201 protein-coding genes, 1 pseudogene and 1 riboswitch are annotated in these 230,686 nt (G+C 66.9%); of the genes and pseudogenes, 85 read left to right on the top strand and 117 right to left on the bottom strand.

Features of this window, described 5'->3' with window-relative positions; genetic code table 11:
• Positions 1-15: 15 nt before the first annotated feature.
• Positions 16-570 (top strand): hypothetical protein, encoded by a 555-nt coding sequence (locus MRBLWH12_RS01010; RefSeq protein WP_341975582.1) that lies wholly within the window; start codon positions 16-18, stop codon positions 568-570.
• A 100-nt stretch (positions 571-670) separates the two neighbouring features.
• Here MRBLWH12_RS01010 and MRBLWH12_RS01005 read toward each other — a convergent pair whose 3' ends face one another.
• Positions 671-1,549, bottom strand: a complete 879-nt coding sequence (locus tag MRBLWH12_RS01005; protein WP_363545111.1) for a bifunctional methylenetetrahydrofolate dehydrogenase/methenyltetrahydrofolate cyclohydrolase — start codon at positions 1,547-1,549, stop codon at positions 671-673.
• A gap of 117 nt (positions 1,550-1,666) precedes the next feature.
• Positions 1,667-2,941 (bottom strand): serine hydroxymethyltransferase, encoded by a 1,275-nt coding sequence (glyA, locus tag MRBLWH12_RS01000; RefSeq protein WP_363545108.1) that lies wholly within the window; start codon positions 2,939-2,941, stop codon positions 1,667-1,669.
• A gap of 37 nt (positions 2,942-2,978) precedes the next feature.
• Positions 2,979-3,063: riboswitch (ZMP/ZTP riboswitch) on the bottom strand.
• 86 nt (positions 3,064-3,149) lie between these two features.
• On the opposite strand from glyA, the gene MRBLWH12_RS00995 reads away from it, so the two are divergent.
• The 6 genes from MRBLWH12_RS00995 (at position 3,150) to MRBLWH12_RS00970 (ending at position 10,420) form a co-directional block, all read left to right on the top strand.
• On the top strand, positions 3,150-4,667 hold the full coding sequence (locus MRBLWH12_RS00995; RefSeq protein WP_363545105.1) for a family 20 glycosylhydrolase: 1,518 nt from the start codon (positions 3,150-3,152) through the stop codon (positions 4,665-4,667).
• Positions 4,664-5,836, top strand: a complete 1,173-nt coding sequence (locus MRBLWH12_RS00990) for an N-acetylglucosamine-6-phosphate deacetylase (protein WP_363545103.1) — start codon at positions 4,664-4,666, stop codon at positions 5,834-5,836. The genes MRBLWH12_RS00995 and MRBLWH12_RS00990 overlap by 4 nt, the downstream gene beginning before the upstream one ends.
• A gap of 373 nt (positions 5,837-6,209) precedes the next feature.
• Complete coding sequence (locus tag MRBLWH12_RS00985) at positions 6,210-8,261, top strand: sigma-70 family RNA polymerase sigma factor (RefSeq protein WP_363545100.1); 2,052 nt, start codon at positions 6,210-6,212, stop codon at positions 8,259-8,261.
• A gap of 9 nt (positions 8,262-8,270) precedes the next feature.
• Complete coding sequence (locus MRBLWH12_RS00980) at positions 8,271-8,642, top strand: YrdB family protein (protein WP_363545097.1); 372 nt, start codon at positions 8,271-8,273, stop codon at positions 8,640-8,642.
• 10 nt (positions 8,643-8,652) lie between these two features.
• Positions 8,653-10,017 carry an FAD-binding oxidoreductase gene (locus tag MRBLWH12_RS00975; RefSeq protein ID WP_363545094.1) on the top strand — a complete coding sequence of 455 codons (1,365 nt, stop codon included), beginning with the start codon at positions 8,653-8,655 and terminating at the stop codon, positions 10,015-10,017.
• Complete coding sequence (locus tag MRBLWH12_RS00970; protein WP_363545091.1) at positions 10,010-10,420, top strand: NUDIX hydrolase; 411 nt, start codon at positions 10,010-10,012, stop codon at positions 10,418-10,420. Before MRBLWH12_RS00975 ends, MRBLWH12_RS00970 begins: the two co-directional genes overlap by 8 nt.
• Positions 10,421-10,554: 134 nt before the next feature.
• Here MRBLWH12_RS00970 and nagB read toward each other — a convergent pair whose 3' ends face one another.
• The 5 genes from nagB to MRBLWH12_RS00945 are packed head-to-tail and all read right to left on the bottom strand — an operon-like array spanning position 10,555 to position 18,101.
• On the bottom strand, positions 10,555-11,334 hold the full coding sequence (gene nagB, locus MRBLWH12_RS00965; RefSeq protein ID WP_363545088.1) for a glucosamine-6-phosphate deaminase: 780 nt from the start codon (positions 11,332-11,334) through the stop codon (positions 10,555-10,557).
• On the bottom strand, positions 11,327-12,292 hold the full coding sequence (locus tag MRBLWH12_RS00960) for an ROK family protein (RefSeq protein WP_341975595.1): 966 nt from the start codon (positions 12,290-12,292) through the stop codon (positions 11,327-11,329). The genes nagB and MRBLWH12_RS00960 overlap by 8 nt, the downstream gene beginning before the upstream one ends.
• A gap of 49 nt (positions 12,293-12,341) precedes the next feature.
• The gene (locus tag MRBLWH12_RS00955; RefSeq protein WP_363545085.1) at positions 12,342-13,529 is read right to left on the bottom strand and encodes an ROK family transcriptional regulator; all 1,188 of its coding nucleotides are present in this window, start codon (positions 13,527-13,529) and stop codon (positions 12,342-12,344) included.
• Positions 13,530-13,557: 28 nt separating this feature from the next.
• Positions 13,558-16,893 (bottom strand): family 20 glycosylhydrolase, encoded by a 3,336-nt coding sequence (locus MRBLWH12_RS00950; RefSeq protein ID WP_363545083.1) that lies wholly within the window; start codon positions 16,891-16,893, stop codon positions 13,558-13,560.
• Positions 16,884-18,101 (bottom strand): alanine racemase, encoded by a 1,218-nt coding sequence (locus tag MRBLWH12_RS00945; RefSeq protein ID WP_363545080.1) that lies wholly within the window; start codon positions 18,099-18,101, stop codon positions 16,884-16,886. The genes MRBLWH12_RS00950 and MRBLWH12_RS00945 overlap by 10 nt, the downstream gene beginning before the upstream one ends.
• A 25-nt stretch (positions 18,102-18,126) precedes the next feature.
• On the opposite strand from MRBLWH12_RS00945, the gene MRBLWH12_RS00940 reads away from it, so the two are divergent.
• The gene (locus MRBLWH12_RS00940; RefSeq protein ID WP_363545078.1) at positions 18,127-18,531 is read left to right on the top strand and encodes a RidA family protein; all 405 of its coding nucleotides are present in this window, start codon (positions 18,127-18,129) and stop codon (positions 18,529-18,531) included.
• A 99-nt stretch (positions 18,532-18,630) separates the two neighbouring features.
• The gene (locus MRBLWH12_RS00935) at positions 18,631-20,106 is read left to right on the top strand and encodes a L,D-transpeptidase family protein (protein WP_363545075.1); all 1,476 of its coding nucleotides are present in this window, start codon (positions 18,631-18,633) and stop codon (positions 20,104-20,106) included.
• A 91-nt stretch (positions 20,107-20,197) separates the two neighbouring features.
• On the opposite strand, the gene MRBLWH12_RS00930 is transcribed toward MRBLWH12_RS00935, so the two are convergent.
• On the bottom strand, positions 20,198-22,417 hold the full coding sequence (locus tag MRBLWH12_RS00930; RefSeq protein WP_363545073.1) for an NADP-dependent isocitrate dehydrogenase: 2,220 nt from the start codon (positions 22,415-22,417) through the stop codon (positions 20,198-20,200).
• Between the two features lie 121 nt (positions 22,418-22,538).
• Here MRBLWH12_RS00930 and MRBLWH12_RS00925 point away from each other — a divergent pair, with 121 nt between their 5' ends.
• Complete coding sequence (locus MRBLWH12_RS00925; RefSeq protein WP_341975601.1) at positions 22,539-22,997, top strand: GNAT family N-acetyltransferase; 459 nt, start codon at positions 22,539-22,541, stop codon at positions 22,995-22,997.
• Between the two features lie 107 nt (positions 22,998-23,104).
• On the opposite strand, the gene MRBLWH12_RS00920 is transcribed toward MRBLWH12_RS00925, so the two are convergent.
• Both MRBLWH12_RS00920 and MRBLWH12_RS00915 read right to left on the bottom strand, forming a co-directional pair.
• On the bottom strand, positions 23,105-23,908 hold the full coding sequence (locus tag MRBLWH12_RS00920) for a hypothetical protein (protein ID WP_363545070.1): 804 nt from the start codon (positions 23,906-23,908) through the stop codon (positions 23,105-23,107).
• A 9-nt stretch (positions 23,909-23,917) separates the two neighbouring features.
• A complete protein-coding gene (locus MRBLWH12_RS00915) occupies positions 23,918-25,084 on the bottom strand; it encodes an ROK family transcriptional regulator (RefSeq protein WP_363545067.1) in 1,167 nt (388 codons plus the stop codon).
• A 170-nt stretch (positions 25,085-25,254) separates the two neighbouring features.
• On the opposite strand from MRBLWH12_RS00915, the gene xylA reads away from it, so the two are divergent.
• Both xylA and xylB read left to right on the top strand, forming a co-directional pair.
• Positions 25,255-26,442: a xylose isomerase gene (gene xylA / locus MRBLWH12_RS00910; RefSeq protein ID WP_363545064.1), complete on the top strand. Its 1,188-nt coding sequence runs from the start codon at positions 25,255-25,257 to the stop codon at positions 26,440-26,442.
• An 8-nt stretch (positions 26,443-26,450) separates the two neighbouring features.
• Positions 26,451-27,743, top strand: a complete 1,293-nt coding sequence (gene xylB, locus MRBLWH12_RS00905) for a xylulokinase (protein ID WP_363545061.1) — start codon at positions 26,451-26,453, stop codon at positions 27,741-27,743.
• A gap of 57 nt (positions 27,744-27,800) precedes the next feature.
• Here the strand turns inward: xylB and MRBLWH12_RS00900 are convergent, their stop codons facing one another.
• From MRBLWH12_RS00900 to MRBLWH12_RS00875, 6 genes are all read right to left on the bottom strand, one after another.
• Positions 27,801-29,615, bottom strand: a complete 1,815-nt coding sequence (locus tag MRBLWH12_RS00900) for an ABC transporter ATP-binding protein (protein WP_341975606.1) — start codon at positions 29,613-29,615, stop codon at positions 27,801-27,803.
• Positions 29,612-31,522, bottom strand: a complete 1,911-nt coding sequence (locus MRBLWH12_RS00895; protein ID WP_363545058.1) for an ABC transporter ATP-binding protein — start codon at positions 31,520-31,522, stop codon at positions 29,612-29,614. Before MRBLWH12_RS00895 ends, MRBLWH12_RS00900 begins: the two co-directional genes overlap by 4 nt.
• Positions 31,523-31,869: 347 nt before the next feature.
• Complete coding sequence (locus MRBLWH12_RS00890; protein WP_363545055.1) at positions 31,870-32,919, bottom strand: dipeptidase; 1,050 nt, start codon at positions 32,917-32,919, stop codon at positions 31,870-31,872.
• Complete coding sequence (locus MRBLWH12_RS00885; RefSeq protein WP_363545053.1) at positions 32,916-34,295, bottom strand: serine hydrolase; 1,380 nt, start codon at positions 34,293-34,295, stop codon at positions 32,916-32,918. Before MRBLWH12_RS00885 ends, MRBLWH12_RS00890 begins: the two co-directional genes overlap by 4 nt.
• Before the next feature lie 101 nt (positions 34,296-34,396).
• Complete coding sequence (locus MRBLWH12_RS00880) at positions 34,397-34,894, bottom strand: methylated-DNA--[protein]-cysteine S-methyltransferase (protein ID WP_363545050.1); 498 nt, start codon at positions 34,892-34,894, stop codon at positions 34,397-34,399.
• Positions 34,891-36,429 carry a DNA-3-methyladenine glycosylase 2 family protein gene (locus MRBLWH12_RS00875; RefSeq protein WP_363545048.1) on the bottom strand — a complete coding sequence of 513 codons (1,539 nt, stop codon included), beginning with the start codon at positions 36,427-36,429 and terminating at the stop codon, positions 34,891-34,893. The genes MRBLWH12_RS00880 and MRBLWH12_RS00875 overlap by 4 nt, the downstream gene beginning before the upstream one ends.
• Positions 36,430-36,627: 198 nt before the next feature.
• On the opposite strand from MRBLWH12_RS00875, the gene MRBLWH12_RS00870 reads away from it, so the two are divergent.
• From MRBLWH12_RS00870 to MRBLWH12_RS00855, 4 genes are all read left to right on the top strand, one after another.
• Entirely contained in the window at positions 36,628-37,917 is a 1,290-nt protein-coding gene (locus MRBLWH12_RS00870) for a serine hydrolase domain-containing protein (protein WP_363545045.1), read from the top strand.
• A 20-nt stretch (positions 37,918-37,937) separates the two neighbouring features.
• The gene (locus tag MRBLWH12_RS00865; RefSeq protein WP_363545042.1) at positions 37,938-39,539 is read left to right on the top strand and encodes a serine hydrolase; all 1,602 of its coding nucleotides are present in this window, start codon (positions 37,938-37,940) and stop codon (positions 39,537-39,539) included.
• A gap of 34 nt (positions 39,540-39,573) precedes the next feature.
• Positions 39,574-39,933: an MmcQ/YjbR family DNA-binding protein gene (locus MRBLWH12_RS00860; RefSeq protein WP_363545040.1), complete on the top strand. Its 360-nt coding sequence runs from the start codon at positions 39,574-39,576 to the stop codon at positions 39,931-39,933.
• Between the two features lie 291 nt (positions 39,934-40,224).
• Positions 40,225-41,790, top strand: a complete 1,566-nt coding sequence (locus MRBLWH12_RS00855) for an HNH endonuclease signature motif containing protein (protein ID WP_363545037.1) — start codon at positions 40,225-40,227, stop codon at positions 41,788-41,790.
• Positions 41,791-41,900: 110 nt separating this feature from the next.
• Here the strand turns inward: MRBLWH12_RS00855 and purH are convergent, their stop codons facing one another.
• From purH to MRBLWH12_RS00840, 3 genes are all read right to left on the bottom strand, one after another.
• Entirely contained in the window at positions 41,901-43,508 is a 1,608-nt protein-coding gene (gene purH, locus MRBLWH12_RS00850) for a bifunctional phosphoribosylaminoimidazolecarboxamide formyltransferase/IMP cyclohydrolase (protein ID WP_363545035.1), read from the bottom strand.
• Positions 43,509-43,545: 37 nt separating this feature from the next.
• Entirely contained in the window at positions 43,546-44,145 is a 600-nt protein-coding gene (gene purN / locus MRBLWH12_RS00845) for a phosphoribosylglycinamide formyltransferase (RefSeq protein WP_363545033.1), read from the bottom strand.
• A gap of 150 nt (positions 44,146-44,295) precedes the next feature.
• On the bottom strand, positions 44,296-45,672 hold the full coding sequence (locus tag MRBLWH12_RS00840) for a DUF6350 family protein (RefSeq protein ID WP_363545031.1): 1,377 nt from the start codon (positions 45,670-45,672) through the stop codon (positions 44,296-44,298).
• Between the two features lie 91 nt (positions 45,673-45,763).
• On the opposite strand from MRBLWH12_RS00840, the gene MRBLWH12_RS00835 reads away from it, so the two are divergent.
• Entirely contained in the window at positions 45,764-47,242 is a 1,479-nt protein-coding gene (locus MRBLWH12_RS00835) for an NCS2 family permease (protein ID WP_363545028.1), read from the top strand.
• A 153-nt stretch (positions 47,243-47,395) separates the two neighbouring features.
• Positions 47,396-48,331, top strand: coding sequence for a homocysteine S-methyltransferase family protein (locus tag MRBLWH12_RS00830; RefSeq protein WP_363545026.1), 936 nt, complete (start codon positions 47,396-47,398; stop codon positions 48,329-48,331).
• 24 nt (positions 48,332-48,355) lie between these two features.
• Here MRBLWH12_RS00830 and MRBLWH12_RS00825 read toward each other — a convergent pair whose 3' ends face one another.
• Positions 48,356-48,757 carry a VOC family protein gene (locus MRBLWH12_RS00825; protein ID WP_363545023.1) on the bottom strand — a complete coding sequence of 134 codons (402 nt, stop codon included), beginning with the start codon at positions 48,755-48,757 and terminating at the stop codon, positions 48,356-48,358.
• A gap of 73 nt (positions 48,758-48,830) precedes the next feature.
• On the opposite strand from MRBLWH12_RS00825, the gene MRBLWH12_RS00820 reads away from it, so the two are divergent.
• Positions 48,831-49,406, top strand: a complete 576-nt coding sequence (locus MRBLWH12_RS00820; RefSeq protein WP_363545020.1) for a TetR/AcrR family transcriptional regulator — start codon at positions 48,831-48,833, stop codon at positions 49,404-49,406.
• Between the two features lie 88 nt (positions 49,407-49,494).
• Here the strand turns inward: MRBLWH12_RS00820 and MRBLWH12_RS00815 are convergent, their stop codons facing one another.
• The 3 genes from MRBLWH12_RS00815 to sucC all read right to left on the bottom strand — a co-directional run bounded on the left by MRBLWH12_RS00815 (position 49,495) and on the right by sucC (position 52,586).
• A complete protein-coding gene (locus tag MRBLWH12_RS00815; RefSeq protein WP_363545017.1) occupies positions 49,495-50,289 on the bottom strand; it encodes a hypothetical protein in 795 nt (264 codons plus the stop codon).
• 200 nt (positions 50,290-50,489) lie between these two features.
• Positions 50,490-51,392 (bottom strand): succinate--CoA ligase subunit alpha, encoded by a 903-nt coding sequence (gene sucD, locus MRBLWH12_RS00810; protein ID WP_341975626.1) that lies wholly within the window; start codon positions 51,390-51,392, stop codon positions 50,490-50,492.
• Between the two features lie 27 nt (positions 51,393-51,419).
• Positions 51,420-52,586 (bottom strand): ADP-forming succinate--CoA ligase subunit beta, encoded by a 1,167-nt coding sequence (gene sucC, locus MRBLWH12_RS00805; protein ID WP_341975627.1) that lies wholly within the window; start codon positions 52,584-52,586, stop codon positions 51,420-51,422.
• A 162-nt stretch (positions 52,587-52,748) separates the two neighbouring features.
• Between sucC and MRBLWH12_RS00800 the strand changes: the two genes are divergently transcribed.
• Positions 52,749-53,411 (top strand): TetR/AcrR family transcriptional regulator, encoded by a 663-nt coding sequence (locus MRBLWH12_RS00800; protein ID WP_363545013.1) that lies wholly within the window; start codon positions 52,749-52,751, stop codon positions 53,409-53,411.
• Positions 53,412-53,511: 100 nt separating this feature from the next.
• Entirely contained in the window at positions 53,512-54,747 is a 1,236-nt protein-coding gene (locus MRBLWH12_RS00795; RefSeq protein ID WP_363545010.1) for an acyl-CoA dehydrogenase family protein, read from the top strand.
• A 27-nt stretch (positions 54,748-54,774) separates the two neighbouring features.
• Here the strand turns inward: MRBLWH12_RS00795 and MRBLWH12_RS00790 are convergent, their stop codons facing one another.
• The gene (locus MRBLWH12_RS00790) at positions 54,775-55,275 is read right to left on the bottom strand and encodes a hypothetical protein (protein WP_341975630.1); all 501 of its coding nucleotides are present in this window, start codon (positions 55,273-55,275) and stop codon (positions 54,775-54,777) included.
• A 94-nt stretch (positions 55,276-55,369) separates the two neighbouring features.
• On the opposite strand from MRBLWH12_RS00790, the gene MRBLWH12_RS00785 reads away from it, so the two are divergent.
• Positions 55,370-56,821 (top strand): phytoene desaturase family protein, encoded by a 1,452-nt coding sequence (locus MRBLWH12_RS00785; protein ID WP_363545007.1) that lies wholly within the window; start codon positions 55,370-55,372, stop codon positions 56,819-56,821.
• A 37-nt stretch (positions 56,822-56,858) separates the two neighbouring features.
• Entirely contained in the window at positions 56,859-57,902 is a 1,044-nt protein-coding gene (locus MRBLWH12_RS00780) for an ATP-dependent DNA ligase (protein ID WP_363545004.1), read from the top strand.
• On the opposite strand, the gene MRBLWH12_RS00775 is transcribed toward MRBLWH12_RS00780, so the two are convergent.
• Positions 57,875-58,321, bottom strand: coding sequence for a MarR family winged helix-turn-helix transcriptional regulator (locus MRBLWH12_RS00775; RefSeq protein WP_363545001.1), 447 nt, complete (start codon positions 58,319-58,321; stop codon positions 57,875-57,877). The genes MRBLWH12_RS00780 and MRBLWH12_RS00775 overlap by 28 nt on opposite strands.
• 92 nt (positions 58,322-58,413) lie before the next feature.
• Here MRBLWH12_RS00775 and MRBLWH12_RS00770 point away from each other — a divergent pair, with 92 nt between their 5' ends.
• Positions 58,414-59,391: an NADP-dependent oxidoreductase gene (locus MRBLWH12_RS00770; RefSeq protein ID WP_363544998.1), complete on the top strand. Its 978-nt coding sequence runs from the start codon at positions 58,414-58,416 to the stop codon at positions 59,389-59,391.
• Between the two features lie 18 nt (positions 59,392-59,409).
• Here MRBLWH12_RS00770 and ligD read toward each other — a convergent pair whose 3' ends face one another.
• The 3 genes from ligD to MRBLWH12_RS00755 form a co-directional block, all read right to left on the bottom strand.
• Complete coding sequence (gene ligD, locus MRBLWH12_RS00765; protein ID WP_341975635.1) at positions 59,410-60,462, bottom strand: non-homologous end-joining DNA ligase; 1,053 nt, start codon at positions 60,460-60,462, stop codon at positions 59,410-59,412.
• Positions 60,463-60,506: 44 nt separating this feature from the next.
• Complete coding sequence (locus MRBLWH12_RS00760) at positions 60,507-61,622, bottom strand: SseB family protein (RefSeq protein ID WP_363544992.1); 1,116 nt, start codon at positions 61,620-61,622, stop codon at positions 60,507-60,509.
• 208 nt (positions 61,623-61,830) lie between these two features.
• Positions 61,831-64,296: an ATP-dependent helicase gene (locus MRBLWH12_RS00755; RefSeq protein ID WP_363544989.1), complete on the bottom strand. Its 2,466-nt coding sequence runs from the start codon at positions 64,294-64,296 to the stop codon at positions 61,831-61,833.
• A 68-nt stretch (positions 64,297-64,364) separates the two neighbouring features.
• Between MRBLWH12_RS00755 and MRBLWH12_RS00750 the strand changes: the two genes are divergently transcribed.
• Positions 64,365-64,766 (top strand): pyridoxamine 5'-phosphate oxidase family protein, encoded by a 402-nt coding sequence (locus MRBLWH12_RS00750; RefSeq protein WP_363544986.1) that lies wholly within the window; start codon positions 64,365-64,367, stop codon positions 64,764-64,766.
• 127 nt (positions 64,767-64,893) lie between these two features.
• Here the strand turns inward: MRBLWH12_RS00750 and MRBLWH12_RS00745 are convergent, their stop codons facing one another.
• Positions 64,894-67,731: a lamin tail domain-containing protein gene (locus tag MRBLWH12_RS00745; protein ID WP_363544984.1), complete on the bottom strand. Its 2,838-nt coding sequence runs from the start codon at positions 67,729-67,731 to the stop codon at positions 64,894-64,896.
• 182 nt (positions 67,732-67,913) lie between these two features.
• Between MRBLWH12_RS00745 and MRBLWH12_RS00740 the strand changes: the two genes are divergently transcribed.
• Both MRBLWH12_RS00740 and MRBLWH12_RS00735 read left to right on the top strand, forming a co-directional pair.
• On the top strand, positions 67,914-68,306 hold the full coding sequence (locus MRBLWH12_RS00740; protein ID WP_363544982.1) for a YccF domain-containing protein: 393 nt from the start codon (positions 67,914-67,916) through the stop codon (positions 68,304-68,306).
• A gap of 15 nt (positions 68,307-68,321) precedes the next feature.
• A complete protein-coding gene (locus tag MRBLWH12_RS00735) occupies positions 68,322-68,783 on the top strand; it encodes a hemerythrin domain-containing protein (protein ID WP_363544979.1) in 462 nt (153 codons plus the stop codon).
• A 24-nt stretch (positions 68,784-68,807) separates the two neighbouring features.
• Here the strand turns inward: MRBLWH12_RS00735 and MRBLWH12_RS00730 are convergent, their stop codons facing one another.
• Positions 68,808-69,794, bottom strand: coding sequence for a glycerophosphodiester phosphodiesterase family protein (locus MRBLWH12_RS00730; RefSeq protein WP_363544976.1), 987 nt, complete (start codon positions 69,792-69,794; stop codon positions 68,808-68,810).
• Between the two features lie 87 nt (positions 69,795-69,881).
• Between MRBLWH12_RS00730 and MRBLWH12_RS00725 the strand changes: the two genes are divergently transcribed.
• Together MRBLWH12_RS00725 and MRBLWH12_RS00720 are read left to right on the top strand one after the other, a co-directional pair.
• Positions 69,882-70,796: a Bax inhibitor-1/YccA family protein gene (locus MRBLWH12_RS00725; RefSeq protein ID WP_341975643.1), complete on the top strand. Its 915-nt coding sequence runs from the start codon at positions 69,882-69,884 to the stop codon at positions 70,794-70,796.
• 154 nt (positions 70,797-70,950) lie between these two features.
• Positions 70,951-71,223 carry a GlsB/YeaQ/YmgE family stress response membrane protein gene (locus MRBLWH12_RS00720; RefSeq protein ID WP_341975644.1) on the top strand — a complete coding sequence of 91 codons (273 nt, stop codon included), beginning with the start codon at positions 70,951-70,953 and terminating at the stop codon, positions 71,221-71,223.
• A gap of 115 nt (positions 71,224-71,338) precedes the next feature.
• Here MRBLWH12_RS00720 and MRBLWH12_RS00715 read toward each other — a convergent pair whose 3' ends face one another.
• The 11 genes from MRBLWH12_RS00715 to MRBLWH12_RS00665 form a co-directional block, all read right to left on the bottom strand.
• Entirely contained in the window at positions 71,339-72,625 is a 1,287-nt protein-coding gene (locus MRBLWH12_RS00715) for an RNA polymerase sigma factor (protein ID WP_363544973.1), read from the bottom strand.
• A 1-nt stretch (position 72,626) separates the two neighbouring features.
• The gene (locus tag MRBLWH12_RS00710; protein ID WP_341975646.1) at positions 72,627-73,052 is read right to left on the bottom strand and encodes a YciI family protein; all 426 of its coding nucleotides are present in this window, start codon (positions 73,050-73,052) and stop codon (positions 72,627-72,629) included.
• Between the two features lie 280 nt (positions 73,053-73,332).
• A complete protein-coding gene (locus MRBLWH12_RS00705) occupies positions 73,333-74,742 on the bottom strand; it encodes a glycosyltransferase (protein WP_363544969.1) in 1,410 nt (469 codons plus the stop codon).
• A complete protein-coding gene (guaA, locus tag MRBLWH12_RS00700; RefSeq protein ID WP_341975648.1) occupies positions 74,733-76,319 on the bottom strand; it encodes a glutamine-hydrolyzing GMP synthase in 1,587 nt (528 codons plus the stop codon). The genes MRBLWH12_RS00705 and guaA overlap by 10 nt, the downstream gene beginning before the upstream one ends.
• Positions 76,316-76,786 carry a DUF3817 domain-containing protein gene (locus tag MRBLWH12_RS00695; RefSeq protein WP_363544966.1) on the bottom strand — a complete coding sequence of 157 codons (471 nt, stop codon included), beginning with the start codon at positions 76,784-76,786 and terminating at the stop codon, positions 76,316-76,318. The genes guaA and MRBLWH12_RS00695 overlap by 4 nt, the downstream gene beginning before the upstream one ends.
• A gap of 52 nt (positions 76,787-76,838) precedes the next feature.
• A complete protein-coding gene (locus MRBLWH12_RS00690; protein ID WP_363544963.1) occupies positions 76,839-77,816 on the bottom strand; it encodes a class I mannose-6-phosphate isomerase in 978 nt (325 codons plus the stop codon).
• A complete protein-coding gene (locus tag MRBLWH12_RS00685; protein WP_363544960.1) occupies positions 77,813-79,009 on the bottom strand; it encodes an ADP-dependent glucokinase/phosphofructokinase in 1,197 nt (398 codons plus the stop codon). Before MRBLWH12_RS00685 ends, MRBLWH12_RS00690 begins: the two co-directional genes overlap by 4 nt.
• 31 nt (positions 79,010-79,040) lie before the next feature.
• Positions 79,041-79,904: a ketose-bisphosphate aldolase gene (locus MRBLWH12_RS00680; RefSeq protein ID WP_363544957.1), complete on the bottom strand. Its 864-nt coding sequence runs from the start codon at positions 79,902-79,904 to the stop codon at positions 79,041-79,043.
• Between the two features lie 46 nt (positions 79,905-79,950).
• On the bottom strand, positions 79,951-80,796 hold the full coding sequence (locus tag MRBLWH12_RS00675) for a carbohydrate ABC transporter permease (RefSeq protein WP_341975653.1): 846 nt from the start codon (positions 80,794-80,796) through the stop codon (positions 79,951-79,953).
• 2 nt (positions 80,797-80,798) lie between these two features.
• Positions 80,799-81,722 (bottom strand): carbohydrate ABC transporter permease, encoded by a 924-nt coding sequence (locus MRBLWH12_RS00670; protein WP_341975655.1) that lies wholly within the window; start codon positions 81,720-81,722, stop codon positions 80,799-80,801.
• An 86-nt stretch (positions 81,723-81,808) separates the two neighbouring features.
• Complete coding sequence (locus MRBLWH12_RS00665) at positions 81,809-83,107, bottom strand: ABC transporter substrate-binding protein (RefSeq protein ID WP_363544953.1); 1,299 nt, start codon at positions 83,105-83,107, stop codon at positions 81,809-81,811.
• Positions 83,108-83,337: 230 nt separating this feature from the next.
• On the opposite strand from MRBLWH12_RS00665, the gene MRBLWH12_RS00660 reads away from it, so the two are divergent.
• Together MRBLWH12_RS00660 and MRBLWH12_RS00655 are read left to right on the top strand one after the other, a co-directional pair.
• Positions 83,338-84,144 (top strand): DeoR/GlpR family DNA-binding transcription regulator, encoded by an 807-nt coding sequence (locus MRBLWH12_RS00660; RefSeq protein ID WP_363544950.1) that lies wholly within the window; start codon positions 83,338-83,340, stop codon positions 84,142-84,144.
• Positions 84,145-84,235: 91 nt separating this feature from the next.
• On the top strand, positions 84,236-84,859 hold the full coding sequence (locus MRBLWH12_RS00655) for a glyoxalase (protein WP_363544948.1): 624 nt from the start codon (positions 84,236-84,238) through the stop codon (positions 84,857-84,859).
• Positions 84,860-84,980: 121 nt separating this feature from the next.
• Here MRBLWH12_RS00655 and MRBLWH12_RS00650 read toward each other — a convergent pair whose 3' ends face one another.
• From MRBLWH12_RS00650 to MRBLWH12_RS00620, 7 genes are all read right to left on the bottom strand, one after another.
• On the bottom strand, positions 84,981-89,318 hold the full coding sequence (locus MRBLWH12_RS00650; protein ID WP_363544946.1) for an ExeM/NucH family extracellular endonuclease: 4,338 nt from the start codon (positions 89,316-89,318) through the stop codon (positions 84,981-84,983).
• A 237-nt stretch (positions 89,319-89,555) separates the two neighbouring features.
• Positions 89,556-90,314: an SURF1 family protein gene (locus MRBLWH12_RS00645; protein WP_341978503.1), complete on the bottom strand. Its 759-nt coding sequence runs from the start codon at positions 90,312-90,314 to the stop codon at positions 89,556-89,558.
• A 59-nt stretch (positions 90,315-90,373) separates the two neighbouring features.
• Positions 90,374-91,489: a GuaB3 family IMP dehydrogenase-related protein gene (locus MRBLWH12_RS00640; RefSeq protein ID WP_341978505.1), complete on the bottom strand. Its 1,116-nt coding sequence runs from the start codon at positions 91,487-91,489 to the stop codon at positions 90,374-90,376.
• 49 nt (positions 91,490-91,538) lie between these two features.
• Complete coding sequence (locus MRBLWH12_RS00635) at positions 91,539-93,227, bottom strand: ABC-F family ATP-binding cassette domain-containing protein (protein WP_363544943.1); 1,689 nt, start codon at positions 93,225-93,227, stop codon at positions 91,539-91,541.
• A gap of 165 nt (positions 93,228-93,392) precedes the next feature.
• The gene (locus MRBLWH12_RS00630; RefSeq protein ID WP_363544940.1) at positions 93,393-93,944 is read right to left on the bottom strand and encodes an OsmC family protein; all 552 of its coding nucleotides are present in this window, start codon (positions 93,942-93,944) and stop codon (positions 93,393-93,395) included.
• A 110-nt stretch (positions 93,945-94,054) separates the two neighbouring features.
• Positions 94,055-94,369, bottom strand: coding sequence for a DUF2277 domain-containing protein (locus tag MRBLWH12_RS00625; protein ID WP_341975662.1), 315 nt, complete (start codon positions 94,367-94,369; stop codon positions 94,055-94,057).
• 56 nt (positions 94,370-94,425) lie between these two features.
• Entirely contained in the window at positions 94,426-95,064 is a 639-nt protein-coding gene (locus tag MRBLWH12_RS00620) for a TetR/AcrR family transcriptional regulator (RefSeq protein ID WP_363544936.1), read from the bottom strand.
• 96 nt (positions 95,065-95,160) lie between these two features.
• On the opposite strand from MRBLWH12_RS00620, the gene MRBLWH12_RS00615 reads away from it, so the two are divergent.
• Positions 95,161-96,597, top strand: coding sequence for a DHA2 family efflux MFS transporter permease subunit (locus MRBLWH12_RS00615; RefSeq protein WP_363544933.1), 1,437 nt, complete (start codon positions 95,161-95,163; stop codon positions 96,595-96,597).
• Between the two features lie 141 nt (positions 96,598-96,738).
• Here the strand turns inward: MRBLWH12_RS00615 and guaB are convergent, their stop codons facing one another.
• Positions 96,739-98,241, bottom strand: coding sequence for an IMP dehydrogenase (gene guaB / locus MRBLWH12_RS00610; protein ID WP_341975663.1), 1,503 nt, complete (start codon positions 98,239-98,241; stop codon positions 96,739-96,741).
• A gap of 340 nt (positions 98,242-98,581) precedes the next feature.
• On the opposite strand from guaB, the gene MRBLWH12_RS00605 reads away from it, so the two are divergent.
• From MRBLWH12_RS00605 to MRBLWH12_RS00590, 4 genes are read left to right on the top strand one after another with little or no spacing between them, the layout of a single operon-like run.
• Complete coding sequence (locus tag MRBLWH12_RS00605) at positions 98,582-99,808, top strand: branched-chain amino acid ABC transporter permease (protein ID WP_341978507.1); 1,227 nt, start codon at positions 98,582-98,584, stop codon at positions 99,806-99,808.
• 3 nt (positions 99,809-99,811) lie between these two features.
• Entirely contained in the window at positions 99,812-100,789 is a 978-nt protein-coding gene (locus tag MRBLWH12_RS00600; RefSeq protein WP_341975664.1) for a branched-chain amino acid ABC transporter permease, read from the top strand.
• Positions 100,779-101,831, top strand: coding sequence for an ABC transporter ATP-binding protein (locus MRBLWH12_RS00595; RefSeq protein WP_414684892.1), 1,053 nt, complete (start codon positions 100,779-100,781; stop codon positions 101,829-101,831). Before MRBLWH12_RS00600 ends, MRBLWH12_RS00595 begins: the two co-directional genes overlap by 11 nt.
• Entirely contained in the window at positions 101,828-102,562 is a 735-nt protein-coding gene (locus tag MRBLWH12_RS00590; protein ID WP_341975665.1) for an ABC transporter ATP-binding protein, read from the top strand. The genes MRBLWH12_RS00595 and MRBLWH12_RS00590 overlap by 4 nt, the downstream gene beginning before the upstream one ends.
• Before the next feature lie 126 nt (positions 102,563-102,688).
• Here MRBLWH12_RS00590 and MRBLWH12_RS00585 read toward each other — a convergent pair whose 3' ends face one another.
• From MRBLWH12_RS00585 to groES, 3 genes are all read right to left on the bottom strand, one after another.
• Entirely contained in the window at positions 102,689-103,957 is a 1,269-nt protein-coding gene (locus tag MRBLWH12_RS00585) for an ABC transporter substrate-binding protein (RefSeq protein ID WP_341975666.1), read from the bottom strand.
• A gap of 144 nt (positions 103,958-104,101) precedes the next feature.
• A complete protein-coding gene (gene rarD / locus MRBLWH12_RS00580) occupies positions 104,102-104,989 on the bottom strand; it encodes an EamA family transporter RarD (protein ID WP_407359239.1) in 888 nt (295 codons plus the stop codon).
• 142 nt (positions 104,990-105,131) lie between these two features.
• On the bottom strand, positions 105,132-105,428 hold the full coding sequence (gene groES / locus MRBLWH12_RS00575) for a co-chaperone GroES (RefSeq protein ID WP_363544927.1): 297 nt from the start codon (positions 105,426-105,428) through the stop codon (positions 105,132-105,134).
• A 181-nt stretch (positions 105,429-105,609) separates the two neighbouring features.
• On the opposite strand from groES, the gene MRBLWH12_RS00570 reads away from it, so the two are divergent.
• Complete coding sequence (locus tag MRBLWH12_RS00570; RefSeq protein ID WP_363544924.1) at positions 105,610-106,806, top strand: class I SAM-dependent methyltransferase; 1,197 nt, start codon at positions 105,610-105,612, stop codon at positions 106,804-106,806.
• A 15-nt stretch (positions 106,807-106,821) separates the two neighbouring features.
• On the opposite strand, the gene MRBLWH12_RS00565 is transcribed toward MRBLWH12_RS00570, so the two are convergent.
• The 10 genes from MRBLWH12_RS00565 to coaA form a co-directional block, all read right to left on the bottom strand.
• The gene (locus MRBLWH12_RS00565) at positions 106,822-108,093 is read right to left on the bottom strand and encodes a hypothetical protein (protein ID WP_363544921.1); all 1,272 of its coding nucleotides are present in this window, start codon (positions 108,091-108,093) and stop codon (positions 106,822-106,824) included.
• A 3-nt stretch (positions 108,094-108,096) separates the two neighbouring features.
• Complete coding sequence (locus MRBLWH12_RS00560) at positions 108,097-108,633, bottom strand: hypothetical protein (RefSeq protein WP_363544918.1); 537 nt, start codon at positions 108,631-108,633, stop codon at positions 108,097-108,099.
• Positions 108,630-109,706 (bottom strand): tRNA (adenosine(37)-N6)-threonylcarbamoyltransferase complex transferase subunit TsaD, encoded by a 1,077-nt coding sequence (tsaD, locus tag MRBLWH12_RS00555; protein WP_363544915.1) that lies wholly within the window; start codon positions 109,704-109,706, stop codon positions 108,630-108,632. Before tsaD ends, MRBLWH12_RS00560 begins: the two co-directional genes overlap by 4 nt.
• Positions 109,703-110,203: a ribosomal protein S18-alanine N-acetyltransferase gene (rimI, locus tag MRBLWH12_RS00550; RefSeq protein ID WP_363544913.1), complete on the bottom strand. Its 501-nt coding sequence runs from the start codon at positions 110,201-110,203 to the stop codon at positions 109,703-109,705. Before rimI ends, tsaD begins: the two co-directional genes overlap by 4 nt.
• Positions 110,200-110,823 (bottom strand): tRNA (adenosine(37)-N6)-threonylcarbamoyltransferase complex dimerization subunit type 1 TsaB, encoded by a 624-nt coding sequence (gene tsaB / locus MRBLWH12_RS00545; RefSeq protein ID WP_363544910.1) that lies wholly within the window; start codon positions 110,821-110,823, stop codon positions 110,200-110,202. The genes rimI and tsaB overlap by 4 nt, the downstream gene beginning before the upstream one ends.
• 136 nt (positions 110,824-110,959) lie before the next feature.
• Positions 110,960-111,442, bottom strand: coding sequence for a tRNA (adenosine(37)-N6)-threonylcarbamoyltransferase complex ATPase subunit type 1 TsaE (tsaE, locus tag MRBLWH12_RS00540; protein WP_341975676.1), 483 nt, complete (start codon positions 111,440-111,442; stop codon positions 110,960-110,962).
• Positions 111,439-112,545, bottom strand: coding sequence for an alanine racemase (gene alr / locus MRBLWH12_RS00535; protein ID WP_363544907.1), 1,107 nt, complete (start codon positions 112,543-112,545; stop codon positions 111,439-111,441). The genes tsaE and alr overlap by 4 nt, the downstream gene beginning before the upstream one ends.
• A complete protein-coding gene (locus tag MRBLWH12_RS00530) occupies positions 112,542-112,901 on the bottom strand; it encodes a holo-ACP synthase (protein WP_363544905.1) in 360 nt (119 codons plus the stop codon). The genes alr and MRBLWH12_RS00530 overlap by 4 nt, the downstream gene beginning before the upstream one ends.
• A gap of 149 nt (positions 112,902-113,050) precedes the next feature.
• Complete coding sequence (glmS, locus tag MRBLWH12_RS00525) at positions 113,051-114,898, bottom strand: glutamine--fructose-6-phosphate transaminase (isomerizing) (RefSeq protein WP_363544902.1); 1,848 nt, start codon at positions 114,896-114,898, stop codon at positions 113,051-113,053.
• A 78-nt stretch (positions 114,899-114,976) separates the two neighbouring features.
• On the bottom strand, positions 114,977-115,930 hold the full coding sequence (coaA, locus tag MRBLWH12_RS00520) for a type I pantothenate kinase (protein ID WP_341975681.1): 954 nt from the start codon (positions 115,928-115,930) through the stop codon (positions 114,977-114,979).
• Positions 115,931-115,970: 40 nt separating this feature from the next.
• On the opposite strand from coaA, the gene MRBLWH12_RS00515 reads away from it, so the two are divergent.
• Positions 115,971-116,714 carry a low molecular weight phosphatase family protein gene (locus MRBLWH12_RS00515; RefSeq protein ID WP_363544900.1) on the top strand — a complete coding sequence of 248 codons (744 nt, stop codon included), beginning with the start codon at positions 115,971-115,973 and terminating at the stop codon, positions 116,712-116,714.
• A gap of 269 nt (positions 116,715-116,983) precedes the next feature.
• Positions 116,984-117,727: a helix-turn-helix domain-containing protein gene (locus MRBLWH12_RS00510; RefSeq protein WP_363544897.1), complete on the top strand. Its 744-nt coding sequence runs from the start codon at positions 116,984-116,986 to the stop codon at positions 117,725-117,727.
• Positions 117,728-117,763: 36 nt separating this feature from the next.
• Here the strand turns inward: MRBLWH12_RS00510 and MRBLWH12_RS00505 are convergent, their stop codons facing one another.
• Together MRBLWH12_RS00505 and MRBLWH12_RS00500 are read right to left on the bottom strand one after the other, a co-directional pair.
• Positions 117,764-118,870, bottom strand: a complete 1,107-nt coding sequence (locus MRBLWH12_RS00505; RefSeq protein WP_363544894.1) for a hypothetical protein — start codon at positions 118,868-118,870, stop codon at positions 117,764-117,766.
• Positions 118,827-120,296, bottom strand: coding sequence for a polysaccharide biosynthesis tyrosine autokinase (locus MRBLWH12_RS00500; RefSeq protein WP_363544892.1), 1,470 nt, complete (start codon positions 120,294-120,296; stop codon positions 118,827-118,829). The genes MRBLWH12_RS00505 and MRBLWH12_RS00500 overlap by 44 nt, the downstream gene beginning before the upstream one ends.
• Before the next feature lie 154 nt (positions 120,297-120,450).
• On the opposite strand from MRBLWH12_RS00500, the gene lepB reads away from it, so the two are divergent.
• From lepB to MRBLWH12_RS00485, 3 genes are all read left to right on the top strand, one after another.
• A complete protein-coding gene (gene lepB, locus MRBLWH12_RS00495) occupies positions 120,451-121,149 on the top strand; it encodes a signal peptidase I (RefSeq protein WP_363544890.1) in 699 nt (232 codons plus the stop codon).
• A 325-nt stretch (positions 121,150-121,474) separates the two neighbouring features.
• A complete protein-coding gene (locus tag MRBLWH12_RS00490) occupies positions 121,475-122,878 on the top strand; it encodes a sugar transferase (RefSeq protein ID WP_363544887.1) in 1,404 nt (467 codons plus the stop codon).
• 45 nt (positions 122,879-122,923) lie between these two features.
• The gene (locus MRBLWH12_RS00485; RefSeq protein WP_363544884.1) at positions 122,924-124,780 is read left to right on the top strand and encodes a DUF4012 domain-containing protein; all 1,857 of its coding nucleotides are present in this window, start codon (positions 122,924-122,926) and stop codon (positions 124,778-124,780) included.
• Positions 124,781-124,783: 3 nt separating this feature from the next.
• On the opposite strand, the gene MRBLWH12_RS00480 is transcribed toward MRBLWH12_RS00485, so the two are convergent.
• The 4 genes from MRBLWH12_RS00480 to MRBLWH12_RS00465 are packed head-to-tail and all read right to left on the bottom strand — an operon-like array spanning position 124,784 to position 128,132.
• Positions 124,784-125,794, bottom strand: coding sequence for a MauE/DoxX family redox-associated membrane protein (locus tag MRBLWH12_RS00480; protein WP_363544881.1), 1,011 nt, complete (start codon positions 125,792-125,794; stop codon positions 124,784-124,786).
• Positions 125,794-126,063: a hypothetical protein gene (locus MRBLWH12_RS00475; RefSeq protein WP_363544879.1), complete on the bottom strand. Its 270-nt coding sequence runs from the start codon at positions 126,061-126,063 to the stop codon at positions 125,794-125,796. The genes MRBLWH12_RS00480 and MRBLWH12_RS00475 overlap by 1 nt, the downstream gene beginning before the upstream one ends.
• Positions 126,060-126,920, bottom strand: coding sequence for a hypothetical protein (locus MRBLWH12_RS00470; RefSeq protein ID WP_363544876.1), 861 nt, complete (start codon positions 126,918-126,920; stop codon positions 126,060-126,062). Before MRBLWH12_RS00470 ends, MRBLWH12_RS00475 begins: the two co-directional genes overlap by 4 nt.
• A 9-nt stretch (positions 126,921-126,929) precedes the next feature.
• Positions 126,930-128,132, bottom strand: coding sequence for a glycosyltransferase (locus tag MRBLWH12_RS00465; RefSeq protein WP_363544873.1), 1,203 nt, complete (start codon positions 128,130-128,132; stop codon positions 126,930-126,932).
• Positions 128,133-128,232: 100 nt separating this feature from the next.
• Here MRBLWH12_RS00465 and MRBLWH12_RS00460 point away from each other — a divergent pair, with 100 nt between their 5' ends.
• From MRBLWH12_RS00460 to MRBLWH12_RS00450, 3 genes are read left to right on the top strand one after another with little or no spacing between them, the layout of a single operon-like run.
• Entirely contained in the window at positions 128,233-130,233 is a 2,001-nt protein-coding gene (locus MRBLWH12_RS00460) for a glycosyltransferase (protein WP_363544871.1), read from the top strand.
• Positions 130,234-130,270: 37 nt separating this feature from the next.
• Positions 130,271-131,302 carry a glycosyltransferase gene (locus MRBLWH12_RS00455; RefSeq protein WP_363544868.1) on the top strand — a complete coding sequence of 344 codons (1,032 nt, stop codon included), beginning with the start codon at positions 130,271-130,273 and terminating at the stop codon, positions 131,300-131,302.
• A complete protein-coding gene (locus MRBLWH12_RS00450; protein WP_363544865.1) occupies positions 131,299-132,396 on the top strand; it encodes a glycosyltransferase in 1,098 nt (365 codons plus the stop codon). The genes MRBLWH12_RS00455 and MRBLWH12_RS00450 overlap by 4 nt, the downstream gene beginning before the upstream one ends.
• A gap of 45 nt (positions 132,397-132,441) precedes the next feature.
• On the opposite strand, the gene MRBLWH12_RS00445 is transcribed toward MRBLWH12_RS00450, so the two are convergent.
• Positions 132,442-132,948, bottom strand: a complete 507-nt coding sequence (locus MRBLWH12_RS00445; RefSeq protein WP_363544862.1) for a hypothetical protein — start codon at positions 132,946-132,948, stop codon at positions 132,442-132,444.
• A gap of 157 nt (positions 132,949-133,105) precedes the next feature.
• Here MRBLWH12_RS00445 and MRBLWH12_RS00440 point away from each other — a divergent pair, with 157 nt between their 5' ends.
• Entirely contained in the window at positions 133,106-134,917 is a 1,812-nt protein-coding gene (locus MRBLWH12_RS00440; RefSeq protein ID WP_363544860.1) for an ABC transporter ATP-binding protein, read from the top strand.
• A 1-nt stretch (position 134,918) separates the two neighbouring features.
• On the opposite strand, the gene MRBLWH12_RS00435 is transcribed toward MRBLWH12_RS00440, so the two are convergent.
• A complete protein-coding gene (locus tag MRBLWH12_RS00435) occupies positions 134,919-135,827 on the bottom strand; it encodes a glycosyltransferase family 2 protein (protein WP_363544857.1) in 909 nt (302 codons plus the stop codon).
• 50 nt (positions 135,828-135,877) lie between these two features.
• Here MRBLWH12_RS00435 and MRBLWH12_RS00430 point away from each other — a divergent pair, with 50 nt between their 5' ends.
• Genes MRBLWH12_RS00430 through MRBLWH12_RS00410 form a run of 5 tightly spaced genes read left to right on the top strand, consistent with a single transcriptional unit; the run spans position 135,878 to position 140,901 of the window.
• The gene (locus tag MRBLWH12_RS00430; RefSeq protein ID WP_363544855.1) at positions 135,878-136,828 is read left to right on the top strand and encodes a glycosyltransferase family 2 protein; all 951 of its coding nucleotides are present in this window, start codon (positions 135,878-135,880) and stop codon (positions 136,826-136,828) included.
• Between the two features lie 41 nt (positions 136,829-136,869).
• On the top strand, positions 136,870-137,709 hold the full coding sequence (locus MRBLWH12_RS00425; RefSeq protein WP_363544852.1) for an alpha-1,2-fucosyltransferase: 840 nt from the start codon (positions 136,870-136,872) through the stop codon (positions 137,707-137,709).
• Positions 137,710-137,757: 48 nt separating this feature from the next.
• Entirely contained in the window at positions 137,758-138,618 is an 861-nt protein-coding gene (locus tag MRBLWH12_RS00420) for a glycosyltransferase (protein WP_363544850.1), read from the top strand.
• Entirely contained in the window at positions 138,615-139,673 is a 1,059-nt protein-coding gene (locus MRBLWH12_RS00415) for a glycosyltransferase family 4 protein (protein WP_363544847.1), read from the top strand. The genes MRBLWH12_RS00420 and MRBLWH12_RS00415 overlap by 4 nt, the downstream gene beginning before the upstream one ends.
• A gap of 28 nt (positions 139,674-139,701) precedes the next feature.
• The gene (locus MRBLWH12_RS00410) at positions 139,702-140,901 is read left to right on the top strand and encodes a hypothetical protein (protein WP_363544844.1); all 1,200 of its coding nucleotides are present in this window, start codon (positions 139,702-139,704) and stop codon (positions 140,899-140,901) included.
• Positions 140,902-140,989: 88 nt separating this feature from the next.
• On the opposite strand, the gene MRBLWH12_RS00405 is transcribed toward MRBLWH12_RS00410, so the two are convergent.
• The 4 genes from MRBLWH12_RS00405 to MRBLWH12_RS00390 are packed head-to-tail and all read right to left on the bottom strand — an operon-like array spanning position 140,990 to position 146,120.
• Positions 140,990-141,889 carry a polysaccharide pyruvyl transferase family protein gene (locus MRBLWH12_RS00405; RefSeq protein ID WP_363544842.1) on the bottom strand — a complete coding sequence of 300 codons (900 nt, stop codon included), beginning with the start codon at positions 141,887-141,889 and terminating at the stop codon, positions 140,990-140,992.
• Complete coding sequence (locus tag MRBLWH12_RS00400) at positions 141,886-143,040, bottom strand: glycosyltransferase family 4 protein (RefSeq protein ID WP_363544839.1); 1,155 nt, start codon at positions 143,038-143,040, stop codon at positions 141,886-141,888. Before MRBLWH12_RS00400 ends, MRBLWH12_RS00405 begins: the two co-directional genes overlap by 4 nt.
• Positions 143,041-143,044: 4 nt before the next feature.
• Positions 143,045-144,649, bottom strand: coding sequence for a polysaccharide biosynthesis tyrosine autokinase (locus tag MRBLWH12_RS00395; RefSeq protein ID WP_363544837.1), 1,605 nt, complete (start codon positions 144,647-144,649; stop codon positions 143,045-143,047).
• A 25-nt stretch (positions 144,650-144,674) separates the two neighbouring features.
• Positions 144,675-146,120 (bottom strand): O-antigen ligase family protein, encoded by a 1,446-nt coding sequence (locus tag MRBLWH12_RS00390; protein ID WP_363544834.1) that lies wholly within the window; start codon positions 146,118-146,120, stop codon positions 144,675-144,677.
• A 242-nt stretch (positions 146,121-146,362) separates the two neighbouring features.
• Here MRBLWH12_RS00390 and MRBLWH12_RS00385 point away from each other — a divergent pair, with 242 nt between their 5' ends.
• Positions 146,363-147,007 carry a hypothetical protein gene (locus MRBLWH12_RS00385; protein ID WP_363544831.1) on the top strand — a complete coding sequence of 215 codons (645 nt, stop codon included), beginning with the start codon at positions 146,363-146,365 and terminating at the stop codon, positions 147,005-147,007.
• A gap of 21 nt (positions 147,008-147,028) precedes the next feature.
• Complete coding sequence (locus MRBLWH12_RS00380; protein ID WP_363544828.1) at positions 147,029-148,054, top strand: MauE/DoxX family redox-associated membrane protein; 1,026 nt, start codon at positions 147,029-147,031, stop codon at positions 148,052-148,054.
• Between the two features lie 4 nt (positions 148,055-148,058).
• Here the strand turns inward: MRBLWH12_RS00380 and MRBLWH12_RS00375 are convergent, their stop codons facing one another.
• A complete protein-coding gene (locus MRBLWH12_RS00375) occupies positions 148,059-149,111 on the bottom strand; it encodes a heparan-alpha-glucosaminide N-acetyltransferase domain-containing protein (RefSeq protein ID WP_363544826.1) in 1,053 nt (350 codons plus the stop codon).
• A 153-nt stretch (positions 149,112-149,264) separates the two neighbouring features.
• On the opposite strand from MRBLWH12_RS00375, the gene MRBLWH12_RS00370 reads away from it, so the two are divergent.
• The 4 genes from MRBLWH12_RS00370 to MRBLWH12_RS00355 are packed head-to-tail and all read left to right on the top strand — an operon-like array spanning position 149,265 to position 152,923.
• The gene (locus MRBLWH12_RS00370; RefSeq protein WP_363544823.1) at positions 149,265-150,575 is read left to right on the top strand and encodes a UDP-glucose dehydrogenase family protein; all 1,311 of its coding nucleotides are present in this window, start codon (positions 149,265-149,267) and stop codon (positions 150,573-150,575) included.
• Positions 150,575-151,678 carry a glycosyltransferase gene (locus MRBLWH12_RS00365; RefSeq protein ID WP_363544820.1) on the top strand — a complete coding sequence of 368 codons (1,104 nt, stop codon included), beginning with the start codon at positions 150,575-150,577 and terminating at the stop codon, positions 151,676-151,678. The genes MRBLWH12_RS00370 and MRBLWH12_RS00365 overlap by 1 nt, the downstream gene beginning before the upstream one ends.
• Positions 151,675-152,163: a VanZ family protein gene (locus MRBLWH12_RS00360; RefSeq protein ID WP_363544818.1), complete on the top strand. Its 489-nt coding sequence runs from the start codon at positions 151,675-151,677 to the stop codon at positions 152,161-152,163. The genes MRBLWH12_RS00365 and MRBLWH12_RS00360 overlap by 4 nt, the downstream gene beginning before the upstream one ends.
• Positions 152,156-152,923, top strand: a complete 768-nt coding sequence (locus tag MRBLWH12_RS00355; protein WP_363544815.1) for a low molecular weight phosphatase family protein — start codon at positions 152,156-152,158, stop codon at positions 152,921-152,923. Before MRBLWH12_RS00360 ends, MRBLWH12_RS00355 begins: the two co-directional genes overlap by 8 nt.
• Positions 152,924-152,935: 12 nt before the next feature.
• Here the strand turns inward: MRBLWH12_RS00355 and MRBLWH12_RS00350 are convergent, their stop codons facing one another.
• The 18 genes from MRBLWH12_RS00350 to MRBLWH12_RS00265 form a co-directional block, all read right to left on the bottom strand.
• Positions 152,936-153,934, bottom strand: a complete 999-nt coding sequence (locus MRBLWH12_RS00350; RefSeq protein WP_363544812.1) for a Gfo/Idh/MocA family oxidoreductase — start codon at positions 153,932-153,934, stop codon at positions 152,936-152,938.
• A complete protein-coding gene (locus MRBLWH12_RS00345) occupies positions 153,934-155,031 on the bottom strand; it encodes a DegT/DnrJ/EryC1/StrS family aminotransferase (RefSeq protein WP_363544810.1) in 1,098 nt (365 codons plus the stop codon). The genes MRBLWH12_RS00350 and MRBLWH12_RS00345 overlap by 1 nt, the downstream gene beginning before the upstream one ends.
• Positions 155,028-155,636, bottom strand: coding sequence for an acyltransferase (locus MRBLWH12_RS00340; protein WP_363544807.1), 609 nt, complete (start codon positions 155,634-155,636; stop codon positions 155,028-155,030). Before MRBLWH12_RS00340 ends, MRBLWH12_RS00345 begins: the two co-directional genes overlap by 4 nt.
• Positions 155,633-156,937 (bottom strand): nucleotide sugar dehydrogenase, encoded by a 1,305-nt coding sequence (locus tag MRBLWH12_RS00335; RefSeq protein ID WP_363544805.1) that lies wholly within the window; start codon positions 156,935-156,937, stop codon positions 155,633-155,635. The genes MRBLWH12_RS00340 and MRBLWH12_RS00335 overlap by 4 nt, the downstream gene beginning before the upstream one ends.
• A gap of 95 nt (positions 156,938-157,032) precedes the next feature.
• A complete protein-coding gene (locus MRBLWH12_RS00330) occupies positions 157,033-157,515 on the bottom strand; it encodes a hypothetical protein (RefSeq protein ID WP_363544802.1) in 483 nt (160 codons plus the stop codon).
• 422 nt (positions 157,516-157,937) lie between these two features.
• Positions 157,938-159,140 (bottom strand): O-antigen ligase family protein, encoded by a 1,203-nt coding sequence (locus MRBLWH12_RS00325; RefSeq protein ID WP_363551269.1) that lies wholly within the window; start codon positions 159,138-159,140, stop codon positions 157,938-157,940.
• Positions 159,141-159,419: 279 nt separating this feature from the next.
• Positions 159,420-160,538: a hypothetical protein gene (locus MRBLWH12_RS00320; RefSeq protein ID WP_363544799.1), complete on the bottom strand. Its 1,119-nt coding sequence runs from the start codon at positions 160,536-160,538 to the stop codon at positions 159,420-159,422.
• Between the two features lie 106 nt (positions 160,539-160,644).
• Positions 160,645-162,174 carry a hypothetical protein gene (locus MRBLWH12_RS00315; protein WP_363544796.1) on the bottom strand — a complete coding sequence of 510 codons (1,530 nt, stop codon included), beginning with the start codon at positions 162,172-162,174 and terminating at the stop codon, positions 160,645-160,647.
• Positions 162,171-163,451, bottom strand: a complete 1,281-nt coding sequence (locus MRBLWH12_RS00310) for a lipopolysaccharide biosynthesis protein (RefSeq protein ID WP_363544793.1) — start codon at positions 163,449-163,451, stop codon at positions 162,171-162,173. The genes MRBLWH12_RS00315 and MRBLWH12_RS00310 overlap by 4 nt, the downstream gene beginning before the upstream one ends.
• Positions 163,448-164,566 carry a glycosyltransferase family 4 protein gene (locus MRBLWH12_RS00305; RefSeq protein WP_363544790.1) on the bottom strand — a complete coding sequence of 373 codons (1,119 nt, stop codon included), beginning with the start codon at positions 164,564-164,566 and terminating at the stop codon, positions 163,448-163,450. Before MRBLWH12_RS00305 ends, MRBLWH12_RS00310 begins: the two co-directional genes overlap by 4 nt.
• Positions 164,563-166,446, bottom strand: coding sequence for a sugar transferase (locus tag MRBLWH12_RS00300; RefSeq protein ID WP_363544787.1), 1,884 nt, complete (start codon positions 166,444-166,446; stop codon positions 164,563-164,565). Before MRBLWH12_RS00300 ends, MRBLWH12_RS00305 begins: the two co-directional genes overlap by 4 nt.
• Positions 166,446-167,558, bottom strand: coding sequence for a polysaccharide pyruvyl transferase family protein (locus MRBLWH12_RS00295; protein ID WP_363544784.1), 1,113 nt, complete (start codon positions 167,556-167,558; stop codon positions 166,446-166,448). Before MRBLWH12_RS00295 ends, MRBLWH12_RS00300 begins: the two co-directional genes overlap by 1 nt.
• Positions 167,555-168,886 carry an ATP-grasp domain-containing protein gene (locus tag MRBLWH12_RS00290; RefSeq protein ID WP_363544781.1) on the bottom strand — a complete coding sequence of 444 codons (1,332 nt, stop codon included), beginning with the start codon at positions 168,884-168,886 and terminating at the stop codon, positions 167,555-167,557. The genes MRBLWH12_RS00295 and MRBLWH12_RS00290 overlap by 4 nt, the downstream gene beginning before the upstream one ends.
• Before the next feature lie 18 nt (positions 168,887-168,904).
• Positions 168,905-169,915: a GNAT family N-acetyltransferase gene (locus MRBLWH12_RS00285; RefSeq protein ID WP_363544778.1), complete on the bottom strand. Its 1,011-nt coding sequence runs from the start codon at positions 169,913-169,915 to the stop codon at positions 168,905-168,907.
• Positions 169,912-170,736 (bottom strand): hypothetical protein, encoded by an 825-nt coding sequence (locus tag MRBLWH12_RS00280; RefSeq protein WP_363544776.1) that lies wholly within the window; start codon positions 170,734-170,736, stop codon positions 169,912-169,914. The genes MRBLWH12_RS00285 and MRBLWH12_RS00280 overlap by 4 nt, the downstream gene beginning before the upstream one ends.
• A gap of 206 nt (positions 170,737-170,942) precedes the next feature.
• Entirely contained in the window at positions 170,943-172,076 is a 1,134-nt protein-coding gene (locus tag MRBLWH12_RS00275) for a DegT/DnrJ/EryC1/StrS family aminotransferase (protein ID WP_363544773.1), read from the bottom strand.
• Positions 172,073-173,881, bottom strand: coding sequence for a nucleoside-diphosphate sugar epimerase/dehydratase (locus tag MRBLWH12_RS00270; RefSeq protein WP_363544770.1), 1,809 nt, complete (start codon positions 173,879-173,881; stop codon positions 172,073-172,075). The genes MRBLWH12_RS00275 and MRBLWH12_RS00270 overlap by 4 nt, the downstream gene beginning before the upstream one ends.
• Before the next feature lie 338 nt (positions 173,882-174,219).
• Positions 174,220-175,377: a hypothetical protein gene (locus MRBLWH12_RS00265; protein ID WP_363544767.1), complete on the bottom strand. Its 1,158-nt coding sequence runs from the start codon at positions 175,375-175,377 to the stop codon at positions 174,220-174,222.
• A 113-nt stretch (positions 175,378-175,490) separates the two neighbouring features.
• Here MRBLWH12_RS00265 and MRBLWH12_RS00260 point away from each other — a divergent pair, with 113 nt between their 5' ends.
• Positions 175,491-176,867 carry a polysaccharide biosynthesis tyrosine autokinase gene (locus MRBLWH12_RS00260; protein WP_363544764.1) on the top strand — a complete coding sequence of 459 codons (1,377 nt, stop codon included), beginning with the start codon at positions 175,491-175,493 and terminating at the stop codon, positions 176,865-176,867.
• Positions 176,868-176,947: 80 nt separating this feature from the next.
• Positions 176,948-178,393, top strand: a complete 1,446-nt coding sequence (locus tag MRBLWH12_RS00255) for a polysaccharide biosynthesis tyrosine autokinase (protein ID WP_363544761.1) — start codon at positions 176,948-176,950, stop codon at positions 178,391-178,393.
• Between the two features lie 108 nt (positions 178,394-178,501).
• Here the strand turns inward: MRBLWH12_RS00255 and MRBLWH12_RS00250 are convergent, their stop codons facing one another.
• The gene (locus MRBLWH12_RS00250) at positions 178,502-178,960 is read right to left on the bottom strand and encodes a GtrA family protein (RefSeq protein ID WP_363544758.1); all 459 of its coding nucleotides are present in this window, start codon (positions 178,958-178,960) and stop codon (positions 178,502-178,504) included.
• Positions 178,961-179,024: 64 nt separating this feature from the next.
• On the opposite strand from MRBLWH12_RS00250, the gene MRBLWH12_RS00245 reads away from it, so the two are divergent.
• Positions 179,025-179,807: a glycosyltransferase family 2 protein gene (locus tag MRBLWH12_RS00245; protein ID WP_363544755.1), complete on the top strand. Its 783-nt coding sequence runs from the start codon at positions 179,025-179,027 to the stop codon at positions 179,805-179,807.
• A gap of 40 nt (positions 179,808-179,847) precedes the next feature.
• The gene (locus MRBLWH12_RS00240; protein WP_363544752.1) at positions 179,848-181,323 is read left to right on the top strand and encodes a hypothetical protein; all 1,476 of its coding nucleotides are present in this window, start codon (positions 179,848-179,850) and stop codon (positions 181,321-181,323) included.
• Here MRBLWH12_RS00240 and MRBLWH12_RS00235 read toward each other — a convergent pair.
• Positions 181,296-181,814, bottom strand: coding sequence for a VanZ family protein (locus tag MRBLWH12_RS00235; RefSeq protein ID WP_363544749.1), 519 nt, complete (start codon positions 181,812-181,814; stop codon positions 181,296-181,298). The two genes, MRBLWH12_RS00240 and MRBLWH12_RS00235, sit on opposite strands and share 28 nt — an antisense overlap.
• A 50-nt stretch (positions 181,815-181,864) precedes the next feature.
• Here MRBLWH12_RS00235 and MRBLWH12_RS00230 point away from each other — a divergent pair, with 50 nt between their 5' ends.
• Entirely contained in the window at positions 181,865-182,812 is a 948-nt protein-coding gene (locus MRBLWH12_RS00230; RefSeq protein WP_363544746.1) for a Ppx/GppA phosphatase family protein, read from the top strand.
• A 199-nt stretch (positions 182,813-183,011) separates the two neighbouring features.
• On the opposite strand, the gene glmM is transcribed toward MRBLWH12_RS00230, so the two are convergent.
• The 4 genes from glmM to MRBLWH12_RS00210 all read right to left on the bottom strand — a co-directional run bounded on the left by glmM (position 183,012) and on the right by MRBLWH12_RS00210 (position 186,297).
• A complete protein-coding gene (gene glmM / locus MRBLWH12_RS00225) occupies positions 183,012-184,370 on the bottom strand; it encodes a phosphoglucosamine mutase (RefSeq protein ID WP_363544744.1) in 1,359 nt (452 codons plus the stop codon).
• Between the two features lie 14 nt (positions 184,371-184,384).
• Positions 184,385-184,870 carry a 30S ribosomal protein S9 gene (gene rpsI / locus MRBLWH12_RS00220; RefSeq protein ID WP_341975757.1) on the bottom strand — a complete coding sequence of 162 codons (486 nt, stop codon included), beginning with the start codon at positions 184,868-184,870 and terminating at the stop codon, positions 184,385-184,387.
• Between the two features lie 27 nt (positions 184,871-184,897).
• Positions 184,898-185,344: a 50S ribosomal protein L13 gene (rplM, locus tag MRBLWH12_RS00215; protein WP_341975758.1), complete on the bottom strand. Its 447-nt coding sequence runs from the start codon at positions 185,342-185,344 to the stop codon at positions 184,898-184,900.
• 200 nt (positions 185,345-185,544) lie between these two features.
• Positions 185,545-186,297 (bottom strand): MBL fold metallo-hydrolase, encoded by a 753-nt coding sequence (locus tag MRBLWH12_RS00210; protein WP_363544740.1) that lies wholly within the window; start codon positions 186,295-186,297, stop codon positions 185,545-185,547.
• 70 nt (positions 186,298-186,367) lie between these two features.
• Here MRBLWH12_RS00210 and MRBLWH12_RS00205 point away from each other — a divergent pair, with 70 nt between their 5' ends.
• Positions 186,368-187,339, top strand: a complete 972-nt coding sequence (locus MRBLWH12_RS00205; RefSeq protein WP_363544737.1) for a GlxA family transcriptional regulator — start codon at positions 186,368-186,370, stop codon at positions 187,337-187,339.
• A gap of 320 nt (positions 187,340-187,659) precedes the next feature.
• A complete protein-coding gene (locus MRBLWH12_RS00200; protein ID WP_363544734.1) occupies positions 187,660-188,658 on the top strand; it encodes a hypothetical protein in 999 nt (332 codons plus the stop codon).
• 203 nt (positions 188,659-188,861) lie between these two features.
• Here MRBLWH12_RS00200 and MRBLWH12_RS00195 read toward each other — a convergent pair whose 3' ends face one another.
• The 6 genes from MRBLWH12_RS00195 to MRBLWH12_RS00170 form a co-directional block, all read right to left on the bottom strand.
• A complete protein-coding gene (locus tag MRBLWH12_RS00195; protein WP_341975762.1) occupies positions 188,862-189,530 on the bottom strand; it encodes an endonuclease/exonuclease/phosphatase family protein in 669 nt (222 codons plus the stop codon).
• A gap of 63 nt (positions 189,531-189,593) precedes the next feature.
• A complete protein-coding gene (locus MRBLWH12_RS00190) occupies positions 189,594-190,493 on the bottom strand; it encodes a helix-turn-helix domain-containing protein (protein WP_363544731.1) in 900 nt (299 codons plus the stop codon).
• A gap of 321 nt (positions 190,494-190,814) precedes the next feature.
• The gene (locus tag MRBLWH12_RS00185; RefSeq protein WP_363544728.1) at positions 190,815-191,669 is read right to left on the bottom strand and encodes a tRNA pseudouridine synthase A; all 855 of its coding nucleotides are present in this window, start codon (positions 191,667-191,669) and stop codon (positions 190,815-190,817) included.
• 29 nt (positions 191,670-191,698) lie between these two features.
• Entirely contained in the window at positions 191,699-192,166 is a 468-nt protein-coding gene (gene rraA, locus MRBLWH12_RS00180) for a ribonuclease E activity regulator RraA (protein WP_341975765.1), read from the bottom strand.
• A gap of 2 nt (positions 192,167-192,168) precedes the next feature.
• Positions 192,169-193,710: an APC family permease gene (locus MRBLWH12_RS00175; RefSeq protein ID WP_363544724.1), complete on the bottom strand. Its 1,542-nt coding sequence runs from the start codon at positions 193,708-193,710 to the stop codon at positions 192,169-192,171.
• Positions 193,711-193,814: 104 nt separating this feature from the next.
• Entirely contained in the window at positions 193,815-194,183 is a 369-nt protein-coding gene (locus MRBLWH12_RS00170) for a winged helix-turn-helix transcriptional regulator (RefSeq protein ID WP_363544722.1), read from the bottom strand.
• Positions 194,184-194,279: 96 nt separating this feature from the next.
• Here MRBLWH12_RS00170 and MRBLWH12_RS00165 point away from each other — a divergent pair, with 96 nt between their 5' ends.
• Entirely contained in the window at positions 194,280-195,134 is an 855-nt protein-coding gene (locus MRBLWH12_RS00165) for an SDR family oxidoreductase (protein WP_363544720.1), read from the top strand.
• A 162-nt stretch (positions 195,135-195,296) separates the two neighbouring features.
• Here MRBLWH12_RS00165 and MRBLWH12_RS00160 read toward each other — a convergent pair whose 3' ends face one another.
• The 8 genes from MRBLWH12_RS00160 to MRBLWH12_RS00125 all read right to left on the bottom strand — a co-directional run bounded on the left by MRBLWH12_RS00160 (position 195,297) and on the right by MRBLWH12_RS00125 (position 207,499).
• Positions 195,297-196,091 carry an NAD-dependent epimerase/dehydratase family protein gene (locus MRBLWH12_RS00160; RefSeq protein WP_363544718.1) on the bottom strand — a complete coding sequence of 265 codons (795 nt, stop codon included), beginning with the start codon at positions 196,089-196,091 and terminating at the stop codon, positions 195,297-195,299.
• Positions 196,092-196,156: 65 nt separating this feature from the next.
• Complete coding sequence (locus MRBLWH12_RS00155; protein WP_363544715.1) at positions 196,157-198,628, bottom strand: CHAT domain-containing protein; 2,472 nt, start codon at positions 198,626-198,628, stop codon at positions 196,157-196,159.
• A 20-nt stretch (positions 198,629-198,648) separates the two neighbouring features.
• Positions 198,649-200,172 (bottom strand): S8 family peptidase, encoded by a 1,524-nt coding sequence (locus MRBLWH12_RS00150; RefSeq protein ID WP_363544712.1) that lies wholly within the window; start codon positions 200,170-200,172, stop codon positions 198,649-198,651.
• 13 nt (positions 200,173-200,185) lie between these two features.
• The gene (locus MRBLWH12_RS00145; protein ID WP_363544710.1) at positions 200,186-200,662 is read right to left on the bottom strand and encodes a hypothetical protein; all 477 of its coding nucleotides are present in this window, start codon (positions 200,660-200,662) and stop codon (positions 200,186-200,188) included.
• Positions 200,659-201,267 (bottom strand): RNA polymerase sigma factor, encoded by a 609-nt coding sequence (locus tag MRBLWH12_RS00140; protein ID WP_363544707.1) that lies wholly within the window; start codon positions 201,265-201,267, stop codon positions 200,659-200,661. The genes MRBLWH12_RS00145 and MRBLWH12_RS00140 overlap by 4 nt, the downstream gene beginning before the upstream one ends.
• An 86-nt stretch (positions 201,268-201,353) precedes the next feature.
• Positions 201,354-201,641, bottom strand: coding sequence for a hypothetical protein (locus tag MRBLWH12_RS00135; protein WP_341975786.1), 288 nt, complete (start codon positions 201,639-201,641; stop codon positions 201,354-201,356).
• Positions 201,642-201,746: 105 nt separating this feature from the next.
• Positions 201,747-204,200 (bottom strand): M14 family zinc carboxypeptidase, encoded by a 2,454-nt coding sequence (locus MRBLWH12_RS00130; protein WP_363544704.1) that lies wholly within the window; start codon positions 204,198-204,200, stop codon positions 201,747-201,749.
• 5 nt (positions 204,201-204,205) lie between these two features.
• Complete coding sequence (locus MRBLWH12_RS00125; RefSeq protein ID WP_363544702.1) at positions 204,206-207,499, bottom strand: S8 family serine peptidase; 3,294 nt, start codon at positions 207,497-207,499, stop codon at positions 204,206-204,208.
• Positions 207,500-207,713: 214 nt separating this feature from the next.
• On the opposite strand from MRBLWH12_RS00125, the gene MRBLWH12_RS00120 reads away from it, so the two are divergent.
• Positions 207,714-208,199: a hypothetical protein gene (locus tag MRBLWH12_RS00120; protein WP_341975790.1), complete on the top strand. Its 486-nt coding sequence runs from the start codon at positions 207,714-207,716 to the stop codon at positions 208,197-208,199.
• 241 nt (positions 208,200-208,440) lie between these two features.
• Positions 208,441-208,812 (top strand): VOC family protein, encoded by a 372-nt coding sequence (locus MRBLWH12_RS00115; protein ID WP_341975791.1) that lies wholly within the window; start codon positions 208,441-208,443, stop codon positions 208,810-208,812.
• Between the two features lie 10 nt (positions 208,813-208,822).
• On the opposite strand, the gene mmuM is transcribed toward MRBLWH12_RS00115, so the two are convergent.
• Positions 208,823-209,776 (bottom strand): homocysteine S-methyltransferase, encoded by a 954-nt coding sequence (gene mmuM, locus MRBLWH12_RS00110; RefSeq protein WP_363544698.1) that lies wholly within the window; start codon positions 209,774-209,776, stop codon positions 208,823-208,825.
• Between the two features lie 264 nt (positions 209,777-210,040).
• Between mmuM and MRBLWH12_RS00105 the strand changes: the two genes are divergently transcribed.
• From MRBLWH12_RS00105 to MRBLWH12_RS00075, 7 genes are all read left to right on the top strand, one after another.
• The gene (locus MRBLWH12_RS00105; protein WP_363544695.1) at positions 210,041-211,399 is read left to right on the top strand and encodes an MFS transporter; all 1,359 of its coding nucleotides are present in this window, start codon (positions 210,041-210,043) and stop codon (positions 211,397-211,399) included.
• A gap of 2 nt (positions 211,400-211,401) precedes the next feature.
• Positions 211,402-212,193: an SDR family NAD(P)-dependent oxidoreductase gene (locus MRBLWH12_RS00100; RefSeq protein WP_363544692.1), complete on the top strand. Its 792-nt coding sequence runs from the start codon at positions 211,402-211,404 to the stop codon at positions 212,191-212,193.
• Positions 212,193-212,645 (top strand): RbsD/FucU domain-containing protein, encoded by a 453-nt coding sequence (locus MRBLWH12_RS00095; protein ID WP_363544689.1) that lies wholly within the window; start codon positions 212,193-212,195, stop codon positions 212,643-212,645. The genes MRBLWH12_RS00100 and MRBLWH12_RS00095 overlap by 1 nt, the downstream gene beginning before the upstream one ends.
• Entirely contained in the window at positions 212,642-213,403 is a 762-nt protein-coding gene (locus MRBLWH12_RS00090; protein WP_341975795.1) for an IclR family transcriptional regulator, read from the top strand. The genes MRBLWH12_RS00095 and MRBLWH12_RS00090 overlap by 4 nt, the downstream gene beginning before the upstream one ends.
• 276 nt (positions 213,404-213,679) lie before the next feature.
• Complete coding sequence (locus tag MRBLWH12_RS00085) at positions 213,680-214,018, top strand: hypothetical protein (RefSeq protein ID WP_363544686.1); 339 nt, start codon at positions 213,680-213,682, stop codon at positions 214,016-214,018.
• Positions 214,019-214,259: 241 nt separating this feature from the next.
• Positions 214,260-214,637 (top strand): hypothetical protein, encoded by a 378-nt coding sequence (locus MRBLWH12_RS00080; protein WP_363544683.1) that lies wholly within the window; start codon positions 214,260-214,262, stop codon positions 214,635-214,637.
• Positions 214,638-214,647: 10 nt separating this feature from the next.
• Complete coding sequence (locus MRBLWH12_RS00075; RefSeq protein ID WP_363544680.1) at positions 214,648-215,859, top strand: tyrosine-type recombinase/integrase; 1,212 nt, start codon at positions 214,648-214,650, stop codon at positions 215,857-215,859.
• A gap of 181 nt (positions 215,860-216,040) precedes the next feature.
• On the opposite strand, the gene MRBLWH12_RS00070 is transcribed toward MRBLWH12_RS00075, so the two are convergent.
• Positions 216,041-216,466 (bottom strand): ImmA/IrrE family metallo-endopeptidase, encoded by a 426-nt coding sequence (locus MRBLWH12_RS00070; protein ID WP_363544677.1) that lies wholly within the window; start codon positions 216,464-216,466, stop codon positions 216,041-216,043.
• A 1-nt stretch (position 216,467) separates the two neighbouring features.
• Positions 216,468-216,860: a helix-turn-helix domain-containing protein gene (locus tag MRBLWH12_RS00065; RefSeq protein WP_363544674.1), complete on the bottom strand. Its 393-nt coding sequence runs from the start codon at positions 216,858-216,860 to the stop codon at positions 216,468-216,470.
• 267 nt (positions 216,861-217,127) lie between these two features.
• Here MRBLWH12_RS00065 and MRBLWH12_RS00060 point away from each other — a divergent pair, with 267 nt between their 5' ends.
• From MRBLWH12_RS00060 to MRBLWH12_RS00010, 11 genes and pseudogenes are all read left to right on the top strand, one after another.
• Positions 217,128-217,334: a hypothetical protein gene (locus tag MRBLWH12_RS00060; RefSeq protein WP_363544671.1), complete on the top strand. Its 207-nt coding sequence runs from the start codon at positions 217,128-217,130 to the stop codon at positions 217,332-217,334.
• A gap of 941 nt (positions 217,335-218,275) precedes the next feature.
• Positions 218,276-218,692 carry a hypothetical protein gene (locus MRBLWH12_RS00055; protein WP_363544669.1) on the top strand — a complete coding sequence of 139 codons (417 nt, stop codon included), beginning with the start codon at positions 218,276-218,278 and terminating at the stop codon, positions 218,690-218,692.
• A gap of 148 nt (positions 218,693-218,840) precedes the next feature.
• Entirely contained in the window at positions 218,841-219,230 is a 390-nt protein-coding gene (locus MRBLWH12_RS00050; RefSeq protein ID WP_363544666.1) for a hypothetical protein, read from the top strand.
• Positions 219,227-219,670: a hypothetical protein gene (locus tag MRBLWH12_RS00045; RefSeq protein WP_363544663.1), complete on the top strand. Its 444-nt coding sequence runs from the start codon at positions 219,227-219,229 to the stop codon at positions 219,668-219,670. Before MRBLWH12_RS00050 ends, MRBLWH12_RS00045 begins: the two co-directional genes overlap by 4 nt.
• A gap of 308 nt (positions 219,671-219,978) precedes the next feature.
• Positions 219,979-220,539, top strand: a complete 561-nt coding sequence (locus tag MRBLWH12_RS00040; RefSeq protein WP_363544660.1) for a hypothetical protein — start codon at positions 219,979-219,981, stop codon at positions 220,537-220,539.
• Positions 220,540-220,686: 147 nt separating this feature from the next.
• Positions 220,687-221,019: a hypothetical protein gene (locus MRBLWH12_RS00035; RefSeq protein WP_363544657.1), complete on the top strand. Its 333-nt coding sequence runs from the start codon at positions 220,687-220,689 to the stop codon at positions 221,017-221,019.
• 319 nt (positions 221,020-221,338) lie between these two features.
• Complete coding sequence (locus tag MRBLWH12_RS00030; protein ID WP_363544655.1) at positions 221,339-221,491, top strand: hypothetical protein; 153 nt, start codon at positions 221,339-221,341, stop codon at positions 221,489-221,491.
• A 1-nt stretch (position 221,492) separates the two neighbouring features.
• Entirely contained in the window at positions 221,493-221,663 is a 171-nt protein-coding gene (locus tag MRBLWH12_RS00025; protein ID WP_363544652.1) for a hypothetical protein, read from the top strand.
• Between the two features lie 520 nt (positions 221,664-222,183).
• Positions 222,184-222,897, top strand: a complete 714-nt coding sequence (locus MRBLWH12_RS00020; protein WP_363544649.1) for a PD-(D/E)XK nuclease-like domain-containing protein — start codon at positions 222,184-222,186, stop codon at positions 222,895-222,897.
• Positions 222,898-223,502: 605 nt separating this feature from the next.
• Positions 223,503-223,754, top strand: coding sequence for a hypothetical protein (locus MRBLWH12_RS00015; protein ID WP_363544646.1), 252 nt, complete (start codon positions 223,503-223,505; stop codon positions 223,752-223,754).
• An 897-nt stretch (positions 223,755-224,651) separates the two neighbouring features.
• A pseudogene (locus MRBLWH12_RS00010) lies at positions 224,652-224,834 on the top strand (hypothetical protein); the annotation flags it as partial.
• 5,620 nt (positions 224,835-230,454) lie between these two features.
• Here MRBLWH12_RS00010 and MRBLWH12_RS00005 read toward each other — a convergent pair.
• Positions 230,455-230,686 (bottom strand): hypothetical protein (locus MRBLWH12_RS00005; protein ID WP_363544643.1); only part of this gene is annotated, 232 nt, incomplete at its 5' end.

Genomic DNA, 230,686 nt, shown 5'->3' with positions numbered 1-230,686 from the left:
GAGCAAGGGAGTCGCATGAAGAACGGAATCATCCGCTTCGCGTCGCTGTACGTCTTCAACGTCGCGGTGCTGCTTCTCATCGGGCTGCTGATGACGAACGTCCGTGTCGGCTGGCACGCACTCTGGGCATCCGTCATCCTCACGCTCGCCGCGCTCTTCGTGAAACCGACGCTCGCTGCGGCGTTCCGCAAGTCCGCGGCGAAGTCGGCAGCGGACCGCACCGGCGCCGGTGAGAAGGTCGTGCAGTACGCCCTCGTCTACGTCGTCGAGCTGATCATCTGGGTGCTGACAGTGTGGCTGAGCGGCGTCACCGTCGCCGGCTTCTTCTGGGGCTACGTGCTGCCGCCGCTGGGCCTGCTGCTCGGCTGGGTGATCTACGACCAGATCGACGACCGACTGCGCGCGAAGACGGCTGAGGTCTACGACAGCGTGCAGGCGAGGGTGCAGGGCTCTCGCCGCAGCACCGCGCCGACGGCGGCAGCGCCCGAGACGCCGGAGACATCGGCCGCCCGCGCGGAACTGCACGACGGTCTCACGCCCGAGCAGCGGCGGATGCTGGACAACCTCTAGCCGCTCTGTCCGCCCGCAGAATGACGCGAACCTCGCAGAGAATCCGGTGATTCCTGCGAGGTTCGCGCGTTTCTGCGAAGTTCGTGCTGTTACCGGATGCTCAGACCAGCCGCTCCGCGGCCTCGACCACGTTGGTCATGAGCAGCGCGACCGTCATCGGGCCGACTCCGCCGGGGTTCGGCGAGATCCAGCCCGCCACCGAAGCGACGTCAGGATGCACGTCGCCGAAGACCAGGCTCTTGCCGGTGTCGGCGTCCGACTCGCGCGTCACGCCCACGTCGAGAACCGCAGCTCCGGGCTTCACGTCCTCGGCGCGGATGAGGTGCTTGACCCCCGCCGCGGCGACGATGACGTCGGCCTCCCGCAGGCAGCGGGGCATGTCGACGGTGCCGGTGTGCGTGAGCGTGACCGTGGCGTTGATGTCGCGCCGGGTCAGCAGCAGTCCGATCGACCGACCGATCGTGACACCGCGTCCGACGACGACCACGTGCTTGCCCTTGAGGTCGTAATCGTTGCGCAGCAGCAGTTCGATCACGCCGCGCGGGGTGCACGGCAGCGGCGTGTGGATCGGGGCGTTGACGTTGAGCACGAGCCGGCCGAGGTTGGTCGGATGCAGGCCGTCGGCGTCCTTCGCCGGATCGATCCGCTCGAGGATCGCGTCGGTGTCGATGTGCTTGGGCAACGGCAGCTGGACGATGTAGCCGTGGCAGTCGGGGTCGGCGTTGAGTTCGTCGATGAGAGCTTCGACATCAGCCTGTGTGGCATCGGCCGGCAGCTCGCGCTGGATCGAGTTCATCCCGATCGCCTCGGACTGCCGATGCTTCATGCCGACGTAGAGCTGTGAGGCCGGGTCGGCGCCGACCAGCACCGTGGCGATGCCGGGGACGATACCCCGCGCACGAAGCGCGGAAACGCGCTCGGCGAGCTCGGCCTTGATCTCCGCCGAGGCGGCTTTGCCGTCGAGAATCTTCGCGGTCATTGATGTTCCGATCATGATCAGGATGCGTCGTCGATGATCTGCTGACGTTCGTCTGCTCGCTCAACGACCGGGAGGCCACCCCCGGTCGTTGAGCGAGCGAAGCGAGTCGAAACGTCGTTACTGCTGCAGGTCCGGGTACAGCGGGAACGCCGTGGCGAGCGCGTCGACACGGGCGCGGAGGGCCTCGACGTCGGCACCGGGCAGAAGCGCGAGCGCGATGACGTCGGCGACCTCGGTGAACTCGGCGTCGCCGAAACCGCGGGTGGCGAGCGCCGGGGTGCCGATGCGCAGACCCGAGGTCACCATCGGCGGACGCGGGTCGTTCGGCACCGCGTTGCGGTTCACCGTGATGTGGATCTCGTGCAGGAGGTCTTCGGCCTGCTTGCCGTCGATCTCGGCGTCGCGCAGGTCGACGAGCACGAGGTGCACGTCGGTGCCGCCGGAACGCACCGCGATACCGGCATCCTTCACGTCCTGCTGCGACAGGCGCTCGGCGATGAGCGAGGCGCCGCGCAGCACGCGCTCCTGACGCTCCTTAAACTCCGGGGTGCCTGCAAGCTTGAACGCGGTCGCCTTGGCGGCGATCACGTGCATGAGCGGGCCGCCCTGCTGACCCGGGAAGACAGCCGTGTTGATCTTCTTCGCGAGGTCGGCGTCGTTGGTGAGGATGAAGCCCGAGCGCGGACCGCCGATGGTCTTGTGCACCGTCGAGGAGACGACGTGCGCGTGCGGCACCGGGTTCGGGTGCAGACCCGCGGCGACCAGACCGGCGAAGTGCGCCATGTCGACCCAGAGGAGGGCGCCGACCTCGTCGGCGATCGCGCGGAAGGCGGCGAAGTCGAGCGTGCGCGGGTAGGCCGACCAGCCGGCGATGATGACCTTCGGCTTGTGCTCGACGGCGAGGCGACGAACCTCTTCCATGTCGATCGTCGAGGTCTCGGGGTCCACGCCGTAGGCGACGATGTTGTAGAGACGGCCGGAGAAGTTGATCTTCATGCCGTGGGTGAGGTGGCCGCCCTGGTCGAGGGAGAGTCCGAGCAGGGTGTCGCCGGGGCGCGCGATCGCGTGCAGCACGGCGGCGTTCGCGGTGGCGCCGGAGTGCGGCTGGACGTTCGCGAACTCCGAACCGAACAGCTCCTTGGCGCGGGAGATCGCGAGTTCTTCGGCGACGTCGACCTCTTCGCAGCCGCCGTAGTAGCGACGGCCGGGGTAGCCCTCGGCGTACTTGTTGGTGAGCACCGAGCCCTGCGACTGCAGGACCGACACGGGAACGAAGTTCTCGGATGCGATCATCTCGAGGTAGCTGCGCTGGCGGTTCAGCTCGCGCTCGAGAACCTCGGCGATCTCCGGGTCGACCTCGGAAAGGGGTGCGTTGAAGTAACGATCGGTCATGACGTGCTCCTCTGACAACGGATTCGAAAGGGGGGTCCTCATCGGCCCAGGCGCGCGGTCGAATTCCGTGGTCAGCCGCTCCCCGGTGGTAGTCCACCCAGACGCCAGTCGCGACGGTTACGAGCATAGCGGATGCGGAGGCGGGCGACCCGACCGGACGCAACAGAAGTCATCGACCCACCGCCCCACTCCAGGGTAGGTTTTGTTCATGGTCCTTACCCATTCCCTTCCGCTTGTTCCGGTGCCCGCATCCGCAGTTGCAGGAGACGGACGGATGCCCCTCACCAGCGCCACGCGCGTGCACGGCGACTCCCCCGCGGCGGCGCAGCTGATCGATGCCGTCGAGCGTCGCAGCGGCATCCGCCTCTCCCCCGCCGATGACGCGACGAAGCCCGGCGACATCGCGCTGCGCATCGACGCGTCGGTCGCTGAGAAGGAGGGGTACACCCTCCGCATCGGCGACGAGGCCGAGCTCGTCGGCTCCGATGAGGCCGGGCTTTTCTACGGCATCCAGACCCTCCTGCAACTGCTCCGCGAAGACGAAGCCGGATGGGGCCTGCTCCGCGCAGACATCGCCGACGCTCCGCGATTCGGGTACCGCGGCGTGATGCTCGATGTCGCCCGCCACTTCTTTGGTGTCGACGACGTGAAGAAGTTCATCGACAGCACCAGCGCACTGAAGTTCAACCACCTGCACCTGCACCTCAGCGATGACCAGGGCTGGCGCATCCAGATCGGCTCCTGGCCGCTGCTCACCGAGCGCGCCTCCAGCACGTCAGCCAACGGCGATCCCGGCGGCTTCTACACGAAAGCGGATTACCGCAGCATCGTGGAGTACGCGGCATCCCGGCACATGATCGTCGTCCCCGAGATCGATCTGCCCGGCCACACCCACGCGATCGGCGTCGCCTACCCGGAACTGGTCGAAGCTCCGGTGATGAACGACAACCTGATCTCCGATTCCGAGCGCCTCGGCCAGCCGCTGCCCGTCGCCGGGGAGCGCTACCTCGGCTGGGGAGTCGGCCACTCCAGCGTGCGCATCCGCGAGGAGGGCACCTACGACTTCGTGCGCGACGTGATCCGCGAACTCGCCGAGATGACCCCCGGCCCGTACCTTCACATCGGCGGCGACGAGTCGCACGGCACCACGCAGGAGGACTTCGATCACTTCGTCGAACGTGCCACCGCGATCGTCGTCGAGGCGGGGAAGGTCCCAGTCGCATGGCATGAGGTCGGCGCTGCCGACGGCATCGCCGAGGGAACCGTCGGCCAGTACTGGGGCATGACCACGCCCCAGGGAACGCACGCCGAGGAGGCCGCCCATTTCGTCGAACGCGGCGGCGCACTGATCCTGTCGCCGGCGGACGCCACCTATCTCGACATGAAGTACGACAAGGACTACCCGCTCGGACAGGACTGGGCCGCGCTCATCGACGTCCGCTCGGCGTATGCGTGGGAGCCGACGGCAGTGCTCGATGTGCCCGATGACGCGATCCTCGGCGTCGAGGCCCCGTTGTGGAGCGAGACCGTCGGCACCCTCACCGAGGTCGAGCAGCTCGTGTTCCCGCGAGCCGCGGCGCAGGCCGAGATCGTCTGGTCGCCGAAGGATGCTCCGGAACGCACCTGGGATTCGTTCCGCGTCAGGGTCGGGTCGCTCTCCCCACTGTGGAAGGCTGAAGGCATCTCGTACCATCCCGCAGCCGAAATCCCCTGGAGCCGACGATGAGCGTCCATTCCACCGAGACCGGTTCGCTGGTCATCCACTCCGCCCGCGTCATCGATCGCGGCGAACTCGTCGAAGACGCCTGGGTGCGCATCGAGGGCGGCCGGATCGTCGCCCGCGGCACCGGCTCCGATTGGGCACCGGCCGATGAGGTCGTCGATGCGATCGAGATCGCCGGAGCGGGCGCCATCCTGACTCCCGGGTTCGTGGACATCCACGGACACGGCGGAGCCGGTGCCTCGTTCGATGACGGCGTGGAGGCCATCCGCACTGCCCGTGCTCTGCATCGGGCACATGGCACCACGCGCGCCGTGATCTCTCTGGTCACCGGATCGCTCGACGATCTCGCACGGAGCGTCGGCGAGATCGCCGATCTGATGACCACGGATGCGGACATCCTCGGATCGCACCTGGAAGGGCCGTTCCTCGATCCCGGCCACCAGGGCGCGCATGATCCCGCGCTGCTGCGGGCACCCCTCGCGGCCGACGTCACGCGTCTGCTGGAGGCCGGCCGTGGCACCGTCCGGCAGGTCACCATCGCCCCTGAGCTGCCCGGCGGCCTGGAAGCGATCCGTCTGATCGTCGAGGCAGGGGCCGCTGCAGCCGTCGGTCACACCGACGCGGATGCTGCGATGGCCGAAGCAGCGTTCGACGCCGGCGCCTCCATCCTCACCCACGCGTTCAACGCGATGAACGGCATCCACCACCGGGCCCCCGGGCCGGTGCTCGCCGCAGCAGCAGATCATCGGGTGGTGCTCGAGGCGATCGCCGACAACGTGCACCTCGCTCCGCATGTCATCAAGTTGATCTTCGATGCGGCTCCGGGTCGCGTCGCGCTCGTCACCGATGCGATGGCCGCCGCGGGCAGCGCCGACGGTCACTACGACCTCGGCACCGTCAGCGTCACCGTCGCCGACGGCATCGCTCGCGCCGATGAGACCGGCTCGATCGCCGGCTCCACCCTCACGCAGGACGTCGCTCTCGCACGAGCCGTGCAGGCGGGCGTCGGGCTGAGCGACGCTGTCCGAGCCCTCACCGAGACTCCGGCGCGGGCGATCGGCGCCGGCCACGAGATCGGTGCGCTGCGCACCGGCTTCCTCGGCGACGCAGTGCTCCTGGACGAAGGCCTGCAGGTCGCACGTGTCTGGGTCGGCGGACCGCTCTCCCGCTAGCCGGGCAGCTCAGGAGGCCGCCGTTCCCCAGCCGGCGGCCTCATTCCCCCTGAGTAGAGCGGGGGTCCGGGAATTCCTCCCCCGAGGTTCCCGGACCACCCGACCGGTGAGGTGACCCCACCGACGCCACGACTCCGCCCCCCGGTGGAGTCGATACTGGCTGTCTCTACCTGGTGAGACGACAGACCTCGTCGTTCATTACGCGACTTCTGAGATTTCTTGTTTGAGACCCCGTGGCGGCCGTGACGAGATCGGGTTCCAAATTGGGGTGGCCAGTCTGGGAAATTCGGGAGAGAATGAAAAACACGCGTGATGCGGACCGCTTTCACGCGTCTCTTCATGTGAGAGGGCCATTCCCGCTCACGACAGATGGATGACTGTGCCTTACGACAACACCTCCAACGACGGCGAGGCGATCGCCGACGCCGACCTCGTCCTGCGCACCCGCTCGGGAGATACCGAGGCGTTCGGCGAACTCTGGCGACGCCACTACCCCGCCGGAATGTCCGTCGCCCGCTCCGTCACGTCATCCATCGACCCCGATGACCTGGTGCAGGAGTCGTACACCCGCATCTATCAGGCAATCATCAAGGGCGCAGGCCCCAACGGCTCGTTCCGCGCCTACCTGTTCACCAGCATCCGCAACACGGCCGCGGCGTGGGGACGCTCGCGGCGCGAGACGGCGATCGATGAGCTCGATACTGTCGCCGATCCCGACAGCAGCGAACAGGCCGCGAACGAGGCCCTTGATCGCAGCCTCACCGCTCAGGCATTCCGCAGCCTGCCCTCGCGCTGGCAGGAGGTGCTCTGGTACACCGAGATCGAGCAGATGAAGCCGCAGGAGGTGGCACCTCTCCTCGGCATGAAGTCGGGCGCGGTGTCGCAACTGGCCTTCCGTGCTCGTGAAGGCCTCCGGGAAGCATGGATCCAGGCCCACCTGCGCAGTGCGGCGCCCGGTTCTGACTGCCAGTGGAGCATCGAACATCTCGGTGCCTACTCGCGCGGCAACCTGGGCAACCGGGATCACAAACGACTGGAGCAGCACCTCGACGAGTGCGCGCGGTGCATCATCGTCGCTGCCGAGGCGAAAGACGTCTCCACGCGCCTCGCGCTGGTCCTCCTTCCCCTCGTCCTCGGCGTCGCCGGTTCCACCGGCTACCTGGCCTCTCTGCAGGGCAGCACACCGGCGGTCGCGTTGGCTGCAATGCCGTCGAGCATCTTCGAAGGCGCTGTCGTCGTCGGCACCGGCGCTGCGGCGGCCGGCACGGCCGGCGGCTCGGCCGCGGGCGGTTCAGCCGCTGGCGGTGGCGCAGCCGGCGGGAGCAGCGGAGGCGTCTTCAGCGGCGTCGGCGCTCTGATCGGCGCTGGTTCTGCTGCACTGGTGGTGGCCGGCGTCGTCGCCGCCGCGACTACCATCCCCGGACTCGTGGGGGCGGCACCGGCATCGTCGCAACCCAGCGCGGGCGACAGCGACTCGACGTCGATCTCGTCAGAAGTCGGACCCGACGAGACCATGGCGCTCGATGAGCCCATGATCATCGAAGAGCCGGCACCGGTCGAACCGACGCCGGAGCCGACACCGCGTCCGACACCGACCAAGCCCGCAGACTCGAAGCCCGACGAAGGCTCAGCGGTCACGCCGCCCACCGAGGACGCGAAACCGGAACCTCCGGTCACTCCCGAGCCGACTCCGACTCCGACTCCCGAGCCGACTCCGACTCCGACACCGACTCCCGAGCCGACACCCACTCCGACTCCGACCCCCACACCGACGCCGACCGAGACACCTGGCCTCCCCAGTGGGACTCCCACCATCGGCGCGACCACGGTGACGTGTGTCTGGGAGGACAGCCCGATCTTCGGAACGACGCTGTACTCCGTCGAGGTGCAGGGTGCGCCCGATGCCACGGTCCAGGGACTGTTCTCGAACCGCCAGGACACCACGTTCACAGCGGAGCTGGATGCCCGCGGTGACGGCGTCGTCGTGCTCGAACCGACGTTCCTGCAGCAACTCACCAATGCCAGGGTCCAGTTCCGGTACGTCTACGGGAATTCCATCGGTCCACTGACCGACGCGGTCCGATTGAGTGAACTGGCTGATCCGGCAGGATCGTGCTCTCCGCTCATCAGTTCCGCCGACGCTTCTTCGACGGACGAATCGCTGGGCGATGACCTCCCATCGAGTCCGGCCGAGGTGATTCCGCCGGCCGCATCGTCGACGCCAGAAGCACCCGCCGAAGAAACACCCGTCGCTTCCACGCCCGCGGAGACGGTCGAATCGGTTCCATCGGTTCCCCCTGTCGATCCGGTCGAGCCGGTCGAACAGCCGAGCGATGCGCCGGTTGCACAGAACATCATCGGCACAGTCTTCGAAGTCGCCGATGGCGTGCTGCCTCCGGCCACGGGCCCCGTACCCGCCGAATAGACTGGGGGCATGCCCCAGGATTCCGCACCCGTACCGGGCGTCGATCGTCCCGTCGTCTCCGCTCTCGACATCGTCCGCCTGATCGTCCTGGTGCTCGCCATGGCCTCCCTCGCACTGTGGGGCTTCGCCGCCTGGACGCTGCCGTGGAACGTCATCTTCGGGATCGGCGCACCCCTCATCGTGCTCCTGGTGTGGGCGCTCTTCCTCTCCCCGCGCCCCGTTCTGCACCTGCATCCCTTCCTCCGCGCCGCGGTCGAACTGCTCATCTACGCCGGCGTCACTGTCGCGTGGTGGTCGATGGGTCAGGGGCTGATCGGCTCCGCCTTCGCGATCGTCGCCATCGGCGCGGGGCTCGCTGCCGGCCGACGCAGCCTGGCGTGAGCACGCGGTCATGAGCGCTCTCGCACAGCTCCAGGCCGCGCTCGGCCCCCTCGTCGACACCAGCGAGGAATCCCGCGAGCTCGCCAGAGCCGACCGCTCCGGGCATGCCGCCGCCGGGCGGCCCATCGCGGTCGTGCATGCCGAGACGGTCGAGCACGTGCAGCAGACCCTGCGCATCGCGACCGCCACACGCACCGCGGTGGTCGTACGCGGAGCGGGAACAGGGCTCGCGGGTGCCGCGAACGCCGGTGAGGGCGAGATCGTCCTGTCGACTCTTCGCATGACCGCGGTGAAGGAGATCCGACCCGACGACCTTCTCGCCGTCGTCGAACCCGGCATCCTCAACGCCGACCTCAATGACATCCTCGGCGAACACGGTCTCTGGTGGGCTCCCGATCCCGCCAGCCGCGCCATCTCCACGGTCGGCGGCAACATCGCCACCGGCGCCGGCGGTTTGCTGTGCGCGAAGTACGGTGTGGTTCGCGATGCCGTGCTCGGTATCGATCTCGTCCTCCCCGACGGCCGTCTGCTGCATCTCGGGCACCGCAGCGTGAAGGGTGTCACCGGACTCGACCTGACGTCGCTCGTCATCGGGTCCGAGGGCACACTCGGCGTCGTCGTCGGCGCCACTCTGAAGCTCCGGCGCCTCGTCGAGGGCACGACGTGCACGGTGACTGCCTCTTTCCCCGGGGTCGTCCCCGCCGCGGCGTCATCGGCGGCGGTCACCGCCGCGGGGATCCAGCCGGCGATCATGGAATTGATGGATGCCGCCTGTGTCGCTGCGGTGTTCCAATACCTCTCCCTGCCGGAGCCCGCAGCGGGGACCGCACAGCTCACCATCCAGACCGATGGCCCTGCCGCCGTCGCAGATGCGGAGGCCATCGCGAAGATCCTCCACGACCATGGCGGCGACGTCTCCGTCTCGCACGATCACGAGGAGGGCGAGCGCCTGCTCGCGATCCGTCGTGCCATGCACCCGGCGATGGCGGCACTCGGCACGACCCTGATCGAGGACGTCTCCGTGCCGCGCAGCGCCATGCCGGCGATGTTCCACGAGATCGCCCGCATCGAGAAGGCCTACGGCGTGGTCATCCCCACGGTCGCGCACGCGGGAGACGGCAACCTGCACCCGAACTTCATCTTCGAGGGCACGGACGTGCCCGACCTCATCTGGGCAGCAGCCGACGAGTTGTTCCGCGCTGCGCTCGCTCTCGGCGGCACTCTCACCGGCGAGCACGGCATCGGCGTGCTCAAACAGCGCTGGCTGGCCGACGAGCTGGGCGAGGACCAATGGGAGCTGCAGCGGCAGATCACCCGGGTGTTCGATCCCCTCGGCATCCTGAACCCGGGCAAGGTGTTCCCCGCCGATGCCTGACATCCACGTCAGCGCCGCGGTGATCGTCGACGACCACGACCGCGTGCTCGTCGTCCGCAAACACGGCACCACCCGGTTCATGCAGCCCGGCGGCAAGCCGGAGCCCGGCGAGACGGCCGCGCAGACGCTCATCCGAGAACTCGACGAAGAACTCGGGGTTCAATTGGTCGAGAGCGAGCTGCGACCGCTGGGCACTTTCATCTCCGACGCCGCGAACGAGCCGGGCCACCGGGTCATCGCCGCGGCCTTCGCCGCCACGATCGATCCGACCGCGGTCACCGTGCAGGCCGAGCTGGCAGAACTCCGCTGGATCACCCACGCCGAGGTGCCGACGCTGCCCCTGGCTCCGCTCAGCCTCGAGCACCTGCTGCCGCTCGCCTGGCCTGGGCGCGCCTTCGATTGACGTCGGCGCGGATCGTCGCGTTTCGTCTCGGTCGCTGGTGCTCCCTCGCTCAACGACCGACGGGAACGCACACCGCCGGTCGTTGAGCGAGCGGAGCGAGCCGAAACGCGACGACGCGACGGCCGACGTCGAGCTCAGAGACCCTGCCAGGCCGGCTTGTTCGCGTATGTGTACCGGTAGTAGTCGGCGAGCTTGAGGCGGGATGCTGCAGCCTCGTCGACGACGATCGTCGCGTGCGGGTGCAGCTGGACGGCGGATCCGGGAAGGAATGCGGTGAGCGGACCTTCGACGGCATCCGCGACCGCCTGCGCCTTCCCGGCGCCGAACGCGAGCAGAACCAGGTGACGGGCGCGAAGGATCGTGCCGAGTCCCTGCGTGATGCAGTGCCGCGGCACATCATCGACGGAATCGAAGAAGCGCGCGTTGTCCGCACGGGTCTGCTCGGTGAGCGTCTTCACCCGGGTCTGCGAAGCGAAGGATGACCCCGGCTCGTTGAACCCGATGTGCCCGTCGGTGCCGATACCGAGGATCTGCAGATCGACGCCTCCCGCGGCCGCGATCGCCGCCTCGTAGTCGGCGCCGGCGCGCTCGATGCTCGCGGCCGCACCATTGGGAACATGGATGCGCCGCGGGTCGAGCCCGAGCGGTTCGACGACTTCGCGCGTGATCACCGAGCGGTAGCTCTCCGGGTGAGCAGGGTCGAGACCGACGTACTCGTCGAGCGCGAAACCGCGCACCTGCGAGACATCGTGATCCGCGAGCCGCGAGCGCAGCGCCTGATACACGGTGAGCGGCGTCGATCCGGTCGCGAGCCCGAGCACCGCATCGGGGCGGGCGTCGATGAGCTCGACGATCTCCTGCGCGACGAGGGCGCCAGCGGCTTCCGCGTTCTCGACAATGACGACTTCAGCCATGGGCCATGATCTCTTTCTCTGGGACGGATGCGCCGATCACCGCGGCGCCGAACGCCGCGGCGGGGGAACCGGCGGCGAGCAGTTCGATTCTCGCGTCCAGGTGGAGCGAGTTCATGAACGCCGAGGTCTCAGCCTCGGCGCGGAGCGCGGCGCGGATGCCGTCTTCGAGCCGTGCGCCGAGCGAGGTGATTCCGCCACCGATGATGACCTTCTCCACATCGGCGGACAGCACCAGGACGCGGACCGCGGCCGCGGCACCGTGGATGAGGTCGGCCTTGAGGGCCACCGCGTCTGCATCGCCGGTCTCAGCGGCGTCGAAGATGTCGCGGACCGGCAGCGCACCGGGACGCCCCCATGCGCGGGCGAGCGCGCCGCCACCGCAGAAGGTCTCGATGCAGCCCCGCTGGCCGCAACCGCAGAGTCTGCCCCGGGGATCGACCGAGATGTGCCCGACTTCGCCCGCCGTGCCCGTGGCGCCTCGCCAGATGCGACCCTCGACGACGATCCCTGCTGCGACCCCGGTACCGAGGTTGAGGTAGGCCATCGAACCGGTGACACCGCGCAGGACAGCCGCCCCCAGCGCCGCGGCCTTCACGTCGTTCTCCACTCGGAACGGGATGCCCATCGCATCCTGCGCACGTGCGGCGAGATCCAGCGATTCGACGCCGAGATTCACGGCGTGCAGGACACGGCCGGAACCGGCGTCGACGAGCCCGGGGATGCCGACACCCACCGAACGGACGTCGTCCATCGGATAGCCGACCTCGTCGGCGAGTGCCCGGACGGTCTCGATGATGCCGGAGAGAACGGCTTCCTCGCCCCAGCCGGTGGGGCGGCGCAGACGGCCGAGGATGTCTCCGGCCGGCGAGATGGCGACGGCATCGATCTTCGTGCCGCCGACATCCAGGCCCACGCGAATCTGCCGACCGTCGAGGTCGGCGATGTCAGCACCCTTCATCGGATGAAGCTCCTGGTCGTCATCGGGGTGGTCGGGCTCGAGGCGAGGATCACGAGACTCCCAGCTGGCTCGAGAGCACCATCACTGCGGCGCCGCGAAGGACGATGTCGGCCTGGTCGGTGAGCCGCACCGCGACATCTTCGAAGACCCCCTCCAGCGTCCTGGCGTGCAGAGTCTCGATGGCGGCGTCGGTGAGGATGCCGTCGAGCAGCTCGGCAGGACCGGAGAGCACGACCTCGGACAGGTCGAGGGCGGCGACGATGGGGGCGATGGCGATGGCCATCCGGGTTCCGGCGTCGCGGAGGATGTCGTCACGAGCCTCTGGGTTCTCGGCGATGGCGGCGCCGAGGCGACTGACGCTGAGCCAGGCCTCGAGGCATCCGTCCTTGCCGCACGCGCACCGAGGTCCTCCGTCGGTTCCCACGACGACGTGGCCGATCTCCCCCGCCGCGTATCGGCTGCCGAGCAACGGCTGGCTGCCGGTGATGAGACCGGCACCGACGCCTTTGCCGATCTTGATGAGCATGAAGTCGGCTTTGGCGTCACCGAAGGTGTACTCGGCGAGCACGGCGGCGTTCGCGTCGTTGCGCGCAAGGACCGGGAGCCCGAGATCGACGCCGAGCTTCGCTTCGAGCGGGAAATTCGTCCAGCCGAGGTTCGGTGAACTCAGGACGAGTCCGTCCGGTCGGACCACACCCGGCGTGCCGATGCCGACGCCGAGCAGGGGGCGGTTCGACGCCTCGACCAGGCTCCTGGCGAGCGCGAGCGTGGCGGCGTACGCCTCGTCGCCGTCCGGAGACTCCGGGCGCGGCACCTCCCGGCGCTCGATCACTTCGCCGTCGAGGCTGAGCACGGCTCCGGCGAATGCGCTCGGACCGGAGAGGTCGATGCCGATGATCTGGTGACCCGCGCGGTCGATGTCGATGAGGATCGGAGGCTTACCCGGACCCACGATCGCGCGCACCCCCATCTCGATGATGATGCCGTCGGCGACGAACTCGGCCACCAGATCGGAGATGGTGACCCTGGTCAATCCGGTCTCGCGGGAGAGATCTGCGCGGCTCATCGCCCCGGCGTGAAAGAGCGTCTGCAGGACGAGAGCGCGATTGTGCCCTCTGGCGTGCTCGGGCAGCACCTTGGAGCGCGAGCGCAGGTGTCGGCCCGGGCCGAAGGCGTGCGTGTTCGCACCGGCGTAATCAGACGACGATGTGGGACGCTGCTCATCCAATGCGGACATGTTTGTTAGTAGACCTTACGAACTGGATTTACGCAACCCCAGGCCTGCTGCTCGCGGGGAGGGTTATCGAAACGTTACCTGACTTCCTGAGGTGCTCATCATATGGGCGCTCGCGCTCCTCGAGGGTGCGGACGAGCCCGGCGACGATCTCCTCACGAGCGGCGATGGTGAGCGGCTTCCCCGGCACCCCAGGGCGCCGCTGATCCGGGGTCGGACCGTCCAGCGGGCGGTACGCCACACCGGATGCGGCCAGGCGGCGCAGGTGCACCTCCAGGCGGCGCGCGAAGTCCTCGAAAGCGCCGGGCTCGCCCCCGTCCCACAGCCGTTCGGCCGTGGCGGCCAGGCGCGGGAACGTCGCGAAGTCGACCCGATCGCGCGTGGGCAGATGCTCGGTCCAGACGTTCGCCTGACCGCCGATCGCCCCCTCCTCCACGCGCAGAGAATAGGCCCGCTCGATCGTCAGCGGCGGCCCGACGCGAATCGGCTCTTCCTCGGAGTCGGACTGGGGATAGTCGAGGTACACCTCGAGGTCGGGGCAGGCGATCACCGGGATGCCGCGGCGCAGCGACTCCCGCATCGCGACCGGTCCACGCCACGCGAGGATCCGCACACCGTCCGGCACATCGCCCTCCAGCACCTCATCCCAGGCAAGGGCGGTGCGGCCGCGGCTCCGCACATGGGAGACGAAGTGCGCGGTGAACCACGGCTGGATCTCGTGCGGCGAGGTGAGGCCGAGCTGCTGCATCCGCTCCGCTGCCGCGGGGCTCTGCTGCCACTCGGTCACCGGCACCTCGTCGCCGCCGATCCCGATCCACTCCGCGTCGAAGAGGTCGCACAGCGCGTCGATCGCCGCCCGACCGAAGGCCAATGATGCCTCGGTCGGCGCGAGAGTGCGCGGGTTGACGCCGAACCGCTCCCACGGGCTCGTGACGGGCTCGGCGGCGTCGAGGTTGCCCAATTCCGGATAGGCGGCGAGCGCGGCCTGAACATGCCCTGGTAGCTCCACCTCGGGCACCAGCGTGACGAAACGCTCGGCGGCGTAGGCCACGAGATCGCGCAGCTCGGTGTCGGTGTAGAACCCCTCGTGCACGCCGGGCTCCACCGTCGCCTGCGGACCGTGCCCGCGCTGGGTCGCGCTGCGGCGAGCGCCGACCTCGGTCAGGCGCGGGAAGCCCGGAACTTCGAACCGCCACCCCTGGTCGTCGCTGAGATGCAGGTGGAGCACGTTCAGGTGGTGGTCGGCGAGAAGGTCGATGAGTCGGCGGATGTCGGCGGGCGGCCGGAAGTGGCGCGCGACGTCGAGCATCACTCCGCGCCATCCGTAAGCCGGGGCTCCCTCCCACACCCCTGCCGGGATGCGCGCGTCGACGCTCTCCGGCGGGCGCAGCTGACGGAGCACGGTGGCGCCGCGGAAGATCCCGGCGGCTGTCGCGCCTCTGATCTCGACACCGTCAGCAACAACGGAGAGGCGGAATGCCTCCGCGACGATCCGACCGTCCGCGAACGGTGCCGCCGTGAGCTGCTCGTCGAGGACGAGGGTGATCGCCGGCTCGGTGCCGGGCGCGGCCTCGACCGCAGCGCCGGAACCGAGCCTGGCCGCGATGCTCGCCCATTCCAGTGCCGCGACGACGGGGGTCTGCGACGTCCATGCGAAGCCCTCGGCCGCTTCGTCGATGGTGGTGCTGACTCGGGGCAGGATCGCCCGATGCGCCGGCGGGGGCAACCGGAGGGCGCGTCCTGGCGTCGCTCCCGTGGCAGCACCGCGCGCGACGACCACGACTCCCCCGATGAGCACTTCCACGATGCCGGTCGGCGGCACGTGCGGGTCGTCGAAAGTCGCGCCCGCCGCCACGGTCTCCGGGTCGAAGAGCACGAGGTCGGCGGTGGCGCCGACACGGATCACACCGCGGGGGGCGTCGCCGCGATGCAACCCCAGGCGTTCGGCCGGGGTGCCGGCGAGATGCCGCACGGCCTCCTCCAGCGTGAGAATGCCGAGTTCGCGGACGTAGTGACCGAGATAACGAGGAAAGGTTCCGCGCCCGCGCGGATGCGGGCGCGCCCCGATCAGGATGCCGTCGCTGCCCCCGGTGTGGCGCGGGTGACGCATGATCGCCCTGACGTTGTCCTCGTCGCCGATGTGCATGAGGATGCTCGTCGCCCCGGCATCCGCCACGATCGTGTCGAGCACGACATCGACGGCGCGCTGCCTGCTGCTCTCGGCGATCTCGGCGATCGTCCGTCCGATGTGCCCAGCGAGTGCGGGGTTCGCGGTGCCGGCGATCTGGATGCTGCTCCAGTCGGCCCTTTCGCCGTGGAAGCCGTCGCATCCGATGTCTTCCAGCTCGACGCGCACCTCCTCACGGGCATCGGCATCGAGCCGGGCGATCGTCGCCACGAGATCTCCGCCCTCCGCGAGCCGACTCGGCAGCAGCGACGCGAGCGTCGTCGACCCCGGCAGATACGGATAGGTATCCAGGGTCACGTCGACGCCGTCCGCGATCGCCTCGTCGACGAGTGCGAGCAGATCGGCCGCGCGGCCGCGGTTCGGGGCGAAGTTCATGGTCGCGTGGGTGAGGTGGATTGGGCAACCGGTGCGCCGACCGATGTCGAGCACTTCCCGGTAGGCAGACAGCGCCGCCGCGCCGTAGCTGCGGGTGTGCGGCGCCCAGTAGCCGCCGCGTTCGGCGACCACCCGGCAGAGCGCCTCAAGCTCGGCGGTGTCCGCGTACATTCCCGGCGTGTAGGTGAGACCGCTGGACATCCCGAACGCGCCGGCGTCGAGCGCTTTTCCGAGGAGCTCGGCCATCGCGTCCAGCTCCACCGGAGTCGCCGGGCGGTTCTCATGACCGACGACCATCATGCGCAGGTTGCCCTGCGGGACGAGCACCGCCGCGTTGCCGACCGCCGTGCGGTCGATCTCGGCGAGGAAGTCGCCCATGGATCGCCACGGCACAGAAGCCGCCGGTCCGTTCCAGCCTGCGATCTGGCCCGGGATGATCGCGGCCGAGGCGTCGTCGAGCGGAGCGTAGCCGAGTCCGTCCTGACCGAGGACCTCGGTCGTGACTCCCTGCAGGATCTTCGCGTCGTGCGCGGCGCCGGTCAGCACGGCGAGGTCGCTGTGGGCGTGCATGTCGATGAATCCGGGCGCAAGAGCGAGGCCGGTGGCATCGACCTCGACGGCCCCCGCGGGCAGCTCGAGCGCATCGGCGTCCGATGCCGTCGTGAGCGGCAGCACCGCGACGATCCTCGCCCCCTCGACGGCGACGTCGGCCGGATACCGCGAGGCACCGGTGCCGTCGACGACGGTGGCTCCCCGATACACCCGCACGCGTCCGGCCTCGGCCTGCTCTGCACTCAGAAGCACGTCGCCACCGCCCCGATGACGCGCGGATCGGCGGCATCCGGATCATCGATCACGGCCACCACCCGCCACTTGTCGAACGCCGTGCACGGATGCGAGAGCCCGAGCCTGACCACCTCACCGACGTGCACGGATGCCTCCGGCGCGAGGCTGAGGAAGGCGTGCTGATCGTTGAGCGCCGTGATGCGGCCGGCTACCGACTGCGGCACCGGCAGGTCGATGTCGAAGGGCACGTCGCGACGGCCGGCATCCAGCAGCGCGAGCCCCGGCTCCGGCTGCGAGACCACGCGCGCCCAGGCGTGCATCGCCGAGCGCAGCGGCTCCGTGCCGACGAGCGGGCCGAACGGAGACATCCTCGCGTAGAAGCCGTCGTCGTGGATCTGGAAGGCCCCGGAGCGCAGCACCACATCGGCACCCTCGCCGAGCGGGGCCAGCACCGCTGCGGCCCGATCCGGGAAGGAGCTGCCGCCCGCGGTGAGCACCGGCCGATATCCCTCCGGGTAATCGAGGCGCCGGTGCAGTTCTACGAGAGTCTGCAGATATGCGTCGACCGCGGCCACGGAGGCGGCGCTGCGATCGGGGCCGTACGGGCCCTCATACCCGGCGACACCGGCCAGTCGCAGTCCGGGGGCGGCGGCGATCGCAGCGGCGATCCGCTCCCCCTCGGCGACGGTGCGCGCTCCGGTGCGCCCGCCCATCCCGCCGAGTTCGACGAGCACGTCGAGGGGGCGGGTGAGGTCGCTGGTCGCGTCCGCGATGATGTCGACGGTGCTGAGCGAGTCTGCCCAGCACAGGATGCGCAACTGCGGATTCGCCTCGAGCAGCGCCCCGAGTCGCTGCGCCGCGGCCCGGTCCACGACCGCGTTGGCGATCAGCACAGTGGGCACGCCGGCGTCGACGGCGACCTCGGCCTGCCACGGCGTTGCCACCGAGATTCCCCAGGCTCCGGCATCGAGCAACCGCTGCCAGAGCGCGGGCGCCATCGTCGTCTTTCCGTGCGGGGCGAGGAGGACGCCCTGATCTGCAGCCCACGCGAACACCGTCGCCTCGTTGTGCGCCATCGCCGATTCCTGAACGGTGAGCACTGGTGTCACCAGGTCGGAGAGGTGCAGACCCGCGCCCGCGACCTCGGAGAGGCGCATCCCGGCGACTCGGGCCGGAAAGCCCTTCGTCCAGGCGCCGAGAACAGGGTCCGGAATTTGTAGAGGCATCTAACAACGCTACTAGGCTGACGGCATGACTGCGAAGATCCGAGTTTCCACCGAGGCCGCCCCCGCTCCCGCGCACACCTTCTCGCAGGGCGTCCGCAAGGGCCCGATCGTGCAGATCTCCGGCCAGGGGCCCGTCGATCCGGTGACGAACGAGTACCTCTTCCCCGGCGACGTCGCCGCGCAGACCACCCGCACGCTGGAGAACGTCAAGGCGATCGTCGAAGCATCCGGTGCCACGTTCGACGACGTCGTGATGCTGCGCGTCTACCTCACCACGCGTGAGGATTTCCCGATCATGAACGAGGCTTACGGAGCCTTCGTCACCGCCCACTGCCCGAGCGGTGTGCTCCCGTCGCGCACGACCGTGATGACGGGACTCCCGCGCGAGGAGATGCTGGTCGAGATCGACGGTCTCGCCGTCATCGACTGACCGGGACGGCCGCAGCCGCCGCACGCCCCACCTTTATCTTTCCGTTACCTGCGATCCCGTATCATAGAGCGTTAGGACACGTTAGTGAACCGGGGGGTGATGTGCGTGACCGATGTGGTTTCTGCGTCCGAGGCGACGACCGACGCACACGATGAGGCTCCCGCTGCGACCGAAGTGCTCGCGCCGATCGATGGCGCGCCTGCGGAGGGCGGCACGCCGCCGCTCGCCTGGGCACCCGTCGAGCCGAAGCCGAAGAAGAAGCGGCTCGGTCTCTGGATCGGGCTCGGGCTCGGCGTCCTCGCGCTGGGCGCCGGTGCGGCTTCGGCCATCCTGATCGCCCCGGGCACGACGGTCGCCGGCATTCCCGTGGGCTGGTTGACGCCCGGCGCCGCCGCAGACGCCATCACCTCGCACCTCGCCGACACCGAAGTGACGCTCACCGGAGCCGGTGACGACACCGTTCTGACCGGTGCCGACCTCGGGGCGAGCATCGACGCCGCGGCCATGGCCGACAAGGCGTTCGCCGAGCACCCGATGTGGAATCTGGGGGCGTGGATGGGTGAACCCGTCGCCGCCGAGATCTCCCTCGATCCGGAGACTGCGGATCGAGCGCTCCGTGCTGCCGTTCCGACGAGCTTCGATGACCCGGTCAACGCCGGTGTGGTGTTCGACGCCGCGAGCGGAACATTCGTGATCGTGCCCGGCGAGGACGGCACCGCGATCGACGTCGACGATCTGACTGCTGCCATTGCCGACACGGTCGCCGACGGCGGCAAGACCCTGGAGTTCCCCGGCGGTCCGGCCGAAGCCCTCCCCGCCATCACGGACGACGATGCCACCACGACCGCCGGCACCCTGAACACGATGCTCGGCACCGTCGGCTTCTACGTCGGCGCCGAGCGCACCGTTCCGGTCGCGCCTGCCGTCGCCGCAAGCTGGTTGACGGTCGTCGACGACGATGGCCAGTTGCGCATCGACGCCGACCCGCAGACGATCCAGGCGACGATCGACACCCTTCCCGGTCTCGTGAATCGTGCGCCGACGAACGCCACGAAGGTCGTCGACTCCGACGGCAACGTGCTGCGCGAGGAGACGGCCGGTATCAACGGCCGCACGCTCGGCGACACCTCCGATGCGGCGGACAATTTCGCTGCACAACTCGAAGCCGGCGAAGGCGTCTTCGAGCTCGAGGTCGCCGAGGTCCCGTTCGAGACGACCAACTTGGTCCGGCACATCGACGTCAACCTCAGCTCGCAGCGCGCAACACTGTACGAGAACGGCGCGGTCGTGGAGTCCTGGCTGATCTCGTCCGGCCTGGACGCGACGCCCACTCCGACCGGCAACTTCACCGTGTTCGCACACACCGAGATCCAGGACATGGTCGGCGAGGACTACGTCACCAAGGATGTCCAGTGGAACACCTGGTTCGCGACGGACATCGCCTTCCATGGCGCCTATTGGCACAACAACTTCGGCAACCAGATGAGTCACGGCTGCGTGAACATGCCCGTGTCGGTCGCGAAGTACGTCTTCGACTGGGCACCCGTCGGAGTCAGCGTCGCCGTCCACTGGTAACGGCGCACCACAGCGGGGGTCGATCCTCCGAAGTGCTCACGCAGAAGGGGCCGGATGCTTTTCAGCATCCGGCCCCTTCTGCGTTCTCGGACTACGCGATCGCGTCGACGATGCCGTTCAGCGTCGCCGACGGGCGCATCACCGCGGTGACCTGCGCGTCGTCGGGGCGGTAGTAGCCGCCGATCTCGACGGGCTTCCCCTGCACGGCGATCAGCTCGGCGACGATCTTCTCCTCGTCAGCCGCCAATGCCGCCGCGACCGGGGCGAACGCCGCCGCGAGGTCGGCATCTTTGGTCTGTGCCGCCAGCTCCTGCGCCCAGTACAGGCCCAGGTAGAAGTGGCTGCCGCGGTTGTCGATCGTGCCCAGGGCGCGGCCGGGCGAACGGTCCTCCTCGAGGAAGGTGCCGGTCGCGGCATCCAGCGTCTCGGCCAGCACGCGCGCCTTCTCGTTGCCGGTCGTGTCGGCGAAGTGCTCGAGTGAGGCCGCCAGCGCGAAGAACTCGCCCAGCGAGTCCCAGCGCAGGTAGTTCTCCTCGACGAGCTGCTGCACGTGCTTGGGCGCGGATCCGCCTGCACCGGTCTCGAACAGGCCACCACCGGCGAGCAGCGGGACGATGCTCAGCATCTTCGCCGACGTGCCGACCTCGAGGATCGGGAACAGGTCGGTGAGGTAGTCGCGCAGCACGTTGCCGGAGACCGAGATGGTGTCGAGGCCGTGGCGCATACGCGCGAGCGTGTAGCGGGTGGCCTCCTCGGGAGCGAGGATCGTGAGCGTGAGGCCGTGCGTGTCAAGCAGCGCCAGGCCCTGGTGCACCTTCGCGATGATCTGCGCATCGTGCGAGCGGTTGGCATCCAGCCAGAACACGGCGGGGTCCCCGGTCGCCCTGGCGCGCGTCACAGCGAGCTTGACCCAGTCCATCACGGCGATGTGCTTCGTCTGCGTCGCGCGCCAGACGTCGCCTGCTTCGACCTCGTGCTCGATGAGGACCGTGCCCTCGCCGTCGCGGATCTGCACCCGGCCGGCGGACGCGATCTCGAACGTCTTGTCGTGGCTGCCGTACTCTTCGGCGGCCTGCGCCATGAGCCCGACGTTCGGCACGGTGCCGATGGTCGCCGGATCCAGCGGGCCGTTCGCGATGACGTCGTCGAGCACGGCCTGGTAGACGCCGGCATACGAGGAGTCGGGGATGACCGCGAGGGTGTCACCCTCGCCGCCGTCCACGCCCCACAGCTTGCCGCCGTTGCGCACCAGCGCCGGCATCGAGGCGTCGACGATCACGTCGCTCGGGACGTGCAGGTTGGTGGTGCCCTTGTCGGAGTTCACGTACGACAGGCGCGGACCCTCTGCGAGGGCCTTGTCGAACGCGGCCGCGATCTCCGCACCGTTGGCGACGCCGGCCAGACCGGCCAGGATCGACCCGAGGCCGTCGTTGGCGCTGAGGCCGGCGTCGGCGAGCTGGTCGCCGTACTGTGCGAACACATCCGCGAAGAACGCCTTCACGACGTGGCCGAAGATGATCGGGTCACTGACCTTCATCATCGTGGCCTTCAGGTGCACCGAGTAGAGCACATCGTCGGTCTTCGCCGTCTGCAGCGTCTCGGCGAGGAACGCGTCGAGGTGCTTGGCGGACATGAAGGTGGCGTCGATGATCTCGCGCGGGAGCACCTTCAGCCCCTCCTTCAGCACGGTCTCCGTGCCGTCGGCCGCGATGTGACGGATGCTGAGCACGTCGTCGTGGGCGGCGACCCAGGACTTCTCGTTCGACTTGAAGTCGTCGTGACCCATGGTCGCGACGCGGGTCTTCGACCCCTCGGCGAACGGCTTGTTGCGGTGCGGGTGCTTCTTGGCGTACTTCTTCACGGCGAGCGGCGCGCGTCGGTCGCTGTTGCCCTCGCGCAGCACCGGGTTGACCGCCGAGCCTTTGAGGCGGTCGTAGCGTGCACGGACGTCCTTCTCCTCGAGCGTCGTCGGCTCGTCCGGGAAGCTCGGGATGTCATATCCCTGCTGCTGGAGTTCGGCGATGGCCGCCTTCAGCTGCGGGATGGATGCCGAGATGTTCGGCAGCTTGATGATGTTCGCCTCGGGGAGCGTGGCGAGGCCGCCGAGCTCGGCGAGTGCATCGCTGACCTGCTGCTCTGGCGCCAGCTTCTGCGGGAACGCCGCGAGGATACGACCTCCCAGCGAGATGTCACGGGTTTCGACCTCGATGCCCGCCTGGCCGGTGAAGGCCTGGACGATGGGGAGGAAGGAGGCAGTGGCGAGAGCCGGCGCCTCGTCGGTATAGGTGTAGATGATGGCGTCGTCGGTCACCTGGTGGTTCTCCGTTCGCGAGGGCAAAATTGTCTCGATACCAAGATACCTGAGCCGTTGTCGCGCTCGTAATGTGCGGCGTTTGCGTGTGCACGTCGTCGGTAGGGGTTAGCCTGGGAGCATGTCCGAACTGCGCATGGTCGAACTCTCCGCTGCGACGATCGTCGCCGTGAACAACCTGTCGCTCAAGCCCGGACAGGAGCAGTTCCTCGCTCCGGTGTCCTACGGGATCGCAGCGACCGTCATCAACCCGCAGACCTCCTGGCAGCGCGTCGTCCTCGACCGCAACGAGGTCGTCGGCTTCGTGAGTGCGAACTTCGACCCGGATGCTCCCGAGGAGCACTTCCGCTCGGTGCTGTGGCGCATCAACGTCGACGCCGACGACCAGGGCCGGGGCGTCGGGCGCTTCGCCGTGGAGAGCCTGATCGAAGAGGCGCGCGAGCGCGGCGTCGCTCACGTCAACGTGATCTACGAAGCCGGCGACGGCGGCCCTGAGGCATTCTTCCACCGCGTCGGCTTCACGCCGGTGGGAGAGACCGAGTACGGCGAGGTCATCGCCGAGATCCGTCTCGCGAACTAGACCGGCGGCGGGGTCTCGGATCCCCTCCCCCACCGAGACCTCGTCGCCTTCCTTCGCGCTCGAGCGATGGATGGCCGCACGACCCGAGTGGCGCAGATCGACCAGAGTCAGTCCTGCTTGCCTGGGCGGTCGCGACCGGTCCAGGCAGCGAGGGCGGACGCCGCAGCACCAGCCGCACGGTCCAGAGCCTCGGCCGAACGGCTGAGCACGTCCTGAGCGGCGTCCTGCCAACCGGGCGTCGCCGGCGCCTCGCCGGCCTGCACCTTCGCGGCGTGTTCAGCCACGTCGAAGGCACGCTCGAGGTCGGCGACCGCGTCCCGGTACGCGGCGAACGCGGTCGGAGTGACCTTTCCGGTGGCGCCGCGGCGGAGTTCGCTCGCGTGTCCGGCCGCGCGCAGGTACGCTGCCGTCGCCGGCCGCTTGATGTCCGTCATCGCCGGGTACGCGATCTGCCGTGCGGCGTCGGTTTCGTACTGCATCCACCGTGCCGTCACCGCGTCGTGCGCGGCATGCAGCCGCTCCAGCGGACGAGGAGCGGATGCCGTGGGGATCGCCGCGCGTGCGGCAGCGAGCCGGGCCTGCCGTGCGCGCAACTCGGCCGCGGCGGTCTTGGCGTCGCGCTCCTTCTCTCGCAGCATCCGCTTCGCGCTGGCGACCTGCTCCGGAGTGGCCCGCTGCGCCGCCCTCTGGGCCGTGACGTGAGCGAGATCGGCCCGAGCGACCTTGACCGCCGAGCGCCCCTCAGCAGCGGTCTGCTTCGCGACCTTCAAGTCGTGGCGCGCGGCATCGTAGGCGAGGCGACGACCGCCGGAGCCACCCCGGCGACGCAGGCCGATCACGCCGACGGCTCCCGCTCCGGCGACTGTCGGCGCAATCCACCACCACTGGGTGAGCAGCAGCAAAGGATCCATGACTCGATGCTACCCACGAGCCGCACGGGGTTCGACGTCGGGCTCTGCCAGCGGATCCGCCAGCAGCGGCGCGAACGCGAGTTCCGCGGCGCCGATGAGCAATCGGTCATCTCCCAGCGCTGCAGGAAGGATCCTCACGTCGTCGGCCGGATCGGCCATGGCATGCACGCGCATCGCCGCGTCGAGCGCATCCGCGTCCGCCGACAGGAGCATGCTCAGGAACCCGCCGAGCACGATCATCGACGGGTTGAGCACGTTGACGGCGCTGGCGAGAGTGGATGCGAGGACACGACGTTGGCGGGAGAGTTCGCCGATCACGGCGGCGTCGGTCGCCGCAGCCAGCGCTTCTGCAAGGACCAGGTCGTCGGCGGCGGCGATGCCGAGCACGTCCAGCAGACGCGCTCTGGATACCTCGTCCTCGAGCACCCCGTCGCGGCTGCGCCGGTCGGCCGGATCCGCGATCACGGCTTTGTTCTGCCCCCATTCCCCCGCGTACCCTCCCGCTCCGCCGACCAGTCGACCGCCGATGATGAGCCCGCCGCCGATGCCGCTCGCCCCGCCGTTGAGATAGACGACGTCGTCGTTTCCGACGGCCGCACCGAAGAGATGCTCCGCCTTGGCCCCGAGACTCGCGTCGTTGCCGACGGCGACGGGCAGACCGGTCGCCGCCTGAACCAGGGTGCCGATCGATGCTTCCCGCCAGCCGAGGTGCGGCGCGTACCGCACCACCGCGTCCGTCGCGCGGACGAGGCCGGGCACCGCAACGCCGATGCCGACGACGCGGAGGCCGGCCAGTTCCCGGCTCCGCCACTCTCCGAGAATGCGCGCCACGGAACTCGCCGTATCCTCGGGGGTGATCAGGCGGTCGACGACTTCGCGTGCGCGAACGCGGACGAGTCCGTTCAAGCCGACGGCCGCCATCTCGATCGCGTCGATCTCGGGGTTGACCGCGATCGCCACGACGTCGTCACTCGCAGCGACCACGGGTGAGGGTCGACCAGCGCGTCGTGTCGGGTCGGGTTCGCGTTCGACGGCCAGACCGGCATCGACCAGGGCGCTGACGAGATCTGCGACGGTGGAGCGGTTCAGGCCGGTGGCCGCCGTGAGCCGCGCACGCGACTGCGGTCCACCTTCATGCACCAGTCGCAGCACCTCACCGAGGTTGCGTCGACGCACGCCCTCCACGCTTCTCGCGCCGTCTGCCACGGATGCCCCTCCCACCGGTTGCCTGTTCGGCCGGCCCGTTCAGCCTATCCTCGACCCCCGATCGCGACGGGCTGGACAAGGAGTCACGTGTGACATAAGTTGTTGTTGCCAACTTATTCGATCTTCCGCTGGAGCATCCCATGACAACCCCCACCCGCGACGACAAGTTCTCCTTCGGCCTGTGGACCGTCGGCTACAACGGTGCCGATCCCTTCGGCGGCCCGACCCGACCGGCGCTCGACGTCGTGCATGCCGTCGAGAAGCTCGCCGAGCTCGGCGCCTACGGCCTGACGTTCCACGATGACGACCTGTTCGCCTTCGGATCGACCGATGCCGAGCGGCAGACCCAGATCGACCGCTTGAAGGGGGCGCTGGCCGACACCGGTCTGATCGTTCCGATGGTGACCACCAACCTGTTCAGCGCCCCGGTCTTCAAGGACGGCGGCTTCACCTCGAACGACCGCGACGTGCGCCGCTTCGCCCTGCGCAAGGTCTTCCGCCAGCTCGACCTCGGCGCCGAGCTCGGGGCGAAGACCTTCGTGATGTGGGGCGGTCGCGAAGGCGCGGAGTACGACTCCGCCAAGGACGTGCGTGCCGCCCTCGAGCGCTACCGTGAGGCCGTCAACCTCCTCGGCGATTACGTCACCGACAAGGGCTACGACATCCGTTTCGCGATCGAGCCGAAGCCGAACGAGCCGCGCGGCGACATCCTGCTTCCGACGCTCGGACACGCGATCGCGTTCATCGACTCGCTCGAGCGCCCCGAGCTGGTCGGCGTGAACCCCGAAGTCGGTCACGAGCAGATGGCCGGGCTCAACTTCACCGCGGGCATCGCGCAGGCGCTGTTCCACGGCAAGCTCTTCCACATCGACCTCAACGGCCAGCGGGGCATCAAGTACGACCAGGACCTCGTCTTCGGCCACGGAGATTTGCACAACGCCTTCTCGCTCGTCGACCTTCTCGAGAACGGCGGACCCGGCGGCGTGCCCGCCTACGACGGCCCCCGTCACTTCGACTACAAGCCTTCGCGCACCGAAGACGAGAAGGGTGTCTGGGACTCGGCCGCCGCGAACATGCGCACGTACCTGCTGCTCAAGGAACGGGCGGCCGCATTCCGCGCCGACCCCGAGGTGCAGGAGGCTCTCGCCGCCGCCCGTGTCGACGAGCTGTCCGTGCCGACCCTCGCCCCCGGAGAGTCGTACGACGACTTCCTCGCAGACCGCACCGCCTACGAGGACTTCGACCCCGCGACGTACTTCGGAGGCAAGGGGTTCGGGTTCGTCCGCCTGCAGCAGCTCGCGACCGAGCACCTCCTCGGCGCCCGCTGAGTCCGGCGATGGCGCTCGTTCTCGGGGTCGACTCCTCGACCCAGTCCTGCAAGGTCGTCATCGTCGATTCCGAGACGGGTGCCGTCGTGCGCTCCGGCAGGGCCAGCCACCCCGATGGCACGTCCGTCGACCCCGAGGCGTGGTGGACGGCACTCCAGTCGGCGATCGCGGAGGCCGGAGGTCTTGAAGACATCGCGGCGTGGTCGATCGGTGGCCAGCAGCACGGCATGGTGGTGCTGGCCGCCGACGGCACCGTGATCCGCGATGCCCTGCTGTGGAACGACACCCGCTCTGCCGTAGCCGCAGCAGACCTGATCGCCGAGTTCGGCGCGCCGACGCTGGCCGCGCGAACGGGCCTCGTCCCGGTGGCGTCGTTCACGATCACCAAACTGCGCTGGCTGCGTGACAACGAGCCCGACAATGCGAAGCGTGTCGCCGCTGTCGCGCTTCCGCACGACTGGTTGACGTGGCGTCTGCGCGGCTTCGGCCCAGCGAACCCGGTGCTGGCCGAGCTCGTCACCGACCGATCCGACGCCTCGGGCACCGGATACTGGAACCCGGCGACGGGCGAGTACGACCGCGAGCTGCTGGTGGCCGCGCTCGGCCACGATGCCGTGCTGCCCCGCGTCCTGGCTGCCGATGACGCCGTCGCCGATGCGGACGGTCGTCAGGTCGGTCCCGGCGCCGGCGACAATGCGGCCGCCGCCCTGGGGCTGGATACTCGGCCTGGCGACGTCGTGGTCTCGATCGGGACCTCGGGGACGGTGTTCGCGATCAGCACTGAGCGCGTCGAGGACCCGACCGGCACGGTGGCTGGCTTCGCCGATGCCTCCGGGAGATTCCTTCCCCTCGTGGCGACGTTGAACGCGGCCAGAGTCCTCGATGCCACCGCCGCCCTCCTCGGAGTGTCGCTCGAGGAGTTCAGCGACCTCGCCCTGCGCGCATCACCGGGGGCGGACGGACTCAGCCTGCTGCCCTACTTCGAGGGCGAGCGCACCCCGAACCTGCCTGACGCGACGGCCTCGCTCTCCGGCATGACCCTGGCATCGACGACCCGCCCCAATCTGGCGCGGGCAGCCGTGGAGGGGATGCTGCGCGGACTCGGCGCGGGACTCGACGCGCTGCGCGACCTCGGCATCCCTCTTGAGCGCGCTCTGCTCATCGGAGGTGGGGCACAATCCGAAGCAGTGCGAAAGATCGCTCCCGAAGTGCTCGGCCTTCCGGTCGAGGTGCCGGAGATCGCGGAGTACGTGGCCCTCGGCGCCGCCCGCCAGGCCGCGCGACTGACCACGCGCGCCTAGCCCGGCACAGACGACAGGCCCGCACGATTCCTCGTGCGGGCCTGTCGTATGTGCGGCTCAGACCAGGGTCTCCTGCCACGCCGCGTGCAGCTGCGCGAACTTTCCGGTGCCGCCGATGAGGGCCGCAGGGGTGTCGTCCTCGATGATCCGCCCGTGCTCCATCACCAGTACCCGGTCGGCGATGGCGACCGTCGACAGGCGGTGCGCGATGATGATCGCGGTCCGGTCGGCGAGCAGCGTCTGCAGCGCATCCTGGATCAACCGCTCCGACGGGATGTCCAACGATGCCGTCGCCTCGTCGAGGATCAGCACTGCCGGATCGGCGAGGAAGGCGCGTGCGAACGAGATCAGCTGACGCTGCCCCGCCGACACCCGACCGCCGCGCTTGTTCACGTCGGTGCTGTACCCATCCGGGAGCGAGGAGATGAACTCATCCGCACCGACCGCGCGCGCGGCCGTCCGGATCTCGTCGAGCGTGGCATCCGGCTTGCCCAGTGCGATGTTGTCGGCGACCGTCCCGCTGAACAGGTAGGCCTCCTGGGTGACCATCACGATCGCGCGACGCAGGTCCTTCGGATGCAGCTTCCGCAGGTCCACGCCATCGAGGGTGACGCTGCCCAACGTCGGGTCATAGAACCGCGAGATGAGCTTCGCCAGCGTCGACTTGCCCGCGCCCGTGGTGCCCACGAGCGCGATCGTCTGCCCAGCGGGGATGTCGAGCGAGAAGTCCGGCAGGATCGTCTTCTCGCCGTTGTACCCGAACGTGACGTCCTCGAAGCGGATCGCGCCGCGCGACTCCCACAGGTCGACCGGCTTCTCGGGGTCCGGCACCGTCGGCTGCTCGTCGAGCACCCCGGACACCTTCTCCAGCGCTGCCGTCGCCGACTGGTAGGAGTTCAGGAACATCGCGATCTCCTGCATCGGCGCGAAGAAGTTCCGCACGTACAGCACAGCCGACAGCAGCACTCCGACGGTGAGCGCACCCGTGGAGACGCGGATGCCGCCCCAGAGCACGACCATGCCGAGAGTGAGTGCTGCGACGCCCATCAGCCCCGGTTCGAACGTGCCGAAGAGCAGCATCGAACGTCGGTTGATGTCGCGGTAGTCGCCGGCGACCTTCTGGAAGGTGACATCGTTGCGGGGCTCCTTGCGGAACGCCTTCACGGCGCGGATGCCCGTCATCGTCTCGACGAACTGCACGATCACCTTGGCGCTGATCACACGGGATTCCCGGTAGACGAGCTGCGAGCGCGAGTAGAACCAGCGCATCAGCATCATCAACGGGATGCCGGCGAGCGCGAGGATCACGCCCGACTGCCAGTCCCAGACGACGAGGGCGATGAAGGTGAACGCGCCGAAGAGGACGCCCGAGACGAGGTTGTTCAGGCCGCCGTCCAGGAGCTCTCGGATCGAGTCGAGGTCGCTGGTCTGCCGCGAGATGATGCGACCGGACGTGTACGACTCGTGGAACTCGAGGCTCAATCGCTGCGTGTGCAGGAAGATGCGCTTGCGCAGATCCAGCAGCACCGCCTGAGTGATCCTGGCAGCGATCATCACGTACCAGGCGATGAGCACGGCAGCGGCCGCACCTGCGAACAGGTACACGAAACCGATGACGAAGGTCGGCATCCAGTCCGCACGCTCGATCACCGCCGGCAGCGCCTGGTCGAGTCCGATACTGATCAGGATCGGACCTGCCACCTGCAACGCCGTCGAGATGACGAGCACAGCAGCGGCGAGGACGACCTGCGGTCGCAGCGGGCGGATCAACGACCCCAGCAGGCGCAGCGACCGCTGACGGATCGCCTTGCTCTCCTCGCGGGTGTAGTTCGAACGGTCTTCGTTCTGTGTTCCGGTGATTGCGGAGCTCATGCCTGCACCTCCTCTTCGATGGTCAGTTCTTCTTCGGGCAGATCATCCTCTTCGGATGCATCGGCCTCGTCTCGGATGATCGGGATGGCACCGGTGCGTGCGGCCTCTTCCGCTTCGAGGCTGGAGATCACGTGCCGGTAGTGGGAACTGGACCGCAGCAACTCGGAGTGCGTGCCGACCGCGGTGACCTTTCCTCGTTCGAGCAGCGCGACCCGATCGGCGAGCGCCACCGTCGACGGGCGGTGTGCGACGACCAGCGCCGTCGTCTCGGCGAGGACGTGTCGCAGGGCTTCCTCGACGAGCGCCTCGGTGTCGACGTCCAGCGCGGAGAGAGGATCGTCGAGCACGAGCACACGCGGGTTCGCCGCGACAGCGCGAGCGAGGGCGAGACGCTGACGCTGTCCGCCGGACAGGCTGAGGCCCTCCTCGCCGATGATCGTCTCCACGCCGTCAGGGAGTGCGTCGACGAAACCTGCCTGAGCGACATCCAGCGCCTCGCGCAGCACGCGTTCCGCCTCTTCGCTGTGCACGTCGAGCTCGGCACGGCCGAGCAGCACGTTCTCCCGCACGGATGCCGAGAACAAGGTCGCATCCTCGAAAGCCATCGCGATGTGCTGGCGCAGCTCGGCGAGTGTCAGGTCGCGCACGTCCACGCCGTCGAGCGTGACGCGCCCGCCGGTGACGTCGTAGAGGCGAGCCGGGAGCGTCGTCAGCGTCGTCTTGCCGCTGCCGGTGAGGCCGACGAGCGCCATCGTCTCGCCCGGACGCAGCACCAGGTCGATGCCGTCGAGCAGGTCGCGCTCGTGAGCTCCCGCATCCTGATACCGGAAGTGCGCGTTCTCGAACACCAGCTCACCGCGGGGGTTCGCGATGTGCACCGGGTTCTCCGGGTCGGTGATCGAGTTCGTCTCGGAGAAGATGTCGAAGACGCGGTCGGTTGCCGTACGGGCATCGAGCATGAACGAGAACAGGAAGCCGATCGACTCGATCGGCCAGCGCAGCACCGTCGCCATCGCGAAGAACGCGAACAGCTCGGGGAGATCGATGGCGCCCTGCGAGATCAGCCAGATACCCGTCATCAGGCTGAGACCGAACGCGATCTGCGGCATCAGGTCGAGCCAGAACCAGATCGAGGCGATGGCCCCGGCCTTGCTCATTTCGGTCTCGCGGAGCGTCTCGGCCTGACGGCTGAAGCGGCTGAGCGCGTGCTTGCCGCGTCCGAACGCCTTCAGCACCCGGATGCCGTGCACGCTCTCTTCGACGCTGGTCGCGAGGTCGCCTGCCTGGTCCTGGCTGCGTCGCGTGAGCGCGCCGTAGCGCTTCTCGAACAGGTACCCCCGGATCCAGAGCGGAATCGCCGTGACGAGGAAGATCGTTCCCAGCAACCAGTGCCAGCGGAACAGCAGCACGGCGCCGATGATGATCGTGAGCACGTTCACGACCAGCAGCACCAGGCCGAATGCCAACCAGCGGCGGATCAGACCGATGTCCTGCATCATGCGGCTGAGCAGCTGCCCTGACTGCCAGCGGTCGTGGAACGACACGGGCAGCGTCTGCAGCCGAGAGTAGAGGTCGGTCCGCATGCGGTACTCGACCTCGGTCGCCGGGTTCAGCACGAACCAGCGGCGCAGCCAGATCATGGCCGCTTCTCCGATGGCGAGGGCGAAAACCGCCACAGCGCCCCACGCGATGGCGCCGATCTCACCGGACTGGACAGGACCGCTGATGATCTGCTCGAGGACGAGCGGGATCATCAACGCGATGACGGCGGCAACGAGTGCACTGCCGGCACCGCCGACGAGTCGCCAGATGACCGGCTTCACGAACGGCTTGAGCCGCCAGAGTGCGGCGGGTGTGGAGAGGGTGGACGAAGGCGAAGTGTTCTGCGAAGAAGGCGAGGAAGACATGTCTCTCAGACGAGTTTCGTATGGAAAGCGGTTGCTGAAGGGGGCCGGAAGCGGAACGGGCTCTCAGAGCCGGGCATCCGACACAGAAGGCGCGGAGCGACCCGCGGCAGTTGGTCTAAGGAAGCAGGCGCACCGGGGTCGAGCCGAGAGCTGCGATCTGCGCGACGGCGATCGTGGTCATGGTGTCCTCCTCAGAGCTCGGCTGTGTCGTCCGGTCGGTGCGACAGCCCATCAGCCTATTGCTGGGAACCAGCTGATCGCAAGAGTCATTCCCGAATTTCCCGGTTCCGGTCGCGATCGGCGCTGCTTCCCGCATCGGCGGGCGGCCGCGATCGCCCGTTTGTCGCTCAGTCGCGGACGGTGGCTCCGAGCTCAGTGCGGAGGAACCGCTGCAGGTTGCCGCCGAGCACCGCAAGAATGTCAGCCTCTGCCCATCCGCGACGAAGGAGCGCCTCCGTCACCAGTGGGAACCCGGCCGGACCTTCCAGGCCAGGGAGGTATTCATCGGCGGGTACGCCTTCGATGGTCGTCTGCACGCAGCAGGGCGCCGTGGTGTCGTCGATCACTTCCTGAACGAAATCGGAGCCCATCCCGACGTGTTCGAGGCCCGCGACCGAGACCACGTGTTCGAAGTGGTCGACGAGAGTGTCGATCGCGTACTCGCTCTCGTGCAGGTACGGCGCGAAGAAGTTGATGCAGACCAGCCCGCCGCTCGCGGCGATCCCCGTGAGCTGCGAGTCGGTGAGGTTCCGATGGTGGTCGAACAGCGCTCTGGCGGATGAGTGGGTCGCCATCACCGGGCGGGTGGCGAGCTCGAGCACGTGGTCGACGCCACCTGCACCGAGGTGACTGACGTCGAAGATCATCCCGATCCGCTCCATCTCGGCGACGGCGCGGATACCCGATCGAGTGAGCCTACTGCCGGCGGCGTCCTCGCCGCTCCCATCAGCGAAGGCGCTTCGGCCGAAGTGCGCGACCGATCCCACCCGCACCCCGAGCCGGTGGACCGTCTCCAGCATCTCGACGTCATCGGCGATACCCGGCATGCCCTCCAGAGCCAGAACGAGCGCGATGCGTCCATCGGCGATCACCCGGTCGATATCGGCGCCCGTGAGGCACAGACCGACGGCATCGGCATTGCCCTCGGCGAGACGGTGCGCCGCCTCGATCATCCGCAGAGTGCGCCGCAGAGCGCCCTCCGGCCGATAGGCGTCGTCGATGAAGACCGGCAGGATCTGCAGATCCACGCCGCCCTCCTGCAGCTGCGGAAGCCATTGCGCGCGGAAGAAGTCCGACCACAGCTCCGACGGTCTGCTGGCGACGGCGCAGAGCAGATCGTTGTGCGCATCCGCGACGATCGCGCGGTGGTGCAGTTCCGTGGCCAGTTCGAGGGTCATACGTCCATTCTCCGATCAGCGCGGCCGGTATGCAGGTGCAACGCCCGGCCATGTCCGTCATCGCCGAGAAAAGCGATCGGCTGCTGCACCCCTCCTTCAGGTTCGACGGGGAGCAGGACGTCGTGATGCCACCCCACGAGCTCGGTCCGGTGCGGGAGGTCACCCAGCTCCGCGACGACGCCCTGGGGGATTCGATCGAGCCAGAGTCGGCCATCGTTCGAGCGGCTGATCTCGGTGATCGCCGTGCTGGACTCGTACCGTCCGACATATCGGTCGGCGTTCTGAGGCGCCGGGCCTGACGACACGGGAGCGGAACGCGGAGCGACTCCGACGAGCTCGCTCAGCACATGGTCGAGAATCGTCGCGAACACCGGATGCGGCGCACCGCCGTTCGCGAGCATCGCCACAGCGAGACCGAATTCCGGCACGAGTCGAAGCGATGCCGACTGGCCGATCGTGTTGCCATCGTGCCCGATCACGGCGTGGCCGTCTCGTTCGAAGAGTTCCCAGCCGAGCCCCCAGGCCACTCCCTGATCGATATCGGGGAGCCGGACCTGCTCGCGCTGCATATCGGCGACACTCGCCGATGAGAGGACTCGCTCTCCGTCACGCGCGACTCCGCCGCTCAGATGCAGCTGAGCGAAGGACAGCAGGTCGCGGGCGCTCATCGCAAGGACCGACCCCGCGGGGCTCCCCGAACGTTCCATGGACCAGACCGATGTCGGGGCGAAGACTCCGGTCGCGTCTTCCAGATGTCCGACGGCCGCCCGATGCAGGATGGCTTCCGCGGCGTTCACCGCGGCCTGCTCCAGCCCCAGGGGTGCCAGCAAGCGCTCACGAAGGACTTGGTCGTACGGATGGCCGCGGAGCACCTCGATGATGCGGCCGAGCGTGGAGAACCCGGCATTGTTGTATGAGAACATCTCGCCCGGCGCGAACAGCTGCGGGGTGTCGGCGAGAACCTCGACGTATCGCTCGAGGCAGTCATCCCCCGGGCCCGTGTCCACGAAGACATCACCCTCGAATCCGGAGGTGTGGCTGAGCAACTGCCGGATCGTGATCTGGTCGGAGGCGGCTTCGTCGGCGACCAGGAATCCGGGAAGCACGTCGCGCACTGTCGCGTCGAGGTCGAGCAGCCCCTCGTCCACGAGCTGCATCGCCAGCGTCGAGGTGAACACCTTCGTCACCGAACCGATCTGAAAAACCGAAGCACTCGTCGCCTCGACACCGGTCGCGAAACTGAGCGTTCCGGATGCCGATTCGATCACCTCGTCGCCCACCGCGATGGCCAGCGACAGCGCAGGAACCCGATGCTCGGCGAGGAGTTCAGGCACGCGTCGGTCGATCCAGGCCTCGATGTCTTCGAGCTGCCGCATCCGCCCTCCTCGGTCTCGGAACGGGACGAGCCTATGGCCGGGTCACGAGGAGGACTTGGTCGGATAGCACAACGACGGCGCGCTCGAATCGTCGCCCAGGCTCAACGTCCGACGGACTCCCTGGCCAGCAGCCGCTCCTTCACGTCGAGCCCCCAGGCGAATCCGCCGAGGCTGCCATCCGTGCGAAGCACCCGGTGACAGGGGACGAACAGCGCAGGGGCGTTCCGCGCGCAGATGGAGGCGGCCGCACGCACGGCCCGCGGGTTGTCCAGGGCTGCGGCGAAACCTGTGTAGGTCAGCGGCACTCCCGGATCGATGCGGCGCAGTGCCGCCCAGCCCGCGAGTTGCATCGCAGTCCCGATCTGTTTCACGGCGACGCCATCGATCGCGGACAGGTCGCCGGCGTAGTAGGCGAGCGTGGCCGCGGCGGCATCGGTGTCGCCCTCGCGGACATCTACCGGGCGTGCGACCGGGCTCAGTCGCTCGATGATCACCTGCTGGTCGGTCGTCCACCCGGAAGCGAGCACCCGCTGCCGGTCGTCGACGAGGATCGTGAACGGTCCGTCGGGGGTTTCCAGAGTCTGGATGAGGGCGGTCATGATGTCTCCTTCGAAGTCGTGGTCTTGGCAATGCGGCGGGCGGATGCGGGCCGCACCGGCGCCGCCCGCCAGAGGTGCGCGGTCAGGTAGCTCCGCCACGGCGCGGTGCGCTCGGTCCAGGCCGTGAGCGGAGCGGGGTCGCCGGGAAGTCCGGATGCCGCGGCACCGGCGCGCACCGCGACATCCCCCGGCAGGAACACATCCGGATCGCCGAGCACGCGCATCCGCACATAGTCGGCTGTCCACGGACCGATACCGGGCATGGCCATCAGAGCCCGCCGTTGCTCGACACCGTCGTCGCCGACGGTGAGGATGAGGGATCCGTCGGCGAGTGCCGCCGCTGCACCGGTGATCGCACGGATACGGGCCGCAGGCCCGCGGAGCACCTCGGCTCCATGGCCGGCGATCGCCGCCATCGTGGGGAAGAGCAGGCCACCATCGGGGGTGCGCTCCCCCAACGCATCCGCAAGTGCGGCCAGCGCCGTGCGTGCAGCCACCACGGTGATCTGCTGCCCGACCATCGCGCGGATGAGCATCTCGTGCGGATCGGCCGAGCCCGGAACGCGGATGCCGGGGGTTCGCGCGAGGAGCGGTGCGAGTTCGGGGTGCGCGGCGAGCGCCTCGTCGACGGCGAGCGGGTCGGCGTCGAGGTCGAAGATCCGCCGGACCGTGGCGACGAGCGGCGCGAGATCGGCGAGCTGGGTGACTCTGGCACGCAGGTGAAGACGCTCATCGGATTCTTGACGCACCTCGAACCAGGTCGGCCCGCCTGCCATGCGCAGGTGACGCGCGAACGAGGTCGCCGTCGCCTCCTCGACGCCCGGGAGCGCCCGCGCTGACATCCACGCGAAGACGCCGGCAGCATCCAAAGGTCCGCGGTACGGGAGGACGAGATCGATGGCCCCTGGCGCCTCGGCGCCGCTCACCTCCACGCTCGTTCCACCGGCCGCTGATCCGGCCGACGGGCGCCGCCGGGCTCTGAGCTCGCCCGGCGTGAGTCCGAAGACCTCGCGGATCGTGTCATTGCACTGGCGGATGCTGGCGAAACCGGCAGCGAACGCCACTTCCGAGATCGGCATGTCCGTGCCGACGAGGAGCATCCGCGCGGTGTGCGCGCGATGCGCCCTGGCGAGCGCAAGAGGACCGGCGCCGAGTTCGGTGCTGAGGAGCCTCGTCAAGTGCCTGCTCGAATAGCCGAGGCGAGCAGCGAGCCCGGGCACACCCTCGCGCTCGACATAGCCAGCGGCGATGAGGCGCATCGCCCGGGCTGCGGTGTCACCGCGCAGATTCCAGGCCGGCGAGCCGGGAGCGGCCTCCGGGAGGCATCTCTTGCAGGCTCGGAAGCCTGCCTCGTGGGCGGCGGCACTGGTGGGATAGAACGTGACGTTCTTCTGCATCGGGGTGCGTGCAGGGCAGCTCGGACGGCAGTAGATCCCCGTCGAGCGGACTGCGGTCACGAACTGCCCGTCGAAGCGGGTGTCGCGTGCACTGATCGCACGGTATCGCTCGTCGAAGTCGGTGATCGGGAAGCTCATGCCTCCACTCTGACACGCCTCACCGACGCCGGCTGGCGGAAATCGGACATCGCGGTGACGTCGGACTCCGGGCACCGGAGAGAACCGTCGCACCGGTCCGCACGAACTGCGGACAGGAGTCCCTGGTCCTGCGATGGCGCGCGCGCGATACTTGAGAAATCGGAGGGCGCTTGTCCGCTCTCGGGGAGAAGGAGCATCATGCGCGGATCTCGATGCCTTGCCGCTCTGGGCGCAGGAGCGGCGCTGCTCGTCTCCGGCTGTTCCGGCCCGGCGCCCACCACCCCGACGGCGACTCCGCAAGCGGGCTTCACAGCACAACGCGAATCGACCTGTGTCGTCGATCCCGAAGCCGTCGTCTCCGCTCGTCTGCCGAAGACCGCGACCGATCCGATGCCCACGGATCTGGCTTCCGAGATCGACGCTGCAGCGACGGCATCCTTCGCACTGGCCGCAGCTCCCGGCGCGATCGTGTTCGTGCAGACTCCCGAGGGCACGTTCAGCAAGGCGTACGGCATGGCCGACCCGACGACCGGCGCACCGATGGCGACGGATATGTATCAGCGCGTCGGTTCCGTCACCAAGACCTTCACAGTGACCGTGGTGCTGCAGCTCGCCGAAGAGGGGTTGCTCACCCTCGACGATCCCATCGGCACGTACATCGACGGGGTTCCCAACGGCGACCTCGTCACCCTGCGTCAGCTGTCCGACATGACCAGCGGGGTCGCCAGTTACACGTTCGATGAAACCTGGCTGCAGACGTTCATGAACGAACCGGACCGCGTGTGGAATCCGCAGGAGCTCGTCGACATCGGCACCTCACTCCCGCCACTGTTCGAACCGGGCGCGGAGTTCGATTACTCCAACACCAACACGGTGCTCCTCGGCCAGGTCATCGAGCAGGTGACCGGTCAGGACGTCGCGAGCGTGTTCGCCGAGCGGATCTTCGACCCGCTCGGGTTGTCTGCCACGTCGGATCCTGGTTCGTCCGCTGCGTTCCCCGAGCCGCATCCGCGCGGGTACACCCTCCAGTCCCCCACTGCCACTCCGGAGAACCCCACGGACACGACCGAGTGGAACCCCTCCTGGGGGTGGACGGCCGGTCAGTTGATCTCGAACGGGCAGGACATGCTCGTCTATGCCCGCGCGCTGGGGACGGGACAAGGCCTCCTGGATGCCGAGACGCAGATCGAGCGACTCACCTCATTCCCGGGCGCCGCCGGATACGGCCTCGGGATGGGATGCAGCAGCGGTTGGGTCGGTCACGCCGGAGAGCTGCCGGGATTCAACAGCTCCGTCTTCTACGACACGTCCAGCGACAGCACCGTGATCACGATGACCAACAGCGATATCGCGTCCGGGGACTGCGCGCAGTCACCGACACTCCTCGACAACCCGACGGGTGAGGTGTGTTCCAGCCCCGCGACACGGATGTTCGTGAGCATCTCCGAGGCTCTGGGCAACACTTTCGTCCCCGCTCCCAAGCAATGACCGCTGAAGAAGGTGCAATCATGCGCAGATCCTCCGTCATCGTCGCCGCCTCTGTGGCGGTCGCTGTCACCGTCCTCGCCGGGTGCACTGCGCCGGAGAGCCAGAAGACGAAGGTCGAGATCGGGGCCTCGCCCAACCAGGATGTTCTCGCCCTTCCCGATGGCAGCATCGACGCCGCGATCAAGAAGCTGCCCGACGTCGTGAGATCGGCCATGGAGCGAAGCGGCGTGCCGGGCATCGCCGTGTCGGTCGTGCACGGCGACGAGACGGTCTTCGCCGAGGGCTACGGCGTGCGGAAGAAGGGCGAGGACGCCGAGGTCGATGCCGACACGGTGTTCCAGATCGCGTCGCTGTCGAAACCGGTGGGTGCGACGGTCGTTGCGACGCAGGTGTCGCAAGGTGTTGTGGACTGGACGAGTCCGGTCGCTCAGTCCCTGCCCGGATTCGCGCTGGCGGATCCGTGGATCACCGAGCACGCGACCATCGGCGACTTCTACGCGCATCGCACCGGGTTGCCGTTCGCCGCCGGAGATCTGCTGGAGGACATCGGATACGACCGCACCTACGTGCTCGATCACCTCGCACTGCAGCCCCTCGCCCCGTTCCGCGCGAGCTACGCCTACGCGAACTTCGGCATCACGGTCGGCGCGGAGGCGGTCGCCACGGCCGCCGGCACCGACTGGGCGACGCTCTCCGAGGAACAGCTCTACGACCCGCTGGGGATGGAGGCCACCAGTTCGCGGTATGAGGATTTTCTCGCGCAGGACAACCGCGCCAGCCTGCACGCCATGGTGGGCGAAGGCGAATTCGAACCGCGCTTCGAACGCGACCCCGATGCGCAGTCGCCTGCCGGCGGTGTCTCGTCGAGCGTGAACGACTTGGCTCAATGGATGCGACTCGTCCTCGCCGGTGGTACCTATGCGGGTGCGGAGCTGATCGCAGAAGCGGCGCTGCTGCCCGCCCTCAGTCCGCAGAACGTCTCGGCACCACCGCACGCGCTGGACCAGCGCGCAGGCCAGTACGGCTACGGCTTCGGGGTGGGGATGCAGCCGAGCGGCCGGGTGACCCTGAGCCACTCCGGAGCCTTCATCCTCGGTGCAGCGACGAACGTTCAGATGTTGCCGTCGGCAGACCTCGGGATCGTGGTGCTGACCAACGGCGCTCCGATCGGCGTTCCGGAGGCGATTGCCGCCGAGTTCGTCGACCTGGTGCAGTTCGGCTACAGCACGCGCGACTGGCTGGGTGACTACGGGCAGGCCATGGCGGGGTATCACCAACCCGCCGGCGATCTCACCGGCGAGACCCCGCCCGCGAATCCTGCGCCGGCCCAGCCCCTGTCCGCGTACGCCGGCACGTACGCCAACGACTACTACGGCGCAGCGGTCGTCTCCGAGGAGGACGGCATGCTCACACTCGCCGTGGGGCCCGACGGCGGTTCCACCGCGCAGCTCGACCCCTGGGACGGCGACACCTTCGCTTTCATACCGCTCGGCGAGAACGCACCGGCGGGATCGCTGTCTTCGGCGGTGTTCACGATCGCCGGCGGCGCCGCCACCTCGATGACCCTCGACTTCTTCAATGCGGAGCCCGGGCTCCTCGGAACCTGGACGCGGGTACCGTGAGACTTCCCCCGAAGTCGGGTCGTGCGGTCTGAGCATGGCGGCGATCGAAGACGTGCGGGCTCTGGGCACCGAGTTGGAGCGTTCCTACCCGGTGCGCGTACGCGGAAGATTGAAGTTCCGCGTCGGTCAGCTCGTGTACGTCGCGTTCTCCCTCGACGAGAGCGTGATGGGGTTCGCGTTTCCGAAGGAGGAGCGCGAGGCGCTGGTCGGAGGAGATCCGCGCAAGTTCCAGATGCCGTCGACGTCGGACCTGCGATTCAACTGGGTGCACGCGGAACTGGCAGCGCTGGAACCTGCGGAGGCTCGCGAACTCGTCGTCGATGCGTGGCGAATGGTCGTCCCGAACAAGCTCGCTCGCGCCTACGATCTCGCTCATCCGGGCGGCCCGGGTTGAGAGCTCGTTCGGTCGGGGAGCGATATCTCGACTCGCTGGCGCTCGCTCAGTGCGGGTCTCCGCGAGCGAAACGCGCCCCCTCTCATTCGGACGTTGAGCGACACTTCGGCTCGCTGGCGCTCGCTCAGTGCGGGTCTCCGCGAGACGAACGCGTTGTCTCTCCTGGTCGTTGAGCGAGCGAAGCGAGACGAAACGCGTCATGATCAGCACGACTCCGAGAAAGTCGAAAAAGTTTCTCTGATCGGCTCTTTTCGGGGCCTCAATGTCAGTGGCCCTCGGCAGAATAGAGGTATGAACAACCCCGCACCTCTCCTCGATCAGGTCGTTTCCGACCTGGATCGGGTGCTGGGTGCGGATGCTCTCGGGGCGCTGTCGGATGCCGACCGGATGCATGTTCTTCGTATCGCCGGTGAGGCGTTCCGCCGCATCGAGGCGGTCGTGGTCGAGACGACGGCCGGAGCAGAACCCGGGTTCCCGGAAGACTTCGGATGCCGGAACATGAACGAGCTCTTGCAGCGGGTGCTGCGTGTCGACGCGCCGGGGGCTGCCCGGGTCGTGAAGGCCGCGGACATGGTGCACCGAGATGTCGAACTCACCTCCGGCGCACGACTGCCGGCCCAGTGGCCGTCGTTGCGCGGCTCGATGCTCGAGGGGACGATCGGGATCGCTGGGCTGCTCGCCGCTGTCGGTCCGATCGAGCGGGCGGGGGTTCGGATCGGTGCGGCTGATCGGTTGCGGGCGGATGCGGAACTCGCCGGCCAGGCCCGCGGGTACGTCCTCGCTGATGCCGATGCCGATGCCGACTTCGGCGAGCGGGCGGATGCCGATGCTGTGCCCGCTGATGTGGCGCCGCAGGCGACGCCAGAAGATCTGAAGCAGTTCGCGCAATTGATCGCCCTGTATCTGGATCCGGACGGGTCCGCGCCGTCGGAGGCGGAGGCATCGCAGTCCCGGTCGTTCACCGTCGGGAGGCTCCGCAACGGCACCTACCCGGTCCGCGGGAACATGCTGCCCGAGGTCTACGCCCAGATGCAGCTGATCTTCGACGCCCAACTGAACCCGAAAACCGACGGACCCGCAGACCTCGGCGTGACGTTCCGCCCTTCCGACGAGATCGACGGCGCCAGTGACGGCGAGGCTGGCACGGATCCGTTCAACTCGGACCCGCGGAACGTGATCGACCCCCGCACCCGCGCCCAGAAGCAGCACGACGCCCTCGCCGCAGCACTGGGCATCGCGGCCCGACACGACGAGATGCCCAGTTTGGGTGGTGCGGCACCGACCTTGGTCGTGCACATCGACGCTTCAGACTTCGCCGCGGGCACCGGGGCTGGGCGTGGATCAGTCAACAACGCCAACGCCGACGCGGGCCTCATCGCCGACACCGACACCGGAACCGGAGCGGGATTCGCGGCCGGTTGGGCGACCATCCCCGGCGTTGACGCTCCGGTCTCGGCATCCGTCGCCGCCCACACCGCCTGCACCGGCACGATCCAACGGGTCCTGTTCGATGAGGGCCGCATCATCGGCATCAGCGTCACCGACCGGGTCTTCACCGTCCATCAACGCCGCGCGATCGTGCTCCGCGACAAGGAATGCCTCATCCCGGGCTGCCACGTCCCGGCCTCCTGGTGCGAGATCCACCACGTGACCGAACACGCCCGCGGCGGACCCACCCATACCGACAACGGGGTGCCTTTGTGCTGGCATCACCATCGCACCCTCGACAGATCCGGATGGGAGATCCGCATGATCGGCGGCATCCCACAGATCCGCGGACCCGCATGGTGGGACCCCACCCAGCGATGGCGCACCCCACGCGCCACCCTCCACACGCCCACCCGCACCCGCGTCTGATCGCGCACTGCGGCACGCTCAGCGAACCTGGGACCAACTCAGCGAACGAGTTGATGCGCTCAGCAACGGCGCGCCTCGGCGAGCTCACCGAGGCGCAGACTCCGCCCCCCTCAGTGGAAGAAGTGACGCTCCCCCGTGAAGAACATCGTCACGCCGGCCTTGCGAGCGGCATCCACGACCTCTTCATCGCGCACCGAACCACCGGGCTGGACGATCGCCGAGATCCCCGCGTCGATGAGCACCTGCGCACCGTCGGCGAACGGGAAGAACGCGTCGGATGCCGCCACCGAACCAGCCGCCCGATCGCCCGCGCGCTCGACCGCCAGACGGCAGGAGTCGACCCGGTTGACCTGCCCCATTCCCACGCCCACGGTGGCGTTTCCGCGCGCGAGGACGATCGCGTTCGACTTCACGGCGCGACAGGCCTTCCACGCGAAGATGAGATTCTCCATCTCCTCCTCGCTGGGCCGCTCACCCGACACCAGCTCCCAGTTCTTCGCGACCGACCAGATGTCGTCCGGGAACCGGTCGGCGTCCTGGAGCAGCAGACCACCGGAGACGAGACGGACGTCCATCCGCTCCTGCTGCCAGTCCTCAGGCAGCTGCAGCAGGCGCAGGTTCTTCTTCGCCTTGAAGACCTCGAGAGCGGCCGGTTCGAACGCCGGCGCCACGATGACCTCGGTGAAGATGTCCTTGAGGTTCTCCGCCATCTTCAGGGTGACGGTGCCGTTGGCAGCGATCACTCCGCCGTACGCCGAGACCGGGTCGCACTCGTGCGCGCGCAGGTGCGCACTCGCGATCGGGTCGAGCGCGTTCGGTGCCGTCGTCGCGATGCCGCACGGGTTCGCGTGCTTGATGATCGCGACCGTGGGCAGCACCATGTCATACGCGGCGCGCAGCGCCGCATCGGCGTCGACGTAGTTGTTGTACGACATCTCCTTGCCCTGCAGCTGCGTGGCCTGGGCGATGCCGTGGCCACCGACGCGCGAGTAGATGGCCGCGCGCTGATGCGAGTTCTCGCCATAGCGCAGGGTGGCGAGGCGCTCCGCCTGGATCGTGAGGTGCGCCGGCAGGTCGCCGGGTTCGTTCAGTGTGCCCTCGGCGAACCACGACGCGACGGCCGTGTCGTACGCCGCGGTGTGCGCGAAGGCGCGAGCGGCGAGCTCACGTCGCTGCGCGTGGGTCGTTCCGCCCGAGCGAATCGCGTCGATGACGGCCGAGTACGACGCCGGTGAGACGACGATCGCGACGTTGGCATGGTTCTTCGCGGACGCGCGCACCATGGCGGGTCCACCGATGTCGATCTGCTCGACCACGACATCGCCGACGGCACCCGATGCGACCGTCTCCACGAACGGGTACAGGTTCACGACGACCAGTTCGAACGGCTCGATACCGAGGTTCTCGAGCTGCCCCTCGTGATCTTCCAGACGCAGGTCCGCAAGGAGCCCCGCGTGCACGGCCGGGTGCAGCGTCTTCACGCGGCCGTCCAGCATCTCGGGAACGCCGGTGACTGTCGAGACATCGGTGACGTCGTATCCCGCCTCGCGGATCGCGGCTGCCGTCGAGCCGGTCGAGACGATCTCGGCGCCGGTCTCGGCGAGAGCGGCGGCGAGCACCAGCAGGTCGGTCTTGTCGCTCACCGAGATGAGCGCACGCCTGATCGGCACCGCATCGCGATCGCGGTACAGCGAGGGGTCGTGACGGGGGCCGGCCATGGAGGGCTCCTTCAGCGTGGGGACGTGCGAGGGGTGGTCAGGGAATGATCGAGGATGCTGGGCTCAGCGGAAGCTCGCCGGTGGCGACGCGACGGATGACGTCGATGAGGAGGCGGCGTTCGACAGGCTTGATGCGGTCGTGCAGGCTGTGCTCCGTGTCACCCGCGAGGATCGGCACGCGCTCCTGCGCGAGGATCGGACCGGAGTCGATCCCGTCGTCGACGACGATGACGCTGGCGCCGGTTTCGGTCACGCCTGCGGCGAGCGCATCGCGGACGCCGTGCGCACCCGGGAACTCGGGGAGGTACGCCGGATGCGTGTTGATCAGGCGCGGCGAGTACTCGGCGACGAGAGCCGACGGCAGCAGGCGCATCAGTCCGCTGAGAACGACGAGATCCGGCGTCCAGACAGCGAGCTGGCGTCCGAGCTCCTCACCCCAGGCCTCGCGACTCTCGTGCTCGTGCCAGGGAACGGTGAAGCTCGGGATGCCGAACTCTTCGGCGTTCGCGAGCCCGTCGGCTTCGCGATCGGCACCGACGACGACGACCCGGGCCGGGAAATCGGGGTGACGAGCAGCCTCGAGGAGGGCACGAAGGTTCGAGCCGGTGCCCGAGATGAGAACGGCGACCGTGAGCACCTGCCCAGTCTACCGGGGCGGGACCGGGCGTCCGTTCGGAATACCGGTCGTCCGGCCGTCCCACGTGCATGGCCGGACGACGAATCGTTGTCCATTTCGTCGCATCCGGTCATGCATCCGTGCGATGGTCATGCAAGCTGCACGCAGCTTTCACGGTTTCGGGTCGAACCCAGGGCCCTTGAACGCGTCGCGGATGTCATCCAGCGGGACGGTTTCGTGCGCGGCATCGACCTGGACAGCGCCGACCGCTGTGGAATCCCCGCCGATCGCCGCTTCGGATGCCGCGGTCTCCGCCATCCAGCGGTCGGTGCGCTCCTCCGCCAGTTCGTCCCGATGCCGGGGCGAAAGCAGCAGGATGGCCGCACCGATCAGCACCTCGACCCCGATCGCCAGCGCGAAGGGACCGACCGCGGGACCGGCGTCGGCCAGCCGCCCCGGCCCCATCGAACCGCCGGCCAGCACGGCGGCCACCGCGGCGACTCCGGCGGACAGTGCCGCGATACCTGCGGCGATCGCCGCCCGCGGTCCGGTGCGCAGCGGCGTGCCTTCCCAGACCAGTCGGGATCTCACGGCCCAGCCGGCGACGGCACCGGCAGCGATCGGCACGATCACCACGACGAGCATCCAGATCGAGCCGTTCTCCGGAAGCAGACCCAGCACCGGGATGCCGGGGACGACCCCGAGCTGCGTGCCTGCCGGCGACACAGCGGTTCCGAGCCCGACCGAGAACCCCGGGCCCGCCAGCCAGGACGCCGCCCAGACGATCAGGGTGGGCAGATAGGCGAGGTGTCCGAGGGCGAGCACCGCCACGCCGAGGAGGTCGACTCGGGCCGCCTCGAACAGTGCGACGACCTCTCCGCCACGCAGCATCACCATCACCGCGACGCCCAGCGCCGATGCGCCCGTGATCGCGACCACGGCGAAAGCCGCCCCACGCACCGCGGCCGCAGGTACGGCGCCCCAGTCGCCCCAGGAATCGAAGATGTCATGCAGGCGGTCCAGGAGCCCGCCGTCGCCGTCGTCCCAGACCACGCGGAGCGCACCGGCGAGAGCACCGGCGAGGTACACCGCCGAGGGCAGCAGGATCGAGAGCAGCAGCGAAGTCTCTGCCGCATCCAGCCGAGAGGTGAGGGCGACACCGGTCGCGATGAGGGCGAAGGCCGCCGTCCCCGACAACGATCCCAGCAGCCATGCCCCCGACCGCGCCGCACGTGCTCCCGAGCGCGCCGCGAACAGCAACGTGAAGAGGAGGAAAGCCAGCGGGGTGACCGACAACGCGAAGGAAGCTGCCTCCTGGGCGATGCCGACCGCGACGATCACGTCCTTCGGCACGGTGATGTCCAGCGGAACGCCGTGCCCGAACTGCCAGAGCGTGCCGGTGAGCGGCCAGAGCGCACCCCAGTCGGCCGTGACGCCGAAGGCAATCGTCCACAGCAGGGTCAGCGGCGCCAGGAGCACGGCAAGACCGACGCCTGCCGCAATGGCAGCGTCGACGGCGGCCAGGAGCGCGACGAGAAGGCGTTGCATATCGATTCGAGACTACGACGAGAACCCCTGCTCCTCCTGTGGGCGCGCGCGTCGTGCGCCACACGATAACGTCATCAGCGGAGGTTCCCCGATGACAACTGCCCCGCCCACCGCCCACGCTCCCGCCGAGCCCGCGAACGCCCTCGACCGATTCTTCGAGATCAGCAGACGCGGCTCGACGATCGGCACCGAGATCCGAGGCGGACTGGTGACGTTCGTCACGATGGCCTACATCGTGATCCTGAACCCGATCATCCTGTCCGGCAAGCCCGACGTCGCCGGGAACATGCTGGACTTCAACGCCGTGGGCGCAGCGACGGCGCTCACGGCCGGCGTGATGACCATCCTGTTCGGTGTGGTGACGCGCCTCCCCTTCGCATTCGCGGCGGGGCTCGGCATCAACGCCTTCGTGGCGTTCTCGGTGGTCGGGCAGGTCACCTGGCCCGAGGCCATGGCGCTGGTCATGATCAACGGCCTGGTCATCGTGCTGCTGGCAGCCACCGGCCTGCGCAAGGCGATCTTCGACGCGGTGCCGTTCCAGCTCAAGATCGCCATCACCGTCGGCATCGGCCTGTTCATCGCGTTCATCGGCTTCGTCAATTCCGGGTTCGTCACGGCGACCGGCACCTCGTCGCCGCCCGTCGGCCTCGGCGTGGACGGCTCGGTCGCGACGATCCCCAGCCTGCTCTTCGTGATCACACTCATCCTCACCGGCATCCTCGTCGCCCTCCGCATCAAGGGCGGCATGCTGATCGGCCTCATCGGCGGCACGGTGCTCGCCGTCATCGTCGAAGCGATCTGGCACATCGGCCCGCGCGCCTTCGACGACGAGGGCAACGTCGTCAACCCCGGCGGCTGGGGCCTCACGGTCCCCGCGCTCAACGGCTCACCGGTGAGCTTTCCCGACCTCAGCCTCGTCGGCGCCGTCGACTTCACCTTCGACCTCGGCAAGGTCAGCCTGGTCGCCATCGTGATGATCGTGTTCACACTGCTCTTCACGAACTTCTTCGACGCCATGGGCACCATGACCGGCCTCGCCAAGGAGGCCGACCTCGCCGATGAGCACGGCGACTTCCCGCGCATCAAGTCGGCGCTGGTGGTCGAGGGCCTCGGTGCGATCGCGGGTGGTGCGACCTCGTCGTCATCGAGCACCGTGTTCATCGAGTCCGGCTCCGGCATCGGCGAAGGCGCGCGCACCGGTTTGGCGAACGTCGTCACCGGCGTCATCTTCCTGATCGCGATGTTCCTCACGCCGCTGACCTCGATCGTCCCGACCGAGATCGCCGCCGCTGCCCTCGTCATCGTCGGAGCGATGATGATGGCACAGATCCGCTTCATCGACTTCTCGGAGTTCCGCGTGCTGCTGCCGGTGTTCCTCACCGTCACCGTGATGCCGCTGACCTACTCGATCGCGAACGGCATCGGCGCAGGCTTCGTCAGCTGGGTGCTCATCCACGCCTTCTCCGGCAAGGCGAAGAGCATCAGCCCGCTGCTCTGGGGCGTGGCGGCCGGATTCCTCATCTTCTTCGCCAGGGGCCCGATCGAGGCGCTGTTCGGCGTCGGCATCTGATCTGCGGATCGACGATGGGAGGGGCGGATGCTGCGGCATCCGTCCCTCTCGCGTTCATCACACACGGTCACCGCGATTCGCCCCCCTCAGCGGACCTCTGGCGCGGCCCGCGACGCTCTGCTAGACCGGAGGCAGTGAGGAGAAGGTGAACCGATGTCCGCACCCGATGTGGCCCGCGGAGCCCGCTATGTCACCGATGGCGGCCTCGAGACCGACCTGATCTTCCATCACGACGTCGACCTGCCCGACTTCGCCGCCTTCGTCCTGATCGACGACGGGCCCGGCCGGACGCTCCTGCGCGACTACTACCGTGGCTACGGCGAGGTCGCCCGCGCGCACGGCGTAAGTCTCCGACTCGAGTCGGCCACGTGGCGGGCGAGCCAGGACTGGGGGCCGCGGCTGGGCTACGATGCCGCCGCGCTTCGTCGGGTGAACATCGATGCGGTGCGCCTGCTCCACGAGCTCGCGGCGGAGTTCAGAGACCTGCCCGAGGTCCGCCTGGTCGGCACGATCGGGCCACGGGGCGACGGCTACGAGTCCGGTTCCTGGGACACGGTGACAGGAGCCGACGACGCCCTGACCTACCACCGGGCACAGGTGGGCGCGCTCAGCGAGGCCGGAGTGCACGTCATCGCGGCGTACACACTCACGGATCCTGCCGAGGCCATCGGTATCGTCCGCGCCGCGCGAGAAGCGGGGATGCCGGTGGAGATATCCTTCACCGTCGAGACCGATGGGCGGCTCGCTTCGGGGAGCACGTTGGAGGACGTGATCCATCGCGTCGATGCGACCGCGCCGCCCGACGGATATCTGCTGAACTGCGCGCACCCGGAGCATCTCGGCCGCGCGGTCGGCCCCACCGTGGCGGGCCGGATCATCGGCATCCGCCCGAACGCCTCACGGCTCTCGCACGCGGAACTGGATGACTCGGATCGGCTTCACGAGGGCGATCCCGAAGACCTCGCCGCCTGCACGGTCGAGCTACTGGATCGCCTCCCGGCTGTGCGGGTGATCGGCGGTTGCTGCGGCACGGACGTCCGTCACATCGCCAAGATGTGGCAGCGGCTCAGCGCGGAACCCTCACTCTGAGCCGCAGACATTCCGACGACGAGCTCAGGCGAAGGCGGCGGCGAACTCGGGAGACGGCTCGATCGGTTCGATGACGTCGATGAGCACGCCACCCGGCGCCTCGACGATGAAGTGACGCTGCCCGAATGCTTCATCGCGCAGCGGAAGCCGCTCGGCGAGGCCGAGATCGCCCACCATGCGTGCGTGCTCCGCGGCAGCATCCGGCACCTCGACGTTCAACAGGAGTCCCCGCACAGGCTCGCGGAAGCCGTCCGGAATCGTCTCGTGGCTGCGATCGAGGATCGCCAGTTCGCCGCCGCCGAAGCGCAGACTCACGTACCAGTCGGCTTCGAACGTCGTCTCGAAGCCGAGCACCTCGCGGTAGAACCGTGACGCCGTCGCAACATCGTCCACCATCAGCACCGGGTAGAAGCTCGTGATCTCCATGACTCTCCTTTACGTACACACTGTTTGTATCTTTCGTCTAGAATACATACACATCGCACGTAAAGGAACCCTCATGCCTCGAGCATCCGCCGCCGAAGCCGCCGAGACCGCCCGCAGGATCCTCGAAGCGGCAACCGCGCATTTCGCCGAATACGGAGCCGCCGCGGCATCGGTCGACGACATCGCCCGCGCCGCCGGCGTCACCCGCGGTGCTGTCTATCATCACTACGCATCGAAGCCCGGCCTGTTCGCGGCCGTCGCGGCAGCTCAGCAGCAGCTGATCGCCGACGCCATCATCGCCGCGACGGATGGGCAGGATGCGGACGCCGCCCTTCGCTCCGGCAGTCATGCCTTCCTCGATGCGATCACCCGTGGCGCGGCCGCCCGCGTTCTGCTCGTCGAAGGACCGGCCGTGCTCAGCTGGGCGGAATGGCGACGCACGGATGCCGAGGGCGCCGTGATGCACCTGCGCGACGGCCTGAGGGAGGTCGGGATCGAGCCCCGCCTGCTCGGCGCGATGACCGCAGCGCTCTCCGGCGCCATGAACGAACTGGCGCTGTGGCTCTCCGAGCACCCGGCAGACGATGCAGCGCGCACGCACGCCCACCGATCTCTCGATCTGATCCTGGACTCGATCATCCCCGCGTGAACGCGAGCCCGGGCATGAAGAAGGCCCCAGAGTGGAGTCCGGGGCCTTCTCTACGATCATACCGTCCGACTGGACGGATGCCGTCTGGTCAGAAGCAGCCGAGCAGCTGCGGGGCCTGCACGAGCATGTCCGCGTTCTGACGCGCCCCGCCGGTCACGTACGCGAGGGTGAACGTGTACGAGAAGACGACAGTCCCGCTCGATGTCGGCGTGAACGAGACGGTGGGCGTCTGCGAAGCGGCGAAAGCCGGGTACGAGGAAAGCGCGGCGTTGTCGACGGAGATGGCCTTGTTGCCCACGTAGCCCTGAACAGCGCCGGGAAGGACCACACCGGCACCGGCGATCGAGACGTCCAGATGCTGCGTGCCGAGGTGTCCCGCCGCGGTGTAGATCGGCAGCATGAACTGGTACGTGGTCCCCGCAGTCACGTCGACCGCGAACTGCAGTGCCACCGTCACCGGAGTCTGTGCGGCTCCGTCGGTGTTGTCGTGATCGTCGAGCGACATGAACCCGGGTTCGTTGACCTCGCCGCCGCCGCCCCACCAGCTGGCGGGCGTCGGCGCGACCGCGAAATCGGTCTGCACGAACCCGTTGACCGCGTCACCCGTCGGCGCCTTGGCGGGCGTCCACCCAGTGCCGAAGTTGCCGTCAGAGGTCGGAGACGACCCCACCGACCCGTTGCTGCTGAGGGTTCCGCCGAATACCTGGAATCCACCGACCGGGACGACGACGCACTCCGACGGCGTGGTGGTGGATGCGGAAGCCAACGGAGTGGCGACTGCGACGGCGATCACCGGCATCGACCAGGCAGCTGCTTTGATGACCGTTCGACGGTTGATGCCGTCACCGGATGTGGTGTGCGCGGGCGCGCGGAAATGCGTCAAGATACTCTCCCCAGAATTGTCGTAGAAAGGCCCCAGCGACCTGTGCGCGCCGAATGTGCGCGCTAACAGAGGAACGCTACCACGAAGTTAGGCAACCCGAAAAATCACCCTCAGGTTTGTTTCCGCAACGTCGAGAGTGCCCGCCGACCGCGCACGCAGAAGGCCCCGAGCCGAAGCCCGGGGCCTTCTGAAAGGTGCTGCTAGAGCGCCTCGATGATCTTGCGCATCAGGTCAGCGGTCTCGCTCGGCGTCTTGCCGACCTTGACTCCGGCGGCCTCGAGGGCCTCCTTCTTCGCCTGAGCGGTACCGGCCGAGCCGGAGACGATGGCGCCGGCGTGGCCCATGGTCTTGCCCTCGGGAGCGGTGAAGCCCGCGACGTAGCCGACGACCGGCTTGGTGACGTGCGCCTTGATGTAGTCCGCGGCCCGCTCCTCGGCGTCGCCACCGATCTCGCCGATCATGACGATCGCCTTGGTCTCGGGGTCGGCTTCGAAAGCGGCGAGCGCATCGATGTGCGTCGTGCCGATGACAGGGTCTCCCCCGATGCCGATGGCCGTGGAGAAGCCCAGGTCGCGCAGCTCGAACATCATCTGGTAGGTCAGGGTGCCCGACTTCGACACGAGGCCGATCGGTCCCTTGCCGGTGATGTTCGCCGGGGTGATACCGACGAGCGCCTCACCCGGGGTGATGATGCCGGGGCAGTTCGGTCCGATGATGCGGGTCTTGTTGCCCTTGCTCTGGGCGTACGCCCACGCCTCGGCCGCGTCACCGACGGGAACACCCTCGGTGATGACGACGAGCAGCGGGATCTCGGCGTCGATGGCCTCGATCATCGCGTCCTTGGTGAACGCGCCGGGAACGAAGGCGATCGACACGTCGGCGCCGGTCTCCTTCATCGCCTCGGCGACCGAGCCGAAGACGGGGAGGTCCACTTCGCCCTCGTGCGGCTTCTCGTGGGTGACGGTGGTACCGGCCTTGCGTGCGTTCACGCCGCCGACGATGTTCGTGCCCGCCTTGAGCATGAGCGCCGTGTGCTTGGTGCCCTCGCCGCCGGTGATGCCCTGGACGATGACCTTGGAGTCCTTGTTGAGGTAGATCGACATTTCTTCAGTCCTTGAGTCTCTTGGGCGTCAGGCGTTGGCGAGCTCGGCGGCCTTGTCGGCGCCCTCGTCCATGGTGGCGGCGACGGTGACGAGCGGGTGGTTCGCCTGCGCGAGGATCGCGCGCCCCTCCTCGACCTGGTTGCCGTCCAGGCGGACGACCAGAGGCTTGGTCGCAGCGTCGCCCAGGATCTCGAGCGCCTTCACGATGCCGTCCGCGACGGCGACGCACGAGGTGATTCCGCCGAACACGTTGACGAACACGCTCTTGACCTGCGGGTCCCCGAGAATGACATCGAGACCGGCGGCCATGATCTGCGCGTTGGCGCCGCCGCCGATGTCGAGGAAGTTCGCGGGCTTGACGCCGTTGTGGTTCTCACCGGCGTAGGCGACGACGTCGAGCGTGGACATGACGAGCCCTGCGCCGTTGCCGATGATGCCGACCTCGCCGTCGAGCTTCACGTAGTTGAGGCCGCTCTGCTTGGCCTTGGCCTCGAGCGGGTCTGCGGCGTCCTTGTCCTCGAGCGCTTCGTGCTCGGGGTGGCGGATCTCCGAGGCGTTCTCGTCGAGCGTGACCTTGCCGTCGAGGGCGATGATCTGACCGTCTTCGGTGCGCACGAGCGGGTTGACCTCGACGAGAGTGGCGTCTTCGCCCTTGTAAACCTCGTAGAGCTTCACGAAGACGTCGGAGACCTTCTCGATGAGGTCTTCCGGGAAGTTCGCGGCGCGAGCGATCTCGACGGCCTTCGCCTTGTCGATCCCCGTCAGCGGGTTCACCTCGACACGGGCGAGCGCCTCGGGCTTCTCGACGGCGAGCACCTCGATCTCCATGCCGCCCTCGACCGAGCACAGGCTCAGGTAGGAGCGGTTCGCACGATCGAGCAGCACCGAGAAGTAGAACTCCTCTGCGATGGCCGCGCCCTGGGCGACCATGACGCGCTTGACGACGTGGCCCTTGATGTCGAGGCCGAGGATCGCCTTCGCAGCCTCGTATGCCTCATCGGGAGTCTTGGCGACCTTGACGCCGCCGGCCTTGCCTCGACCGCCGGTCTTGACCTGGGCCTTGACGACGACGACACCGCCGATCTTCTCGGCAGCCGCTTTCACCTCCTCGGGAGTGTCCGCGACGATACCGGCGAGAACCGGCACCCCGTACTTCTCGAAAAGGTCTCGTGCCTGGTACTCGTAGAGATCCACGTGCAGTCCTTCGCTGGTTGCGGCGGGTGGGACGCGACAGAATGTCGGTTGCCGATCGATGAATCGACCCGAGAAACCAGCCTACTACTGGCTGAACGCCCCGCCGGACGGTCGTCGTCATGACTCTCGTCGCTGTGCTGCCGCAGGTCTAGGCTTCTCGCTATGCATGACTCCGCAGAACCGCGCTCCGCCGTCGTCGCCGCAGCGCTCGAACTGTTCCAGCAGCAGGGGTACGACCAGACCTCCGTGGAGCAGATCGCGAAAGCCGCCGGCGTCTCCCGCTCGACGTTCTTCCGTCAGTTCGGCGGCAAGGAGGATGTCGTCTTCGCCGACCACGAAGTGCTCCTCGAAGAAGTCCGCGCCTTCCTCGCCGAAGGCCACAACGATCCGTGGACAGCCGTGTGCGAGGCGTCGGAGCGGGTCTTCGCGCACTTCGCCCGCGACCCGGAGATGGCGCGCCGTCGATACCAGATCGTGCGAGACGTGCCCGTGCTGCGCGGCCGGGAGATCATCACCGTGTTCCGCTACGAGCGGCTGTTCGACGAGTACCTGCGCAGTTCGCTGCCCGGCATCGATCCGCTGGATGCCGTCGGGTACTCGGCCCTCGTGACCGCCGTGCACAATCATGTGCTGCGCCAACTTCTCCGCGACACGAAACGCGTTCCGATCGCGACCCTGCAGAATGCGCTCGCCGATGCCCGTCGCCGTTACGGCGTCGGCCCTGAGGCGTCCGCGTCGGCCCCCGATGACGTCGTCGTCGCCGTGTTCCCGCGATCGATGCCGGTGGCCGAGATCTCTCGGCGGCTGCGCGAAGAGCTGGGCTGAGCCGACACCCGGGTCCAGGCTTGAACCACCACCTCTCGGGGTGGAACTGAGTGCCTGGGTATACGAAACTCAATGCCGCGAGGAGTAGAGTGGCGGCACTATGAGCGATGAAGCCCTCTCCTTCCCCGGCCAGAGCGTCGAGAGCTACGACACGACCTCGCGCCTCGACAGCGACTACTACGCCGTCTTCAGCGACATCCCCGCAGATGATCGCGTCGCGTGGGATCGCGCGAAGGCGTACATCGACGAGGTCGGCCCGCAGATGGCGGATGCCTGGGATCGTGCCGAATACCCGCTCGATGCTGCCCGCCGCATGGGCGAGATGGATCTCGTCGTCGACGGCATCGAGCATCCGTCGCTCACCCGGCTCTCACCGTTGGCCGCCGGTCTCGTGAACATGGAGATCTCGCGCGGCGATGGTTCGCTGGGCACCGTGCTCGCCGTGCAGGGCGGGCTCGCATTGCGCACTCTCGCGCTGTTCGGGTCACCGGAGCAGCAGGAGAAGTGGCTGACGGGTATGGCCGACGGCTCCGTGTTCGGCTCGTTCGCGCTGACCGAGCCGGACCACGGCTCGGACTCGGTGTCCCTGGAGACCGTCGCCCGACGCGACGGCGACACGTGGGTCATCCGCGGTGCGAAGAAGTGGATCGGCAACGGCTCGTCCGGCGGCGTCACCTTCGTGTGGGCGCGCGTCGACGACGAGGGCGCCGCAGAGCACGGCGCGGTGCGCTGCTTCCTCGTCGAACAGGACACCCCCGGGTACATCGGCACGCCGATCCGCGGAAAGGGCTCGCTGCGCGCAATCCACCAGGCGCACATCCTCTTCGATGACGTGCGCGTCCCGCTCGACGCCGTCCTCCCCGGGACGAAGAGTTTCCGGGATGCCTCGACCGTGCTCTACGCGACCCGGTCCGGTGTCGCCTGGTCTGCGCTCGGCCACGCCACAGCCTGCTACGAGGCCGCGCTCGCCTACTCGACTCAGCGGGTGCAGTTCGGCAAGCCGCTGGCGAAGTTTCAGATGGTGCAGGAACGCCTGACGCACATGCTGGAGGACCTCACCGCGATGCAGTTGTACTGCCGCCGCCTCGCCGACCTCGAGACCGCCGGCGCGCTGCGGCCGACCCAGGCCTCACTGGCGAAGTTCCACAACACCCGCGCCGCCCGCCGGATCGCCTCGCTCGCGCGCGACCTGCTCGGCGGCAACGGCATCTTGCTCGAGAACGGCGTCATGCAGCACATGGCCGACATCGAGGCCATCCACACCTACGAGGGCACGGAAAGCGTGCAGGCACTGCTGCTCGGCCGCGACATCACCGGGATGAGCGCGTTCGTCTGAGTTCCGCGCCCGCCCCAGCTCGCGGGATCAGTTGCAGCCGCAGTTACCGGCGGCGCCGCGCACCATGAAGCAGACGTCGCAGACGCCGTAGTCGCGCTCGATCAGCGGCGTCATGCGCTCGGAACCGGCCGTCGCGGTGCGGGGAGTCGCCGTGCGCGGACGCGACGGGTGCTTCGCGCGGGCCGGCGGCGTGTTGCTGGCGATCTGGCTCGGGTGCGTCAGATAGAAGTACGGCGGACGCCCCTCGCTCGGCTGCAGCAGCGCCGGACGCGAGCCAACGACGATCTGCTCATCCTCGGTGAACCCGTTGGTGTAGGTCTTGCCGATGTGCAGAGCTGCACCTTCACCGCGACGAATCGCCTCGATGTAACGGCCTCGGTCGATGAGGCTGGTGATGCCGACCTGATTGAGGACTGCGGAGATGTACTCGTAGTCCTCGACGGCGATCCGGTGCGCGCGAAGCGCTTCCGGAAGGGACTTGTACGGACGGGACGTGCCTGCGGGGGTTGGCCCCTGAACTTCATTCATCCTCTCCAGGATCTCACCTGCTGCGGCCCACGGATACCACTTCCGCTCGAAGCGGGCAATAAGGTGCCGATTCGAGACATGAAAGACTCGCTTCATGGCACGTGCGACGATCATCGGCTCGGGACCGAACGGCCTCGCGGCAGCCGTGACGCTGGCCCGCGCCGGCTACCAGGTGCGCGTACTCGAGGCGGGAGCGCGCATCGGCGGCGGCGTGAGCAGCGCGCAATCGACGCTCCCCGGTTTCGTGCACGACGTCGGATCGGCCGTGCACCCTGGCGCCTACTCCTCCCCTTTCTTCCGCGCCTTCGGCCTGGACCGGCGCCTCGACTGGATCAATCCCATCGCCGCGTATGCGCATCCGCTCGACGGCGGGCGCGCCGCGATCGCCTGGCGCGACATCGAGCGCACGGCCGACGGCCTGGGGGCGGATGCGAAGAGGTGGCGAACCCTGTTGCGGCCCCTGAGTTCTCATATCGACGGCGTCCTCGACTTCACCGGTTCGTCTCTGCTCCGCGTTCCGCGGCATCCGATCACGGCCGCCCGCTTCGCCCTGCGGACGCTCGATCAGGGATCCACCGTGGCGAAGCGCTTCTTCCGCACCGAGGAGGCGTCGGCGCTGTTCTCCGGCGTCGTCGCCCATGGGAACACCGCACTCCCCTCACTGCCGTCCGCTGGGGCCGGCCTGCTGCTCGCCGCCCTCGCACACGCCGGTGGTTGGCCGTATCCGCGCGGCGGAGCCCAGGCGATCGCCGACGCGCTCCGCGTCGATCTCGAAGCCCACGGCGGCCTGATCGAGACCGACGCGCACATCCGCGATCTGGGGGCGCTCGACTGGGGCGACCCCGCGAAGGGAGATCTGCTGCTGCTCAACGGTTCGCCGCGCCTGGCGCTCACGCTCCCCGGTCTCCCCTCCGGGTACGCGCGTGCGCTGCGTCGCTATCGGTACGGCGCGGCGGCGGCGAAGGTCGACTTCGCTCTCGACGGCCCGGTGCCGTGGGCGCATCCGGATGTCGCGAACGCGCCGACCGTACACCTGAGCGGCACCCGCACCGAGACGTGGGCCAGCGAGAACGCGGTCGCCCAAGGACGCGTCGCCGAACGACCGTATGTTCTCGCAGTGCAGCCGTCGACGCTCGACCCCACCCGGGCGCCGGAGGGCAAGGCGGTGTTCTGGGCCTACATGCACGTCCCCGCGAACTCCGACTTCGATCCCACCGAGCCGATCACGCGCCAGATCGAACGCTTCGCACCGGGTTTCCGTGATCGCATCCTGGCCACCCACGCGGTGCGCGCGTCCGAGCGCGAGGCGATCAACCCCGCAACGATCGGCGGGGACATCTCGGGCGGCGACTTCACCGTTCAGCAGATGGTGCGCCGCCCCACGCTGTCGTCGGCACCGTGGCGCACGCCGATGCGCGGCGTGTATCTGGCCTCGGCATCCACCCCGCCGGGCCCGGGGGTCAACGGCATGGCCGGCTGGCACGCGGCACGCACGGCACTGGCGGATGCCGGCACTCCCGTCTCACTCGACGACCTCTTCGCCTGATCTACCGCTGCTCGCTCCGCCAGACCAGGATGGAGCCATGCGCTACCTGATCCCCGCACCGATGCTCGCGAAGGCGGCTGCGGCCGTTCCGGATCCTGTCAAGACTCCCGGCGGCCTGCTGTTCGAACCGAAGTGGGACGGCTTCCGCGGGCTGGTCGCATGGGACGGAGAGTCGGTCGAGATCGGTTCTCGCGGCGCGAAGCCGCTGACCCGGTACTTCCCCGAGCTGGTCGACGCCGTCTCCCGGCTTCTGCCTGGGCCGTGCCTGCTCGATGGCGAGATCGTGGTCGCCACCGGCGCGAGCGGGGCGCAGCGGCTGGACTGGGAGGCGCTGAGTCAGCGCATCCATCCCGCCGCGTCACGAATCACCCGGCTCGCCACCGAGACGCCGGCGATGTTCGTGGCTTTCGATCTGCTCGCCGAGGGCGATGATGATCTGCTGGACACGCCGTTCCACGAGCGGCGGGCGCGGCTGGAGAAGCTCATGGCCGGCGTCGATCATCCGCTGCATCTGACCCGCACCACGCGCGACCGCGACGCGGCAGTGCGCTGGCTCGCCGAGTTCGAGGGCGCGGGACTCGACGGGGTCGTCGCGAAGCCGCTCGACCAGCCGTACGCGCCGGGCAAGCGCACACTCGTCAAGATCAAGCACGCCCGCACCGCCGATGTGGTCGCGCTCGGCTACCGCGTCCACAAGTCAGGATCCGGAGTCGGCTCACTCCTCGTCGGCCTCTACGACTCCGACGGGGTCCTGCGCCAGGTCGGCGGCGTGGCGGCGTGGAGCGATGCGCGGCGCCAGGAACTCGTCGCCGAGCTCGAGCCCCTGGTCGAGCGCGACGACGAAGGTGAGGCGATCACCGGCGCCGGCGAGCGCTCCCGGTTCAGCGGCGCGAAGGACGTCTCGTTCGTGCGCCTGCGCCCAGAGCGCGTGCTCGAGGTGCGCTACGACCAGCTCGAAGGCGCCCGGTTCCGGCATACCGTGCAGTTCGATCGCTGGCGCCCCGATCGCGAGGCGCGGTCGTGCACCTACGAGCAGCTCGACACCGTCGCCGGCTACGACCTGGCCGACGTGCTCGCCTGACCGAGCGCCTTGCGCAACAGAGCGGTGAGCTGTTCCTGTTCGTCGACGCTCAGGCGCCCGACGGCCGCGCGAGCGAAGGTGAAGGCCTCCTCGAAGCGACGATTGAGCTCGTCTCCACGCGGGGTACGCGCGACCAGCCGTGCCCGGCGGTCGACGGGATTCGGTTCGCGGCTCACGAGATCGAGAGCCTCGAGGCGCCCGACGATCTGGGTCATGTTGGAGGCATCGCATCCGAGCTCTGCGGCGAGAGCGCCCATGCCTCGTCGCTCCCCGAGACGCCCGAGAACGCAGGCCTGCGCCGCGCTGAGCGAGAGCTCGGCCGCGGCGACTCCGTAGGCACGGTCGTACACGTCGACCAGGTCGAACAGGATCGCTTCGGCCTCCGACGATGTCTGCGTGGGTCCGCTCGGCAGTGCCATCACCTCAGCGTAGGCGAGATACTTGATGCAATCAAGCATCCGTGATTCACTGTTCCTTGATCCAATCAAGCAACCGAGGAGCACGGATTCCGATGAACGATGAGCAGGCCGTCAGCCCGATGATGAAAGCCGCCGTCCTCGACCGATTCGGCGGGGCGGAGGAACTCACGACACGCCTGCTCCCCGTTCCGGAGGTCGGCGAAGACGATGTCCTGATCCGCGTGCATGTCGCCGGAGTCGGGTCCTGGGATGCCGCCGAGCGACAGGGCGAATTCGAGGGGGCTTTCGGCCTTCCGTCGAGATTCCCGTACGTGCTCGGCTGGGATGCGGCCGGAACGGTGGCGGCAGTGGGACGCAACGTCACCCGGTTCGCCGTCGGCGACCGTGTCTACGCGGCGACGACTCCGCTCCCCCGCGGTGGTTTCTACGCCGAGTACGGCGTCGTCGCGGAAGAGCATGTGACACGTCTGCCTGACCGGATGCCGTTCGAACAGGCCGGCGCGATGGCCTGGGACGCACTGACCGCGCTGAGTGGTCTCGACCTTCTCGACCTGCAGCCGGGCGCCGCGCTCATGGTCTTCGGTGCCAGTGGAGGAATCGGACATCTCGCCGTTCAGCTGGCGCGACACCGCGGCCTTCGGGTGCTGGCGGTGGCCTCCGGCGATGACGGCGTCGCTCTGGCTGAGAACCTCGGCGCCGATGCCGTCGTCGACGGCCGCGCAGACGACGTGCTGGCCGCGGCGGCCGCCTTCGCGCCGGGCGGGCTGGATGCCGCGCTCGTCACCGTCGGTGGCGAAACCACTGAGCGCGCGTTGCAGGCGGTCAAGGAATCAGGGCGGATCGCCTGGCCGCACGGCGTGTACCCTCTGCCCTCGGAAGCACCGCGCGCGACTCTCTCGCACTACGACGGCGACCGAAGCAGCACGGCTGCCGCGCGTCTGAACGCGATCATCGATGCGAGCGACTTCGAGGTCCATGTCGCCCAGACGTTCGCGCTGGACGATGTCCGCAGCGCCCACCAGGCCCTGCGCGATCACTACGTGGGAAAGCTGGCGCTCCGGATCAGGTGAGCCGAACGTGGGTCCCGGTTAGGCTTCGGCCCTGGTGCCGTCCTCGTCCCAGTTCGCGGCGACCTTCTTGCTGGGCTGCACGCGAGGAGGCTCTCCCGGCATCTTCGGGAACTCCGGCGGGAACGGCAGCTCGCCGAGACCGTCGGCTTTGTCGCGCTCCCACCACTCCAGCAGCACATCGATCCGGCCCGGGTTGTCCTGCATGTGCGCCCAGGGGTCTCCGACGTCGGCGAGACGCTGCGGGATGCTGCGCACGGTGAACCGCGACGGATCGAGGCCGTCCAGCTCCTCCCACTCCACCGGGGTCGACACGGTCGCGCCGGGAAGAGCACGCGGACTGTAGGCGCCGGCCATCGTGCGATCGCGATTCGCCTGGTTGAAGTCGACGAAGATCCGCTCGCCGCGCTCTTCCTTCCACCAGTTCATCGTCACCTGCTCAGGCATCCGGCGCTCGAGCTCGCGTCCGGCGGCGATCACGGCGTGGCGGACGATCAGGAACTCGTGCACTGGCTCGATCGGAGCGAACACGTGCAGCCCGCGGTTGCCGCTGGTCTTGATGAAGGCCTCCAGACCGGCGTCGCGCAGCACCTCGCGCAGAGCGTGGGCCGCGGTGATGGCATCGGCGAAGTCGGTCCCCGGCTGCGGATCCAGGTCGATGCGCAGCTCGACGGGGTTGTCGGCATCCGAAGCCAGCGACGCCCAGGGGTGGAAGACCACGGTGTTCATCTGCACAGCCCAGACGATGGCTGAGGGCCGGGTGAGGACGATCTGCGGATGCTTCCGCCCGCTGTTGTACGTCACCATGACATCGTCGACGTAATCGGGCGTTCCCTTCGGCGGGTTCTTCGAGAAGAAGCCCTCACTGTCGATCCCGGCGCGAAAGCGCTCCAGAGAGACCGGTCGGTGGCCGTTCGCGGCGAGAAAGGGAGTCGCGACCAGCTGGGCGTACTCGGCGAGCTCGGCCTTGGTGATCCCGGGTTCCGGCCACACCGGTCGGTTCGGGCTGGAGAGCGCGACTTCGCGTTCTCCATCGGGGTCGGCGACGGTCAGGGTCACTCGTTCGGAGGCCATGCTCCGACCCTATGGCGCGACCGCCGTGCGGGGAACCCCCGGCGTCAGTCGCCGAGATCGACGGCCAGCACCAGCACCGGCGCAAGCGCATCGCGCTCGACAACCAGCGAGGGACCCGCCGGGTCGACGATGACGCCGGCCATCTCGGAATGACTTGTCAGGACCTTGGCCAGCTGCTCCGGCCCGAACGGCAGCGGCCGATCGCCGCGCCCGAGGGCGAGTACCTCGAGCGGGTGCGAGAAGAGCTGGAGGAATCGCTTGCCGTCTGCGGTCTGCGCCTCGGCGATGCCGACCTGACCCGACCCGTTCCCCTCATTCACCGCCACCCACATCCGCTTCGTCGCGAGCGCCTCGCCGACCTTCACCGCAGAATCGGCCTGTCGCGGCGCCGCCAGAATGGTCTTGACCGTCAGCTCGGGTTCGGCCTGCTCGAGCGCCTTCTGCAGCAGCTCGGTGGGGAAGACGACGCGATGCGGGGCAGATGCGTTGTCGACGATCAGCCCGGTGAACTCCCCAGCGACGACCTGCTGCAGCACGGAGGTGACCGGCTGCGCGACCGCAGATGTCGCCGACGGGTCGGTCTCCTGCTTCACGGAGTCACGGACCGCCGCGGCCGAGCTGAACGCGAGCATGAACGATCGATCGCCGTCGCGGACCACGGCGATCGAGAGCGGCTTGCCTTCGCTGATCTGCGCACGAGCATCGCCGTTCACGCGAAGGTACAGGTGACCCTGCAGCGTCTGGCGCAGCACTCCGAGGAGCTGATCGTTGCTCGCGCCGTCGGCGATCTCCTTCAACGCTTCGCGCAGCAAGACGTTGTCCTTCATTCCGGCGACCGTCTCGGTCTGCTCGGGCGGCAGCGCCGGTGCCAGCGGAAGCTTGCGCTCCGCGGGGGCGGACGGGACCTGCGGGGCTGCGGGGGCTGAAGCCGGGGCAGACGCCTTCGCCTGCCCCGCATCCGGGTCCGGCAACGAGACCTCGGGACCCGCCTCCGCGCCGACACCACGGAAGGCCTGCACGGAGATGCCGATCGACGGGACGACTTCGGCGACCTCGTCCGGTGCCGTCTCCTGCGAGGACGCATCCTCGGCGGTCGCCGCGTCCTTGGCCTCTACGGCATCCGGAGCGTCTTCGGTCTTCTTGCGGGAGAAAAGGCCCATATCTGTCAGCCTAACCCGCGGCGCGGGCACCTGCCGCGGTCGGCGGCGCGCAGCAGGAGTCACACATGGCCGTCACCCGGCCCACGACGCGACAATCTGCGTCCCCATCGCAAAAGCAGGAGACGCACATGGCCGCCATGCCGACCACGACGCGACAATCTGCGACCCCCGAGTCCCGATCGGCACAGGGGCAGCGCGGGAACGCTGCCTAGATCTTCTCGATCGGCGCGACCTTGATGAGCAGTTTCTTCTGCCCGGCGGAATCGAAGCGCACGTGGGCGATGCGCTTCGCACCTTCGCCGGTCACGGCGTCCACGCGCCCCTCGCCGAAATCGGAGTGGCGGATGCGGTCGCCAGCGGTGAGTTCGAGATCGCCGTTGTCGCGCATCTTCGCTGTGACCCGGTTCGGGAACTTGTCCATCGCCGTGGACAGCGGCTTGAGGGAGTCCCCGCCAGGGAGCGGCTTCACGCCGAAGCGATCACCCGAGCCGGAGGATCCGAACCCGCCACCCGGTCGTCGGGCGTTCAGCGCCCTCGACTGCATTCCACCGCGGGAGTTCACGTCTCCCGGCGACTGCCGCCAGTCGACGAGGCCGACCGGGATCTCCTGCAGGAAGCGGCTCGGCATCGCGACCGTGACCTCACCGAACTGCGCCCTGGTCATCGCGAGCGAGAGGTGCAGGCGCTTGCGCGCCCTGGTGATGCCGACGTAGAACAGCCGGCGCTCCTCTTGCGGACCGCCCGGCTCCCCCGCCGAGATCCGGTGCGGGATCAGATCCTCTTCGACGCCGGTGACGAACACCGCGTCATACTCGAGGCCCTTGGCGGTGTGCATCGTCATCAGCGACACCGAACCGGATTCGTCATCGAGATCGTCGGCGTCGCTGACCAGGGCGACCTCGGTGAGGAAGTCGACGATCGTGCCGTCGGGGTTGTTGCGGGCGAAGTCCCTGGCGACGGCGACGAACTCGTCGAGGTTCTCGACCCGCGCCTCGTCCTGCGGGTCACGGCTCCTGCGCAGCGCGTCGAGGTAGCCGCTCTTCGTCAGGAGAAGGCTGAGGCCGTCGGCGACCGTCGTCGGCGCCGGCACCTCTCCCGTCGCCGGCAGCATGATCGCGGTCGCCTCGGCGAGCACCCCGTCGAGCTGGGCGATGGCGGCCTGGATCTTCGGGCCGAATCCCAACTGGGGCGACAGCGACAGAGCGTCGCGGAAGGAGATGCCGTGTTCCTCGGCGAATCGTGCGATGGCCGTCTCGGAGACATCACCGATGCCGCGCTTGGGCTTGTTCAGGATGCGCCGCACCGACATCTCGTCGGCGGGATTCGCGACCGCCACGAGGTAGGCGAGCGCGTCCTTGATCTCTGCGCGGTCGTAGAACTTGGTGCCGCCCATGACCTTGTAGGGCACCGCAGAGCGGATGAAGATCTCCTCGAGCGCGCGGGACTGGGAGTTCGTGCGGTAGAAGACAGCCATCTCGGAGTACGGCATCCCCGCGCGGCGCAGCGCCTCGACCTCGTCGGCGACGAACTGCGCCTCATCGTGCTGCGAGTAGCCGGTGAAGCCGACGATCTTGTCGCCGTCGCCCTTGTCGCTCCAGAGCTTCTTGTCCTTGCGGTCGAAGTTGTTGCCGATCACGGCGTTCGCGGCCGAGAGGATGTTCTGCGTCGAACGGTAGTTCTGCTCCAGCAGCACGACACGTGCGCCGGGGAAGTCCCGTTCGAACTCGCTGATGTTGCGGATGTCCGCGCCGCGGAAGGCGTAGATGGATTGGTCGGAATCACCGACCACGGTGAGGGATGCGCCTTCAAGTTCCGGCGAGGTCTCGGGTTCGAAGATCATCATGCCGTTCGAGGCATATGGATCGGGAGCCTCGCTCGAGACCGGCCGCGTCAGCTCGTGGATGAGCGAGTACTGGGCGTGGTTGGTGTCCTGGTACTCGTCGACGAGGATGTGTCGGAAGCGGCGCCGGTAGGTGTTCGCCACCTCCGGGAACGCACGGAACAGATAGACCGTCTGCCCGATGAGGTCGTCGAAGTCGAAGGCGTTCGCCTTCTGCAGCTGCCGCTGGTAGTCGGCGAAGAGCTCGACGAAGATCCGCTCCGCCGGATCTGACATGTTCGCCTGACGCGCGTAGGAATCGGCATCCGACAGTTCGTTCTTGAGCTTCGAGATGCGCGACTGCACGGATGCCGGAGTCAGCCCGTACGCGTCGGCCTCATGCTCCTTGACCAGCCTTTTGAGCAACGCGCGGGAATCTCCCGAGTCGTAGATCGTGAACGACTTGGTGAAGCCGAACTGCTCGGCCTCACGACGGAGGATCCGCACGCAGGCGGAGTGGAAGGTGGAGATCCACATGCCGCGGGATGCTTCGCCGACGAGCGATGCGACGCGCTCACGCATCTCGCCGGCAGCCTTGTTGGTGAAGGTGATCGCGAGGATCTGGCTCGGCCATGCCTCACGGCTCCGCAGCAGCGACGCGATGCGGCGCGTCAGCACACTGGTCTTTCCCGAACCGGCACCCGCCACGATGAGCAGCGCCTGGCCGCGGTACGTCACCGCCTCGAGTTGCTGCGGGTTGAGCCCGGCGAGGAGGTCGTCGGAAGCACCAGCGGACTCCGATGACGAGGAGCGTGGGCCGGCGGTGGAGGGGACGATGAGAGGAGCGTCGGTCATGGCCTTACGAGTCTAGGCGGGGCCTAGGACAGCGGAGTACGATCGGTGCTCACGACGAGAGGCGAGCGATGATCACCAGTCTGAGCGAGCAGAAGTGCTTCGATTTGCTGCGCACGACGACCGTAGGGCGATTCGGCTTCGTGCGCGATGCCCGGGTGCAGATCATCCCGGTCAACTACTTCCTCGACGACCGCGACATCGTCGTCCGCACAGCGCCGGACAGCGTCCTCAGCATGCTTCCCGCGAGTGAGCTGGAGGTCGCCTTCGAGGTCGATCATCACGACGACCTCGCCGGGACCGGCTGGAGCGTGCTGCTGAACGGCACGGTGTCCGCGATGCCGGTCGACGAACTCGACGCCGTTCCGGCCTCCGGCCGCGTCCACCCGTGGGCGGGTGGTGACCGCGACCTTCCTCTTCGGTTGCATGTGCACGCGGTGTCCGGGCGCAGCGTGCAGCGCCCGCGCCGCTGATCTCTCATCACTCGATTCGCCGCCGGCGCCGCGATGCCGGATGGGTCCCGGAGATGGACAGCAACGGCGGCACCGACGCCCGCCGAGCCGAGCGGGGTGCGCGGGCGACCCGCGCACTCCGCTCAACTCACACCGAGCGTGAACGCCGACGCGCGATCGCCGCTCCGGCCAGGAGGAGCATCAGCGCCAGCGCGATCGCCGCGACGGGTGCCTCGGAGCCGGTGGCAGCGAGCCCGCCACCGGGGGTTCCGGTACCAGGGCTCCCCGCGCCAGGACCCGTCGGCGTCTCACCGCCGGGGTTCTCGCCACCGGGGTTCTCGCCGTCGACCCCGGGGAGTGTGCCGGTCCGCAGCGCCTCGGACGCGAAACCGTCGGCGAACCACCACACCGGTCGCTGCCCGTCCACCGACAGCGATGCCGGAGCGGTGGCGAAGCCCTCGTTGTTGATGTCGGGCATTCCGGCGGGGCGCTCGAAGTGCGCCAGGCCCGGCTGTGCGGTGCCGTTCAGCGTGATCTCGGCCGAACGACCCTGGCAGCCGTCATCGCACACGGCCCACAGCACGTCGCGCACGCTGTCGTAGTCCAGCGCCATCACTCCGGCGAGTCCCGGTGCGATCTCGGAGACGAGGGTCGCGCTCCCGTCGGTTCCGAGCGCGAACGCATAGACGTGACCGTTGTCCTCGATGGCCACGAAGAACAAGCCTCCTCCGCGACCGGCATAGTCCGCCGGGTCGTAGGCGGCACCGGTGTTGTCGTCGAAGAGCACGCCGGCCAGCGCCGCATCCGGAACCCACTCGACCGCCTCCATGCCGAGGTTCGCTCCGACTGCGGGAAGCAGAGCCGTCAGATCCCACTCCTGCTGCGCGACGAGGTCGCCGGCCGCGGCATCCGGATCGACCTTCAGCACGACGTTCTGGTTCACGCCCTTGGCGCTGTTGTCACGCTCGGATGCGACATAGACCGCGCCCTCGCCGTCGACCGTGATGCCCTCGGTGTCCGGGCCGGCGGCGCCGGGGTCCGATGCGTCCTTCTGGAAACGGATGCGCTTGCCGTCGTTCCAGCCTTCGGCCTTCACGACAGAACCGTCTGCGTGCGCATCGAGCTTCCAGATGCGTCCATCGCCGTTGTCGACCGCCCACAGAACGGCGCCGTCCGCGGTCTCCTGGATGTCGAGACCCGAGCTGTCCTCGAGGAACGTCGGGATGGCGTCGAGCGCACGGACCTCGGCCGATCCCGGCCACGGCGAGAACGCGATCTCGCCGGCGCACTCGTTGGCGGCGCCCCTGGTCGGCTGAGCGGTCAGCGCGAAGGCACCGGTGATGTCGGGGCAGCGCCCCCAGCTCGTGGCCGCATGGCCCTCGCCCCACGTCGTCTCGTCGACGATCAGGTCGCCGTCGAACACGCGCACCGCGTCCCCGCCGCCCAGACCGAAACCGAGCTGCGCGCGCTCGATGACGAGATAGCCGCCTGCGGCGATCGCCGTGCCTGCCGGGATCGTGTAGGCGTGCGCATCGTCGTCGTCCTTCACGACGATGCCGGACACGTCGAGCGCGTCCGCCGTCGGGTTGACCAGTTCGACCCAGTCATCGGGGGAACCGCCATCGGATTCGACTTCGTTGATGCGCACAGGGCTTCCGCAGGCGTTGCGCGCGCCCTTGGTCGAGATCGCCTGATCCGCGAAATCTCCGGTGCCGTCCGCGCACCGCGCCCAGACGCCGTCCGCGTGCGCCGGGTAGACGTATTCGTCGACGGTGTTGCCGTTCGCATCACGGATCGTCACTGTGTCGCCGTTGCCGAGGCCGAAGCTGAACGCGGTGGGCTGGTCGAAAACGACGTAGGCGCCCGGCTCGAGCATCGTGCCGGCGGGCAGCGGCGTCACGTCGCCAGCGTGGCCGGACGGATCGTTGTCCATCACGGTCCACCCGGAGAGGTCGACGGAGGTGCTCCCCGCATTGACGACCTCGACCCAGTCGGTGGCGTCGCCGTTGGATTCGATCTCGTTGATCGCGACATCCGGCATCACGCACGAGTTGGTCGCAGCCGGGGTGGCGTGGGCGAGGATGAATGCGCCGACGCCATCGGGGCAGCGCGCCAGCGTGGCGGCGCTGAAGTCCCCGCCGATCGCCGCGTGGCCGTCCCACATCAGCGTGTCATCGATCAGGGCACCCGCGGCGTCGTAGAGACGGATGCGATCGGCGCTGCCGATGCCGATCGGATCGCGGAATGCCGCCTCCGTGCCGTCGACGATGCCGATCGTGCTCTCGTCGACGACGAGGAACTCCCCCGCACCGATCTGGGTCCCCGGCCGGAACTGCCAGCGGTGATCGTCGGAGTTGTCGCGGATCTCGAAGCCGGAGATGTCGAGCGCCTCGCCACCGGGGTTGTAGAACTCCACCCAGTCGGCCGGCTGCGAGTCGACCTCGTTGATCACGATGGAGCCGGTGACCGGCACCACGGTGCAGTCGTTGGCCGCGCCGGGGGTCGCCGCGGTCGCGTGCGCCCACTCGCCCACGCCGTCGGCGCAGCGCGCCCACACGGCCAGCGGAGCCGTGTTCTCGTAGGCGTATGCGTCGGCCTCGGCGCCGGCCGGGTCGAACAGCACGACCTCGTCGCCCTTGCCGAGACCGAAATCGAAGTCGACGTCCTTCACCAGCACGAGGAACTCCCCCGGAGCCAGCGTGGTGCCGGCCGGCGCGTGGCCGAAGGTGTCGCGCTTCTCGTCGGAGATGTACCAGCCATCGAGCGAGATGGCCTCGACACCGGCGTTGTAGATCTCGACCTGATCGACGAGTCCGGTCGCCGCGTCGTCGTAGACGATCTCGTTGAGGACGAGACCCGCGGGTGCGCCCGAAGTCTCGGTGATGCGGGAATCGGCGCCGGTGGCGGCGAGCGGTGCGGCGAGCAGGGCGGCTGCGCTGAGCGCGCAGACCGTCGTGACCGCTGCCGCGGAGTGCAGGCGGGACATGGGGCTCCAGGGTGAGAACTCAGACGGGTGTGAGTCCACACCACCGATGCCGCGTGGCCGCGCGACGGCGTGCAGATGGACGAGAGGTGAACGGCGGGCGGCCAATCAACTCCCGACCGCACCGGCATCTGCCGGGCGCATGCGTCAGGCGTAGTCTCAGCCACGACTGCGACAATCGCCTCATGCGCACGATCCTGAACATCATCTGGGTCATCCTCGCCGGATGGGTCCTGTTCCTCGGCTACATGCTGGCGGGCATCCTGCTGTGCATCCCGATCGTGACCATCCCGTGGGCGATCGCGTCGTTCCGCATCGCCCGCTACGCCATCTGGCCGTTCGGGCGTGAGGTCATCAGCAAGCCGACGGCCGGCGTGGGCTCGTTCCTCGGCAACGTGCTCTGGGTGATCCTCGCGGGCTGGTGGCTGGCGATCGGTCACATCGTCTCCGGCATCGCGCTGTGCATCACGATCATCGGCATCCCGATGGGTATAGCCGACTTCAAGATGGTGCCGATCTCGCTCATGCCCCTCGGCAAGGAGATCGTGTCCACCCGGCGGGGTGCGTTCGCGCGGTAGCCGTACACTTGCCCGGTGGATGCTGACCGCCTGATCGCCTGGGATGAAGAGCTCCGCTCGGCGCACACCCGCCTGCGCGCCGCCCTTTCCGCCACGCGGGCGGCGCTGGATGCGGGCGACACCGCACCGGATGCCGCGTCCGAACTGCTGCTCTTCTGCATCGGTTTCTGCTCGGCGTTGGACGGCCACCACCGCAGCGAGGACCGCAGCCTGTTCCCCGCGCTGCGTGACGAGCATCCCGAACTCTCCGGAGTGATCGACAAGCTCATGCAGGATCACTCGATGCTCTCCCACCTGCTGAACGCGCTGCGCAACGCCGTCGAACGCGATGAGGATACGGCGTCGATCGAACGCCACCTCGACGGGATCGGCGCGATCATGGAGTCGCATTTCCGCTTCGAAGAGCGGGAGATCCTCGCTCCCCTTCGCGCGCTGCGGCTCGAGAAGACGGTGCCGGAGGTCCTGGGACCGCTCTGATGCCCCCGGATCGCGGGCGAATGCTCAGTTGCGGAAGAAGCCCACGCCCAGATCGGGGTGATCGACGAACACGCCGTCGATCCCGGTGCGCGCGATCGCTGCCCACTCCGCCTCGTAGTCGCCGTACTCGCTGCGTCCGCCGGCACCGCGGAACTCCGCGGCCAGGAACGCGTTCTCCGGGCGGGCGGTCCAGGTGAACACCTTGAGGCCGCGCGCATGCGCATCGTCCACGATCGTGTTGCCCTTGGCCAGGAGCATCCTCTTGTTGACGCTGATGCCATCGACCTTGCCGACCAGACCATCGAGTCCCCGCGGCGTGACCGTGGCCTTGTAGCTGAGCGCCTGCTTGCCCTGCGCGACGAGGAGGTCGTACGGGCGGCCGGATGCCTCGATCAGATAGACGTAGGAAGCGGCGATCCCTCGTGCACGCAGGTGGCCGAGCACCGTCGATTCGAAGCACTCGATGATGAGGGGCAGCTCGCCGTCGGCCCAGCCTGCCTCGCGAAGATCCCGTTCGATCAGGGGAGCAAGATCCAGGCCGATGCTCGCGAAGTAGGTCGCGTGCTTGACCTCGAGCACCACGCCGATCTCGCGCCCGTGCTCGATCGACCCGGCGCGCACGATGTCGAGCACGTCGCTCAGTCGCAGAATGGCCTGCGACCCGTCGAAGCTCGCGCTGGTCAGCCGCACCTCGGGCAGCCGCTCGCGACTGCGCAGAGTGGTCAGCTCGGCCCAGGTGAAGTCCTCGGTGAACCAGCCGGTCAGTGCCTGGCCGTCGACGCGCTTGGTGGTGCGTCGGTCGGCGAACTCAGGATGCTCGGCGACGTCGGTGGTGCCGGAGATCTCGTTCTCGTGCCGCACGACGAGGACGCCGTCCTGGGTGGCTACGATGTCGGGCTCCACGGCGTCGACGCCCATGGCGAGCGCGAGCTCGTACGACGATCGGCTGTGCTCCGGACGGTAGCCGGGAGCGCCGCGATGACCGATGACGAGCGGTGATTTCCTGGGCACGCTCTCAGCGTAGAACACGCCACTGAGCGCACCGCGCGGGTATCGTGGAGGAAAGAGACCTACGCACACTTTGGAGTGAGGCCCACCATGAGCAATTTCGCCTTCAACAATCCGGCGTTCAAGCAGCAGGATCCGCGCAATGTCGCGACCTACCCCGGCGGCCCGCAGGCTGCGGCTCAGGGTGCGCAGTTCGGTTCCGCGCAGCACGCCGGAATGGATGCTGCCGCCAACGCACAGCTGGAGGGCATGTACGCCGGTCCGCCCGCTGGCGCGATCGAGACCGACCGGATGACGGTCGAGGACACGGTCTGGAAGACCGCCGCCCTCTTCGGCATCCTGCTCGTCACCGCCGCCATCGGCTGGGTCTGGACCCTCGGCGGCGTGCAGATCGACCCCCGCCAGGGCGTCTCGATGCTTCCGTGGATGATCGGCGCCTTCGGTGGCTTCGTGCTCGCCATGGTGATCACCTTCACCTCGCGCAAGAAGGTGCGTCCCGCACTGATCTTCGTCTACGCGGCGCTGGAGGGCCTGTTCGTCGGTGGCATCTCCGCGTTCTTCGAGATGATCTGGCCCGGCATCGTCATGCAGGCCACCCTCGCGACGGTCGCCGTCGTCGGTGTGACCCTCGCCCTCTTCGCCAGCGGCAAGATCCGCGCGTCGAAGAAGATGACCAAGATCGTCATGATCGCGATGCTCGGCTACATGGTCTTCTCGCTGCTCAACCTCGTCCTGATGTGGACGAACGTGCTCCCGGCCGGCCAGGCGTTCGGCCTTCTCAGCCAGGAAGTCATGGGCATCCCGCTCGGCCTCATCATCGGCGTCCTCGTGGTCTTCATGGCCGCGTACTCGCTGGTGATGGACTTCGACCAGATCCAGCAGGGCGTGCGCAACGGCGCACCGCGCAAGTACGGCTGGCTCGGCGGCTTCGGCATCATGGTCACCGTCGTGTGGCTGTACGTCGAGATCCTGCGCATGATCGCGATCGTCCGCGGCAGCAACTAGTCACGACTCGAAAGAGGCCCGTCTCCACCTGGAGGCGGGCCTCTTTGCATACCTGGTGACCCCGGCGCAAGGGGGTATCCGAGATGTCCCGAAGCCAGCACAGTGGACTCACGAATCCCCGCAACTCGGGGATCCTGACACAAAGGAGCTGACCATGGGTTTCCTCGCCTTCATCATTCTGGGCCTTATCGCCGGTGCCATCGCCAAGCTCATCCTTCCCGGACGTCAAGGCGGCGGGTGGCTCGTCACCCTTCTGCTCGGCGTCGTCGGAGCCCTGCTCGGCGGCTGGATCGGCTCGATGCTCTTCGGCGTCGGTCTCGAGAACTTCTGGGATCTCTCGACCTGGCTGCTCGCGATCGGCGGTGCGATCATCGTTCTGCTGATCTACGGCCTGATCGTCGGACGCGGATCGCGCGTTCGCGACTGATCTCACCTCGCGCGTCGCGCGCGGTGAAAGAGGTTCCGCCTCTGCTCGGACAGCTTTGCTTCCGGCAGGGGCGGTTCCTGTCTGTGCCGCCGGCAGGAGTCGGCGGCACAGATCCTCATCTCCCGGCGGCCTTCGCCTCGAGCAGGGCCCGTTCTCGGTCGTTCCCGGCGAGAGATGCCGCGACCGCGAACTCGCTTCGCGCCTCGTCGTTTCTGCCCAGACGCAGCAGCAGTTCTCCGCGCGTCGCCGGGAGCAGGTGGTACCCCCGCAGGGCCCCCGACTCGGCAAGGCGGTCGATGATTCGCAAGGCGGATGCGGGACCGGTGGCCATCGCGACAGCAGCCGCGCGGTTCAGCTCGACCACCGGTGACGGCGCGATCCGGCCCAGCGCCTCGTAGAGCACGACGATCCGTTCCCAGTCGGTCTCCTCGAGCGATGCCGCCACCGCATGGCATTCCGCGATCGCCGCCTGCAGCCCATAGGCCCCGCGACCTCGGCCCAGAGCATCCGCCCGAGCCAGCGCGGCTCGCCCACGGGAGATGCGCCCCCGATCCCAGCGTCGGCGGTCCTGGTCCCCCAGCAGCACCGGATTCCCCTGACCGTCGACGCGAGCCGCGAACCGTGCCGCGGTGAGCTCCATCAGCGAGAGCACGCTGTGCACGTCGCGCTCGCGGGGCATCAGGGCCGCAAGCACTCGTGTGAGCCGGATCGCCTCTTCGCTGAGTTCCGGGCGCATCCAGTCCGAGCCGCCGCTGGCGGTGTGCCCCTCGTTGAAGATCAGATAGAGCACCCCGAGGATCGCTCCGAGTCGTTCCGGCTGCTCCTCCCTCGACGGCACCTCAAACGGCACGTTCGCGGCAGCGAGGGTCTTCTTCGCCCGCACGATGCGCTGCTGCACGGTGGCGGTCGGCACGAGAAAAGCCCGCGCGATCTCCTCGCTCCCGAGGCCGCCGACCACGCGCAGGGTGAGCGCGACCTGCGCCTCCCGCGACAGCACAGGGTGGCAGGAGATGAAGATCAGACGCAGCACATCGTCGTCGACGGCATCCGGATCCCAGGGCAACGCATCGATGGACTGCTCGCGTTCCAGGTCGTGAGCGATCGCGGCGAGCCTGTCGTCCAGGCGTTCACGTCGACGCCAGCCGTCGATCGCCTTGCGCTTCGCCACCGCCGTCAGCCAGGCTGCCGGGTTGCGCGGAACGCCCTCGACGGGCCACTGCCGCAACGCGTCGATCAGCGCTTCCTGGGCGAGGTCCTCTGCGAGCCCGAAGTCGCCGACCATACGCGTCAGCGTCGCGACGATCTTGGCCGATTCGATGCGCCAGACTGCCGCGACGGCGCGCTCCGCCGATGTCTGATCGGATGCGGAGCGCGTCGCCTGGTCTGCAGAAGGGTCGCTCATCTCACTGCTGGGCGCGCTGCGCCTGCTCGTCGCGCCAGCCCTCTTCCTTCTGGATCCACTCGTTGTCGGCGGGGAAGTCGTCGAACTCGGTCACCCGCCGCACCTCGAGGAACGATCCAGGGCCGAGGGGCGCACGTCCGGCCCACTCCGCCGCCTCTTCGCGCGAGGAGACCTCGATGATCCAGAAGCCGTTGAACAGTTCCTTGGTCTCGCCGTACGGGCCGTCGGTGATCAACGGCGCCTCCGCGCTGAAGTCGACGACGAATCCCTCGGCAGCGTCGGTGAGCCCCTCGCCGGCCAGAAGCACGCCCGCCTTCATCATCGACTCGTTGTACTTGCCCATGGCCTCGATGACCTGCTCGAAGGGGGTGTTCTTGTACGCCTCCACAGCCTCGTCCGTCGCGCGCATGATGAGCATGAACTTCATGATGTTCTCCTTGGTGTCCTGGGTCGTTTTCGACCCTCTCATTGAAGACGTCGAACGAGAAGACCCTGGATCGACATGGGGAGAGAAAAAGTTCGCATCGGCTCCCAGCGAGCGGCCCCGGCCAGGGGGCGAAGAGTGCCGCATCCCTCGCTCTGACCCGACCACCCGCGCCCCCTCGCCCTAGAGAGGAGACACGGATGGTCGCATGCAGTGCCCTCAGGCGACCATCCGCGACTCCTCCGGAGCCGCCCGATGACACCTGGTCGCCGGTCCGGCCGACTCAGCGTCGCGCCGGCGCCGCCAGCACGCCGCGTGCGACGTCGGCAAGTGCACCCATCGCCGCCTCGGGGCTCCATACGCCCGCTGCCGCACCGGTCTGGCCGTGCAGTCGCTCCCAGAGCGCGGGGTCGGAGAGCAGGCTGCGCACGGCCTCGGCCAGAGCATCCCCATCACCGTCCGGCACCAGCACTCCCCCACCACCGCCCAGGATGTCGCCAGGACCGTAACGCACGTCGTACGACACGGCCGGTGCACCGTGGGCAAGAGCCTCGACGATCGACAGCCCCTGAGCCTCGAATGCCGTCGCGGTGAGCACCACGGACGCGCGATCCAGCACCGCTGCGGGATCCTCCGCGAACCCCGCGAGAAGCACCCGCTCTCCGGCATCACACTCCTCGATCAGTTGCTGCAGTCGTGCCCGTTCCGGCCCGTCGCCCCAGATCTCGAGGCGTGCGTGCGGCACATCCGCATGCAGGAAGGCACGGATCGCGTGATCGATGCGCTTGCCGGCCGCGAGCCGGCCCAGCACGACGACGAGCCCCGGCTCGCGTTCTGCCACGCGCAATCGAGGAGGTCGCACACCATGCGGAACGACGTGGTGGGTGCTCTCGCCGCCGAAACGGCGCACCACGTCCTGACGCTGGGTGGGGGTCGGCCAGACCACGGCGTCGAAGCCCTCGGCGAGCGCGAACCATCGGGACCAGAGGGCGTTGAGCGGCGCATCCGGCGTGTAGGGCGGCTCCACGTGCATCGTGTGGATCGTGTGAATGAGCCGCACCCGCGGATGCGCCCAGTCGACGATCAGCTCGCCGAGCTGCCGCGACTCGCAGATGACGACGATGGGCCGTTCGCCCACGGACGCCGCGATGTGTTCGAGCCAGGCACGGTAGATGCCACCGAATCCCGCGAGGGCACCGACCGCTGTGCCCGTGGAGTCGTAGACGCGCACCGGCTCGGTCGTGAGGTGCCAGTCCGGATCTCCGGCGATCACCGGAAGCGCCGCGAAGGGGCGACCGGATTCATCCGCCAGCGTTCGATACTCACGCCCCGGCGTCTCCGCGAGGCCGACGTCAGCCGCTCGAAGCAGCCACTCCGCGGCGCCGCCATCCGGAGCCTGAGCCTCGTCGAAGAGGTTGCGGAGCCGTTCCGGCGACGCGAGCGCTCCCCGCTCGGCGAAGACGCGACGATGCTCCGCATGCGCGGCAGCCGTACCGGGGTCGAACGTCAGCAGCTGCGGTCCGCGACCGTCGGCGACGCCCGCATCCGCCATCTGCTTCGCACGCGCCAGCGTCGCGATCGTGTAGCCGCCGTCGAGATCAGGAATGAGCCGGCTGGACAGCACGAGATACTCGGCGTCCGGGAAGACCCCAGACGCCGAGGAAGAGGACGTATCGACGTCCTCTACTCCCACTCGATGGTCCCCGGCGGCTTGGAGGTCACGTCGAGGACGACGCGGTTGACGTCGCGCACCCCGTTGGTGATGCGGTTCGAGATCTTCGCCAGCACGTCGTACGGCAGGCGCGTCCAGTCGGCCGTCATCGCGTCTTCGCTGGAGACCGGTCGCAGCACGATCGGGTGACCGTAGGTACGTCCGTCGCCCTGCACGCCCACCGAGCGCACGTCGGCGAGGAGCACGACGGGGCACTGCCAGATCGTCTGGTCGAGCCCCGCCTTCGTGAGTTCTTCGCGCGCGATGGCGTCGGCCTCACGCAGGATCTCGAGGCGGTCGCGCGTGACTTCGCCGATGATGCGGATGCCGAGGCCCGGCCCCGGGAAGGGCTGACGCCCCACGATCGCCTCGGGGATGCCGAGCTCCCGGCCGATGGCACGGACCTCGTCCTTGAAGAGAGCTCGCAGCGGTTCGATGAGCTCGAAGTCGAGGTCGTCCGGGAGGCCGCCGACGTTGTGGTGCGACTTGATGTTGGCCGTGCCCGTGCCGCCACCGGACTCCACCACGTCGGGATACAGCGTGCCCTGCACGAGGAATTTGATCGGGGCTCCACCGGTCTGGCGGGCCTCCTCGACGAGGTCGAGCTGCACCTTCTCGAAGGCGCGGATGAACTCGCGACCGATGATCTTGCGCTTCTCCTCGGGGTCGGTGACGCCCTCGAGGTGGCCGAGGAAGGTGTCTTCCGCGTCGACCGTGATCAAACGCACGCCGGTGGATTCGACGTAGTCCTTCTCGACCTGCTCGCGCTCGCCCTTGCGGAGGAGACCGTGGTCGACGAACACGGCGGTGAGCTGGTCGCCGATCGCCTTGTGCACGAGGGCCGTCGACACCGCCGAGTCGACGCCGCCGGACAGCGCCGAGATGACACGGGCATCGCCGACCTGCGCGCGGATCCGCTCGACCTGCTCGGCGATCACGTTGCCGCTGTTCCAGTCGGCGGCGAGGCCTGCACCCTTGTGCAGGAAGTTCTCCAGCACTCGCTGGCCGTGGTCGGAGTGCTTGACCTCGGGGTGCCACTGCACGCCGTAGAACCCGCGCTCCTCGTTCGCGAAGGCAGCGACCTTGGTGGCATCCGTCGTCGCGAGCACCTCGAAGCCCTCGGGTGCCTTGGCGACCTGGTCGCCGTGGCTCATCCACACGTTCTGCTCGGCCGGCTGGCCGCCCAGCAGTGTGCCGCCGTCACCGGTGATGACGGCATCCGTCGCCCCGTACTCACGCAGGCCGGTGTGCGCGACTTCGCCGCCCAGGGTCTGCGCCATGTACTGGAAGCCGTAGCAGATGCCCAGCGTGGGCACGCCGAGGTCGAAAACGGCCGGGTCCAGGCGCGGAGCGCCCTCCTCGTACACCGAGGACGGGCCTCCGGAGAGGATGATCGCAACCGGGTTCTTCGCGGCGATCTCGGCGGCGGTGGCGGTGTGCGGCACGATCTCGCTGTACACGCCCGCTTCGCGGACGCGACGGGCGATCAGCTGCGCGTACTGCGCGCCGAAGTCGACGACGAGCGCTGGACGCTGCTGGGTCTCGGACTGTTCGGTCAACGGACACCTTCCGGGGCGGGAACGGGGGCCTCTGCGGCTTCCCTGGTTGCGAGGTAGGACTTCACGTCGCGGGCGACGATCGTCTCCATGATGAAGGAGAGCAGCGGGATGACGCCGCCGAGCGCGAGGAGCACCAGACGCAGCAGCGGCCAGCGCATCAGGCTCCACATGCGGAAGCAGGCGAAGAGGTAGACGACATAGAACCAGCCGTGCGCCACGAGGATGAACAGCGACAGGTTCGCCCCGTCGCCGGTGGACTCCAGACCCTCGGGGCCCTCCACGACCGGCGCGAACCACAGCGGACCGCCGGATCCGCCCGCGAAGAGCTCGAGGTGGATCGGCGTGTACTTGAGCACCATCTCGGCCACCAGCAGGAGCAGCATGACTCCGGTGATGATCGACGCGATCTGGTAGAACTTCAGTGCACCGCGGATCGCCGGAAAGCTGGCGACTTTCGGTTCGGGCATGCCACCAGTCTAGTCGTCGCCATCAGCTGCCTCATGCCCTCGCCGTTCTGCCTCAAGGCATCGGCGGTCGAGCGACCAACAGCTCCCCCGCCCCGCTCACGACGAGTCGACCGGCCGCGGCAGGTGTCAGCAGAGTCGTGCCCACCGGGAACGGCTGCCCCGCGATCTCCACGTCTCCGCTGGTGACCACCGAGAGGGAGAAACCAGGCGCGAGTTGCTCTGTTCCGGCGACAGGATGCCGATCCAAGCGGAAGTACTCATCGGCGTCGTGCGGGAAGACGGAACCGGAGGGCGGCGCCGCTCGCACGAGGTGCCGGAGCTCGGCCCGGCTCCGCCCGGACCGGCGGACGGCGGCGAGCGCGAGGTCGAAGCCCAGACCGAGGTGCCCGGCATTCGGACCGTCGACAGCGAAACCCTTCCACTCGAGCAGGATGGAGAGGTCCTCCGGCTGCTGCAGTTCGAGCAGCAGGACACCGGCGCCGATCGCGTGCAGCTCACCCGGCGGCACCCAGACGACGTCGCCTGGAGCGACATCCACCTCGTGCAGCAGCGCCAGCAGCGCTTCGACCTGCTGCGATGCCACGAGGGCCGAGAGTTCTTCCGCCTCGACGTCACGCCGGAGTCCGATGTGCACGACCCCGCCTTCGAGGATGTACCAGGCCTCGGCCTTGCCGTGGGCAATGCCGAGATGCGTCGCGGCGAAGGCGTCATCAGGATGCGCGTGCACCGGGAGTCGCTGGCCGGCATCCAGGAGCTTGACCAGCAGCCGCGCGTCCGCTCCCCACCGCGCGACGTGCGCGGCTCCGAGCCAGAACTCGGGATCGTTCATGATCGCATCCCGCAGCAGTTCACCGTCGGGGAGGCGGGTGAGCCCGAGTTCCGACTCTCCGCGGATCGTCGTGGTCGACCCGATCCAGTCCTCGGGCTCCCGCTCCTCCGACGAAAGCTCGCCGCGAAACGCGCTGATCCGCGCCCCTCCGCGATAGAAGCGCTCCGGAGGACGATTGGCGGGAAGCCTGATCGGCCTCACGCGCCCCGTCCACTCTGACTGCGCGCGGAGAGGAAGCCGCCGACGAAGCTGTCGCCGAGCCCGACCGTCGTCGGCGAAGGAACATCGAAGACGAATCCCGGCACACCGACGATGTCGCTTCGGAGGCTCTCGATCGCAGCGACCACCGCCGCTCCGCCGGCATGCCGTGGCATCGCGGCCGTGCTCTCGATATCCTCCGCCGTGAACCGGTCCCCCAGCCGGTACCGGGTCGCGGCCATGCGGACGGCGCTGTCGAGAGCCTCTCGGTGCCGTCGGGCGTGCGGACCGATCGCCATCGCCCAGTAGCGTGTGTGCACGACGAGCGTGGGCGACGGGATCCGCGCAGCGACCTCGTCGAGGGCGTCGACGATCGAACCGGCATCCAGCAGATTCACCGCGCGCCCGCAGTACTCCTGCAGCTCGTCCTCGTTCATGCTGTACACGTCGATCCGCGGGAGCAACCGCGCTCTCACCGTCTCCGCGAAGTCGCGGACATAGAAGCCTGCGTCCTCGTAGAAGACGAGCGCGTCGTCTGGCAGGCTGCGCATGGCCTGCTCCAGCTCATCCAGCCGCCGCTCGAGCAGCTCATGATCCTGCATCGTGTTGAACCCGGAGATGAGGAAGGCCGCTGCGCCCTCGAGAGCTGCGGGGAGTTCGGCGGCGATGGCCATCTCCCGGTTCGGGGGATCGTTCGCGAAGATCAGGCGGTTCGGCGCCGGCGAGACGACGTCTCCGTCCAGCATCCGGGCCCGGGCGCCCACCGGATACTGCACGATCAGGTGCGGGTCGAGGGTGTCGCGAGTGGCGGACGAGACGTAGGAGATCGATGGCGGCAGCAGCCGGCGCACGTTCTCGTCGATGCTCACCAGATGCTGGACGCTCGGGATGCTCAGGCGATCGAGCGCCAGGCCGGCACGCACGCCCGTGCCGCCGAGAGTGATGTCGTACTCGAAATGACTCACGAAGCGCTCGATGACGGCCGACGAGGCGACGAATCGCTCCGCACCGGTACCGGAGGCGAGGAAGGCGAGAATCGCCACGAGCAGCGAGCGCTCGTCGATGATCGGCGCCGTGGTCGTCAGTTCGTGCCTGCGCACTCGATGCTCGAGGGCGAGCCGATCGAGCACCGCGGTGTCCCATCGGAGTTCGTAGTCGACGGTGCCGCCGAGCCCGAGAACGAAATGTCTGTCCACGTCGCCGATCATCCTCCTCTCGCCCGCGGATTCAGTACAGCGAGGCCGTGCCGTCTGCGCCGAAGAGCCGGATCTTCTCCGCAGCGGTGACCTTCATCGCCGCGACGGAACCCGGCTGGATGGCATTGGGCTCCCGGAGCCGCTGATCGGTGCCGAGGATCTCGCGCATCCGGTTGTGGTACGAGACCTTGATGTCACTGGAGATGTTGATCTTGTTGATCCCGAGGCTCACCGCCCGGCTGAGCTCGCTGTCGGGGTTGCTCGACCCGCCGTGCAGCACCAGCGGGATGCCGACGGCCGCCTTGATCTGCTCGAGCAGGTCGTGACGCAGTTCGGGGTTCTTCTCCGCCGGGTAGAGCCCGTGGGATGTGCCGATGGCGATCGCGAGGCTGTCGACTCCGGTCTCCTCGACGAAGCGCACCGCGTCGGCAGGGTTCGTGTAGATGATCTCCGCCGCTCCGGATTCTCCGTAGCTGTCGTTCGCACCGATCGTGCCGAGCTCGCCCTCGACCTGGATGCCGACGGCGTGCGCGGCCTCGACGACCTTGCGCGTCAGGGCGACGTTCTCGTCGAACGGCAGCAGCGAGGCGTCGATCATCACCGAGGTGAATCCCGCCTTGATGGCCGTGATGATCTGCTCGTAGCTGCCACCGTGGTCCCAGTGAATCGCGACGGGAACGCTCGACCGGTGCGCACGGGAGTGCATCGCGGGAATGAGGTCGGTCGTGATGTGGGAGACCTCATCGGGGTGGATCGCGATGATGACCGGTGCGGACAGTTCCTCGCTGATGTCGATGATGCCGTTGAACATCGCCCAGTCGCTGATGTTGAACGCGGGGATCGCGAAGTTATGCGCGTTCGCGACATCGAGGATGGATTTGCCGGTGTAGAGCACGTGATTTCTCCTGTTTCGTGGTGGTCGAAGTCTGGGGTGACGGATGTCAGCTCTTCACCGAGCCGGCCGTGAGACCGCTGATGAAATAGCGCTGGAAGAAGAGGAAGAGGATGAGCACCGGGATCGACCCGAGCACGCTCATCGCCATGATCTGGTTCCACTCGTAGGAGTGCTGACCCATGAGCAGCTGGATGCCGATCGGCACGGTGCGCATGTCGATCGTGCGGGTGAGCGTGAGGGCGAACAGGTACTCGTTCCACGCGATCATGAACGTGTAGATGCCGACCGAGACGATGCCGGGAACCGAGATCGGCACCAGGATGCGCCAGAGGGCGGTCATGGAACCCGCGCCGTCGACCCGGACAGCCTCGTCGAGTTCCTTCGGCAGGGTGTTGAAGTACCCGGTCATCATGATGATCGCGTAGGGCAGCGTGAACACCATGTACGTGAGGATGAGGCCGGCGTAGGAGTTGTACAGTCCGAGCGCGACCATCAGGCCGAAGTACGGGATGAGCAGCGTGATCGGCGGCACGGCCTGCACGCTCACGATCACGACGTTCAGGATGCGCTTGCCGCGGAACTCGAAGCGGCTGAAGGCATAGGCCGCCTGGATCGCGACGATCAGCGTCAGGATCGTGACCGCTCCGGCGACGATGTAGCTGTTGAGGAAGAACCTCATCGTCTCCGGGTTCGTGAAGATCGCGATGTAGGCCTCGAACGAGAACGTATCGGTGATCAGGCGCGGCGGCAGTTCGAAGATCTGGGTGTTCGACTTGAACGAGCTCGAGAGCATCCACAGCACAGGCCCCGCAGCGAACACCGCACCGAGGATGAGGCCGATCGTGACGCCGGTCTTCGCCGCGAGACGCTGGTTCTTGACGGTGAGAGCCATGATCAGTCCCTCGCTTTCTGGTGACGGACGTAGAACACGGCGAGCACCATCGACATGAGCAGCACCAGCACGGCGGAGGTCGCTGCGAGCGAGAAGTCGTACTTGGCGAAGGCCAGCTTGTAGGTGAAGGTGCTGAGCACCTCGGTGACGTCGATGGGACCGCCACCGGTCGTCATCCAGATCAGGGCGAACTGCTGAGATGTCCAGATCAGGTCGAGCAGCACCAGGCTGACGATGATCGGCCGCAGCTGCGGGATGGTGACGTTCCAGAACCGCTGCACAGCGCCGGCGCCGTCGACCGTGGCCGCTTCGTTCAGTTCGTTCGGGATGCCTTGGAGACCGGCCAGCAGGCTGACCATGAAGAAGGGATACCCGGCCCAGATGTTGATGAAGATGATGGTGCCGAGCGCGAGCTGCGGTGAGGCGAGCCATTCGATGTCGGTGTTGAGCAGGAAGTTGACGACGCCGTTGGGGGCGAGCAGCATGCGCCACAGCACCGCGATCACGGCGACGGTGAAGAGCCACGGCAGCACGTACAGGGCCCGGAACACGGATCTCGCGAAGCCCCCGAGCAGCGGACTGTTCAGCATCATCGCGAAGCCGAGACCGAGTACCAGGTGCGCGACCACGCTTGCGACCGTGAACAGGATCGTGTTGCCCGTGGCCTTCCAGAAGCCGGGGTCCGAGAGGATCTCCACGTAGTTCGCGATGCCGACGAACTCCGGGGACTTGTTCAGGATCACGTTGTCCTGGAACGAATAGCCGATCACCATGATGATCGGAACGATCATCAGCACGAACAGCAGGATCATCGTGGGCGAGAGGAAGGCGTAGGACTCTGTCGTCTTGCGCAACTGGCGGCGTCTGCGCGACAGCGAGACTCCGGTGACGATCACCTCGGTGTCGTCCGTGGTTCTGAGGCTCATGGGAACCGGTGCTCCTTGGTTGGTCGGGTGCCGCATCGGATCGAGTCTCGCGATGCGGCACCCCGTTCATGCGGGGAGGCGGGAGATCAGAACTCCGCCTTCCAGGCGTCCTGCGCCTTCTTCAGCGCATCGTCGATCGACTGCTGCCCATCGAAGGCGGCCTGCAGCTGTTCGCCGAGCAGTCGCATGAGCTCTTCCGCGACGGGCAGTCCGGTGAATTCGTTCGCCGGGTAGCCTTCCTGGTAGATCTCGAAGGCCTTCTTGAACAGCTCGTCGTCGTTGACGAAGTCCGGCACCGACTTCGAGTTGCCGGGGAACGCCTTGGCCATCGTCGACAGCTCGGAGTTCGTCTCCTCGCTCATCAGGAACTCGACCAGCTTGAAGGCGGCTTCCTTGTGCTCGGAGTTCTCGGCGACGCCGATACCCCAGGACGCGTAGGGGATGCCCCGCTCGCCGTCGTATCCGTCTTCCGCGGGGAGAGCCGAGATCGAGAACTTCAGATCGGGGTTCGTCTCACGGATCAGATTGATGTGCGCCAGCGAATCGATCATCATGCCGGCACGGCCGTTGGTGAACTCCTCGACCTTGTCCTGCTCCTTCATGGTGAAGGAACCGGAGGCGATCACGCCGTCGTCCCAGAGGCCGCCGATGAAGTCGACCGCCGAGGTGACGTCGTCGTTGGTCAGGTCCGGCTGGCCGTCTTTCAGCATCGAACCGCCGGATGCCCAGACCCACGACATGACGTCGTTCTGCACGCCGTTCGGAGCCTCGAGCGAAAGCGGGAGCACCCAGCCCGACGCGTCGCCGCCGAGTGCGGAGACCTTCGCCGCGGCATCCGCGAACTCGGTGCGCGTGGTCGGCGGGGCCGTGACGCCGGCTTCGGCGAGAAGAGTGTCATTCGTGAACATCGGATAGACGAAGTTCACGACCGGGATCATGTACGTGCTGCCGTCGACCTGGATCTGGCTCGCCAGTTCGCTGTCGTCGTAGTCGTACTCCTCCATGAGCGCGCTCAGGTCGGAGATGACGCCCTGCGAGGCGAAGTCGTTCACCCAGGCGCCGTCGAGGCCGACGACGTCGGGCATGGTGCCGGATGCTGCTCCGGCGAAGAGCTGCTCCTTGGTCGACGCATACGGTCCGCTCACCAGATCGACCGTGATGCCGGGGTTCGCTTCTTCGAACTTGTCGATCAGCGCGCGGAACTCGCCGTCGGGGAGTTCGGGCTCCCACCACTGGGCGAACTCGATCGTGACGTCGCCGCCACCGCCGCCGTCGGTTGTGCCGCTGTCGCCTGCCGCGCAACCTGCCACGGCCAGGACTGTCACGGCTGCTGTCGCTGCGCCGGCGAGCTTCAGAATGCGTCGCCCTCGCCCCACTGTGATCATCACTTCTCCTCTTCGAGATCGTGCCGCATAACGCACTCTCATGCTTCTTCATGCGGTTTTGAGCCATGTTATGCCGGAATCTAGCCAATAGTCAAGGGCTTCTCTGCCGAGAATTGCACTCCAGGTCCCGGGTTCCCGCGTCCAGGCCACGAAAACCACTGGCGGAAACCGCCTGCCGTTTTGTGCATGATTGTGCCGCACTCCACCGCCATGTGTGCCAACATGTCTGCATGGACGCTTCTGCAAAGGCCCACCGACGCCGCCTCCCTGCCGGCAGGAAGGCAGATCTCGCCGCCTACGTCGAGCAGACGGGCCAGGTCACGGTCGGCGATCTCGCGGAGCACTTCAACGTCTCGATCGACACGATCCGGCGGGATCTCGACCAGCTCGATCGCGAGGGCGTGCTCATCCGGACGCATGGCGGAGCCGTCAGCGCCGCGAACGGCCAGCTCAAGGACCGCGCCCTCGACGTCCGCCTCAACATGCAGAAAGAGGAGAAGGAGCGGATCGCGCGCCTCGCCGCCGATCTCGTGCCGGACGGCTCAGTGGTGATGCTCAACGCGGGGACGACGACGCTCGCCGTCGCCCGCGCACTCCGCAATCACCGCGACCTCACGATCGCGACGAACAACCTGCGCATTCCCGCGGAGATCTCGCCGTCGGCCTTCCGCGATCTGTTCGTCTTCGGTGGCGCCGTGCGTGCCATCACCCAGGCGACGACCGGCCCCGTCACGTTCACGATGACGCCGGGCGGACCCGAAGTCGACATCCGCTGCGATCTGGCCCTCATCGCCGTCGGCGCCGTCGACCAGGACGGGTACTCGACCTCCAACCTCGGCGACGCCGCCATGATGTCCGAGATGATCCAGCGCGCCGAGCGGATCGCGGTGCTCGCCGATTCGTCCAAGTTCGGACGTCGGCTGTTCGCGCAGATCGCCACACTCGAGCGCGTCGACTACCTCATCACCGACAAGGCCCCGCCGCGTGAGGTGGCGGCGGCGCTCGCACAGGCCGATGTCGAGGTCCTCACGCCGTAGCGGTCGCTGATTTCTCCTGGCCCCGCACCACGATCGAAGTGAGCAGGAATCGAGAAGCGCGCCCTTGTGCAGCATCCGTAACGTCGAGGTCATGAACAACACCATCGACTCCATCACCCTCCACGTCTCCGATGTCGCCGCCGCAGAGGCGTTCTACACACAGGCCTTCGGGCTCGGCGATCGGCTTCTCTTCCGCGCCGCGGATGCCGACACCTCCGGGTTCCGCGGCTACACCCTCTCGCTCGTCGTCTCTCAGCCGGCGAACGTGCACGCTCTCATCGACGCAGCCGTCGCCGGCGGCGCCCGCGTCATCAAGCCGGTCTCGAAGTCGCTCTGGGGCGTCGGCGGCACCGTCCAGGCACCGGACGGCGCGATCTGGAAGGTCGCGACGACCGCCAAGAAGGACACCACGCCCGCCAGTCGGAGTGTCGACGAGATCATCCTGCTGATCGGCGCTGCCGATGTCGTCGCGTCGAAGACCTTCTACGCCGAGCGCGGCATCCGCGTCGCCAAGAGCTTCGGCCGCAGCTACGTGCAGTTTGAGACCGGCACGGGCTCCATCGGCCTCGGCCTGTACCGTCACGCCTCCCTCGCCAAGGACGCCGGAGTTCCCGCGGATGGATCCGGCTCACACCGCCTGACCGTGAACGGCGTGCTCGGTGCCGCGGTCGACCCCGACGGATTCGCCTGGGCGCCTGTCGAGGCACGGGTCTGACGTCCAGGTCCCCACGAGCCGAAGAACATCGCACGGCCACTGCGAGGTGCCGGAACACGACGGAGGCCGCCGGGATCACTCCCGGCGGCCTCCGTGTTCGCGTTCAGGCGAGCGTGCTCGGCTACGAGGTGCGACGACGACGGGCGACGAACAGCCCGAGGCCGAGCGCGAGCAGCAGAACCGCCAGCACGACGTAGGGAGCGGAATCCGCACCCGTGGTCGCGAGACCGTTGCCGTTGCCGTTTCCGTTGCCGCCCGCTGCGGTGACGGTCAGAGAAGCGGTCGCCTCGGCGCCATCCGGCTGGATGACGGCGATGGTGTGCTTCCCCGCGGAGGTGTTCTTCGGAATGGTGACCGTGGCCGAGAACGTTCCGTCCTCATTCACCGTGACAGCCCCGACCTTCACCGGAGTGGACCGCAACTCGATGACGAGTTCGGCCCCGGCATCGAAGCCCTCGCCCGACACCGTGACGGTGCCGCCTGCGGCGACGGTGACGTCACTCAGCGAGATCTCGCCGGAGGCCACCGGCGCATCGGCGAACACCATCGGAATGACGACCGACGTTCCCGTGCCGGCGACGGCGACGTCGAGCTGCTGCTCGCCGTAGACGCCCTCAGGCACCGTGAATGTCAGGCTCGACCGCCCCGCCTCGTCCGTCGTGTCGACGGCGACCGGATCGATCGCGCCAGAGGCCAGCTCAGTGTCACCCAGCGTGAGCGACACAGCGCCCGGCGCTGCTTCGCCACCGGTGAAGGCGAGCGACGACAGCGAGACCGTGACCTCGTCGCCGGGGCTGTAGCCATCGGCGTCCGCCGGGCTGACCGTGACGCCGACCGCGCGCTGAGCGAGATCCGGCGACGCGGTCTTGTTCGCCTCGAACCAGTCGACCATCGACTGCAGGTCGACCTTGCCGGTGTCGGCCTTGTTCTTGCCCTCGGCGAAGGTGAAGAAGTTGTCGCCACCGGCTGCCAGGAACGAGTTCGCCGCCACGGAGTATGTGGCCGCCGGGTCGATCGCCACGCCGTCGAGCGTGATCGAGGTGATACGCGCACCCGCCGCAGCCGCAGGGTCGTAGGTGTACTCCAGCCCCTCGGATACGCCGAGCTTGAGGAACGGTCGCGCTGCTGCCGCCGGCTGCCACTGCTCCTCCAGCACCTGCTTCAACTGCGCACCGGTAAGGTCGAGCGTGACCAGCGTGTTGGCGAACGGCTGCACGGTCGCGGCCTCACGGAACGTGACGTTGCCCGCCGGGTCCGTGTCACCGGTCGCCGCGTGCTTCAGATTCGCCCGCAGACCGCCCGGGTTCATCAACGCGAGGTCAGCACCCGTCGACCACTTCTGCACGTCGGCGACGAAGTTGCCGAGAGTGGATTCCCCACCGCGGTTGTCGGTCTTGCCATCGCTCTGACGCGCACGGTTGAAATCGGCCGTGATGTCACCGACCTTGACGGCTCCGAGCACATCGGCTTCGGCCTTGGCCGCATCGACGATCGACTGCACCTCCGGCACGGCCGGGTACAGCGGTACCGAGACCTTGTCGACGAGCTTGGTGAGCGGCTTGATCTCGTTGGTGATGGAGATCAGCTCGTGCGACTTCGCGTCGACCTGGATGTTCATCAGGCCGAGGTTCTCGCCGTACTGCCCTGCCGAGACGACCGGGCGGCCCTCGATGACGTGGTTGTAGGCGAGGTGCGTGTGCGCGGAGACGATGGCGTCGACGTCCTGGTCGACCCCGTAGACGATCTCACCGAGCGGCGATTCCGGGGTGACGCTGGACAGTTCGACGCTCGCGGCTCCCTCGTGCACGAGCAGGATGATGACATCCGCCTCACCGTTCGACGGGTCGCCGTCGCGCAGGTCGTCGGCCACGGCGTTCACGGAGTCGACGATGCTGCGCACCTCGAGATCCGCGATGCCGTCCGGCGAGACGAGCGAGCCGAGATCCTCGGTGACAGCACCGACGAAGCCAACCTTGACACCCTGCAGCTCCTTCACCCAGGCCGGGGCGAGCGCGGGCTCGCCGGTCTCGGTGACGAACACGTTCGCCGAGATGTACTCCCAGTCGGCGCGGTCCTGTACGCGGCCCTCCAGATCGGCCCATCCCTGGTCGAACTCGTGGTTGCCCGCAGCGCTCACGTCGAGACCGGCCGCGTTGAGCGCGTCGATCGTGGGGTTGTCATCGTTGATGAACGACGTGAACGTGGAGGCGCCGATCAGGTCGCCGGCTGCGGCGAAGATCGTGTTCGGGTTGGCCTCGCGGAACTGCTTGACCGCACCGGCCATGACGGCGGCACCGGCTGCGGTGCCATCGGCCTCGATACGACCGTGGAAGTCGTTCATCGTGACGACGTCGATGCTCACGGGCGGGAGGTCGCTCGAGACGCCGACGACGATCGGGTCGTGGTCGCTGGAGCGGAACGGCGTTCCCGTCTCGGTGGCCGCGTACGCGAAGCCGCGGTCGCTCCACTCCGGCGAGTTGATGCCCCACACGCCGGCACCCGTGATGGATGCCGACAGTTCAGGCGACGCGATGACGTGGTCGAGCGAGCCGAGCTCGCCGTCGAACGAGTACGTGTACTGGCCCGACGCCTTGTCGGCGACGAGGTCGCTCCAGCCCGCCGACGTGAACACGTCGATCGGGTCTTCCTTGCCATAGGCGTTGAAGTCACCGATCAGCAGCATGTCATCGCTGCCCGACGTCGACGTCAACTCCTCGGTGAAGGCGAGCAGCGACTGCGCCTGCTCGACGCGGTCCGCGTTGAAGAATCCCTGTCCGTCGGCCGGCTCCGAGGTGCCGTCCTTCGGATCGGACTTCGACTTGAAATGGTTCGCGACGACCGTGACGACACGGCCGTCGATGTCGAACGCCTGGGCGATGGGCTCGCGGGCGTTGCCCCACACCGACTCATCGATGACGGTCGCGCTGTCGCCCTTCGGGGTGACCGCGTCCTTCTTGTAGATGATGGCGTTGGTGATGTAGTCGGTCGTCGCCGCGTCGCTGAGCGCCGCGGGGGTGGGAACGTACGCCCAGACCTCGCTGCCGGCCGCAGCGTTCAAGCCGGCGACCAGATCGGCGAGCGCCGAATCGATCGGCTTGCCCAGCTTGACCGAGTTCTCGATCTCCATGAGCGCGACGATCTCGGCATCCAGCCCGTTGATCGCCGAGACGATCTTGGACTTCTGGATGGTGAACTGCGCAAGCGTAGCTGCCCCGCGGGCATCCGGGTTCTCGGTCTTCAGCGTCGTGAAGTAGTTGTAGACGTTGAAGGACGCGACCTGCGCATCGCCGCCCACCTCCGGGGCGGATGCCGAGCGCGGGTTCGTCGATGCGAACCCGACCTTCAGATCTGCCGGGGAAGCGTCGTCGATCGGCACCACCGGCTGCAGACGCCAGTCGTCGAAGCCCCACTGCAGGACGTAGCCGTTGTCGCCGAACTCGACGGTGTCGCCGCTGCGGACGACCTCGTCCTTCGTGAAGTACGGCTGCTCACCCGGGTGGTTCTTATTGGTGACCTGCAGCGACCAGCCGTCATCGAGGAAGATGCGGTTCGCGCGGTTCTCCGCGGCGATCGCCGCCGCCTCGTCGCCCGGACGCGTCGTCTCGGTGCTCTTGACGTTCAGGTCGGCGCCGGCGTTCAGCCAGAGTGCGCCGAAGTTGTAGAGCTGGTGGCTGGATGCCAGGCGGTAGGTGCCGGCCGGAGCCACGTACATGTTCTCGTACTGTTCGCGGTCTGCGCCGAGCACGGTGTCGGGCAGCGGCGTCGCGGCGGGCACGCCTGCGCCGGCGGTGACGACCTCGATGCCCTCGATCGCTGCCGGGCTGACCTGGGTCTGGCCGAAGTACTCGCTCACGGCACCGGTCACCGAGACGAGGTCGCCGATGTTGAGCGCAGGTGCGAGCGCGTTCAGGAACACGAAGATGCCGTCGGACGCGCCGGGCGTGGCATCCGTGGCGCCGCCGGCGCCCTGCGTCTGGATGACGATGCCCTTGTAGCCGCCGGTGCGATAGTCGGCGGTGACGACGCCCTCGATCGTGACGGTCTGCCCGGCGAGCGGGGAGACGTCAGTGGTGCCCTGCACCTCGGCGATCGTGTGCGTCGCCGGGGTCGCGGCGAGCGGAGCAAGCGGGGCGGACTCCTGCGGGACGACCTCTTCGACCGCCTTCGCGTCGGGAGCCGGGGTGTCCTCGTCGGGGACCTCGGCATCCGGCGCGGGGGTCTCCGGCGCTGCCGTCTCGGCGGTCGCGTCCTCCGGGGCCGGGGTCGTCGGTGCCGAAGTCTCCGTCGTGGAGACGGCCGGCGCATCGACGGGCTGCTCGACCGCGAGCGCCGGGGCGGCGCTCATCGGGCCGATGACGAGAGCGACTGCCGTGGTCAGGGCGAAAGCGCCTGCACGCCCCCGCTTCCGGTTCACGGATGATTCGAGGCCCTTGCGGGCATCGTCGGGGACAAGCATCATTCGGGTGGTCTCCTCGACATTGCAGACGGAAACGGCGGCTCTCATGAAGCGCCGTCGCGATGCGCACCGGACTCCCAGCGCACACACATGTTAGGGAGCTTACGGAGCAGCAGGGACATCCTCAACGGTGTTTGCCTATTCGTCACCTGGCGCTCACCCGATCGCACAAATCGTTCGGAGGAAGCACACAATTGGCCGCTCAGGTGCGCAAAACGGTGTGCGCGATTGCGCGGATCGTCAGGCGGATGCCGCGCCAGCGGCATCCTCGAAGTCCTCGACCTCGCGCTCCCAGGCGTCCTTGGCGAGCCGGTACCAGAGGTAGAAGGCGAAGCCGGCGAAGATCGCCCACTCGGCGGCATAGAAGATGTTCAGCCAGTTGACCGGAGAGCTCTCGTCGGGCGCCGGCGACGCGATGTCGACGAGTCCGTCCGGGGCCTCCGCGGCGGCGAGGTAGGGCCGGTAGACATCGAGCTGTTCGATGTCATGCCATCGACTGAGAAGCATCGCCGTCGACATCCGATTCATCTGGGACGGGTCGTCGCGCGGCGGCACGACCGCGCCCTCATCGGAGATGATGCGTCCGATGATCGCTGTTTCGGTGCCGGTGGCATCTGCGTTCAGTGCCTCGACGGCGGCATCGGCCGTCTCGCGGTCGGGAGCCCACCCCAGCGCGACGGCGATCGAGGTGCGCTCAGCCACCCGCAGCTGGCCGGTCACCCAGAAACCCTCGACGTCGTCGTTGAAGCGCTGGGACACGACGAGGAAGTCGTCGGAGACCCACGTCCCCTCCGTGGAGACCCGCTGACCGACCTGCGGCTCCGGCAGGTACTCGCCGACGGCCACGACGTCGGTGAGCGGCAGCACTTCCTCGGTCGCGCCCGGAACCGGCGGGTCGCTGTCGATGGCTCGGCCCAACTGCCACTGCCCGAGCCAGGCGAACACTCCCGCGACGAGCAGGCACAGCACCAGCATCCCGATCCAACGACCGCGGAGCATCACCTCACGCAGGGTGGGCGGGAACAGCAATGGCGACGTCACGATGGAGTGCGCGACCCTCAGGCCTCGTACGGGGCGAGCACGACCTCGACCCGCTGGAACTCCTTGAGGTCGGAATAGCCCGTGGTCGCCATCGACTTGCGCAGCGCACCGATGAGGTTCGCCGTGCCGTCAGCGACGGGAGCCGGCCCGTACAGGACCTCCTCGAGCGTTCCGATGCCCTCGACGGCGACACGGTGGCCCCGCGGAAGCTTCGGGTGGTGCGCCTCGGGTCCCCAGTGGAACCCGCGCCCCGGCGCGTCGGTGGCGCGTGCGAGCGCAACGCCCAGCATGACGGCATCCGCGCCCATGGCGAGCGCCTTGACGATGTCGCCCGAGGTACCGACGCCGCCATCGGCGATCACGTGCACGTAGCGTCCGCCGGACTCGTCGAGGTAGTCGCGGCGCGCGGCGGCGACATCGGAGACGGCAGTGGCCATCGGTGCGTGGATGCCGAGGGTCGCGCGCGTCGTCGAGGCCGCTCCCCCGCCGAAGCCGACGAGCACGCCAGCGGCACCGGTGCGCATGAGGTGCAGAGCCGCCGTGTACGTGGCGGCGCCGCCGACGATGACGGGAACATCGAGGTCGTAGATGAACTTCTTGAGGTTCAGCGGCTCGGCGACGCTGGAGACGTGCTCGGCCGACACCGTAGTGCCGCGGATCACGAACAGGTCGACGCCGGCGGCGGCGACGGTGTCGTAGAACTCCTGGGTGCGCTGCGGGGTGAGCGATCCGGCGACCGTGACGCCGCCTTCGCGGATCTCGGCGAGACGGCGCGTGATGAGTTCGGGCTTGATGGGCTCGGAGTACAGCTCCTGCATCCGCACCGTCGCCTTCTCATCGCTGAGACCAGCAATCTCCGCGAGCAGCGGCTCCGGGTTCTCGTAGCGGGTCCACAGGCCCTCGAGATCGAGGACGCCGAGGCCGCCGAGCTGCCCGAGCATGATCGCCGTCTGCGGGCTCACCACGGAGTCCATCGGGGCGCCCAGCACCGGGATCTCGAAGCCGAAGGCGTCGATGGTCCATGCGGTCGAGACATCCTCGGGGTTGCGCGTGCGCCGTGACGGCACCACCGCGATGTCGTCGAACGTGTACGCACGACGCGCACGCTTTCCTCGGCCGAGCTCGATCTCCATGGTCACCCCTCCAGACTACCGGGCACCGGCCGCGGCATCGGCTTCCGGCTCAGCGCACCCGAGCGACGCGCTTCTCATCCCAGACCGGTACGTCCGATTCATAGACCTCGCCGTCGGAGCCGAAGACCAGGAATCGATCGAACGACCGCGCGAACCAGCGATCGTGGGTCACGGCGAGCACTGTGCCTTCGAACCGCGAGAGCGCGTCTTCGAGCGCCTCGGCGGATTCGATGTCGAGGTTGTCCGTCGGCTCGTCGAGCAGCAGCAGCGTGGACCCTGCGAGTTCGAGCAGCAGCACCTGGAACCTCGCCTGCTGACCGCCGGAGAGCGACTCGAAGGTCTGCTGCGCCTGACGGACGAGACCATAACGGTCCAGCGCCGAGCTCGCGGCATCCCTCGGCATCCCGGCGCGCCGTTCGTCGCCGCGGTGCAGGATCTCGAGCAGCGTGCGTCCGATGAACTCCGGATGCGCATGCGTCTGGGCGAACAGCCCCGGCACGACGCGGGCACCGAGCACGGCACGTCCGGTATGCGAGACCTCGCTCAACTGCTCACCGGTCGACGTGACGTGCCCCAGTGTCGAATCCGGGTCGCTGCCGCCGCGGGCGAGCAGTCGAAGGAAGTGCGATTTCCCCGAGCCGTTCGAGCCGAGCACACCGACCCGATCCCCGTACCAGACCTCGGCGTCGAAGGCCCTCATCAGACCAGCAAGCTCCAGGCCGGTGGCCACGACCGCGCGCTTGCCGGTTCGTGCCCCGCGCAGACGCATGTCGAACTCCTGAGCCGGCGGCCTCTCCTCGGGCGGACCGGCCTCCTCGAACTTCCGCAGCCGGGTCTGCGCAGCTTGGTAGCGCGAAGCGAAACCGTCGTTCGCGGATGCCTTCACCTTGAGGTTCGCGACGAGGATCCGCAGCTTCTCATGCTGCTCGTCCCATCGCCGGCGCAACTCGTCGAGCCGGTCCATCCGGTCGATGCGCGCCTGGTGGTAGGTGGCGAATCCGCCGCCGTGCACCCAGGCGGCGGCACCCGCACCGCCCGGTTCGAGGGTGATCAGGCGATCGGCCGCTCTCGCCAGCAGCTCCCGGTCGTGCGAGACCAGGAGCACCGTCTTCGGCGTCTGACGCAGCTGCTCCTCGAGCCAGCGCTTGCCCGGTACGTCGAGATAGTTGTCCGGTTCGTCGAGCAGCAGCACCTCGTCGGGTCCGCGCAGCAGCGCCTCCAGCGCGAGCCGCTTCTGCTCCCCTCCGGAGAGCGAGGTGAGTTCGCGGTACCGCGCCCGTTCGTACGGCACGCCGAGGGCGGAGACGGTGCACTGATCCCAGACGGTCTCGTGCTCGTAGCCACCGGCATCCGCGTACTCGGAGATCGCCGAGGCGTACGCCATCTGCGTGTCGTGCTCATCGCGCTCGATGAGTGCGTTCTCGGCGGCCTCCAGCGCCTCAGCCGCCGCTCGGATCCGCCGGGGCGCGACCCGGACGAGGAGCTCCTGCACGGTCTGCCCCGGCTCGCCGTGTCCGACGAACTGATCCATGACGCCGAGGCCGCCGTCGATCGTGACGACTCCCCCGTCGGGAGCCAGATCGCCACGCACGATCCGCAGCAACGTCGTCTTACCGGCACCGTTCGGTCCGATGAGCGCGCTCGTCGAGCCCGCGCCCACCCGGAACGTCACCTCATCGAGCAGTGGTCTGCCATCAGGCAGCGTCAGCGAAACGCTGGAAACATCGATATACCCCACGAGCGTGGCCGTCCTTCCGCCCGTGTACCGAGCCGACCAGGCTATCAGCTGTGCGCCGGACACGCGTCCGTTGCTCGTCTCGCCCCGAGCCGGGAGAAATCCCGAGGACAGGGCGATCCTCGCGGGCTCGTCCTGTCCTCGGGATTTTTCCTGTCGTGCGGATGCTTAGACGAGCACTCCCGAGGTCGGAACCGGGTTCGCGAACAGGTCGAGCACCGGGCAGTGCGCGTCGACGACCTGGCGGAGGTTCTCGTACTGCGGCTCGGTGTCGGGACCGGTGATGGCGACCGCCACCCGGACATCGTGGAATCCGGCGCGCCCGGACTCGTCGATCCCGAAGAGCTTGCGCACATCGAGGTCGCCTTCCGCGGTGATCTCGATCTCGTCGATCGTGAGGCCGAGCGCCTGTGCGTAGAGGCGGAACACCACGACCTGGCAGGAGACGAGGGCGCCGAGGGCGTATTCGACGGGGCTGGCCGCGAGGTCATCGCCCGCGAGGCCAGCGGGCTCGTCGACGAGGAACCGGTGCTTGCCCGCACGGATCTCGGTCGCGACCGCACCGATGCCGCGGCCGGTGACCTTGTAGGTGAGTCCAGCGGTGCCGGGATCGGCAGCGATGCGCTCGTTCCATGCCGTTCCGGCTTCGGTGAGCCGCGCGGCTCGCTCCTCGGGGGTGACGTCGATGATGGTTTCGATCTGTTCCTGGATGAGAGTCATGACGCGACCGTAAACGAGCGCGGCCCGTCTTCGACGGGGGCACCGTCACCGACCGTCATCCCGCGTTGCAGACCGTCATCCCACGTCGCGGGCCGTCATACGCTCGTCGTCTAGGACGCAGCGCGAGCGGCCCGTTTCTCCTGCTGAAAGACGCGGATGGCCTCGTAACGGTCGGCGGAACGCGCCTGGCGCTTGGCCGCTTCATCTTCGCGATTCTTCGGCGGAGCGGAAGTGACGAGGCCGTCGAGGAGTCGACGGGTCGCCTGTGCGATCTCGGCGACGGCTCTGTCGAACGTCTCCTGATTGGCCCGCGAAGGGCTGGTGGTTCCGGCGATCTTGCGCACGAACTGCAGAGCCGCGTCATCGCACTCCTCGTCGGTCGCGGCGGGCTCCAGATTGTTCAGCGGGACGATGTTTCGGCACATACCGGCACGGTACGCCGCGAGTGCGGAATACGAAAGGGCGGATCCTCGCCGACCGGCTACCAGCGTTCTCCACCGCGGGGAAGCACCTCGAGCACGTGGGGCAGTTCACTGGGGAAGCACGAACGGAACAACTCGGTGATCTGAGGATCGGACCCGTAGTCGTCGACGATCCGGAGCCCGACCATGGTGCTGATGAGCATCCCCTCGGCGAAGAAGGCGCGCGCCGCATCGGCATCCAGACGCATCTCGTCACGGACGAACCGCCAGACCTGAGCGAACCCGCGGCGCGCGGCCGGGCCGATCACCGGATGACCGCCGAGCAGATAGCCGTGCGCGAGGGTCTGATGCAGTCCTCGCACGGCGATCAAGTCGACGTAAGCCTGAGCGACGCGCTTGTCGACCTTCTCTTCTTCGTCGTGCGGCTGCGCGAGCGCGCTCCTGAATGAGGCGAGCAGCCGGTCGAGGGCATCGCCCATGGCCGCGAGGAACAGGTTCTCCTTGGAGCCGAAGAGGCGCACGACATAGGTCTGACTGACACCGGCCGCACGGGCGACCTCGTCCGTGGTCGCCCCCTCGTACCCGCGGGCTCCGAACACGGCGAGCGCCGCCTGGACGATCTGCACACGCCGCTCGTCGGAGGAGAACCTCCGACCCGACGCTTCGGGGGAGTCGCCGGGTGCCGCTGCAGAGGTCATATCGAAAGGATATCAGCGGAGGCTTGACTTTGTAATCATTTGATTACTACATTGCTGGAAACACTAGTAATCAGTCAATTACAACTGGAGTTCCACATGTCTCGACTCGCCCCCACCGCCCGGGCCCGCCCGGTCGCGCTCGTCATCGCCGCGGCCTCCCTGCCGATGTTCATGGCCACTCTCGACAACCTCATCATGACCAACGCCCTCCCCGTGCTGCATGAGGAGATGGGCGCCAAGGTCGAAGAGCTGCAGTGGTTCGTCAACGCCTACGCGCTCGCATTCGCCGGCGCGATCCTGACTGCCTCTGCCCTGGGAGACCGATTCGGGCGTCGCACCGTCTTCGTGATCGGCATCGCGATCTTCGGTCTGGGCTCCCTGTTCGCCGCGTTGAGCGGCGACCCGGACCAACTGATCACCGCACGGGCTGTGCAGGGAATCGGTGCCGCAGCCGTGATGCCTCTGTCGCTGGCGCTCCTCACGGGAGCCGTTCCCGCCTCGCGCCGCCCGCTGGCGATCGGGATCTGGGGCGGAGTGTCCGGTCTCGGTGTGGCGGTGGGCCCGCTCATCGGAGGCACGATCATCGAGAACTGGAGCTGGCAGGCCATCTTCTGGATCAACATCCCCGTGGCGCTCGTCGCCATCCCGCTCGCACTCGGCGTGTTGAACAACGACTTCGGCGCGCGGCTGCGCATCGATGTGCCAGGGGCCGTCCTCGCAGCACTCGGCGTGCTCGCGCTCGTGCATGCGATCGTCCGCGGCAACGAGGACGGATGGGACTCCCTCGGCGTGATCGCGGAGCTGGTCCTCGGAACAGCATTCCTGATCGCCTTCCTGATCTGGCAGGCACGGTCAAAGACCCCGCTCGTGCCGCTGCGCCTGTTCCGTGATCGCTCGTTCTCGATCACGAACATCGTCGGGTTCGCGTTCAGCTTCGGCACCTTCGGATCGGTGTTCATCCTGATCCAGTACCTACAGGTCGTGCAGGGTTCCACGCCTCTCGAGGCCGCGGTGCAGACCACCCCCTGGACACTCGCCCCGATGTTCGTGGCTCCGATCGCCGGCATGATCGCGCCGCGCGTCGGCACTCGTGCGCTTCTGGTACCGGGGCTGCTGCTGCAGGGGGTCGCGCTCGCCTGGATCGCGTTGATCACCGCGCCCGACCTCGACTACCCGAGCCTGATCCCGCCGTTCATCCTCGCCGGCATCGGCATGGGCCTCGTCTTCGCCCCGTCGGCGACAGCCCTCCTGGCCACCCTCGGACTCGTCGACCACGCCAAAGCGTCCGGGGTGAACTCGACCATCCGCGAACTCGGCGTCGCGCTCGGCACGGCGGTGATGACCGCGATCTTCGTCGGCGCCGGGGGCCAGCTGACTCCCGACCTCTACGTCGACGCCGCGAAGCCGGCGGTGCTGGCGGGCGCTGCCGTGCTGCTGGTCGCGACCGTCGTCGCGTTGTGGCTGCCGTCAGGGCGGTCGACCTCCGCCCCCGCTTCCGCCCCGGCCGTCGCTGAACCCGCGTTGGTCGGCTGACGGAACGGACATGCGAAAGGGGGCGGATGCCGCAGCATCCGCCCCCTCCCGTTCAAGGTCTCGACTCGGGCGCTGGGCGCCCTCGCTCAACCCGGGTCAGCCCGCGTCATGTCCGCTGCGCGGCCGTGACCCGATGCCGACTCACTTCTTGTAGTTGGGCGCCTCGACGACGATCTGCACGTCGTGCGGGTGGGACTCCTTGAGTCCTGCCGCCGTGATGCGCACGAACTTGCCACGCTGCTTGAGCTCCTCGATCGTGCGAGCCCCGACGTAGAACATCGACTGCCGGAGTCCGCCGACGAGCTGGTACGCGACGGCGCCCAGCGGGCCACGGTACGGCACCTGCCCCTCGATGCCCTCGGGGATGAGCTTGTCGTCGTTGGGGACGTCGGCCTGGAAGTAACGGTCCTTCGAGTACGACGTCTGCTTGCCACGGGTCTGCATCGCACCGAGCGATCCCATGCCGCGGTACTGCTTGAACTGCTTGCCCGACTGGAAGACGATCTCGCCCGGCGACTCGTCGGTGCCGGCGAGAAGCGAGCCGAGCATCACCGCGTCAGCACCGGCGACGAGCGCCTTGGCGATGTCGCCGGAGTACTGCAGGCCTCCGTCGGCGATCACCGGGATGCCCGCTGGGCGCGCCGCGAGCGATGCCTCGTACACGGCGGTGACCTGCGGCACGCCGACGCCGGCCACGACGCGGGTGGTGCAGATCGATCCGGGGCCGACGCCGACCTTGACGGCATCCACACCCGCGTCGATCAGCGCCTGCGCGCCCTCACGGGTTGCGACATTGCCGCCGATGATGTCGATGTGGGCGAACGACTCGTCGGCCTTCAGCCGGCGGACGAGATCGATGACGCCCTGGGACTGCCCGTTCGCGGTGTCGACCACGAGCACGTCGACGCCGGCATCGCGCAGCGCCTCGGCGCGCTCCCACGCGTCGCCGAAGAAGCCGATCGCCGCTCCGACACGCAGTCGGCCCTGGTCGTCCTTGGTGGCGAGCGGGTACTTCTCGCTCTTGTCGAAGTCCTTGATCGTGATGAGTCCGGCGAGCTTGCCGTTCTCGTCGATGAGCGGCAGCTTCTCGACCCGGTGCTTCGCGAACAGCGCGATGACCTCGCCGGCGGCGACGCCGACCTTCGCGGTCACGAGGTTCTCCGAGGTCATCACGTCCTTCACGAACGTGGTCTGGCGCTCGAAGCCAGAGACGAAACGCATGTCGCGGTTGGTGATGATTCCGAGCAGACGCCCATCGGCGTCGACAACGGGAAGGCCGGAGATGCGGTACTGCGCGCACAGGGCGTCGACCTCTTCGACGGTGGCATCCGGGTTCGTGGTGATCGGGTCGGTGATCATGCCCGATTCGCTGCGCTTGACCCTGTCGACCTGCGACGCCTGGTCAGCGATCGAGAGGTTGCGGTGCAGGATGCCGATGCCGCCTTCACGGGCCATCGCGATCGCCATGCGCGCCTCGGTGACGGTGTCCATCGCGCTGGAGAGCAGCGGTGTGGCGACCGAGATGCGGCGGGTGACCCGCGAGGAGGTGTCCGCCTCGCTGGGGATGACGTCGGTGTGCCCCGGAAGGAGCAGCACGTCGTCATAGGTCAATCCGACGAAGCCGAAGGGGTCGGGCTGGTCCATGGAAGCTCCTCCTGCGCGCGTGGCGCGAATCCGAGTACGTGTACGGGGCGGTCGACGTCGGCCGGTGCGGGCCGAAACCCCTATGCAGATTCTAAGCGAGACACGCCCGAGAACATTCCCTGAGCGGCGTCAGGACCCTCCGTGCGGCCCCGGAGGTAGGAGATTCGCGAATCGCGCACTACGCTCAAGTGCGTCGTCCATCGATGCGGCGCATACCCGATGCCGCAGAGACAGCACTCACAGTGGAGGTTGCGTGGGACCCACAACGATCGCCGTCCGGCGAACGCGAACCGTATTGGTCGCGTTCCTCGGGATTCTGATCGCGCTGAGCGCGATCTTGATGCAGCCACCGGCACCCGCATCAGCCGACACCACCGATGACGGCCAGGAGATCACCGACTTCTACTTCGCCGGGGTGATCACCTTCGACGACGAACCTGTCGAAGGCGTCGCCATGACGATCGAAGGCAACGGTTTCAAGGGCGAGACCGAAACGGACGCCGAAGGCAAATGGCGTCTGTACGTGCCGGAGAAAGAGGAGTACACGCTCAGCCTCGATGAGTCGACGCTTCCCGACGGCGTGATCGTCGAGGGCGATTCCGCATCGCAGAAGGTCGAGTTCGGCCTCACCGGCACGAAGATCGTCAACCTGTTCCTCGGCGAGGGGGTGCGCGAGACCACGTCGTTCATCGACCAGCTGCTGTCGCGTCTCGTCGGCGGGCTGAACTTCGGCCTCCTTCTCGCGCTGGCCTCCATGGGCGCGGCGCTCATCTACGGCACCACCCGGTTGTCGAACTTTGCACACGCGGAGATGGTCACCTGGGGCGGCCTGGTGGCGTTGCTGTTCACCTCGTTCTGGCACCTTCCGCTCTGGCTTGGACTCATCGCCGCAGTCATCGGCGGCGGGCTGTTCGGCTGGGCGCTGGATGCCGGAATCTGGCGTCCACTGCGTCATCGCGGCCTCGGCGTCGTTCAGCTCATGATCGTGAGCATCGGCCTGTCTCTCGCCCTGCGCTACGCATTCCAGTTCGTCATCGGCGGCGGCACGATGCAGTTGCCGGGCGCGAGCCCCACACCCATCCAGTTCGGACCGGTCTCGCTGTCCTACATCGACCTCGTCTCGATGGGCCTGAGCATCGTCGTCATCCTCTTCGTCGCCTACTTCCTCACCCGCACGCGGGTCGGAAAGGCGACCAGAGCCATCTCGGACAACCCCCAGCTCGCGGCCGCGTCCGGCATCGACGTCGATCGGGTCATCCGCACCGTCTGGATCCTCGCGGGTGTGCTCGCCGCGATCTCCGGTGTGCTCTGGGCCTATTTCCGCCCCGGCGTGAAGTGGGACATGGGCATGCAGATGCTGCTCCTGATCTTCGCTGCGATCACTCTCGGTGGCCTCGGCACTGCCTTCGGCGCCCTCCTCGGGTCCCTGATCGTCGGAATGGCCGTGGAGGTCTCGACGCTCTGGATCCCCTCGGACTTGAAGTACGCGAGCGCTCTGGTGGTGCTCATCCTCATCCTCTTGGTGAGACCGCAAGGGCTGCTCGGACGCAGGGAAAGGCTGGGCTGACGCATGGACTTCGGAAGCATCTTCGGCAATACAGCCGCGTACCTGTTCAGCCCCGTGACGATCGCCTACGCACTGGCCGCGACCGGCCTCGCCGTGCATTTCGGATACGCAGGTCTGCTCAACTTCGGCATGGCGGCGTTCATGGCGGTCGGCGGCTACGGCTACGCGATCTCGGTTCTCTCGTTCGGCCTCCCCTGGTGGTTCGGCATGATCATCGGGCTGCTGGGCGGCGCGCTCTTCGCCGTCCTCCTCGGTATCCCCACGCTGCGTCTGAGAGCCGACTATCTCGCCATCGCGACGATCGCCGCCGGTGAGATCGTCCGTCTGCTGTTCACCACCCAGGTGTTCGACGAGTGGACGAACTCGGCCGACGGCCTGGCCGGGTACCACTCGGGTTTCCGTGACGCGAACCCGTTCCCGCCCGGGACATACGGATTCGGCCCGTGGACGTACAACGAGGGCGATCTGTGGAACCGCGTGTTCGGCCTGATCCTGCTCGGCGTCGCCGTCCTGCTGGTCTGGATGCTGATGCGCAGCCCGTGGGGCCGCGTACTCAAGGGCATCCGCGAAGACGAGGACGCCGTCCGCTCGCTGGGAAAGAACGTCTTCGCCTACAAGATGCAGGCGCTCGTCGTCGGCGGCATGATCGGAGCGGCCGGAGGCATCGTGTTCGCCCTCCCCTCGGCGGTCGTCCCCAGCAGCTACACCACGTCGCTCACCTTCTTCCTGTGGACGATCCTGCTGCTCGGCGGCGCGGCCACGGTCTTCGGTCCGACCCTCGGCGCGGTGCTCTTCTGGCTCGTCTTCGCGTTCCTCGGCAACCTGCTGCCCGACATGGCTGCGGCGGGGCTGCTGCCGATGTCCGACAGCCAGGCGGGCACGATCCGCTTCGTGCTGGTCGGTGTCGCCCTCATGCTGCTGGTGATCTTCCGCCCGCAGGGCATCCTCGGAGACAAGAGGGAGATGACCTTTGTCAAGTGACCAGACCCCGGCCGCACCGTCGACCGGAAGCATCCGTCGCCCCAAGGCGACCGGCCTCGCCAAGGGGCCAGCCGCACCCGGCGTCGCCAAGGTCGACCCGATTCTGATCGCCGACCGCATCCAGCGCCGCTTCGGCGGCCTCACGGCGGTGGACGTCGACCACGTCGAGATCCCCCGCGGCGCGATCACCGCACTGATCGGGCCCAACGGCGCCGGCAAGACGACGCTGTTCAACCTGCTCTGCGGCTTCGACAAGCCCAACACAGGAACGTGGTCGTTCGACGGCAAGAACCTCGCCGGCATCCCCTCGTTCAAGGTCGCGCGCATGGGACAGGTGCGCACCTTCCAACTGACCAAGTCGCTGTCGCTGCTGACCGTGCTGGAGAACATGAAGCTCGGCGCCCCGCACCAGCGCGGCGAGGGCTTCTGGACGAGTCTGCTGCCGTTCATCTGGCGCAAGCAGGACACCGAGATCGAAGCCAAAGCGCGTAACCTGCTCGCCCGCTTCAAGCTCGACGCCAAGGAGAAGGACTTCGCCGCGTCGCTCTCCGGTGGGCAGCGCAAGCTTCTCGAGATGGCCCGCGCGCTGATGAGCGATCCGAATCTCGTCATGCTCGACGAGCCGATGGCCGGCGTCAACCCGGCCCTCACCCAGTCGCTTCTCGAGCACATCCTCGACCTCAAGGAGCAGGGCATGACCGTGCTCTTCGTCGAGCACGACATGCACATGGTCCGCCACATCGCCGACTGGGTCGTCGTGATGGCAGAGGGACGCGTCGTGGCTGAAGGGCCACCGGACGAGGTCATGGAAGATCCTGCCGTCGTCGATGCGTACCTCGGCGCTCACCAGGATCTCGATCTGGGCGCGGTCACCGGCAGGATCCCCGTCATCGAATCCGCGGCGGCCGAACGTCTGCGCCGCGAGATCGAGGCCGAGGCGCAGGCCGAGCTGGCAGGCGAGCAGCCGTCCGCCCATGGCCCCGCCGGAGCGACCGCGGCTGAGCCGACCCGACCGACTGCGACCGATGAGGAGAAGGCATGAGCGACGACATCGTCGTGGAGATGAAGGATGTCCACGCCGGGTACCTCCCCGGTGTCAACATCCTCAACGGAGCCAACCTTGTCGCCCGCAAGGGCGAGCTGATCGGCATCATCGGACCGAACGGGGCCGGCAAGTCGACCCTGCTCAAGGCGATGTTCGGACTCGTGAACGTGCGCTCCGGTGAGGTCACCTTGAACGGCGAGAGCATCGTCGGGCTGAAGGCCGACAAGCTCGTCAAGCGCGGTGTGGCGTTCGTTCCGCAGACGAACAACGTCTTTCCGTCGCTCACCATCGAGGAGAACCTGCAGATGGGGTTGTACCAGAACCCCAAGATCTACGCGGAGCGGCTGGAGTTCGTCTCCAGCATCTTCGCGGAGCTGGGTACGCGCCTCAAGCAACGTGCAGGATCACTGTCGGGCGGCGAGCGTCAGATGGTGGCGATGTCGCGCGCACTGATGATGGATCCGTCCGTCCTGCTGCTGGACGAGCCCTCGGCAGGACTCTCGCCGGTGCGGCAGGATGATGCGTTCATCCGCGTCTCCGACATCAACAAGGCGGGCGTCACGACCATCATGGTCGAGCAGAACGCTCGACGCTGCCTGCAGATCTGTGATCGCGGCTACGTGCTCGATCAGGGCAAGGACGCCTACGAGGGCACCGGTCGCGAGCTGCTGAACGACCCGAAGGTCATCGGCCTCTACCTGGGAACCCTGGGCACCGACGCGGCCTGAGACGTCTCGCAGAAGGGGGTGGATGCCACGGCATCCACCCCCTTCTGCATGTCCGTTCCCATCCGTGCTCCCGGCACGAGGAAGGCCCCGGATGCCAGCATCCGGGGCCTTCACACTGCGGTTCGGTCAGTTGATCCGCGAGTAGGTGTTGTCTGCGCCGTACTCGAAGACGCCGATCGCGGCACCCTTCGGGTCGCCGTTCTCGTCGAACGTGACGTCACCGGAGTAGCCGTCGTAGTCGGCCGTGCCGCCTCCGTTGATGATCTCGGCGCACTCGGCGAAGCTGGTGCACTTCTCGCCATCGCCGGAGCCACCGGAGACTTCCTGCATCTTGGCTGCGATGTCGACGCCCTCGGTCGAGCCCGCCGCGAGCGAAGCCAGCGCGAGCAGGATCACTGCGTCGTACGCCTCGGCCGCGTAGGTCTCGTCCTCGATCTCGGGGTTGCCCTCACCGGTCCACAGCTCCTGAAGACGATCAGTGAAGTCGTCTTCCAGAGCGGGTCCGGGCTTGGTGCCCTTGGCGCCCTCGAGCTTCACGGCGGGAAGGTCCGTCGCGTAACTGTTGGAGAGGTTGCCGTCGACGAGGTAGAAGCTCTTCGGGTCAGCGCCCGCGTTCACGAGCAGCGGAGCGATCGTCTTGAACTCGTCGTACGAGACGACGGCGATCGCGTCGGGCTTGGCCGCCATGATCGTCGACACCTGAGCGTCGAACTGCGCGTCGCCGATGTTGAACGCAGCCTCGGCCACGATCTCGCCGCCGGTGCCTTCGAACGTCGAGGAGATCGCGTCGAAGAGTCCGGTGCCGTAGGCGTTGTTCTGGTAGATGATGCCCAGCGTCTTGTGGCCGTCTTCGGCGATGAGGTTTCCGAGCACCTCACCCTGCAGCAGGTCGCTGGGGGCGGTGCGGAAGTAGAGACCGTTGTCGTCCCACGCGGTGAAGTCCGGAGAAGTGTTGGACGGCGAGATCGTGATGATCCCGGAGCTGATGTTGCCGTCCAGGATCAGCTTGGAAACGGCCGACGACGCGGCGCCGACGACAGCGGCGACGCCTTCGCTCTGCAGCTGCGCGATCGACGTCTCGTATGCCTTGGTGTCGGTGTCGCCCTCGTCCGCAGCGGTCAGGTCGATGGTGACCCCGGCCTTGGCGTCGTTGACCTCTGCGACCGCCAGCTGGGAGCCTGCCTGCATCGGCGGGCCGAGGAAGGACAGGGCGCCGGTCTGCGGCAGCAGCGAGCCGAGCTTCAGCGTCAGGTCTGCCGCTGGCTTGTTCCCGCCCTCGTCGGACGGCTTGTCGGTCGTCGGGCTGCTGCAGCCGGCGATAACGATTGCGGATGCGCTGAGCAGCGCGATCCCCGCGAAGACCTTCGCTGTGCGCGAGCCCTTCAGTGCGTTCATGATGCTCCCTTGCGTGTCTGAACGTGGAGTATGACCACGATCGAGTGCTCTAACCCTAGAGCGTGATCACAGCGAGATGGAGGCGCAAGTGTTTCGGTGCGTTAACGATCCGGGACTCCGTGTCTACCTCGGTGCGCCTCGGATTCAGATGAGCTCGGCGGGGTCCGTCCGTCGGCCGCGGCGCGCGGCGAGCAGCAGGTCGACGACGAAGACCGCGATCGCGACCCACACGATGATGAATCCGGCCCACCGCTCAGGCGGCATCGGCTCGTGCAGGAACGCGACACCGATCACGAACTGCATGATCGGAGTGATGAACTGGATCATCCCGATCACGGTCAGGTTGACCCGGCGGGTACCCGCCGCGAACATCAGCAGTGGCACCGCGGTGACGACTCCCGCGAAGGCGAGCAGCAGGGCGTGCCATCCGCCGTTCGTGCCCATCGTGATTCCGGAGGTCTGCGCGACGACGATGAGCTGAACGACGGCGATGGGGATGAGCCAGAACGATTCCAGGGTCAGGCCGCTGACGGCGTCCACCGCCGGACCGATCTTCTTCTTGATGAGCCCGTAGACGCCGAACGATGCGGTGAGCGAAAGCGCGATCCACGGGAATTCCCCGTACCCGATGACGATCACGGCGACCGCCGCAGCGGCGATGCCGATCGCGGCCCACTGCAGGCGTCTGATGCGCTCGTGCAGCACGAAGACGCCGAGCAGCACGGTGGTGATCGGGTTGATGAAGTACCCGAGGCTCGTCTCGACGATGCGGTCGCTGAGGGTTCCGATGAGGAACACCTGCCAGTTGACGTAGATGAGCAGACCGGCGAGCGCCGTCCAGCCCAACAGCTTCGGTTGCCGCACGATCGCGCGGAACGCACCCCAGCCCCGGGTGATCGTCAGCAGCACCAGACAGAACACGAAGGAGAGCAGCACGCGCCAGGCGACGACCTCCCAAGCTCCGGTGGGCGCCAGCAGCAGGAAGTAAAGGGGCAGCACGCCCCACAGCAGGTAGGCCCCGCCCGCGTACATGGCCCCGGAGGCTCGGCTCTCACGGGTGGACGGGTCTGGGCTCACTGCACAACCCTATGCCCGGGAGACGACCCGGAGGCCGACGGGGACGCAGAAGGGCCCGGATGCGGATGCATCCGGGCCCTTCGAGAACTGCGCTGGCTCAGCGAACGACGACCGCGAGGACGTCACGGGCGGAGAGCACGAGGTACTCGTCCACGCCGAACTTCACCTCGGTGCCGCCGTACTTGCTGTAGAGCACGCGGTCGCCGACGGCGACATCGATCGGAACACGGTTGCCGTTGTCGTCGATGCGGCCGGGGCCAACGGCCACGACGTCGCCCTCCTGGGGCTTCTCCTTGGCAGTGTCGGGGATGACCAGGCCACTCGCGGTGGTCTGCTCGGCCTCGACCTGCTGGATGACGATGCGGTCCTCGAGCGGCTTGATGGAAACCGACACGGTCTACCTCTTCTTTCCTTGACGCTGACACGAAAGACTTGTTCGCACTCTCAACCCGAGAGTGCTAATCCCAGTGTATGCGGTCCATTGGCACTCATGCAATGCGAGTGCCAGCCCTCGGTCCTGCCGATCGTCGAGAGAGCGGGCCGAGACGAAACGCTCGGCCGCATAGGCTGGCGTGGTGGAGATGTCCGAGCTGCGCACCCTGCTCACCGCCGAAGGCCTGTCGCTTCTCGACGGCACCGAGCCGCTCGAGTCGCTGTCCGACGTCACCCGCACGGTCTCACGGATGCGCGCAGCGGGCCACTCCCCTGAGCTCGTCACCGCCGTGGTCGGACAGGTGAGTCTGCGGGCTCGGGCGAAGTCGAAGTTCGGCGACTTCGCCGATCGGATGCTGTTCACCCGCGCTGGACTCGAACAGGCGACTCGCCTTGGCGTGGCCGCCCGGCACGCCCAGCGCATGCGCGGTGCCGGCATCACGAGCGTCGCAGACCTGGGATGCGGCATCGGTGGCGACGCCCTCGCCTTCGCCGGCGCGGGACTCCGTGTGCACGCTGTCGATGCCGACGAGGTCACATCCGCGATCGCGGCGTACAACCTCGCCCCCTTCGCCGGCGATGTGAGCGTGCAGCACGGCACCGCCGAATCGGCCGATCTCAGCGGGGTGGACGCCGTCTGGATGGACCCGGCACGGCGCACTTCGGGTCACAGCGAGACGCGACGCGTCACGGCATCCGACTACTCCCCCTCGCTGGACTGGGCATTCGAACTGGCATCGCGCGTTCCGACCGGGATCAAGCTCGGCCCCGGACACGACCGTGACGCCCTGCCGGCGGATGCCGAAGCGCAATGGGTCAGCGTCGACGGCAGCGTCGTGGAGCTGGTGCTGTGGACGGGCGTGCTCGCCCGGAACGAGGTCCGCAGAGCGGCGCTGGTGATCCGTGGCGACCAGTCGTATGAACTCACCGCCGGTGCGGATGCCGAGGATGCCCCGGTCCGGGAACTCGGCGCGTACCTGCACGAACCGGATGGCGCGGTGATCCGTGCGCGTCTCATCGGCGACGTGGCGCGGAGCCTGGAGGCCGGCATGCTCGACGAGCACATCGCCTATCTGACGTCGGATGCCGCTCTCACGAGCCCGTTCGTGCAGTCGTTCCGCGTGCGCGAGACGATGCCGGCGAACTCGAAATCGATCAACGCCGTACTCAAAGCCAACGGCATCGGCACGCTGGAGATCAAGAAACGGGGCATGGACATCGACCCTGCCGCCTTCCGGAAGAAACTGACGTTGCGCGGTGACGAGTCGGCGACGCTGATCCTCACTCGAATCGGCAGTCGGCGTCTCGCGATCCTCGCCGACCGAGTGCAGGCGGGATAACGCCCGCCGAGGCGATCACCCCTGTGGAACGTCGGTGCCGACCTCGATCGGGTCGCCGTGCTCGCCGCCCACCTCGACCCGGTCGCCTGGCTTGACGGTGAACAGTTCGCCCGCATCAGCGGTGATCGTGAGGTACGGGGTCTGCCATTTCGTGAAGAGCACGTCGAAGGTCCAGCTCTTCGAGATACCTCTCGCCACGTCCACATCGGCGATCATCAGCGAGAGGCCCCCCTCCAGGGCCTGCGCCGACGGAAGGCAGGACTCCGCGCTGGAGGACTCGCGGTCGACGATCAGACAGCGCTCGTCGTTCTCGGCGCGGTGCGCCAGCCACACGGGCCGCCCCTCGAAGGTGCCCGCCTGGTTGAGCATCGACACCTCGTAGCCTTCCGCGATGAGCTCCTCGACGCGCGGATGCTGACTTTCGTCGAACTGCTCGAGCCAATTGCCCGAATTCGTCCATCGCTGAATCGCGACCATCGGCTCATCGTCGGCCGAGTACAGCAGAGTCGCGCCGATGCCCGTGCTCTCATAGCTCCCGCTCTCCGGGTCAGGGTCGGATTCCTCGAGCGTCAGGAACAGGTTCATTCCGTGCGCCGCGGCGTCGGCCACCGGGCGGCAGTCGAGGGTCGAGAGCTCCCCGACATCGAGCACGATGCACGCGAAATCGCCGTCGTTCCTCGTGGCAAACCAGACCAGAGCCTCCTCGTCGCGCGCGATCGCGCGTACCGACCCCTCGTCGTAATTGCCCTTGTCATAGAGCTCGAGCCGACGCTGCACCTGATCGTCGGTCAGCGCGATCGCGTCCGAGCGCTGCCCGAAGATCGCCCACCCAGCCGCGAGCCCAAGCAGGAGGAGAGCCGCGGAGATTGCGGCCAGCGGGCGCCAGAACAGGCGCAGCATGCTGCGGCTCGGCTCAGGCGCCACCTCGGTCGTTGAGCCATCCGCCCCCTCCCCGGTCGTTGAGCCATCCGCCCCCTCCCCGGTCGTTGAGCGAGCGAAGCGAGTCGAAACGCGCTGATCCGCTGTCGACGCCGGTGCAGGCGTTTCGTCTCGTCGCTGCGCTCCTCGCTCAACGACCGACGAAGAAGCCCGGTCGATGAGGGTCGCTTCCCCGACCGTTGAGCGAGCGGAGCGAGACGAAACGCCCTGACCCGCACTCGACGCCGGCATTCGCTGGAGCTCGAGTTGCCGCATCCGCTCTGCATCCGCGTCAGAGAGGCCGCCGTCGCGCCCGTATGCCCGCGCCTGCAACGCGCGGAGTTCCACGAGTTCGTCGGCGCTGAGCATCCGCTATCCGAGTCTCTCGAACTGCATGCCCGCCCAGACCAGCCAGCCCAGGCTGTACACCATCGCGCACAGGCCGAGCACGAGCGCCCATCGTGCGATGGCTCGGCTCTCGACCGGACGGCGCAGCGACATGATCGCCGCGATCACGGCGACGATCGCAACGGGGATGCCCCAGCCGACGAAGAACGAGGTGCCGAGCGCGACGATCGCGGCGAGCAGCGCCCACGGTGCCAAACGCGTGTCTTCGATCTCCGTGCCGTCTGTGCTCGTCGGCTCCCATTCGGCCGCCGGCGCTCCGACGGCGTCCGGGTCCGGCCCGCTCGCGACCACCGGTTCGATGCCGACCGGGCCCGTGGGCAGCCGCGTGTATCCGTCTCCGCGGGCCCCAGGGATCTTCGCCAGGCCCGCCGGCCGTTCGACCTCGCCGCTCGGGCGATCGATGCTCGTGTGCAGCGGATCCGCGATGGCGCCATCGGTCGACGCCGCTCGCTTCGGCGCGTCGATGCCGTCGGTCCCCGCCGTGCGCGGTGCGTCGGTCATGCGGGCACCTCCTCCACCGTCTCGGCCACCTGGATCTCGGTGACCGGCAGAGTCGAGTCGGCCCCGAAGGCCAGCGTCGACGGCCGTCGACCCGAGGAGATCAACTCCGCGGCGAGCGCCGCGATCATCGCGCCGTTGTCGGTGCACAGGGACAGCGGCGGAATCCTCACGGTGACACCGGCGGCCTCTGCGCGGGCCAGAGCGACCTCGCGAAGCCGTCGATTGGCGATGACCCCGCCGCCGAGAAGCAACCGCGGCACGCCGAGGTCGACGCACGCGGCGAGCGCCTTCGTCACCAGCACGTCGACGACCGCCTCGCGGAAACTCGCCGCCACGTCTGCCACCGGCACCTCGACGCCGTCGGCCTCACAGCGCTCGACCCAGCGCGCCACCGCGGTCTTCAGCCCGGAGAACGAGAAGTCGTAGCGGTGCTTCGCCATGTCGGATGTGCGCGAGAGGCCACGAGGGAACCTGATGGCGTTCGGGTCACCGGACGCCGCAGCCCGGTCGATCTCCGGCCCGCCCGGGTACGGCAGAGACAGCAGTCGAGCGACCTTGTCGAAGGCCTCCCCCGCCGCGTCGTCCATCGTCTCGCCGAGCAGCTCGACGTCGCTGGTGAGATCGCGCACATGCAGGAGCGACGTGTGTCCGCCGGAGACGAGAAGCGCGATCGTCGGGTACTCGAGCGGTTCGGAATCCGCGGTGAGGATGTCGGCGGCGATGTGCCCGACCAGGTGATTCACCGCGTACAGCGGCTTGCCGAGCGACACTGCGAGACCCTTCGCCGCGCCGACACCGACCATGAGTGCGCCGGCGAGCCCGGGGCCGCTGGTGACGGCGACGGCATCGAGATCTTCGAGTCGCACCCCGGCTTCGCTCAGAGCCTTCTCGATCGACGGCTGCAGCGCCTCGAGGTGCGCGCGTGCCGCGACTTCCGGCACGACGCCGCCGTAGCGGGCATGCTCATCCATGCTGGAGGCGATCGTGTTCGTCAGCAGCGTGCGTCCGCGGACGATCCCGATCCCGGTCTCGTCGCAGCTCGTCTCGATGCCGAGCACCAGCGGTCCGCTCATGTGCGGGTCTCCTTCACGGCATCCGGCTCCTGGGCCCCTGCGCTTTTCGAGGCTCGCAGATCGAGCCGCATCACGATCGCGTCGACGTCATCGGGCTGGTAGTAGTGCGGGCGTCGTCCGATCTCCAGAAATCCCTCGGAGCGGTAGAGCCCCTCAGCCGCCGGGTTGTCCGCCCTGACCTCGAGGAACATCTCGCGGGCACCGCGCGCCACGGCCTCGGCGAGCAGCGCACGCAGCAGTGCGCGGCCTCGCCCGCCACCGCGATGCTCGGCGTCGTATGCGATCGTCTGGATGTCGGCATCCGCCCCGCCCGGGAGGGCGCGGATGCCGCCGTAGCCGATGACGTCGCCGTCCGCCTCGTCGACGAGGTAGACGCCATGCGGGCTCGCGAGCTCGGCCGCCATGGTCTCGGTGCTCCACGCGTCACCGGGGAACGAGCGGTTCTCGATACCCATGATGGCGTCCAGGTCAGCCGGGCCGGCCGTGCGGAGCGTCATGATCCGACCCGCTTCGGGGCGCCGGGGAGCTTCACGTCAGGGGCTCGCAGATACAACGGCTCAGCGTCGGCGAGCGCACGGCCGGCGGCGTTCGCGTTCGCGCCGACACGGGCGAGATCAGCGGCGGAGAGCGCGTCGACATCGATCCGGCGGATGCCGGCCAGATGCGTCTCGGCGTCGATGCGCGGAAGCAGGATCGTTTCGGCCACGACGCGCGGGATGCCGTCGTCGTCCTTCCCGTCGAACACGGTGATCGCGACCTCTCGGCGGCGCGCGTCCGTGATGATCGCGAAAGCGCCGGTCACGGCGTCCGTGTCGATGGCGGTGAGCGCGGCGGCGAAGTGACTGGGAACCGGGATGATCGGGATCGCTCGGCCGAGCGCGAATGCGCGGGCAGCGGCGATGCCGATGCGGAGACCGGTGAACGGCCCTGGGCCCATGCCCGCGACGACGTGGGTGATGTCGCCGGCATCCGCCTCATCGAGGACGTTCTGGAGCAGGTCCCCGATGACCTCAGCATGCCCGAGCGGGTCGGCGGTCGCTGCTTCCGCTCGCAGCCGGCCGTCTGCATCGATGAGCGCGACGGCCGTGCCCAGGGAGGTATCGACGGCGAGGATCACCCTTCCAGGGTAGTCGGCGTTCATAACTCCGGAGATCTGCCCGGTGTGAACGTCACCATCGCCCGGATCGGACGATATCGCGACGTTCTTCCTGAGTTGTGACCCGGTGCCCGCTCGGAGTCTGCCCGCCGCGCCCTCAGCGTTCGACGCGCGCGATCGTGACGACCCGCGGAGCGTCGGCATCGAGATCCTCGTCGGCGAGGGCGTCGCCGGCGCCGACCGGGCGCTCCAGTTCGATGTCCCACCAGGCCTCGACGAGTTCCTCTGCCATGCCCCGCCCCCACTCGATCACGACGACCGACCGGGCGACGTCGAGGTCGAGGTCGTCGAGCTCGGATGCCGAACCCAGCCGATACGCGTCGACGTGCACGAGAGGCGCCCGACCGACCAGCGAGGGATGCGTCCGTGCGATCACGAACGTCGGGCTCTGCACCGGCCCGCGCACGCCGAGACCCTCGGCGAGCCCGCGGGTGAACGTCGTCTTGCCCGCCCCGAGTGGACCGGTGAGGATCAGCAGGTCGCCGGCCTGCAGCTGCTCGCCGATGCGAAATCCGAGCTGCTCCATGTCCTCCACCGTGGCGATGGTTCGGCGCCCGAGAAAAGCCGGATCGATGCTCACGACGTACGCCTCGGCACCCGCGGGCCGATGCGGGTGACGATCTCGTAGTTGATGGTGTCTGCGGCATCCGCCCATTCGGCTGCCGATGGCACGCCCAGCGTCGGATCACCGAACAGCACCACTTCGTCACCGACCGAGATGGCGGTATCGCCGACGTCGACGACGAACTGGTCCATCGCGATGCGTCCGACGTTCGCGAAGCGGCGGCCCGAGATCGCGACGTGCGCCTTGCCCGAGGCTTGGCGCGGAATGCCATCGGCATAACCGAACGGGATGAGCGCGAGCGTCGTATCCCGCGTCGTGCGGTGCGCGTAGCCGTAGGACACCCCGGTTCCGGCCGGCACCCGGCGCACCGCTGCCACGGCCCCGCGCAAGGTCATCGCTGGCCTGAGGCCCAGCTCGGCCGACGTGCGATCCTCGAACGGCGACAGGCCGTAGATCCCGATGCCGATCCGGACGGCATCGAGCCGCATCTCCGGATGATCGATGGCCGCGGCGGTCGCTGCGATGTGCCGGAGTTCCGGTCGGATGCCGAAGGCCGCCGCGGCGGCCACCCCCTCCTCGAACTTCTCGAGAGCGGCGCGATCGTCATCGAGCGAGGTGTTCGAGAGGTGGCTGAAGATGCCCACGATGCGCAGCCGACCGATCCGTTCCAGTCGCGCAGCCTCGGCGAGCACGCGCCCCCAGTCGGCGGGAGCGATCCCGTTGCGGGACAGACCGGTCTCGAGCTTGAGATGCACCGCGACCGGCTCATCGACGTGCGCGGCCGCGGCCGCAGCCTCGAGCTGGTCGAACGAGGAGATGCCCACCTCGATGCGCTCGGCAGCAGCCTGTTCGAACCGCTCTCCCGGAGCGTGCAGCCACGCGATGATCGGCGCATGCACGCCCTGCCGGCGCAGCTCCAGAGCCTCGGGGATCTGCGCCACACCGATCCTGGTGGCGCCGGCCGCGAGCGCCGCGACAGCCGCGGCCGCGGCACCGTGCCCGTAGGCGTTCGCCTTGACGACGGCGATGACCTCGACGCCGGTGAGGCGGCGGAAATGGCGGGTGTTGTCGGCGATCGCATCGAGATCGATCGTCGCCTCACGGAACGGCACAGTCACAGTGGTTCTCCTTCGGCGACGACGAACGCAGTGGCGAGGCCGGCGTCGTGCGACATGGTGAGGTGGAGATGGAGGATGCCGCGCGCCACGACGACCTCGGCCGTCGTACCGCTGAGCACGAAATGCGGCTTGCCTGAGGCTTCGGACGCGATCTCGATCTCGGTCCAGTGCACGCCGTCCGATCCGCCGAGCGCCTTGATGAGGGCTTCCTTCGCGGCATAGCGGGCGGCGAGCGAGGGCAGCCGCAGGCCTTGTTCGCCGGGCGCAAACAGCCTCTGCAAGAGCTTCGGCGTGCGCTCGAGAGTCCGCTCGAACCGCGGGATGTCGACGAGGTCGATACCGGTCCCGATGATCACCCGTTCAGCCTACCCGTGGCGCGTTCTTGACCCGGCCGGTCCGCCGAGACCCACATCTGCTGCCGAGACCCACACGAAAATGCGTCGATACACGTGGGTCTCGACGAGAAGTGTGGGTCTCGACGAGGGAAGGCGTCGCGCGCCGCGACCTACTCGACCGTGACGGACTTCGCGAGGTTGCGGGGCTGGTCGACGTCGAGGCCCTTGGCCGTGGCCAGTGCCATGGCGAAGATCTGCAGCGGCACGACGGCGAGCAGCGGCTCGAACATCGGACCCGCCAGCGGGATGTGGATGACCTCGTCGGCGAACGGCAGCACGGCAGCGTCGCCCTCCTCGGCGATCACGATCACCCGAGCGCCGCGGGCGCGGATCTCCTGGATGTTCGAGACGACCTTGGCGTGCACGAGTGCCGAGTGCCGCGGCGACGGCACCAGCACGAACACCGGCTGACCGGGCTCGATGAGCGCGATCGGCCCGTGCTTGAGCTCACCGGCGGCGAAGCCCTCGGCGTGGATGTACGAGATCTCCTTGAGCTTGAGCGCGCCCTCGAGCGCGATCGGGAAGCCCACGTGGCGGCCGAGGAACAGCACCGAACGCGTGTCGGCCATCCAGCCGGCGAGCTGCGTGACGTGCTCCTGCTCCTGCTCGAGCACGCGTGCGATCTTGTCCGGAAGCGCGAGGAGCTCGGCGACGTCGGTCGAGGCATCCGCGATGGTTCCGCGCACGCGACCCATGTGCAGGCCGAGCAGCAGCAGCGCGGTGATCTGTGCGGAGAACGCCTTGGTGGAGGCGACGGCGACCTCGGGGCCGGCGTGGGTGTAGACCACGGCGTCCGACTCGCGCGGGATCGTCGCGCCCTGCGTGTTGCAGACGGACAGCGTGCGAGCGCCGCGCTCACGCGCGTACTTCACGGCCATCAGCGTGTCCATGGTCTCGCCGGACTGGCTGATCGAGATCACGAGAGTGTCGTCGCCGATCACCGGGTCGCGGTAGCGGAACTCGTGGGCGAGCTCGACATCGACCGCGACGCGGGCCCACTGCTCGATCGCGTACTTGCCGACCAGGGCAGCATAGGATGCCGTGCCGCACGCCGTGATGATGATGCGGTTGATGCCGATGAACAGGTCATCGAGTCCATCGAGTTCCGGAATGACGACCTGGTCGCCCTGGATGCGTCCACGGATCGTGTTCGCCACGGCCTCGGGCTGTTCCGCGACCTCCTTGGCCATGAACGACGACCATCCGCCCTTCTCGGCAGCTGCGGCATCCCACGACACATCGAAAGGCTCGGCCTCGACGGTGGTGCCGGCGAAGTCGGTCACGGTGACGGCGGACGGCGTGATCGACACGATCTGGTCCTGGCCGATCGCCAGCGCCTTGCGCGTGTGCTCGACGAAGGCGGCGACGTCGGAGCCGAGGAAGTTCTCACCCTCGCCGAGGCCGATGACCAGCGGCGAGTTGCGACGAGCGCCGACGACGAGGCCCGGCTTGTCCTGGTGCATCGCGAGGAGCGTGAAGGCGCCTTCGAGGCGGTTCACGACGTTGCGGAAGGAGAGTTCGAGGTCTCCGCCGTTCGACGCGTACTCGCGGCCGAGCAGCGCGGCGGCGACCTCGGTGTCGGTCTCGCTGCGGAACACGACGCCATCGGCGAGCAGCTCGTCACGGAGCGCCGAGAAGTTCTCGATGATGCCGTTGTGGATGACGGCGAGCTTGTCGTCGTCAGCGAGGTGCGGGTGAGCGTTGACGTCGGTGGGTCCACCGTGCGTCGCCCAGCGGGTGTGCCCGATGCCCGTGGTGCCGTCGCCGAGAGGCGCGTCGGCGAGCGATTCACGCAGCATGCTGAGCTTGCCGGCCTTCTTGCGCATCCCCAGCGTGCCGTCGCCGTCGATGATGGCGACACCGGCGGAGTCATAGCCGCGGTACTCCAGACGGGCGAGGCCGGCGATAAGGATGTCCTGGCTGGGCCGCGGGCCCACGTATCCGACGATTCCACACATGGGTTCAAGAATAAGCGCGACTTTTTGCGAGGGTTCTGAACGAACCGGGATGCCGAAATCGGTCGGCTGGCCGGCGGATCAGAGTTTGCGGAGCAGCACGCTCTCGACGTCATGATCGGCGCCCTTGTTCAGCACGAGCCGTGCCCGGTGCTTCGTCGGAAGCACGTTCTCGACGAGGTTGGGCATGTTGATCTCGTTCCAGTAGCCCAGCGCTGTCGTGATCGCCTCGTCATCGGTGAGGTGCGCGAACACATTGAAGTACGAGGACGGGTTGCTGAACGCCCCCTGGCGCAGGGCCAGGAAGCGGTCGACGTACCACTTCTCGATATGCGAGGTGTCTGCATCGACGTAGATCGAGAAGTCGAAGAGGTCGCTGACGGCGACGTCGTTCGGCGCCGGTGGCGGCGAGAGCACGTTGAGCCCTTCGACGATGACGACATCGGGGCGGCGCACGACGACGTGTGCATCCGGCACGATGTCGTAGCGCATATGCGAGTAGAACGGCGCGCGCACCTCGGGCGCACCGCTCTTGACCTCGGTGAGGAAATCGATGAGCGCGCGCCGATCGTACGACTCAGGGAACCCCTTGCGCTCCATCAGTCCGCGCCGCTCGAGCTCGGCGTTCGGGTGGAGGAAGCCGTCGGTGGTGACGAGTTCGACGCGCGGCGTGCCCGGCCAGCGGCTCATCAATTCGCGCAGCAGGCGGGCGATCGTGGATTTGCCGACCGCGACGGATCCGGCGACGGCGACGACGAACGGGGTCGTGGCGTCTTCCTCCTGCAGGAACGCACTGGTCGCCGCTCCGAGCCGTTTCGTCGAGGTGGCATAGAGGCTGAGCAGTCGACTGAGCGGCAGATACACCTCGCGCACCTCGTCGAGTGACAGCCGATCGCCGATGCCGCGGATCTCGACCACCTCGGTCTCGGACAGCGGCTGATCGATGTCGGCTGCGAGCCGGGCCCACTCCGCTCGCCCGATCTCCCGGTATGGGGACAGCGGCAGAGTCGGGTCGACGGTGGTCACGGGATACATCGTATCGGCGCGTTCGGCCAGGAAGTCCTAGGCTGTGCCTATGCACGCTTCTGATCGCGAGGCGGCGCGACTGGGGATGACGCGTCGTGAGCGAAGAAGATCGCTGGCAGCGGCGTCACCCGACGCCGAGGCTGCGACACGATCCCCCCTGTCTTCGCTGTTCGACCCCGCGCCCGAGGACGAGCACGACCGTGAAGGCACGCCGTCGATTCTCACCGTCTGCACCGGCAACATCTGCCGCTCTCCGCTTGCCGAGGTGATGCTCCGTGCGTCCCTGCGCGAGCTCGGCATCGCCGTGTCGAGTGCGGGCACGCATGCTCTGGTCGACCACGGGATGACGGCGCAGGCGCGTGAGCTGGCGGTTCAGGGCGGCGCCCGCGAGCAAGAGGCGCTGCAGCACCAGGCGCGACTGCTGACCGAGCGGATGCTGCTCGAGGCGGATCTCGTGCTGACGATGACCCGGGAGCATCGCGGCATCGCGGTGCAGCTCACGCCCAGCCGTCTGCACCGGGTCTTCCCTGTACGCGAGTTCGCCCGACTGGCCGCGGGCCTGTCGGATGACGACGTGCGCCGCGCTGCGGATGTCGGGAGCACTCCGCGCGCCCGGCTCGGGGCCGCAGTCACGGCGATCTCCCATCGACGGGGCCTGTCGGGTTCGGCATCCTCGGCCGACGACGTGATCGACCCGTACCGCCGCGATTCCGAGGTGTACCAGCAGTCCGCGAGGGAGCTGTTTCCGGCTCTCATCGAGGTCGAGCGCGTCGTTCGGCTGGCCACCGCCTGACGACCGCGCCGCACGCGCACGTTTGATGGGGCGCAACGCGCCTTCGGCGTGCCCGCGTGGTTGTACTCTGACGATGACAACTGGCCGTTCCGCCCCTGGCGGAACGGCCACCCGCCGACCTCCTCCCCGAAATGGCCACACTGAACCCGTCGCACCTTCTTCAGACGCACTTGGGACAGGACGCCCATCGCAGCGGACTGGTGTCCAGTCGTGTCTTCCGGTCGGTGTGCGTGAGTCGGTTGCGCCCGCTCCCGGGCGAGTGGACATGGATGCCGCCGGAAGGTTCTTCGGCGTACGCGGCGCTCATCATCGCCGCCGAGGGTCAGACCATATCGACTCCGTCCGCCGTGCCGACAAGAGCTCTCTTCCTCCCACCGGTGACCTCGGCCACGATCGTGTGGAGCGAACCGGCCGATCTGATCGCCGTGTGGCTGCCGCCGGATGCCGTCGCCGAGCTCGCGAACGCGTCTTCGGCGAAGCCGTCAGCGCTCCCGGACTCTCCCCTTCTCACAGCCGTGAGCGCCTTCGCGACCTCTCTCGCCGGCGCCGTGCAAGACTCCTCGGGGGTCGCACGCTACGCGATCGAGCGATTGCTCGTCGAAATGGCCTTCGGCGCCCTGCTGGAGCGGCATTCCTCAGACAACCTCACGGTGGCCGCGGCACCGCTCGTCGAACGGGCACGGTCGGTGATGATGGCGCGGCGAGAAGACGCCACGTTCACTGCCGTACAGCTCAGCCAGGATCTGCACGTCTCCGTGCGCCAGCTCCAGCGCGCCTTCGCACGCGAAATGACCTCCCCGGTGATCGCGCTGCGCCGGATGCGCGTCGAACTGGCGGAGTCGCTGCTGCGCAACCCCCAGTACGACACTCTGAGCATCGACGAGATCGCGAGGCACTCCGGCTTCACGAGCGCGCTGCAGATGCGGCGTGCGCTCGGCGCGGAACAACTCCCTCCGCCCAGCACGCTCCGCGCGCGGAACACGCCCAGCACGCTCCGCGTGCGGAACAGCTGACGCGCTCGCGAGGACCCCGACGGACGGGGTCCTGTGTCAGTGCTGTCGAAGAAGTCCGGCTTCGGTGAGTTCCTCGATCGCCGTCCGGACGATCACCTCGGGGTCACCGCTCGGCGGAACCCCATGATGCTCGATCACGGCTTTCACGATCGATCTGAATTCTTCGGATTCTTTCGCCGCCCGGATCACGGTGGGAGCGATTCCGGTCAGGACCCGCAGTGTGCGATCGGAAAGCACGACCACAGCATCGCCGTAGTCGACGGCGTCCGAGGACGACGCCTGACCATCGGTATCTCTCACCGCGACGGACGCGCGTGTCCATGCCTCCGGAGCAGGGCCAGGAGCGAGCAGTGACTCGATCTTCGCCGGAACATCGGCCGCCTCGGAATAGCGCAGCCGCCGGATACCGCCGACGCGATCGCAGAGTTCGGCGAGTGTGGCCACGGTGCCATCGAGCTCGACGAGATAGCTCGTCTGCTCGACCAGCACGGGGGCGGCGTCGATGAAGTGGAGGTGCTCGATCTCGGGCTCGCCGACGGATGTATCGCGATCCAGAAGGACGATCGCCGCGAGCGTCAGATCGGCGTCCGGCAGGTCGCGCATCCCGGCATCCGCGGGCGCGACCTGATCTTTCGGCGCCCCATTTCGCACCACGGAGAGAGGCTTGCGGTACGGCAGCACTCGGAGGTCGCGGTCGAAGGCGATCGTCTCGTCCGAGACGTAGCCGTACACGTTCGCCAGAACGCGACTGAGAGTGGTCTTGCCACGTCCGGAGGGGCCGACAAAAGCGATCACCCGACCGTCATCGAGCGCGATGCCGGCCGCATGGAGCATCATCAGGCTCCCGCGGTTGTGGGCGAGTGCTTCGAGGGTCACGTCGGTGGAAAGCCGTTCCAGGAAGCGCTCGACGTCGGGGACGTCGTCGACCTCGATGCGGAGATCGGTGTCGACCCGCGCCGGCGCCGGCTCGATGGCTGCACCCGTCCATGCATGACGAACGCGCTCGATCACCTCATCCGGAACGCCGTCGCCGAACTCGATGCGCACGACGGCGCCCATCGCGGCGAGGACGACGACCGCCTTCTTCACGACCGCATCCTCACGCGATCGTGGCGCCTCGGCGCCGAGGGCCGGCTTCGGCATCCGCGGTCTCAGAATCACTCGGCTCCGAGTCGGCGCGGTAGTAGTCGCCGTGGTACTGGTACCCGTAGTACGCGGCTCCGGTGCCGCGCCGCGGAACCCGGTTGAGCACGACTCCGAGCGCCCTCGCGTTGGCACGTTCGAGGTTTCCGAGCGCCTTGCCGAGAACCTCGAAGGTGGTCTTGCCGACGGTGGCCACCACGACGGCGCCGTCCGCATGCTGGGTGAGCACAGCGGCGTCGGTCACAGGGATGAGCGGCGGCGCGTCGATGATCACGATCGCCTCGTTCGCGAGCGATGTGAGCAGCTCGTGCATCTTCGCGGAACCGAGCACCTCACTCGGGTTCGGCGGCAACTTGCCGGCGGCCACGACGATGAGGTTGTCACGGCCGGGGATCCGCTGCGCGACCTGCCCGATCTCCGCGCGCCCGGACAGCACCTCGGAGAGCCCGACGGACTCGACGAGTCCGAAGATCTTGCCGATCATCGGACGACGAAGATCGCCATCGATGAGAATGACGCGTTCTCCGCTGGAGGCGAGAGTGATCGCGAGGTTCGATGCGGTGGTCGATTTGCCGTCACCGGGCAGCGGGCTCGTGATGACGATCACCCGCGGCGGGTTGTCGACGTCCATGAACTGGATGTTCGTGCGCAGCTCTCGCATCGCCTCGGCGATGGCGAACAGGTGCGAAGAACTGCTGTTCACCGATGTGCCGCCGTCCTGCGGGATGAGACGGTTTTCTGCGGTGAACGACTTCTCCTCGGGCAGCGTGCCGACCACCGCGATGCCCAGTTCCTTCTCGACGCCGTCGACCGAGCGGATGCGGCGATCGAGCGTGTACCGCAGCATCGCGTAGCCGAATGCGATGACGAGGCCGACCAGGCCACCGATCGCGAGGGCGAACCGAGTGTTGGGCGATGACGGCGACGTCGGCAGGCGCGCGGAGTCGATCGGCGCGAGATAGACGAGACCCGGCGTCGTTTCGTCAGTGCTCTCGAGGAGATTCACTTCGGCGGCCATCCCCCGGACCCACGATTCCGCGATGTCACGGGCGGCCTCGGGCGATGACGCGGTCGCCGTCACCTTGAGCGAGTATGTGTCGAGCGGGTTGGTGACCGTCACCTGCGAGACGAGCCGTTCGGGCGTCGACTCCAGTCCGAGATCCGCGATGACCCGTTCCGCGACGGAGCGCGACGAACCGAGGTTCACGAAGGTCTTCACGCTGGATGCCGCGAGCTGGTTACCGACCAGCTTCGTGCCGATGTCTTCGGCGGCAGCAGTGGCCTGCACGAGCGCTGTCGCATCGGCGGTGTACACCCGCGGCTGCAGAAGTGTCCAGCCGAACGCAATCGCCACCGCCGCGACCACGAGAACGAGCATTCCGAGCCAATGTGCGCGGAAGACGCGCAGGTAGTGGCGCAGGTCCATTCAGTCGTCCTCTGTTCCGGTCGTTCGACGCCCCGCAGGCATCCCGACAAAGGTACTACAGCGGTCCTGCTCCGCTCGTACCCCGGCACCGCTCTCCTCGTGTCGTGAAGGTAGGGTGGGCAGGCACCGCCGTCCTCTCTGATCAGGAGCCCCTGTGAGCACTGACGAGCCGATCTCCATACGCCGCAGGATCACCGGCAGCGTATGGTTCCACCTCGCACTGGCCTTCGTGGTCGCCGGCCTCGTGCTCTCTTTCGTCGCGAAGCCGTACCTCGTGCCCTCCGGGTCGATGGAGCAGACTCTCCAGCCGGGAGACCGGGTCCTGGTGAACCGCCTCGCCTATGTCGCGGCGGACCCCGCCCCGGGAGACGTGATCGTCTTCGACGTCGGCGAGAGCTGGGGTCCCACATCGGCGGCGGACGATGGCCCCGTCAAGGCGATCCTCCGCTGGGTCGGCGAGGTCACCGGATTCGGTCCATCAGGCCCGCACACCCTCGTCAAACGCATCGTGGCCGGCCCCGGTCAGACGGTGCGCTGCTGCAGCGCCGATGGCTCGCTCATCGTCGACGGCGAGCCGATCGACGAACCCTACGTCTTCGAGGACTTCCTCTTCGACGACAGCGTGAACTGCACGTCGACACCCGCATCGAGCCGCTGCTTCGCCGAGGTCACGGTGCCGCCGGGTTCGTACCTCATGCTCGGCGATCACCGTTCCGTTTCGGGCGATTCCGCCATCGCCTGCCGTCGATCCGAGGCGCCCACTCCCGAATGCTGGCGATGGGCGAAACGAGATCAGATCGTCGGCCGCGCCGCCGCGATCGTCTGGCCTGCGGGTCGCTGGACGGGTCTTTGACGATTTCTCCGCGGTGCGGGGTATCGGAAACGCAGTTGCGCGGTTAGACTGCGGCTCTGGGCCTTCGTCAGCTTGACGGAGGAAAGAACATCGTTTGCTGGGGCAGCGATGTCTTCACTCTCTGCTGGGGCAGAGAGGGGCTGTTTGGGGCGCACACATTCTCTGGGGAGGGATTGTGGCAATATCTGGGGATCTTTTTCTGTCGTCGAGGCAGGGAAGGAAGAACGAACGTGCCGCGGCGGCAAGGGCGACCGCGGCGAGAACCGCGGCGCACGCTGCCGAGCGGACCGCTATCGACGCGGCCGAACCGGCTCGATGGCAGCGCGTGTATGCGCGACGCCTCCTGCTCACCGACACGGCGATCATCATCGGCGCCGTGTTCGGGGCTCAGCTGCTCCGGTTCGGGCAGAGCAACGCCGACCTGTACATCCCGGGTGTCACCGGAGCAGGGTTCGATATCGCCTACACGTCGGTCTCGGCCATCTTCGTCATCACGTGGGTCCTCGGACTCCGGCTCTACGGCACTCGCGACGCCAAGGTCGTCGGGACCGGCTGGCAGGAATTCCGCCGCGTGGCAGACGCCAGCATCCGCGTCTTCGGCGTCCTCGCGATCCTCTCCTTCCTGCTGCACATCGACGTCGCGCGCGGCTACCTGTTGCTGGCGCTGCCGGCGGGACTCGTCGTACTCGTGGGAAGCCGCTGGGGGTGGCGGCGTTGGCTCGCGGCTCAGCGCTCTGAGGGCAGGTTCCTGTCGCGGGTGGTGCTGGTCGGCGAGCACGCGAAGTCGGTGCACATCGCGCGCGAGATGCAGCGCGACGGCGGCGCCGGAATGGTCATCACCGGAGCCCTCACCGAACGCGGAACGGGGTCGCTGCTGCCGGGCATCCCGGTGGTGGGCAGTCTCGATGATGCCGTCGCTGGCATCGACCTCGCCGGTGCGGATGCCGTGGTCTACAGCGGCTCCGACCTGATCACGCCCGCCCAGCTGCGCCAGTTCGGCTGGGATCTGCAGTCGCGGAACGTCGACCTCATCGTCGCCGCCGCCCTGACGGACGTCGCCGGTCCGCGCATCCACGCCCGACCGGTCGCCGGACTCTCCTTGATCCACGTCGACTATCCGGCGTTCACCGGTTCCCGGTACGCCACCAAGCGAGCCTTCGACGTCATCGTCGCGACGCTCGCGCTCATCGTGCTGAGTCCGGTCTTCCTGGCGCTGACAGTGATGGTGCGCCAGGACGGCGGGCCGGTGCTGTTCCGGCAGCGCCGTGTCGGCCTCGAAGGACGCCAGTTCGTGATGCTGAAGTTCCGCACGATGGTCGTCGACGCGGAGGCGCGCCTGCCGCAGCTGCTCGACGCGTCGGACGGCAACGGGATCCTCTTCAAGATGCGCGACGACCCCCGCGTGACCCGGATCGGCCGGATCCTGCGGCGGTACAGCCTCGACGAACTCCCGCAGCTCGTGAACGTCCTGCGTGGAGACATGTCCCTGGTCGGACCTCGTCCGCCGCTGATGAGCGAGGTCGACACGTACGAGAAGTGGGTGCAGCGTCGCCTGCTGGTCAAGCCGGGCATCACGGGATTGTGGCAGGTCAGCGGACGATCGGACCTCTCCTGGGACGACAGCATCCGCCTCGACCTGTACTACGTCGAGAACTGGTCGCTGACGAGCGACCTGGTGATCATCTGGCGCACCGTGCGCGCGGTACTGCGCAGACACGGCGCGTACTGACGCCCTCACATGAACCACTCGGCGGGTACTCCTACGATTGAGGGCATGACCACGAGAGCCGAGCGCGTCAGCCGCGCCGACCGACCGCGCCGGCCCCTGCTTCGCAGCTTCCGCCTGTGGGTCCCGATCGGCATCCTGCTCGCGCTCATCGGACTGGCGATCGCAGCCTGGACGGTCGGAGAGCGCATCTACGATCGCGCGATGGCCGCGAAGGGCTCGCTCGAGCAGGCGATGCCCCTGGCGACGACTGCGAAGGATCAGATCCTCGCGGGTGACGCTGAGGGCGCCAAGACGACCACCGCGAAGCTCGCCGCGTTGACGGCGGACGCTCGCGAGCAGACCGACGACGAGATGTGGAAGAACCTCGAGTGGGTGCCGGTCGTCGGACCCAATCTCTATGCGGTGCGCACCGCGGCATCCGTCACCGACGATCTGGTGACCAACGCGCTCACGCCGGCGACGACCCTGAGCCTGGATGCTCTTAAGCCGGTGAACGGCGCGATCGATCTCGCCGCCGTCGCCGGTATGCAGACGACGGTCACGCAGGCGGCGGATGCCGTCGCCAAGGCAGCGACCGACCTGGACTCGATCAACAGGGACGGGCTGATCGATCAGGTCGATGACGCGCTCGCGAAGCTCACCGGAGCAGTCGACGAGATGGAGCCGGTGCTCGGCCCGGCGAAGGACATCATCGGCATTCTGCCGACCGCGCTCGGCGCCGAGGGCCCGCGCAACTACCTGATGATCTTCCAGAACAACGCAGAGGCCCGCGGCACCGGGGGCAACCCGGCGGCTATCGTGATGGTGACCGCGGACCAGGGCCGGATCAGCATCACTCAGCAGGCGTCGAGCGGTGACTTCCAAAACGCGCGCCCCGAGTCAATCGTCCCTCTCAATCCCGAGACCGTGGCGCTGTACGGCGACAAGATGGGCCGCTGGATCTCGGATGCCACGCTCAGCCCCGACTTCAGCGAGACGGTCGCTGTCGTCCGCGCTTACTGGGCTGAACAGTTCGGAACGCCGGTAGATGCCGTCGTGTCGTTCGACCCGATCGGACTGAGCTACCTCCTCCAGGCAACCGGCCCGACGGTCATCCCCGCCGCGACCGCCGAGGTCAACGGCGAGACGATCGAGGTCTTCGACGAGCCGATCACGCTCACGGCCGAGAACGCCGTCCCGCTGCTCCTCAACGAGGCCTACTGGAGGTTCCCCGAGGGGTACCTCCAGGACGCGTTCTTCGCAGCGGCGGCCAAATCGGTCTTCGATGCGGTGAGTTCCGGGAACGCCGCGCCGAAGGCGCTCCTCGACAGCCTCGCGCTCGCGGTGGAGGAGGACCGGCTGTTGTACTCGCCGGCCAACGAGGCCGAGGCGAAGCTCATCGGCGAGACCAAGATGTCTGGCCGTCTGCCAAGCACGAACGAAGACACGACGCTGCTCGGCGTCTACGTCAACGACTTCACTCAGAGCAAGCTCGATTACTACATGCAGCTCGACGTCGCTGCTGTGTCGACGCAGTGCACGGCGCCGGACAGCCCGGTATTCACGACGACAGCCACTCTGACGAACACGGTGACGCCGGAGCAGGCACCTGATCTCCCCCGCCATATCGCTCCCGCCAAGTACTTCCCTCGGGGCGACGTCGCGACTGATCTCGTGTTCTACGGGCCGGTCGGCTCCACGTTCACCGGGCTCACGGTCGACGGGCAGCCGGGCAATGTCGGCGGTGTCCAGCACTTGGGTCGCGGCGCCGTCAAGGTGCCCATCATCACCACGCCGGGCCAGACCAGCACGGTCGTCGCGACGTTCGCCGGCACCGCCGGCAAGTATGGCCCGCTCGACATCCGCCACACCCCGATGGTGCGCCCGGTGGGTGAGCAGCTGACGACTGAAGGCTGCGGCTGACCCTCAAGAATCGTGAGCGGGTCGCTCTCCGTGCAGGTTCTCATAGATGTCGTCGATGAAAGACGACACCGCGTCTGAGCCGGAGACCGGCCCGCCGGCGAGGTAGCCGTCTGCGCCGATGAGAACGGCCGCGGGTGTCGCCCAGTCGGCGATCGACTGCTGCACGTACATGTGGGGGTCGTGCAGGGACTGCGGCTCGGTCAGCTCGGTGAGCGAGCTCTTCTCGGGCGCGGGCCAGAGCAGGAAGCGCACGCTCACCTCTGGCAGCAGCGCGCGCCAGCGAGGTACGGCCGCGATCACAGACACACAGGAGCCGCATCCCTCCTTCACTGCAAGCAGGAGGATCGGACCGCGGGCCGCGAGATCGCGGAGATTGACAGTGCGCCCGTCGGCCAGCGTCACGGGCACGGCCGGCGTGCGGGCGCGGAGGTATTCCTCCGGCTCGGCCTCGGTGGCCGTCCCCGGAGTACCCACGATCGGCACGCCGGCCTCTGGTGACGAGGGCTGCGGCGGATGCCAGAGGATCAAGGCCACCGTGAGGGCGGATGCTGCGAGCGCGAGAACCCATCCGCCGTCATTGCCCAGCGTTATCACTGGCCCGCCGATCAACGGCGTGACCCCGATCACCCAGGCCGTGAGAATCGACAGCACCAGAAACCAGGCGTTGCGCACGATCGTCAGCCCGGTGATCGGCTGACGCGCGCCGAAACAGTTGCAGGAGGCCCCATCGACCATCCTCCATCGCCGCCAGACGAGGAAGAGGTAGGCACCGAAGAGCAGCACGGCTCCTGCGGCGGCGAGCAGACCGAGCACCCCGCCGAAGAAGAGCAATGCCAGCGCGAGCAGGATCTCTCCCCAGGGGTGCAATCTGATGAGCCAGCGCTGTCGCAGCACCGCGGGAACCCCGAGTTCCCCCCACGCATCCGCGTCTTCGGGGCGGAACAGTTTCGCAATGCCGCTCGCGATCAATACACCGGCCAGAATCAGCGGAGCGACGGCCAGTAGTGACGTCATCAGGAATCCTCTTCCTCGCGCAGCAGGCCGGAATCCACGAATGCCCGTGTGAACAGTGCGGCATCCGTCACCGCATCACCCTCTTCGCACACGTCGCCGTCGACCAGGCGCACGGCAAGCGTCGCGAGGTCTGCGCCGAGCGCTGCCCGCCATACCGCCGCGCCGACGCCGGCGAGCACCACGATGGGGCCCTTCGGGAGCACAGCGGCGAACACCCGGATCCCGTCGTCGATCACGCCGACATCCCGGGCCTGCACGAAGCGGGTCACGACCTGCCCCTGAGGCCGAGGGACTCCCGGAGCGCCGTACCGATTCGCCGCAGGAAGGCGAGCATGACGTCGCGTGCGCGGGGCTCGCGGCCGAGCTCGTGCGCCAGAGCGGCGCGATTGACCTGTGGCGCTCGAGCGGCGGTACGCAGTGCCGCACCCACGGTGGGTGCGGCTTTGATTCGTCCCCACCATTCATCGGTGCGACTGCCGCCCTGCGACACGGTCTTCCAGAGCAGGTATTCGCGGCGACGTCGGTAGCGCTCGAGATCGCCGAGCGCGGCGGCGAACGCCACCTCGGCCCGGAGTCGGCGCACCAGCCGTGAGCGACGCACGCGTTCGTCGTCGCTCTGGCCCGCCCACAGCGCTCGTGCCTCGGCGGCGAGCGTGTCGAGGTCGCGCGCGGCGTTGAGCACGAAGAGCACAGCCTGCGCGTCCACCGACGAGATCGAGCACTCCACTCCGGCAGCGGAATAGGTTCCGTGATCCGGCCAGAGCACCTCGAAAGCTTCCTGATCGGGGATGCCGATACCCGGGAATCGGCGATGAAGATCCAGGTAGCCCCACTCCGGGTGGTGATAGGTCTGCGCGTGTCCGAAGGGCGAACCGTCGAGAAAGGAGCTGTACACGCTCCAGCCGTTCTGCAGCATCTGCGCATGCAGTTCGGACACACGGCTCGGGTCGGCCAGCACGTCGACATCGGTGCCGCTGCGTTTTCCCGGGCGGAGTGCACCGTCAAGAGTCTCGCCCTTGATATGCAGCAGGCGGATGCCGATACGGCGCGCGATGACCTCGACGGCCGCACGGCTGAACTCCAGCCGCACGTCGAGCGAGATCGGTGTCGTGTCCAGCGAATCCACGGCGTCAGCCTATTCCTGCGCGCCAGCGCTGAGGCGGCGCGCATGCCGATCACCGCGACGAGCGACCCGGCGGAACACCTCGGCGTGCGCGGACGCGACGGCGACATCATCGAGCAGCCCCGGTGTCTGTACGGCAGCCGCGGCCAGTCGATCCCGGCCCTCGCCGTCCGAGGCGAGCTCCCGCAGCACACGAGCCAGCTCGGGCACATCGCGGGGTGTGACGCGCCGACCGTTCACGCCATCCGTGACCCACTCCGCGGGACCGCCCTCATCCGCGACGATGGCGGTGACCCCGGCGGCGAGATACTGCAGGACGTTCTGCCCCATCGGCTCGGCGCGGGTGGAGTACTGCACGGCGATGTCCCACCGGTTCAGCAGGGCTGTGGTGTCGTCGACGTGGCCGAGCAGGTGAACCCGATGTGCCACTCCGAGTTCCGCCGCGCGCGTGCGCAGCCTCTCGGCGAATCCCCCGTGCTCGAAGGGCGCGCCCCCGGCGAGTTCCAGTTCCTCGGTACCGTCGCGGAAGGCATCCGCGAAGGCCTCCAGCAGCTCGGCCTGCCCTTTCCACGGATCGATCCGCGCCAGCATCCCGATCCGCAGCGGACCCGATGTCGGCACGCGACCAGGCGACAGGGTCAATCCGGACGCGCTGGGGATGACGACCGCCACGGCACCTTCGCGGAGGAACGGCAGCGCTCCCGCGAGGGTCACGCGCGAGTTGGCGATGACAGCGTCGGCCCGGGGCAGCACGAGACGCGTCATGGTGCGGTACCCGAAGGCTCCGAGGCTCTCCTCGTCGATCATGTCGCGGAGGTGCACCACCAACGGCCGCCGTGTCAGCCGCAGGGCGAGAGCCGCGTATGCGGCAGCACGCGTGCTGTTCGCCGCCACCACATCGGCGGTGCGGACGAGCGGATGCGTGCCGGTGAGCACCGCCTGGGCGACGAGCCGGACGGCGAGACCCAGCAGATGAGCGCGCGACGCGCCACTGCCGCCGGAGTGCTGACGCACGCCGCGCGCGCGGCGCACGACGGTCGGCGGCATCTGCGCGAAGACGTCGACCTCGTCGATCGCCGGCACGAGCACAGCCGGGGTCCAGGCCGGATCCACCGATAGCAGACGCACGAGCGCAAGCTCGGCACCGCCGCGCACGGTGGTGTGATCGAGGTGCACGACGCGGGGACGATCTGCGTCGCGTCGGATGCTGTCCACGGCTGCCCTCCCCCCAGGAAACTGCATGCCGTCCCGGGCGCTCCCCTGTGCGCTGATGGACGGTTATGGTTGCTCACAGAGCATATCTTGGGGAGGCCTCGTGCGAGTGCTGAGAATTTCGCACAGCGCCGCAATCGCCGCATGGCGCGGGCGCGAGAACGCCCTCCGCGCGCGCGGCGAGGATGTCTCCCTGATCACCGCGCGCCGCTGGCACGCCGGTGGCACCTGGGTCGACCTCGATGCCGCGGCGGAGGAGCAGGTCTCCCCCACTCGCACCTTCGGCACTCATCCGGCACTGTTCCTCTACGACCCGCGTCCGCTCTGGCGTGCGCTCGGTGAGACGTGGGATGTCATCGACATCCACGAGGAGCCGTTCGCACTCAGCACTGCAGAGGTGCTGGTGCTGCGGATGCTGCGCCGCAACCGCGCCCCGGTCGTGCTGTACACCGCCCAGAACCTGTTCAAGAGGTATCCGGTGCCATTCCGCTGGCTGGAGCGCTGGGCGCTCCGCTCGGCGGCCGGCATCTCCGCATGCAACGCCGACGCGGCGCGGATCGTGGAGGGCAAGGGTTTCGCCGGCAGAGCGCGCGTGATCCCGCTCGGTGTGGAAATCGGCCCGACCCCGCCCGCTCCGGTCGCAGTTCATGCGGCTGGCGCGGCCGAGGACCCGCACGAACTGCGACCGGAACCGTCTGTGACGGTCGGGATGCTGGGGCGCCTCGTTCCGGAGAAGGGATTCGCGACGCTGCTCGATGCGCTCGCGCTGCAGCCGCGTCTGCATGCGCGCATCGGAGGATCGGGACCGCTCGCGACAGACCTCCGCGGCTGGGCATCCGAGCGCGGCGTCGCAGACAGGGTGGAACTGGTCGGCGCTGTGGACCCGGATGCGGTCGACGACTTCTACCGCTCCATCGACGTGCTCACGATGCCGTCGCTTCCGACGCCGCGCTGGACCGAGCAGTTCGGCCGCGTGGCCGTGGAGGCCATGGCGATGGGTGTGCCGGTCGTCTCCAGCGATGCGGGTGCGCTCCCCGATGTCGTCGGGGGCGCCGGGATCGTTGTGCCCGCCGGGGATGCCGCGCGGTTGGGCGAATCGCTGATCGCCGCGGCCGGCCCTCATCGTGACGAGCTGATCGCGGCGGGCCGCGAGCGGGCCGTCGAGTGCAGCTGGGACAGCGTCGCCGGCGCCTACCAGGAGCTGTACCGCTCGGTGGTTCGCGCACCTCGGTCAGAGAGCTCGCCGAAGGGCCCGGTGCGCCCCGTCGAGGTCATCGTGGTGGCGTACGGCTCCCCTGGCCTGCTCCGCAAGGCTCTTGAGCCCGTTTCAGCGCTTCCGGTCACGGTCATCGACAACTCGTCCCTCTCCGAGATCGCCGATCTCTGCACCGAGCTCGGTGTGCGCTACCGGGATTCCGGAGCGAACCTCGGCTTCGGGGCCGCCGTGAACCTCGCCCTGGCCGACCGGCTGCATCCCGACGCCGATGTGCTGCTGCTGAACCCGGACGCCGAGGTGACCCCGGCCACCGTCGAGACGCTGCAGAGGGCCCTGCACGGCGATCCCGACCTCGCCAGTGTGGGTCCGGCTCAGGTCGACGGTGATGGGCGCCCAGCACGCGTGGAGTGGCCGTTCCCGACCCCTCTCCGCGCGGTGACGGACGCACTCGGTCTCGGCGCCTTTGCACGCGGGCCGGGTTTCGTGATCGGATCCGTGCTGCTGCTGCATGCCGAGGCACTCGCGCAGGTGGGTCGATTCGATGAGCGCTTCTTCCTCTACGCCGAGGAGACCGACTGGGCGTACCGCGCGCACCTGCTCGGCTGGCGGCATCGCGCCGTCCCGACGGTGACCGCCCTCCACCGGGCCGGCGGCACGAGCTCGGATCCGCGGCGCCGCGAGGCGTACTTCTTCGCATCGCAGGAGCGCTACTTCCGCAAGCATTTCGGCGCGTCCGGCTGGGCTGTCGCGCGGCTCGCCGGCTGGGTTGGCGCGACGGCACGAGCCGCAGTGCTCCGCGGCGAGCGCCGTATTCAGGCACGGCGCCGGGCAGCCGTCTACCGGCTCGGGCCGGTGCGCGTCGAGGCACGATTCCGGCAGGAGCGGTGATGCCCGCCGCTCTGGTCGCCCCGATCGAGGCGCGGTCATGACTCCGCTTCGGATCGTGCACGCTGTCGCGTCAGACCGCTTCGCCGGCGTGGAGCAGTTCGTGCTGCGCCTTGCGTCGGCTCAGGCTGCGCACGGACACGATGTCACGGTGGTCGGCGGAGCCCCCGCCCGGATGAGCGCCGCCCTGCAGGCAGTCGGTGCTCGGATGGTCCCGGCCGTTCGCACTCGCGACGTGCTCCGAGTGGTACGAGGGACTCCCGCCGACGTCGTGAACTCGCACATGACCGCGGCCGACGGCGCCTGCGCCGTGGCTCTCTTCGGCCGCCGCACCGCTCTGGTGTCGACGCGGCACTTCGCGAGTCCGCGGGGACGCTTCGGTCCGCTGCCGCTCGACGCCATCATCCGACGACGGGTGGATGCCGAGATCTCGATCAGTCGGGCGGTCGCCGCCGCAATCGGCGCGCCGAGCGTGGTCGTGCATTCCGGCATCCCTCCGGCCGACGTTGCGGCCGACGGCACCCAGAAGCGCATTCTCATGGTGCAGCGCCTGCAGCCGGAGAAGCACATCGGCGTCGGGGTGCGGGCATTCGCGGCGTCGGGGCTGGCGGCCGAAGGCTGGCGCCTCGACGTGGTCGGCGAAGGACCGGAGCGCGACCCGCTCACCGCGCTCGTCGATGAGCTCGATGTCGCCGAGGCAGTGCACCTGCTCGGCTTCCGTGACGATGTGCCGCAGCTGCTCACCGAGACATCCATTCTGCTCGCGCCATGCCCGGTCGAAGGGCTGGGGCTCGCCGTCTTGGAGGCGATGGCGCACGCGGTCGCGCCGATCGCGGCCGGCGCCGCCGGTCACCTCGATCTGCTCGAAGGCCTCGACGCACGTGCGCTGTTCCGGCCCGATGATGTGGCGGATGCCGCTGCGGCACTTCGTGTGTTCGCCGACGATCCCCAGCGGCGAGGCCTGCTCGCCCATGCCGCGCGCGAACGCGCACAGAGCGAGTTCTCCATCAGTCAGCAGGCCGCCGGCACCGAGGCCGTGTACCGTCATGCGATGGCGAGGAGAAACGCATGACCGACCTCGTCGTTCTCTCGTTGGAAGGCTGGGACTCCGTCTGGCGGCGAAACCAGTACCTCGTCGCTGGGCTCCTCGATGCCGATCCGGAGCTTCGGGTGCTGTTCGTCGAACCTCCGGACGATCCGCTGCACGACCTCCGCATTCGTCGCCGACCCGGGTTCGGCCAGCCGGTGCGCCAGGTCGCCGATCGGCTGTGGACGGTCCGTCCCACCAAGTGGCTGCCCCGCAAGTGGGACCGCAGCGGCGACCAGCGTCGCGCGCAGGCGATCCGTGCCGCCGCCGCGCGCCTCGGATTCGCCGCACCGATCCTCTGGGTGAACGACCCCGCCGCGGCCGGGCTCGTGCCGATGACCGGGTGGCGTTCGCTGTACGACATCACCGACGATTGGCTGAGCGCGTCTCGTCCCGCGGCAGAACTCGCTCGGATCGCGGACGGTGAGCGGATGCTGCTCGAGAGAGCAGACGCCGTCGTCGCCTGCTCTCCGGAGCTCGTCCGCCGCAAGAGCGCGCAGCGCAGTGGCATCCACCTGATCCCGAATGCCGTCGATCTCGACGCCTACCGCGTCCTCGCCGAGCGACCGGCGGATCTGCCGGCTGCTCCGGTGGCGCTGTACCTGGGCACCCTGCATCCGGACCGCATCGACGTGGCGCTCTGCGTCCGTGTCGCCCAGGAACTCGCCGATCGCGTGCGCCTCGTGCTGGCGGGTCCGGATCTTCTCAGCAGGTACGACCGGGAGCGACTCGACGAGGCCGGAGTCCGGCGACTCGGCGCTCTCGAGCGCTCGGCCGTGCCGGCGCATCTGCAGCATGCCGACGTGCTGCTGGTGCCGCACCTGGTCACGGCGTTCACCGACAGCCTCGACCCGATCAAGCTCTACGAGTATCAGGCCGCGGGCCGCCCCGTCGTTTCGACGGCCGTGGCCGGATTCCGCGACGCATCTGATTCCCGCATCCGCATCGCAGACGCGGACGGGTTCGCGGACGCGGTGATCAGCGCTCTGGAGGATCCGCTGCCTAGGGGTGCAGCGGATGCCGCCGATTGGCGCGTGCGCGTGGATCAGATGCGTCGGGTGATCGAGTCGATCCACTGACGCTCCTGGTCAGTGAAGCCCCGCAAGAGGCGGGGCTTCACTGACTTACTTGCAGCAGTCCGGCGGCGTCGCAGGGATCGTGACCGTGACCTGAATCTGCTCGTGGTCCGTGTCGGATCCATCCGACTCGTGTCCCCACGTGACGAGGAAGCCAAGGTCGAAGACGAGGTTCGCGCTGCTGTTGCTGGTCGCGTTGAAGTTCACATCGAGCGAACCACCGGCCGGGATGAACCACGGCAGCGCAGGAATCGGATTGAGTCCGAAGTTGATCCCGCTGGTGTTCACGTTGATCGAGATCGCCGTGACCCATGCGTCCTGGTTCTGGTCCGGATTGCTCACGGTCGCCGGGACGCTGTAGCCCTTGACGATCGGATTGCAGCTGTTGCCCGGCGCTTTGCAGGCCGCTCCCGGTGTGATGATGATGGTCTCACCCGACGCCGCGAAAGCGGGCACCGGCGCTGCGATGGCGATAGCCGGAACCGCCCAGGCCATAGCCTTGGTCACGGTGCGACGGCTGATGCCTTCGGACGTTTTTGTTGCATTGTCAACCATGGTTGAACTCCCCAGATTTTGGTCGCTCAATTGACGTTCTGGGACCCTTCCCCAGGCGCCATGTCCCCAGACACGGAGCGACTTCACCTGAATGATAGCGTAAGAGCGCTCCGCGCGGAACAGTCATCTGCTGAGCACTGCCAGGAGGGAGGACGAGATGGCCGACCGCGTGCACCGTCCACGGCTCCTCCCGCAGTTGCGCAGATTGCTTCTGCTCACCGACTCGCATCCGCGACGCTGGATCGGCTCGACCGTGGCGGCCTCGGTCACCCTCGCACTGCTCGATATGGCGGGCGTCGCGGCGATGATCCCGTTGATGCAGCTCATCACTTCGGGAACGCCTGACGGCCCGTTCCTGCAGTGGGTGGTGCAGGTCCTCGGCACCTCGGAGCTCTCGACCCTGATCCCGCTGATGGCCGGGTTCGTCGCGCTCGCGTTCATCGTGAAGAGCATCGGATCGATGGCCTTTCGCTGGTGGCTGCTCGGCCGCACGTCGAGGATCGCCGCGCTCGCCTCCTCCGAGATGATGAACCGCTACGTGCTGTCGCCCTACTCGGCCCATCGCGCGCGTTCCCTGAGCGTCGTCTACCGGAACATCAACGACTGCACGAGCCAGGCCGCCAGCGTGCTCGTGGCCGTGGTGAACGTGTGCACGGACTTCCTGATGCTGCTCGCGATCATGGCTGTGCTCGCCATCAGCGCCCCCCTCGTGACGGCGTTCGCCGTCGTGCTCTTCGGCGGACTCGTCTTCGGCGTGCAGCGCATCCTCCGCGCTCGTCAGCTGCGAATCGGCGAAGACCTGGCCGTGACGAGTCTGGAGGCATGGCAGGCGCTGATGCCGGGTCTCGACGGCTTCCGCGAGACGAGACTCACCTCCAGCGCGTCATCCTTCGTACGCAACTTCCGCTCCGCTCGTCTGCGCGGGGCGCACCTCGGCCGAGAGATGGGCTTCATCTCGGATGTGCCGCGCTACCTGCTCGAGATCGCCTTCATCGTCGCCATCGTCGGAATCGCCGTGATCCTGTTCGCGATGGGCGACGGCGAGCAGGTCGTCCCGGTGCTCGGCCTCTTCGCGGCGGCATCCATGCGAGCGCTGCCGACGATGAACCGCGTGAGCGCGAGTCTCGCGACCACGCGCGGCGGGCAGGCGGGGCTGCGCATCATGATCGAGACCCTGGACGAGCTGCAGGCCGAGGGCAGCCACGATGAGACCCCGAAGAGCGGCCCACCGTACGTCGGTGACATCCTGCTCGACGGCGTGACGTTCGCGTACCCCGACGCCGAACAGCCCGTCCTGTCCGACTTGACCCTCACCATCGCCGAGAACCAGACCACGGCGTTCACCGGCGGCAGCGGCGCCGGCAAGACCACGGTGGTCGACCTCGTGCTCGGGTTGCTGACGCCGACTTCAGGTGCGATCCGGTGCGGTGGCCGCTCCATCGACGATGATCTCGCGTCGTGGTATTCGGGGATCGGGGTCGTACCGCAGGACGTCTTCCTCTTGAACGCGACGATCACCCGGAACATCGCCTTCGGCGAGGATGCCGCCACGATCGACATGGATCGACTGCACGAGGCCGCGCGCCAAGCCCAACTCACAGAGCTGCTGCAGGAACTCCCGGACGGCGTCGACACGATCGTCGGCGACCGCGGCGTGCGACTCTCAGGCGGCCAGCGTCAGCGCGTCGGCCTCGCCCGCGCACTGTATCGTCGGCCGCGCCTCCTCGTCCTGGACGAGGCGACGAGCGCGCTGGACAATGCGACAGAGCACGAGATCGCGCAGACGCTCCAGGCCCTGCGCGGTCAGATGACGATCGTGATCGTCGCCCACCGACTCTCCACCATCCGCTCGGTCGACCATCTGGTGCACCTGCGCGAGGGCCGGATCGGCGCCGAGGGGACCTTCGACGAAGTGCGCGCCCAGGATGCCGAATTCGCCCGGCTGGTCGAACTCGGATCGCTCGACTGAATCACCCGGTGCGGGACTCTCGGCGGCCGAGACGCGCCGCCAGCGCGGTGATCGATGTCCACGGCGCACGCCGCGCACCCCAGACAGCCAGGCGTGCAGCGTACGGTGTGTCACGACGACGGGTCGCGGCGATGAACTCGCCGAGATTCTCCGCGGCAGCGTAGCGGCGAAAGGCACGGCGGTGGCGTCGTAGTAGTCCTGTCAGCTCGCGGTCGCCGCGAAGCCGCGCATTTCGCAACTGATCGAGCACGACGCGTCGGTTCGCCTCGCGGCCGGCAAGTCCGCGGCTGGTGACATTCGCGCTGTGCCGGCGATAGCCGACCAATTGTCGGTCGACATTCGCGAACTCGCCGATCTGCAGCAGCCGCAGAATCAGGTCGTTGTCCTCAGCCGGTTCCATCGCCGTTCGGCATCCGCCCTCTGTGAGAAAGGAGTCCCGTCGAATGAGCAGCGTGGTGATCCGCGGTGGGAGTTCGTCGTACGCGATCATCTGCGCTGATGTCGCCTGCCGAGCGCCCCAGCCGGAGCCGAAGGTCACCCCGTCAGCATCCATGTACCACCCGCCGGTGCATACCGCCACCGCATCCGGCATGGTGACGAGCGCGCGCAGCTGCTCCTCGATGCGCTCCGGATGCCACACGTCGTCGTCGTCGAGATACGCGATCCACTCGCCCTCCGCGGCCGCGGCCCCGGCGTTGCGGGCGACGGACAGACCGGATGCCGGCTGCCTCAGGTACCGCAGGCCGAGTCCGGAGGCGATCTCAGAAAGACCGGGTTCGGGCGAGCCGTCGTCGACCAGCAGGATCTCGCGCACGGGTGCGGTCTGCGCGCGCACGGAAGCGACGGCCTCCTCGAGGTAGCGACCGCCCCGGTTCGTCGGAATGATCACGGTCACCGCACGGTCCCGCATTCGCGCACCTCCATCCCTCCAGCGGTGAGCCTACAACTATGCTGAGCGGCATGTCCGACCCGGATCTCAGCGTGTGCATCGTCACCTACGAGCGCTCCGCGTTCATGGTGCGCTGCCTCCAGTCTCTCGCCGCGTACGTCGGCGACGACGTCGAAGTGATCGTCGTGGACGCGTCTGCCGTCGATGACCGCGCCGCAGCCGTCGCGGCATTCCCCGGAGCGCAGTACCTGCACCGTCCGGGGCTCGCCGGTTGGATGACGCGCTCGCGCAACGCGGCCCTGCTGCATGCGCGGGGCACCGTGGTCTCGTTCCTCGACGACGACGTCGTCATCTCCCCCGGGTGGAGGCGTGGACTGGACGATGCCTTCGCCTCCGAGCCGCGCCCTGATGCCGTCGCCGGACGCACGCGCAATCTCCTCCCCGGCGAGGAGATGTACGAACTGCCGATCGGCCGGCTGCGCGATGACGGCACCCTGACAGCCGGATTCGCGTCGCTGCCGAGCGGCCTCGTCGAGGTCGATCACGGCATCGGCGCCAACATGTCGTTCCGGCGCGAGATGCTCGCACGACTGGGCGGCTTCCGCGACGACTATCCAGGAACAGCCATGCGGGAGGACACCGACATCTTCCTGCGGGTGAAGCGGCTGGGCGGCCGTACCGTGTTCGCGCCGGACGCCGTCGTCGACCACCTCCCGGCGCCTCACGTGAAGGGTCGCCGCTTCGACACCCGCTACAAGCTCTACGGGCGCCGGAACCACATGGTGCTTCTCGCGCGCTACGCCGGGCTCCGCTCTCCCCTCCTGCGTCGCTGGATCGTCGCAGACCTCCGCGCCATCCGCGATGCGGGCGGGCTCCTGCGCCGCGTCCAACGGCTCGGCGTGTCGATTCTCGGCATCGTGTGGGGCTTCGGAGCGGCGATCCGTCAGGCGCGATGGGCGCCCCTGCCGGCCGAGCGTGCGGGACAGGATGCCGAACGCATTCAGGCGGCTCTGCGCCGCTGATCCTCACGCCGGCATGAGCACACGGGGCCTATCATGACTGCGTGTCCGAACTCCGGCGTCTGCCCGCCCGCATCGCGGGTCACCTCGCGTGGCGCGCTCGACGTGCGGGAACGGTCGTGGCCGATCGCTTCCGCCGCGGAGACCGCACGGTGACGATGACGCCTCCGGTCGGCCTGCGCTTCGGGAACTGGCTCTACCTGTGGCTGCAGGCGCACGAGTCATCCGCCGCGGGGCGGCCGTGGCTGGTGCTCGAAGCCCCGGGGATGAACGAGTGGTTCGACGCTTTTCCCGGCCTCCGTGAGCTCACGGTGGCGCGAGACGAGGTGCGCTTCCACGATCGCCGGGTGTGGGGAGAGCGATTCTGGAACCAGAAGTTCGGCGAGGAGTTCAGCCGTCGAGCCCTCGACGCGTTCATCGCCGACGTCCTGGCGCCGCACATCCCGGTGGACGACTCCGACACCGTCGTCGTGAACGTCCGGCGCGGCGACTACTACGCGCAGGATCACCTCCGCACGCGTTACGCGTTCGACCAGGCCGGCTACATCGCCGACGCCCTGGAACGGATCGGCCCGGCCGCGCGCATCCGGCTGGTATCCGACGACCCCGAATGGTGTCGCGAGCACCTCGGAGTCCTGCTGAGCCACCATGCCGACGAGGTCGTGTACGAACCCCGCGGCGCTGTCGGCAACTTCCTCGCGGTGTCCGGCAGCCGGAAGCTGATCGGCACCAACTCGACGTTCTCGTACTGGGGCGGATACATCGCCGGCGTGCTGCACTCCGACGCCCGGATCGTGATGCCCCGCTTCCATGCACGCACCGAGCGCGGTACGGATGCCTACCACCTTGATCCGTCGTGGACGATCATCGACGGATACCACTGAACCATGCGTCGCGCGACATAGACTTTGCCCGGGCTGAGGGGGTTACACATGGGGACTGGCACAATCGGGATCGTCATCCCGGTCTACAACACCGATGGCGCGTATCTGGACGAGTGCATCGCATCGGCGCTGGCGCAGACCGTGGACTGTCCGGTCGTCGTCGTCGACGACGGTTCGGTGAAACCGAGCACCTTGGAAGCTCTCGCCCGCTGGTCGGACAAGGGCGTGCAGGTGGTGCGGCACCCGGAGAACCGGGGCACGAGCGTCGCTCTCGATTCCGGCGCCGCGGCTCTCGATACCGACTACGTCATGCCGGTGGGCAGCGACGATCGCATCCAGCCCTCCCTTTGCGCTGAGGTCGCTGCGATGCTCGACGCCGACCCGGCGGTCGGCGTCGTGTCGACCGACCTGCAGTTCTTCGGATCGTTCGAGAAGGTCGATCGCCTGCCCGCCACGAACGGCGTCGCCGACATCCTGTTCGGCAACACGATCCCGGGAGCATCCGCATTCCGGCGGAGCGACTGGGTCGCGCTCGGCGGCTTCGCGACCGGTCTCCGCTTCGGCCAGGACTGGGAGTTCTGGGTGCGCCTGCTGGCGAGTGGCCGCACCGCCCGCATCGTGCATCAGCCGCTCTACGAGTACCGGCGGCACGCCGCGCAGGTGACGGCCACGATGTCCGAGGAAGGGAAGCGCGAACACAGCCTCGATGTGGTCCGCCGAAACCCGGCGATCTGGGGCGCCCACGTCGAAGAGATCATGGCGCGGTACTGGACGCTTGCCGATGAGCACACACGGCAGTCCGCACGCCTCGCGGTCTTGGAACGTCGGTACGGAGCGATCAACCGGCTGCTCGGTCGCGGCGCACGTTTCGTGAAGTCGGTGCGACGCAGAATCCGGAGGCGCGGATGACATCGCGTCTCTCGATCTCGACGATCATGACCGACACCCCGATGGGTGCGCAGGTCTACCAGCGCGAGATCACTTCGCGCGCCGAGGCCGCTCTCGCCGAGATCTCCCCGCCGCCGTGGAACGTGCGCGAGTTGGACTTCCGCTCGTTCCGGTCGTCCCTCCCCGGCAACCGCCGACTACCGCTCGGCCGCGTTGCCGCGGCACCTGCCGCAGTGCGCCGCGCGATCGGGCGAGTGCTGTACCAGGGCGACGCCGTGTCGCACCGGATGGCCCTGGAGCTGCCGCCCTCACCGCACGTCGACGTGGCGACGCTGCACGACGTCGTCGCGTGGCGGTTTGCGGACGAATCGGCACCCGTCCGCGCTGCCGCCGAGGAGCTCCGGCGAAGCGCCGCCGTCATCTGCGTCTCCGCGTTCACGGCATCCGAGGCCGTCGATCTGCTCGGAATCCGAGATCCGCACGTGATCCCGAACGGCGTGGACGTGCGCTACTTCGATGCGGCTCCACTGGATGCTGCTGCTCGACGTGCCCTCGGCCTCGAAGCGCCGTACGTGCTCCACGCGGGCGGGGCGGCCCTGCGCAAGAATCTCGCAGCCCTCGCCGATGCGTGGCCGCGGGTGCACCGCGAGCGTCCCGACCTGTTGCTGGCGATGGCCGGCCCTCCGCATCCGCAGCGCACGGCGTTGTTCGCCGGCATGCCGGGAGTTCGTCTGCTCGGCATGCTCCCCGACGAGACGATGCCCGGCCTCGTCGCCGCTGCCACGACCGTCGTCGTCCCCTCCCTGTACGAGGGGTTCGGCCTGCCGGTCCTCGAGGCGATGGCTGCCGGGGTCACCGTCGTGGCTGCCAACACGAGCAGCCTGCCCGAGGTCGCCGCCGGCCACGCGATCATCGTCGAACCGGATGCAGCGTCGATCGCCACCGGCATCCTCGATGCGACATCGGACGATCCGGCGCTGGGCGCCCTCGTGCGCGGCGGTCGGGCACATGCCGCCGACTACACCTGGGATCGCAGCGCGACCGCGCATGCGCGGGTCTGGAACTCCTTGCGCTGACCCGTGCGCTGAGGGTCATACTGAGCGCATGGACGTGATCGAAACGTCGCCACCACGCATCGAACGCGATGATGAGCGCGTGCGCGCGGTGGCAGACGTCAGCGGGCGGCCAGCGCTGTGGTTCTCGGTGGAGGAGCGCTTCGCCGACCTGATCGCCGACCGCGCGGACCACGTCGTGATCGGGCTGCTCATGCCGGCGATGAAGGAGGGGCGCGACCTGCATGTCGGCGGGGTGGTGACGGATGCTCTGCTGCACAGCGCGAACGGAGATCTGCAGCGTCTCCTCCGTCTGATCCATCCCGATCTGCATGAGATCCAGGTGACAGCGGATGCCATCGCCGCACCGTCGCGGCCGGCTGCCGGGGTCGCCACCGGGTTCTCGGGCGGGGTGGATTCGTTCGCGACGCTCGCCGAGTACCTCTGGCCTGACGATGTTCCCGACTCGCTTCGGGTGACGCACCTCCTCAACAACAACGTGGGCGCGCACGGGCACGGAAGAGACGGCGACGCTCTCTGGCAGGCCCGCCGTGCCCCGCTGGCACGGGCGGCTGCCGAGTTCGGCGTCCCCTTCGTCACGGTCGACAGCAACCTCGACGAGCACTATCCGCGCATCGGTTTCATCCAGTCCGTGACGATGCGCAACGCGACGGTCCCCCATCTTCTGGGTGCCGGGATCGGTCGCCTGCACCTCGCCTCGGCGATCTCGTTCACCGCCGTCCACATCGACTCATCCGGCGAGATCGCCCGCTTCGACCCCTTTCTGGTTCCGCTCGTGTCGACGCCGGCGGTGACCGTGAGTTCCGCGAACTCCGGGCTCACGCGGGTGCAGAAGACCCTGTCGCTCATCGGACGCCCCGAGTCCCGCTATCTCGACGTGTGCACCGACGGAGACCCTCAACGCACGCGCAACTGCTCCGCATGCCCCAAGTGCATGCGCGCGATGCTGACGCTCGAGATGGCCGGGCACCTGCAGGAATTCTGCCCGCAGACGTTCTCCCTCGAGCCCTACGTGAAGGGCCGGGACGCCTTCATCGCCAGCGTGCTGTCCTCCGACGGCCCCTATCCCCGCGAGCTCCGCGAGTACGCGAAGGAGATCGGCTGGCATTGGCGGGTGCCCGATCGCGGTCGATCACTCGCCTCTCGGTTCCGTGCCGCGGCATCCCGCGTCGCGCATCGAGTGGCCGCGCTCCCTCTGGTGCGCTCGTTGCGAGGTGCGTTGCGCCGCTGAGCCGCGGGTCGGCGACCGATCTCGACCGTTCCGGTCGCAGTTTGTGCGGGTGTCAGGCCCTGCGGACGACGCCACGTGCGACTGGAACCTACCGCAGCGCCGCCAGAAGCCCACCGGGGAAGGGGCGCTGGCCGAGCGGCAGCGCGAGTGCTCCGGCGAGCGCCTGCTCCAGCCCATCGCCGATGCGTGCGACCGTCGCGGCATCCGCAGCCCACGCCTCGGCCGCGAGTTCATCCAGCGAATGCGCCTCGTCGAACGGCCGGAACCGCGTGCGGCCAGGCGTCACCGCTGCCTCGTAGTCGCGGAACTTGAAGTCCCCGCCGCCGAGCGGCGGGTCGAGCGTCGTCCACACCGCCGGGATCCCGTAGGAATCCGCGGTGATCAGCCCGTGCAGCGATGTCGTAATCACGGCGCGGCTCGCGGCGATCTCGCGCACGGCGACCGCCGCCCGTTGATGCACGTTCACCACGCGCACGGCGGCTTCCCCGGCTTCTCGCACTCGACGATCGAGCTGCGGATGCGGGCGGTGATGTCCGTGCGGCACGACCGCGATCCTGCCGTCGGACGGCGGCCGCGGCAGGTGTCGGGCGACGAGGATGCCCGGATCCCCGAACGTCGGCTCCTCGGCCAAGCCGATGCGCTCCGCGGTGAGCGGTCCACGCACCGCGAGGACGGATGCCGCCGGCAGCAGGTGCCGCTGATCGTTCATGAGCCCCGATCCCCAGATCGCGCCGGTGAAATCCTGCGGCACGAACTCCAGCAGGCTTCCGACTCCGATCAGGCGGGCCGCGCGCGGCTCGCGGTACAACGGCACGATTCCGTACCGCGGCAGCAGCCAGGGCGTGAGGTCGTCGCCGAAGTTCGGATGCCCGTCCCACCAGAACGCGGGGATGATCACACCGTCCCCGCGGGCGTGCGGCTCCGCGAGCGCCTCAGCGAAGCGGCGCAGCTGCCGGCCACGCCGACGCAGAGCCCCCTCGTACCTCACGGCCCGGCATCCGAGCGCACCCGCGTGAACAGTTCCTCGTAGTCGAGGGCGACGCGAGACCAGCCGTACTCGCCGACCCGCTGCGCTCCAGCGGCGGCGACTCTGCTTCGCAGCGGCTCGTCGGCCATCATCGAGGTCAGCGTCGCGGCGAGCGCCGCGGTGTCTTCCGGGTCGACCAGGAGAGCATCCTCGCCATCGCGGACGAAGTCGGTCGCACCACCCCGCGAGGTCATGATGAGGGCAGCACCGCCCCGCCACGCCTCGAGGGCGACGATCCCGAACGACTCGGAACGACTCGGCACCACGACGACGGCTGCGTCGCCGATGCGCCGCGCGACGGCCGCCGCATCCTTCTCACCGACGAGCGTCACAGACTCCACCAGCCCGAGAGACACGATCTGCTGCTGCAGGCGCGCCCGCTCCGGCCCGTCTCCGATGATCTCGAGCCGGACCCCCTCGAGCGCAGCCAGCGCAAACGCGTCGATGAGGAGGTCGAAGCCTTTCATCCGCCCGAGTCGACCGATCGCGAGCAGGAGTCGCTGGCGCGGCGCGTCCGGATCCGCGGTCCCGAGCGACAGATCGACGCCATTCGGCACGACAACCCCGTCCGCGAGTCCGAAGCGTGCGCGCAGGTCGTCGAGCACGTAGGTGCTCGGCGCGGTGACGGCGGATGACTGGGCGAGTGCGGCGCGCAGGCTTCGTCGCAGCAGCGCCGAGCGGGCGTACACGCCGTTGTCGTCGCCCAGAGTCTCGCCATGCGAGCTGACCACCAGCGGCGTCGTGAACGCCCGCTGCAGGGCTGCGGCGTAGACGCCGTTCGGTCCGAAGCACTGCACCGACAGCACGTCGGGCCGGAACCTCGCATATGTGCGGCGCCATTCGCGCCAGGCCCGCGGTACCGACCAGACCGTGCGGAACAGCCCGTCGAGCGACCGGGCGGGCAGCGGCGTCGGCAGGTACCGCACCGGCACGGGGAAGGCTCGCGCCGACCACATGCCGCGGTCGACCGTCCAGACCTCGACCGCGTGCCCTCGATCGTGCAGCGCTGTCGCGACATGGGCGACATGCGTCTCCACCCCGCCGACATGCGGAGCGAACGACGACGAGATCAGCGCGACGCGCAACGGGGAGCGCCGCTCATCCGACGACATCACGTCAACCGCTGGGGCGTCGTTTCGGCGCCGACGTCTCGACCGTCGCGTCGTCGAAAAGCTGTTCCAGGGCGGCATCCTCGTCGAAGTCCGCGTTCACGGCACCGGTCGAGGGAGCGGGCCGCGGCCGAGGCTTCTGCCCGGTTCGTACCACGCCGCCGCCCGGACGGGCAGCGGTGCGAACCCGCCGCGGTTTCGCCGGCTTGTCCGTCTTCGTCTCGACGGTCTCCGCCTCCTGCGGGTGATAGTCGTACGAATAGTTCGCTGTGCCGCTGCCGGTCAGCGGCATCCGGTTGAGAACGACCCCGAGCACGCGCCCTCGCACCTTCTCGAGGGCCTCGACCGCCTTGTCGACGAGGTCGTAGGTGGTGCCGCCGACCGTCACCACGATGATCGCGCCGTCGGCCTGATGCGTGAGGATCGCACCGTCGGTGACGGGGAGCAGCGGGGGCGCATCGATAATCACCATCGCATGCTCGGCGAGCTCGTTCAGCAGCGAGCGCATCCGGTCAGACCCGAGCAGCTCGCTCGGGTTGGGCGGGATCGTGCCTGCCCCGAGAACTACCAGTCCGGGAACACGAGGCGTCCTCTGCAGCACCTCGATGAGGTCGGCTCGTCCCGCGAGGACGTCGGTCAGACCTGCTCCGGGGATGAGGCCCATGGTCGTGGCGACCGTCGGTCGCCGCAGGTCGCCGTCGACGAGTGCGACGTGCTCTCCGTTCGCGGCGAGCATCGTGGCGAGGTTCGCGGCGACGGTGGATTTGCCCTCCCCCGGCATCGCGCTGGTGACGACGATGCAGCGCGGCGGGTGGTCGACGTCCATGAACTGCAGGTTCGTACGCAGGGTTCGCAGCGATTCGGAGACCGCGAAGCTCCCCTTCTTGGTGGTGTCCGAGAGATCGATGAGACGCTGATCCGGGTCTTTCTTCCCCACCGTCGGAATGCTCCCGAGCACCGAGACGCCGAGCCGCTGCTCGACGTCGTCCCCTGGGCGCACACGCCGATCGGACAGCGCGCGCAACAGCGCGAACGCGATCCCCGCGCCGAGCCCGAGGACCCCGCCGACGAGGAGTGCCGTCTTCGTGTCGGGAAAGCTCGGCGCCGTCGGCAGGGATGCCGACTCGCCCAGCACGATGCCCACCGGCGCCGAACCGGGCGTGCCGTCGCCCTCGAACTCATCGATCGTGGCGGTCAATCCCATCACCCACGCCGAGGCGAGGTCACGAGCGGCCTCGGGAGTCGTCCCCTGGGCGGTGATCTTCAGGATCGCCGTGTTCAGCGGATTATCGACGGTGATCCGGCGCACCAGATCCTCCGGGGAGCTTTCGCTGCCGAGTTTCTTCGCGGCGAACTCGGCGACGTTGGTCCAGGTCGCCATGTCGCGATAGGTCGGCACCTTCGCCTTCGCGAAGTTGTCGCTCGCGTTCGGGGCGAGCGCGACGCCCTGCTGGTCGGTCGCCTTCGACCTCAGGAAGCCGCTGGCCGACGCTTCGTACACCGGTGTCTGAATGGCGGCCCAGCCATAACCGGCGCCGAGCCCGACGAGCACCAGTAGGACGATCGCAATCCCATGACGCCTCAGCGCCAGGAAATAGTCGCGGATCTGCATGCCACCCCCAGTGTTTTGACTGATCTTACGCGCGGGCCCGGTCAGCGGGCGGTGCATTCTTCACGCGGTTGCGTGCGGGATGCCGAGTACTCCGCGGCACCTGTCGGCCTGTCCTTGTCGTCGCGATCCGGCCCGTGGCCCGTCGCCGGTCGTTCCAGAAGCTCTTCGCCTCGCCGCGGCTCACCGCAAGCGCCTGTGCGCCCAGGCAGATCCCGGCGATGAGGAACGGGATCGAGACCTGCGCCGAGACCCAGAACAGGTCGAACTGCGCCTGCACGATGCGGGCGAGCACCGAGCCCAGCGCGAGCATTCCGAAGCGGGCATCGACGCGCCACAGCACGATGATGATGCCGATCCACATGATCATGAATCCGGCGAGGCCGACGAGACCGGCGGACGCGACGACTTCGAGTTCGGCCTGCGGCGGCTGGAAGTTCGCCGTCGGATGCACGTACCAGTAGCGAAGGCCGTGGCCGAAGAACGGCGAGTGCTTCCAGAGCGCGTAGACCTCCTGCATCCATTCGATGCGCTGGTACACGGAATTGAAACGGTTCTGCGAATCGATCTGCTCGATGACGCTCTGCACGATGAGCACGGCGCTGGGAACGGCGATCACGGTGATCAGCACCCAGTGCCGGGCGGCTCCCTGACGGAGTACGTGGATGAGCAGCGCCACCAGGAAGCCGATCATCGCCTGTCGCGACTGCGTGAGGGCGAGGGCAGCGAGGAAGAGGAAAAGTGCGGCCCGCGCCCATCGTTTCGGGATCTGCGCCCAGTCCGGATTGATGTACGCGACGAATGCGGCGAAGGCGAGAGCGCCGCCCGCGAAGTTCTTGTGCATCGCCCAGGGCCACTGCGGATACACGGCCCCGAAATCATCGGCCGCGATCAATGCCAGCGCGCTGGCGAGCGTGCCGAGCGCGATGAGTGTCGCGACGGCGTAGATGAGGACGAGTGCCGTGCGGGCTTTGCTCGCCCGACCGATCGCCCAGCCGCTGAGGAGAGCTCCGGAGATGAGGAGCCAGGCGTGGAACCACTCGATCACGTTCTGCGCGAACGGATTCGCGATGACGGTGAAAAGAGTTGCGAACTGATAGATGAGGTTGAGCTGGAGCAGCGCTTTCAGCGGCGGACTGAGATCGCGGTCGCCGAGGAACACCGCGGTGCCGAAGGCCGCGGCGAGTGCAGCATCCGACACCGTCAGATCACCCGGACCGATTCCGATGCGCTCCACGATGAACAGTGCCGGCGTCGCCATCAGTGCGATCGCCATCGGCTTGGATGCGGTGAGCACGGCACCGATGAGGAATGCTCCGATGGCCGCCGCCGTGACCACACCATTGGCGATGCCGCGATCGAGAAGCAGATATCCGCCGGCAGCGACGCCGCCGGCGAAGAGCACCCAGCGCCAGACACCGGCCCACCAGTCGCGCAGCCGAGAGGGCTGCCCCGTCATGCGACGCGCGTGCATGCCTTCATCCCCATAGCGCCCCCTCAAGCGTGGTCTCAGTATGGCACTGCGGTGGTCGCAGGCCCAGGACCGCCTTCTCGGTTGCGATTAGTCCACCGTTTCGATCGCTTTCCGACATCGTTCGATCGTTCTGCGACACGATTCAGCCATGACGTACAGAACTCGGCCAATCTCGGAGAAGCCGCTTGTGCGGTTCCCTGCCCTTCCGCTCTCCCCAGCGGAAATGACCACCGGAGATATTCATGTCTGAAGAGAACACCTTCGCGCCCAAGGGCGTTTCCCGCCGTACCCTCGTCAAGGGCGCCGCATGGTCGCTGCCCGTCATCGCCGTTGCCGCCGCGACTCCGTTCGCCTCGGCGAGCGTCGCCTTCAACGCCACCGTCACCGCTGAGTGCAGCGGCGACTACGACATCTCGGTGCTGACCGGCATCGTCGGAGCCGGCCTGGTCGGCGTCGTGCAGACCGCGCTGGGCGTCATCGGCCTCCAGCCGAACGCCACGCGTGAGTTCACCGTCACCGCCACGACCGGAGACATCCCGGCGGGCACGCAGTACCTGCTCACCGACCCGAACGCACTGCTGACGCTCACTGGCCTCGAGGCAGTGATCGGCGCCGGCGTCGCCGGTGTCATCAGCACCACTGACGGCTACGTGATCACGCTCACCAACCCGATCACGAACGGCAACTCGTTCTCGGTCAACGTGTACGACGCCCTCGTCAACGTCGGCGCACTGAGCAGCTTCACGCTGACCCAGGTACAGAGCGACAGCAACAACGGCGACAACAGCGCGACGACCGGCAGCCTCCTGGCCGCGGCCGTCAACCTCGGCGACCTGGGTATCCCGCTCGTCTCGGGCTCGCTCGCCGTTCAGACCTGCGACCTTTGATCTGCCGCTAATCTGAGGGTTATGCCCACGAACCCCGTCGAGTTCATTCTGATGATCTCGACGGGGTTCGTCGCGTTCGTGCTCCTGCTGTCAGGTGCGACGAAGAGCGGACGGATCGGGCGCACCCTCGACAGCATGGAGGCCATCGGGGTTCCCGAGTTCGCCCGACGTCGATGGATCGCCGCCGCGGTTCCCGTGTGGGAGATCGGGCTCGGCCTCGCGCTGCTCATCCCGCCCGGCTGGTACCGTGCCGCGGCCGCGGCAATTGCCATGGGCACCTTTGCCGTCTTCACCGTCTTCATCGTCGGCGTACTGCGTCGCGGCGATGACGTGGATTGCGGATGCTTCGGGCCGCTGTCTGTCGATGATCGCGTCACCGGATGGACCGTCGCCCGCAACGCCGTGCTGATCCTGGCATCCGCTGCCATTGCCGTCACCGCCCCGGGGCATCCGTCGTTCATCGTCGAACTCTTCACAGCCGACCGCGGGCTGGTGCTGCTCTCCTGCCTGGCCTGGGCGCTCCTGGCGGTCGGAGTGCTGGCGACCGCGCTCGTCCGCATCCGCCGCGACCGCGCAGACCCGGCTATCCCGTCTGACTCGTCCTCGACATCCGTGCGCATCTCAGCGCAGGGCGATCCTCTTCCCGACGCAGAACTCGTGAGCCCCGCGGGCATCACCGTACCGCTGCACGCACTCGGCAGCGGTTCGCCCGTGCTCCTCGTCTTCCTCTCCGCGGAGTGCGGCAAGTGCGAGGCGGCGGCCCGCCGGCTGCCGGAATGGCAGCAGATGATCGGCCCCTCGGTTCAGCTGCGGGTCGCGACCTCCTCACGCCCTGACGCGCTCCAGGCGCGTGTCCCCCAGGCGTTGCCGTTCGCATACTTCGGGGCGCGATCAGCCAAGCAGCAACTCGGCATCGAGGGCATCCCGTCGGCCGTGCTGCTCGGCGGCCTCAACTACCGGTTCGTGGCTTCGCCGATCGCACACCGCGAAGACGAGATCGACGCACTCGTGCGCGGCATCGTCAACGCTCAGGCCGAGATGCCGTGAGTCTCTAGCGCACCCGCCACTTCCTGGGGCGCCCGGTGATCATTCCGAGCAGCCACTCGATCGGGCCGGTGCCGACGAACCGCACCCACGCCCAGGCCAGCAGCGCCATGCCGGGAACGATGAGCAGCCAGCCCAGGGGCTCGTTCGTCTGAGGGAACCCGTTGGAGCGCGCCCACAACGCGATCACCCCGACGTGCAGCACGTAAAGGCTCAGAGCGACCTGCCCCCATGCTCCCACCGGCCCCAGCATCCGCTGGAAGGCGCCTCCGCCGGCTGTCGCCACAAGCACGACGACGACGTAGGCGGCGAACACGAGGCCGACGTCATGCAGCGTGTCGAGGTAGTCACCCGACTGCACGGCGACCTTGAAGAAGCGCTCGACGGCCATGCTCCCGAGGAACGCCACGGGTGCGACCGCGGCCATCACCCAGAGCAGGCGGTCGCGCCGGAACCCGTGTCGCAGCAGCAGCGCGCCCAGCAGGAAGAACGGCAGCAGGTTGATCAGTCGATATGAACGCCCCACCGCCAGGCCGTTCGCGAGCTCCTGCACGATGAGCGGCTGCGTGTACAACCACGTCGCACCCCGCGCCAGCATCAGCAGCGGCTGGCTCAGAAGCGCGATCGCGGCCGCGGCGATGATCAGCGTCCGCGTTCCCAGGAGCAGCAGCGGTACACCGAAGATCAGCAGCAGCCCCAGCGACTGCAGCACGATCATCACCCACGACCCCCACGTCGTCATCCAGATCCCGAGCGCGACCAGGAGCACTCCGCGCCAGCTCTGCTGCACCAGGGTGCGGGCGACGCCGGCCCTGCGGTTCCAGACCAACTGAGCCGAGATGCCCATTACGAGCGCGAACAGGGGCGAGGCGACATCGTTGATGGTCGACTGGATGAACAGCAGAACCTTCGGCATGTCCGGCACGAACGGGCCGGCGTGGGCGATGAGCATCGCGAGAATGGCGACGCCGCGCAGCACATCGGGGATGAGCATCCGTTGTGGCGAGCGGGATGCCGAACGGCGATCGCTCATGGTGCTGGTCGCGTTGCCGGTGCTCATATCCAGTCCCCACTTGTGAAGGCGATCATGCCGCGGCGTTCCGTTGTTCTCCAGGGCAGCTCAAGCCTAGGGATTCGCTCGCTGTTCACCTATCACCACGGCGGAAATGGTGGATGATGAGGTATCGACGCCCCTTGGAAAGAGGAACGTATCGTGCGATTGTCGGTCATCGGCTGCGGCTACCTGGGAGCTGTGCACGCTGCAGCCATGACGTCGATCGGTCATGACGTGGTGGGAGTCGACATCGACCCCCGCAAGATCGACGCGCTCACGCGGGGTGAGGCGCCGTTCTTCGAACCGGGGTTGCAGGACATCCTCACCGAGGGCATCGCATCTGGCCGCCTGACGTTCACCTCTGACATCGCTGCCGCCGAGGGTGCCGCCGTGCATTTCATCGGCGTCGGGACACCGCAGCAGCAGGGCGGGCACGCCGCCGACCTCAGCCACGTCAACGCCGCCTTCGATGCGCTCCTGCCCTATCTGCGCGAGGGCGACGTCGTCGCCGGCAAGTCCACCGTCCCGGTCGGCACCGCCGCCGAATTGGCACCGCGGGTGGAGGCGACCGGTGCGACGCTGGTCTGGAACCCGGAATTCCTCCGCGAAGGCTGGGCCGTGCAGGACACCATCGATCCCGACCGGCTGGTCGTCGGTGTTCCGGCGACCCCCGCTGGCGAACGGGCAGCTCAAGTGCTCCGGGAGGTCTTCCACCCGGCGGTCGCGAAGGGCACGCCGTTCCTCGTGACGGACTACGCGACGGCCGAGCTCGTCAAGGTCGCAGCGAACGCCTTCCTGGCGACGAAGATCTCGTTCATCAACGCGATGGCCGAGATTGCCGAGGTCACCGGCGCCGACGTGACGCAGCTGGCCGAGGCTCTCGGACACGACGACCGCATCGGCAAGCGGTTCCTGGGCGCCGGAATCGGCTTCGGCGGCGGATGCCTGCCCAAAGACATCCGCGCGTTCGCGGCACGGGCAGAGGAACTGGGACGCCGCGAGTCGGTCGCCTTCCTTCGCGAGGTCGATGCCATCAACATGCGCCGCCGTGACCGCGCCGTGGAACTGGTCGTGGAGGCCCTGGGCGGCCTCGTCTTCGGCAAGAAGGTCGCCGTGCTCGGAGCCGCGTTCAAGCCGTACAGCGATGACGTGCGCGACTCCCCCGCGCTGGATGCCGCCGTGCGGCTGAACGGCCTCGGGGCCAACGTCGTCATCACCGACCCGCAGGCGATCGCGAACGCCCGGCGACTGCATCCGCAGCTCTCCTACGAGGCCGATCGCGATGAGACGCTGCGCGGAGCGGATGCAGTGCTCGTCGTCACCGAGTGGGACGAGTACCGGCGCCAGATGTCTCCGCAGCACGCCGCGTCGCTGACGCGCGGTCAGGTGATCGTCGATGGCCGCAACTGCCTCGACGCTGCCGCCTGGCGCGCCGCCGGATGGACGTACTACGGCATGGGCCGACCGTAGTGACAGGCCTTCTCGTCCACGAGTGGATCGAAGCATCCGGTGGAGCGGAGCAGGTCCTCGAGGCGATGGCGCGGGCGTTCCCGGACGCCGACATCCAGTGCCTGTGGGATGACGCGCCCCAGCGGTTCGCCGACCGTCGCGTGTTCGAGACATGGCTGGCCCGCACGCCGTTGCGGCGGCACAAGGCCCTCGCACTGCCGGTCACGACAGGCGTCTGGCGGCGGCTTCCCTCTCGGGAGGACTACGACTGGATGCTGATCAGTTCGCACCTATTCGCCCACCACGCGCGCATGGTCGGTCGCGACGTTCCCAAATTCGTCTACGCGCACACGCCGGCTCGATACATCTGGAACCCCGAGCTGGACGAGCGCGGCGAGAAGAAGATCGTGAAGGCCGTGGCCCCGCTGTTCCGACGTCTCGACCGCAGACGCGCGCAGGAGGCGACGGCGATCGCCGCGAACAGCGCCTTCGTGCAGGCTCGGATCGCGCAGGCCTGGGAGCGGGATGCCGTCGTCATCCATCCACCCGTCGCCGTCGACCGCATTCGTGCCCAGGCCGACTGGCGAAATATCGTGACCGGCGACGAGCGGCGAGTGCTCGACGACCTCCCCACGCCCTTCGTCCTCGGCGCTTCGCGCTTCATCCCGTACAAGCGCCTTGATCTGGTCATCAGAGCGGCCGAGAGAGCCGGTCTCCCCGCGGTGATCGCCGGCCGCGGGCCGGAGGAGGCACACCTTCGCGCGGTGGCCGCCGAGGCACGAGTGCCGGTTCGCATCGTCGTGTCGCCGTCGGATGCGATGCTCTACGCACTGATGCAGCAGGCCGGTGCGTTCGTCTTCCCGCCCGTCGAGGATTTCGGCATAGTGCTCGTAGAGGCGCAGGCTGCGGGGACCCCCGTCGTCGCCGGTCCCGTCGGGGGCCAGATCGAGGCGATCGAGCCGGGTGTCAGCGGCGTGATCGCCGCCTCGACCGACGTCGCCGACCTGGCGGTGGCCATCGAGACTGCTCTGGGACTGCCGCGCTTCGACGCCGCGTCGGCGACCGCACGATTCCGCGAAGAGCGCTTTGCCGACGCGATCCGCGCTTTCGTGGGAGTCTCATGACGGGTGGCACTCACCACCCTGGGCCGCTGAGCCCGTCGAAGCTCCCCGTGCTCAGGGACGGCACGCTCGCCCGCGTCCTGCTCGTCCCCTACCTGATCGCACTGCTGCTGATCACGTGGCTCCCCGAAGGCGACGCGGCGAAGGTGACCGGAATCGTCGCGACGCTCGCTGCGTGGCTCGAACCGCTGGGTGTTCCGTTCGCTCTCGGCTACCCGGCGCTGGAGTTCATCGCGAACGTCGCACTGTTCATCCCGTTCGGCCTCCTGAGCGCGCTCGCCTGGCGGACGGTTCCGCTGTGGTGGATCACTGTGGCCGGATTCTCGGTGAGCTGCGTGATCGAGCTCGTGCAGTTCATGCTCCCGACCCGGTTCCCGACGATCTCCGATGTCGTCGCGAACACTCTGGGTGCGGTGATCGGATGCTGCGCCGCCAGGCTGATTCCCCGTCTTCACAAGGGACTCGCCCTACGCTGGAGGAATGAGTGAATCCGGTTCTCAGAATCCCCACATCGGCCTGAGCCGCCGTCAGCGCCGAGAGCTTCTCGACGCGCTCAGCGCGCCGGCTCCGCAGGACTCACTGATCACCGGCGTACCCGCGATGACGCCTCCTCCCGCGCCGACGCCGCGTCCTGTCGCCTCTGAGGCGCCCGCTGACGCCCCCACGGTGCTGATGGTGTGCACCGGGAACATCTGCCGCTCGCCGATGGCTGAGGCCCTTCTCCGTGCCCGCCTCAGCGACCTCGGCGTAAGTGTGCACAGCGCGGGCACGCATGCCCTCGTGGATCACGAGATGACCGAGCCCGCACAGGTGCTCGCGGTGGGGCTGGGGGCGGCTCCTGTGGATGCGGGGGCGCACCGCGCCCGCTTGCTCGTGGAGCCGCTGCTGCGCGACTCCGACCTGGTTCTCGCGATGGCGAGGGAGCACCGCACGCACACGGTTCAGCTGATGCCCAACGTCTTGCGACGTGTGTTCACCATCCGCGAGTTCGCCCGGTTGGCTTCCACGCTCTCGTCCGATGACGCCAGAGCAGCGGCGAACGCGGCCGGCGACTCACCTCGCGAGCGGCTGCGCGCTGTCGTCAACGCGGTCGGCGCTCAGCGAGGGATGACCCCCACGGGGAGCCCCGAGGATGACGACGTGATCGACCCGTACCGCCGGTCGCAGAAGACGTACGATCTGTCAGCGTCGCAGCTCGCGCCTGCACTCGACGAAGTGGCCCGGGTGCTCCGGGCTGGGTTGAGCTGACCTCTGCAGGCTCTACGCCAACGGACGCAGCGTCTGGGCGGTGCCGGCGCGGGCGGAATCGAGGGCGGCCTCGACCACGACCAGCGTCCGCTGCCCCTGTTCCATGGTGACGAGGTCGGTCTGCTTGCCGAGGACTGCGTCCCGGAATGCTTCGTGCTCGGCTTTCAGCGGCTCGCGTTTCGCGAAGGCATAGCGGGTGACGTCGCCCTCTGACACACCCCGGAAGCTCGAAACAGATTCCCATTCCAGCGGGATGGTCCCGTTCGCGTAGAAGGTGAGGTCTCCGGTGGACGTGTCGGCGACAAAGGCGCCCTTCTCCCCGGTGACGACCGTGAGGCGCTCCTTCATGGGGCTGAGCCAGTTCACGATGTTGTTCACGATCACGCCGGATGCTGTCCGCCCGGTGATCGTGATCATGTCTTCATGCTCCCGGCCGCTCTTGAACGCGGTCTGCGCGAACACGATCTCGTAATCGGACTGCACCACCCACGCCGTGAGGTCGACATCGTGCGATGCGAGATCCTTCGCAACCCCGACGTCTGCGATCCGCGATGGGAATGGACCTTGCCGGCGGGTGACGACCTGATATACGGCTCCCAGTTCGTCTGCTTCGATCCGGCGACGCATCTCCTGCAGCGCCGGGTTGAAGCGCTCGATATGCCCAACGGCGCCAACCAAGCCCGCTGCGGCAAACGCGTCGACCATGCGTTGGCCCGCTTCGATGCTGTCCGCGATCGGCTTCTCGACGAGCGTGTGCACACCGGCAGCGGCGAGCTTCAAGGCAGCGTCTTCGTGGAACCGTGTCGGGACGGCGACGACCGCGATGTCGATGCCGACGTTGATGAGCGCGTCGATGTCGGCGAGGACTGGCAGATCTCCCGCGACGCCGTGCGGGTCTCCGCCCGGATCTGCGATCGCGACGAGATCGACACCCTCGACCTCACGCAGCACGCGGGCGTGGTGGCGTCCCATCATGCCGACACCGAGGAGACCGGCACGCAGATTGACCATCAGGCACCCGCCCCGGCGACCGCGTTCACAGCGGTCACGATGCGCTCCAGATCACCCTGGCTCAACGAGGGATGCACCGGCAACGAGACAACCTCGCGGGCGGCGCGTTCCGTCTCGGGCAGATCCAGCCCCGGCGCGAAATGCGCGAGCGACGGCAGCCGGTGGTTCGGGATCGGGTAGTACACGCCCGCGCCGACCTGGTGCTCATTCTTGAGCGCCGCAACGAACCCATCACGGTCCTCCGGCACTCGAATCGTGTACTGGTGGTAGACGTGCACCGCGCCGGCGGCGACCGGCGGCACGACGACGCCGCGCAGGTTCGCGTCCAGGAATGCCGCGTTGTCCTGACGGGTCTTCGTCCACGCGTCGACCTTCGTCAACTGCACCCGGCCGATCGCGGCGTGGATGTCGGTCATTCTGGCGTTGAACCCGATGACCTCGTTCTCGTACTGCCGCTCCATGCCCTGGTTGCGCAGCAACTTCACCTGACGCGCGATCTCGGCCGTCGCCGTGGTGACCATGCCGCCCTCGCCGCTGGTCATGTTCTTCGTCGGATACAGGCTGAACATGGCGAACTCACCAAACGAGCCCACCGGGCGGCCGTCCAACGACGCCCCATGCGCCTGCGCCGCGTCCTCATACAGGGCGACGCCACGCTCGGCGGCCAGCGCTTCCAGTTCCCGCATCCGAGCCGGGTGGCCATACAGATGCACCGGGAGAATGCCCTTTGTCCTCGGCGTGATCGCCGCCGCCACCGCCGCAGGGTCGAGAGAGAACGTGTCCGGTTCGATGTCGACGAACACCGGGGTTCCTCCGGTCAGGGCGACTGAGTTGCCCGTCGCGGCGAACGTGAACGACGGGACGATGACCTCATCCCCCGCACCGACCCCAGCCGCAAGTAGACCGAGGTGAAGGCCCGCGGTACCCGAGTTCACCGCGACAGAAGGACGCCCAGGAACGAAATGCGCCGAGAACTCCTCTTCGAAGGCCGCAACCTCAGGGCCTTGCGCGATCATGCCGCTGCGCATCACCCGATCAACCGCTTCACGCTCCTCATCACCGATGATGGGCTTCGCCGGGGGAATGAACTCGCTCACACGATCTCCTTGGTCAATGTTCCGTTGGTCTCCACGTAACGTGCACCCGACACCGGACACACCCACGATCCTTCACGCTCACCCGCAGTGAGTGGCACGCCGGCCTCGCCGACCCATCCGATGCGCCGCGCCGGCACACCGACGACCAGCGCGTACGCGGGCACGTCCTTTACCACGACGGCTCCGGCCGCCACTGTCGCCCACGCGCCGACCGTGACGGGTGCGACGCACGTCGCCCGCGCCCCGATCGAAGCGCCGCGTTCGATGGTCACGCCGACCGGCTCCCAGTCGTGAGCGCTCTTCAGCGAACCGTCAGCATTGATCGCGCGCGGATAGGTGTCGTTCGTCAGCACGACAGCCGGCCCGATGAACACACCGTCTGCGAGCTTTGCCGGCTCGTACACGAGCGCATAGTTCTGGACCTTGCAGTTATCGCCCATGATGACGCCGGTGCCCACGTATGCGCCGCGCCCGACGATGCAGTTCTCGCCGATCTGGGCACCTTCGCGAACCTGCGCGAGGTGCCAAATCGAACTTCCGGCGCCGATCTTCGCCTCCGGCGAGACATCAGCGGAATCGACGATCCGCACATCTGCAAGACTCACGCAAGAACCCCCGGAGTGCCGATGACGATGCGCGGAGTGCCCACCCACAGTGCCGCATCCGTGGCTGCTCGGCCGTCGACGAGGAGTTTCACGCCCGGAAGCTGTGCCGGGCCGATTTGACGGTAGTCAGCGTGATCGGTCTGCAGGACCGCGACATCAACTTCCGTGCCGAGCTCGTAGGGATCGAATCCGAGTCGCCGGAGCTCCTCATCGTCGTACAACGGATCGTGAACGACCACCTGGGCGCCGCGCGACTTGAGCGCATCAACCGTTGGGAAGACGCCGGAAAACGCCGTCTCCTTGACGCCTCCGCGGTACGCGGCGCCAAGGACCACAGCCCGCAGTCCCTCCAACGACCCCAGCACCCCCTCCGCCTGGGCGACGAGTCGCTCCGGCATGGATGCATTGAGGAGGCGAGCCGTACGGACGATGTCGGCATCCTTGTCCGTCGACAGGTACAGACGCGGATAGACCGGAATGCAGTGTCCACCGACGGCGATGCCCGGACGGTGGATATGACTGTAGGGCTGAGAGTTGCAGGCCTCGATCACCTGATAGACGTCAACTCCGTTGTCGGCCGCGAACAGGGCGAACTGGTTCGCGAGGCCGATGTTCACATCGCGATACGTCGTCTCGGCAAGCTTCGCCATCTCGGCGGCCTCGGCCGAGCCGAGATCCCAGACACCGTTCGGGCGGACGAGGTCGGGACGCTCATCGAACTGCAGCACGGCCTCGTAGAATTCCCGCGCGCGGCGAGCGCCCTCCTCCGAGAGCCCACCGACGAGCTTCGGATACTTGCGCAGATCGGCGAACACTCGTCCGGTGAGCACCCGCTCCGGAGAGAACACCAGGTGGAAGTCGCTGCCCTCCTTCAGCTTGGACCCCTCTTCGAGCATCGGCTTCCAGCGGTCGCGGGTCGTGCCGACGGGAAGCGTTGTCTCGTACGACACCAGGGTCCCCGGCGTGAGATGCTCCGCGAGAGACGTGGTTGCGGCGTCCATCCATGCGAAGTCCGGCTCCCAGGTCTCGTCATTGACGAAGAGCGGAACCACGAGCACGACGGCATCCGCACCAGGAATCGCCTCGGCGTAGTTGGTGGTCGCACGCAGCCGTCCTGCGGGAACAAGCTCGGACAACTTCTCCTGCAGGTGCGCTTCGCCGGGGAACGGTTCAATCCCCTGATTGATGGTGTCGACTGCCTTCTGGTTGACGTCGACGCCGATCACCTCATGACCGGAATCAGCGAACTGGACGGCAAGGGGCAGGCCGATCTTTCCGAGGGCCACGACGGCAATACGCATGAAAACCATCCTAGGTGTTGCCCCTGTCGGCGGACGTCGGGCAGGAGTAACACAACGCGGTCGTCCTCAACGGAGTCGCGTGATCTCCAGCCAGCTCAAGGAGTTCCCGCTGGCGGCATGTCAATGTATTCGGCGACGCTCACGACGAAGTTGTTCGAGCGGTCGGGATCGGTCAGAGCCCAGCCCTCCATGACCTCCACCGTGAACGGCATGACATCCGTGAACCAGAGTCCACGATTCAGAGTGCCGAACACGAGTGTCATCACCTGGTTCAGGTACATCCCCTCGCCATCGAAGGTCATAACAGTGACGTTGCCGGTGGTGACCGCATACAGCAACGCTGGAAAGACCTCAGCGATCTCCATCGTCGCGCCGCCGAGAAGACGGTTGTCGAAACTCACGCGCACCACACCGAACATGTTCCCAGCTGGGGAGTATAGATCGAACACGGTCGGCAATGCCAAGTTGTACCCTCGCAGCCCGTCCGGACTGACGGCCGTCAGCGCTTCACTGGCAGACCTGGCAGAGATCTGAAAATCGACAAACGGACTCGCGGCGGCGAGCGGGGTAGAGACCACGGCGGCGATGACCGGAACTGACCACACGGCCGCCTGGAGTGCTGTGCGGCGGGAGAAGCCGTGAGGTGTGCGGGATTCAGTATCAGACACGCCGGGGCTCCTCTGATCGCGATGACAGGATCTCGTCGTTCGGCCTCAGGCTAGCGGAGGTGCCGCTGGGGCGGTCGACGATGTCGAAGGCCGGGAGTGGGATCGCATCTCCTTCACCGGATGGATCGGCGCCGTGCCGGTGTACTCCTGGGTCGCGCCCGCCAACGAAATCAACCCGCCACAAACCCGAATGAACCTCAACAGCGCTGTGCGTGTTCTCGAACGCCCGACCTACCGGGCTGAGCCACACAAGGCGCAGCAGAACTCGTCACAATCCTGGCAACAGGAATCATTGCCTCGAATCCCCAAGAGAAGCATGGGTGCTTGAGCGATCAGCGGGTTCCCTGGGTGAGCAAGATGCCCACACTCTGCTTCTCGTCACCCGCTGGAAGTCGGGGCGAATCCGTCGTTTCGGGCTTGTGCAGCAGGAACGGGAAGATGAGAAGCACCCACATCAGGCGGTTGTCGTTCACGTCGCCGGAGACGAGGGAGTTCGCGAAGGCAAAGACGAACAAGACGAAGAATGCGGCGGGTTGAGCGGCGTCCGACGCGCGCACATACCGGATGAAAGCGACGATAGCGAGGAAGACAAACGCGGCGCCCGCTGCCCACCCTGCCTCGAGGGTGATCTCGATGACGCTGTTGTGTGGATACACGGTCGTGGCGTCTTTGTCGCCTCCGTATTTGACGATGCGGCCGAAGTACCCCCAGCCACCCCCGAATGGCACTTGAGGTATGTGCTGCAGGGCCACGTCCCAGAAGGTGGTGCGTGCGCCGGCTGACGTGTCGGTACCGCCCTCGATGAACGTCATGATGCGGTCGAGGCCGCCGTTCTGCGTCTGCGAGGCGAAGTAGCCTCCAGCGCCGACAACCCCGAGGGTGAGAATGATGGATCGGAGACGCCTGCGCCCGAATGCAGGCGTGACGAGCAGCGCGACGATGACGCCCACGGCTGCAGCGATGATTGGTCCTCGCGCGCCGGTGTTCAGGGCGGTGAGGATCATGAATCCAGCGAGCATGATGAGCAGAATCCGCGCGATGGGTTTGCGATCTCCGATCATTGCGCGGAGGACGACAACAATCACACCAGCGAGGATCAGGCGGGACGTCGCGATGGTGTTAGTGCCGGGCAACGTGACGACGGTGCTCCACGCGGCCGGCCGCTCAGGCGCAATGGTGACGAGCACCGTAACAATCACGGCGATCACCGCGAGCGTCGTAAGGAACGCTGACCGCTGCCGTTCATCTCGCAGCACGAGTGCGGCGGCGAGCATCCCTAACAGCGTGAGCGTGTAGAAATGGAGCGCCTTCTCGTTCCCATAGGCTGACGCGTACTCAACCAGACCCAACACGGTCGTCACGACGAACGCGAGCGGCACCCAGAACGCCAACGGGATGAAGTTGCGGTGGAGGATCGCGCTTACTCCCATGACGAGGACAACGACTGCGGCGAGCAGTGTTAGATCCACAGGCATCCAGGCGAGGAGTGGGTGCGACTTCAGCGAGCCGGCGCAGACGAGAACTGCCAACGCCACGGCACCCAATCGGGTCGCGGGGCGATCGCTTTGCATCAGACCTCCATCCATGTCGCTGAAACTCCCCCGAGGCTACCCGATTCGCACAACGCAGCAATCCAGCAGCGCCAGACGCGCGAGCGAGACCAGTCGTCTACCTGCACCGCGTTGCCCCAAAGCTCGGACGGCGGGCGAGATCAGCCCTTCCGCACGAAGCTCATATATCGAGGGCTCTGGGCGTCATGCTGCACTCATGTTATTTGCACATCTGGCCTCGCATGCACACGACAGTATGAGCCGCTACAAACCCCGAATGAACCTCACCAGCGCTGCACTCAGGCGGCGCACACGTGCTGCCACCGAAGCAGCGCCTGGTCGCGTCGGGTGTTCTCGAGCTCCCGCCATCCCCGGCTGGGGCCACACGAGGCGCAGCAGAACGCGGGGCTTCTGTTTCCAGGGCACGAGCATCCAGGCCTTGGCATACCGGCGTGCTCCCGATGCCGTGGTGCGCCACGCCCAGTCTCGCGGCTGCTCACCTGGGGGAATTTCGACAGATGGGTGCGTAACTTGAAGCAGGTCGCGGAGTACGTACGTCGCGCCGAGTTGCTCCACGGCGCGGACGACGTCATCTCCAGCGGCCGCGAGCGCATGCTGAGCACCCGCTCGCTGGACCGCACTCGGTGGGCGACCTGCGATCGGCCGAACGTCATGAAGTGCGGCGATGACGGCATGAACCGCCGTCGATGGAAGGTCGACTTCTCGACTGGCGAACGTCCACTTCTCTGCAGACAACCTCACGCGATCAAACGCTCGCATTGGTTCGATCGTCATGCCTGGAAAGCGCGTATGCACGTCGATTGCACAACCCCAGCCGCCCGGATTGAGAGTCAGTGAATGTGCCACGCCAGTCCCCGTGAGCGGCGAGTACATCGGAGTCCACCCCCAGGCCCTCATGGCTTCGGCGAGGAGAAGATCGTCACCCGGTCGCACCCAACAATCGACGTCCCCTGAGTGCTCGCGAACTCTCAGCCCCTGCACGTGAAGAGCGGGCCCCTTGATGAACAGCACCTCGATCTCAAGTTGCGATGCAACCTTGGCGATCAGGGCGTAGACCAGTTCATGATGGACAGACAAGAGCCACGGTCGGCTGATCGTCGTGGTCGCCCCTTCGGCACTATGAGTCGGGGCCGCGAGATTCATTTTCTCAAGCTCGTGAATCACAGCGGCCGAATCAGCCGTCAGCTGTGAATCGTCGATCGTCTGTTCCGCCAACAGGCGCAACATGTCGGCCCCAGCGCCCCAGAGGAACCGGGGTTCGGCGGGAGTACTTGGACAAACGATCAACTCGAAGCCTTCTTCGGCTAGCTCGTGCCCACGAAGGTCCAGGGCTCCCGCGAAGGTAGCGCCCCAACGCGTCATTCGTCAGCTCCGCACGATCTCGAATCGACCAGTACGCGCCGTGTCGAGCGCAACTTCGCTGACCGCGATGGTGAGTTGGTGAGGTCGTTCGGGCCAAGTCCGTCGGTCATGATTCTCTCGAACGCGATTGGGGGCGAACGGCCCGGGTTGCAACGCCGGCTGCCCGTTCAGCAACCGCAGAGGTATTTCGCCTCGCTGCGGGGAAAGGCCTCCCCACGGGGGAAGTCTGCTGGCTCTCTCCGCTGGCGCTTGGGCTGGCACCGGGGCCCCATCCCCGCCTCGGCGCGAGAGCAAGAAGGATGACCATGGCCAAGAGACCGTGAGAAAGCATGGATGTCAGAATCGACGTGTTCGATAGCGCAACGGCTGGCATTACGACGACGAGAGAAGATATCACGGTGGGCAACCCATGCGCGGCACGGTCAAGAATCCGGAGGAACACAAGCAAGACGATGCCGGCACCGAATACACCGAACCAACCGAAGTGAGCATACCCATCGGCGAAGAGATTGGCGTTTGCCGATAGCTCCGGGGAACCTGACACCCAATATCCGATCATTCGCGCGGGGCCACGGGGATACGGCGGGTTTGGGAAGAACGGGGCAAGCACCGAATGGGACAGCATTTCATAAGGACCGTCACCGTAGAACGACAAGTACTGCTGAGAAAGCCGCGCCGGTGTGATAAGAAATCGCCGCGCGAACAAGGACGACCAGACAATCCCGTCTGACTGCACATCCAAGGCAGCGGCGACCAGGATTAGCCCGGACGAGCCCCAAATGAAATTGAGCGCGCGAGGGCGGAGGTTAGCACGGAACATAAGCGCCACGATCACCAGCGCCGGAACGCTGAACAAGACCGTCTTGAATCCAGTTCCCGAATAGATGACGAGCTGTCCGAGCACACCGACTGCGACGAGAGCCCAGCGACGCGACATCAGACCTCGCGCCATGATGAGCGGGTTGACCACATTTGCCTGTGTCGAGACGAGGTAACCAAGCAGGCCTGCGCTCGACAGAGCGTCCGCATAGTCCTCTCTCACGTCGTAGACGTCGAAGATGGACAGGAATCTAAGGCTCAGCCCCGCTTCGGCCGCAAGGTAACCGTAGACCAGAACAGAAAATGCGACTACCACGATCCAGAAGGTTGTGGATGTCGGGCGGGGGAACAACGGACGTCGGACAGGACGCGCACGCACCCCGAGGCACACGACCCCGAATGCCGCTGCGAAGCCCAAGGACATGAGTACGGCGTCCTGGAACTCAAGGACGCCTCCATAAGTGCTCATCAAGATCGTCGGAGCGATCGTGACCGCGTAGAGAACCCACAGAACGGCTGACGATGGGCGCGTCAATCGTTGCGGCAGCATCCATGCAGTCGCAACGGCAATCATGAATGTCAAAAGGACGAACGGCAACGGAGCCGGCACATACCGCTGGCCCGCGTAGGCGAACGCCGGCTGAATGATCGATTGATACGTCCAATGGAGCGTAAATGCATACGCAAGAAGAGCTGCAGGCACGCCCAACAGGTTGCGGACGATCAACAAAACGAAGCGCTTCTCCTTGCGCTTCTTGCTCGCCAAAGCCGTGCGGCGGAACATCGCCGAGTCGGCTGAAATCTTTGGCGAGCTCAATCGTCGTCACCCCCTGAGGCATCGGTCACTCGGTCCCGAGCGGTGGCGGCGCGCACCACGAGCAAGAACATGGCTGCATAGCTTAGTAGCTGCACAGCCGTCCACGCCGAAAGCGCCCAGATCATCTCGAGGTGCAGGACGTACGCAACGACGATCGCGCCAGCCGCGCCGACGGCTCTGCCGACGTCCCATGCGAACTGCTGTGCTTGATGCTCAAGCAGCACGAGACCACGCGAGACAGGAACCACGATGAACTGTGCGAGGTAGGCGACAACCACTACTTGGGCGTACACACCAGATCCGCCCCATTGCGCTCCGAATATCAGGACGAACAACCAGGGCGCCGTGATCACCACCACGAGAGCGGGAACGATCCCTAGCAGAGCCTGATTTCTTGCCAGCACGAGGACCATTCGCCGTAGCCCCGGCTGCCCGGTTCGTAGGCGCTGTGCGAAAGTGCTCTCAAAGTGCTTGCTGACCGCATCCACGATCATTCCTACCGGCGCCGCCAACACGCGCATCGTCAAGGCGAACAGGCCTGCCTCCAGGGCCCCGTATAGAGCGACGAGAAGCAGCGCAGGCAGCTGAAGGCCGATGGAGTTGATTGCACTCGACCAGGTGTTGACCAATGGGAATCGCTTGTATCGCCAGAGCACAGCAGACATCGGCGCGATTTCGGTCGCTGCGTCGCTCCGCACGCCACCGCGCCGCCGACGTATGCCAAGACCGAAAAGCCCAGCGGTCCGCCCCACCGCCAGGCTCGTTATCAGTCCGAGGGGCGTCGCGCTGAGCATGCCGATGCCGACGCTCCAGAGCGCCTGCGCGATTCCCTGAGAAGCATTGCGAACTGCCAACCCAGAGTAGTCCTGCCGGCGCACAACCCATGCCGACACCAGCGCATTCAGACTCATCGCGAAAAGGCTTACCGGGATCACCCACCAGTAGCTCTCCAAGATCACCACTCCGGAGAGCTCAGCCAACGGGCGACGAGCGAAGTAAGCAACGAGCGTGATGAGAAGCGTGACTACCGTCATGGTCAGGAGACCAAGCTTCACAAGCGCGCGTGCATCCGCATCTTCACGCGGAAGAACTACTGCACGCTCCCAGCTGAAGGTTGCGACAGAACCGAGGACGGCGCATACGGCCGTCACCATGGCGAATGCCCCGAAGTCCGCCGGAGTATATAGACGAGAAAGAATCGGGGAAACGAGCAGTACGGTTCCTTGACCGATTAGCGTCCCAACGAGGATTTTCGAGACCGCGCCGCGGAAGATCACGAGCGTCGAGCACCTCTATCGGGAAGCGCGCTGTACGCCTGAATCAACTGCTTCGCCTCGCTCGCCCAATTCAATGATTCGACCGCAGCGCGCCGCGCGTTGGCGCCGTGCTGCGCCAGGAGCGCAGGATCATCGGCGTAGCGTCGCACAGCACGCGCGATTGCGGCCGGGTCTCGCTGATCCACCACCTGCCCGCACTCGTGGCGATCGATTATGTCTCGCCACAGCGGAAAGTCCGAGGCGATTACTGGGACGCCGGCCGCGAAGTATTCGAACATCTTTGTGGGCAAAGCATCGACGTAGGCGGGGGTCGCCTGCAACACCGCGAATCCGATGCGGGCGCTGAGCAGCAGTTCTCGTGCTTCTTGAGGTGGAAGCACCCCGAGATACTCGACCTTCTCCCAGCCTGGGTTGGCGGCCAACCGTTCATGAAGCTGAGCAGGCATGGAACCCGCGAGCCGCAACATCCAGCCCTGTGGCATATCAGGGTGTGCCATCGCCTCAACCATGACGTCTGCCCCGCGCGCCCTGCCGATAGCCCCGATGTACACCATCAGCGGATCTCTGGACTCAACGGCAGGGGCTGTCGCCTCGTTCTCGAGGAGCGGCGGGAAGTTGCGAACGACAGTAGTCTTCGACGACGGGAATCGGGATGCCACTTGCTCGGTCGCGGCAATCACCGCGGTGCTCGTGCCAGCCAGCCAACACAGAGCGCGAGCGGCCCCCACCAGTATCGGCCGGGTTACGGCATTCGTGTACGGCTTGTCCAAGACCTGAACGGGCAGATCCTCGTGAGCATCGTAGACAACGGTTCGTCCCAGCACACGCAAGAGCGGGATCGCCCAGATCAGTTCTGGATCATGCAAGTGGACGATACGCGCTCGCGTCGACAGTGCCATCGCGACTGCGCGCGGGGCCGAAAAGAGCACCCGCCAGGTTCGCCGGAGGCGAGGAAGGGTGCGAACTCGGACGTCGCCGGGAGGCGGTGCGTCCGCGGTCGCAACCGCGACAAGAGTGACGTCGTATCCCGCGTGCGCAAGACTCGTGGCTTCACGGAAGTGGATCCGGTTATCGTTCCACGGATGTGCCGATGAGACATGAACCACTCGAGTCATGAGGTGATCAGCCTATCGAGTGAGGCGCTCAGCTTCGAAGCAAGTACCTGATATGAGTACTCCGTCAGTACATGCTCTCTGGCTCGACTGCCCATTTCGTCACGATCCTTGTTGTTGAGGCGAACGACGTGGACCATGGCTTCAGCAAGGGCCTCGACGTCGTCCGCGGGTACGGTGATGCCAGCTCCGGCGTCCTTGACTGGATCATTGAAGGCGCTGCTTCCAATGATGATGGGACGACCCGCGAGCATGTAGTCGAACAACTTGTTCAGGCTGATCCCGTACTTGTAAATCGGTCGGTCCCGCAGGTTGACGACCAGACAATCAGACTGCCTGGCACGGTCGATCACCTCCGAGCGCGGTATGCGTTCTTCGAACCGGATCCTTTCTCCATACGGAAGCTTCTGCGCTGCCTCGATGAGCGAGTCCCGCAGTGGCCCAGCTCCGACCAAGCGGAACCGCAGGTCAGTGGATGGCATCAACTCGCACGCACGATCGAAAGCCGCCAAGAGCGTATCGAGGGCATTGGCCCTCCCATGAGCGCCGAGGTACATGAAGGTGAATCCGCTGTCGTCACGTGGCTCAGCTGGGAGGCCCTCAGCAGCGAGGGACGGATCGGTCCCGTTAGCGATCCAGACAAAAGGAGTGCTGACGCCATTCTCCGAAAGATAGCGACCCAATCCTGGCAGGGGAGACAAGACCAAGGAAGCTCGTTTCGCCAGCGAAAGCGAAAACGACTTGATCGCTCGCGCCAACATTCCGTTTTCTCGCAGAGCGCCGAGGTCGACAAGCGTCTCTGGCCAGATGTCCCTGACCTCGTAGACGAAGGGTACGCGATAGCGTTTTGCTAGCCGGGCGCCTGCCCATGCTCCGAGAAGGTGCACCGTGCTCCCGATCACGACGTCAGGCCGCTCCAATCCTCGCGTGTTTGGTCGGAACAACACCCCGAGAGTGAATACAACCATCCCCACAAGACGAGTCACGCCTGAACGATACGAGTTCGACCAGACCCATAGACGATCCACTCCGTTGTCGTCGGCCCGCCGCGTGAGCGCAAAGCCAGGGAATAGTTGGCGCCCCGACGGATGCTGAGTCGTCGCAGCAATGACAGTCGTCTTCCAACCGGAGCTCAATAAACAACGAGCAAGCGAATAATGGCGGCCGCTGTTGCCACTCTCAGACTTCGCCGAGGCGTAGTGATTCACCACCCACACGCGAGGGGCTCGGGTAGGCTCGGGTGTCCGGTGGAAATAGTGATCGGGCAGACCGCGGGTGACACCGACATCGTCGATTGCCTTCAGATCATTGCCCATAGTGATGTCGCTTGGCCGAAACACCGCAAGGACCGTCCGCCACAGGATCGTAAGATCGAGGCGGGCCGAGACATTGTCGACATATTCGACGTCGAGATCGAATCGCCTGCTGAAGGGCACACGGTTACGCCCAGATACTTGTGCCAGCCCCGTGACGCCGGGTTTGACATCATGCCGGCGAGCATGATGCGCCGAGTAGTACGGCAGATACTCAGGCACCAAGGGGCGGGGCCCGACCAGACTCATCTCGCCCCTGAGTATGTTGAGCAATTGGGGAAGCTCGTCGATCGACAGTTTGCGCACCGTCTTCCCGAGAGCGGTCAACCGATCGCGGTCGGCCAGCAAGCGTCCTTCACGATCACGTGCATTCGTCATCGTGCGGAACTTGATAACTCGAAAGAGCTTGGCATCCTTGCCCGCCCGCGGGTGGGCGAAGAAGGGATTCCCCTTGTTCTGAATAGCGAGAGCCATCGTCACGAGGATGAGAAGCGGAGACAGCGCGATCAGCGCGATCAGCGCGATCAGCACATCGGCGAACGGTTTCACCACAGCTGAGTAGGTCTTCATCACAGCACCGCGGCCAGTTCGTCGAAAGTTCGGTCGAGAGATGCAGCCATGAAGTCGCGGTACGAGCGCAAGGCGACCGGGTTGTCTCGTTCCGCGAGGAGGCCAGTGAGCGCCGCTGGGATGTCTTCAACGGAGCGGATGAACATCCCTGCTCGCATCTGCAGCCCGAAGAGGTCCTGAAACTTGGTTCCTGGCCATTTGTTGAACACAGCGGCAGGGATCGCGCAAGCGAGAGCGGTGATGGCAACGTGCAAACTCGATGACATCACCACTGTCGCCCCCGCGACGATACGAAGGATCTCGAATGGCTCCAACTTCTCGTCCGGCATCTCGATCTCGCCGCCGGCGGCATCGATGATCGGCTGCATCGAGGCACGATCGTTCCACAGGTGTATCACCGGGACAAGCACGACCCTGAGGCCCGTTGCATCCTTGAACTCGCGCAACATCTCCGCAATTCGCGAGCACTCAGCCTCAGTGATGTTATGAAACTGGAAGACCGCGTAGGGCTCCTCCGGAGCGGTCAAGGCGGCCGGAGGGGACTCCAGCCCGCCGGATTCTGGACGAAGTAGGCGCGGGAACAGCCACCCAAGATCCGGCGTGACACGAATACGATCATCAACTTCGAGGTACTCCCCGCCTTCGAGAATCTTCCGTGACAGCACTCCTCGTACGGAAATGAAGTCCAGTTTGTCTAGTGTGGCAGCGACGCGGGATGGGTCAGCCTGGTCCTCAAATGGGCGAACCCCAACTGAAAGCCACGTCTTAGTTCGCGACTGGAGGTCAGCCCAGTCCCAGACCACATCGGACGCTCGTCCCGATGGCACGCTGACGCCCCGCCGCTCGTAAATCGGGTCCCAGCTGCGCCGATCAAAAAAGTGAACGACTTCGCCACCCGCCAGCACGAGTGCATCGTACTTGCCGTCGATTTCGTCTCTGTCATAGGCGCGGTACCATTCATCCCCCACGCGAGCCTCGGTAGGCGAGATGAAATCCACGATCAGGTCGTCACGACGCAGTTGCAGTTCGCGTCGCACGATGTGCGAGAAAAGAATGTCTCCGTAGTTGTCGATATCGGCAAAGGAGAAGATGGCAACGCGGGTGAGTGTCACAGCGAATGCACCAACCCTTCCACAGCATCCACGTCGAAGACCGGAATGCCTCGAGCCTCGGCCACTTCGCGGCGCTCCAGATACCAATTGTCGATGAAAATTGAATCTGCCTGTGTGATGAAGTCCGACTTCTTATCGTCCGCTCCGAGGTGGATGATCTCGTCGAACAACTTCGGGTCCAGACGATGGGCACGCAAGACGCCATCAGGGTCCACGACGGACTTGGTAATCAGGACGAGCCGCTTTCCGCTGGAGATTGCCAGGTAGAGGAACCGGACAAGATCGGCGTTCACACGGCCATTGATGACGAGCGTGTCGTCGAGGTCGACATAGATATGGGCGAAGCTGAATGTATAGCGATAGTGATTGGTCGTTGATCTGAACATCTCGACCTGAAACGGGCTTGAAGAGATCTCCACTGGCCTGCCCAGAAGGTCGAAGACAGTCAAGAGAGGGAGGTTGACTCCCTTGTGGCGGAAGAATCCTCCGCTGCCGGGAGCTCGGGTGGAGACCTCGAGCAACTTGAGCGTGCCGTCCTTGGCCTCCTTGAGCTGGAAGAACCACAGACCTTGTAGGGTCATCAACTCATTGATGCGCTCTGCAACGGCCGCAATCTCTGGGGTGGTTGCGGCCTCGCGACTGCGGAACGAGATGCCCATGCGCACTTCCACACGCTCGCGGGTGCCGACGAAAAGCAAGCGCCCCTCGCTGTCAGTGAAGCACTCAACGGTGTACTCCCTCCCCGGAAGATACTCCAACACCAGCATCCCAGGCTCTCGCTGGACTGCTTCTAGTTCCTCCCGATCCTGCACCATGCGCACTCCTTTGCTGCCCTGCCCCACATCGGGCTTCGCGAAGAGCGGGAACTCCGGTTCATCGACCGTCGGATCCAGCACGTCAGGACAAAACTGCTCGCCGCGAAAAAGTTCATACGTGTGCGCCTTGTGGCGGCAGACAAGATTCGTCTGAAGGTCCGAGTTCGGAATCCTGGCGGAAATTCGATCGGCATTCTCGGCGAGGAAAAGTGCTGCTGAGTCATGTGTCGGGAATATCACGTCGATGCTATTCACGTCGATCAGCTCGTTTAGCCGCTCCAAGAAGTCTGGTGCACTCATCTCGGGGACACTCAGTACCGGCTGGTCGTAAATCAGGCCGCTGATGTCGTCCCGACTAGACGCCGCCAATGCGTTGATGTGCACGGAGTTGCGGATCGCGCGAAATACCTCAATTGCATTCTCGGCACCAGCGGGAAAGATGAGGACGTTGATCTTCTTGATCTTAGATTCGCTGTCAATCGACATACCGCGTTGCTCCACCGTTTCATTCATTGATCTCTCCGGATCTCGTCAGCCCGCGGCACGATACGCCGGAAAGAAGGTCCCGCTGTTCAGCACGATCGGATCCACTCCGATTTCAACCGCGCGCCGGTCAACGAGCTGCCGATAATGCTCAGGCTGGAGAATGGCTTTGCCGACGTGGAAGTCGGCTTCCTTGCCCCCGAACGCCGCCTTGAAGCGATGCAACGAATCCCCCACGGTCACCCCGCCACCGAGATGCAGAGCCGTGATTCCCTCATCGGCCGCCCACTGCATCACCGCCCAGATCATGAGGTTGTTGGCGCCCGACTCGGATCCTGTCGAACCTGACAGGTGGTAATGCGCATGCTGCTCGTCTCGGAGGATGAAGCTCGCCGCCACTATCTCTCCCCGAGCGTCGATCACCCGCGCCACCTTTATGCGATCCCCGAGTCCCATCAGTGCCTTGTAGTACTCATCCGGAAAGAAGTAATGATCAGCGGCGCCGACACGATGCATCGTCTGCTCGTAAAGTTCACGAGTGTCGCGCAGGTTCGCTTCCTCGATGGCTACGATCTCAGCTCGGCATGCGTTCTTCTCGGCGGTGCGGACGGCATTGCGCCCTCGCTTGTGCATCGCCGCCCACATATCCGCTCCGTCGGCAAGCGGAACGACGAATGTCTGCGAAACTGGCGTTACTTCAAGTCCCGGCAAGCCAGCAAGACGATTCGCTTGGGTGGGGATGAAGGGCGGGAAGCGCAGGAACAATGACACGATTCCTGCCTCCGAAAGCACTCTGCGCGATTCGCCCCAGAGGCGCGAGACGTCTGTAGAGCTCAGGCCGTCGCCCACGTGCACGCCGCCGTACCCGTACGGCGTTACGGCATCGGACATGAGCGAATTCGAAATTGGGCGTGCGATGAGTGGAATACACCACTCGCCATCTCCGTCCCGCAGCTCGAGCCACGAACCACCGTCGGCAGCAGCGACCGCCTTGCCGTAATCTTCGGACGCGTACAGCGAGCGTTCCCCTGCTTCCTGCTTATCCGTCAAGACGATCATGATGCGAGCACCTCCGCGAGCGTTGCGCCGACACGATCCATATCAGCCGCGTCGTAGCGGTGATCGATCGGCAGGGAAAGCAGTCCCTTGTGCCATGGGACCGAGCCCATGCGCGCCGGCTTCGGCCAATGAATCGGGCAGAAGATGCCCCTCTTCGCAAGCTCGGATTGTGTCCACATCGCGTCGTCGACCTGAATTACGACATGTGACGGCACATCGGCCGCCGATATGAGTCGGGCACGATCGTTCTGGAAGAGAGATCTCTGAAGGGCCTGTGCGTTCATCCGACGCTGGGATCTCATGTAGCCGTAGTCGAGTTCCTGGATTGTCCGCATTGTGCGCGCACTCGCCCGCACAGGGGAAAGGTCTTCATTACTTTCGAGTGAGTCTGTTGCTTCTGCGAAAACTACCCGCGCCTGCGTGAGCTCGCCTGCCCGCTTCAGGTCCATCGCTTCCCAGCCTCGATGAGCGCGATCCCGGAGCGTGAGGTTTGATTTCACGCCCCGCAAGTAGGCTCCGTCGGCCACCGGCAGCACCTTGCGCAAGCTTGCGAACCCGTAGTCCCCGAGGGGCGTGAGAGCACCCAGAACTCTGTGCGTCTCATCCTCGATCACACGGAATCCTTGTAGCTGCAGTTCTCGCACCGCCTCGATGTGGGCCACGCTCGGCTCTGCACCGAAATAGGCGATCGTCAGCGCTGCCGTTCGCGTCGGCTCACAGTCTTCCGCGATTCGAACCAAGTCGTCAGGCACGATCTCAAGCCGCTCCGTGACCTCGTATGGGCGAAATGTCCAGCGCTCTGGCGCGAAACTGACGAGCATGCTTTCACACAAGTACGCGGGCACCAACAACGTGTCACGACCCTCGTGCTCCAAGATATCTGCCAGAGCTGCGAGAACTTGCCTTCCCGTTTGAGCGTACTGAACGGCTCCGGTTCGCGCCCACGGCGGCTCAGACTGCGCCCCGAGAGATAGCTCAGGTGCGCTTTCAAAGAATGACCCAATGGGACGGACGGCCTTCGTCGACATCATTGCGCGTCGAGGAAGGCGGAGATCGCGCTGATGACCCGCTCGCGCTGGCCGTCGCTGAGCGCCGATCCGCTCGGAAGCGTCAACCCGCGCTCGAACAGCGCCTCTGAAGTACCGTCGATCTCGCCGCGGTAGTTCTCGAACACCGGTTGCTTGTGCATCGGCTTCCACAGAGGGCGGCTCTCGATGTTGTCTGCGGCGAGCGCCGCGGAGAGCTCTTGCGGCTTCCAGCCCGTGGTGTCCGAATCAATGAGGATCGACGTCAGCCACACGTTGTCGTCGCCGTCGCTGTCTCCGCCGAACACCTCGACGCCGGCGACGTCGGCGAAGAGCCCCTTGTACTGCTCGCGCATCTCACGGCGCTTCGCGATCATCCCGTCCAGACGCAACAGCTGCGCCCGCCCGAGGGCCGCGAGGAGGTTGCTCATGCGGTAGTTATAGCCCACGTCGGTGTGCTCGTAATGAACGACCGGTTGACGCGCCTGCGTGGCCAGGTAGCGCACGTGCTGCGCGAACGCAGCGTCATCGGTGAGCAGCATCCCGCCGCCCGAGGTCGTCATGATCTTGTTGCCGTTGAATGACACGATCGACGCGCGGCCGAATGAGCCGGCTGCCTTTCCTCCGTGACTGGCGCCCAGTGACTCTGCGGCATCCGCCAGCACCGGGACACCGAACTCGTCGGCGATCGCGAGAATCTCGGTGTAGTCGACGGCTTTGCCGAGCAGATCGACAGGAACGATCGCCCCCACGTGCTCGCCGTCTGCGCTCAGGCGCCCGAGCGCTGTGCGCAGGAGGGCCGGGTTCATGTTTCCGGTGGCAGCATCCGCATCGACGAAGTACGGCTCGGCGCCCGTGTACATGATCGCGTTCGTCGTGGCCGCGAAGGTCATCGTCGAGGTCACCACGATGTCGCCGGGCTTGACCCCCAGAGTGATGAGTCCCAGATGCAGGGCGGCTGTGCCGGAACTCAGCGCGACGCCCTCTGCCACCCCGACCCGGTCGGCGAGCTCGCGCTCGAACGCGTCGACATCGGGGCCGAGCGGCGCGATCCACCCGGATCGCATGGCTGCCACGACGGCGTCTTCTTCGAGCTGCGTCACATCAGGTGACGACATGTAGATGCGTTCACTCACGCGCGTTCAGCCTTCTCCAGGTTCGGTCGTTCGATGATGGCCGTGTCGTTGTTCCGCGGATTCGCCTTCATCCGCGCCTCCCAGCCTGCCTTGTCGAGCCGCTCGGGGGTGATCACGTCGGCACGGGTGTGCGACACCTTCGGATGGAACGGACGCGCCAGGTTCTCCTTGTGCCCCACGAGCTCCTCGTGCAGTTTCTCGCCAGGACGCAGTCCGGTGAAGACGATCTCGATGTTCCGCCCTGACATCGCGATCATGCGCTTCGCGACGTCGAGGATCGACACCGGCTCGCCCATGTCGAGGATGAGCACTTCGCCGGCGCGGCCGATGCCGCCCGCCTGGATCACCAGCTGGCAGGCCTCGGGAATCGTCATGAAGAAGCGAGTCGCCTCTGGATGCGTGACGGTGATCGGGCCCCCGGCGGCGATCAATGACTGGAAGGTCGGCAGCATCGAGCCGCGGCTCCCGATGACGTTGCCGAAACGCACCGACAGGTAGCGCATCCCGGTCTCTTCGCCCGCCCACGCTGTGAGCTTCTCGGCGACGCGCTTGGAGTGCCCGAGCACGCTGGTGGGGTTTGCTGCCTTGTCGGTGGAGATGTTGACGAACGTCGTCACCCCGACCCGGCGGGCGGCCCGGATGATGTTGAGCGACCCGAGCACGTTCGTCTTCCATGCCTCATCCGGGTACTGCTCGAGCATCGGCAGGTGCTTCAGCGCCGCCGCATGGAACACGACTTCCGGGCGACGCTCATCGAACAGGGCGTTCATCAGCTCTGGGTCACGGATGTCGGCGAGCACGACTTCGTTGGTGTCGAGAAGACCGTGCCCCTTGGTCCCCAACTGCGCCATCTGCAAGCCGGTTTCGTCACGGTCGAGCATGATCAGCTCGCTGGGTCCGTATTTCGCCAGCTGACGGCAGAGCTCGGATCCGATCGACCCGCCCGCTCCCGTGACGAGAACCCGCTTTCCGGTGACGTACCCGGCGATCTGCTCGACGTTCGTGTCGACCGGGTTGCGGCCGATGAGGTCTTCGATGCTGATGTCGCGCACATCGGACGGGGACTCCGCGCCGGATTGGAGGCTGGCCAGGGTCGGGGTGACTGCAACCCGCAGACCCGCCTTCTCGCCCTGGTCGCTGAACTTTCGCATCAGCGCGCTGTCTGCCTGGCCGACCGCGATGATGAGCATCGTCGCTCCGGTATCGCGCGCAGCAGCTTCGATCTCGTTCGTGCGGCCGATGACGGAGACACCGCGCAGGCGCAGGTTGGCCTTCGCGGGGTCGTCGTCGAGCAGTCCGACTGGGCGGAACGGCGACAGCGGATCGGTGTTGACCTGGTGCAACAGGCGATCGGCGATGTACCCCGCGCCGATGATGAGAGCCGGCTCGGCGTCGGCACCGGGCTTACGCGCACGGTCGATCATGAGCCGAGCGACGTAGCGCACGCCGAACATGAGCAGCAGCACAAGAGGAGCTGCCAGGAAGGAGGTACCGCGGGGCACGCCGATCAGCGGGCCGAGCGGAATGATGAACAGCGCGATGACGATCGTCTCGGCGAGCACGAGCAGCCCGAGGGTGCGTACCTCTTCGAAGGATCCGTATGTATAGCGGCCCCGGTACAGCGCGAGGTAGTAGCCGGCAGCGATGTGCAGCCCCGCTGCAACGAACCCGAGCAGGATCGTCGAGATCCAGCCGCGCGCTTCCATCACGAACTCGAACCGCAAGGCCACGGCGAGCACGATGCCGAAAGCCCAGGCTCCGCCGTCGACCGCTGCCGCGAGCCCGCGTCGGCGTTTCTGTGCCATTGACTTGGTCTGCATGGTAGAGATCTCTCCGGTCATCAATGGCTCATCCAGCGTCGGGTCCACACGGATCAACTTTCTCTGCGCTCCCCCAAGCACTGAAACCTATGATTCCACACCCAGTCGAAGAATCCGTGCACGATGTCTGCGGAAGACTGCGGGATCTTTGTGGGTTTCGCGGGCGATGGGCGGGGGAATTGTGCGCGGGATCTGGGCGTGTTTCGTCTCGCTGCGCTCGCTCAACGACCGGGAGAGACGTTGGGCTCGCTCAACGAACGGGAGAGATGCTGGGCTCGCTCAACGAACGGAGGGATGCGCAGCGCTCGCTCAACCAGGCAGGGTCAGAGGAGACCGTCGCCGATCTCAGGGTCGCCCTCCACCGGCGGAGCGGTCGGTTCCGGATTGGGCACGACCGGCTCTTCGGTCGGGGTCGGGTCGGGCTCCTGATTCTGCTGCCGGTTCTGCCGCTCCCGGCGTGCGGCCTCGGCGCGCTCCTCCTCCGTGATCGCCTGATCCGTGACGAGCGCGACCACTGCATCGCGGTAAGCGGTGACCGCCGCTGCTCCCTCGGCACCGCCGAGCTTCGAGCTCACGACGTGTGCGGCAGCAGCCGTCACCGCGTCGCGCAGAGGCGCCTCAGCGTCTGGGTTCTCTTCGATCGCCTTGATGCCGAGAGCAGTGAACGATGCCGCAAGGCCTTCGAGAGTCGTCGCATGCTGAGCATCGAGGTCTTCGACTTTCGTCCGCCCCTCACGCAATTCAGCTGTCGCCGCGTCGAGCTCGGCGAGCTGGGCCTGCGCGTCGTCGATCGCCACGCCGACCTCTGACAACGAGTCCTCGTCGATGTCATTGCGGACATATGGGTCGACTGGTTCCGGAAGCACGACCGCCTGCAACGCCGCCGCGTGCCTGTCGATCTCTGCGATGATCCCGTCGGCCAGCACCGCATCGAGGATCGCGATCGTCGCGGCACCATCTGTCGACCGCGGATCGGGAGCCGTGCGTGCTCCGTCGACCGCGGTGCGCAGCGCCGCCGCATTCGCCTCGCCCGCCACCGCTTTCGCGGACAGCCGGTCATGCGCAGACATGAACGCCTGCTCGGCGTTCTGGATCATCGCCTCATCCGCGCGCAGCGACTGCATGACCCCGTCGGCAGGGCTCGCGTTCGCCATCTGCACTCCCCCGACGATCCCCGCTGTGGCGACGCCGACGATCGCAAGCGAGGCCGCCGCCGCGGCCAGTCCGTCGAACCGGCGACGCCGACGCCGCTTGGCCGACGCCGGGGGTGCGGGAATGGTCGCCGGCGCGGCATCCGCCACCGCCTCCTCGACGAGCTGCGACAGACGTTGCACACTGGCGCGCGGCCTCGTCATGTCGAAGTCGTCGCTCGGATCGCCGAACATCTCCGTGAGCCGTCGCACGGTGTGGTGGTCGTCGAACGTCGTCGACGCCTCTTCGATGCGAGGGCCCTGCGGGAAGAGCTGTGCGAGTGTGGTCATGCGGCTTTTCCGTGATGTCTTTTCGGCAGTGTCGTGAGCGTACCTATAGTTGTCCTCAGACGAACATACCCGCGCGGTCTGTTCCTCGCCCTTCCCCGCTACCAGGAGCGCCCATGGATCTTCCCGATTTCGTGCGGATTCTGCGACGCCAGCTGGTGCTGATCGTCGCGTGCCTGTTGATCGGCGTCTCCAGCGGGGCATTGATCGCCATGTTCACGCCGCAGCGGTTCGAGGCATCCACCGAGCTCATGATCTCGGTCAACGCTCGCGACGGTGCGACCGCCATCGAACTCACCCAGGGCACGAGCTACGCGCAGCAGGTCGTCGAGACCTATCGCTCCATCATCACCAGCTCCCTGGTACTCGACCCGGTGATCGACGATCTCGGCCTGCCGACGACAGCCCCGGAACTCGCCGAGCGCGTGCGTGCCTCCGTCGGCATCCGCAGCACGATCATCTCCATCTCGGTGACCCACACGAATCCCGGACAGGCTGCTCGCATCGCCAACGCGATCGGCGACAGCTTCGCGACCCTCGTGTCTGAACAACTCGAGAAGCGCGCGGAGGACACCGCCTTCCGCATCCGCATCATCCCGCTGCAGGCGGCTCAGGTGCCCCTCGAACCCGTCGCTCCCAACATGCGCATGTCGCTGATCATCGGCGCCGTCATCGGCCTCGGCGCCGGCATCGGAATCGGAATGCTGCGGACGGTGCTCGACACACGCATCCGCACCCTGGCCGACTTGGAGTCGACGGTCACGGCCCCGGTGCTCGGTGGCATCGCGCACGATCCGGATGCCGCTTCGCGGCCGCTCATCGTCGCATCCGCCCCGCAAGATCCGCTCGCCGAAGCATTCCGCAGCCTGCGCACCAACGTGCGCTTCGTCTTCCCGTCCGGCGAGCCGGGCGTGTTCGTGATCACGAGCTCTGGCCCCGGCGAGGGGAAGACCACCACGGCCGCGAATCTGGCCATCGCATTCGCCGAATCGGGGATGCGGGTAGCCCTCGTCGACGGCGACATGCGCCTGCCTCGGGTCGCCGAGCGCTTCGGCATCGAGGGAGGCGTCGGCCTGAGCGACGTGCTCGTCGGCCGCGTCGCGGTGAACGACGTCATCCAGCGCTGGGGGCGCGGCGCGCTGTTCCTCCTCCCCTCGGGAACCATCCCTCCCAACCCCGCCGAACTTCTCGGGTCGCCGGCGATGGAGGGTCTGATCGCCACGCTCACCACCGCATTCGACGTCGTCATCATCGACACGCCCCCGGTGCTGCTGGTGACGGATGCCGCGGTGGTGTCGCGATTCGCCACCGGCGCCATCCTGGTCGCCGCGGCGGGATCCACGACGAAGCCTCGACTCGCAGAAGCCGCGCAGCGCATCGAGGCGGCGGATTCGCGCGTGCTGGGTACTGTTGTAACCATGCTCCCCACCAGCGGGGCAGACAAGACGGCATACGGCACATACGCGTATGGGGCGCATCACAGCAATGCATGAGCGCACGGGGAAGGTTCCGGTATCACTCCGGACCGCGCTCCCAACGATGAACTGAACGAAAGAACTCAGGAGAATTCCTCGTGGAACTTCGCGACTACGTGCGCATCCTGCATAAGAACTGGATCCTCATCCTGGTGCTTCTGCTGCTCGGGCTCGGTGGCGGCACCGCTTACGCGTTGCTGCAGCAGCCGAAGTACGTCGCATCCACCCAGCTCTACGTCTCGGTGCGCACCGAAGGCGCCGCGACCGGCGACCTGGTGCAGGGCACCACGTTCGCTCGGCAGATGGTGACGAGCTACGTCGACGTCGTCGGCACCGCGCTCGTGCTCGAGCCGGTCATCGAAGAACTGAACCTCGACACGTCCGTCGCAGCACTCAGCTCACGCATCTCCGCGAGCACCCCCCTGAACACGGTGCTCATCGACATCGCCGTAACCGACGGCGACGCCGACACCGCGGCCGATATCGCCAACGAGGTCGCGAAGAGCTTCTCGGCAGCCGTGCAGGGCACCCTCGAGCAACCCGCCGCCGAAGGCACGACAAGCCCGGTGCAGATCACGATCACGGAGCCGTCGGTGCCGCCGACGGCTCCGACCAGCCCGAACGTGCGCATGCTGATCCTGCTCGGCGGGATCTTCGGCCTCGCTGCCGGTGTCGGTGTCGCCATGCTGCGCACCGTGCTCGACACCCGCATCCACACGCTCCACGACATCGAGCACATCACCGACAAGCCGATGCTCGGCGGCATCGCGTACGACCCGGATGCGACCAAGCGTCCGCTCATCGTGCACGCCGACCCTCGCAGCCCGCGTGCGGAGTCCTTCCGGACCCTGCGCACGAACCTGCAGTTCCTCAACGTCGAGTCCGGCCCCCGCATCTTCGTCGTCTCCAGCTCCGGCCCCGGCGAGGGCAAGTCGACGACGACGGCGAACCTTGCGATCGCCCTCGCCGAGACCGGGGCTCGCGTCGCCCTGATCGACGGCGACCTTCGCCTGCCTCGCGTGGCCGACTACCTCGGCATCGAGGGCGGCGTCGGCCTCACCGACGTGCTCATCGGGCGGATCGACGTGCCCGATGCGTTGCAGAAGTGGGGCGCGAACGACCTGTACGTGCTGCCCAGCGGTCGCATTCCCCCGAACCCTTCGGAGCTGCTCGGCTCTGCCGCGATGGACCAGGTCCTCAAGCCCCTGGGCGAGTACTTCGACTACGTGCTCATCGATGCGCCGCCGCTGCTGCTGGTGACGGATGCCGCGGTGATCGGCAAGAAGGCCCGTGGCGTCATCCTGGCCGCCGCATCCGGCAAGACGAAGAAGCAGGAGCTCACCGGCGCGATCCGCACGCTCGACACCGCCGGAGTCTCGATGCTCGGCGTCGTCGTCACCATGCTGCCGACGAAGGGCCCCGACAGCTACGCCTACGGCGCGTATACCTACGGGTCGACGCACACCCTCGAGCAGGCTCCGACCGAATTGAGCACGGCCCAGGCGAAGCCGAAGCGCCGGGCGAAGGCCAAGGCCGGCGTCTGACGCACGCTGAGGAGTTCCAGATCGCCCTTTCGGCGTTCCGGTCGCAGTTGACGTCGCCCGCGCGACCCGGCACCCGCACGAAGTGCGACCGGAGGCGCCGGCCAGGCCTCAGTCCGCAGCGACCGCGGCTGCGGGAGCCGTCCGGAAAACGATCTTGTGGTACAGCACGAACCGCAGGAGCACCACGATCACGATGCTGACGAGGTTGACGACGTTGACGCCCAGCGGCCCCGGCGTCCGATCCAGAATGCCCGTGAGCATCTGCACGCCCAACCACACCAGCGCTGCGCCCAGCGCGGTGCATGCGGCGTTCACCAGCACGAACAGCACCAGCTCGTTGACGCGGCCGCGCCGGTCACGGTGACGGAACGTCCACTCGCGGTTTCCGATGTAGGCGTTCACGAGTGCCACCAGGGACGCGATCACCTTCGCCCAGACGAGGTCGACGCCCCAGACGTAGACGAGCAGGTTGAACACACCCACCTCGATCAGGGTGCTCACCCCGCCGACGATGAGGAAGCGGCCACCGACGGAGGCGAGTCGGCGCAGGCGTGAGCGAATTTCCATGTCTCCATTAGTCTAGAAGGGAGTGCGATCGTCCGCTCTCGACGCATCGCAGTGAGGTCCGCCAGTGCCAGTAGCCCATCTCGTCGTCGTCATGCCCGCCTACAACGAGGCAGAGGGCATCGGCGGCTTCATCGACGAGATCCGCGAGCACCTCGCGCCCGTCGCGGAGCGGATCAGTTTCGTCGTCGCCGACGACCAGTCCACCGACGGTACGCCCGCAGCACTCGACGGCATCGACGACGTGCATGTCGAGCGTCAGCCGGCAAACCGCGGCCACGGCCCCACCGCCCTCGCCGCGTACCGCGCCGGCATGATGCTCGATCCTGACGTGCTCGTGCACGTCGACGGTGACGGACAGTTCATCGGCCCAGACTTCCCCCGGCTCGTCTCGGCGCTCGTGCGAGAGAACGCCGATGTCGTGCACGGTGTTCGCGACGGCCGCACCGACCCTTGGTTCCGCAAAGCCCTCACTGCATCGGTCGGCACGCTCATCGCTGTCGCCGCGGGCCGCCGCATCCCCGACGTCAACACTCCTCTGCGCGCCTACCGGCCGCAGGCGATCAACCGCCTTCTCGATGCGGTGCCGGCTGACGCTCTCGTTCCGCACGTGCACTTCTCACTGGCGGAGGCGCGTCTCGGCCTGACCGTCCGCTACCTCCGCGTGCTGAGCATCCCCCGGCGAGGCGAATCCGAGACGGGCACGATGTGGGGCGGCACGCCCCGACCGAGCCTCCCGCCGCAGCGACTGCGCCGCTTCGCACGCGCCGCTCTCGGCGAGGTCTGGTCATGGTCCCTCAAGCCGGGCGCTCCCCTGCGCAGCATCCCGACGGCTCCCGCCCAGCGATAGCCCGCACCGACGAGCCGCGCGAATGCCCGAAGGACAGCCCATGAAGAACCTGCGAACTGCGATCTTCTGGCTGCTCGCGGCATCCCTCATCGCGGCGCACGTCATCGTCGGTTGGCACAGCCTCGTGGTCATGCGCCTGTGGGAGGACGAAGCGTTCAATCTCACGGTGCCGCTGAACCTGCTCGCCGGGCTCGGTTACACGAGTGACGGCGCTCTCTCCGGGTCGACGTTGACGCCCTTCGACCCGCGGATCTCCACCGGCGTCTCGGTGCTGCTTCCGGTCGCGGGCGTCCTCACGACCGGCATCGACCCGGTCATCGGCGCCCGACTCATCCCTCTCGCATACTGGGTTCTCCTCCTCGCCGGCCTGGCCGTGCTCGGCCGGCGCATCGGCGGACGCTGGGCGGCACTCGTCGCCCTGGCCGTGCCGCTGGCGTTCAACTCGGCGCTGACGATCTCCCCGATCCAGGGTCCGGCCGATCTGCTCGGCGAGATTCCCGCCGCCGCACTCATCGTGTGGGCTCTGGTCGTGCTGCCCCGGCGCGCCTGGCTCGCCGGCCTTCTCATCGGTCTCGCGGTGCAGGCCAAGCTCATCGCACTGCTCGTGCTGCCCGCCTTTGCCGTCGCGCTCTGGATCCTCTCGCCCGGCCGTGGCATGGACCGCCTCCGTGCGACCCTCAAACGTTGCTGGCTGCCTCTGTCGCTGGTCGCCCTCCCCACGTTCCTCGTCGAAGTCGCCGCCTTCGTCTCCCTGGGAACGAGCGGCTACGTCGACCACCTCCGGGCCCTCGTCGGCTTCCTCCGCAGCGGCGGGCAGAACTACGAACCGACCACGATCACGCAGAAGATCGGCACGCTGCTCGATGCCTGGTTCCTGCCGTGGTGGCTCACGCTGCTCATCGCGCTCACGGCATCCGCATTCATCGTCGGCGGATTCATGATCGCGCGCCGCCGCGCTGCGCCTGAGGCAGGGGCTGGCATCCCCCCGGTCGTGCAGTACTCGGCACTCGCGGCCGTCGTGGGTCTCGCCGCTTATGTCGGCTGGTGGGCCACCGCATCCCACCTCCCACTCTGGGTTCGCCACCCCTCTCCCGGGGTGTACGCCTTCCTGCCGATCCTCGCGGCCGTCGCCGTCTGGGGAGTAAGGATGCTGTGGCAGACGCAAATTCGCCCCGCCCGCATCGCGGCCGTCGCCGGTTCGGCGTTGCTGGTGCTCGGACTCGGCGCAGGCGGTGTACAGCACGCGTCATCGACCTTCACCCCTGGGCGGGAGACTCTTGAAACGCAACGGATCATCGTGGAACCGATCCGCGTCTGGGTAGCCAAGAACGATATCTCCTGGCTCGCGGCACAGCCATGGGGAAGCACCGCACCGGTCATCGTTCTGTCTGGAGCTCACCTCGGGTTGTTCGACGCCGAGGCCATGGCCAACGTAGCAAGGGTCACCGTCGAGCCATGCACAACCGAAGCTCTCGTGGACACCGGGATCTATCGGGTCTGCGCCGCCCCGGAGTAGTCCGGCGCTCGATGGCGGAGCAGGCCTTCGAAGGCGGCGACGGCGACGAGGCCAACGCACGCGCCGGCGAAGTTCGCGATCAGGTCGATGACGGTCGGGCTGCGACCAACGAGCAGCAGCGCCTGGATGCCTTCGATGGTCAGCGTGGCGAGGAATCCGAGCGGAACCACCAGGTAGCGATGCCGATGGAGCATCATCGCAAGACCGGCGCCGAGGGGAACGAACAGCAGCACGTTCGCCACGAATTCGACCCGCGTGGCGGTGAGCGCCGGGACGATCTCGCGGATCCGCCGCAGCCAGGGCGAGATCCCGAAGTCCGAAGGCTCCGGCCAGAAGACGATGTACACGAGGATCACGAGATAGACGATCGCGACCGCCCAGATCCAGCCCCGCCGTCGTGCGGCGCGCGGGTTCGTATGCACCGGAGTCTGCGCGGCAAGGCGCTGCGCTCGACGGGCTCCTGGAAGGTCGGGACGCGGCGGTATCTCCATGTCGCGCTCCTTCGTTCCCCGGGTGGTTCCCCAACGAATAGTCTCATACAGTGCGCTTAGGAGTTCTCGACATCGGGTCGAACACCGTCCATCTGCTGGCTGCCGACGTCCGCCCGGGAGGTCGACCGTTGGCGAAGACGAGCGACCGTACCGTCCTGCGGCTGATGCGCTATCTCACGCCCGATGGCGCGATCACTGAGGAGGGGGTCCTGGCGCTGATCGCTGCCGTCACACAGGCGCGCGCTGTCGCCGAGGCCGAGCGGGTCGATGCGCTGCTCGCCACCGCCACCAGCGCCGTGCGTGAAGCTCTCAACGGCGACGACGTCATCGCGCGCATCGAAGCGGCTCTCGGGCAGCCTCTCCAGGTGCTCGATGGCGAGACCGAAGCTGAACTCACCTTCCTCGCCGTGCGGCGATGGTTCGGGTGGTCGGCCGGTCAGCTGCTGCTCCTGGACATCGGCGGCGGGTCGCTGGAGATCGCCGCCGGCGCCGAAGAAGTGCCGGCCGCCGCCGCATCCGTTCCGCTCGGCGCCGGGCGCATGACGGTGGAGTTCCTGCCCAACGATCCGCCGGGCGAAGACGACGTCGAACGGCTCCGCGAACACGCCGCCGCGACGCTGGCGCCGATCCTCCCCCGGTTCGCCGCCCTGCCGAAGCCCGACCACGTGGTCGGCTCTTCCAAAGCGATCCGCTCGCTGGCGCGGCTCGTCGGCTACCCCGCGCCCGGATGGTCGGGGAGCGATCGGATGCTGCTTCCGCGCACCGCGCTCGGATCGTGGATCCCGCGGCTGGCCCGGCTGCCGGCATCCGCCCGTCAGGAGCTTCCGGGCATCACTCCCGACCGCACCTTTCAGATCGTCGCCGCGGCCGTCTCGCTGCACACGACGATGCGCGCACTCGACCTCGACGAACTCGAAGTCTCGCCCTGGGCGCTGCGCGAGGGCGTGCTGCTGCGCTATATCGAGCAGTTGACCTGGGGCGGCGTCGCCGAGCGCTGAGCCCGAGCGGAGCGCCGTCCCGTCACCTCGCCCGCAGCCGCGTTCCGGCGTGCACTTTGTCGGCTCAGAACACGGTTTGTCGGCGGAATCGGCCGTTCTGGACCGACAATCGTGATTCCCCGCCGACATTCCGACCGACAGCGAACCGGCCGGATGCTGATATCTCAGCATCCGGCCGGTTCGTTGTTCTGTACGCCTGTCAGAGCGCGAGGCGCTCACGAACGACGTCTGCGAGGCGCTCTGCGTGCCGCTGAACGGACTCGGCATCTGCTGCCTCGACCATCACGCGCACGAGCGGCTCGGTGCCGGAGGCGCGCAGCAGCACGCGTCCGGTCTCGCCCAGCTCGGCTTCGACCTCGCGGACCGCGGCGAGCACGCCTTCGTCGTCGTTCACACGCGAGCGGTCGACGCCGCGCACGTTGATGAGCACCTGCGGGTACACGGTCATCACCGAGGCGAGTTCTGCGGCCGACTTCTTCTTCCTGGCCATCTCCGCGACGAGGTGCAGACCGGTCAGCAGTCCGTCACCCGTCGTGGCGTACTCGCTCATGATGACGTGGCCGGACTGTTCGCCGCCGAGCGCGTAGCCGCCGGCGTTCATGTCCTCGAGGACGTAACGGTCGCCGACAGCGGTCTGGCGGACCGTGATGCCGTGCTCGCGCATCGCGACGTGCAAGCCCAGGTTGCTCATGACCGTCGCGACGAGCGTGTCGTCGACGAGGTGGCCGCGTTCCTTCATCGAGACCGCGAGGATCGCCATGATCTGGTCGCCGTCGATGACGTTGCCTTCGGCGTCGACCGCGAGGCAGCGGTCGGCGTCGCCGTCGTGCGCGATGCCGATGTCGGCTCCGAGACGGACGACGGCCTCAGCGAGCTTGTCCAGGTGAGTGGATCCCACGCCGTCGTTGATGTTCAGACCATCAGGATCGGCGCCGATGACGGTGACCTCGGCGCCTGCATCCCGGAACGTCTCCGGCGAGACACCTGCGGCTGCACCGTGCGCGCAGTCGAGCAGCACGTGGATGCCGTCGAGCTGGTTCGGCAGCGAGCCGAGCAGGTGCACGACGTAGCGGTCCTCAGCATCCGAGAAACGGCTGATGCGACCGACACCGGCACCCGTGGGCTGAAGCTTCTCACCGGTCATCGCGTCTTCGATGCGCGCCTCGACGATGTCGGGGAGCTTCACTCCGCCGCGCGCGAAGATCTTGATGCCGTTGTCGGGAGCCGGGTTGTGCGAGGCGGACACCATGACGCCGAAGTCGGCATCCCGGTCAGCCACCAGGAACGCGAGCGCCGGGGTGGGGATCACTCCCGCATCGAGGACGTCAACGCCAGAGGACGCGAGTCCCGCGGCCACGGCGGCCGAGATGAAATGCCCGGAGACACGCGGGTCTCGGGCGATGACGGCGGTGAGCCGCTTGCCCTCGGCCTTGCGCGCCTCGGCAGTACGGCCCTGGCCCAGGACGACAGCAGTCGCCTGGGCCAGGGTGAGCGCGAGGTCGGCGGTGAGGATGCCATTGGCAAGCCCTCGCACACCGTCCGTGCCAAAGATCGGCATCGGAGCAGTGGACCTTAACGCTTCGAGTACTGAGGCGCCTTGCGGGCCTTCTTGAGTCCAGCCTTCTTGCGCTCCTTGACGCGCGCGTCGCGCGACAGGAAGCCGGCCTTCTTCAGGGTCGGACGGTTGTTCTCCTCGTCGACGCCGTTCAGCGAACGAGCGATGCCGAGACGCAGCGCGCCGGCCTGACCCGAGGGGCCACCACCGGAGATGCGGGCGATCACGTCGTACGCACCGGTGAGGTTGAGCACCGTGAACGGGTCGTTGATCAGCTGCTGGTGCAGCTTGTTCGGGAAGTAGTCCTCGATCGTGCGGCCGTTGACCGTGATCGTGCCCGAGCCGGGAACGATGCGCACGCGGGCGATGGCCTGCTTGCGACGGCCGACAGCGGCACCCGGAACGCTCAGCACGGGGCGGGGAGCCGCCTCGACTGCTTCGGTCTCGGGAGTCGACGTCGAGAAGTTCTGGGGGGTTTCGTTGGTGTCCTGAATGTCAGCCACGAGTATGTCCTTAAGTCTTTACGGCGCTTACTGGGCGACCTGGTCGAGGGTGTACGGCTGGGGCTGCTGCGCGGAGTGCGGGTGCTCGGCACCGACGTACACCTTGAGCTTCGTCAGCTGCTGACGGCCCAGGCTGTTCTTCGGGAGCATGCCACGGATGGCCTTCTCCACAGCGCGAACCGGGTTCTTCTCGAGGAGCTCGGCGTAGGTGACCGACTTCAGGCCGCCCGGGTAACCGGAGTGGCGGTAGGCCAGCTTCTTCTGGAGCTTCTGACCGGTGAGCGCGACCTTCTCTGCGTTCACGATGATGACGAAGTCACCCGAGTCGATGTGGTTGGCGAAGGTGGGCTTGTGCTTGCCACGCAGGAGCGTTGCGGCGTGCGAGGCGAGACGGCCGAGAACGACGTCAGTGGCGTCGATGACGACCCAGTCACGCTGGACCTCGCCGGCCTTCGGGGTGTAAGTGCGCGTCACGATAGTGCTGCTTTCTTGTTCGAACGGAGGAGTTCGTGAATCCCACTCCGGGGTGGTTCTTCCCGAGAGGGAGGAACACGCCAGTGGAGGGCTCACGTTCGGATGATGTCCCGATCCGGTTGCTCCGAAGAGCGCACCGAGAAGGGCACCAAAGAGTCAGCATACGCCATCCGGTGCCCCACTCTCAAACTGTGCGCGGCTCAGCCGATCGTGACGCGCTCCCCCGGCGGGAGCAGGCGCAGCCGATCGCCACGGTCGGCGAACTCGAACATCAGCCTCAGACGGTCGCGCGTCTCCGAGAAGTGGAACCAGCCTTCGGCGTGGATGGGCACGATCACCGCATCCGCCAGCACCTCGGCAGCCTCCAGCGCCGTGCGGGCGTTCAGGGTCAGGTCGGAATCGCCGAAGCGACCGACGTTCGCCGCTCCCGCGAACAGGACGGCGACGTCGATACGCGGGAATCGCTCAGCGATCTCGCGGACGACATCGACCGAAGCGTTGTCACCGGAGACGTACACGGTCGGCTCTCCGTCGCTCTGCAGGATGAAGCCGATGACGGGGCCGCTCAGCGCCTCGGCACCCTCCGGACCGTGCAGCGCCGGAACCGCCGTCACTGTGACATCGCCGACACGATGCGCCTGCCACGGTGCGAGACCGGTGACGTGCGGGATGCGGGTCGCGGACCCTTCGGTGCCGAGCACGAGAGGCACCCCCGGGAGCAGAGCACGACCCGCGTCGTCGAGGTTGTCGGCGTGCTCATCGTGCGACAGCAGGACGACATCGATCGCACCGAGGGCGGATGCCGGAACGGCCGGCCCGGTGAGCTTGTGCAGCGTGATGCCGCCGGGGTAGGAACCGGGCTCGTCGAAGGTCGGGTCGGTGAGGAATCCGAGTCCGCCGTAGGTGAAGTGAAGGGTCGGACCGCCGACGAGGAGAGCGTTGATCTTTGTCATGAGTCGAGTCTTCGGCATCCGGTCTCGGTAATCCAGTGGCCTGAATGCCATTGTCCGATAAGATCAGGCCATGCCTGATTCCCGCCCACGCCTGCGCGTCGCCGTCCTCGCCTTCGCGCACATCAGTCCGTTCCACCTCTCGGTGCCGACGTTGGTGTTCGGCGGCGCCGGACTCGACAGCGTGGAGGGGCTGTACGACGTCGTCGTGTGCGCGGAGACACCGGGATCGCTCCCCACCGGCGCCGGGTACAGCATCACGGTCGACACCGGGCTCGACGCGATGGCGGATGCGGATCTCGTCGTCATCCCAAGTTGGCGGTCCGACACGGATCCGAGCGAAGAGCTGCTCGACGCCGTCCGTGCGGCGCACGCGCACGGCGCGCGGATCGTCGGCCTGTGCCTGGGCACGTTCGTCGTGGCGGCATCCGGAGTCGCCGACGGCCGCGAAGTGTCGACTCATTGGGCCGCGGCGCCTCGTCTGGCCGCACGCGAGGCGAACGTCCGTGTGCGGGAGGACGTGCTGTGGAGCGACCTCGGCGACGTCATCACCTCGGCCGGCGCTGCAGCCGCCCTGGACTGCTGCCTGCATATCGTCCGCTCCGACCACGGCAGCCTCGCGGCGGCAGCGCTCGCCCGGTCGCTGGTGCTCGCCCCGCACCGCACGGGATCGCAGGCCCAGTACATCCCCGCGCCCGTCGTGGCCGCGACCGCCGACGATCCGATCGGGCGGGCGATGCTCTGGGCCCGCGAGCGGCTCGCCACCACGATCGACGTCGACAGCTGGGCGGCATCCGTGCACCTGTCGCGCCGCACCTTCACCCGACGATTCCGGGATCGCACCGCCACGAGCCCTCAGCAGTGGCTGCTGGACCAGCGCATCGAATGCGCGCGGACCCTACTCGAAGGCGGCGTCGATTCTGTCGATCGCGTCGCCGAGCTGGCCGGCTTCGGCAGCGCCGTGTCGCTGCGCCTGCATTTTCGCAAACGGCTCGGCGTGAGCCCGGCAGCACACCGCACGGCGTTCCGCACGAGCGCTGCCTGAGGTCAGCCTCACTCAGTCTCCCCTTCCCCCCTTCCCCTTCCTCCCTCACCCCCCACCTCCCTCAGCAGGGGTCACAGATGGCCGCCTCAGGGCATCTGTTGCGGCAAACTGCGTCCCCTCTTCCTGGGCAGGGGGCGCAGTTTGTCGCCTCCGATGCCCGGACGCGACAATGTGCGTCCCCTCGTGCGGCTGCGACAGGTTGGAGACGACGACAGGAGCCGCGCACGACGGTTCCTGCACTTCTGAGAACTTCGAGCGAGTCTCCACAGGTCGTGGATATCGAGACCGGATGCTGCGCATCCATCGAAGAGAGTGGAGGAGTGCCCCGCCCGCCCTGCCCGCTCCCCGATGACCTTGGCCGCCAGTTCTCGGCCGCGCGTGCAGTCGGACAGGGGATCACCAGACGACGACTGCGCGCGAAGGATCTCTCCTCGCCGTTCTATGGCGTGCGCCGCTATGTCGACACCGAATCAGGCGAGGGCGACGACACGGAATACGGACCGCTGTCGATCGACCGGCAGCAGCGGGCGCGAGTCTTGCGTGACGCACATGCCTACGCCGAGGTCATGCCGGCGGGCAGCTTCTTCTGCGGGCGCACAGCGGCCGTGCTTCATGGCGCTGCGATCGACCACCCGGGCGACCTCGAGGTCGGAGTGGTCTCCCCTGGCCGAGCGCCGCGCGCCCGCGGTATCCGAGGGCGAAGGATCGCCGAGCATCTGGTTTCGGTACGCACTCACGAGGGGCTGCGCTTGGCTAGTCCCGCTTCGACGTGGGCGATGCTCTGCACCGAACTGTCGGTGCGCGAACTCGTCGCCCTCGGCGATGCGATGGCGCGAATCCCCCGCGATGACTTCGGTCGTCAGCATCCTGAACTCGCTCTTGCCACGCTGACGCAACTGCACGCCGCCGCCGATGCTGGTCCTCGACCACCAGGAACCGGTCGTCTGCGCGCGGCAATACAGAAGGTGCGAGTGGGGAGCTCATCACCGCTTGAGACCGAATACCGGCTCGATGCCGCAACCGGCGGCCTACCGGAACCGGAGCTCGACGTCGAGATTCGCAGCTCGAACGGCCGCCTGCTCGGCATCTCCGAGGTCGTTTATCGAGAATTTCGATTGATCGTCGAGATCGAGGGCGACCACCACCGCACCTCCCGATCGCAATGGAACCGCGATATCGAGAAGTACCAGGCCTACGCCGAAGCAGGTTGGGAGGTGGTGCGCTTGACGTCGACCCACATCCGAGGCTCTCGTCCGACGGGGATCTCGATCGTGCGCAAGGCGCTCCTCCGTCGCGGATGGGATGGTGCTCCCAAATGACCAGGCCGCGCACGCCAGGGCGCGGGGCAGGGGACATACCTGGTCGCATCCCGCAGCCTCATGCGACCACCTTCGTCCTCTCTTCCTGGGCAGGAGACGCAGATTGTCGGGTCCAGGCGCTCCAGACGATCATCTTCGCCCCCTGCCAGTGGCACCACCCACAGGGGCGAACGGGGTCGCATCCGCACGAGCGCTGCCTGAGGTCAGTGCGGCTGCGCTGTCACCAGGATCGGCCGGTGATCACTCGATGCCTGCGGCAGCGTGGTGATGCGCTCGATGTCGAAGCCGACGGAGGTGGCGAAGTCGTAGTGCCCGCGGAAGACGCGATAGCGCGTGTACGTGTGGTCGTCGCTGAGGCTCAACGTGTACCCGTGGTCGCGCACGGTCTGGCTGAGGTTCTCCTTGAACACGGGGTAGTTGTAGTCGCCGACCATCAGCACAGGCAACCCCTCGCCGAGGGTTGCCAGCTCGGTGAGTGCGGCACGGATCTGATGACGGCGCAGCCTGTTCAACGCCGTCAGCGGCGCCGCGTGGAACGAGGCGACGATGATGTCACGCCCGTTGTCGATGTCGTGCAGGCGCACACCGAGCACTCTCTCGTGCGCGGGCTTCAGCAGCATGTCGTGCAGCGACTTCTTCAGCCCGATCGTGCGGATCTCCTGCACCTGAAAGGTGTTCGCCCGGTAGTAGACGGCGAGTCCCAGCCGGTTGTCCTGCGTGGCCTGTGCCATCACGAGATCGCCGACGCTCTCGGGCAGATCCTGCACATCGCACTCCTGCAGACACAGGATGTCGGGGGCGTGCGCCTCTTCGAGCGCGACGAGCTCGCTCGCGGCCCGATGCTTGCGGAGGTTGTAGGAGATGACCTTCATCGAACTCCACGCTACCCCGCCTCAGCCGGACGCGGGGTGACGACCTCGCGCGGTTCCCCGGCATCAAGAGTCGGCGTCGAACCCCCAGCGGATGCCGACGATGCCAGGACCGAACCCGAACCGGGCGACGTGGATGGCACCACTCGCGATCGTCCGCATCCGCACCGTCTCCTGCTCGTCCACCACGGTGTACTCCTCGCACCAGTCCGGGACGGCGTCAGGATGAAAACGCACCCAGAGCAGGGTCTGCCGGTTCGGACGATCCACCCCGTGCCAGAGTGTGCGCCGATCCGGATAGGCCGCCGGGAAGCTCTCGGTGTACTCGATGAGCCCCGTGCTGCCGACCGGGATCGGATCATCGAAGGCGATGACGTCGCAGACGACCCGCCCGAGCGGATGCCGAAGACTGCGATCGACGCGTCCGCCGATCACTTCCGTGATCGACTTGGTCTCCGGTGCGTCGAGCGGCGCGAGGTCATAGAGCGGCACCTCGGCGATGGTGGCCTCCATCGACTGCACCAGCGCCCGCGTGACGACCCGTTCGAGATCTCCGTGCGCATCCACATACCCGACGAGCGACACGGAGAGATCGCGTATTCCGCTCTGTGCCACGGTCCCCAGCGCCTGCGCCGTCTCCTCGATCTCCTGGTCGATGTTCAGAGCGAACGTCTGTTTGAGCTCCGGTTCCGGCTTTCGACCGATCCGTGGCACCGGCCGGATCAGCCCGGTCAAGTGACCTCGGTGCAGCCCGAAGATGTCCTCGATGTCCTCGATCGCGCTCAACGACAGCGCCCCTTCGGGCTGTCGGTCCCCGGAACGCCAATAGCTCAACGTCGCCATGGACACCGGGTTGCCCCGATCGGTGAGTCGACGTTGCAGGCTGGTGAGCGTGATGCCGCGCTCCTCGACCAGGGCGCGGAACTCGCCGGCGAAGCCCCCCACCGAACTGTCCATCTCGTTCATCACAGTTCCCCAATCCCTGTGAAGCATTGACCTGGAGTCAGCATACGGTTCCGCGCAGTGATCCCCGGAGAAACGGTCAGTGCCCGGCCGTCCACGGCGGATCCATCACACTTCCCCAGGTGCTCCGTGAACACGTCTGCCATAACTTGACCGTAGGACCCGCGAAATCTCACTCTCCGGTGGCACCGCGGATCCGCAACCATCGGGGTGTCGAGCCGACTCCCCGATGGTCCAGCTCTGTGGCCGCCGCTCTGGGGAGGAAGGCGGCCGCAGAGCCCACCGGTTCAGAGCCCGGCGATGCGTTCCCAGCTCACAGCCGAGTCACTCGGTCGACGACTCGCCATCGCGGCGCGCGCGTGTCTGCGTGGCTCGGGTGGCGAGCAGTTCGTCAGCCGGATAGCCGACCTCGGTGAGCGTGAGGCCGCGCGCGGCGAGCACCTTGAACTCGCTGGTGCGCTCCAGCGCATCTCGCAGCACCACGGGATCGGTGACGTCGAGCCGCCCCGCGCCGACAGCCGCGCACGCACCGACCAGCGACCGCACCATGCTGTGGCAGAAGGCATCGGCTTTCACCTCGGCCACGAGCACCCCGTCGGCGTCGCGCTCCCAGCGGTAGTCGAGCAGCGTGCGGATGGTCGTGGCCCGCTCACGGGGAATGCAGTAGGCCGCGAAATCGTGCAGTCCGATGAGAGTCCGCGCGGTGGCATCCATCGCCTTTTCGTCGAGAAGACCGCGAATGTCGGTGGTGTCGTGTCGACGCAGCGGATCGTATCCGGCACCGTCGTCGGCGAGGCGATAGCGGTATCGGCGCCAGACGGCGGAGAAGCGGGCATCGAAGCCCTCCGGCGCGATCGTCGACCGCAGCACCGTCACGTCGGGATAGGCGCCGAGGACGCCGCGCATGCGCCCCGCGATCGACCCCGCCGGGTCGTGCGCTGCTTTGCCGTGGCGCCGCTCGATGCGCGCCCACTGCTCGTCGTCGAGATCGACATGGACGACCTGCCCCGCGGCGTGGACGCCGGCATCCGTGCGTCCGGCGACGACGAACTGCACGTCCGAGCCCACGATCCTGGCCAGCGCCGCCTCGAGAGTGCCCTGCACCGTGCGCAGCGTCGGCTGCTTCGCCCAGCCGCGGAAGTGGGTACCGTCGTAGGCGATGTCGAGCCGGATGCGCACGGATCCAGCCTAAGTCACGGTCCCCGGGTTCACCGCTCGACGAGGATGCCGTCCTCGTCGCTGTACAGACGCGCACCGACCCGGAACACGACGCCTCCGAATTCGAGGGCGATATCGACCTCGCCCGCGCCGTCCTTGGCGCTCTTGCGCGGGTTCGTGCCCAGCGCCTTCACGCCGAGGTCGAGTGAGCCGATCGCCACGCTGTCGCGGATCGCGCCGTGGATGACGACACCGGCCCAGCCGTTGGCGACGGCGGATGCCGCGATCAGGTCGCCCATCAGCGCCGTGTTCAGGGAACCGCCGCCGTCGACGACCAGCACTGAGCCTGCACCGGGCGACGCGAGGATCGCCTTCACCAGCGCGTTGTCCTCGAAGCAGCGCACCGTGCGAATCGGTCCGTCGAACGCGGACCGTCCGCCGAACGACCGCAGCTGCGTCGGCAGCGACTGGATGCTCTCGCCGAGCTCGTCGTAGAGGTCCGCCGTGGCGATCGGCATCGTCAGATGCCTCCGTCGATGGACCGCGTGAACTCTCCCGGCTCGTCCGGGACCATGACCTGGGTGTCGCGGTTCAGGCTCTCACCGCGGAAGAACCGCTTCGACCGCGGGAAGAGGAACCAGACGAACATCAGCACGATGCCGACGGCGAGCGAGCCGATGCCCACCACGAACGTGCCGCCGATGCCGAACAGCACCGTGTATCCGTAGTCGACGTCCCACATGTCGATCGCCGACTGCACGAATGCACCCGTGAGCATGAGTGCGCCAAGCAGCGGGAAGAGTCCCTTGAAGAAGAACGCGTGCGCCGAGCGGAACAGATCGGCGCGGAAGTACCAGACGCAGGCGAAGCCGGTGATGGCGTAGTAGAACGCGATTGCGAGCCCCAGCGAGAGGATCGAGTCCTGCAGGATATTGTCGCTGATGAGCGTCATGCCCACGTAGTAGGCGATGGCGACGACGCCCATCACCAGAGTCGAGAACGACGGTGTCTTGTACTCGGGGTGGACGTCCTTGAACTTCGCGGGCAAAGCGCGGTACACACCCATCGCGAGCGTGCCGCGGGCCGTCGGCAGGATCGTCGTCTGCGTCGACGAGATCGCGGAGAGGATGACGGCGACCACGAGCGCCCAGCCGAACGGGCCGAGCAGCCCGTCTTTGATCGCGAGGAAGAAGTCGTCGGCGTTCGCCTCGTTGCCGAGCCCGGTGGCGTCATCGCCGAGTCCGGCGTACATCATCGCCGCGATCGTGACCGAGACGTACGTCACGAGGAGGATGACGGTGGTCAGGAGCGCGGCGCGACCGGGGATGCGCTTCGGATCCTTGGTCTCTTCGTTGAGGGCAAGGCAGGTGTCCCAGCCCCAGTAGATGAAGAGCGCGAGCAGGATGGCTTCGGTGAAGCCGGACCAGTCGGTGAACGCGAACGGGTTCATCCACTCCCAGTCGAAGGGGGTGGGGTTCGGCGCGGTACCCGCGGCGAACTGCCAGAAGGCGGCGACGACGAACACCGCCAGCGCCAGGTACTGGATGCCCAGCAGCACGTTCTGGATGCGCTCGCCGATCTCGACACCGCGCCAGCTGACCCAGGTCATCGCGGCGATGAAGATCACCGCGACGATCACGACCCGCAGGTCGTTGTTCTCGAGGTCCTGGCCGATCAGCGCCCAGAAATACACCGACGCGATCTGCGCGAGGTTGGCGAGGACGACCATGCCCGCCACGGCAACGCCCCAGCCGCCCATCCATCCCACCCAGGGGCCGAAGGCCTTGGTCCCCCATGTGAACGTGGTGCCGCAATCGGGCACGGCGTTGTTGAGCTCTCGATACGCGAAGGCGATGAGCAGCATCGGGATGAACGCGATGATGAACGCGATGGGCGCTTGCGCGCCCACGGCGAGCACCACCCAGCCGAGAGTCGCGACCAGCGAGTACACGGGCGCGGTGGAGGCCAGACCGATGACGGTGGAACCCCAGAGCCCCAGTGTGCCGGCCGCCAGTCCCTTGCCTTCAGGGTGTTCCAGATGAATGGGCGTCGTTGCAACCATGCTGTGAACAGTACGACCACTGCTGTTCTCGGGTCAAGTCAGCAATCTAGACAACGAAATTCATACATCTAGTAGGGGTTGAACAACGGAATCCGCGTTGATCGTCATGGCAAGCGATCGAGCATCCCGTCGGAGTTGTCCGCCACCCATTCGACAAGCGGCAGCATCCGCGCCATGAGATCGCGTCCGAGCGGGGTCAGGCTGTATTCGACGTGCGGGGGCACCGACGGGAATGATTCCCGATGCACGAGGCCGTCGTCCGTGAGAGTGCGCAACGTCGACGCGAGCATCTTCTCGCTGATGCCGCCGACCTCTCGTCGAAGCTCGCCCCAGCGTCGCGTGCCATCCGACAGCGACGAGAGGATGAGCACGCCCCACTTGCTCATGATGTGGTCGAGGATGACGCGCGTGCTGCATCCCGGATCGAACACCATCGGAGACGATTCCTTTATCTGCGCGAAACTAACGGCCATGTAGGTACCTTACTTCAAAGTGGGTACCCAAAGACTGGAAGGTTTGTAGCGAGATGCCGGTTGTCATGGACGATCCACTCACGAAAGGACTTCCCCATGACCACTCTCATCACCGGCGCGACCGGTCAGCTCGGCCGCCTCGTCATCGACAGCCTCCTCGAGCGCGGCGCTGAGCCGCAGTCGATCGTCGCCGGAGCCCGAGACACGGCGAAAGCGGCGGACCTGGCCGCACGCGGCATCCGGGTCGTCGAACTCGACTACAACGCCCCCGCCACGGTGAAGGCCGCCGTCGATGGCGTCGACACCGTCCTCCTGGTCTCCGGCTCCGAGGTCGGCAGCCGGGTCGCCCAGCACCGGGCGGTCATCGACGCCGCCGCTGCGGCCGACGTCGCGAAGCTGGTGTACACGAGCGCTCCGAAGGCCACCACGAGCGATCTTGTTCTCGCACCAGAGCACAAGGCCACCGAGGAGCTCATCGCGGCCTCCGGAATCCCTGCCGTGATCCTGCGCAACAACTGGTACACCGAGAACTACGCCGGCGCCCTCGCGCAGGCGACCGAGTCCGGCGTCCTCGCCGCGAGTGTCGGCGAGGGGCGCGTGGCATCGGCGAGCCGCCGCGACTTCGCAGACGCCGCAGCGGTGGTCCTCCTCGAAGACGGGCACGTCGGCGAGGTGTACGAGCTCGGCGGCGACGTCGCCTGGAACTACGACGAGCTCGCCGGCGCGATCACCGAGGTCTCCGGTCGGCCGGTCGACTATCAGGCGCTGTCGACGGAGGAGCACGCTGCCGTCCTGACAGGTGCGGGCCTGGATGCGGGAACGGTCGGGTTCGTGACGGCGCTGGACGCGGGGATCCGCGACGGCGCGCTCGCCGACACCGACGGCACACTCGCCCGTCTCATCGGGCGCCCCACGACGCCGCTCGTCGAGGGACTCCGCGCGGTCGCCTGATCAAAGTGCGTCGCTCCCCGATCCCGCGCTTCCCGACCGGAGGCCCGCTTCGGGGAGCGACGCGACTACGGATCACAGCGCCGCTCGACGCTGAGTGAGCGGCGGCGGCGTGATCGGGCCAGCCCTGCTCGTCGTCGCAGGGCGTCACGGCCGCGACGCCGTTCAGTCGGTATGCATTCGCTCAACCGAGTATTCGGCTGTGGCGTAGGTCCCCCCTTGCGGGCCACCGGGGAAGGGCGGCTGATCGCTCCCGAGCTCGGCGGCGTCGTCGATCGGCACGAATCCCGCTGCCCGCCCTGCCTCGAGACTCCACCAGCGTTCGGTGTTGTTCGAGACTGCGTAGAAGACTGCATGCCTCTGGTCGGTGGTCATCGCGGCATCGAATGCGCGGAGGGCGTCGCGAGGGCTGAGCCAGGTGTGCATCTCCCGCGGGGATCCGGGCGTCGGCTCATAGCTGCCGATGCGGAGGGCGATGGTGCGGAGATCGAACTTGTCCGAATAGAGGCGGCACAGGGCTTCACCGGCGACCTTGGAGACGCCGTAGAACCCGTCGGGCCGCGGGGGCATCGCCTCCTCCACCGGAGTGTCAGCGTCGTAGAACCCGGTCACGCGGTTGCTGCTGGCGTAGACGACACGGCCCACCTCTGCACGGCGCGCCGCTTCGAGCACGTGGTAAGTGCCGACGATGTTGATCTCCGCAAGATCGTGGAAGTCCGCCTCATCGGCGATTCCGGCGAGGTGAATGACACCGACGCATCCCTCGAATGCCGCTTCCAGACCCGCAAGATCGCCGACGTCGCAGCGGAGGAGACGCTCTGAAGGGGTCACCCGGGTGATCTCCGCGACATCGATCGACACGAGTTCGACGGACGTGTCGGCGAGGTGCTCCCGGAGAGCGGTGCCGATGGTGCCGGCGGCTCCCGTGATGGCCCAGCGCTGTGCGCGTGTCTCGTTCATTCAGTCGACGCTAGCGGAAGGCGTGAGCGCCTCGGTTGCGCGCGCCCCCGTCGTCAGGGAACGGTTCAGAATCCTGCGCCGTGGGCTTGAAAAGGGGCCACGATCCCCGTCTCCTCGGCCGCGCGCGCAAGCGACTCGGCTGGCACCATGCCGGCGGCGAGCCGCTCGTGCATCGCGGCGAGCAGATCGCATGCGACGTCATCGGCGACCACAACGGGAGACGCGATGACGCAGCGCGTACCGGCGTGCAGCCATGCTCGAGTCATCCCGATGGCTTCTTCGCCCCATCGGACGGACGAACGGCCGAGCTCGCACGCCGAGAGCACCACCGTGTCGGGGACCTTCGGAATGAGGTCGATGTCATAGCCGAAGAGCGCGCCATCGGTGAGTTCGAGGCCGGAGAACAGCGGGTTCTCGGCCGAGTGCCTGCCGTGCGCCGCGATATGGAGGGTGCCGACCGTCGAAGCGAGCTTCTCGGTCTCGTCGACGGTCGCCGCCTCCGGAGGAAGAACGGTTGCCCCGTTCCAGGCTGATGCCGCTCGCTCGATCTCCTCCGGGCCACGCGAGATACGGGGGCCGACGACGAAGCCCACGCCCGGCGCGGCCCCTCCCCGCCGGTCGGCGACCCACTGACTCGCCGATGTCGCGATCGTGAACGCTCTGCGGCGCATTCCCGGCAGCATCCCCCAAGGGATTCCGCCCAGGACGCCGGGGACGGTGATCGCGACGCGCCTCTCGCCGATGGTTTCCACGATCGGCTCGACGAGCACCGACGACAGCGCCGCCAACCGCTGTTCGAGCGACTCTCGCACGACCGGCACCATCGGTCCCGAGCGAACCGATGCGCTGACGTCGAGGTCTGCGCGCAGCCCCGCATAGGCAGTACTGATGCGCGCCCAGGGACCGATCTCGATCACCCTGGCCAGGTCGTCGGTCACGGCGAGCGCCGTGATGCCCGTGCCGTCGAAGACGTAGGTGACGAGCGCCGTGTCCGCAGCGAGGGTCGAGCGAAGGTCTTCGAGTTCGATGCGATCCCGTGATCCCGCCGCACCGGTCGAAGACCACTGCCGACGGCGGACCCGCTCGCTCAGCTCGGCGGCACGAGGCGACGCGAGCCAGTCGCCCGCTCCGGACTCGGAGCGCAGCATCCGGAGCTCGGCGAGGTCCGCGGCCAACGCCTCATCCCGCGGCGGACGCACCGGAATCGTCTGTTGGCTGAGGTGCCGAGCGCGCTCCGACCAGTCGAACACGACGTCGGGCCGCCGCGAACGCACGGCAGATCTGAGGCCGGCGAAGATCAACCCGCCGCCGTGCATCACGAGCGACGTCGCGAGGTCGAGACTTCCGAACGACCGCTGCCATTCGGCGAGCGCGTCCAAGCCCGTGGCAGCATGCCGTCTCGCGCCGGACTCGTTTCCGCGCGCCGCAGCGCGGGCGGATCGTACTTCGTGTGCGAGCAGGCGCACCTGCAGCGGAGCATCGCTCGGCGTGCGAATGACTGCCGTCGGTGCCGCCGGATGCGGGTGGTCCGCGAGCCGGAGCTCTCGAGTCAACCGCAGCGCCTCTGCGTCGGCACGCAGGTCTCTCGCCTGGAGCGCCGCGATGACGGCGTCCGCCTCGGCCACCGCGGCTGCCGGCACGCGCCGCCGCTCGCCGGAGTGCTCGGTCACGGGCGCGAGCTGCGCGCGCAGACGCAGGGCGTCGGCGCGGAGCGCCCACCACTCACTGCTGATCCCCCGGAAGGTGCGGGCGGCGGCAGTCGCGGTCGCAGCCGCCCGCACGGGCGTGTGCGTGAGAAGAGACCGCGCCAGGTGGAACTGCGCCTCGCCCTTCGCCTGCCGCATCCGGTTCGCGGCGAAGACGCCGACCACCCGTTCGAGACTCTGCTCCGCTTCGCGAGCGAGTCCTGCATCCCGGAGCACTTCTGCGCGGTCGAGGTCACAGATGGCGGCGTTGACGGCGGAGGCCGCGGCAAGCGCGCCCCTGGCCTCCTCCATCGTCTCGAGCGCCACGATGAGATCGCCCTCGAGCAGCGCGATATAGCCGGCATTGTGCATGGCCATCGCCCGCTCGACCTCACCCCCGACCGTCTGGTAGTCGCTGGCCGCCGCTTCGACGTCGGCACGCGCCGCCGCCAGATGTCCGGCCTGGCTGTGCGCGACACTGCGATTGACCAGCATCGGCGCCCGATACTCCACCTCGTCGCGGATCCCCGCGATCCCCCGGTCCAGGAGGGCGACCGCCTCATCGAGCGCGCCTCTCTCCAGCGCGAGGAGACCGAGCTGGCCGTAGACGATCGCCGCGGTGCCATCCGAGACCCCGGGAAGCGCGAGCGCCTGCTGGCACAGCTGCGCAGCGGCATCCGGATCACCCTGGCGGATCGTCAGCGCGGCGAGCGAACCCGCAATGCGAGCACGCAGATCCGGGTCGTCGGTGCGCTGGCCCGCGAGGAGCAGCACCCGCCGCGCAGCAGCGTTCTGCCCCGCGTTCAGGTGGGCGCGACCCCGACGGTGCAGCTCTGCGGCGGATAGCCTCATGCATTCAGGATGGCGGGTGGTCAGTCCATCCGCGAGTGGTCCTGTGCGGTGAGTTCCTTCACCACGCTCTTCTTCGCCGCATCAGGACTCTCGCCGGCCACGATTCGCGCCGCGATCCGCCCGGCGACCACGGGAGCCGCGAACGACGTGCCGCTCCACACCCCGAACCCGCCCCGGAAGTCGTCGACGTCGAGCGTCTCCCGACGATGCCCGTGGCCGTCATCCCTCGTGCCCGCCTGGATGCCGCCCTCGAAGGTGATCGGCACCGTGGAGAGCAGCGAGACACCGGGGGCGTACACCTCGACCCAGTCCCCGATGTTGGAGAACAACGCGATGGAGCGGTCGGATGGGTTGAGCGCGCCGACCGACACATGACGGCCGGGATCGTTCGAGGGGATCGCGGCCGGGTACGTCGGCCTCGACGTTGCTTCATTCCCCGCGGAGCATACGACGACGCAGTCCCGCATGCGGATCTCGTCGAGGAGCCTCTTGAGCTCGGACACGGTGTCCGGGTCATCGGGTGTCTCGTGGTGAAAGCTGAACGACAGATTCAGCACCGCGACCTTCGAGCCACCTCGCTTCGATTCGAGGGCGCTGTCGTCCATGAACTCGACGAGCCGGCCCAGCGCTCCGATCAGGTCGCTCTCGAGGATGACCCCCTCGCCGTCGGCGACACGTACCGGAAGGATCAACGCGTCGGGGCATTCCTGGTGGATGATTCCGGCGATGAAGGTGCCATGCCCGGCGGCATCGTCGAAGATGCCGTCGAGCGGCTCGGCGAGCGACGGTGTGCGCTCCGGATTCGTCGGCGATTCCGGCTCGATGCCGATCGGTTCGCCGGCGCCGAGGCGCGGCTCGATGACGGCATCCTTCAGCCACGGGTGTTCTCCCCAGCCGGTGTCGAAGACCGCGACGATGGGACGGATCGCATCAGGATGGCGGCGGGTCGGCTTCGCCCCGAGGTAGGTCACCGGCTGCAGGCCGCCGGAGCCGAGCTCGCCGTAGCTCCCGATGCCGACTGTCCCCGCGTTCGCCTTGAACGGATTCGCTTTGAAGGGATTCGCTTTGAACGGGTTGGCTTTGAACGGGTTCAGACCGATGGGGTCGGTCGTGAGGACGTGGTTCAGACTGATCCCGCGTTTCCCCCAGCCGGTGCGTCGCGCCTGCCGCAGCAGGGCCCACGCGTCGGGTGTCGCGACGACGTGCTCCGCCTCCTTGGCCATACCCAGGCGGAGACGCACGGACCTGCTCACGCCACGAGATCGCGGAATCGGCATGCCTCTCTGGGGGTCGATGCGGGGGTCTTCGATGTTTCCGCCGCTCTCGCCGGCGTCCACCGTCCATCCCGACTTCTCCGCAAGCGCCCGCAGCCGCTCGACCGCACGGGCGTCCGCCTCGCCGGTATCGACCAGAAGCTCGTCGGAGACGTACAACGCCGGGAAGACGGTGCCCGGCACCTCACCAGCGGGGTCCAGCAGCGTGAACCGCCTGACCTTCCGCCAGTCATCGGGATTCCGCCTGGTCTCCACGCCCTGATCGCTCACGTCGGCTCCTCACTCACACTTCGAATTGGGGGGTCTGGAATTCGTGCAGCTCGCCGTCAGCGGCCCGCACCACGATGCGCATCCTGGAGACGCCTGCGGGTATCGAGTCGAACTCGAAGCGCCCGTTGTCGCCGGCGCCAGCCGACCAGTCGCGCTCCCCCTGCGCGAGGCGGATGGCGAGAGCCTCGGCATCCACCCACCCGTCGATACGCCTTGAGCCGTCTTCGGTCGCTGTCACGTGCAGCAGCACGCTGGTCTTCCCGTCGCTGAACTGCAGCGTCGCGGTGTCGGCTTCACCACGGATCACCGCGAGCGGTGATCCCTCGACGAGCGTCAGCAGTTCATACGCGCGAGACACGTCCTCGACAGCGACGGCCGCGACCATCCGGTCGACGAGGTCGTCCGGTTCGGGATCCGCCTCCCGCCACATCTCGCGAAGCCGCGCGAACAGCGCGATCTCGGGGCCTTGGCCCTCATCGTTCATGCTCATGATCTTCCTCCCCAGCCGTCGCCCTCGAGCAGGGCGCGGAGCTTGCCCAGACAGCGCTGGCGCGTCGGTCCGATGGACCCGATCGGCATTCTGAGATCTGCAGCGATGTGGGCATAGTCGGGTCGTTCCTCGAACGCGATGACTCGCAGGAGTCGCTGGCATCGTGCGTCGAGCGTTCCGACGCTGATCCACAGGCGACGACGGTCGTCCTGCACCTCCGCGCTCTGCTCGGCCGACTCCTGCGGAGGCAGGTGATACTCGAGCGTTTCCACTTCGGTCGCGTCATCGCGCCGGTGCCCTTTGCCCACTCGCCACGCCTCGCGGCGCGCGCACATCGTCAACCACCCCGAGATCGCCAGCGGCTCGATGATCGACTCGTGCCTGCGGACGAGCGTCAGCCACGTCGTCTGCACGACGTCCTGCGCGAGGGCGGCGTCGAGCCCGTAGGCGCGCACGACATGCCACAGCGACGGAGTCATGAGCCGCACGAGCTCGTCCATCGCGCTGCCGTCGCCGTCACGCCAGCGTACGAAGAGGGAGCCCGCGCGTTCCCAGCGCGCGGGCTCGGTGGAATCGACCGCGTCAACGGTGCCCTCCTGCGTCATACGGTCAATTGTGTCCACAGCGAGGAGAGAGCGATAGGGCGGTGCCTGATACATGGCCAAACGTCCAATTCTCCGGTGACACCGATTCAGTTGGACGGCGCGGCTCCGACATCGATGGCGAGCCATCGCCGGATGACGTCGCCGTTCTCGTCGTCCCAGTCGGGTTCGGTGAGCGCCCATCGATGCATGAAACGTGCCGCCACATCGCGGTGCAGCCCGGCCTCGAGAACTTCGGCGAGCGCCTCCGCCTCCGCGAACTGCAGACTGCAGATGACTTCCTGGGCTCCCTGGGATCCGCTGAGGAGTTCTCGGAAGGTGCGGGCCAGTCGGTTGACGGCCTGCTCGAGACTCTCCGCGGCGACGGTGGTGTTCATGATTCGACCTCCTGGACGTTGATGGGGTGGAGCATCCTGTGCGCCTCCACATAAGAGAAGAGGGCGCAGGGCGCCTCGCGATACAACATCGGGAGGCATCCCTGTTCAGACCACCCGGACGCTCCGCCTGACCACGCGCACGAAGGGCGAACCGCCGGGGAGGCGACCTTCGATGCGGATGCTCACGCTCGAGAAGCCCGGTGGCAGCACAGCGGTCGTACCGTCCCAGGTCAGGTGGCGCGGCCGCAGGCGGGCGTGCTTCGCGAGGATGCCCTGGAGCTTCTCGGACTCGCGGTCAGGGTCGAGATTCTCCGGAAGCAGGAGGCGCGGGTGCGCGACCGATGCGACGCTGACTCGGGGTGCGGTGAGCGGATGCTTCTCGAATCGCGCCCGCACCTCCAGCGTCGACGGCTGTCCCTCCTTGAGCACGTCCGGCAGCCGGAGCTTCAGACGCAGCGGCGACCGGACGAAGGCGGCGACCGCACTCGCCACGGGTCGCGCGAACCGTTGGCCGCGATCGCCGCGGTCACCCCGCGCGCCGCGCAGGAGCCGCCAGATTCCGACGGCGGGGCGGAGGACGGTGATATTCACGTATCCGTCGCCTCCGCTCATCCGCACGCCCCAGTCGTCCACCCGAACTGCCCGTCCGGAGGGCGAGATCAGCACCACCCGCCCGAGCGTGCCCGACGGCGTTGAGACGCTCACCGTGAGCTCATCGGCATCCGGCTCGACCGGAATGTCGATCATCGGCGCACTGTCGATCCGGTTGACCACGAGACCCTGATCGGTGAGACCCGCGCGCATATCGTTGTAGGCGAGGTGCAGGTCGAGTGCAGTGGGACTGTTGAGGAACAGCCCGCCGGTGGACGTCGCGATCGACTGCAGGAGCGGGGCGTCTGCGGCGGGGCCGAGCGCGACGGTGTAGACGCGGAGGCCCGCGGGAAGCGCGGCGAGCGCCGTCGCGACCGTCGGGTCGACGTTCTGGAACCCGTCGGAGACGAGCAGCACCGCGCGCGGCGGCGCTGCCCCGGTCAGCTCACCCGCCGAGGCGATGATTCCAGCGCCGATCGGGGTCCAGCCGCCGAACGCGATGCCGTCGACCGCGGCCCTCATCGTCGCCGCGTCACCCGGATCGTCGAGCGGCGTGAGCGGCGCCTCCACCCTTGCGCGGTCGGCCGGCGGGGTCACCCCGGGAGCGGGGTCGGCGAAGCTGACCACGGCGGTCCTGTCGCCGAGGGACAGCAGATCGATGAACCGCTTGGCGTTCTGTCGCGCCGCGGACTCGTAGCCGAAGGCGACCATGCTGCCGGTCCGGTCGATACACTGCACCACGCTCAGCGGGGCGGGTGTCGTGACGGTGAGGGTCCTGGTCGCTTCGGCGAGCGCGCGCAGCCCGGTCGTCACCTCGGCGATGACGGGCGTCGCCTGCGCCCACGGCGGCTGAAAGTCCAGCCCGCACTCGGTGTTGAAGCCGAACACGCGATGCGCGAAGAACATGTACTCGTCGGAGGGACCCGCATGGTTCGATGTCGTGCCGAGCGAGTAGGCGTTGCCGTTCACCGATTGGATCGCGGTGCGCAGCGTCGTCTCGAGCCCCGCGTAGATCGCCTCATCGGCGGCTGACACCGGCTCGGATGCCACGAAACTGCCGCCGGCCGGGTTCGGGCGCAGGATCTGCTCGCCGTACGAGTGCGCGTCCACTCCCACGAGCACGTTCGGAAACTGCTCGAGCACCCACCGGATGTTCCGATTCTCCGCCTCCGAGAAGGCGAATGCTCCGCGGAACGTGTCGTTGCAGGAGGCGCCGGAAGAACCAGCTCCCCCGAAGTAGACCTCGTAGTTGCGGTTGTTGTCGACGCCGAAGCATCCGCCGCCGTTGTTCCGCCGGTTTTTACGCCAGCCTGCGTCGTCATGCACCGAGAACGTCAGCCCGTCCGGATTGAGCACCGGCACGATCAGGATGTCGAGGCCGTCGACGAGCGCGGTGATCGCCTGCACTTCCGGATCGACGCTCGCCGGGTCGTAGTTGTTCAGCAGCTGCGCCGCGAACTCGATCGCGATGAGCGGATTCATCCACTCGCGCGCGTGCGTGCCACCGATCAGCAAGATCCCCGGTTTGCTCTTGGATGCCGGTGTCGTCGTGATCCGCAGGAGCTGAACGGATGCCGGCCCCGCAGCGGATGCGAGGGAACCGTCGTATCCGAGGGTGGCCTCGGGAAGCGTGGTGAGTGCGCACAGAGTCGGATGCGCCGCCGCGAGTGCGGTGATCGCCGCCGCCACGCCGGGACCGTCGAGATACCCCGAGACGAATCCGGTCGCGATATCGGCCAGACCACCGCCCACGTCGTCGCGGAGATCGCGGACCTGCAGTTCCGAGACCCGGGTGACCGGCAGCCCGAGCGTCTCGACGATGCCGATCTCGGCATCCGTCAGCACCAGGTGGAGCTCGCCGCCGACCACCATGCGGTGGTCGGCGGCGATGCTGCCATCGGTGTCGAGCTGGGCGACGACGAGCAGATTCGCCGGCGTCGCCGGCACTGTGCACCGAAAGGCAGCCATGGCCGTCAGCGCTTGCCGACTCGGATGACGAAGCCCACAGAGCCGTCGACGTGTCCGCGGTCGTCGCGCTGGAGCACGACCACCTCGTATTCGCCCTCCGGTGTGTCCGGCTCGATGACGCCCCCGAGCACGAGCAGCGTCGGGTGGTCTCCGGGTGCCGGCACAGGAACGCGCACGCTCTTCACCGGAGAGAGGAGCACCACTTCCCGGCCGCCCTCGAAGCCGAGCGACCACGTCGGTCGCGCCGGGAGCCGGATGCCGAGCAGCCGGGGCTCGAGAACGAGGGTTGCGAGGTTGCGCGTCGGCTTGATCCTGGTCGGCGTCTCGACGAGCTCCTTCTGCCCCTTGGGCGTCCGCTCCGCCAGCACCCGGATCCGGCGCCGCAGCACCGGGTCGATCAGGTCGAGGTAGAGCCGCACGGACTTGGGCAGCTCGCCGCGGAGGACCTCGAGCGACATCGACTTGCCGCCGTTGAGGTCGTGGCCGATGACGAAGCCGGCGGCGAAGTCGCCCCCGCTGGAATCGGCATCCACGATCGAGATGTTCTTCTGCGCGAGGTTGTTGTCGTCCCAGACGTGGTTGCCCGTCGGGAGCGGGCCGTCATGCGGGGTCACCTCGGCCAGCAGGCACGGATGCCATTTCACCGGGGTCCCGCCGATCATGATCGTGTCGGGCGGAATGAGCCCGGCCGGCCATTCGACGCTCACGATCTGCTCCGCGCCCGCTGCCAGCGGGCCGACCTTGGCTTCGCCGATGAAGTAGGTGCCGTGCGCCATCGGCGACGGGATCGGGTCTCCCGGTCCGTTCGTCGGGATGAAGGAAGCAGGCCACGTGAACTCGGTACCGGGCCAGTGGGTGATCGACAGCCGCACCCAGGCCTCGTTGGACGCGACCGCGCTGCGGTTGCGCACACGGGCGTGGATCCAGTTCGCCTGGCCGCGGATCGGCGGCTGATGGGGTCCCGCAGCGCTGTACGACGCGGGAACCGCGCCGGGGTCGGATGCCGGGTTCGTCGTGCGGCACCACAGGTCCGGCGTGTTCCAGAAGCCGCCGGCCGTCGGCACGTTCCCGGTGTCGCCGAGGTTGTCGCGCATCACGATGTCCGGGAGTGCGCCGAAACTGATCGCTCCTTGCACAGCCGCCTCGGCATCGACACGGCCGTAGCCGTACCAGCCACTGCGGACCGCCGGCTGGCCCGACGTCACGGACGGGTTGCCCGCGGCATCCAGCCATTGACCGACCGGGTCGGTGTTCGCGAGATCGAACCTCACGGCGGTGTCGCGAAGCACCTGCCGCGCCTGTACCCAGGTGAGCACCGGCTTCGCGGAGAGCACCAGGGCCGCCACCCCCGCAGCCAGCGGCGTCGCCGACGACGTGCCGCCGAACGCGTTGGTATGGTTCGCGGGACCCTGCACGACCGCGGAACCGTTCGCGTGGGCATTGAGCAGACCGCCGGACCAGCCGGGAGCCCAGCCATTCAGCGTGATCGTCTTCGTCATCGCGTTGATCGACACGATCCGCGCCGGCTCGCTGCCGTTCACGCCGACCGCACCGAGGTGGAGCACCTGTCCTGCGGCGAGGCCCGCGACGCTCGCGACCGTGATGCTGGTCGCGCCGGCGGCGCTGGCGGCCGTCATCGTCGTCGAGATCGCCGGGAAGCTCGGCAGGTTGCCGTCGCCGATGTGGGCGGCGCCCCATGTCTGGTAGTTGGCGGGCGGGTTGTGCAGCCCCGAGTAGTCCTCGGTCGGCGACGAGAGGGCGATGCTCCCCCAGCCGGACATCGTGGCGCGCACTTCGGTGACTCCGTCGTTCGCGAGAGTCGTACCCGCGATCCCGAAGGCCTTCTCGTACGCTCCCCATGGCCGCGCCGTCACGTTGTTCTGGTTCGCGTTGCCGGTGGAGAAGAAGCAGAGCGTGCCCTTGCCGCCTCGCCCGAACGTGGTGAGGAAGTCGAGCGTCGCCCGTGCGGTGCCGGACAGCGGCGAACCCGCGCCAGGTGTGAGACTGCACGTGATGACGTCTGCGCCGCGGCTGAGCGGGGCGGGGAATCCCACGATCGGGCTCTGCGGGTTGAACCCCGCCATCCAGATGTACTGGTCGGACACCTCGATGTCGACGTATGGCGTGCGACCCGCAACACTCATCATCTGCACGTTCGGCGCCGCACCGGCGACGCCGAATCCCCCGCCGCCGGGTGCGGGATTGTTCGCCATCGCAACCGAGACGCCCGCGACACCGGAGCCGTGATCACTCCACGGGCTGTTGTTGTTCGCGACCATGTTGTCGAAATCGAAGGACGCGAACACCTTGGGCTGACCGTTGGTGAGGGTGCCGTTGAAGTCGCCGTTGGTCGGCGTCCCGCCCGACTCCTGGACACCGGAGTCCCACACCGCGAGGAGAATGTTCGGGTCGCCGAATGTCTGCAGGCCGTTGTCCTGAAGGATCTGCCACGCATCGGGCGCACCGACCAGGATGCGGTCCCAGGCACCGGGGAAGAGGAAGTCGTTCGGGGTGACGGTGTCGACCTGCGGCGAGACCGCGAGGCTCGGCTCTGCCCAGGCGACGTCGTCGCGGGCGGCGAGCTTCTCGATCACCTCGAGCGCGTCGAGGGAGGCACCGCGGTGCAGCCGGAACACGAACGTGGTCGTCGCGTACGGAAGTTCGCGCGTCAGCACGCAGCCGAGCTCCTTCGCGATCGCGGCCGCCTCTTCGCGGCGCGGACCGCGGAACTGCACGACGATGTCACGGGTGAGGTGGCTGAAGCCCTCCTCGCCCTGGATCACGACAGCGCCGGCGTGCTCGACATCGTCGAGGGCATCGAGGCGCTTGAGGATCTCTTCGACGGATCCGCCGGCGCGGTACAGCCGCATGCCGGCCTGGTGAGCGAGGTCTGGGAGCTTCTGTTCTTCGAGACCGAGGTCGCCGGCGATCGCGTCCAGGTTGTTCTGACGCCGTGCCTGGCGCGCCAAGGTGACCCCGATGAGCCCGGGCTCGGCGTTGACCGGCACGCGCACGTTCTCGCGAAAGAAGGTCGGGGTGCCGGGCTTGGCGAGCAGCACGAGTTCGGTGTTCTGTGACTCTTGCAGCGTGATGCGGCGGGTCTGTTCTGCGAAATCCGGATGCCGGACGGTGAGCACGGCGGTGCCGGGAGGCAGCTTGTCACCGAGGTAGGCCGCGACGTCTTCATGGAAGTCGAGGCGACGGGGCGAGCCGGGCTCGCGGGCCGATTCCACTTCGACGTGGGCATCGGGGGCGGGTTTCTCATCGAAGAGCACATCGACGCGAAGCATGGCAGTCATGGCAGAACCTCCTGGTCGAGACGGATTGTCAGCAGGGAAGAGTCATGCTCCTGGCTCGTTGATACGCCGCGCCGAGGATGCGGAGCGGCGGTCGCCATCGCGTATCAGCGCGGCGACGACCGCCTCTTCATCTGCGACCCGTGTGGTGAAGGGTCGCCGAGGCCCGCCAGGGCCGTGAGGGTCCGCTGCGGCGGACCGGAAGGAGGGAGCCGCCATGGCACCCAAGAAGTCGCTGCGCGAGACAGCACTGTGGGCGATACTCGCGAATCGCCATCCCATCTTGTGGGAAGAGATCATCGGCCCACTCGGACCGCTCGGCAAGGTCGCGGTGAACAGGGTCGCACTGAACCCGCAGCCGCTGCCGCCCGCCGAGGGCGCGATCGGCGTCCGCTACGGTCTCAAGACCGCATTCGCCGTGGTTCAGGCGGCTGGCACCGCTCGACTGCTCGGCATCGCGTTCGACGACATCCCGGACATCTGCCCGCCGGAGCCGGAGCCCTTCCCGCCGCTTCCGGAGGGCCCGGATCCGATCCCGTGGCGGACGGCGCTCAAGACCGTGCCGAACTTCTACGAGGACTATGCGCTGGGGCTCGCGATCGGGCTGGAGACCACCGCCGGCGACTGGGAACACCTGCCGGTGGCCGGGGCGCTGGGAAAGCTGCGCGAACGCGCGATCGGCATCGCGCCCGTGCGGGACTGACGATTGCCGGTCTCAGTTCTGAAGCGCGCCGGAAGGGGCGCCTGCGTCACGCGCAGGCGCCCCTTTTCCGTGGGCTGCACCAGGCGTAGAGTGTGCGCACATGCGATAGCCACCGCCCGCTGATGCGTCTCCCGCCGTTCGGCGGACGAGGATACCGGCCACCGGTCGCGCAAGCAGCTCAGGTGAACGGTAGTCCCACCCGTTTCATCTCCCTTTCACGCGCTCCAAAGGAGGAGCCACAATGCTTAAGGAACTCCACACCGTCCTCCCTGCTGCAGACCTGCAACGCGCACGGACCTTCTATCACGACAAACTCGAACTCGACCCCGATGAGATCCGTGACGGCATGCTCATGTATCACGCATCCGAAGGATCAGCCTTTGAGATCTACGAGACGAGCAACGCCGGCACCGCGAAGAACACCCAGATGGTCTGGTTGACAGACGACCTCGACGCGGAGATGGCTCGCCTGCGCGAACGCGGCGTCGTCTTCGAGGACTATGACATCCCTGGCATGAAGACCGAGAACGGTGTCGCCACGATGGACGATTCCAAGGCGGCCTGGTTCCGGGACACGGAGGGCAACTTCCTCTGCATCGCGCAGCAGCTATAAGGTCAGCGGATCAACCACGGAGCGCAGTGGCGAGGTCGGCGATGTCGGCCGGGGTCGTGCGGCAGCAGCCGCCGATGAGACGTGCACCGCGTGCGCGCCAGTCCGGAGCCATGTCAGCCAGAGTCGCTGTGCTCTTCTCGCCGGGGCCCCACGTCTTCGTGATCGGGTCATAGGCCTCGCCCGAGTTCGGATACGCGACCAGAGGCGCGCTGGTGTACGCCGCCAACTCGTCGAGCGCCGGCGAGACGAGATCGATCGGAACGCAGTTCACCCCGATTGCGATCACACCCGCCCGGCCTTCGAGCGCCCGGGCGACATCGGCCAGCGGAGTGCCGTCGCTGATACGCCGGGCGTCGCGCAACGAGAAGGCGTACCACGCGGGCGTGCCCAACTCATCGGAAAGCTCGGCGAGAGCGAGCGCCTCCGTGAGTTTGGGCAGGGTCTCGAAGGCCAGGACGTCCGCTCCGGCCGTCACGAGCGCAGCCACGCGAGGCCGGTGGAAAGCGAGGAACTCCTCGCGCGACAGGTCGTAGTCACCGGTGTACTCCGAGCCGTCGGAGAGGAACGCCCCATACGGGCCGACAGCGCCGGCGATGACGTGCAGGGCGGATGCTGCGTCGGAGGCGGATGCTGCGTCGGAGGCGGATACTGCGGCACGAGCGGATGCTGCGAGCCGGACGCTGCGGGCGACGAGGTCGAGCGCAGCATCCTCATCGATCCCGCGGGCGGAGAACCCTGCGGGAGTCGCCTGGTAGCTCGCCGTCGTGGCGATATGAGCGCCGGCAGCGAAGTAGTCCCGGTGCACGGCCTCGATGATCTCGGGCTGTTCGAGGAGCGCCTTCGCCGACCACAGTGCGTCATTGAGGTCGCAACCGCGACGCTCGAGTTCCGTCGCGAGGGCACCGTCGAGCACGACCGGGCGATCGGCTTCGAGGTGCTCGACCAGGCGGCGGCTGGCAGTCATCGCGTTCCTTCGGGTGTGGCTATCCAGGGGGTCGAGGAAGACCCCGGATATGACGAAAACCCCGGGAATCCGCGGGGGTCTTGGGCTGTGGCGGGAGCGCGGGTTGAACCGGCGACCTCACGATCATGAGTCAGGTGTTGCAGTCTAGCGGCCCACCCTTCGGTCACTCGGTGCATCTATTGCACTGACGGTGCAATAGATGTATGGTCGTTCGATCGGGCATCAACGCTCGACCACGCATCGACACTGCGCCAAGGGAGTCTCATGTCGACCATCACGTCCACACCACCGACCGCTCTTCAGAGCGCCATCCGCAAAGCCCGCTGGCGGATCCTTCCGCTCATCTGCGTGCTGTACTTCATCGCATATCTCGACCGCAACAACGTCGGCTTCGCTCGCGAATCGATGAGCGCCGAGCTCGACCTGACGGCTTCCGCGTTCGGCCTGGGTGCCGGGCTCTTCTTCATCGGGTACACCCTCTTCGAGATCCCGAGCAACGCCGGCATGCACCGCTTCGGCGCACGCCGTTGGATCGCCCGCATCCTCATCCCCTGGGGCCTGCTCGCCATGGGCACGGCATTCGTCGTCGACGACACGTCCTTCGCGGTGATCCGCTTCCTGCTCGGCATCGCCGAGGCCGGGTTCTTCCCGGCCGTCGTCTTCTACTTCACGCTCTGGTTCCCGGTGCGCGAACGTGCGGCTGTGCTCGGCGTGTTCGTGCTCGCGCAGCCCATCGCCAACATGATCGGCGCGCCGCTGAGCGGTGCGCTGCTCGAACTCGACGGCGTGGCCGGACTGCATGGCTGGCAGTGGATGTACCTGATCGAGGGAGCACCCGCGGTGCTGTTCGGCCTTGTCGTGCCGTTCCTGCTCACCGACCGCCCCTCGGCCGCACGCTGGCTGGCCCCCGACGAGCGGGTCGCGCTCGAAACAGCGATCGCCGACGACAACACGAGGGTCACGTCGAAGAACCACAACTTCCTCGCCGCGTTGAAAGACGGCCGCGCCTGGGCCTATGCGTTCCTCAACCTGGGAATGGTCCTCGGTATCTACGGCCTCGCGTTCTGGTTGCCCTCGATCGTCGGCGAGATGGGCGACTTCGAGCCTTTCCAGCGCAGTCTCGTCGTCGCGATTCCCTACGCGGTAGGAGCATGTTTCGTGCTGTGGTGGAGCCGCCGCGCTGACCGCACCGGCAAGCGCGCGTGGCACGTCGCTGTCAGCCTCAGCGTGGCAGCGATCGGTCTGCTCGGTGCAGGGTTCACCCTCACCGTCTCCCCAGTGATCGCGATGGCCTCCCTCTCGCTCGCCGCCATCGGCATCTATACGGCCATCGCTCCGATGCTCTCGATGTCAGCCAGCCTCTTTTCCGGCGCCGCGGCGGCCGCGGGCATCGGACTCGTGGGTGCGGTGGGGAACGTCGGCGGATTCATCTCGCCTGTCGCCGTCGGTTGGCTCACCGACCTGACCGGCTCCACCCAGGCAGGGATCCTGCTGCTGGCCAGCGCCCTGGCCATCACCGCTTTCGCAACATGGCGCTTCGCCGGCCGTCGCCCTGAGGGAGACACGAGCCTGGCACTGAACAAGACCGAGATCGATCCGACCCGCACTGACACGGAGGAATGACAATGACTGACGCCCTGACCCACAACGACAACCGAACGGATGCATTGGACCTGCACGGTCGAACGGCGCTGATCACCGGAGGCGGTGTCGGCATCGGTGCCGGCATCGCCGAGGAACTCGCCGGTCGCGGCGCCCAGGTCATCGTCACCTACCAGTCGCATGAGCCGGACGAGGCCGCGCTCGCACGGTTGCGTACCCCGGATGGCCGGGAAGCGACCGCCGTCCGCGTCGATCTGACCTCCGAAGACGAGGTCCAGCAGCTTGGCGACACGATCGCCGAGCTGGGCAGGCTCGACATCCTTGTCCACAATGCCGGCGGGCTCCTCCAGCGATCCACGATCGCGGAGATGTCGTACTCCCTCTTCCGCAGTGTGCAGGCGTTGAACGTCGACTCGGTCTTCCTCGTGACGCGCCGCATGCTCCCGCTCATGGGGCGAGGAGGCCGCATCGTGACGGTCGCCTCGTTGGCCGGTCGCACCGGGGGCCACGCGGGAGCAACGGCCTACGCGACGGCGAAAGCCGCGTTGTTCGGCTTCACTCGCGGACTCGCGGCCGAGATCGCCGCATCCGGGATCACGGTGAACGCCGTGGCCCCTGGATTCATCGAGGCGACCCCGTTTCACGACACGTTCACCGCTGCGGACTCGAAGGCCAAGACGATCAGCGGGATCCCTGCCGGCCGAGCCGGAAGACCTGCTGACATCGCGTCCGCGGTGGCGTGGCTCGTCTCTCCTGGCGCGTCCTTCACCACAGGCGTGGTGCTCGATGTCAACGGCGGACAGTACTTCAGCTGATGCTGCGCGCACCGATCACGCACCCGGACGTACTGCACGCTCTCGCCCGCGCCGGGCACGGCTCGCTCGTGCTCGTCGCCGACGCCCACTTCGCGGCGTCGACGGCGGTGAGCCAGAAGGCGGTGGTCGTGCACCTGGCCCTTGCACCTGGCGCACCGCTCGTCCCCGATGTCGCGGCCCTGATCTCAGCGACGATTCAGCTCGAGGCGGTGACGACGATGACGGCGCCCGACGAGGAACTGGGCAGGGTCGCGCGCCAGGCAGCTGCCGCAGCCGGATCACCGGTTCACGATTCGGTCTCGCGCGAGGAGTTCAAAGCCCTCACCCGATCTGACGACATGGCGCTCTGCATCGTCACCGGCGACACACGGCGGTTCGCGAATGCGCTCCTGCGTGTCGGAGTGACAACGCCGACTCATCCGCCTCACGGAAGCGGCATGATCGATACATGAGCTCCACCGTCTCGCGCGCGATCACCATCCTCGAGCTGTGCAGTGCCGAGCCCCGGAGCGCGAGCGAGATCGCTGATGTTCTGGGAGTGCATCGAACGACGGTGCTGCGCACGTTGCTCACGTTGCAGGATGCAGGTCTGGTACGACAGACCGTGCCGGGAGTCTTCGGTACCGGCTTCCGACTCGCCGCGCTCGCGAAGTCAGCCATGATGCACTTCGATCTGCGCGGCATCGCGCATCCTCATCTGAAGGCGCTCAGCGACGAACTCCATCTCACCGTGCAGTTCGCCGTACTCGACGGCGACCGCATCCGCTATGTCGACAAGATCGAGCCGCGCGACTCGATCGTGCTGAACACCGAGATCGGCGGCGAGGTCGTGATCAGCACGGCCGGAGTGGCGAAGGCCATCCTGGCCCACCTGCCGAGCGAGCTCCGACGCACAGTACTGAACCGTGCGACTTTCCCCGCGTACACCGAGCGGTCGTTCACAGATCGAGAGAGCTATGAACGCGAGCTGACTCGGGTCCAGGAGCGCGGCTGGGCGTTCGACGACGGGGAATACGACGATCTGTCGAACTGCATCGCGTCTCCGGTGCGCGACCACGCCGGCGACGTGGCGGGGGCCGTGTCCGTGACCGCATTCCGGAGCCGCACCAACCTCGATGAACTGCGCGAGCATCTGCCGACGCTGCTCACGACCACCGAGATGATCAGCCACCAGCTGGGTTTCCGCAACGAGGCCATGAACGACAACTGAGCCAGAGCTTCGGATCGTCGCGCAGCCGATCCGGTCGACAGTCAAGACGCCTGGAAACGACGAAAACCCCCGGAATCCCGGGGGTTTCGATCTGTAGCAGGAGCGGGGCTTGAACCCGCGACCTCACGATTATGAGTCGTGAGGATTTGGTCTAGTTTGACTTGCTTTTGGTCTAACTATGGGTGTAACTTGTCTATATCGACCTATGGGAAACCACTGGAAACCATGGGTTGGGATACACCTAGGGATACACCTAGCCAGACCAAGGAGACGCACGTGAACAGTCATGGAGAACTCATCGAGGAGGCTGCGAACTGCAACGGGCAGGAAGCCCTGGAAGCGGTTCGGTCAATCTCCCGGATGCCCGACCGCCGCGAGGTGGTCCCGATTGATGAGCCGGTGCGCCGCCACGCCTATCTCAAGGGTTACGAAGCCGCAATGGACGACGTGCGCGCTCGGCTACCACATCGCCCCGTGGCTCCTGCCCATCAGAGCGAACCTTCCGACGCGCAGGTGGACGTAGCGATTCGTGCATATGACGAAAGCACGCGCGGGGAGTATGCACAATGGGGAGCAATGCGCGCCGCCCTACGTGCTGCTGCCGCCGCATCCTGACACGTATCTGACTGACCAAGTACAACCAACGCAGTGAAAGGAGCAGCGATGATCCGCTTGCGGAACATCCATAGAAGACCAACGCACGTCGGCGTAATCAATCAACAGATGTGGTCGGCGCATGGCAGACGGAGTGGTCAAAGGAGACCCAGTGTCCCGAGAATTTCTAACTGAACAGACATGGATCGCGCTGATGGTGGCAACCTTTTCGAGGGTCTGAGTTCGATGCTCAGCAGTGCACATGAACAACCGGCAGAGGAGAGCAGAAGACATGACTGACGACAGTGTGATCGGGGAAGCCGTGAAACGAGAAGTGCTAGCTCGAGCATTGTATGCCGAGTACCGCGAGCGATCCCCGGGCACCCTGACATGGGAGAACGACTGGAAGGCCGACGAGTTCAAGGCGCAGGCTGATCGAATTCTCGCGCATCTGCCACGGACGATCGACACACTTCGCCCGCAGAGCGAACCATCAGACGCGCAGGTGCTCGCAGCGCTGAACGCGTACAACGAGCGCAATCCGGGTCGAACGATTTCGGACTGGTCTGATGAGAGCGTGGCGAACATGCGTGCCGCACTGCGTGCGGCTGGTTCCGTGGAGCAGGAAGAGGGCGATTGATGGGTGACTCATGTTGAAGCGCGACATAACCAAGAACCCGGCCACCGGACTGTATGAGTACATCTTCGAACTTGCCCCCACGTACACACCCGAGGGCAAGAAGATCCGGCACCGCAAATCGGTGCGGCGGAAGAACAAGAAGGAACTCATCGCGGAAGTAACCCGGCTTGAGAAACAACTACTCGAGCACGGCGAACTGATCATCGCTTCCATGACCGTGAAGCACTGGTTTGATCGGTGGCTTGAGGATGCGGCTAAGGAGAAACGCCCGAACACGATGACCAACTATCGGTCTGTCGTGAAGACGCACATCATCCCCGCGCTTGGACCCAACACGAAGCTTGACAAGATCGGTGCCGACAAGATCCGACACGTCTACAAGCTCATGGGCGACAAGGGTCTGTCATCCACGTACATGCTCAACGCGCACCGCATCATGTCATCCTCATTCCAGGACGCGCTACGGGAACGGAAGATCAACGTCAACCCGACCACGCTCGTCAAGCCGCCACGGAAAGCACTCGTGACTCTCGACGTGCTCAACACGGATGAGGCGCGCGAACTGTTGCGCTACGTGTCCGAGATTCCAGGTGGTGCACGATGGGCCGTATCGCTACTCACGGGTTTGCGTCGCGGTGAAGCGGTCGGACTCGAATGGGACCGCGTGGGCGACATGATCGACCTGTCGTGGCAGATGCAACGGCTCACATACACGCACGGATGCAAACCGCACTGTGGCCGCAAACGCGGTGCGGACTGCAATGAATCGTTCTTCGAGATACCGGTTGGCTACGAAGCTCGACAAGTCGCGGGAGGATTGCACCTTGTGCGCCCGAAGTCATCCTCGGGGTGGCGGATCATCCCACTCGTCGAGCCTTTGCGATCCATCATGGAGCGGTACATTGCGGCATCTCCCCCACACGCGAACGGCCTTGTGTTCACGCATGGGGACGGGCGCGCGATCGACCCAGACCAAGACACCAAGGCATGGAACAAGGTGCTGCAAGACGTGTTCCCTGGTCGCCAAGTGCGGCTACATGATCTGCGACACACGGCCGTTGACCTCATGCTTGAGGCCGGCGTTGCGGAAGATGTCATCCTGGAAATCTTCGGATGGTCCGCGCGCATCATGGCTCGTTCGTACAAGTCGAAGGGCAACAAGAAGCGGCTCACGGGCGGCATGGATAAGATGGCCGCACTCATCGGAGGGGTAAGCAAATGAGCGAGTATCAGGCGACAAACGGGACGTGGGTCATACGGAATGGCGGGATGCTCGGATTCGGCCCCACTCGCGAAGCGGCAGGCAAGCGCGCTGGCTACGGATCGGGGGGGCGCGTGACGGACATTTTCCTCTCGCCCGCAGAGTGGGAGGCGTTGGAGGAGTTCATGAAACAGCCGCCAACCTAACCAGACCAGCGAAACTGACGCGCCCCCATCCGGGAACCTACGTAAGTAACACCACGTAGCCGGGTGAGGGCGCGTTTTTCGAACGCGTGAACAAGCTTCGGCTCCACACCCAACTCCTCAGCAATCGCATCCGGTGCAGGGTCCAACGCCTCAGCCGCAATGTACTCAGACGGCTCAATCAGCAAACACGCCGCGTAGTAATCAGCCGCTTCCTCATACTTCGGATTGCCATGACACTGATGGTCATAGAACGCATGACCCAACTCGTGAGCTAACACGGTGCGTTGTTCCACGGGAGTCAGATTGAAGTCGTAGACAACGATCTTCCGCACCGAGTCGTAGAAACCTCGACACTCTGTATCTATGTGCGCTACATGCACTGTCACGCCCAGCGACGCTGCGTGGGCGATCAGGTCTCGCATATCATTCCTTCGGCGGCGTCTCCGGGCCATCATCCGCCGCCGCATGCAGCGGTGGCGTGATGTGTCCTATATAAGTCACGTTGTCATCCTGAGTCAAGGTATACGCCCCCTCAGACACGCCATGCTCGGCCAGCAGCTTGGCCATCCCGCCGTAATCGTTCAGAGCCTCTTCGGCCATCTCCCCCGCCGACTCGTTCATCGCAGCGGCAAGACGTTCCAGCTCCGAGACGGTGATCGCGTTCTCGCCATACTCGCGCCGTTTGATGTTCGCCTCAGCAATACCCGACAGTTCCGCCAACTCAACGCGTGACAGTCCCGCCTTCGCACGCTTAGAACGCACCACCTTGCCCAGTCGCACGTCAAACTCACTGATGATCTTTACTGGCCGTCCCATGCAACCCACTTTAGACCTGATGTTGGTCTAGGTAAACCCAAAAAAGTTTCATATGGTCTTGCGTTGGTCTAACTAGACCTGATACGGTCGTTTCATGACCCAGAACATCCCACCCAGGAGAAGGCCCACTGCGGCTGAAGATGTTTCACCGTTGACCGCCGGTCGCCGTGAAGCTGACGCACTGACTCGTTCCATGCGGGACGTTTCAGTTCGTGAGCTTCTGGTGGCCGGCGGTCTTCGTGCATTGACACCACGGGAGCTGCTGCGATGACCGATCCCGTACTCGCGCCTTGCATCCTCGCGTACTCGATCCCCAACTTCGCGAAAGCCGTCGACCTGTCCATCGAGAAGGTCAGACAGCACATCAACCGGGGCGAACTCGTCCCCTCCTACGTGGACTCCAAACCGCTAATCATGCGGGAAGAAGGCGAACGCTGGCTACGAGCCAGACCCGCCGAAAAGCAAGACGGCTGATCCCCGTTACCTGATCCGGCTCTACCGACTCGCTGTTGGTAGCGCTACTCGTCGACCCTTCGCGGTTGGCAAATCCCCAGCTCGTCCCAAGGAGGACGAAGGGATGAACAGAACTTGCAGGAGTAGACGCGTCACGCAGACGGCTCCGATACCTGTAAGCGGGATCGTGCACAACCTCACCGACCACCTGTCGGCCAACAGTGCACGTGAGCAGACCACCACAGAAGCGGATCACCTTTTTCGGGGTGTAGCTGGCTGGACGCCATAGGTGCGATGGGCGTAGGGCTTGGGGTGTGGAGTTCAAATTCTTTTGACAGTTCGCCGCCATAGATGTACGGGCGGAACCAGCCGCGATGGGTCAAGCGGATAGCGCGGGTTGGTCACCGCGAACCATTCCACAGGGTTAGTGGAAGCCCTCGAGCCTGTAATCGGTCGACTCGGAGTATCACCGAGCGAGGGCACAAGTCGAGCTGACGACGTTTTGCGGGTAGCTCCCGGAAGACAATCAGCGGCCTGGGTTGTTTGGCAACGACCGATGTACACGGATGATGCGGGTTCAAGTCCCGTCCAGGCGCTCGGGTCTGCGGTTCTGAGGATGTAGCGGGCAGGGGTGTCCGTGTTCTCCCATGACCCTGGGGGCTGATGCTGCAAACATCAGCCCCCAATCTCATTTTCTTACCCGAAGCAAAGGAGCTTGCCATGAATGATGTAGCGACAATCAGCGAACTTGAGCTGATCGTTTTTGGTGCTGATGATTTGAAGTGCGAGTCCTCACATACGGATGCGATCACCGAGCCGTGCAGCCACACCGTCGTGGCTCGAGCACGAAAGAGGTGCGACGGATCTACAACCCTGTGGTGCACGGGTGCTCACGCTTCGGGTACGCGAGCAATGGCACTTGGTACGCACATTTGCGCCAACTGCCGAGCCAATGTCAATGCTTGCTGGTCGGTGATCTCGATCTGATGTGCGCCTACAAGGACGTAACGCTTGCACCGGATGACATTGAGTGGTCTACGGATCGCCCAACGAATCCGGTCAAGGAGGCCGTGTTTGATGACGCGTGTTTCCGCAGCATTCTCACAGATAAGGGTGCACGCGAAACCTTGGAACTGTTTCACAAGTTTCACCGCGACATTGCAAACCAACTGATTGTGCGTGCTGTGACTGATGCGTGCGAGTCGGAGTGGACGAGACGTGCGGTGCATGTGTGTCGGGCTGCGAAAGTACGGCGTGATGTTGCGCGGCGTGTGTTTCAAGTCGAGCACGGCGTGGCGGCTGAGTTGGAGTTTCGTCAAGCGTTGCGGCGTAAATACCCGCGTGCCGTATGGGGATCAGACATGGAGGAAGCGCGATGAGGGAAGTATTCGGTCAGTTGGCGATGGGTTGGGGTTCGCTCGGATCAACAGAGTCATACGCGGCGACGCAGAAGCGAACGGCTCGACAGGAAGCACTGCATGTTGCCGCGGTGTCTCGACGTCGTAAAGCGAAGCGTGGAGGCAAGCGATGACCAGTGGCGAAGAACTGATCGAGGAAGCCGCAAAGGCGCTGTTTATGGATGGAGACGGGCTGGATTCTTCGCCCGAAACTCGTGCCATCTGGGAGCCGCGAATCCGTGCCGCTCTCGCCGTGTTTGAGAAGGCGCGCGGTCCGATGTGTATCTGCACCTCGGCTATCGCAGGCATCAGTGACGGCCCAAACGTTGACTGCCCGCACCACGGGCAGGGCGAGACTTGGCAAAAAGTGTCACGCGGATTCGACGGGACTCGACGCGCGTACGAAGCGTTGCAGGATACGACCGTCCGGGCCGTTCTAATGTGCGCCCATTGCGGCGATACGGCTCCACGGGTGCCGAGCCGAAGGATCGCGTTGGGATCAGAAACAGAAGGTGTGTGATGACAAGACGTGAAGAACTGATCGCGTTCATGAAGAGGATGACTCCGGTCGCACATGATCCCCTAGCTCAATTCGTGGCCGAGATGTGGGCGTTGAAGTTCATGCGGGAATTCCCGGACTTCGAGAAGGCGCACGCCCCGACCGACGACGAGCAGGAAGCCGCACAGCGACTGCTCAGCGACGTAAACCCTCAGCACCGTCCGGCGATCGCAAGCATGCTGTCCGATGACATTCGTATCGTCGCGAGCGCGGTGATCAGGAAGGTGCGCACTGCGGGTCTGGAGGTCGAACCGTCTGATGCGCAGGTGCAGCGCTTCATCGCCCTCGTGAAGCTCCTGAAGTACGACCTGGAACGGCCGGGCGAAAGCGGAGTTGTGCTTATGCCCCCTTACCTGATTCACCGACTCAACCAGGCGCTTGAAGTTGTGTCCGATGCCTAAGCGCACGTTCTGTCATGTGCGGCATATCTGCCACCACTGGTTTGAAGACGAGTGCAGCACGGCCTGTGACGAGGGAAGGCATGATCACGCGATCAACTCCCCAACATGCCCTGATGAACCCGCCGTACCAAAGGAAGCATGATGGATGACGTCGCCACTGCACGGGTCAACCTGCAACACCGCATCCGTTCGCTCGCATGGGTACAGAGGTTCGGCACACTCGCACACATCGAACAATGCACCCAAAACGTGTTAGCCGCACGATGGGCACTCGCACACGCACAAGCACGAGAAACAGGAGACGACGCATGAACGAATTCGTGGCAAGCAACGGAGTCAAGGTCTGGGTAGATGGCATCTCGGGAATCGTCAGCGTGGCGAGTTCGAATGTCAAGACTTTCCCCACGGAACGCATCGACCCCGTGGACGCCATTGCCCTGCGCGAGTTCTTCCAGCATGAGCGTGACGAAGAACTCGGGCGGTGGCGATCGACCATCGATGCGAACTGGACGGCAGCCCTCGATGCGGAAACTGGGTGGGTCCAGTTTCGGAAAGACGATGGACTCCACGAGTTCTCCATGACCAAGAGGAACCCGTCGCTTACTGGGTGGTCATCTTGCCTGCAAGCGATTGGGCGCGAGTATCTCGATGCTCACCCGGAGCGCAAGCCTTGGGAAGATGCGACACCCGGACAAGTCTGGGATGTCGACTTGGAGTATGGCGGGGTGCGGGCGGTCGTCGTCTACTCTGCGCGCCACGCTGAACCGATTGCCGTGTTCCGCGACCCGTACACGCAAGTTGAGTACGAGACGGATGACAGCACTATTCGCGATGCCCGTCGCATCTACCCGGAGTCTGACCATGTCTGAGGATGAGATTTTCCGTCGTACCGCAGCCGCATACCCCGCACACATGGTCGAACGCATCAACATCAACCACATGTGGAACGAAATCGGGCACGCACTCGGGAACACGGTCACATTCATGAGCGACAACGAACGCGAAAGGCTGATGCGATGAAGAACCAAGTCGCATCTCTCCCAAGAGTCGACATGGCCAGCCTCAGAATCTCAAAGCACGCCGTAGAGCGCGCCCTGGATATGGGCATCGAAGGCGACGAGATCGTCGGCACAATCACGAAACCCGAGTACGGGTACTGGTCGAACAAGCATCAGGCGTGGTGCGCGAAACGGGGACGCGTGGCCATTGGATTCCGAGCCGAAGATCACGATCCAAACAGTTGGGTATTGCTTACGGTGCTGTGGGCTACGGAAGACGCGTGGGAACAAGACGCGGCCGTTGCTCCATTGTCAACCGGTCGCAGTCTCAAGAAAGGCTGGGAGAAATGATCCCCTTGCGTTACGCGGCATTCCTAGCCGGCGCAACCACACTTTTGTGTCTCGCGCAAACACCCAACAGCCCCGCAACCATCTGGTTGACGGGGTTCTTTTTCATCTGCTTCGGGACAGTCATTTTGACATGCCGCGAACCAAAGACAAGGAGACACTGACGTGCACTACGCAATCGTGAACCGGCATCGCGAAGGCACGAATCAGACCTGCAAGTAGACCGGGTCTACACCGGTTTCTGGACTATCGCTGCTGCCGAATCATACAACGAGCGGTTCCCAACGCCTGAATACAACTTGATCGTTCCTTGGAGTGTGACATGAACGCTTTCACGTTCCCGCTGCGTCAACACATCTGGCAGGAAGACGGCATCTGGTGGCTCAACACCGGACTCGTCAACATCCCGCACCCGACATGGGCCGACGCATGGTCCCACGCGGCTTTTATTCATCGCATCAGGACCGAGGTGTGACATGACCATCGACCAGGCGCGCAACACACTCAGCGTCAAACTCGTCGACCTCGCATTCGCCCAACGATCAGGCGACCCAACACGCATCCAACACGCACAAGACGCCGTAGAACATGCCGAAAAAGTGCTCGTTGAAGTCACACTGCGCGACGAAGGCGGCTGGAAGCCATGACGAGCAACCGGGGTCAGAACGTGTACTGCGGATTCTGCGGCCACATCGGAAAGGTCTATGCCAGCGAAAGGCACCCCATCTCATGGTGGGTCGACAAGCTCAAATACGAGCACGCAGACGAGACGCACAGCTAATGAACTGCCCGGTTTGCAAGGGTCACGGCTGGTATCTCTACTCGCGTGATCCCGACCTTGACGACCTCTGCTCATGTCCAGCCGGTGACCAACTCAGATCACCCGCGAAATGACACTCAAGCTACTCATGAACGCATTCAACGAAGAGAGAACGCTGTGACTTTGACCCCAGTCTGGCCGTGCGATCGAGGAACCGGGCGACCGATCGGATATCACAACTACACGGCAACTCAGCATGGAGTTTGCTGCACCTATTGCGGAAAGCGGGCCTGAACGGTGATCGACTACTCAATGCCTGACGAGATTTACCATGCGCGCCCCGAGCTATCCAGCACCGGGGCGCGAACACTTCTCCCTGAGTTCAAGGGTTCGCCGGCCAAGTTTATTTGGGAGAAATCGCACCCGAGAACGTCACGCGCGTTCGACATCGGGCATGCAGTCCACGCGAAAGTGTTGGGCACAGGGTTGCAGGCGGTTGCATACCCGGAAGACCTGCTCGCATCGAACGGTGCCGCATCCACGAAGCTCGCCAAAGACTGGGCGCAGGAACAACGCGACAACGGTTTCGTGCCCATGAAGTCCGTCGAAGTGAACGTCATCAACAAGATCACCGAAGCGTACTCGCGAACACGGACGCGCGGAAAGTACTCGAGCAGCCACACCGCGAAACATCCATCTTCTCGACGTCGCCTGAAGGTGTGCCGGTACGTGCGCGGTTCGACATCTACGGGAACACGGCGGGTGCAGACCTCAAGACCACGGCAGACGCATCGCCCCGAGGGTTCAACCATCACGTTGTTGAGTTCGGTTACTTCGTGCAGCACGCGTGGTACGACGACGTGCACTTCTTCGAAACGGGCGAACGGCTCGACTCGTTCAGCTTCATCGCCGTCCAGACAACCGGCCCGTACCACGTTGCCGTCTACCCGCTCGACGTCATGTACCTCGAGATCGGACGCAAGCTGCACGAGAAGCACGCGACGTGTATCAGCGATGCCTCGTTGAGCCGCGAAACACGTGGCCGGGGGATTGAAGGCGACACATGCTCGCACCGCCCAAACTGGCTTGTGTATGAACACGAGGAACAGGTGACCTTCTGATGGCATCGTTTTGACAGCTTCTACGACGCAGAGATCGAGAGTGGCAGACCAAGGCATTCGATTGCCTCTGCGACGCTACAACGTAGGTGACCGCATCCGCACCCCCAACGAGGGGCATCGAGATTGCGTATCAGGGTAGCATCTTTGGGACCGTGTGGGAGCACACCTCCGACGTTATGACAGCTTGCGCCACGATCGTCGACGAGAAGCTCGTTGAGGTTCCGGCTCGGCGCGACGAATCGCTGAGGCTGTGGACTACTGCGCGGTGGATGGGATCGACACCCGAAAGGAGCATGACCATGGACGTGTCTAACCGCCATTGTCGCGAAGTCAGACCAACTCAATGCAATCGACCTGACGGGCCGCGATGTACTCTGTGACCAATCGTTGACGTGACGCCGGGTCCAGCGGATCAGCCCGTGCACATCATCACCGACACTTACGGCCATCACGCCCATTCAAGGCATCCAAGACGGCACTGCAGGGACATCGTTCAGGCGTGGGCCCCGACCGACCTGCATGGGTTGGTCGACGCCTCACACTGTGGAATGACCCCGTCTGTCTTGAGGGCGGGCAAACCTGTCGGCGGAATTCGAGTGCGCGCCATGAGCCACATTGATGCAGCGTTCAACGCGAACCATGTCATCACGCGCGGGAAGACCGAACAAGTGATGATCCAGACCGCTTCCCGATGCCGCACCTGTCGCACCCGAGACGCTTGCGCGAAGCCCTCGCCGCAATTCACGACGCAACCGACATGGGCACACTCCGACCAGATCGAAGACTACGCACGCAAGATCGGCATCCACGGCGACGTATCGGATGCGATCATTGGCGAACGTGGACAACTGACATAGAACGATCCAACTTGAGGGCGCGCACTGAAACACACGGTGCGCGCCCTTCTGCAACCCAGGAGGAACCCGTGAGCACCATCAAGCACATCGAACAACGCTGATCGCCGATCTCGACCACCGCGCGTTGGGCCGGATCGATCTACACGTACGGACAGATCCAGAAGCGGCTCCGAGAAATCATGGACGCCGACCGCGTGCGCCGCGCCAAATGGGGAACTTTGCACGCGACAGTACAGGCGGTTGTTGCGGAAAACGCCACAGTTGCGCACCCGCTTGGACGAACTTAACGCTGACGTCGAAGAGATCCTGTCCAACGCATCGCACAACGGCATGGAGCCGGCTAACGTCGATGCCATCCGCTCACAGATGGCATCCCTCCGACGGACTGCGCGCACAGATCAACCCCGCTCCGGACGCGGTCCCAGATGTTTTCTCTGACACCGCGCGGCGCGCTTGACGACCTCACCCGTTCGCGGAGGGTCGGGATGACGCGCAACCGTGCATCCGCGAAGACGGGCAGGAACCGCCATGGAATCACTCGTCGCCAACTTCCTCGCATTCCGACTCGCTGACGACCGGATCGAGAGGGGCGCCAAATCAGGCAGCAAGGACCGCGGCGACATCGGCGGATGTACGCATCCCCGGTGGCTCGCGTCTCGTTATCGAGGTCAAGAACCGTAAGCAGCAGATCAACCTCCACGGAAGGTTGCGTGAAGCGAAGTTGAACCGCGGCAACGATGACGCCGTGATTGTGTTGTCTGCCCCAACGTCACGGCTCAGCGAACCGGCGGCATCAGCACGTCACGATGCACGCTCGAGACGTTTCGCAACCCCTGCTCGAAGGTGGCGTGACAATGACGAAGAGGTAGGGAGACCGGTCTTCGTTACGAAGGCAGCTATGCGGTCAGTAGCGCCGGGCGAGTTCGGAGCATACCGCGTTCGGTTACGCGAACGCGATGGGCGCCGTGTTCACATTATCGCGGGCAGGTACTTTCCCTCAAGTTCCAGCATCATTACTGGGTGTGGGTCTTTCCATTGAATGGGGACAACCATCTCATGTGCGTCACCCATCGTTTGTGAGGCATTCCCCGGCCAGAAGCCATCGGGTCATGTGGTGCGTCACCTCAATGGTGTCAGACGGACAATGAGTCATCAATCTCGCATGGGGTACGCCAGCCGACAACCTCGGCAGACAATGGTGGCGCACGGAAATAGTACGCGCCAGCCAGACCCATGCAAAAGAGGCCCCGAGTTCACGCCCGAGAACACCCACGTAACGCGTGCAACAGGGCGTTTGTACGGGCCTGTGATCGGATTCACAACAAGCGGGGGCAGGCCCCAGAAGCGCTGCGGCGAAAGGCGAACTCGGCCGACGATCACCTGTCGCGTTTGCGGTCGCAGTTCCAGAGTTCGCTCGGAAGGATTCTTCTGTCCGCCGAATGCACGACAGGCGTCGCGGCGTGTTGAGTTCCTGAATAGACGGAGAGCAATCATGCGCGTGTACACGGATCAACAATCTACGGCCCGAGCACCTGGGTCAGGGATGCTGCTTGCTCGCACCACCGATGTAGAGTTACTATGGTTTCCGGCTCATGGTGATCAGCCACCCGCAGACAAAGCGTCAACGTCGCAACCGTGTGCCGTGGACAGTATGCCCCGTGCGTGAACCCAGTGTACTCTCGAGTTCGCGATACGCACCACGTCCGCACTCGGGCCATTTGGGCCGGGTATGCGGGAGAGACCCCTTCGATCTTAGAGGAGAACCGCAGCATGCGCCTGACCTCGCACCAAGTTCGGTGCCCAAAATTACGCCCATGACACACCCGACGCACGTCTGCGGGACGTGTCGCAACCCGTTCACGATCGGGAATCCACTAAGTCCCAACACACCGGAGATCTGAATGAGAGGGAGGCGTCCAGATGCCACGAGATCAATGTGGTGAATCGCGCAAAGCACGAAGACTTGTGCCTACGCCCAGAGAATTCGCCGGATGGATACACCTACTTGATCGCACTGGGGATCAGGGCGTAGACGCCACTGTCCAGGTTGGTTCGACTTGTGGCGCCGCGACGTTGGCGCGGCTAATGACCTGATGGGCGGCGCGGTGGTACTGATCATCAGATCGTCGCATGAGGTCCAGATAGAGACCGAGCTAGATGAATCTCTCGGCAACATTCGCTGCGCCAGCATCGAGTCCATGCAGCAAGCAGAACCGTACTTGGGTTCCACGTTGGTGCCGGGGAGATGGAGAGTACCGGGTGACACATCGACATTGCACTACAGGTCGCCAAGGAGGTGCTGTCCGGTGGCTGACAAAGACGACGATGTTTGCCCCCCCCCGTTTCCCATCGAGATGGCCCGCAGCACCGCAAGCTCATTGGCTCTCAGATCCTGCGTTTCGTGCGATCCTTCGAGGGCCACTTTCTCATTCGCGGCGGATCGTTGTTCTAGATGGCTTCCTCGCTATGACGTCGTTGGTGCTGAGGCGGTGGGGGGGGGGTGCCCAGGGGGGGGGAAACCGGGGTGCCGCCTGTCGTAGGCATCCACGATCCGAACCCGTCCGTACTTGGATACCCGCGTCGCGGGGCGGTTGGCAGACTCCATGACTTCGAGCGAACGCATCACCCTTTGCAGGCCAGAGATTCCATGCACGCAAAGAAGCGCGGCTGACGTATTCGGCCACGAGGTCGGGCCGCTGGCCTGAATCACGGTGCGGCAAAGAGATGGCCAGGCGTCTAGCGAACCCGTTGGCACCACCATAGCTCAGACGCCCGGGACCGAGTACAGAGCCCCGCGCCTGACCCTTTGTCCCGCCGCTGACCGCGTCCGACCACCGGACATCGGCTCTCTATCCCTGCATGATGATGGCGCACCCACAAACCAACACCCACCTCGACAAGGCCGCATCACCTACCCTGGTACGTCAGGGGTCCAGACGTATACCGCGGTATCCGAGCCACACGCCGCCGAGCCCGCAAACCGTCGACTCCAGCGCGTCAAGGGCTGGAACACGGGCCTTCACGCACTGAGCCTTGCGGAGGCACGGCGGTCCGCGTTCACCTACACAGCGACAGGGCCGTAGCACCGGTCCCGGGCAAGCAGTCGCCCACGGATCGTTATTTGCTGCCATCCTCGCGATCGCGTGCGACGGAAGGCCTCGACACGCATGAACGCCAATCGCGGCAGTTAGCGACTTACGCGACGGCGGTGACCCCGGATGCTGATGGTTACGCCCTCCTGAGTTCTGGGGCGTTTGGCCGCCGGGTTGACTGCTAAAAAAAAAAACGACAGGGTGCGGCGTGACGCACATCATGGAACTACTATCCGCCGACACTCACCGATGTCGGGGTCCGTCGTCGGCACGTGTCGCCGCAGCACATTCGGTGTACATGGATGCGTTGTGCGGTCCGTCTCTGGAGAATGCGTTTCGAGATGAAACGTCTGCTCGCGAACGATCAGCCGTGGTGACAACAGGCCAGGATGACCAGCTTGTCCTCGATGCCTGGAGGAAACGATCGGCCACCTCGCATCTCAGGACGCGTACACGGCGGTTGTGGCTCATAGGCGTGATTCGACTGAGTATACTGGATGCCTGGTCCCATCACACGGTTGCGGTGGTCTCGGTCCCTGTCCTCCGAGGCGTAGGTACACGACTGTGCTGGAGGTCACGGAATTGCCGGGGGCTCCAGGTGGATGGACGAATTCGACGTGCCTGTATTGCGCGCCGAGGCGAGGCAGAACCCGCCATGACTCGGCCCGATGATTGGGTGTTCTCGTAGCGGTTTGCACCGTGAAGCCGCAAGACCACCCACTCACTAGTGCGGACAATCATGCGTGCCCGTATAGCGTACATCCCCGGCGACGACCCAGCACCTACTGGAGGACACGATGCAGGTGACCGTGGACAATCCCGACCCGATTGGTTGGGCGATGACTGACCCATGCGGAGAAGCGTGTGGCCACAGACCACTCCGAACCACTGTCCCGGTGGTCTCCGTGCTCAAAGCGTTTCCGGTCCGGGAAAGCGGACGGGAAGGCCACCATCGATATCGTTGACCCTGTAGGAGGCCTGTGGACGTGGTCGACGGGGGTGCCATCATGACTGGCCCCCGGGTTATTGCGCGACATCGTCTTTGGGTGAGACGCGGTGGAGATGGTTCGTGTTGCCGCGCCGGTCCACTCTCACGTTGGCGCCGCCTCAGTTCGATCGTGCCGACAAGTGGGATGGGCGACCCTGTCCGAAGGCGCCACCGGCTCGCGCGTAGCCGCCAGCGACGTGACGGTCGGTGGTGTCCACGCCGCCGAATTGTCAACCGTTGTAAAGGCAACCGGTTGCGCCGGTTTGACTGCGGCGGGTGAGGTTGTGCCGGAACCTCACGCAGCATCCGCACCTACAACGGGGGTATACTCCAACGCGCGATGGGCCACTTGCAACGGCGCTGTTGTGATGACGGTAGTCATGCATTGGCCGTGGCTATCGTCCGGACTTTGCATCGCCGACACAGCCAATCGCAAGCACGGGAGACACCCGATGCGCCGAACCTGTTCTCAGGCGGCGCTCCGCGGCGCAGCTCGCCAACACCCTCCCCAACAATGCTCGGCGATGCTCGGATGGCGCCGATGGACACTTACCATCCTCGGGTTCCCACGACCTCGAGGAGCCGCCCGAGCTGCTGCTGACACGCCTTTCCGACGACCCCCCCGCTGGGTTCGCTGTGAGTGGACCACGCACGCAGCGAGGGGACCGCATGAGCACAGGCCAACACCCACACGCTCCGAGGGTTTCGTGGTGAACGCTCTCGCGGTGCGTGACCGATCCCCGGCATACGGGTACGTCCCGGTCACCGTTCCGCGACACCCCACGGCACGACTCGACCACGACCCTCACCCGTGGGTGGCTGCCGGCGACACCAGCACTGGTTCTCAGTAATCGTTTGGGATGCCGCCGTCGCACCCGATACCTCGCCCACCAGTGTTCCCAGCAGTCGCTATGTACCACCCTACACGGGTCCGCCTGCACCACGCGGGTCCCCCGAACCACAGGCCCGGGCCCCGCTACGCCGGTTTGAGCACTGAGTTGGAAAGTTTTGCACCCGCTGCGGTGTACAGCCCGCGCGCAGACCAGCCTCCGCCCGCCACGACGTTCGCCGCTCGGCACCACTCACAGGGACCCGTGGCGCACCACCAGGACGCTTCGGCCGCATGAGCTCCGCGCCCATGGGCTGCCGCAAAGCCGTCTCTGCCGGGTATCCCAAGTTCTCTACTTCAGTCCGCCCCCGGTGCGGTTGACTTAGAACCGCCCCAAGGGCGTCGACTTAGGAACCACCTCACCGGGGGCTACACCCTACCGCATCCGATTAACCGGCCGCTTGGCGTGGCTGTCCATGGATTCTACCCCGAGCCGTCAGTGCAAGGTTTCAGACACCGGACACCGATGGACACTCGGTTCCCGTTCCGAGCGTGTGGCAGATCGGGCAGTTTCACCACAGGTCGGCACAGCGCGTTCGGATGGCTGCTGGATCAAGCCTGTATTCCAGTCGCGTCCCCTGGCTACTCACCGCTGGGTGGCAGACGGCGCCCTCGAGGCCCGCTCGTTCTCGGGCCACCGAGACGGCATGGGATTCACTCAGTGACCCGGTCCACAGTTTCCACTACGGGCATGACACTCGTCCCAACCTGTGACACGACGCGGCTTGCCAGGTAAACCCGGAGCCACCCTGCGGCTACTGCCGCACCTATGCGATCCGCTCGGCGTGTTGAGTGGCTGGCTGATTGGCCGAGGGCTTCATGCCAACCGCGGCCCATACCGAAAACCGTGACACTGCGCGCAAGTACCCGGGCTGGCGGACCGTCGACCCAGCATGGGCTAGTCGGACGTCTGGTCATTCCGCCGGCATTCGCACCAGAAACAAACTGGGTTGTCAGGCATCCGGCCCACCCGATCCCACTGCACAATCGCCGGCGGGAACTAACTCTAGAAGAGGTTTCCAATGGTGCTTCCACCTCGCATCCCGATGTCGCTGTTCGGGTTTTTGTGCCGCACCCGTCAACTCACCCGAAAACACGCAGGCTGCCCAACCCGGTCCTGTGCGTCGCGAACTGTCCCGGAAGGAAACGTGATGAACGAAGCGACACGCATCCGAGACGAAACTAGCGTTTTCGCTCTTTAAGCGCGACCTCGCCCGACGCCGGGACGTTTTCGCGCGGTGGGCCGCTTGGCGGCCTACCGGGAGATACGCATACCGGAGTACATCGATAAAGGCGGATGACCCTCTTGGCGTCTCTGTGATCCGAGCGCATCCACGGCAACGGACCTTCAGAGCCGTCGTCGAGGTTCCTGCCAGGCGCGCGTGGCTTGGCTCCGACACCTCCTTCCTCCGCGGCCGCCCTAACTGCCGGACCGCTCACGGTATCTCGCGCGCGCCCGTATTGCAATCTCGGACACTTCTGGAACACAGACAAGAGGCTTACGAGCCGGGGTCGTTGACCTGTGTAGTGATGGACGAGTGGCGGTCTGACGGTGGAACACTCATCTACGGACGGCACCCCACAACTCCCACGAACAACATCCCTCCGGTGTCGGACGGCATTCTTCTGCTGGGACCAAGGAAACCACACTGTGAGCGGACCGCACATCGGTGGCGCATGGACGAGGCCTATCACCGTTCGGCACACTCGCTCCCGTGAGTACCTAGACGCTCACCAGAAGTTGAGGCGCACGGCGCATGCACCTTTTAGCGCGGCATGGACGCAAGGTACGAGTACTGTGGCGCGGCTGCGGGCCTGAGAGCTACTCGATGACGCGACGAACGACTGATGTTCTACGTCATTCACAAGCTCCTTGAGGGTACACATAGCCACCTCGACACAAATTCTGTTTTCAGAGTGGCGCATGATCGCGGGCGCCAGCGGGAGATCGCTTCCTTGCATC

The sequence above is a fragment of the Microbacterium sp. LWH12-1.2 genome (assembly GCF_040675825.1).
Classification (GTDB): Bacteria; Actinomycetota; Actinomycetes; order Actinomycetales; family Microbacteriaceae; genus Microbacterium.
Note: the sequence above shows the minus strand (reverse complement) of the source record. Positions and strands in the feature narration are given on the sequence as shown.

Coding starts and splice junctions, on each gene's coding strand:
- MRBLWH12_RS00355 (WP_363544815.1), top strand. CDS start 152,156: ATGAGTGAATCCGGTTCTCAGAATCCCCACATCGGCCTGAGCCGCCGT.
- MRBLWH12_RS00350 (WP_363544812.1), bottom strand. CDS start 153,934: ATGGTCAATCTGCGTGCCGGTCTCCTCGGTGTCGGCATGATGGGACGC.
- MRBLWH12_RS00380 (WP_363544828.1), top strand. CDS start 147,029: ATGCCCACGAACCCCGTCGAGTTCATTCTGATGATCTCGACGGGGTTC.
- MRBLWH12_RS00655 (WP_363544948.1), top strand. CDS start 84,236: ATGAACAACACCATCGACTCCATCACCCTCCACGTCTCCGATGTCGCC.
- MRBLWH12_RS00430 (WP_363544855.1), top strand. CDS start 135,878: ATGTCCGACCCGGATCTCAGCGTGTGCATCGTCACCTACGAGCGCTCC.
- xylA (WP_363545064.1), top strand. CDS start 25,255: ATGACAACCCCCACCCGCGACGACAAGTTCTCCTTCGGCCTGTGGACC.
- MRBLWH12_RS00695 (WP_363544966.1), bottom strand. CDS start 76,786: ATGCCCGAACCGAAAGTCGCCAGCTTTCCGGCGATCCGCGGTGCACTG.
- MRBLWH12_RS00565 (WP_363544921.1), bottom strand. CDS start 108,093: ATGCTCAGCGCCGACGAACTCGTGGAACTCCGCGCGTTGCAGGCGCGG.
- MRBLWH12_RS00960 (WP_341975595.1), bottom strand. CDS start 12,292: ATGAAGGGTGCTGACATCGCCGACCTCGACGGTCGGCAGATTCGCGTG.
- MRBLWH12_RS00590 (WP_341975665.1), top strand. CDS start 101,828: ATGAGCGACGACATCGTCGTGGAGATGAAGGATGTCCACGCCGGGTAC.
- MRBLWH12_RS00050 (WP_363544666.1), top strand. CDS start 218,841: ATGACCAGTGGCGAAGAACTGATCGAGGAAGCCGCAAAGGCGCTGTTT.
- MRBLWH12_RS00510 (WP_363544897.1), top strand. CDS start 116,984: ATGCCGCCGGAAGGTTCTTCGGCGTACGCGGCGCTCATCATCGCCGCC.
- MRBLWH12_RS01010 (WP_341975582.1), top strand. CDS start 16: ATGAAGAACGGAATCATCCGCTTCGCGTCGCTGTACGTCTTCAACGTC.
- MRBLWH12_RS00865 (WP_363545042.1), top strand. CDS start 37,938: ATGCGCAGATCCTCCGTCATCGTCGCCGCCTCTGTGGCGGTCGCTGTC.
- MRBLWH12_RS00065 (WP_363544674.1), bottom strand. CDS start 216,860: ATGGGACGGCCAGTAAAGATCATCAGTGAGTTTGACGTGCGACTGGGC.
- MRBLWH12_RS00660 (WP_363544950.1), top strand. CDS start 83,338: ATGGACGCTTCTGCAAAGGCCCACCGACGCCGCCTCCCTGCCGGCAGG.
- MRBLWH12_RS00170 (WP_363544722.1), bottom strand. CDS start 194,183: ATGGCCGTTAGTTTCGCGCAGATAAAGGAATCGTCTCCGATGGTGTTC.
- MRBLWH12_RS00605 (WP_341978507.1), top strand. CDS start 98,582: ATGCAGCCACCGGCACCCGCATCAGCCGACACCACCGATGACGGCCAG.
- MRBLWH12_RS00925 (WP_341975601.1), top strand. CDS start 22,539: ATGTCCGAACTGCGCATGGTCGAACTCTCCGCTGCGACGATCGTCGCC.
- MRBLWH12_RS00745 (WP_363544984.1), bottom strand. CDS start 67,731: ATGTCCCGCCTGCACTCCGCGGCAGCGGTCACGACGGTCTGCGCGCTC.
- MRBLWH12_RS00145 (WP_363544710.1), bottom strand. CDS start 200,662: ATGAGCATGAACGATGAGGGCCAAGGCCCCGAGATCGCGCTGTTCGCG.
- MRBLWH12_RS00120 (WP_341975790.1), top strand. CDS start 207,714: ATGGCACCCAAGAAGTCGCTGCGCGAGACAGCACTGTGGGCGATACTC.
- ligD (WP_341975635.1), bottom strand. CDS start 60,462: ATGGCCTCCGAACGAGTGACCCTGACCGTCGCCGACCCCGATGGAGAA.
- MRBLWH12_RS00135 (WP_341975786.1), bottom strand. CDS start 201,641: ATGAACACCACCGTCGCCGCGGAGAGTCTCGAGCAGGCCGTCAACCGA.
- MRBLWH12_RS00360 (WP_363544818.1), top strand. CDS start 151,675: ATGACGGGTGGCACTCACCACCCTGGGCCGCTGAGCCCGTCGAAGCTC.
- MRBLWH12_RS00420 (WP_363544850.1), top strand. CDS start 137,758: ATGGGGACTGGCACAATCGGGATCGTCATCCCGGTCTACAACACCGAT.
- sucD (WP_341975626.1), bottom strand. CDS start 51,392: ATGTCGATCTACCTCAACAAGGACTCCAAGGTCATCGTCCAGGGCATC.
- MRBLWH12_RS00305 (WP_363544790.1), bottom strand. CDS start 164,566: ATGACTCGAGTGGTTCATGTCTCATCGGCACATCCGTGGAACGATAAC.
- MRBLWH12_RS00250 (WP_363544758.1), bottom strand. CDS start 178,960: ATGGAAATTCGCTCACGCCTGCGCCGACTCGCCTCCGTCGGTGGCCGC.
- MRBLWH12_RS00030 (WP_363544655.1), top strand. CDS start 221,339: ATGAACGCTTTCACGTTCCCGCTGCGTCAACACATCTGGCAGGAAGAC.
- MRBLWH12_RS00825 (WP_363545023.1), bottom strand. CDS start 48,757: ATGGAGATCACGAGCTTCTACCCGGTGCTGATGGTGGACGATGTTGCG.
- MRBLWH12_RS00665 (WP_363544953.1), bottom strand. CDS start 83,107: ATGATCACAGTGGGGCGAGGGCGACGCATTCTGAAGCTCGCCGGCGCA.
- MRBLWH12_RS00715 (WP_363544973.1), bottom strand. CDS start 72,625: ATGAGCGACCCTTCTGCAGACCAGGCGACGCGCTCCGCATCCGATCAG.
- MRBLWH12_RS00600 (WP_341975664.1), top strand. CDS start 99,812: ATGGACTTCGGAAGCATCTTCGGCAATACAGCCGCGTACCTGTTCAGC.
- MRBLWH12_RS00585 (WP_341975666.1), bottom strand. CDS start 103,957: ATGAACGCACTGAAGGGCTCGCGCACAGCGAAGGTCTTCGCGGGGATC.
- MRBLWH12_RS00395 (WP_363544837.1), bottom strand. CDS start 144,649: ATGCAGATCCGCGACTATTTCCTGGCGCTGAGGCGTCATGGGATTGCG.
- MRBLWH12_RS00945 (WP_363545080.1), bottom strand. CDS start 18,101: ATGCCTCTACAAATTCCGGACCCTGTTCTCGGCGCCTGGACGAAGGGC.
- MRBLWH12_RS00235 (WP_363544749.1), bottom strand. CDS start 181,814: ATGGAGATACCGCCGCGTCCCGACCTTCCAGGAGCCCGTCGAGCGCAG.
- MRBLWH12_RS00385 (WP_363544831.1), top strand. CDS start 146,363: ATGTCTGAAGAGAACACCTTCGCGCCCAAGGGCGTTTCCCGCCGTACC.
- MRBLWH12_RS00940 (WP_363545078.1), top strand. CDS start 18,127: ATGACTGCGAAGATCCGAGTTTCCACCGAGGCCGCCCCCGCTCCCGCG.
- MRBLWH12_RS00620 (WP_363544936.1), bottom strand. CDS start 95,064: ATGACCTCTGCAGCGGCACCCGGCGACTCCCCCGAAGCGTCGGGTCGG.
- MRBLWH12_RS00165 (WP_363544720.1), top strand. CDS start 194,280: ATGACCACTCTCATCACCGGCGCGACCGGTCAGCTCGGCCGCCTCGTC.
- MRBLWH12_RS00985 (WP_363545100.1), top strand. CDS start 6,210: ATGACTGTGCCTTACGACAACACCTCCAACGACGGCGAGGCGATCGCC.
- MRBLWH12_RS00720 (WP_341975644.1), top strand. CDS start 70,951: ATGGGTTTCCTCGCCTTCATCATTCTGGGCCTTATCGCCGGTGCCATC.
- glmM (WP_363544744.1), bottom strand. CDS start 184,370: ATGCCGATCTTTGGCACGGACGGTGTGCGAGGGCTTGCCAATGGCATC.
- MRBLWH12_RS00455 (WP_363544868.1), top strand. CDS start 130,271: ATGACTCCGCTTCGGATCGTGCACGCTGTCGCGTCAGACCGCTTCGCC.
- MRBLWH12_RS00035 (WP_363544657.1), top strand. CDS start 220,687: ATGAAGAACCAAGTCGCATCTCTCCCAAGAGTCGACATGGCCAGCCTC.
- MRBLWH12_RS00560 (WP_363544918.1), bottom strand. CDS start 108,633: ATGACCGACGCACCGCGCACGGCGGGGACCGACGGCATCGACGCGCCG.
- MRBLWH12_RS00105 (WP_363544695.1), top strand. CDS start 210,041: ATGTCGACCATCACGTCCACACCACCGACCGCTCTTCAGAGCGCCATC.
- MRBLWH12_RS00265 (WP_363544767.1), bottom strand. CDS start 175,377: ATGACCACACTCGCACAGCTCTTCCCGCAGGGCCCTCGCATCGAAGAG.
- MRBLWH12_RS00975 (WP_363545094.1), top strand. CDS start 8,653: ATGAGCGCTCTCGCACAGCTCCAGGCCGCGCTCGGCCCCCTCGTCGAC.
- MRBLWH12_RS00500 (WP_363544892.1), bottom strand. CDS start 120,296: ATGGACCTGCGCCACTACCTGCGCGTCTTCCGCGCACATTGGCTCGGA.
- MRBLWH12_RS00650 (WP_363544946.1), bottom strand. CDS start 89,318: ATGATGCTTGTCCCCGACGATGCCCGCAAGGGCCTCGAATCATCCGTG.
- MRBLWH12_RS00675 (WP_341975653.1), bottom strand. CDS start 80,796: ATGGCTCTCACCGTCAAGAACCAGCGTCTCGCGGCGAAGACCGGCGTC.
- MRBLWH12_RS00095 (WP_363544689.1), top strand. CDS start 212,193: ATGCTGCGCGCACCGATCACGCACCCGGACGTACTGCACGCTCTCGCC.
- MRBLWH12_RS00775 (WP_363545001.1), bottom strand. CDS start 58,321: ATGGCACTGCCGAGCGGACCCACGCAGACATCGTCGGAGGCCGAAGCG.
- MRBLWH12_RS00740 (WP_363544982.1), top strand. CDS start 67,914: ATGCGCACGATCCTGAACATCATCTGGGTCATCCTCGCCGGATGGGTC.
- MRBLWH12_RS00840 (WP_363545031.1), bottom strand. CDS start 45,672: ATGCAACGCCTTCTCGTCGCGCTCCTGGCCGCCGTCGACGCTGCCATT.
- MRBLWH12_RS00320 (WP_363544799.1), bottom strand. CDS start 160,538: ATGACGCGTTGGGGCGCTACCTTCGCGGGAGCCCTGGACCTTCGTGGG.
- MRBLWH12_RS00100 (WP_363544692.1), top strand. CDS start 211,402: ATGACTGACGCCCTGACCCACAACGACAACCGAACGGATGCATTGGAC.
- coaA (WP_341975681.1), bottom strand. CDS start 115,930: ATGTATCCCGTGACCACCGTCGACCCGACTCTGCCGCTGTCCCCATAC.
- MRBLWH12_RS00750 (WP_363544986.1), top strand. CDS start 64,365: ATGATCACCAGTCTGAGCGAGCAGAAGTGCTTCGATTTGCTGCGCACG.
- MRBLWH12_RS00870 (WP_363545045.1), top strand. CDS start 36,628: ATGCGCGGATCTCGATGCCTTGCCGCTCTGGGCGCAGGAGCGGCGCTG.
- MRBLWH12_RS00615 (WP_363544933.1), top strand. CDS start 95,161: ATGTCTCGACTCGCCCCCACCGCCCGGGCCCGCCCGGTCGCGCTCGTC.
- MRBLWH12_RS00480 (WP_363544881.1), bottom strand. CDS start 125,794: ATGACGTCACTACTGGCCGTCGCTCCGCTGATTCTGGCCGGTGTATTG.
- MRBLWH12_RS00645 (WP_341978503.1), bottom strand. CDS start 90,314: ATGCTCCGCGGTCGTTGGATCGGGATGCTGGTGCTGTGCCTGCTCGTC.
- MRBLWH12_RS00280 (WP_363544776.1), bottom strand. CDS start 170,736: ATGCTCGTCAGTTTCGCGCCAGAGCGCTGGACATTTCGCCCATACGAG.
- MRBLWH12_RS00900 (WP_341975606.1), bottom strand. CDS start 29,615: ATGAGCTCCGCAATCACCGGAACACAGAACGAAGACCGTTCGAACTAC.
- MRBLWH12_RS00175 (WP_363544724.1), bottom strand. CDS start 193,710: ATGGTTGCAACGACGCCCATTCATCTGGAACACCCTGAAGGCAAGGGA.
- MRBLWH12_RS00800 (WP_363545013.1), top strand. CDS start 52,749: ATGCATGACTCCGCAGAACCGCGCTCCGCCGTCGTCGCCGCAGCGCTC.
- MRBLWH12_RS00835 (WP_363545028.1), top strand. CDS start 45,764: ATGACAACTGCCCCGCCCACCGCCCACGCTCCCGCCGAGCCCGCGAAC.
- MRBLWH12_RS00955 (WP_363545085.1), bottom strand. CDS start 13,529: ATGTCCGCATTGGATGAGCAGCGTCCCACATCGTCGTCTGATTACGCC.
- MRBLWH12_RS00885 (WP_363545053.1), bottom strand. CDS start 34,295: ATGCGGCAGCTCGAAGACATCGAGGCCTGGATCGACCGACGCGTGCCT.
- MRBLWH12_RS00780 (WP_363545004.1), top strand. CDS start 56,859: ATGCGCTACCTGATCCCCGCACCGATGCTCGCGAAGGCGGCTGCGGCC.
- MRBLWH12_RS00125 (WP_363544702.1), bottom strand. CDS start 207,499: ATGACTGCCATGCTTCGCGTCGATGTGCTCTTCGATGAGAAACCCGCC.
- MRBLWH12_RS00860 (WP_363545040.1), top strand. CDS start 39,574: ATGGCGGCGATCGAAGACGTGCGGGCTCTGGGCACCGAGTTGGAGCGT.
- MRBLWH12_RS00075 (WP_363544680.1), top strand. CDS start 214,648: ATGTTGAAGCGCGACATAACCAAGAACCCGGCCACCGGACTGTATGAG.
- MRBLWH12_RS00855 (WP_363545037.1), top strand. CDS start 40,225: ATGAACAACCCCGCACCTCTCCTCGATCAGGTCGTTTCCGACCTGGAT.
- mmuM (WP_363544698.1), bottom strand. CDS start 209,776: ATGACTGCCAGCCGCCGCCTGGTCGAGCACCTCGAAGCCGATCGCCCG.
- MRBLWH12_RS00210 (WP_363544740.1), bottom strand. CDS start 186,297: ATGACAAAGATCAACGCTCTCCTCGTCGGCGGTCCGACCCTTCACTTC.
- MRBLWH12_RS00270 (WP_363544770.1), bottom strand. CDS start 173,881: ATGGCACAGAAACGCCGACGCGGGCTCGCGGCAGCGGTCGACGGCGGA.
- MRBLWH12_RS00640 (WP_341978505.1), bottom strand. CDS start 91,489: ATGGAGATCGAGCTCGGCCGAGGAAAGCGTGCGCGTCGTGCGTACACG.
- rarD (WP_407359239.1), bottom strand. CDS start 104,989: ATGTACGCGGGCGGGGCCTACCTGCTGTGGGGCGTGCTGCCCCTTTAC.
- MRBLWH12_RS00795 (WP_363545010.1), top strand. CDS start 53,512: ATGAGCGATGAAGCCCTCTCCTTCCCCGGCCAGAGCGTCGAGAGCTAC.
- MRBLWH12_RS00875 (WP_363545048.1), bottom strand. CDS start 36,429: ATGAGCTTCCCGATCACCGACTTCGACGAGCGATACCGTGCGATCAGT.
- MRBLWH12_RS00140 (WP_363544707.1), bottom strand. CDS start 201,267: ATGACGCAGGAGGGCACCGTTGACGCGGTCGATTCCACCGAGCCCGCG.
- MRBLWH12_RS00980 (WP_363545097.1), top strand. CDS start 8,271: ATGCCCCAGGATTCCGCACCCGTACCGGGCGTCGATCGTCCCGTCGTC.
- rraA (WP_341975765.1), bottom strand. CDS start 192,166: ATGCCGATCGCCACGGCGGACCTCTACGACGAGCTCGGCGAGAGCATC.
- MRBLWH12_RS00390 (WP_363544834.1), bottom strand. CDS start 146,120: ATGCACGCGCGTCGCATGACGGGGCAGCCCTCTCGGCTGCGCGACTGG.
- MRBLWH12_RS00410 (WP_363544844.1), top strand. CDS start 139,702: ATGGACGTGATCGAAACGTCGCCACCACGCATCGAACGCGATGATGAG.
- MRBLWH12_RS00995 (WP_363545105.1), top strand. CDS start 3,150: ATGGTCCTTACCCATTCCCTTCCGCTTGTTCCGGTGCCCGCATCCGCA.
- MRBLWH12_RS00415 (WP_363544847.1), top strand. CDS start 138,615: ATGACATCGCGTCTCTCGATCTCGACGATCATGACCGACACCCCGATG.
- MRBLWH12_RS00025 (WP_363544652.1), top strand. CDS start 221,493: ATGACCATCGACCAGGCGCGCAACACACTCAGCGTCAAACTCGTCGAC.
- MRBLWH12_RS00450 (WP_363544865.1), top strand. CDS start 131,299: ATGACCGACCTCGTCGTTCTCTCGTTGGAAGGCTGGGACTCCGTCTGG.
- MRBLWH12_RS00060 (WP_363544671.1), top strand. CDS start 217,128: ATGACCGATCCCGTACTCGCGCCTTGCATCCTCGCGTACTCGATCCCC.
- MRBLWH12_RS00300 (WP_363544787.1), bottom strand. CDS start 166,446: ATGAAGACCTACTCAGCTGTGGTGAAACCGTTCGCCGATGTGCTGATC.
- MRBLWH12_RS00440 (WP_363544860.1), top strand. CDS start 133,106: ATGGCCGACCGCGTGCACCGTCCACGGCTCCTCCCGCAGTTGCGCAGA.
- MRBLWH12_RS00990 (WP_363545103.1), top strand. CDS start 4,664: ATGAGCGTCCATTCCACCGAGACCGGTTCGCTGGTCATCCACTCCGCC.
- MRBLWH12_RS00830 (WP_363545026.1), top strand. CDS start 47,396: ATGTCCGCACCCGATGTGGCCCGCGGAGCCCGCTATGTCACCGATGGC.
- purH (WP_363545035.1), bottom strand. CDS start 43,508: ATGGCCGGCCCCCGTCACGACCCCTCGCTGTACCGCGATCGCGATGCG.
- MRBLWH12_RS00935 (WP_363545075.1), top strand. CDS start 18,631: ATGTGCGTGACCGATGTGGTTTCTGCGTCCGAGGCGACGACCGACGCA.
- glmS (WP_363544902.1), bottom strand. CDS start 114,898: ATGTGTGGAATCGTCGGATACGTGGGCCCGCGGCCCAGCCAGGACATC.
- MRBLWH12_RS00190 (WP_363544731.1), bottom strand. CDS start 190,493: ATGAACGAGATGGACAGTTCGGTGGGGGGCTTCGCCGGCGAGTTCCGC.
- MRBLWH12_RS00195 (WP_341975762.1), bottom strand. CDS start 189,530: ATGAAGGTCATCTCCTACAACCTCCGCAAGCATCGGGCCGCGAGCGAG.
- MRBLWH12_RS00790 (WP_341975630.1), bottom strand. CDS start 55,275: ATGAATGAAGTTCAGGGGCCAACCCCCGCAGGCACGTCCCGTCCGTAC.
- MRBLWH12_RS00760 (WP_363544992.1), bottom strand. CDS start 61,622: ATGGGCCTTTTCTCCCGCAAGAAGACCGAAGACGCTCCGGATGCCGTA.
- MRBLWH12_RS00920 (WP_363545070.1), bottom strand. CDS start 23,908: ATGGATCCTTTGCTGCTGCTCACCCAGTGGTGGTGGATTGCGCCGACA.
- MRBLWH12_RS00130 (WP_363544704.1), bottom strand. CDS start 204,200: ATGGCTGCCTTTCGGTGCACAGTGCCGGCGACGCCGGCGAATCTGCTC.
- MRBLWH12_RS00630 (WP_363544940.1), bottom strand. CDS start 93,944: ATGACTCTCATCCAGGAACAGATCGAAACCATCATCGACGTCACCCCC.
- rimI (WP_363544913.1), bottom strand. CDS start 110,203: ATGACGCTCCGCACGGCCGGCCCGGCTGACCTGGACGCCATCATGGGT.
- MRBLWH12_RS00770 (WP_363544998.1), top strand. CDS start 58,414: ATGAACGATGAGCAGGCCGTCAGCCCGATGATGAAAGCCGCCGTCCTC.
- MRBLWH12_RS00785 (WP_363545007.1), top strand. CDS start 55,370: ATGGCACGTGCGACGATCATCGGCTCGGGACCGAACGGCCTCGCGGCA.
- MRBLWH12_RS00070 (WP_363544677.1), bottom strand. CDS start 216,466: ATGCGAGACCTGATCGCCCACGCAGCGTCGCTGGGCGTGACAGTGCAT.
- MRBLWH12_RS00260 (WP_363544764.1), top strand. CDS start 175,491: ATGGATCTTCCCGATTTCGTGCGGATTCTGCGACGCCAGCTGGTGCTG.
- MRBLWH12_RS00290 (WP_363544781.1), bottom strand. CDS start 168,886: ATGAATGAAACGGTGGAGCAACGCGGTATGTCGATTGACAGCGAATCT.
- MRBLWH12_RS00015 (WP_363544646.1), top strand. CDS start 223,503: ATGAGCCACATTGATGCAGCGTTCAACGCGAACCATGTCATCACGCGC.
- MRBLWH12_RS00970 (WP_363545091.1), top strand. CDS start 10,010: ATGCCTGACATCCACGTCAGCGCCGCGGTGATCGTCGACGACCACGAC.
- MRBLWH12_RS00160 (WP_363544718.1), bottom strand. CDS start 196,091: ATGAACGAGACACGCGCACAGCGCTGGGCCATCACGGGAGCCGCCGGC.
- MRBLWH12_RS00080 (WP_363544683.1), top strand. CDS start 214,260: ATGAACAACCGGCAGAGGAGAGCAGAAGACATGACTGACGACAGTGTG.
- MRBLWH12_RS00755 (WP_363544989.1), bottom strand. CDS start 64,296: ATGACCGACGCTCCTCTCATCGTCCCCTCCACCGCCGGCCCACGCTCC.
- MRBLWH12_RS00485 (WP_363544884.1), top strand. CDS start 122,924: ATGACCACGAGAGCCGAGCGCGTCAGCCGCGCCGACCGACCGCGCCGG.
- tsaD (WP_363544915.1), bottom strand. CDS start 109,706: ATGAGCGGACCGCTGGTGCTCGGCATCGAGACGAGCTGCGACGAGACC.
- MRBLWH12_RS00400 (WP_363544839.1), bottom strand. CDS start 143,040: ATGTCGTCGGATGAGCGGCGCTCCCCGTTGCGCGTCGCGCTGATCTCG.
- MRBLWH12_RS00375 (WP_363544826.1), bottom strand. CDS start 149,111: ATGAGCACCGGCAACGCGACCAGCACCATGAGCGATCGCCGTTCGGCA.
- glyA (WP_363545108.1), bottom strand. CDS start 2,941: ATGACCGATCGTTACTTCAACGCACCCCTTTCCGAGGTCGACCCGGAG.
- MRBLWH12_RS00205 (WP_363544737.1), top strand. CDS start 186,368: ATGCCTGATTCCCGCCCACGCCTGCGCGTCGCCGTCCTCGCCTTCGCG.
- MRBLWH12_RS00090 (WP_341975795.1), top strand. CDS start 212,642: ATGAGCTCCACCGTCTCGCGCGCGATCACCATCCTCGAGCTGTGCAGT.
- MRBLWH12_RS00670 (WP_341975655.1), bottom strand. CDS start 81,722: ATGAGCCTCAGAACCACGGACGACACCGAGGTGATCGTCACCGGAGTC.
- MRBLWH12_RS00710 (WP_341975646.1), bottom strand. CDS start 73,052: ATGAAGTTCATGCTCATCATGCGCGCGACGGACGAGGCTGTGGAGGCG.
- MRBLWH12_RS00115 (WP_341975791.1), top strand. CDS start 208,441: ATGCTTAAGGAACTCCACACCGTCCTCCCTGCTGCAGACCTGCAACGC.
- MRBLWH12_RS00285 (WP_363544778.1), bottom strand. CDS start 169,915: ATGATCGTCTTGACGGATAAGCAGGAAGCAGGGGAACGCTCGCTGTAC.
- MRBLWH12_RS00240 (WP_363544752.1), top strand. CDS start 179,848: ATGAAGAACCTGCGAACTGCGATCTTCTGGCTGCTCGCGGCATCCCTC.
- MRBLWH12_RS00040 (WP_363544660.1), top strand. CDS start 219,979: ATGAACGAATTCGTGGCAAGCAACGGAGTCAAGGTCTGGGTAGATGGC.
- MRBLWH12_RS00515 (WP_363544900.1), top strand. CDS start 115,971: ATGCACGCTTCTGATCGCGAGGCGGCGCGACTGGGGATGACGCGTCGT.
- MRBLWH12_RS00335 (WP_363544805.1), bottom strand. CDS start 156,937: ATGCGTATTGCCGTCGTGGCCCTCGGAAAGATCGGCCTGCCCCTTGCC.
- MRBLWH12_RS01005 (WP_363545111.1), bottom strand. CDS start 1,549: ATGACCGCGAAGATTCTCGACGGCAAAGCCGCCTCGGCGGAGATCAAG.
- xylB (WP_363545061.1), top strand. CDS start 26,451: ATGGCGCTCGTTCTCGGGGTCGACTCCTCGACCCAGTCCTGCAAGGTC.
- MRBLWH12_RS00625 (WP_341975662.1), bottom strand. CDS start 94,369: ATGTGCCGAAACATCGTCCCGCTGAACAATCTGGAGCCCGCCGCGACC.
- MRBLWH12_RS00505 (WP_363544894.1), bottom strand. CDS start 118,870: ATGCCGAAGCCGGCCCTCGGCGCCGAGGCGCCACGATCGCGTGAGGAT.
- MRBLWH12_RS00880 (WP_363545050.1), bottom strand. CDS start 34,894: ATGACCGCCCTCATCCAGACTCTGGAAACCCCCGACGGACCGTTCACG.
- MRBLWH12_RS00435 (WP_363544857.1), bottom strand. CDS start 135,827: ATGCGGGACCGTGCGGTGACCGTGATCATTCCGACGAACCGGGGCGGT.
- MRBLWH12_RS00890 (WP_363545055.1), bottom strand. CDS start 32,919: ATGACCCTCGAACTGGCCACGGAACTGCACCACCGCGCGATCGTCGCG.
- MRBLWH12_RS00895 (WP_363545058.1), bottom strand. CDS start 31,522: ATGTCTTCCTCGCCTTCTTCGCAGAACACTTCGCCTTCGTCCACCCTC.
- MRBLWH12_RS00155 (WP_363544715.1), bottom strand. CDS start 198,628: ATGAGGCTATCCGCCGCAGAGCTGCACCGTCGGGGTCGCGCCCACCTG.
- MRBLWH12_RS00820 (WP_363545020.1), top strand. CDS start 48,831: ATGCCTCGAGCATCCGCCGCCGAAGCCGCCGAGACCGCCCGCAGGATC.
- guaB (WP_341975663.1), bottom strand. CDS start 98,241: ATGGACCAGCCCGACCCCTTCGGCTTCGTCGGATTGACCTATGACGAC.
- nagB (WP_363545088.1), bottom strand. CDS start 11,334: ATGGCTGAAGTCGTCATTGTCGAGAACGCGGAAGCCGCTGGCGCCCTC.
- MRBLWH12_RS00725 (WP_341975643.1), top strand. CDS start 69,882: ATGAGCAATTTCGCCTTCAACAATCCGGCGTTCAAGCAGCAGGATCCG.
- MRBLWH12_RS00445 (WP_363544862.1), bottom strand. CDS start 132,948: ATGGTTGACAATGCAACAAAAACGTCCGAAGGCATCAGCCGTCGCACC.